The sequence below is a fragment of the Streptomyces sp. NBC_01260 genome (genome assembly GCF_036226405.1).
In the GTDB taxonomy this organism is placed as follows: Bacteria; Actinomycetota; Actinomycetes; order Streptomycetales; family Streptomycetaceae; genus Streptomyces; species Streptomyces laculatispora.
Genome location: NZ_CP108464.1, coordinates 8,527,100 through 8,757,785 on the forward strand (window position 1 = coordinate 8,527,100; position 230,686 = coordinate 8,757,785).

The following is a 230,686-nucleotide window of genomic DNA, read 5'->3' on the forward strand; positions in this document are numbered from 1 at the left end:
CGCCGGCCCACCTCGCCCTCGGGGGTGAGCTGTCCGGCGAGCACGGCGAGCAGCGTCGACTTTCCCGCGCCGTTGCCGCCCGTGACCAGGAGCCGCTCGGTCGCCGCGATGTCGAGGCGGCCGATGGCCAGGCGGCCCGGAACGCGCACCCCGCGGAGGGACACCAGGGTGCCGTCGGCCGAGGCCCCGGCGAGACCCGTGTGCCGGAACCGCAGCGGCCGCGGAGGCTCGCCGGTCCGACGGCGCTCCAACTCCTCCAGCCGGCGGGAGGCGTTGCGGACCCGGCGCGCGATCTGGCTCTGCACCCGGCCCGCCCGGAGGCCGTACCCCATCTTCTCGCTGTCGCGCGGACCGCGGTCCGGTGCGACCTGCCGCGCCGTCACATCGGCCGAGCGGCGCAGCGCCTCGATCTCCTCCTGCTCCTCGGTGTGACGCCGCTCCCAGCGTGCCCGCTCCGCCCGCTTCACGGCCAGATAGGCGCTGTAGCCGCCGCCGTACCGCACGGGACCGTCGACGGCCGGATCGAGGTCGATCAGATCCGTGCAGACGGCGTCCAGGAAGGCCCGGTCGTGGCTGGCGATGACGACGGGCCCCGGCATCCCGCGCAGTTGCTCCTCCACGAAGGCGGCGGCCTCGTCGTCGAGGTGGTTGGTCGGCTCGTCCAGCAGGAGGGCCGAAGGACGCCGCACCAGCAGCGCGGCCAGCGACAGCCGGGCGCGCTGCCCGCCGGAGAGTGAGCCGAGCGTCCGTTCGTACGGCAGCGCCGCGAGTCCGAGACCGGTGAGCAGGACGGCGGCGCGCCGGTCGGCGTCCCACGTCTCCCGCTCCTCGGCCAGTTCGAGCCGTCGGCCGTACGTTTCCAGCAGTTCGGCGTAACCGGCGGAGTCCTGCGGGGCGCGGGCCAGCTCCTCGGTGAGCCGGTCGATTTCCGCGAGGTCCTCCCGGGCCTCGCGGAGGGCGTCGTCCAGCACGTCGGCGATCGTCGACGTGGCGTCGAACGCCATCTCCTGGTGCAGGAAGCCCACATCGGCGGGCCTGGTGACGCTGCCGGTGTCGGGCTCGTCCGTACCGGCGAGCAGGCGCAGCAGAGTCGACTTGCCGACGCCGTTCTCCCCGATCAGGCCGATGCGGTGGCCGGGCGCGACGGTGAGGCTCACCCCGTCAAGTACGCGCCTGGAGCCGAGGGTGCGGACGATGTCATGTGCGAGCAGTGCGGGTGCGGGCATGGTGGTCCCATCCAACGTGATCGGTTCTCGGCCCGCCGGGCGCTCGGCCTCGGGCGCGGGCCAGGACAGCACGTCAGCGGCTCACACCTGCGGAGCTCCGGTCTCCAGCAGCTCGCCGCCGGCCAGCTTCAGCCACCGGTCCACCCCGATCCTGGCGAGGAAGCGCTTGTCGTGGCTGACGACCACGAACGCCCCCTGATAGGAGCTCAGTGCGCCCTCCAGCTGGTCGGCGCTCGTCAGGTCGAGGTTGTTGGTCGGCTCGTCCAGGAGCAGCAGTTGCGGGGCCGGTTCGGCGCACAGGACGCAGGCCAGGGTGGCCCGCAGGCGTTCGCCACCGGACAGCACCCGGACGGGGAGATGGGCGCCGTCGCCCCGGAAAAGGAAGCGCGCGAGCAGGTTCATCCGCTCCGCCTCGGCCCGGTGCGGGGCGGACACGGCGAAGTTCTCCGCCACCGTGCGGTCGAGGTCGAGCAGGTCGAGCCGCTGGGACAGATAGGCGATCCGCCCGCCGGACCGCCTGATCTCGCCGCCGACCAACGGGAGTTCGCCGTTGATCAGGCGCAGCAGGGTGGTCTTTCCCGCGCCGTTGGGGCCGGTGAGCGCGATGCGTTCGGGGCCGCGGATCGTCAGGTCGATTCCCTCGCCGGAGAACTGGTCCCGTCCGCCCAGGCGCACCCGCATCCGCTCGGCGAGCAGAACGGTGCGTCCGGCGGGCACGACGGTGTCCGGCAGTTCGAGTGTGAGGCGCTGCTCGTCGCGTACCGCGCGACCGGCCTCGTCCAGCCGGGCCCTGGCCTCGCCGACCCGGGCGGAATGGGTCTGGCCGGCCCGGCCCGCGGACTCCTGGGCGCCCCGCTTCATGTTCCCGGCGAAGATGCGCGGAAGACCCGCGTTCTTGAGGTTGCGGGCCGCGTTGCTCGCCCGGCGCTCGGCCCGTTCGCGGGCCTGCTGCATTTCCCGCTTCTCCCGCTTCAGCTCCTGTTCGGCGTTGCGCACGTTTTTCTCGGCGACCTCCTGCCCGGCCCGCACGGCTTCCTCGTAGGCGCTGAAGTCGCCTCCGTAGAGGCGTAGTTCGCCGTCGTCGAGTTCGGCGATGCGGTCCATGCGGTCGAGCAGCGCACGGTCGTGGCTGACGAGCAGCAGCGTGCCGTTCCATGCGTCGAGCGCGTCGTGGAGTGTGCGACGGGCATCGAGGTCCAGGTTGTTCGTCGGCTCGTCGAGCAGTAGCACGTCGGGCCGTTTCAGCAGCTGGGCCGCCAGGCCGAGGGAGACGACCTGGCCGCCGCTGAGTGTGCCGGTGCTCCGGTCGAGGGTGATGCCGGTCAGACCGAGCCGGTCCAGCTGTACGCGGGTGCGCTCCTCGATGTCCCAGTCGTCTCCGATGACCGCGAAGTGGTCCTCGGTGACATCACCGGATTCGACGGCGTCGAGGGCGCGGATCACCGCGTCGACCCCCAGGACCTCGGCCACCGTCAGCTCTCCGGTCAGGGGGAGGCTCTGCGGGAGGTGGCCGAGTGTGCCGCCCACGGAGACGGAGCCCGCGGTGGGGCGGAGTTCGCCGGCGATCAGCCTGAGCAGGGTGCTCTTGCCGGTCCCGTTGGGAGCGACGAGGCCCGTACGGCCGCTCCCCACGGTGAAGGACAGGTCGTGGAGAACAGGGGTGTCGTCGGGCCAGGAGAAAGAGAGGCCGGAGCAGATGATGGAAGCGTCGGACATGCGGGAGACCTCGCGTGTGACCCGGGGCGGCACACAGTGCGGCCCCGCAGGAATGGACAAAGGGAACAACGACATGGCCACTGCGGCGGCGCTCCTGGGCGCCTGCCGGTGGCCGGTCAGCTCCGGGTATCACCCGGAGATGTCGTCGTCACCCGCCATGTCTGATCTCCTCCGTACACGCTGAACAGCGTGACCACACTAACAGGCGTGCCGCAACCGGGCTTTCTGAGCGGCGCCGACCGTTGCGAGAGGGCTCACCGAGCACCGGCAGGCGAACCGATGACAACCGTGCGCGCCCACGCGGGCGGTGAGTCCGGTACGTCATCGGGACGGTCCTCGCTCCACGACCCGCGTGAGTGCTGCCGGGGGAACAGACCGACCACCGTCCGGCACGCCGGCCGCGCGGCGGGCCACGGCGTCTGCCCGTCCGTGAGGACCACGACGACGTCAGGACGGGGCCGTGCCCGCAGCGCCTTGGTGAAACCCGAGCGCAGATCCGTGCCCCCACCGCCCACCAGGGGAATTCCCTCGGCACGGCACAGCGGGTGCACGACCCCGGCAGCCGCGTCGCACGACAGGACGGTGACCAGGTCCCGGCGGCCGCCCACGGCGCGGGAGATCGAGGCGACCTCCAGGAGCGCGCTGCCCAGTTCGGCGTCACTGACCGAACCGGAGGTGTCGATGACCACCGAGACCCGGGGCGGCCGGCGACGGAGGCTCGGCAGAACGGCGCCGGGCACCCCGGCCGAGCGTCGGGACGGGCGGCCGTAGCTGTAGTCCTGGCCGGCGCCGGAGCCCGAGGCCGCCGAGCGCACGGCCGCCCCCAGCAACTCCCGCCACGCCTGCGGCGGGTGGAACGCCTCCTCCGCCCACCGCTGCCACCCCTTCGGGGCGTCCCCCGGGCGGCCGGTGATGCCCTGGGCCACCCGGAAGCGAACCGCGTCCCGTTCCTGCGCGCTGAGGCCGTGCGACCCGTCCGGTCCCAGGTCCCACTCCCTTTCCAGCCCGTCGGCCCCACTGCCGCAGTCCAGCCAGGCCAGGCTCTGGGTGCGCGGCCCCAGCCGGAACTGGCGCAGGTAGTCCTCCATGAGCTCCCCCTCGGGGAGCCCCAGGGCCTTCGGGCCGACGGCGCCTTCAGGCCGGGCCAGCCCCTCGCCGAACACGTCGTCGTTGATCTCGCAGTCCGCGGCGATGTTCATCCGCAGCCGTTCCCCGGGACCGGTCAGCCCCCGTTCCCGCGCGACCCGGTCACCGCGTCCGTGATGGTCGCGCAGCAGATGCGAGATCTCGTGCACCCACACCCCGGCCAGCTCCTCCACCGGGGTCGCCGCCACGAACGCCGGGGAGACGTAGCACCGCCAGTGCCGGTCGACGGCCATGGTCGGCACCCGCCGCGATTCGACGGTGTGCAGCGCGAACAGTGCCGTCGCCAAGTAGGGGCGGACCCGGGCGGCGTGCAGCCGGGCGGCGAAGAGCTTGCCGAGGTCCAGCGGTACGGGCGCGGTCGGCGTTCCGGGTGTTCCCGGCGTCCTGAAGGTCATCGGCGGGCCTGCGCGGCGGCCGCGGTCCGGGTCGCCGCCCGGTCCGCCCGCCGGGACAGTGACACGACTCCGGCCAGCTGCTCGATCGAGGCGGGAACGTCCCAGTCCTCCTGGCGCAACGAGGCGAGTGTGGTCGCGGGGACGACCACCAGATCCGGGGCCCCGGTCTCCAGCGCCCGGACCAGGAGCGCCCACGCCGCGTCCCAGCGGGACTTCTCCGGGCGATTGCGGACCGCGGCCACCACACCGTCGAGCACGGCCTGACGCAGATCCCCCCGCTCGGGCAGGGCGGCGTGCGCCGGGTCGGCGAGCAGGGTCTCGGGATCGGGGAGGTCCATCCGGTCCAGACCCGCCAGCAGCTCCAGCCCCGGACCGTCCCCCACCGTGCCTCTGACCAGTGCGGAGAGCACATCCCGGGAAGAACCGGCCGCGGTCGCGAAGGCGATCAGCGACAGCGTCATGTCCCAGGTTCGGGGCGACGGCCAAGGACCGCCCCGGCGCGCCTCGTTGCTGGGCAGCCGGTGTACGAGCGCGGGGCGGGCGGAGAGAAGCCCGCACACCGCACGGCGGGCGAAGTCCACCGCCTCCGGCAGCCTCTCCGGGGCGAGCCGTGGCAGCGTCGCGCGGGGCCAGGTCCCACCGAGGCCGCGTACGACGACCTCGTGGTCGTGGGTCCACTGAAGATGGACGAACCGGTTGGCCAGGGGCGGGCTCAGTTCCCAGCCGTCGGCGGCCGACGACCGCGGGTTGGCGGCCGCCACGATCCGTACCTCGGACGGCAGTTGCAGGGAGCCGATCCGCCGTTCGAGCACCAGGCGGAGCAGGGCGGCCTGAACGGCCGGGGCGGCGGTGGACAGTTCGTCCAGGAACAGCAGCCCGCGCCCGGCCCGTACGAGCCGCACGGCCCAGTCCGGCGGGGCCATCGGAACACCCTGTTCCGCGGGATCGTCCCCGACGATGGGCAGTCCCGAGAAGTCGGACGGCTCGTGCACACTGGCGATGACGGTGGTCAGCGGCAGATCCAGGGCCGCGGCAAGCTGGGTCAGGGCAGCGGTCTTGCCGATTCCCGGCTCACCCCACAGGACCACCGGCAGGTCGGCGGCCACGGCCAGGGTCAACGCCTCCAGCTGCGTGTCGGGGCGCGGTTCGGTTCCGGTGTCGCGCAGCAGGGCCAGCAACTCACCGGCGACGTCGAGCTGGGGGACGTCGGCGGCCGGGCCGGCAGAGGTCTCGGTCGATGAGAACGGGGCGTATGCGGGCATGTCTGATCACCTATGGGGTTCGTGGTGGGGCGCGTGGGCGCGAAGGGCAGGGCCCTCGGGTCAGTGGAAGGCCGCGAGGCGCGGGCGGGAGCTGTGGTCACGGGACCGGAGACGATCCGGAGGGATCCGGTCGGGCCCGGGACCGCCGCCGGTCAGGCCGGCCCTGAACAGTCCGTAGGTGACCCGCCGCAGCGCGGCCGCCTCCAGTTCGTCCCGCAGGGCGCCGCTGCGCAGCATCGCGTCGGGGCCCAGCAGGCCCTCGACGACGGCCAGCGCACCGGAGGTGTCGCCATGGACCAGCCGTTCCCGGACACCGGCCAGGCAGTGCGGATGGCGGTGCGCCTCGTCGATGGCGCGCAGGCAGGGGAGCGGGGTACCGGTCAGGGCGACCAGCAGCTCCTCGCGGCGGATCTCGGCCGGATCGTGGTCGAGGGGCGCCAGCACCCCGTTGACCAGGCCGATCCGATGCTGAGCGCCCCGGCACTCGACGAGGCGCGGTCGTCCCGCCCGGTCCCGATCCCGGCCGGGACCGGACGGTGAATGACCCGGTACCAACGCCGAGGCGACCAGCGGGTGCAGCCCGTCGGCCTCGATCGCACCGGCACGGAGCAGTTCCAGGTCGGGTGGCACCCAGGTCGCCGCGTCGGGCAGGACCGGCAGCGCGGAGGCGGCCGCGTCCGTGGACGCCGCCGAGATCCGCAACGCGGGCGGCCCGTGACCGTCCCCGTCCACCACCGGTTCCAGGATCAGCCGGCGCCGGGCCCCGCACCGCACGGTGACGGGTCCGGTGGGGAGCCCCTCGGCACGGAGCAGAATTCCGGCCTCGTCCCCCCACCGGTCAACGGCGCAGCGGAGCAGTCGCGGCATCGGTACCAGCAGCTGCGGGTTCAGCGCATGACGGCCGTGGGCGGGCGGCCGATCGGCCCCGGAGCGGCTCCGCAGCTCGTCGGCCCTGCGGGCATCCCACAGGTGACGGTGCAGGTCGAGGCGGAACCGCCGGCTGGGATGGGGGTGCGGGTGCCGGCGCGTACCGGCGTCGGAGAGGGATCCGTCCCACAGCGCGAGGCTGATGCGCTGTCCGCCGTCCGCCCAGGCAGGCGGGGTCCGGACCACGAGTCGCACCGGGCACGGGCCGTCACGGCCTTCGGCGTCGTACTGGGCCAGAGCGATGGTCAGCCCCGGGCGCAGCAGCCCGTCAGGAGCGATTCTCGGCAGGTGCCAGCGCAACAGGTCGGGCGCCAGATGCCGGAGATCGACACGGATGCGGGCCGCGAGGTCGCGGCCGTGAACGCACGCGACGGAACGCAGATTCAGATCTACGTCGATGCCTGCGGCAGCACATGCGCCTGTCCAGTCCCCGGCGGAACGGCGGGCGGTCGCAGTGTCGATCATGGAGGGCGGCACGGCGAACTCACGCACGCGCAGCCAGTAGGAAAAGCGGGAATCCCGGTTCGCGGTCTCAGTGAGCATCAGCACTCACCTTGCGCGGACGGGTCCCCCAATCTGTGAACAGAGTGAGTCGTCATCGCGGTGATCGTATCGCTCCGGGCACCGAACTGCCAGGGCGCCGGCCGAACTGCCGTGCGGCGGGGCTCAGTCGGGGAGCGACAGCCCCATGGTCACGCGCATCGCCGACGACAGCAGCCCGGCGCGGACCCGGCTGGTCCGGTACATCCGGTCCGACCGGAAGGAGATACCGAGCGAACCGATCTGGGCACCGCTGTACACCGGCACGGCGACGCAGGTCGTACCGCGAGCGTACTCCTCCCGGTCCATGACGACCGGCGCTGCCGGTGACGAGTCGAGCTGCCGCAGCAGCTCCTCCCTGCGCGTGATCGTGCGGGGCGTGAGACCGGTCAGGGAGTGCCGGGAGAAGTACTCGGCGCGCGCCTTCCCGTCCATTTCGCGCAGCACGCTCTTCCCGAGAGCCGTGGCGTGTCCCGCGTCCTGGAATCCGACCCAGCGATCCACGCGTGGCACCTGAGTGCTGTCGGCGATCTCCATGACACGGATTTCGCCCTCCTCGTACAGCGACAGATAGACCGCGGCCGAGAGTTCGTCCCGCAGGGACGTCAGGACGGGCCGGACACGATCCAGCTGCTCCAGGGAAGAGTGGTCGGGGGAGAGGGTGAACGCGCCGTCGTCCAGCTCGGTCAGGTAGCCGTCCCGCGCGAGTGCCTTCAGCAGCCGCTGGGCGGTGGCCAGGGGCAGCCCCGCCTCCCGGGCCAGCTGCTGCACGGGTACTTCCGCCGCGTGCGCCCCTGCCGCCTCCATCACTCGGAGAGCACGCTGGACGTTCGCGGTGAGCTCGGGGCCCGCCTCGTCACCCATGCCCATAAGCATGGACCCGGTGCCGGAAGGCGGCAATACGTCCTGTGTACGGCCCTGACCTGGGGCGCGTGCAGCGATGAAGGGACGTCGCGCGGTCCGGGACGGCTGACCGGACCGATCAGGAATGGAGAAGCGCGGCCACCGAGCCGCAGCTAGCGTGATGGCCAGACAGCGAGCGACTGGCCACCGCGGCCGAGAAACCGAACGCCGACCGCGACCGCCGGTTCCGCGCCCAGCTGCCGGCTCGGCGCGACCGTCCACACCGGGCCGATGTGCCCCACGAACCACAGGAGCGACCATGACCAGCTCGTCCACCCAGGGGATCAAGACCGTTCTGCATCCCGTGTCCGACCTGGCGGCGGCCAAGGCGGTGTACACGGCGCTGCTCGGTGTACCGCCGCAGGCCGACGAGTCCTACTACGTCGGCTTCGAGGCCGGGGGCCAGCACATCGGGCTGGTGCCGGCCGGGGGACCGCAGAGCATGACCTCACCCGTGGCCTACTGGCACGTGCCGGACATCGAGGCGAAGCTGGCCGAGGTCACCGCTGCGGGCGCCACCGTGAAGGAGCCCGCGCACGATGTCGGAGGCGGACGCCTGGTGGCGACCGTCACCGATCCCGACGGTAACGTCCTCGGGTTGCTTCAGGACGCTGAGCGCTGAACCGCCGGCCGTGCGTCCGTGACCGTGGGTGAATGCGCGACGGGGGTCGCGCATCGCGGCCCTTACCGACAGACAGATGGAGAATCGATAAGTATGGCCACCAGGACGGACGCGCAGTCGCCTGCGCCGCACGCTGCCGACATCCACGATGTGATCCGCGTGCACGGCGCGCGCGTGAACAACCTCAAGGACGTCAGCATCGAGATTCCGAAGCGGCGGCTCACGGTGTTCACCGGTGTCTCCGGCTCGGGCAAGACCTCGCTGGTGTTCAACACGATCGCCGCGGAGTCGCAGCGGCTGATCAACGAGACCTACAGCGCCTTCGTGCAGGGTTTCATGCCGACGCTGACACGGCCCGAGGTGGACGTCCTGGACGGGCTGACGACCGCGATCATCGTCGACCAGCAGAGGCTGGGCGCCGATCCGCGCTCCACGGTCGGCACGGCCACCGACGCCAACGCGATGCTGCGGATCCTGTTCAGCCGGCTCGGGAAGCCGCACATCGGCCCGCCCAGCGCGTACGCCTTCAACGTCCCCTCGGTCCGGGCGAGCGGTGCCATCACCGTCGAGCGCGGCGCCAAGAAGACGGTGAAAGCGACCTTCGACCGTACGGGCGGCATGTGTACGCGCTGCGAGGGCCGGGGCAACGTCTCCGACATCGACCTCACCCAGCTCTACGACGACTCCAAGTCACTCGCCGAGGGCGCCTTCACCATTCCCGGCTGGAAGTCCGACAGCTTCTGGACCGTCCGGGTCTACGCCGAATCGGGCCTGCTCGACCCGGACAAGCCGATCCGCAAGTACACCAAGAAGGAGATGCAGGACTTCCTCTACCGGGAGCCGACCAAGGTCAAGGTCGAGGGTGTGAACCTCACCTACGAGGGCCTGATCCCCAAGATCCAGAAGTCGTTCCTGTCCAAGGACAAGGAAGCGCTGCAACCGCACATCCGGGCGTTCGTGGAGCGGGCGGTCACCTTCGCCACCTGCCCCGAGTGCGAGGGCACCCGGCTCAGCGAGGGGGCCCGGTCCTCGAAGATCAGGCGGATCAGTATCGCCGACGCCTGCGCGATGCAGACCAGCGACCTGGCCGCCTGGGTCCGCGACCTCGACGAACCCTCGGTGGCGCCCCTGCTCACCGCGCTGCGGCAGACCCTCGACTCGTTCGTGGAGATCGGCCTCGGCTACCTCGCGCTCGACCGGCCGGCGGGCACGCTGTCGGGCGGCGAGGCGCAGCGCGTCAAGATGATCCGTCATCTCGGTTCCTCACTCACCGACACCACCTACGTCTTCGACGAGCCCACCGCGGGTCTGCACCCCCACGACATCCAGCGGATGAACAATCTGCTGTTGCGCCTGCGGGACAAGGGCAACACGGTGCTCGTCGTGGAGCACAAGCCGGAGACGATCGCGATCGCCGACCATGTCGTCGACCTCGGCCCCGGCGCCGGGACGGCGGGCGGGACCGTCTGCTACGAGGGCACCGTCGAGGGGCTGCGGGCCGCGGGCACCGTCACCGGCCACCATTTCGACGACCGGGCCACCCTCAAGGACACGCTGCGCAAGCCCACCGGCGCGCTGGAGATCCGCGGCGCGAAGGCGAACAACCTGCGTGACGTGGACGTCGACATTCCGCTCGGTGTCCTCGCCGTCGTCACCGGAGTCGCCGGTTCCGGCAAGAGCTCGCTGATCCACGGCTCGGTCTCGGGCCTGGACGGGGTGGTGTCGATCGACCAGGGTGCGATCCGCGGCTCACGACGGAGCAACCCCGCGACGTACACCGGACTGCTCGACCCGATCCGTAAGGCGTTCGCGAAGGCCAACGACGTGAAGCCCGCGCTGTTCAGCGCCAACTCCGAGGGCGCCTGCCCCGGTTGCAACGGCGCCGGCGTCATCTACACCGACCTTGCGATGATGGCGGGCGTCGCCACCGTCTGCGAGGAGTGCGAGGGGAAGCGGTTCCAGGCCTCGGTGCTCGAATACCACCTCGGTGGCCGCGACATCAGCGAGGTGCTCGCGATGTCGGTGAGCGAGGCCGAGGAGTTCTTCGGCCAGGGCGAGGCGCACACTCCGGCCGCGCACCGCGTCCTCGGTAGGCTCGCCGACGTAGGGCTCGGCTACCTCAGCCTCGGCCAGCCGCTCACCACCCTGTCCGGCGGCGAGCGGCAACGGCTCAAGCTGGCCACGCACATGGGCGAGAAGGGCGGCACCTACGTCCTCGACGAACCGACCACCGGCCTCCACCTCGCCGACGTCGAGCAACTGCTCGGCCTGCTCGACCGGCTCGTGGACTCCGGCAAGTCGGTCATCGTGATCGAGCACCACCAGGCGGTCATGGCGCACGCCGACTGGATCATCGACCTCGGCCCCGGCGCCGGCCACGACGGCGGCAGCCTCGTCTTCGAGGGCACCCCGGCCGACCTCGTCGCGGACCGCTCCACCCTCACCGGCGAGCACCTCGCGGCCTACGTCGGCGCCTGAGGAAGGCCCTGACCGAGGCCCTCGGCTGCCGCCGTCCTGCCCGGTGTGTCCGGGAAGGCGGGGTGGTCGCCGAGGCGCCTCACGTAGTCCCGGAGCCGGGGGTGGCCGCCAAGGGTGCCGGCCGGGCCGAGATGGACGAGCGCCACCCACAGGTCCACATCCGCAGCGGTCAGCTCCTCGCCCAGCACGTAGGGCCGCAGGGCGAGGTGGTGATTCAGCAGGTCCAGCGCCGCCGAACGCTCCGAGGGCCCGGCGGCCGGGGTGACGTCGCGGTCCAGCAGGTCGCGGAGGGCTTCGATGTCCGCGGCGAGGCCCGGCGGGCGCAGGGAGGAGGGGCAGGCCTCGTCGTGGCCGGACAGCAGGCCCGCGAGGTCGCGGAGGATGTCGGGGGTGTGGTTGCTGACGATGCGTCCGCTCCACCGGTCGCACAGGGCGGGCGCCGTCAGCGCTCCGTCGTAGTGGTGCATCGTGGCCTCGTACGCGCTGCGCAGCGAGGCGTACGCATCGGGTGTCTCGGCGGGGTGTCCCAGGAGTGTGGTGGCGACCGAGTCCTTGAGGCCGAGCAGACCGAGGGTGATCGAGATGCGGAGAGAGCGCGGACAACTCGACGACAGGAAAAGCTCGTAGCGGTGCGGTGCCGGGTAGAAGCCGCCGGCCAGGCCGACGCCGATACGGCTGTGGATGCGGGAGGACCGCACCGCGGCCGTGGGGCGAAGGCGTGGGGCGAACGCGATCGCCCCGGGTGAAATGGGTTCGCACGTAGCTGAGTTGTCTGTGCTGGAACTGCGAGAAGCTGTCTCGGGCATGACTCTCCTATGGGAATCACTGTGGGAATCCCTGCGGGAACGAGGAAGCCGCCGCCGCCGCCTCGTGGGCACCAGCGGCCGGATGTCGACCGACTGCGCTTTCGTACCGGTCCGGATGGAACGGGCGGGCCGGTACGCGTCCGGGAATGCCGGGCTAGTAAGCGCTGGAGACCCGCTGCAGATCGATGTGCAGACGCCTCGTCAAGCCGTTCCTGGGCAATTCCCACCGGTCCCGACTTCGGGGCTCGCGAGACGCGAGACCACGCTTGCCCCGCCGCACCGGCAGGACCCGGTCGTCACCCGGGGCACCCCGTCGCGGTGGAAGGGTTGCCTGCCAGCGGGCCGGGGCCGATGAACTGCCTGAGCAGGGCGAAACCCGCACAGGAAGCGCTGACAATCGTGACCGTCCATGTCAGTTTCGGTGCCCCACGTGACGCCGTCAAGAAGGCCGGACGGGCCGTCTCGCCTGGTGGTCACCGGCGTTGACATTCCCTCGGGGGCCATGCCTAACTTGCGGCGCGGACCGGTGATGAGCGTCAGGAAATTCTCTGGTGCGGCAGTCGGCAACCCTCGTACGCGGTGGGGTGCCCGGGTTCGGACCGGACCGGTGGACGTTCGGCAGACGTGAGGCCCCGCGGGGCGGAATGGTGACGGTGAGAGCGATGCACGCAGCTGAGGGGATGGCTGCCTGGCGGTCCCGCGGCCGCGTCCTGCTGTGCGCGGACCGCTCCGTCGACCTGCAGCGCGTCAACAGCGCACTGTGTACGGCCGTTTGTCGCGTTTCCTGTTAAGGCTGACGGCCTTCTGAGCCTCTGGCCTCCCGGCTCTCCGCTCTTCTGAGCCTCAGCTTTCCGAGTCCTTGACGTCCACCGCTGTCGCGGTGCGCCCTCTCCCCGCCCGGCCCCCGTTCCGCGCCGCTCGCCGCGTCCCGCCGATTCGTCCCTGATCGGCGCGGCGTCGCTGCCGGCCGCGGTCCGGGCTGTCCGCATCCGCTGGAGCCCTCCGTGAGTGAATCTCCTGGCGTCGCTGTGTCCTCGGGATCAGCGCCGCCCCCCGAGGCGGTCACCCGCCCCGGCCCACCCTCAGCGCCGAAGCCCCTGACGGCGCAGCGGGTCCTTCCGCTGCTGCGTCCCGGCCGCTGGATCGTCACGGCCGTCGTGCTCGTGCTGGTCGCCCAGACCGTCCACGGCCTGGCGACCAACCCCTTCTACCAGTGGGACCGGTTCCAGTACTGGTTCCTGCGGCCCACGATCCTCGAAGGCTTGCTCATCACCCTCGAAGTCACCGTGTACAGCGCCGCGTTGGGGCTGCTCGGTGGCGTACTGCTGGCACTGGCCAGACTCTCCCCGAGCCCGGTGCTGCGCGCGGTCAGCTGGGTCTACACCTGGCTGTTCCGATCGGTGCCGCTGATCGTGGTCCTGCTGTTCCTCTACAACTTCAGCGCGCTCTACCGCACACTGAGCGTCGGAGTGCCGTTCGGCCCGGCGTTCTTCACCTTCGACGAGTCCCGCCTCGCCACCGACATGGCCGTAGCCGTCATCGGCCTGAGCCTCAATGAGGCGGCGTACGCCTCCGAAGTGGTCCGCGGCGGCATCCTCTCGGTCGATCAGGGCCAGCACGAGGCGGCCTCCGCCCTCGGCCTCCCGAGGCGGTACCAGTTCGCGAAGATCGTCTTTCCGCAGGCCCTGCGCTCCATCACCCCGAACTACGTCAACCAGCTGATCGGCCTGATCAAGGGCACCTCGCTGGTCTTCTACGTCTCGCTGCTCGACCTGTTCGGCTCCGTGCAGAGCATGGGCAGCACCTACCCCGGCGACATTGTGCCGCTGCTGCTGGTGGCCACCGCCTGGTACCTGATCCTCACCAGCGTCGTGTCCGTCATCCAGTTCTACGTCGAGCGGTACTACGCGCGGGGCGCGCTGCGCACCCTGCCGCCGACGCCGCGGCAGAAGCTGTGGACCGGTCTCGGCGATCTACGGGCTCGGGTCCGGAAGGAGACGGCGATATGACCGCCAGGGCGACCGAAGAGGCCGGGGCGATCGAGAAGACCGGCGCGGCCGGCACGACTGGGGCGTCCGGGACGGGAACGGCGGCGGAGATCGTAAAGACCCTCGCGACACGCCCCGCCGCGGTCGAGGTGCACGATGTGCACAAGTGGTACGGCTCCCAACGCGTCCTGGAAGGCGTGGCGTTGGCCGTGCGGCCCGGCGAGGTCGCGGTCGTCCTCGGACCGTCCGGCTCCGGCAAGTCCACGCTCCTGCGTGTGATCAACCACCTGGAGAAGCCCGAGATCGGCCATGTCAGCCTGAACGGCGAGCTGATCGGCGTACGCAGGCATCGCGGGCGCCTCAAGGAGCTGAGCGAACGGGCCATCCTGGCGCAGCGCAGCCGGATCGGGTTCGTCTTCCAGAACTTCAATCTCTTCCCGCACCTGACCGTGCTGGACAACGTGGCCGCGGCTCCGGTGGCGACCGGAAAGCTGACCGGAGCCGAGGCACGCGAACAGGCCCGCGGCCTCCTCGCCCGCGTGGGGCTCGCGGACAAGGCCGCAGCCTACCCGCGGCAGTTGTCCGGCGGGCAGCAGCAGCGCGTGGCCATCGCCCGCGCCCTCGCCCTGCGGCCCGGGGTCATCCTCTTCGACGAGCCGACGTCCGCGCTCGACCCCGAACTGGTCGGCGAGGTGCTGGCCGTGATCAAGGATCTGGCAGGCAGCGGCACCACCCTCCTGGTCGTCACGCACGAGATCGGGTTCGCCCGCGAGGTCGCCGACCGGGTCGTCTTCATGGACGCCGGCCGGATCGTCGAACAGGGTCCGCCCGAGCAGGTGCTGGACCACCCGCGGCACGAGCGGACCAGGGACTTCCTGAGCAAGGTGCTCTGATCCCACCTCCGGGCGCCCGCCTGTCGCTCCACGGCGTGACCCCGCGCCCCGCGCCGCCGGGCCCCGCCCGCACTCCCACCCCGCACTCCCGTCCCGTACACCCTCACCGCACCCGACAAGGACAGCCACCATGCGCACCCTCAGTCTCCGCAGCAGATTCCTCCGCGGCGTCACGGCCGCCGCGTCCGTCGCCTCTCTCGCCGCCGGGCTCGCCGCGTGCGGCGGCACGGGCGACGCCGCGACCAGGACCGACAGCGCGCCGGCCGGAACGGTCACCGTCGGCGCGCTCTCCAACGGCGCCGCCAAGGAGACCGAACTCAAGGTGCCCGAGGTGAAGTCGATCAGCGCCGGACTTCCCAAGCCGATCGCCGAGAGGGGCACGTTGGTGCTCGGCGTGGGCGCGCTGCCGGCCGGGTTCCCGCCGCTGGCGTACGTGGGCCAGGACCAGAAGACCCTCACCGGCGCCGAACCCGACCTCGGCCGGCTGGTCGCCGCGGTCCTCGGGCTCAAGCCGGAGCTGAAGAACTCGACCTGGGAGAACATGTTCGTCGGCATCGACAGCGGCAAGGTCGACGTGGCCCTGTCGAATGTCACCGACACCGAGGAGCGCAAGAAGAAGTACGAGTTCGCCTCCTACCGGGAGGACAACCTCGCCTTCGAGGCGCTGAAGAAGAGCACCTGGAATTTCGACGGTGACTACCGCAACCTGGCCGGCAGGACCGTCGCCGTCAGCGCCGGCACCAACCAGGAGCGAATCCTGCTGGAGTGGAAGGCGAAACTGGCGAAGGAGGGCGAGAAGCTCACCGTCAAGTACTACCAGGACAACAACGCCCTGGCCCTGGCCCTGTCCAGCGGCAAGATCGACATCTCCTTCGGCCCCAACCCCGGAATCGCCTACCACATCACCCAGACCGCGAAGACCCCCTCACCGACGCGTAACGCGGGCAAGTTCTCCGGCGCGGGTGCGACGCTCCAGGGGCTCATCGCCGCCACGGCGAAGAAGGGCAGCGGACTGGCGAAGCCCGTCGCCGACGCGATCAACCACCTGATCAAGAACGGCCAGTACGCCAAGTGGCTCGCCGCCTGGAACCTCTCCAACGAGGCCGTCCCCGCTTCCCGGGTCGACCCGCCCGGACTGCCGCTCGACAACGCCTGACCCACGTCCACGCCCACGCGTCCGCCGAGCGACCGCGCCGTCATGAGGCGGCGCCGAGCCGGCCACCTCCCGGATACGGAGACCCCGCACCGCCATGTCCACCAGCGTCCATCACGCCCCGCCCCCGAGCCCGACGGAACCGCACATCCTGGACAACGCCGCCTGGGCCGCGCTGAGCGGTCCGCACGCCGACCTCGCCGAGCGCCTGGGCCGGGCCGCCCGATACCCCACGGACGTCTCCCCGTTCAGCGCCCTCGCCGACCCGGCCGACCCCCGAGCCTGGGGCGATCTGGCCGCACTGGTCGGACCCGGCACCGCCACCCCGGTCTCCGGAGCCCGGGGGGTGCCCGAGGGCTGGACGATCGAGCGCAGCGGCGACGGCGTCCAGCTGGTCGGTACGGCGCTCTACGCCGAACCTGCCCCCGAAGCGGAACGGCTAGGACCCGCCGACGTACCCGAGATCCTCGACCTGGTCGCCCTCACCCGGCCGGGACCCTTCCTGCCCCGCACCATCGAACTGGGCAGCTACCTGGGCATCCGGGACCGCGGACGGCTGATCGCCCTGGCCGGTGAACGCCTGCACCCGCCGGGCTGGACGGAGATCAGCGCCGTCTGCACCCACCCGGACCACCGCGGCCGGGGTCTGGCCACCCGGCTGGTCCGCGCGGTCGCGGCGGGCATCAGGGAGCGCGGGGACACCCCCTTCCTCCACGCGGCCGCGAGCAACACCCACGCGATCCGGCTCTACGAGTCGATCGGCTTCACCCTGCGCCGCCGCACGCGGTTCCTGCTCGTGCGCGCGCCGGGCGGGCAGCCGGAGACACGCGGACCTGGAGAACCAGGAGCCCGGCAGCCGGAAGTACGGGGATCGCGGGAACAGGAAGCCGGACAGCCGGAAGAAACGGCATAGCCGTGCGGTTGTGCCTGAGGACGACCGAGCGGCGCCCCGACGGGGACCGCGAGCGCGAGGGCGGTGCGGACCCCGGGGTCCGCCGTGCACGAAGGGTGGAGGTGGAGCAGGTGCGGATGCGTGCCGTGACCCGCCGCCGCGCCGTGAACACCGCCATGCCCAGCCGCCCCCGCCTGTACTCCCGGCAGCACATCGATCTCCTGCGCGTCGCCGGCGCGCTCTGTCGCTCCTGACCCGTTGCCCTCGCAGCCGCACCCCGCGCCCGGGGCCGGCCTCTTCGTACGGTCGATCAGGAAGGCACCTCTCTCGTGTCGTCGTCACCCTCCCCTCTGCATCTCGCCGTGGCCCTGGACGGAGCGGGCTGGCACCCGGCCGCCTGGCGCGAACCCGTCTCCCGCCCCCGTGAACTGCTCACGGCCGCCTACTGGACCGACCTGGTCACGGAGGCCGAACGCGGACTGCTCGACTTCGTGACCATCGAGGACGGGCTCGGCCTCCAGTCCTCGTCCCACACCGAGCCCGACGGGCGCACCGACCAGGTCCGCGGCCGGCTGGACGCCGTCCTCATCGCCGCCCGGGTCGCCCCGCTGACCCGGCACATAGGCGTGGTGCCGACGGTGGTGGCCACCCATACGGAGCCGTTCCACCTGTCCAAGGCCATCGCCACCCTCGACTACGTGAGCAGCGGTCGCGCGGGCCTGCGGGTGCAGGTCACGGCTCGTCGAAACGAGGCCGCGCACTTCGGGCGCCGTACGTTCCCGCCGTTGCGCGTCGAGGACTACGAAACACCCGCCGGGCAGGAGCTGCTGACCGGCCTGTTCGACGAGGCCGCCGACTACGTCGAGGTCGTGCGACGGCTCTGGGACAGCTGGGAGGACGACGCCGAAATCCGGGACGTCGCCACCGGACGCTTCATCGACCGCGCGAAACTGCACTACATCGATTTCGAGGGCGCGCACTTCCGGGTGAAAGGCCCCTCGATCACGCCCCGGCCGCCCCAGGGCCAGCCGATCGTCAGCGCGCTGGCCCACGCGACCGTCCCCTACCGGCTGGTGGCCCGCTCCGCCGACATCGGCTACGTCACCCCGCACGACGCCGACCGGGCCCGTGCGATCGTCGAGGAGATCCGCACCGAACAGACAGCGGCCGGTCGCGCCGACGAGACCCTGCACGTCTTCGGCGACCTGGTGGTCTTCCTGGACGACGACCCCGCCGGGGCCGGGGCCCGCCGGGAGCGGCTGGACAGCCTCGCCGGACACCCGTACACCAGCGACGCCCGGATCTTCACCGGAACGCCCAGCGGGCTCGCCGATCTGCTCCAGGAGCAGGCGGCGGCCGGACTGACCGGCTTCCGGCTGCGTCCCGCCGTGGCCGGCCACGACCTCCCGGCGATCACCCAGGGCCTGGTCCCCGAACTCCAGCGCCGGAACGCCTTCCGGCGGGCGTACGAGGCCGACACCCTGCGCGGGCTGCTCGGTCTCGCGCGCCCCGCCAACCGCTACGCCGCCGCGACCGCCTGAGCCGGAAGGACCCCCCCGATCATGAGCAAGCCACTCAAGCAGATCCATCTCGCGGCCCACTTCCCCGGAGTCAACAACACCACCGTGTGGAGCGACCCCGAGGCCGGCAGCCACATCGAGTTCAGCTCCTTCGCGCACTTCGCCAGGACCTCCGAGCGTGCGAAGTTCGACTTCCTGTTCCTCGCCGAGGGGCTGCGGCTGCGCGAACAGGGCGGCCACATCTACGACCTGGACGTCGTGGGCCGCCCGGACACCTTCACCGTCCTCGCCGCCCTCGCCGCCGTCACCAAGCACCTGGGCCTGACCGGCACCATCAACTCGACCTTCAACGAGCCCTATGAGGTGGCCCGCCAGTTCGCCGGCCTCGACCACCTCTCGGGCGGACGTGCCGCCTGGAACGTGGTCACCTCCTGGGACGCCTTCACCGGCGAGAACTTCCGCCGCGGCGGCTTCCTCCCGCAGAGCGAGCGCTACTCCAGGGCCAAGGAGTTCCTGTCCGCCACGAACGAACTCTTCGACTCCTGGAACGGGGACGAGATCGTCGCCGACCGGCAGACGGGCACCTTCCTGAGCGACGCGAAGGCCGGAGCCTTCGTGCACCAGGGCCGGCACTTCGACATCGAGGGACAGTTCAACGTCCCGCGCTCCCCGCAGGGAAGGCCGGTGATCTTCCAGGCGGGCGACTCCGAAGAGGGCCGTGACTTCGCCGCGTCGAGCGCGGACGCGATCTTCAGCCGGTACGCCACCCTCAAGGAGGGACAGGCTTTCTACACGGACGTCAAGGGCCGCCTCGGCCGCTACGGCCGCCGGCCCGACCAGCTGCTGATCCTGCCGGCGGCCACCTTCGTCCTCGGCGACACCGACACCGATGCGGAGGAACGGGCCCGCGGGATACGCCGCCGTCAGGTCAGCGGCGCCACCGCGATCAAGCACCTGGAGTTCGTCTGGAACCGGGACCTGTCCGCGTACGACCCGGACGGCCCCCTCCCCGACATCGACCCCGACCTCGGCGAGCACACCATCGCCCGCGGCCGCGCCCAGGTACGGATGTACCGTGATCCGCTGGCCACCGCCCGCGAATGGCGGGAGCGCGCCGCCGCCAACAAGTGGTCCATCCGCGACCTGGTCATCGAGACCGGAAACCGTCAGTCCTTCGTCGGCACCCCGGCCACCGTCGCCGCCACGATCAACGAATTCGTCCAGGCCGACGCGAGCGACGGCTTCATCCTCGCCCCGCACATCACGCCAGGTGGCCTCGACGACTTCGCCGACAAGGTCGTCCCGCTGCTCCAGGAACGAGGCGTGTACCGCACGGAGTACGAGGGCACCACCCTGCGCGACCATCTCGGCCTGGCCCACCCCGACGATGCGCGCGCAGAGCGTGAGGCGTCATGAAGTTCCTCGCCATCACGCTGATCGTGCACGGCCCGCACCCCGTGACGGGTGTACGGAAGCCGACCAACGACCGCTTCCGTGAAGTGGTCGACAACGCGCTCCTCGCCGAGGAGCTGGGCTTCGACGGCTTCGGCGTGGGGGAGCGGCACGAGCTGCCCTTCATCTCCTCCTCACCACCGGTCGTACTCAGCCACATCGCCGCCCTCACCTCCCGGATCCGGCTGTTCACGGCCGTCACCACGCTCAGCCTCCTCGACCCGGTGCGAGCGTACGAGGACTACGCGACTCTGGACCACCTCTCCGGCGGACGGCTGGAACTCATCATCGGCAAGGGAAACGGCACCGCCCAGCGGGATCTTTTCCAGGTCACGCCCGACGACCAGTGGGACCGCAACGCCGAGAGCTACGAGGTGTTCCGCCGGATCTGGCGCCAGGGCAAGGTCACCGCCGCGACCCGCTTCCGTCCGGAACTCAAGGACGCGGAGGTGTGGCCCCGACCCCTCCAGCAGCCGATCCGGGTCTGGCACGGCAGTGCGACCAGCAGGGAGTCGGTCGATCTGGCCGCCCGCTACGGCGACCCGCTCTTCTCCGCCAACGTCACCAACCCCATAGAGCCCTACGCGGAGTTGATCCGCTACTACCGCGAGCGCTGGGAGCACCACGGCCACGATCCGGCCGGCATCGCGGTGGGCGCGGGAACAGCGGGCCTCTGTGCGGCCCGGACCTCCCAGGAGGCGCTCGCCGCCTACCGGCCCGCGTACGAGGGCAACCTGGCGTTCCAGAAACGGCTGGGCCTGGAACCCGTGTTCGCGACCCTGGAGGACTTCGCCGAGCGCAGCTCGGCACTCATCGGCAGTCCGCAGCAGATCATCGAGAAGGTTCACCGCTACCACGAGCAGTTCGGGCACACCGTCCTCCATCTGCAGGCGGACGCGGGCGGACTGACCGACCGCCGGCACCGGGACTCGCTCGCACTCTTCCAGTCCGACGTAGCGCCCGTGCTGCGCCGGGAGATCCCCGACCCCCCGTTCGCCTGGGGCCCGGCCCCTGTGGAGCCCACATCCACACCAGCATCCGCATCCGTGCCGGCCGGCCACTAGAGGAGACCTCCGCCATGTCCGACATCCCTCTCGGGGTCCTCGATCTGGTCCCGGTCCCGTCCGGTTCCACCGCCACCGAGGCGTTGCGCAACTCCATCGACCTGGCCCGGCAGGCCGAGAGCTTCGGCTACGCCCGCTACTGGTTCGCCGAGCACCACCTCAACCCGGGCGTGGCCGGTACCTCGCCCGCGGTCCTCCTCGCCCTGACCGCCTCCGCGACCTCGGACATCCGGCTCGGCGCCGGTGCCGTACAACTCGGGCACCGCACAGCCCTGTCGACGGTCGAGGAGTTCGGCCTGATCGACGCGCTGCACCCCGGCCGTCTGGACCTGGGCCTCGGCCGCTCCGGCGGTCGCCCGCCCGCCGCTGCGGTCACCCGGCCGCTGTCCGCGACCCCGGTGGTCGACGGCCGTGCCCCCAACGGCCTCCGTGTCCCGGGCCGCTTCTCCTTCGAGCACCTGCTCGGCTCACCCCGTGTCGCGCTCCAGCGCAGACTGCTCCAGCAGCCGCATGCCGAGTCCCAGGACTACGGCGAGCAGATCGACGACATCCTGGCGCTGCTGGCGGGCACATACCGTTCGGCGGACGGCATCGAGGCTCATGCCGTCCCGGGCGAGGGCGCCGATGTCGAGCTCTGGATCCTGGGCAGCAGCGGCGGCGAGAGCGCCCGGGCCGCGGGGCGGGGCGGCCTCCGGTTCGCGGCGAACTACCACGTCAGTCCGGCCACCGTGCTGGAGGCGGTGGAGGGCTACCGTGCCGCGTTCCTGCCCTCGGACGTTCTCGACAAGCCGTACGTCAGCGTGTCCGCGGACGTGGTGGTCGCCGAGGACGACGAGACCGCCCGCGAGCTCGCCACCGGCTACGGTCCCTGGGTCCGCAGCATCCGTTCGGCCGAGGGCGCGATCGAGTTCCCCACGCCGGACGAGGCCCGCGCCCATGTCTGGTCGGACGCGGACCGGGCCTTGGTCCAGGACCGCCTCGACACCCAGTTCGTCGGCTCCCCGGGCCGGGTCGCCGACGAACTGACTCGTCTTCAGGAAGCGACGGGTGCGGATGAGCTGCTGATCACCACGATCACCCACGGGCACGCGGACCGGGTGCGGTCCTACGAACTGCTGGCCGCGGAGTGGCGCGGGAGGTGACCGTCTGCGGATGAGGGGTTGTGCATCGCGGAACCGGCGTCGCGGTACCAAGACGCACAACCCCCTGGGACGGCGCAGTTCGCTACGCGTCCCTCACTTCGTCCCGCCCGGGTCCATCGGGCTCAGCGGGTGACCGGGGGAGCCGGTGGGCCGGGCGGGGCCGGCCGGTGTCCGCGGTGCTTCGCAGGAGGGCGGCGCTGTCGGCGTCCGCCGGGTAGTAGGACTCGATCGAGATCTCTTCGAGCGTGATGTCCTGAGGGGTTCCGAACGTGGTGATGGTCGAGAACAGCCTCAGCTCATCTCCCCGGAACCGGAAGACCATGGGAATCGCCACCTCCGACTCCGGCGGCGGGACCGGTCCGTCGGGCTCATGCCCCGCGAAGAACTCGTCGTACAGGGCGCCGACCACCGGATCACCGGTTCTGGCGACCTGACGCGACAACCGGGCGCGGAAGAACGAGCGGACTTCGGTGAGGTTGACGATCCGGGAGGCGAGCCCTCGCGGATGAAGTCCGAGCCGCACCATGTTGACCGGAGCGACGAGCAGACCGGGATCGACATCTTCGAGGAAGTGCTCGACCGGCGCGTTGGCCATCACGATGTTCCAACGCCGGTCCACGACCAGCGCCGGATACGGCTCGTGCGCGCGCAGCACCTGGACCAGGGCATCCCGGACGGCCGACATGTCCGGCCCGTCGAGCGGCCGCTCGCCGTACCTCGGCGCGAACCCGGCCGCCACCAGGAGGCGATTGCGGTGCCGCAGCGGAACCTCCAGGTGTGCCGCGAGGCGAAGCACCATGCCGGCGCTCGGCCGGGACCGGCCCGTCTCGACGAGGCTGACGTATCGGGGCGAGACGTCAGCCGCCAGCGCGAGATCGAGTTGACTCAGCCGTCGGCTGTGACGCCACTCGCGCAACAGACCGCCCACCGTCTCCACGGCGCCGACCCTAGCCGCAGAGTCCGGTCACGGTCCATGAACTCCGAGTTCATCGACAGCCCCCGACCGCGCCGCGAGACTTCCGGACATGAGCGACGACAACAAGGAACTGGTCCTGAAGTGCCTGGGGCTGTACGCCAAGGGCGACCTCGAATCCGTCGCACCGCTGCTACGCGACGACTACGCCGATCACGGGCTGCCGTTCCGGACCGCCACGAAGGCCGAATGGATCGCGGCAGCGGGGAAACTGCCCCTCGCAGAGCTCCGGATCGACATCCGCCGTCTGGTGGCGGAAGTCGACTACGTGACGATGTTCTCCCGAAGGCGGCTGCCCGGAGGCGGGCTCGACATCGCGGTGGCCGACGTCTTTCGTCTCCAGGACGGTCTGATCGCGGAACGCTGGGAGGTCGTCGAACAGATCCCGGCAGCCGCTCCGAATCCGGTGGCGACTCTGTGATCCCGCAGGTGGGCCGGCCGGGTACTGACGTCTCGGCCGGAGAGAGGGAGCCGGCTCAGGTGCCCTGATTCCCCCGCAGCTCCTCCACGGCGACCCGGGCCGCGGCCCCGATCACGGCGTCGGCCCGCGGCAGTCTGCTGTCGGCCCGGGCGGCCTGGGTGAAGACCACCGCGGTGTAGGTGCTGCCGTCCGCGAGTTCGACGACGCCGGCTTCATGTCGGAGCGAACCGAAGGTACCGGTCTTGCCGTAGACGGTGACGTCGTCGTAGGGAAAACCGGAGGCGAGCCGGTGCGTCCACGGCTGCCTGCGCATGACGTCGCGCATGAAGGCGCAGCGGTCGTCCGACGCGGCCTCGCCGGTCCAGATGGCCCGCAGGAGCCGTGCCATGTCAGCCGGTGTGCTGGACGCCTTGAAGGCCGGGTCGTACACACCTGCCGGTACGACGGTGTCGTTGTCCGCCACGCGTGCCAGGGCGGCGTCCAGGGATTGCGCTCCCGTTTCGGCGACCAGCCGGCTGAACGTGCTGACGACCCCGCCGTGGATGCGGGTGTCCGGCATACCCAGGTCGCGGCAGACGGCGTCGACCACGTCGGGGCCGACCGCCCGCAGGACGGCAGCGGCCGCGGTGTTGTCGGAGATGGTCATCATCAGCGTCACCAGGTCGCGCAGTGACATGGTGACGGGGTCGTGGAGGACGGAGACGCCGGTCGGACCGGCAACCCGGTCGGCGGCCTCCAGAGTCAGCCGTCGGCACGGGTCGATCCGCCCCGCATCCGCGAGCCGGCAGAAGGCGACCATGAGCGGCACCTTGTAGACCGAACCCAGGGGCAGCTGTTCGTCCGGATCGATGACCACCTGGGCCGACGGGCGGTGCAGTTCCGCCACGTGCAGCCAGCCGCGGACGCCCGCGTCGTCGAACATGCTGCGGATGGTGCGCTCCGCACCCGTGCCGCGCCGCGGTTGTCTCACGGTGCCACCTTCCGGGCCAGGGCGTCCTCAAGCAGCTGCGCCGTCCCGGCAGTCTCCTTCGCTCCCGGACGCCGTGGATTCCAGGCCACCCGCAACCGCAGCGGAAGCGGCGGGTCCGTTGCCGTCCGGCGTTCGACGCCGGAGGCCATCAGAGAGTGGTCCGCCGTGACGAGCACGGCCTGACCTGCCGCCACCAGGGCGAGACCGGCGCGCTCATCGGAGACGACCACGGTCTCCGTGCGGCGGCCGCGGCTGGCCAGGGTATCGATGAACAGGTCATGGGCCGCGGGTGCTTCCGCGCGCGGGCGTACCGCGACGGGCAGACGCAACGGCATCGTGTCACCGCTCCCCTGGAGGCCGGCGGGGGCGAGGACCCAGGTCGGCAGCAGGATCACCCGGCCTGCGGAGAGGCCGTGCAGCACGGAGGGATGCCGGATCACGGCGATGTCGACCCGTCCGGCCGCGACGTCACCGAGCAAGGTGGCGGTTGACGCCGTGACCATGCCGATCCGAGCCCGCTCACCGGCCCGGACCGGCGCGGCCGCCACCTCGGCGGCGAGGGGCGCCGGTACCTCCGGGGCCAGCCCGAGCCGCAGCCGGCGTCCGTCGGCCTGCTCGCGAGCACCGGTCTCGCGGAGCTCCGAGAGCGCGGCCAGGGCGCGGCGTGCGTGAGGAAGCAGCAGAGCTCCTTCCTCGGTGATGGACACTCCTCGCTCACGGTCGAACAGGCGAACGCCGACCAGGGCCTCCAGCCTGCGCAGGCCCTGCGACAGGGGCGGCTGGGTAATCCCCACGCGCTGGGCGGCGGCCCCGAAGTGTTCCTCCTCCGCCAGGGCGACGAAGATTTCCAGGTGCCGTTCGGTCAGCACTCCGTACCTCCTGGCGTGCGGTGATATGGCTTGTGAATGAGGTTGATGCCGAGATCATATTCGACATACGGCCTGGTGGCGGACTTGACTCCCGGACAGGGGCAGGCCGCACCGCTCGGCAGGTCGTACCGGCTTCGGCGGGCCATGGCCGGTTGCCACCGGCAAAGACGCCCCGCCGATGCCGGGGGCCGTCTCCGGCGGGCCGACCGGGCCGGACTCAGAACGGAGCGCACCATGACGCGAGCAGACAGCCGCAACAGTCACACGCGGTACGGGCGGTGGCGCGGCGACCGGCGGCTGCTCGGCATCCTCGTGGCCCTTGTTCTGCTCGCGGGAGGCGGGTATGCCGCCTTCGGCCTCCGGGGCGGTGCTTCGAAGGAACCGGATCCGCAAGTGACAGCCGCCCAGAAGCCGCTCACGGCATTCCTTGCCGCGTGGGCCGCGCACGATGCCCGGAAGGCGGCCGGCTACACCGACACCCCCGACAACGCCGCCTCGCTCCTCACCTCGGTGCTGACCAACCTCAAGCCCTCCGCAACCACCATCGCCCCCGGCGACGGCAGGCAGAAGGACGACGGCGAGGTGCACTTCCCCTTCTCCGTGGCCATGACGGTTCCGGGGGCGGGGGACGTCACCTGGAGTTCCCGGGCCAAGGTGCTCCGTACGTCGGGGGTGTGGAAGGTCGAGTTCGCCTCGCCGATGATCCATCCGGAGCTGAGACCGGGGCAGACTCTGGCGCTCAAGAGTGGCGGCGGCCGGGCGAAGGTCCTCGACAAGAACGGCGACCCGCTCCGCGCCGACTCCCTCGTCGGCACCGTCGACCCGGTCAGCGGCAAGGGCGCATCCGGTCTTGAGGCCCGCTACGACGAAATGCTCTCCGGGGGCGGTAGGGCGGCCAAGTCCCTGGTGGTCGCGGACCGGCAGAGCGGGCGCGCTCTCAAGAGCCTCACCGCGACCCCGCCGGCCGAGGGCCGCCCGGTGCGCACGACCATCGACCCCCGCATCCAGAAGGCGGCAGCCGACGCCGTGACCGGGGTCGACGACAACGCGGCCGTCGTCGCGATCGACCCGCGCGACGGCCACATACTCGCCGCCGTCAACCGGCCCGGCGGCCTCAACCGCGCACTCGAAGGACGTTACCCGCCCGGTTCCACCTTCAAGGTCGTCACCACGGCGGCTCTCCTGAAGGGCGGCACCCGGCCCTCGGACGCCGCGGCGTGCCCCAAGTTCGCACGCGTCAACGGCCAGCGCTTCGAGAACCAGGGCCAGTTCGAACTTCCGGCGGGCTCGACCTTCACCGATGTCTTCGCCCAGTCCTGCAACACCTACTTCGTCAACGCCCGCAGCCGGCTCTCCGGCACCGACCTGCGCGACACGGCCCGGGCGTTCGGGATCGGGGGCAGCTGGGACGTGGGAACGACCACCTACGACGGCAGTGTCCCCGCCACGACGAGCGACAACGACAAGGCCGCCGCGACCATCGGGCAAGCACGCGTTCAGACATCACCGTTGGTGATGGCGTCCATCGCGGCCACCGTCAAGAACGGAGCATTCAAACAGCCGCTGCTGGTGCCGGACGCGGTGAAGAAGAAGTTCACTGCCCCGACGGCGCTGGACGCCGAGGTCGCCCGTCAGCTCCAGGAGCTGATGCGCGCCACCGTGACCTCGGGTTCCGCCCACGCGTTGAAGGATCTGCCCGGCCGGCCGCACGCGAAGACCGGAACAGCGGAATTCGGCACCGCCACGCCGCCGAGCACGCACGCCTGGATGATCGGCTACCAGGGCGACTCCGACCTCGCCTGGGCGGTGCTCCTGGAGGACGGGGGCTCCGGCGGAGCCGACGCCGGACCGGTCGCAGCGCGGTTCCTGGGCAATCTGGCCCGCTGAGCGGACGGTGCCGCTCGGGCCCGCCCCCACCGCAGCCGCGCCGGGCCGGCCCGCCGCGCGTCGTCGGCACGCCGCATCCGTCATCACGCGCTTCAGCCCCCGGCCGGGGAAGACGCGCCCCTCAGAACAGAAAGTCCGTGCCATGCACACTCGAACTCCCGTGTCCCGTCGTGCCGTACTGGCCGGGCTTGCCGCCCTGCCCCTCGCCGGATGCGCAACCGGCCCGGATGGTGCCCCACCCGCCTCTTCCGGGCCGATCCCCGCCGCCTCCAAGTCCTCCGCGCCGCCCCCGGCCGACCCTCGTACCGAACAGGCCTTCCGCGCGCTGGAGCGGAAGTTCGACGCGCGGCTCGGCGTCTACGCGCTCGACACGGGCAGCGGCCGGACCGTCACCCACCGGCCCGACGAGCGTTTCGCCTACGCCTCCACCTGCAAGGCACTGCTCGCAGGCGCGGTACTGGACAAGAACTCGCTCCGGCAGATGGACCGGCTCGTGCGCTACGGGCGCGACGATCTCGTCAGCGCCTCGCCGATCACCGAGCAGCACGTCGCCACCGGACTGACGCTGCGTGAGCTGTGCGACGCCGCCATCCGCTACAGCGACAACGCCGCGGCCAACCTCCTCTTCCACGAACTCGGTTCCCCCAGGGCCCTGCAGGACGCCCTTCGCGCGCTCGGTGACAACGTCACCCGCTGCGACCGCTACGAAACCGCGCTCAGCGCTGCCACCCCCGGCGACCTCCGCGACACCAGCACACCCCGCGCCCTCGCCACCGACCTGCGCGCGTACGTCCTCGGCACCACACTTCCCGCGGACAAGCGGGCCGTGCTGACCGACTGGCTCAGGCGCAACACCACCGGCGACAACACCATCCGCGCGGGCGCTCCCGACACGTGGCAGGTCGGCGACAAGACCGGCACGGGCGGCTACGGCACACGGAACGACATCGCCATCGTCTGGCCACCCGGCGCCGCTCCGATCGCGCTGGCCGTACTCTCCCGCCGCGACACCAAGGACGCCGAACGCGACGACGCCCTCATCGCCCGAGCCGCGAAAGTCGCCCTCGGCGCAATCGCGTAGGCGAGCCCAAGGATCAGTGATTCCCGGCGACCGGCCGAGGCGGTCGTGCGGTACCGGCCGGCCGGTGTCCGTCAGGGCAGGCGCGGCGAGGCTCTCGATCCGAAGGACCTTGCCGCACCGGCCGTCGGCGACGCCTGATCAACGGGGGAGTGCGCTGCCCGGCACGGCACTAACATCAGCACCTTCGCCGACTGCTGGAGCCAACCGCTATGCCACTGCCGCGCCTCGGAGTTGTGATCGTCACGATGGGCACTCGCCCGAAGGAGCTGGATGCCCTGCTCGCCTCGGTGGAGAAGCAGGACGTGCCGGCGGCGAGAGTGGTCCTGGTCGGCAACGCGACGCCGCTCACCGACATCACGGCGGACGTGACCAAGATCCCGCTGGGGGAGAATCTGGGCTGCCCCGGTGGCCGCAACGTCGGACTGAGGATGCTGAGCGAGTCGGGCGAGGTGGATGTCGTCGTCGAACTGGACGACGACGGCCTGCTCATCGCCGACGACGTGTTCCGCCGGGTCCAGCAACTGTTCGCGAACGACCCCGAGCTCGGCATCGCCGGGTTCCGGGTCGCGGATGAGAACGGGCTCACGGAGCGTCGCTGGGTGCCCAGGCTGCGCGCCGACGATCCGATGCGGCGTGGTCCGGTGACCGCCTTCCTCGGGGGCGGACACGCCCTCTCGATGCCCATGCTCAACGGGATCGGTCTGTGGCCGGCGGAGTTCTTCTTCGGGCACGAGGAGTCCGACCTCGCCTGGCGTGCGCTCGACGGGGGCTGGAAGATCCTGTACGAACCCGAGCTCGTTCTCCAGCATCCGAGGACGTCTCCGGCCCGGCACGCGGCCCACTACCGGTTCACGGCCCGCAACCGCGTGTGGCTGGCCCGCCGACGCCTCCCGATCCCGCTGATCCCCGTCTACCTCGGCGTGTGGATCCTCCTCGCCATGGCGCGGATGCGGTCGTCGGCCGGCCTGAAGGCCTGGTGGGGCGGTTTCGCCGAGGGGCTGCGGACACCGTGCGGCCCGCGCGGACCGATGAAGTGGCGCACCGTGTGGCGTATGACGCGGCTGGGACGCCCTCCGATCCTCTGACGGCCACCGCACCGGCAGTGGGGCGGGCGGGCGCCTCGCCCGCATGTGAAGCGCTGCGCCCCCTGAGGGAAACGGGCAGTGGCTCGGGCTCCTGACAGGAGACCGCCGACCGCCGCGGGCGCCGTTCGGGCGCGGCCGCGGCCTCGTTCGGGCAGCGGCCCGGGGGCGGGCAACCGGTTCGTGCGGCTTGACCAGCCCGTACGGCCTCGGCGAAACGGGCACGAACGGGCACAGGCGAAGCTGTGAAGAGCCTGGTCGCCGTGGGTGCCTTGCTTGTACAAACGACTCATGAGCCCGAACGGGGCCTGAGTCGCAGCGAACGCAGGGAAGTGTGTCGTGGACACCGACGAGCGCCGACGAGAGATCCTCATGATTGCCCGACGCGACGGGTCGGTGGAAGTGACCGCACTGGCCGGGACGCTTCGGGTGGCCAAGGAGACCGTCCGGCGTGATCTGCACATCCTGGAGGAGCACGGTCTCGTACGCCGTACCCACGGCGGCGCCTATCCGGTGGAGAGCGCGGGCTTCGAGACGACGCTGGCCGCACGTACCAGCCGGCTCGTTCCCCAGAAGTCCAGGATCGCGGCGGCCGCGGCCGACCTCCTCGGTGACGCGGAGACGGTATTCGTCGACGAGGGTTACACGCCCATGCTCGTCGCCGAGGTACTGCCCAGGGACCGGCCCCTGACCGTGGTCACCGCGTCCCTCGCCGTGGCGACCGTGCTCGCCGACGCGGAGAAGACCACCGTGCTGCTGCTCGGGGGCAGGCTGCGCGGTTCCACGATGGCCACGGTCGACCACTGGACGACCCGGATGCTCGCCGGATTCGTCATCGACCTGGCGTACGTCGGGGCGAACGGGATCTCCCGTGAATTCGGCCTGACCACGCCCGATCCGGCCGTGAGCGAAGTGAAGGCCCAGGCCATGCGCAGCGCCCGCCGCCGGGTCTTCGCCGGTATCCACACCAAGTTCGGCGCCGTGAGCTTCTGCCGCTTCGCCGAGGTCGCCGACTTCGAGTCCATCGTCACCGACACGGGTCTGCCTTCCGCCGAGGCGCAGCGGTACTCCCGTCTCGGTCCGCAGGTCATCCGCGCCTGACACACCCCGCAGCACGCACCACAGCCGGCACGCCCGCAGTCCCTCGCCCCGCAGTCTTCGTCCCGATTACCCGGAACCCCCGCCCGTCAGCCGGGATGACAGACATGCCCCTTACAAGAAATCCTCGATGACGAGTGATCAGGAGAACCACATGCCCCACCTTCAGCAACGTCGAAGCAGGCTGAGTGTGCGTCTGGGTACGGGAGCCGCCCTCACGGCCCTGCTCGCCGGGTGCAGCGGCGCAGGCGGCGGCACCTCGTCCGGCGGCAACGACTCGATCAACGTACTCATGGTGAACAACCCGCAGATGGTCGAGTTGCAGAAGCTCACTGCGGACAACTTCACGAAGGAGACCGGTATCGAGGTCCACTTCACGGTCCTGCCCGAGAACGACGTACGCGACAAGATCACCCAGGACTTCTCCAACCAGGCAGGTCAGTACGACGTCGCCACCATCAGCAACTTCGAGGTGCCGTTCTACGCGAAGAACGGCTGGCTGCACCCGCTCGACGCGTACTCCTCCAAGGACAAGGCATTCGACCAGGGCGACATCCTGAAACCCCTGCAGGAATCCCTCACCGCCGAGGACGGCAAGCTCTACGCCGAACCGTTCTACGGCGAGTCGTCCTTCCTCATGTACCGCAAGGACGTCTTCGCCGAGAAGAACCTGAAGATGCCGGCGAAGCCCACCTGGCAGCAGGTCGCCGATCTGGCGGCCCAGGCGGACGGCGCCAAGAGCGGTATGAAGGGCATCTGCCTGCGCGGTCTGCCCGGCTGGGGCGAGGTCATCGCTCCGCTGACCACCGTCGTCAACACCATGGGCGGCACCTGGTTCGACAAGGACTGGAACGCGAAACTCGACTCACCCGAGTTCAAGAATGCCGTCCAGTTCTACGTCGACCTGGTCAGGAAGCACGGCGAGTCGGGTGCGCCCCAGGCCGGCTACGCCGAGTGCCTCAACAACATGACGCAGGGCAAGACAGCCATGTGGTACGACGCCACCGCGGGCGCCGGGTCACTGGAGGCCTCCGGCTCCCCGGTCAAGGGCAAGGTCGGTTACGTGGCCGCGCCCGTCGAGAAGACGGACAGCTCCGGCTGGCTCTACACCTGGGCCTGGGGCATGCAGAAGGCCTCCAAGAAGACCGACAGCGCATGGAAGTTCATCTCCTGGGCCTCCGGCAAGGAGTACGAGAACCTCGTCGGCAAGACGGTCGGCTGGCCCGACGTGCCCGCCGGCAAGCGCGCGTCGACGTACTCCAACCAGGACTACCTGAAGGACGCCTCCGCGTTCGCGAGCGTCACCCGGCAGGCCATCTCCAGCGCGAACCCCCGCGACCCCGGCACCCAGCCGCGGCCGACCGTCGGCATCCAGTTCGTCGACATCCCGGAGTTCACCGATCTGGGCACCAAGGTCTCGCAGGAGATCAGCTCCGCCATCGCCGGCCGCCAGTCGGTGGCCGACGCGCTCAAGACCTCGCAGGCGCTCGCCGAAAAGGTCGGCAAGGAGCAGAAGTGAGTGCTTCGGTCTCCACCCCGCAACTCCCCGCCGCCGACGTGTCCGGTGCCCCCGTGCCCCGAAGCCCCCGAAAGGCTCCAGGCCGGGCGCGTGCCTGGGCCACCCGCGCCCCGCTGCTGCCCGCCCTGGTATTCCTGATCGCCGTGACCCAACTGCCTTTCGTGGCAACGGTGGTGATCTCGTTCTTCGACTGGAACTCGCTCTCGCCCGACGAGCGCAGCTTCAGCGCTTTCTCCAACTACGGGGAAGTGTTCAGCGACCCGAGTCTGCGCGACTCGGTGTTCACCACGGTCCTGCTCACCGCGAGCGTCGTGATCGTCAGCGTCGTGCTCGGACTCCTTCTCGCCCTGCTGCTCGACCGCGAGTTCATCGGCCGCGGGTTCGTCCGCACGCTGCTGATCACGCCGTTCCTGTTGGTACCCGTCTCGGCGGCGCTGATGTGGAAGCACGTGCTGTACAACCCCGAGTACGGCCTGCTGAACGGGGCCTGGGCATGGTTCACCGGACTGTTCGGCGTCGACAGCCCCGGACAGCCCGACTGGATCTCCGACATGCCGCTGGCCGCGGTCGCGACCGCCCTCGTCTGGCAGTGGACCCCGTTCATGATGCTCATTCTGCTCGCCGGGCTGCAGAGCCGGTCCGCCGAGCAGATGGAGGCCGCCCGGCTCGACGGCGCGAACGCCTGGCAGATGTTCTGCTACCTGACGCTGCCGCATCTGCGCCGCTATCTGGAGCTGGGCGTACTGCTCGGCTCGATCTACATCGTGCAGAACTTCGACGCGGTGTTCACCATCACCGCCGGCGGGCTCGGCACGGCCAACCTCCCCTACACGATCTATCAGACCTTCTACCAGGCTCACGCATACGGACTGGCGTCCGCCGCGGGCGTGGTCGTGGTGATCGGCACCATCGTCGTCGCGACCTTCGCCCTGCGCGTGGTCTCGTCCCTCTTCAGTGAGGAGGCGGGCCGCGCATGAGCACCCTGACCGCTCCGAACACCCCCGAGACGGCACCCCGGGACGCCGGCGGCCACGCCCGGGCGGCACGCAGGGGCAGGCGCCGCTCCGCCGCCCTCGGCCTGGTCGCCTGGACCGTCGGCATCGTCTTCTGCACACCCGCGCTCTGGATGCTGCTTACCTCCTTCCACTCGGAGGCCGACGCGGCGACCAACCCGCCCTCGCTCGGCGCGTCCCTCACACTCGACGGCTACCGGGTGTTCTTCGGCGCCGACGGCGGGGCGAGCCCCTGGCCTCCGCTGATCAACTCCGCGACCGCATCCGTCTTCTCCACGCTCTGCGTCCTGGTGCTGGCGCTGCCCGCCGCGTACGCGCTCTCCATCAAGCGGGTGGAGAAGTGGACGGACGTGATGTTCTTCTTCCTGTCCACGAAGATGCTGCCGGTCGTCGCGGGTCTGCTGCCCGTGTACCTGTTCGCCAAGAACACCGCAACGCTGGACAACATCTGGTTTCTCGTCATCCTCTACACATCGATGAACCTGCCGATCGCGGTATGGATGATGCAGTCCTTCCTGGCTGACGTGCCGGTCTCCATCATCGAGGCCGCGCAGGTCGACGGCGCCCGGCTGCCAACGGTGCTGGCCAGGGTGGTGGCGCCGGTCGCCGCTCCCGGTATCGCCGCCACCTCGCTGATCTGCTTCATCTTCAGCTGGAACGAGCTGCTCTTCGCCCGGGTGCTGACCGGGGTGACGGCCCAGACCGCACCGGTCTTCCTGACGAGCTTCGTCACCAGCCAGGGGCTGTTCCTCGCCCAGCTGTGTGCCGCGTCCGTCGTCGTGTCCCTGCCGGTGCTCGCCGCCGGCTTCGCCGCTCAGGACAAACTCGTCCAGGGCCTTTCTCTTGGAGCTGTCAAATGAGGGCTGCGATCATCGAGTCCATCGGCAAGGTGTCGGTCGAGACCGTCCCCGACCCCGCACCGGGGCCCCGGGACGTGGTCGTCGCCGTCAAGGCCTGCGGACTCTGCGGCACCGATCTCCACATCCTGCAGGGCGAGTTCGCCCCAGCGCTGCCGATCATCCCCGGCCACGAGTTCGCTGGCGAGATCGTGGAGACCGGCTCCGAGGTGACCGAGCTGGCCGTCGGCGACAACGTCGCTGTCGATCCGTCGCTGCATTGCCACGAATGCCACTACTGCCGCAGCGGGCGCGGGAACCTCTGCGACAACTGGAATGCGATCGGGGTCAGCAAGCCCGGCGGGGCCGCCGAGTTCGCCGTCGCCCCGGTGGCGAACTGTGTGAAGCTCCCGGACCATGTCGACGTACGTACCGCGGCGCTGATCGAACCGCTGTCCTGCGCGGTGCGCGGCTACGACGTGCTCAACTCCACGCTCGGAGCCCAGGTGCTCATCTACGGCTCCGGAACCATGGGACTGATGATGCTGGAGCTCGCCAAGCGGACCGGCGCCGCCTCCGTGGATGTGCTGGACGTCAACCCCGACCGGCTGACCACAGCGGTCAAGCTCGGCGTCTCGCGCTCCGCCGCCTCGGCCGACGAGCTGGAGACGCTGCGGGGCTGGGACGTCGTCGTCGACGCCACCGGCAACGCGGGCGCCATCCAGGACGGGCTCGGCAGGGTCGCCAAGGGCGGCACGTTCCTTCAGTTCGGGGTCGCCGACTACGCGACGAAAGCCGTCATCGAGCCATACCGGATCTACAACCAGGAGATCACGATCACCGGCTCGATGGCCGTGCTGCACAGCTACGAGCGCGCCGCCGCCCTGTTCGCCGGGGGAGTGATCGACCCCGCGGTCTTCATCAGCGACCGGCTGCCGCTGGAGCAGTACCCCGACGCACTGGAGCGGTTCAAGGCGGGGCTGGGCCGCAAGATCGTGGTCGAGCCGTGACCGGTGGCCCCGACGCCGTCCTGGTGATGGGCGAGGCGCTCATCGACCTGGTGCCCCGCGCGGACGATCCGCGCACGCACCGGGCCCAGCCGGGCGGAGCCCCCGCCAACGTCGCCGCCGGACTCGCCCGACTGGGCACGCCCAGCTGGTTCGCGGGAGCGCTCGGCGGCGACGGATTCGCCCGGCTGATCGAGGAGCGGCTGGTCTCGGCGGGTACGGAACTGGGCCTGTGCGCACGCTCGGACCTGCCCACCGCACTCGCGGTGGCCGACCCGGGCCCCGATGGCACCGGCTACCACTTCCATCTGCAGGACACAGCCACCTTCCGGCTGCCGGAGCGTACGGCCGACGTGGGCCGCTTCGGCGCCGTGTACGCGGGCGGGCTCGCCGCGGTCGTCCCGCCCGCCGCCGAGGCGGTGGCCGCGACCGCGCGCGCCGGGGCCGAGCACTCCGTGCTGGTGGTCGACCCCAACGTGCGCGAGGACCGCACGCTCGACAACGGCTCCGCCGTGCGCCGGCTGCGGGAGCTGTGCGAACTGGCCCGGGTCCTCAAGGTCAGCGACGAGGACGTGGCCGCGCTCTGGCCGGGCGCGGCCCCCGAGGAGACCTGCGCACACCTGGCCGCGGGGAACCGTTTGGTGGTGCTCACCCGTGGCCCCGCGGGCAGCACGGCATTCACCCGGGACCTGGGGCGGGTGTCCGTACCCGCGGTGCGGGTCGACGTGGTCAACACGATCGGCGCGGGCGACGCGTTCATGGCGGCGGTGCTCAGCTGCCTGGCCGTTGCCGGAGCATTCCGCGACGGCGGCGCCGCCCGGCTGTCGCGCGGCCGGGCAGCCGAGATGCTTACCTTCGCCTCGCAGGTGGCGGCCTCCGTGGTCGCGCAGTCGGGGACCGAGCCGTCGCGGCCGCAGTACGACGGCACACCGGTGCAGGCCGGCGGGGGCGGCGGCCGGCCGGTCTGAGGCAGCGGGCGGGGGGATGCGACCGGTCCGTACCGGAGCCGGCGCATCCCCCCCGCGCCGGGACGAACCGCACCGAGAGCGGTTCGTGCTACGGGGTGGGAGTCGAAGCGTTCCGTACCCGCTTCGTCGGCAGCGGCGTACCGATGTCCAGGTCTTCGTCGAGCTTGGCGATCAGGGCGGGAGCCGACGCGAGTGCGTAACGGGCAGCCCATTGTCCGGCGAGGTCCAGGAATCCGTTGAGCTTGTCGTGCACGGATTGGAGGAGGTCCGGCAGTTCGGCCAGGGGAAGCTCGATGGGGGCCCTGGCCGGTGGGGCCGTGTCGGGCCACAGCCTGACGAGCGATTCCAGGTGTTCGATGTGCGTGGCGGTGCCATGGCCGAGCCAGATCTCTTCCCCGGCCATGAGGCCGAGCCAGTCGCGCCAGTTCTCCAGGCCGAAGCAGCACCCCGGGGCGATCGCGACGTCGGCCGCAGTGTCCCGGAGGAGGATGCCACCCGGTGCTATGACGAGATCGACGCCCAGCAGGTCTTGGACACGCCGCACGCCGGCCTCGGAATCCGGGGCCGAGTCGTCGGCGTCGTCATGCCCGCAACTGGTCAGGACCGCCATCGCCGTGCCGACTTCAGGCGGTGACATCCGGCCGGAGAGAGCCAGGAGGCGGTCTGCACGTGGGGGAGCGGTGGGCCACAGAGCGAAGTCCACCGCGTCATAGGTCTCCACGACGGCATCCATGACCAGCACGGTTCCATTGTCGGGCATGGGCGCTTCCCGGCCGCTTGGACGTCAGGCGCTCCTGTGGTCGGGTTGCCGCGTCCGTGGTAAGGACGGGTGGCTCACGGCCTGGGCCAAGGGCTGAGTGTGCTGCCTCTCATCGCCCGGTCCCCGCCGCGTACCGAACCCGGCGGCGGCCTCACTCCGATTGCGAGGTGCCCGGCATCGAGTTTGAGTGGAGGGTACCCCCATGTACACCAGGAGCCGGCATGTCGATGGCGTTCGATTCACCCTTCGGTCCGTCCGATCCGTTCAGTGAACTCTTGAACAGGTTCTTCGGCATGTCGCCCGCGTCCTCGCCACCCGCCGTGCAGCGCGTACCGATCGGGCGGCTCCTGACGGAGTCGTCGCACGAACTCCTCAATCTGGCCACGCGCCGGGCGGCCGAGGACGGGACGTCCGACCTCGATACCGAGCATCTCCTGTGGGCGGCCACTCAGGTCGAGCCCGCGCGGAAACTCGTGTCGCAGGTCGGCATCGACCCCGACGCGCTTGCCGCCCAGATCGCCGAGGTGCTTCCCCGGGAGTCCGGCGAGCCGTCCGCGGAACCCGGGCTCACCCCGGCGGCGAAACGTACCCTCGCCACCGCCTACGCCCATTCGCAGGCGGCAGGGGTGTCCTACATCGGACCCGAGCACATCCTCGGCGCGCTCCTCAACGACGCCGACTCCGGCGCCGCCCGGTTCATGCGCGCGGACGACCTGGACGTGCAGAAGCTGCGCGGCCTCACGGAACCGGCGCCGCGCGCGGACGGTGCCCCCACCGCCGGGAACCAGCCGGCCACGGCCCTGGACGAGTTCGGCAGGGACCTGACCGAGGAGGCGAAGGCGGGCAGGCTCGACCCGGTGGTCGGCCGGTCCGAGGAGATCGAGCAGACCGTCGAGATCCTCTCGCGACGCACCAAGAACAATCCTGTGCTCATCGGTGAACCCGGCGTCGGGAAGACCGCCATCGTGGAGGGGCTGGCCCAGCGCATCGTGGCGGGCGAGGTGCCCGACACGCTGAAGGACAAGCGGGTCGTCTCCCTGGACCTGTCCGGCATGGTGGCAGGAGCCCAGTACCGCGGACAGTTCGAGGAACGCCTGAAGAAGGTCATCGAGGACGTCCAGGCGGCCGGCGGCGACATCATTCTCTTCATCGACGAGCTGCACACGGTCGTCGGCGCGGGTGCGACGGGCGAGGGCTCCATGGACGCGGGCAACATGCTCAAGCCCGCACTGGCACGAGGTGAGCTCCACGTGGTGGGAGCGACGACGATCGACGAGTACCGCAAGCACATCGAGAAGGACGCGGCCCTGGAGCGTCGTTTCCAACCCGTCCTGATCCCGGAGCCGACCGTCGAGGAGACGGTGCAGATCCTGGAGGGGCTGCGGGACGCCTACGAGGCCCACCACCAGGTCCGCTTCGCCGACGGGGCCCTGGCGGCAGCGGCGGAACTGTCCGACCGCTACATCAGCGACCGGTTCCTGCCCGACAAGGCCATCGACCTGATGGACCAGGCCGGCGCCCGGGTACGGCTGCGGAGCGCCGGCCGCTCCACCGAGGTCGTCAGCCGGGAGGACCGCCTCGCGAAGCTGCGACGCGAGAAGGACCAGGCGGTGGCCGGGGAGGAGTTCGAGAGGGCCTCGGGGCTGAAGCAGCAGATCGACGAGGTGGAGGGCGAGCTGGCGGGAATCGAGGAACGCCGCGAAGGCGTCGTCTCGGTGACCGCCGCCGACATCGCGGACATCGTCGCCCGGCGGACCGGCATCCCGGTCTCCCAGCTCACCGCCGACGAGAAGGAGAAGCTCCTCAAGCTCGAAGCGGCGATGCACGCCAGGATCGTGGGCCAGGACGAGGCGGTCACCGCGGTCTCCGAGGCCGTACGCCGCAACCGCGCGGGCATGGGGGACCCGAACCGTCCCGTCGGATCGTTCCTCTTCCTCGGGCCCACGGGCGTGGGCAAGACCGAGCTGGCCAAGACGCTCGCGGAGCTGCTCTTCGGCAACGAGGACCTCATGATCCGGTTCGACATGAGCGAGTTCCAGGAGAAGCACACGGTCGCGCGGCTCGTCGGCGCACCTCCCGGCTACGTGGGCTACGACGAGGCCGGCCAGCTCACCGAGAAGGTCCGGCGTCACCCGTACAGCGTGGTGCTGTTCGACGAGGTGGAGAAGGCGCACCCCGACATCTTCAACACGCTGCTCCAGATCCTCGACGACGGCCGCCTCACGGACGGACAGGGACGCACGGTCGACTTCCGCCACTGCGTCGTCATCATGACGTCCAACATCGGCGCCCATCGCATCCTCGCCCACACGGGCGACGCGGCCGAGCTCAAGGACGAGCTGATGGGGGATCTGCGGGGACGGTTTCTGCCCGAGTTCCTCAACCGCATCGACGACATCATCGTGTTCCACAGCCTTACCGAGGACGATCTGTCGGAGATCGTCGAGCACCTCCTGGACCGCAGCAAGCACCGTGTCCATGCCCAGGGCATGAATCTGGACGTCACCGAAGCGGCTAAGAAGTTGCTGGTCGCTCATGGCTACCAGCCCGAGTTCGGCGCCCGCCCACTGCGCCGCACGATCCAGACGGAACTCGACAACCGGATCGCCTCCCTGCTCCTCGGAGGCGAGGCCGAGCCCGGAGACACGATCGTCGCCGACGTGAAGGACAACTCGCTCCACTGCACCCTCCGCGGCGAAGCCTCCTGAGGGCTGTCCAGGGGGACAGCTCTCAGGCTTTCCGGCGCACGTGGCGTCCGGTCAGGGTGTTCTCGGCAACGCGTCCTGACGGGCGCCGACGACGGTGACCTTGACGTGCTTCATGATCGGCTGGTCGCTCCAGGTGCTGCAGTCGCTGAGCGCGCACCGAAGGTCCATCTCCGGCCTGTAGCCGGCAGCGCGGCCGCGTGGGATGTCGTAGGGGATGGCGAGGTAGCCGTTGAGGGACCGCCGATGCCGGGCGATGGGGGACAGGGGCGAGGGTGACGCGTGGGCCGTGACGGCTCACGCGCCGCCGGGACGCTCCCAGAGCGCAGATCAGCGTCTGCGCGACCTGCCGGCCCCCCAGCCGTTGCCGATCCCGGCCACGTGCAATGCCAGGGCCGTCAGGCCCAGCAGCATCACGTTCACGGAGGAGAAGGCATCGTTGGTCGCGATGTCGGCGGCGTTGATCAGGAAAGCGATGAAGAAGAGGACGGCTGCGACTATTCCGAGCATCGGTGGAACTCCTGTTCTCGAGTGGGTGAACCCCGTGTGCCCGCGTTCCTCCCGCTCATACGTCAATGCGGTCGGCGGCCGCCGACGTTGATGTGATCCGCCTTCGCCTCGTCCACGGTGTAGCAGAGCAGGTAACGGTTCTAAGTAGTGACTGCCATCCGGTCCGACCGGGTGCATGCGTCACGGCGGGCGCGGTGTGGTGGACGGGATACGGCGGATCGATGTCCCGTGCGTCGTCGACGCCCCTTGCCGAGGCGTGCGGCGGGCGTGCCGGCGCACAGTCCCGTGCCCCGCGCGAAGGCGCTTCTGGAGTGTCTCCCCGCCGACGGGATCCCCGAAAAAACCCGCCTCGGTCCCTTGGCCCAGGACACGCGCGCCGTCGCGGCGAATGTCGGCCACTTTGTGGGCGCCGCAGGTTTTCCGGCTGCGGAGTGCCGGGGCGCCGACGCCGTCGGTCGGGGGTCGGATCATGCCTGGCGGCACGGGGGGCGGAGGCAGATCACTGCTGGAACCGCCTCCCCGCGGCGCTGCTCCTGGTTCCTTACCGACTGGCGGGCTCGGCCCGGACTCGGTGTCGATTTTCAGACGAAACGATAAATCTACCGTTTCGGAAGGCGCCGCACCGGCCGATATTGTCCCGGAAGGCCTGGTTCATTGCTTGGTAGGGCTGAGCACACCGCTCACGTTCAGGACTTCATGGCACACCCGCGCCCGACGCCCGGTGGCCGGTGTGCCCGGCTTCGCGCAGGTCACGTTGATGGTCACGGTGTCGTTCTCGGTGATCTTGATAGGGGTGACCCAGTGATAGTCCTGGTTACGGAAGGTCTCCAGCGCGATCGTGGTGATCTTGCGGTCGCCGAACGTAATCGTCAGCACCCCTTCGTCGCCCTGGAAGTTGGCGACGACGATGTCCGTGATTCCGAAGGTCTGGTTCTCGGGCACCGTGTACGTACCGGTCTTCGTCGCCCCGCCGGAGGTCTTCAGGTCGATGGTCGCCGAACTCTGCTGGCCTCCGCCGGACGAGGTGCCGTCGCCGCCCGTTCCGGGCGAGGCCCCGGGGCTCGCTCCGGGCTGCGCACCCTTGTCCCCGCCGCCCTTGCCGTCGCCGGAACCGGTGCCCGGCGTCTGTCCGTCCTGCGACCCACCCGGATTGGGACGCGCCTGGACCTCCTTGGTGGCGGCTTCCTTCGCCGCGCTGCGCACCGCCGGACGGACCAGGGTGAACCAGGCCAGCAGCAGGGCGAGCAGCGCCGCGAGCACCGCGAGCAGCCACTTCGGGAAGACCGGAATCTGGACGAACTCGGCGTTCAGGGGCGGCCGGACGGCGGTCTCGTCCCGCCGGTCCTCCTCCTGGTCGCCGGACTCGGCGGTGTCCACGGTGAACGGCCACACCACGGGGGAGCCGAACCACACCGGCTTGCCCGTGCGGACCCGAAGCCGGACCTCTGCCGATTCGCCGGGCTCCAGCTTCGGCTTCGCCGGGCTGAAGGCGAACCGCAGCTCCTCACCCGCCTGTCCGGGGGTGAAGCCCACCTGCGCCGGGGAGTTGCCCAGGTTGCGCACCGCCAGCCGGTAGCGGCCGCGCAGCCAGCCGCGCCGACGGCGCGGCGCCAGCTCGGCGTGCAGCTCGTGGAACTCCTCGACGTACACAGTGGTTTCGGGGACCCGCACCGACTCGGGGTGCTCGGTCGGCAGCACCCGCACGCCGAGGGGTATCTCACCGGGCCGGGTCTCCGGCGAACGCGGTGGGTCCAGACGGATCGTCACCGTCTCGGACGTGCCGGGATAGAGGGAGACCCGCGGGGGTTCCACGGTGGCCCAGGGGGCGCAGTCCCCGACGACCTCCAGGCTGTACGCCTCGACGATGTCGCTGTCGTTGCGGACGGTCAGGCTGGTCGTGGCAGTGCTGCCCGGCGCCACCGTCACCGCCGGGATGTCGAGGCCGGGCGCGCTGGGGCCGGAAGAGGCTGCAGAAGGCGTCACACCGCCACGGTAGGACCGCACCACGTCCGTCACGAGGAGCGCAAGGGCAAGACCCGGGCAGTTGCGGTGCCCGGGAAGTCAAGACCAACTCCACTGCACCGGTGAGTTGTTGATGCCTGCCGTCCGCCTCACGCGCGCCGCCCGCCCGCGCCCGGACCGGCCGTGGACCCGCTCGCACGTCCTTCTGCCCGCGAACTCATGAAACAGGATCTCCGCCCATGACCTGCCCAGAGCAGTACCGCCCGGCCATGCCCGTCACCCCACCACGTCCGTCCGTCCAGGCAGCGGCCGGACACCGGACCTCCCACTCCGATCGCCCGGACCAGGTGACCGTGGCCGTGTACGCTGCCGACCCGGTCCTGCGCGTCGGCGTCGTCGAGCAGTTACGCCGACGCCCCGAGGTCAGTCTGCTCGACGAGGCCGAAGCGGAGCAGGCCCAGGCGTCGCTGGTGGTCGTCGACAGCGTCGACGACGATGTGGCAGCCCTGCTGCACCGGCTGCGGCACAACACCGCCACCCGCACCGGCCTCGTGGTCGGCACCCTCGGCGCGGGCGCGCTGCAACGCGTCATCGAGTGCGGGGTCTCGGCGGTACTGCGGCGCACCGAGGCCGGCCAGGACCAACTCCTCCACCTCGTCCTGGCGATAGCCAACGGCGAGGGCGTGCTCCCCGGCGACCTGCTCGGCAAGCTGCTCACCCACGTGGGCAGCCTCCAGCGTTCGGCGCTCGACCCGAGGAGCCTGTCGCTGTCCACGCTGACCACGCGCGAGGCGGACATGCTGCGCCTGGTCTCCGAGGGCCTGGACACCGTGGAGATAGCCCGCAAGACCGCCTACTCCGAACGGACCGTCAAGAACGTCCTGCACGAGATCATCACGCGGCTGCAGCTGCGCAACCGGGCCCACGCGGTCGGCTACGCACTGCGCAACGGGCTGATCTGACGACGGCCGGGCACCCCGGCACTGCCCAAAAGCGCACCGCACGTTTCCCCCGGGTACGGCCCCGCCGCCCTGCCGCGCCGCGCGCGGCCGTCGCAGGGTGGCGGGGGACAGCCAGATACCGCACCAGACAGCGAGGTGGACCGTGATGCGCACCGCCGGCCCCGGTGGGCGGTTTCGCCCGGGAAGACTCGGGGCGTCGTTGCTGCTCCTGATCCCCCTGCTCGCGGTGACAACGGCTTCCGGGGAGGGCAGCGCCGAGTCCCGGCCGCAGGCGGCCGACGCGGCGGTCACCCGGATCGCCTACGCCGGTACCCGGCACCGCAGCCTCGGCCGGGTGGAGACCGGCACCGACACCTACAGCGCACCGCTGTTCGGCGAGGGCCCGGCCCACTTCGACCTCCAGCCGTCCGCTCTCGGGGACGCGATGGTCTTCGCGAGCCGCCGCGACGAGAAGGCCCCGCAGGTCTACCTGCGGACCGCCGACGGTTCGGTGCGCCGTCTCACCAGCGGCCGGTACGCGGGGCACCCGCAACTGACTCCGGACGGACAGTCCGTCGTGTTCGACTCGGCCGAACCCGGTGGCCCGGACGGCCGCAAGCAGCGCGACCTGTGGATGGTGCGGACCGACGGCACCGGCCTCAAGAGGCTCACCGACACACCCTGGGACGAGGAGTGCCCGACGGTCTCCCCGGACGGGCAGCGCCTGGCGTACTCCGGCGGCAGCGACCCGGTGGCCGGCATGCAGATCTACGTTCGGCCCCTGGAAGGCGGCACCGCCACCCGGGTCACCGATCCCCAGAACGGCGAGGCCACCGAGCCGGCGTGGAACCCGGTCGACGACCCCGCGCACCGGGACCTGATCGCGTACACCGCCGCCGGGCCGCCGGGACCCCGGCTGCGGGTGACGGACGGACGCACCGACGGGCCGCTGCTGGGGGGCGTACAGGCAGAGTGGCGTACCCACGGGGCAGCGTGGCTGCCCGACGGGGGCGACGTGCTGTTCCTGAGCCCGGACCGCACCTGTGACTGCGAGGGCGACTGGGACCATGTGTTCCGGGTGACCGCGCACTCCGGCGATACACCGGAGCTCAAGCTCAGCGAGGACCGGGAGGTCGAATCGCCCACCTGGATCGGCACGCTCGGCGGCGGCGGTGTGGTGGTCGAGCGCACCTCGGCCGCGGGGCCGCACGTGGTGACGCTGCAGGACGCCCGGTCGGACGGGTCCGACCCCCGCGACCTGGGGCTGACGATCCTCAACGAGGACCCGGCCGCCGACACCGACGCCGATCCCACTCATGACCCGCTCTTCCGGCCCACGACCGGGGACCCGTGGACCGAGCGGCAGAACTACACGCCCGACGGCCGCAGGATCGTGGTGACCCGCTTCGAGGGCGACCCCGGCAACCGTGTCGAGCGGATCTGGATGGCGGATGCCGATGGCTCCAACAAGGCGTACATGAAACTCGACGGACGCGGACCGAAGGACTGGGACACCGACCCGACGTTCTCCCCGGACGGCAAGTACCTCGCCTTCACCCGGATTTCGCCGGGCGGCGTCGGCGACGCGGCGGGCCCCAGCAGCATCCTGATCGCGGACGTCGCGACCGGCGAGATCCGCGACCGGATCACCGCGCCGGCCGGGCAGCCCCAGGGCGGCGACGCCCAGCCCACCTGGTCCTCCGACGGCACCACCCTGGCCTTCACCCGCAACCAGGTGATCGACGGGGGCGGCGGCAACAAACACATCTGGACCGTGCCGGTGAACGACCTGGGCGCGCAGCGCGATCTGAGCGCCACGGTCTGCCCGGGCAACTGCGAAGTCATCGACGACAGCCCGGCGTTCTCGCCGGACGGGCGCGGCGTCGCCTTCAACCGCAAGAACGGCGGCGGCCGGATCGACGAGCACAACGGCATCCTGCTGACCTCACTGTCGGACGGCGACTGCCGGGTGCTGCTGCCCGACGCCGCCCGCGATCTTCCCGACGCCTGCCGCCAGGAACTGCCGGACACCTCGGCCACCGGCCCGTTCCAGCCGCGTGACGCCGCCTGGACAGCCGATGGCAAGGGCCTGGTGATCAGCTCCCGCGAAGCCCTCCCCGCCAACAGCCCCGAGAAGCTGTACCTCCTGGACATCGCGTCCGGCGGCCGCAGCCCGCTCACCACCGGTCTCCCGGGCCGGCAGAAGGAACCCAGCGTCCAGCAGTCCGTGGACCTCGCGGTCCGCGCGCCCGGTACCGTCCCGGAGGTCACCGTCGGCCGTGCCAGGACGGTCGCTGTCGACGTGGTGAACAACGGCCCCGCCGCCTCCCCGGGCACCCGGCTGACCATCGCCCCGCCACCCGGCGTCCGGATCACCCGGCTGACCTGGCCCGGGGGCACCTGCGATGCCGCTTCCCTCCAGTGCGACGTCGGCGTGGTGCAGCCCGGCGCCACCGTGCCGGTGAGCGTCGCCCTCGTCGGGGTCATCCCCGGCGACGCACCGGTGGACTGGTCGGTCACCGGCGCCGTGGTGGATCCTCAGCCCAGCGACAACGCAGGCCGGACCGTGGTGCCGGTACGCGAGGCCACCCCGCCCCCGATCCCTCCGCCGACACCCCCGGCGCCCATCCCTGCACCGCCCACCATCGCACCGCCCACCACCGCACCGCCCACCGTGCCCCCGGAGCCGCAGGAGCCCGAGGCCGGGCCCGGGGTGCGCGTCACGGCGCAGCCCAACCCCGGCTACGTCGGCGGGCGCGTCGTGGTGACGTACACCGTGCGCAACGGCCGCGAGGCACTGGCGACCGGGCTGCGGCTGAAGGTCGGCCTGCCCCGGGGCATCCCGGACAGCGGGCCGCCGGCGGGCTGCGACCGCTCCTGGGTGTGCGCGCTGCCGGACCTGACCCCGGGCGCGAGCACCGTCGTCCGCGTGGTCCTCAGCCCCGACAAGGCGCTGACCGGCAGCGTCACCGGCCGGCTCACCACCACCGGCACGGACGCCGACAAGCGCGACAACACCGCCCGGCAGCGGCTGCGCATCCTCCAGCCGCGCATCGTCGCGGTGCCGCCGATCGGCAAGCCCGGCTTCGTCACCTCGGTGCGCGGCAAGGACTTCCCGCCAGGAGCGCCGGTGCGGTTCACCTGGAAGCCGGGGATCACCGCGGCCGCGGCGCCGACCGTGCCACAGCCGGACGGCACGTTCATCGGCCAGCTGCTCATCCTCGCCAAGGACGAGACCGGACCGCGCGTCATCACGGCCAGGGGCCCCGGCTTCTCACCGGTGAAGACCGACTTCCTGGTGGTCATCGGCAACTGGCAGCCGCCCGGCGAGATGACCCGCCGGTGATCCACGAGGTCGACGAAGGGATGCGCCGCCTGCTCGGCGAGTCCGGTCTGGAGGCATCGGGTGTCGAGGTGGTCTTCGACGCCCCCACCAAGGACTGGGCGGCACGCCGCAACGCCCCGACGGTCTGTGTCTTCCTGTACGACATCCGCGAGGACGCCACCCGGCGCGGCAGCGGCGCCGGGGAGGTGTACGACGCGGAAGGGCACGTGGTGGCACGGCGCACCCCGCCGCGCTGGTTCGAGCTGACCTACCTGGTCACGGCGTGGGCGAGCCGTCCGCAGGACGAGCACCGGCTGCTCTCGCAGGTGCTCGCCTGCCTGGTCGCCACCGACACGCTGCCCGCCCGGCTGCTCACCGGAACCCTCGCCGAACTCGGCCTGACCGTGAGCCTGGACACCGCCGGGGGCGGGCTCGACGCACCATCCGCCTCCGATGTGTGGTCGGCGCTCGGCGGGGAGCTGAAGGCGTCGCTCGGGGTGCTGGTGCGGGCGCCGCTCGCCGGGGTGAGCACGGCCGTCGCGCCGCCGGTCACCGAAGGGCTCGTCGTGCGCACCGCCGCCCGGAGCGAGGGCGGCGAACCGGCGCCGGGACGGCGGCTGCGATATACGGGGACGAGCGAGGCGGGCGCGGACGGCTTCGCCGGCCCGCGCGAACGGCGGCCCGCCCCCGCCAGACGCCGCCGGGGGGACCGCCAGCCGTGACGCACACCGCCGAACCTGCTGTCCTCACCGAGCCCGAGCCCGATGCCGGCCCCGACGCCGAGCGAGAGGTCCAGCCCGTCCCCGTCCCGGGCCCCGTCGCCGATGCCGAATCCGCCGACGTGGCGCACCTCTGGGCGCGGCTCCGCCTGATCGAGGAGCGGGTGCGGCAGGCGGTGGCGGTCCGCCGCGCCGGCGACCCAGACCCCGACGACCCGTACCGGGGCCAGTACTTCACCCCCGAGGGGATCACCCGCATCCTGGACGAGCCGGGCGGCCTCGACGTCCACGCCGACGAGCCCTGGCACCCGTCTCCCGGTTCCGTTCTCGACGGCCTCGCCGTGCGGTTCGGCCTGTCCCCGCTGGACCTGGACCTGCTCCTGATCGCGGTGGCGCCCGATCTGGACGCGCGGTTCGAACGGTTCTACGGCTATCTCAACGACGACCTGACGCGCCGTCGTCCCACGGTCGGGCTCGCCCTGGAGCTGTGCGGGCTCGCCGGCGCGGCACCCGCACGATTCCGGCTCGCCCCCGGCTCGCCGCTGGTGGAGGGCGGTCTGGTGGACGTCACCGAGCCTGAACGGCCACCGCTCTCCCGCGTCCTGGCGGTCCCCGACCGGGTGTCCGGGCACCTCCTGGGGAACGCGCGGCCCGACGTCCGGCTCGCCGGGGTGCTCGGCGAGGCCTGCGAGGACCCGACCGCCGAGGCGGCCGAGGTCCACCGGGCCGCGGCCGCGGCCGCCACCGGCGCCGGCCTCGTCCACCTGCGCAGCCGGGGCGGCGACGCCGAGGGCCTGGCCACCGCAGCCCTGCGCGCGGCCGGGCTGCGTCCGCTCGTCCTGGACGCGGCGGCGCTGGCCGGGCGCTCCGGCGATGTACCGGAACTCGCCCGGGTGGCCGCCCGCGAAGCCCGCCTGACCGGCGCCGGGGTCGTCCTCGGCCCGGTGGAGGCGCTGCCCGCGGAACCCGTCGAACGGGCCCGCACGCTCGGGGCGTTGTGCGCGGCGCTGCGGGGAATCCCGCTCTTCACGCACGGCACCACCGGCTGGGACCCGGCGTGGGCGGCCGACGCGCCCGTCGTGCTGACCGTGCCGGCGCCGTCCCCGGAGCGGCAGGCCGTGCGCTGGCGGCACGCCCTGGACCGGGCCGCCGGTGACGGCTCCGTCAGCGGCGACGCCGAGGCGCTCGCCAGGGCGGTCGCCGCGCACCGCCTGGACGCCGGGCAGTTGCGCCGCGCCGCCGACGCGGCGGTGCGCACGGCCGCCCTGGCCGGCGGCCCCGTCCGCCCCGACGACCTGCAGAGCGCCGTGCGTGCCCAGAACGGCGCGGGGCTCGACCGGCTCGCCCGCCGGGTGGAGCCGGGCGTCGGCTGGGACGACCTGGTCCTCCCGCCGCCCACCCACCGGCGGCTGCGCGAACTCGCACTGCGCGCCCGCCACCGCGAGCAGGTGCTCGGGCAGTGGGGGATGCGGCCCGGCGGCGGGCGGGGGCGCGGCGTGATCGCGCTGTTCGCAGGTGAGTCGGGCACCGGCAAGACCATGTCCGCCGAGGTGGTCGCCGCGGACCTGGGCATGGACCTGTACGTGGTGGACCTGTCCACGGTCGTCGACAAGTACGTCGGGGAGACCGAGAAGAACCTGGAGCGGATCTTCACCGAGGCGTCGGCGGTCAACGCCATACTGCTCTTCGACGAGGCCGACGCGATCTTCGGCAAGCGCTCGGAGGTGAAGGACGCGCACGACCGGCACGCCAACATCGAGTCGGCGTACCTGCTCCAGCGCATGGAGTCGTTCGACGGGATCGCGGTGCTGACCACCAACCTGCGGGCCAACCTGGACGAGGCGTTCACGCGCCGGCTGGACGTGGTGGCGGACTTCCCGGTGCCCGACTCCGGCCAGCGCCTCGCCCTCTGGGACCGGTGCCTGGGCGACCGGCTGCCCCGGGCCGACGACTTGGACCTCGGCTTCTGCGCGGACCGCTTCGAACTGGCCGGCGGCTCGATCCGGGCCTGCGCGGTGACCGCGGCGTACCTCGCCGCGGAGTCCGGCAGGCCGCTCACCATGCGGCAGGTGGTGACCGCGGTCGTGCAGGAGTACCGCAAGCTCGGACGGCTGGTCCTGGAGGGCGAGTTCGGCCCGTACCTGGCGGAGGCCGCCGGCGCCTGAGGGACCGGCCGGGTGGCCCGGACAGGGGATCTCGCCGCTGCGCCGGAGGCGGTGACCCCGGACGTCTCGCGCCGGGCGGCGGCCCGGCCGCACGCCGGCTGCCGGGTCCCGTCCGCCCGGCGCGTTGCCCGAACGTCTGTACCTGCTGCCTCCTCGTCGGCTCCTCACCGGCGCCCTCCTGCCCCGCCCCCGGCGGACCGCGCGGGCCGAGAGGGCGTCCGGGCCGGTGCGGGCAGCACAAGGCGGGGGCGGGCGACGCCCGGACGGTCAGTGCGGGCGGTCCGGAAAGGCAGCGGCCTTGCCCCCGGCCAGGTCCGCGAGTCCCTGTCGCCGCGGCGGACCGGCAGCGAAGACTCGGCCTGGACACAGGTGACCCGTAAGGACGCGAAGGAGCGAGTATGCCGACGTACCTCACCCCGGGTGTGTACGTGGAGGAGGTGCAGTCCGGTGCCCGACCGATCGAAGGGGTCGGCACCGCCGTCGCCGCGTTCGTGGGGTTTGCCCGGAACGGGCCGTTCCACGCACCGACACTGGTCACCTCCTGGGACCAGTACACCCAGCTGTTCGGCGGTTTCACCGAGGGCACCTATCTGGCCCACGCGGTCTACGGGTACTTCGCCAACGGTGGCGGCGCCGCGTACGTGGTGCGGATCGGCGGCCCCGCCGAGGGAGCCTCCCCGGCCGACGGCGCCCAGCAGCCGGAGACCAGGGCGGCGGAGCCGGTGGAGCTCGGCGGCTTCCTGATCGCGGCCCGGCCGGGCGTCTCCGGAGTGTCGGTGGAGATCGCCGACGCGGACGGCGAGAACCCGCCGGAGGACCGCTTCAAGGTCCTGGTCCGCCAGGGCGACAAGGTCGTGGAGACGTACGAGGCCTCGACCCGCAAGAACGTCAAGGGCTACCTCGTCAACCAGGCGCGCGCCTCCAGCCTGATCGCGGTGGCCGAGCAGCGCAACGCCGCCCAGAGCAGGCCCGCCGGCCAGACCGTGGCACTGCCCGATGCCCCGGCCGCGCCCGCTGCGTTCGGCTCCGGCGAGGTGGCGCGTCTCGACGCGTCCGAGTACGTCGGCGATGTCGCGGCCCGTACGGGGTTCGGCGGCCTGGAGGCCATCGACGAGATCACCATGGTCGCGGTGCCGGACCTGATGAGCGCCCACCAGCGCGGCGACATCGACGCGGAGGGCGTGCGCACGGTGCAGCTCGCCGCGATCGCGCACTGCGAGCAGATGGGCGACCGGGTGGCCGTCCTGGACACCCCGCCGGGACTCTCCGCCCAGCAGGTGCGTACCTGGCGGAGCGACGAAGCGGGCTACGACTCCCGGTACGCCACCCTTTACTACCCGTGGGTGCGGGTCTTCGACCCGGCCGCCGGACGCAACACCACTGTCCCGCCCAGCGGTCACATCGCCGGGGTGTGGGCACGCAGTGACGCCGAGCGCGGCGTGCACAAGGCGCCCGCCAACGAGGTGATCCGCGGCGCGGTGGATCTGGAGCTCCGGCTCAGCAAGGGCGAGCAGGACCTGCTGAACCCGATCGGCGTGAACTGCGTGCGCGCCTTCTCCGGCCGGGGCGTCCGGGTGTGGGGCGCCCGCACCCTCTCCTCCGACCCGGCCTGGCGCTACCTGAACGTGCGCCGGCTGTTCAACTACCTGGAGGAATCAATCCTCCTGGGAACCCAGTGGGTGGTCTTCGAGCCGAACGACGACCGGCTGTGGTCGAGCATCCGGCGCAACGTCACCGCGTTCCTCACCGAGGAGTGGCGCAGGGGCGCGCTGTTCGGCCGCACCGCCGAAGAGGCGTTCTACGTGCGGTGCGACCGCGACAACAACCCGCAGGAGTCCATCGACCAGGGCCGGGTCATCTGTGAGATCGGCGTCTCGCCGGTCAAGCCCGCGGAGTTCGTGGTGTTCCGGCTGGCTCAGTTCTCCGACAGCACCAGCCTCATCGACGAGTGACCCGCGGGTCCACAAAGAAAGGTGACAGACAGTCATGGCAGAGGGCGATGCTCTTTCCACCCACGTCTTCGGCGTGCAGCTCGGCGGCTATCTGGTCGAGTCGATTCAGGAGATCAGCGGGCTGACCGTCGAGGAGGAGGTCGTCGAGGTCCGCCAGGTCAGCGCGGAGGGCAAGCAGATCATCCGCAAGCAGCCCGGCGCCCGGCAGGCCGGCGAGGTCACGATCACCCGGGGACTGGACCAGAGCAGTGAGTTCACCTCGTGGATCAAGGAAACCCTGAACAAGGGTGCCGTGGACACCGCGCGGCAGAACCTCACCATCGAGATCAAGGACTCCGAGGGCAGCACGGTCCGCCGCATCCAGCTGATGCAGGGCTGGGCCTCGAAGTGGGAGGGCCCGTCCCTCAAGGCGGGCGAGTCCGCCGCGGCCACCGAGTCGGTCACGATCGTCTTCGAGGAGATCGTCGTCGAATGAGGCGTCGTACGGTGTCCGCGGGCAGCCTGGAGGAGATCCTCCAGGCGACGGAGCCCGCCCCGGCGCCGGAGCGGGCGGCGGCCACCCCCGCCGCCCCGGCGTCCGGCGAGGAGCACAGGCTGCGCACCGAGTTCGAGTTCGAGCTCCCGCGCGGGTACGTGGACGAGGCGGGCACGGTGCACCGCCACGGCTCGATGCGCCTGGCGACCGCCCGTGACGAGCTGCGGCCCCAGATCGACCTGCGGGTCAAGGAGAACCCGGCGTACCTGAGCGTGGTGCTGCTGAGCCAGGTGATCACCCGGCTCGGCGCGATCACCGATGTGCACGCAGGGGTGGTGGAGCGGATGTACGCCACCGATGTGGCCTTCCTCCAGGACTTCTACCGCCGCGTCAACAGCGAGGGCCACACCCGTGCGGCGGTGACCTGCCCGCACTGCGAGGGCGGCTTCGAGGTCGACCTCTCGGGTGGGCGCCTGGGGGAATCGTGACGTACGCCCTTCCCCGGCTCCGGGAGGAGATCGCGTACATCGCGTACCACTTCCACTGGCAACGCGAGGAGATCCTCGACCTGACGCACGGCGAACGCCAGCAGTGGGTGTCCGAGATCGCTCGTATCAACACCCATGTGAACGAAGGCGGTTGAGCGCATGGCATGGCGGGACAGGCTGCGCCGCCGGGCTGCCGTACCGGACGCCGCGGACCGCGCCCGGCGTACGGAGCGCGCCGGGACGGGCGGTCCGCCGGGCGACGGCCCGGACCGGAGCACGTCCGGCGCCCCGGGTCCCTCCCTGCCCGGCGACTGGGACGGCGGCTGGCGCCGCACCGCACCGCCGCAGCTCACCGTGGCCCGCGCTCCGCTCGGCGTCAGCGACGGCCTCGTCTTCCGCGCGGGCCTCGCGGCCTGGCAGAACCCGTCGTTCGACGCAGGCCTCGGCCACGCTCTGCTGCCCACCGCCCCGACCGGCCTGGTGCGCGGCGTCACTCCGCCGGCCGCTCCGCAGCCCACGCGTACCGGCAGGGGCCCGCTGCTGCTCCGGGCACTGCGCCCGCAGGGGCCGGACGGCCCGGAAAGCGGCACATCGACTGCCGGCGCCCCGAACGCCGGGAGTGCGGACCGCGCGGCGCGGCTGCCGGCCGCCGGGGCACCGCAGATCTCGCGCCGGACCCGTCCGGGGGCGCAGCGGGCCGGTACGGCGCCGTCCGCCGCGCAGCCCTTCGCCGCACGGCCCTCCCGGAGCGACGAGGGCGGCGTGGGAGCGGCGGGCGTGGGCTCAGGTCCGGAGCCGGCGACGGCTCGCCCCGGCGACAACAGCCCTGTGCGGAAAGCACGTTCCGGCGACATCTCCCGGACCCGTGGCATCACGTCCACGGAGTCCCCAGCCACGCTGCTCCCGTCGCACCCCCCTGTCCAGCGGGCGGCGGAGCCGGGCACCGGTCCGGTCGTGACCCCCACAGACACCGGCACGGACACCGGCACGGACACCGGCACCGGCCGCGGGCCGACCGCTCCGCACATTCCGCTGGTACGACGTGTGTCGGTGGTCCCGGGCGCCGCCGCCGACGCCGCCGTGGCCCGGTCGGCCTCCGGTGCGCGTGCCTTGCGGGCACCGGCCGGCGCGTCCGAGCCGGACTCCGGGCGCACGTCCCGGTCGGCGGCCGGTTCGGGGAGCCGTACCCCATCCGTCCCGGCCATCCAGCGCACCGCGACGGGGACGACGGGGCCGCACTCCGCCCGGGGAGGCAGGCAGCAGGAGGCAACCCGCGCACCTGGGGCCGAGGTGCCCCGCGAGGTCGTACGGCTCCGCCCGGTGGGCCCTTTGCCGACCGTCGCCCGGCGCACGGCCGGACCCGTGCGCCGGCTCCCCGCCCTGCGGCCCGCCGCCGTCGCGGTGCCAGACAACGGCGCCACCCCTGACGCGCCGGGCCCCGCTTCCACCGTGACAGAACCGGCAGGGCCGGGGACGCGCTCGACGGCACCCGCACAGCGCACCACCAGCCGCGCGCCCCTCGGCGCACCGCTGAGCGAACTTCCCTCCACTTCCTCACCGTTGGCGGCGGACGCCACGGCCGTGCCCCCCGCACCCGGCACCGGGTCCGCGCCCGGCCCGAAGCTTCCCGTCGTCCAGCGCCACTCCGCGGGCACGGCCGGCGCCTCGGCCCCGTACGACGGCGGCGCGAAGGGAACGGCCCCCGACGCCCCGCGCCGGACCCCCGGCCGTCGCCCCGGGGCACGCGCGCGCGGCGGTCTCGGCTCGCCGTTGTCCGAACTGCCGCCCAGCGCAGGCCTGCCTGGTTCCACCGTGTCCGGTGCGAGCGCCCCCCGTACGGCATCCGGCCCCGACGTCCAGCGTGCTCCCGCACGCCAGGACCGGAGTTCCGGCGCGGCTCCGGCGCCGCCCACGACGGACCGGGACCGGACGCGCACCGGGGACGCACCGCTCGCCGCACCGCTCGCCGCACCGCTCGCGCAGGGAAGGAGCGGAGCGGACGCGCCGCTGCTGAGCGCGAGTGACGTCCGGCCCCGTCTCACCCCCAGCACCGGGGCGGGCGACGTCCAACGCAGCCTCGCCGATCACGCCCCCACCGGCGGCACCACGCTGCCCGGTCCCGCGGACCACGACCACGAAAACGGGCCCGCCTGGCCGCTGGTGACGCCGCCCCGGGCCGCCGCACCCCGCCACCCGGCAGGGGAAGGCGCACGGGAAGGCGTCGCAGGCGCGGAAGGCTCCGCAGGAAACGCGCGACGCCCCGGTACGGCCTCCGGCGGGTCGGGCTCCGGCAGGCAGCGGCCCCAGGGCCCCGCCGCCCCGGGCCCGGTCGTCGTCACCCGTGCCCCCGCGACAGGCACCGGAGCCGCCGCAGCGCCGGCAGCAACCGCAGAGTCCGGGACCACGGGTGCGGTCGGCCCGCGCCCCTTCGCCGTGACCCGTGCCGGAGCGCACTCCGCTCCGGCGCCACCCCGCACCCTCTCGCTGCTCGCCGCGCGCCCGCTCCGCCTGAACACCCGGGCCCCGGAAGGCGTGGCAGCGCCCGCCGCCTCCCGCTCCGGCAGCCGCCCCGTGGTGGCGGCGCGCTGGCCCGGCACACCGGCTCCGCACCGCAGCGGCCCCGCGCAGCCGTCGCCGGGTCCGTCCGCGGCGGCCCCGGCGACGCCGCAGGTCCAGCGGTCCGCCGCCGCGCACCCCGGCCCCGGACCGGCGGGGCGCGGCGGACGAGGCACCGGCACTCAGGGCTCCGTCCGGCGCGTCCCGGTCGTCCGGCCCGCTCCGCCCCTCCCGGGGACGCACGGGGCGGCCGCCCCGGGAGGGGCCGCCCCGGTACGGACCCTGCCGGTGACCGCCCCGCAGTCGCAGGCGCTCGCGGGCCGCCCCCCGGTCACAGCGGCACCGTCACAGACGCCGGCAGGGACCGTCCCCGTGGTCCGGCCGCGGACCGGTACACCGGGCCCCGCACCGGCGGTGGGCGGGACCGGCCGGGCAGCGCCCGCGGTCCAGCGCGATGTCACCGGCGCCGGTGACGGCTCCGTAACCAACGGCGTACCGGCCAAGGCCGAGCCGGAGCGGCCGGCCGCGACAGCATCCGCCCCCGGCAGGAGCGCGGCCGGGAACGCCGGGATTCCGCAGACCTCCGGGGCCGAACTGGACGAGCTGGCGCGCCGCCTGCTCGACCCCATGGCCCGGCTGCTGCGCACCGAACTGCGGCGCGGCCGGGACCGCACGGGCCGCCCCTACGACGGACGCCGCTGAGAGCACGGAACGGATGACGGACCAATGACAGACAGCATCTTCGCGACCAGCGTGTTCTTCCGGCTCGCGATCGCCGGGAACGACCTGGGTGCCTTCCACACCTGCTCCGGCATGGGCGCCGAAGTCGAGATGGAGAGCTATGCCGAGGGCGGCAACAACGGCTTCACCTGGCAACTGCCCGGACGCGTGACCTGGTCGAACATCACGCTCACCAGGCCGGTCACCGCCGACACGGCGAAGATCGGCCGCTGGCTCGACGAGACGCTGCGGCGGGTGGAGCCCAAGGACGGCGAGATCGTGGCGCTGAAACCGGACCTGACCAGGATCATCAGCTGGCAGGTGTTCGGGATCGTCCCGGTCCGCTGGCAGGGGCCGTCCTTCGATCCCGCCCGGTCGGAGGCCGCGGTGGAGACCCTGGAGATCGCCCATCAGGGGTTGCGCCCTTCCTGACACACCCTCTCCAGCCCTTGGGGAGCCGGGCGGTAGCAGCCTGACCGGCAAGCGGCCCCCGTCACCACGCTCCCGCCCACGTATCCGCACCGGAAAGGAACTCCAGGCATGTCCCCAGCGGCGCGCTCCAGCCGGGCCAGAGCCCAGCTGACCCTGAAGGAGCCCCCGGCCTCGGTCGGCGCGAAACCCGGCGGGACGGTCGCGCAGCTCGACCTCCAGTTCAACCCCTCCACCCTGGAGCTGCGCAAGACCACCGAGTGGCGGCGCTCCCCGTCCCGGATGGCCGGGCAGTCGGCGCTGCCCGAGTTCGTCGGCAGCGGCCCGCGTACGCTGAGCCTCGAAGTGTTCCTGGACGCCACCGCCACCCACGACAACTCCGTGGAGCAGGCGGTGGAGAAGCTGATGAAGGCGTGCGTGCCGACCCCGGCCAGCCTGGGCCGCAAGAAGCCGGCCAGCCCGTGGGTCCGGTTCGAGTGGGGCACCGCGCGGACGACCGCGTTCGACGGGGTGCTGTCGAGCCTGTCGGTGAGCTACACGCTGTTCGATGTGGACGGCAAGCCGCTGCGGGCCACCTGCGCGCTGTCCATCGAGGAGGCGAGCGTCGACCCGGCGGGCCAGAACCCGACGTCCGGTGCGCGCACCGCCCGCAGTACCCACACCGTCGTGGCGGGCGACAGTCTCGCCATGCTGGCCTGGCGGGAGTACGGCGACCCGACGGCCTGGCGCGTCATCGCCGAGGCGAACGGAATCGACGACCCGATGGCGCTCGCGCCCGGCACCGAACTGGTGGTGCCGGCGCTGCGGGACACGGGCAGTGAGGAGGAGCGGTGAGCACAACCGAGGCACAGGGCAGCCGGTCGTTCACGGCGGACCCCGTCGTGGAGACACCCGCCGAACTCCCACAGGTCTGGGCCGCCCAGCTGGTGAGCTGCGTGGTGGACGAGAACGTGGGCCTGCCCGACGCGGCGGTGCTCACCTTTCGCGACCCCGATCACGAGTTCCTGCAGGCGACCGGCATCACCATCGGCACCCCGCTGCGGGTCTCGGTGGTGACCGCTTCCGGGCAGGCGCGCGAGCGGCTGTTCAACGGTGAGGTGACGGCCCTGGAGCTCGACCGGGACGGCACGGGCTCGTTCACGGTGGTGCGCGCCTACTCCAAGGCGCACCGGCTTCAGCGGGGCCGGAAGGTGGTGGCGTACCGGAACATGACGGCGGCGGCGATCGTCCGCAAGGTGGCCGCCGGGGCCGGTCTGGCCTGCGGAACCGTGCAGGCCGCGCCGGTCACCTACCAGCAGCTCTCGCAGGCGAACGTGTCCGACTGGGACTTCCTGCAGTACTTGGCGGGTGAGAGCGGCGCGCAGGTGCGCGTCGACGACAAGGGGCTGCTCCAGTTCACCCGGCCGCAGAAGGCGTCCGGCGCGCCCGCGCCGTCGACCTCGGCCACGCGGAGCCCGATGGTGCTGGAGTACGGCCGCAACCTCCTCGCGCTGCGGGCCTCGCTGTCGGCCGCGGACAGTGCGGCGTCGGTGGAGGTGCGCGGCTGGGACGTCACCACGAAGAGGCCGCTGGTGGCCCGGAATCCGTCGGTTGTCAGTGAGACGGCGACGCCGGGTCTCAGCCCGGCGGCGAGCGCCCGGTTCGGCAAGGCCAAGCTGACCGTCACGGACACCCCGTACCGCACCCAGGCCGAGACCACGGCGGTCGCGGACGCGACGGCCGCGCAGGTCAGCGCGGGCTTCGGAGAACTGGAGGCGGTGGCCGAGGGCAACCCCCGGCTGCGGGCGGGCAAGCCCGTGGCCCTCGGCAACGTCGGGCAGGCGTTCTCGGGCCGGTACACGGCCACGGCCGTGCAGCACGTTCTGGAGCCGCACAACGGGTACCGGACCACGGTGTGGGTCGGCGCCGGCCCCGACCGCTCCCTGACGGGCCTGGTGACCGGTGGGCCGGCCCGTGGCCCCCGTATGCCGGGTCTCGCGATCGGCGTGGTGACGGACGTACGCGAGCCGGACGGGGCCGAGCGCGGTGCGGTTCGGCTGAAGTTCCCCTGGCTGGACGAGAGTTACGTCACCGACTGGGTGCGCACCGTGCAGTGGGGCGGCGTCGGCGGGGGAGGGGTGGTGAGTGCGGAGGTCAACGACGAGGTCCTGGTCGGGTTCGAACAGGGCCTGCTGGACAGCCCGTACGTCATCGGGGGGCTCTACAACGGCGTGGACCAGCCGTCACCCCATGACGTTCCGCTGATCGACAGGACCAGCGGAAAGGTCAACCGCCGCTCGGTGGTGTCGCGTTCGGGGCACCGGGTGGAGCTTCTGGACGCGAGGGCGCCGGGCCCGTCCGGACTGCGGCTGCTGACCGGGGACGAGCGCCTCGAAGTACGCCTCGACGACCGGCGGAACCGGATCGAACTGACGGTGTACGCGGGGCGTGGCCGTCCCCTCACCTCCGTCGTGCTCGACAAGGAAGGCATCACGCTGGACGCGAAGCTGGGCAACGTGAGCGTCCGGGGAAGGCAGGTGGACATCGACGGCGCGGACGGGGTGCGGATCGGCGGCCGTTCGGTGAAGGTCACCGGCGGTTCGGATGTCACCGTCGACGGCGGTCTGCTGGGCGTCCTCAAGGCCCGGCTCATCCGGATCAACTGAGGTCGGCCCGTGTCCACCGCCCGGCCACGGTTCACCTGGCCCGCGCCCAACCCTTCCCACCGACCGAATCCGCGACCGGCCCCCGGGCCCAGGACCTTCCGCAAGGAGTGCCGTATGCCAGCCGCAGCCCGTACCGGCGACCCCACCAGCCACGGCGGCGTGATCGCCACCGCGCCGCCCGGCGCCGCCGCCGCGGTGATGCGGGTGCTGATCGGCGGCCGTCCCGCCGCTGTCGTGGGCAGCCTCCACACCTGCCCGGTCCCGCCGCACGCGCTGCTGGGGCCGGCCAACGTGATCCTGCCCGACCCGGCCGCGCTCGCCGCGGGCATGGTGCTGATCGGCGGGCTGCCGGCCGCACGGGCGGGGGACCGCACGGCGTGCGGCGGGAACATCCTGACCGGAGCCCAGAACGTCCGGATCGGGGGCATGTGATGAACGAGCGGTTCATCGGCCGCGGCTGGGCGTTCCCCCTGCGGGTCGCGCCGACCGGCGGGATCGCCATGGTCGAACGGGAGCGGGAGATCGAGGAGGCGATCCGCCTGGTGCTCGGCACCGCGCCGGGCGAGCGCCCCATGCGCCCCGAGTTCGGCTGCGGCATCCACGACTACGTCTTCGCCCCCGGCAACGGCGCCACCGCCGGACGCCTCGCGCAGCAGACGCGCGAGGCCCTTGAACGGTGGGAGCCGCGCATCGCGGTGGACGACGTGGTGGTCGCCTTCGACGCCGTCGAGGACGGCACCCTCTACATCGACGTGCACTACACCGTGCGTTCCACCAACGACCGGCGCAACCTGGTCTTTCCCTTCTACACGATCCCCTCCGACGAGGAGACCGAGGAATTGGTCGCGGACTGATGGCTCTGGACTTCCCCAACCTGGACGACCGGCGGTTCCAGCAACTCGTCGACGAGGCGAAGCGGTACGTGCAGCAGCGCGCCCCGGAGTGGACCGACCACAACGTCTCCGACCCGGGCGTCACCCTGATCGAGACGTTCGCCTACCTCGTGGACCAGCTGCTGTACCGGCTCAACCGCGTCCCGGACAAGAACTACACCGCGTTCCTCGACCTGTTGGGCATCTGCCTGTTCCCACCGGCCGCGGCCGGCGCCGAGGTCGACTTCTGGCTGTCGGCGCCGCAGCCCGAAACGGTGGCGCTCCCGGCGGGCACCGAGGTGACCACCGTGCGCGGCGAGACCGAGGAAGCCGTGGTGTTCATGACCACGGACGAACTCCGCATCGTCCCGAGCGAGTTGATCCGTCTGGTGGCCGCGCCCCGGACCGGTGAGCAGAGCGACCGGACCAGGACCCTCGCCGAGGGGCTCGACGTGCCCTGCTTCCAGGCGACACCGGAGCCGGGCGACGCGCTGCTGTTCGGTCTGCCGACGCCGGTGCCGCGCTGCGTGGTCGCGGTGCGCGTGGACAGCCGGGTGGAGGGCATCGGTGTCGACCCGCGCCAGCCCCCTCTGGTGTGGGAGGCGTGGGACGGCGGCGGCTGGCGGGAGTGCGAGACAGGCACGGACACCACCGGCGGACTGAACCGTCCCGGCGAGGTCATCGTGTACGTACCGGCCGGGCACACCGCGTCGGTGATCGGCGGGACCCGGGCCGGCTGGCTGCGCTGCCGAGTCACCGAGCCGGAACCGGGCCAGCCCTTCTACTCGGAGTCCCCGACGGTGCGCGAGGCCGCGGTGTTCACCGTGGGCGGCACCATGTACGTCGAGCACGCCGAGACGGTGACCGACGTACCGCTCGGCACCTCGGAAGGGGTCGCGGGACAGACGTTCCGGCTCGGCCGCCCGCCGGTCCTCCTCGACGGCGAACCCCCGGTGGTGGAGGTGTCCTCCGCCGAGGGGTGGCGCCGCTGGGAGGTGGTCGAGCACTTCGGCCGCTCCGGGCCCGCCGACCAGCACGTCCGCGTGGACGCCACCACCGGCGAGTTCACCTTCCCCCCGGTGCTGCGCGAGCCCGACGGCACGCTGCGCCAGTGCGGCGCCGTACCGCCCAAGGGCGCCCAGGTACGGGTGGCCCGCTACCGCACCGGCGGCGGCCCGGCGGGCAACGTCGCACGCGGCGTGATCTCCGTGCTGCGCAGTTCCGTTCCGTACGTGGCGCGGGTCACCAACCGGGAGGCGGCGCGCGGCGGAGTCGCCGGTGAGACCGTCGCCAACGCCAAGCTCCGGGCGCCGGACGCGCTGCGGATGCAGGAGCGCGCGGTGACCGCCGAGGACTACGAGATCATCAGCCGCCGCGCCGCGCCCTCGGTGCGCCGGGTCCGCTGTCTGCCCGCCGCGGACGGCGCGGGCACGGTGCGGGTCCTGGTGGTGCCGGACGCGGTGGCCGACGAGGGCGACCGGCTCCGTTTCGAGCAGCTGATCCCCTCGGACCAGGTGCTCCGAGCGATCACCGCGAGCCTCGACGAGCGACGGCTGATCGGCACCCGCCTCGTGGTGGAGCCGCCGGTCTACCAGGGCGTGACCGTCGTGGCCCGGCTCGCGGCGGCGCCGGGCGACACCGACCGGGTGCGCGACGCCGCGCTCGCCGCGCTGTTCCGGCTCCTCAACCCACTGCACGGCGGTCCGGACGGCACCGGGTGGCCGTTCGGACGGCCGGTGCAGTACGGAGAGGTGTTCGGCGTTCTGCAACGAGCCACCGGCAACGCACTCGTGGAGGAGATCCGGCTGTTCGCCGCCGACCCGACGACTGGGCGCCGCGGCGCACCGTCGGACCGCATCGACGTGGCCGCGGGCGCGCTGGTCTTCTCCTACCAGCACCAGGTGGTCGTGACAGCCATCGAACCGGAGGTACGGGGATGAGCCGCGCCGCCGTACCCGGCCTGCCCAGCAGGTACCCGATCGGCGAACAACTGCCCGCCCTGTACGCCGACGACGACTTCGCGCAGCGGTTCACCGCAGGCCTCGACACCGTGCTCGCCCCGGTGTTCGCGACCCTCGACAACCTGCCCGCCTACTTCGACCCCCGGGTGACTCCGGCCGACTTCCTTGCCTGGCTGGCCTCGTGGGTCGGCGCCGGCGACGACCCACGGTGGCCCGTGGAACTGCGCCGTGAGGCGGTGGTTCACGCGGTGGAGCTGCACCGCTGGCGCGGCACCAGGCGTGGCCTGGTCGAGGGGTTACGGCTCGGGCTCGGCGTGCACGCCGAGGTGACCGGGGACGGCGGTGCGGTGTGGTCGCGCACCTCCGGCGCCGACCTGCCTCCGGAGCCCCCCGCCGAGGTCCTGGTCCGGGTGTGGCCGGGGCGCGAGACGGCGGTGGACGCGGACCGGGTCAACGAGATCGTCCGGGTCATGTGCCCGGTGCACACCGTCTGCCGGGTGGAAGTCCTGCCCGGTCCGCCCGCCGATGAAGGGAGGTGACGCCATGCGCGCGTGTCCCACGTGCGGGGCGTCCAACGGTTCAGCGGACGACTTCTGCGGCAACTGCGGTGCGTACTTGGGCTGGTCGGACACCACACCGGCCCCGGGCACACCCTCGCACGCCCCGGCCTCACCCGAACCCACCCCGGGGGACGCCACCGCGGCGCCCCCCTCAGCACCCGAGGCGGACGAGCACGCTTCCGCGGATCCTCCCCGGACCTCGTCGTTGTACAGCCGGCTGACCGGCCGCAGCGGTGGCGGTGGCGGTGGCGGGGCCAGGGGAGTGAGCGATCCGGATACGGGGGGCGCGCCCCCCGGCGACGCCGAACGCATGCGCACCGACGAGACACCCGCACCCACGTCACCCGAGCCCACGACGTCCACGCCCATGCCGCCCACCGCGCCGTCCGCCGCCACTTCACCGGCCGCCACGCCACCCCCGCCCACGGCGACTCCTGCCCCGCCCGGGTCCGAACGCGCCGAATCCGGGCCGGGGGAGCGGCCACCGCAAGCCCCGGCCGTATCGCCGGTCCCCAGCGCCCCAGACGTGCCGACCACCCGGAGCACGCCGGGCCCCAGGACGCCGGCCGCACCCGCCCCGGAGACGTCGGCACAGGACCCCGTGCTGCCCGTACTCCCCGCGAAGCCGGTCGCTCCGCGCCCCGTCGTGCGGTCCGCGGCGGTGCAGGAGGAGGCGGCGGGGGTGCCCTGCCCGGCCTGCGGCACGCCCAACCTGCCGGACCGCCGGTTCTGCCGACGCTGCGCGGCTCCGCTGAACCCCACCGCCAAGCCCGCCCCGCTTCCGTGGTGGCGGACCGTGTGGCCGTTCCGCCGCCGGGCGCGGTCGAGTTCCGGCCGGGTGGTGCGCGGCCTGGTGATCCTGGCCGTGCTGGTGGCTCTGTGCGCGGGCGGGCTCCTGCTGCTGCCGGCCGGCCGCGCCCTGTTCGAGGACACCCGGGACAAGATGAGCAAGCCCAAGGCGGTGACCCCGGTCGCCATCGCCGCGAGCGCGGAGATTCCCCGGCACCCGGCGAAGAACACGACGGACGGGCTGAGCAACCGCTACTGGGGCGCACCCGGGCCGAAGGCTTCGGTGACCTACACCTTCAGCAAGCCGTTCCGGCTGGTCGACCTGCTCATCACCAATGGGGCGTCCAAGTCTCCGGAGGGCTACGCCCGCGAGGCACGCGCTCTCCAGATGGACCTGGAGGTGACGACGCAGGACGGTGAGAAGCACACGAAGCAGGTCACCCTCAGCGACAAACCGGGCTCACAGACGATCCCCACCGGGATCAGCGACGTGAAGACGGTACGTCTGGTCCTGCACTCGCCCACCGGCCTGACCAAGGGCCGTCACCTGGCCCTGGCGGAGGTGGAGTTCTTCCAGCGGAGCTGACTCGCGGCCAATCGGCGATCCGGCCCGGTCACAGGTGCTGACCGCCGTCGATGACGATGCTGCTGCCGGTGCTGAGCCGCAGGGAGGTGACAGCACCGATCAGTGAACAGGCGACGTCGTCCGGGTCGGCGACCACCGGGAGAGGCGCGGACTCCGCCTGTGCCCGGACGGTGGCTGGATCCCGGCCGGGTACGAAGTTCGTGTCGACGGCTGCCGGGGAGAGGCTGAAGACGCGTATGTGCGGGCCGAGCACGCGCGCGAGGGAGGCGGTCATGACGTCCAGGCCGGCCTTGGCGGCGCAGTAGGCGATGCTGCTGCCCAGCCCGGTGAAGGCCGATATCGAGGAGATGTTGGCGACGGCGGCGTCGCCGGAAGCGCGTAGCAGCGGCGTGAAGGCGCGGATCACCGAGAAGGTGCCGCGCACGTTCAGCGTCAGGACGCGGTCGAAGGCCTCGTCCGTGAGCGCTTCGAGGTCGGCGTGTGACACCTTCTCGGTTACGCCGGCGGAGTTGACGAGCACGTCCACCGAGCCATGGCGGCGGGCGGTCTCCTCGGCGGCTCTGTGGATGGCCGAGGAGTCGTCGAGGGGAATGTGCGCCGAGCTGTGTCCGGTGCCGGGCAGGGTGGCGATGAGTTCCTGTGCGCGGCTGCCGCCCGTGTTGTAGCCGACGACCACGGTGGCCCCGGCCTCGGCGAGGCGTCGCGCGCAGGCGGCCCCGATGCCGCTGCTTCCACCGGTGACCACGGCCACCTTGCCGTCGAGATCGAAGAATCCCAGTCCGCCCGAACGTATTTCAGCCATGAGTACGCCCTTGTCTTGGCTCATTCACGTGAGTTCTCAGCGCAATGGGTCATCGTATCAATTCGATGCTTATCCATGGGGTGCGTTGGCTGTCCGCAGGCGCGAAGTGAAACGGAATATCTTCATCCGGCCGAACGAATACACCACGAAGATGACAAGGGTTTCATTCCGGCCATTTGTTCACCCATTCTCATTCACGTATGAGCAATGTTTATTGATGTTGAAAATGGGCTAGGATCACGGGAAATTTCATACTGCAATCGTGCGTCCGGTCCCGCTGCCGAATACGCGACTGTGAAGGGGGCTCCGTTCGAGGAGATCGCAGGCGAGTCGGATCGATCCGACGAGATCTCCGGCGTCTGCGGCTCCGAAGTCAGCCCTCGGCACAGCGATTGCCTCATCCCCTGGGAGTGTAGTGAGCCTGTCTTCCGCGCAGTCGTACCAATGGACCGGTCGAGTACTGCAGTCGTTGCGCCGTAGCCTTCTCGAACATGACTTCCTCGAAATACTTCCGGCCCTGCTCTCGTCCGAGGCGGAGCCGGGCGCGCGGCACTCGGTGGCGGTCCTCGGCGACAGGGCGAGACCGAAGGTGACCGCGGAGGGCGACGGCCGGGTCTCGGTGGACGGGAAATGGGCGTACCAGTTACCCGTGAGTCACTCGGTGGAAAAGCAGATGGCTCTTGAGCACACCGACCGGGTCTACTGCCTGACGCCGTGTCTGAGACTCCTCATGGACGGAGAGGAGGCGTCGGGCAAGCACCTCTACACGTTCTTCCAGGTGGTCGTCGAGTGGCGGGCCGCGGACGCGGACGAGGCCCTCACCGTCACCGAGAGCATCCTCGGGAGCCTGGCCCGCCATCTGGAGCCGATTCTCCCCGATGGCGCGGGCACGGCAGTCACCCGGCTCCAGGGACTGCGAAGCGGTCCCTACCCCCGAGTCTCCTTCGCGGACGCGCTCAAGCTCGGCGGCCGCAAACCGGACGAGCCGCAGAACAGCGATCTGACCCGCGACGAGGAGCGGACCCTCACCGACAGCTTCGACTCACCCTTCTGGATCCACCGGTACCCACTCGGTGTGCGTGACTCGCTCTATCAGCGAGGTGAGGACGGTCTTCAGGAGACCTACGACCTCATGCTGCCCGCGGGGTACGGCGAACTCGCCACCGGCGGACTGCGGCCGCGGGACAGGAGGGAGATCACCGAACAGTCCCGGCTGCTGGGTGGCGAGCCCAATCCGGTGTACGCCGACTGGAAGGAGCGTTCAGGGATCCAGACGGCCGGTTTCGGTCTCGGCTTCGAACGGCTCGTGCGGTACTGCGCCGGTGCCGACAGCGTCCTGGATCTCCTCGCGGCTCACGATTCCGGACCCAATCGACGCATCGGGGCGCACGAGTAGGCCACCGAGTACCGACCGCCACCGCGCCGGTGAACAGCCGGGCCGGGCGGGTCGGTCGTCACTGGCCCGAGTCGAGTGCGACGGCGGTCGTGTGCCCAGTCGCGACTCGGGACGGATGGGCCCACAGGCCCAGGGCGGTGAGCAGCGGCAGGACGCCTTCACCGAACCAGTAGGCCTCCTCCAGATGAGGCTGACCCGAGAGGACGAACTCGTCGATGCCGAGCCGGTGGAACTCCACGATCCGGGCGGCCACCTCCTGATGGCTGCCCACCAGGGCGGTACCCGCGCCGCCTCGGACCAGGCCGATACCGGCCCACAGATTGGGCGCGATCTCCAGGGCGTCGCTACGTCCGCCGTGCAGCGCGACCATGCGGTGCTGGCCTTCCGATTCGCTGCGGGCCAGACCCTCCTGGACCGAGCGGATCACCTCCGGGGTGAAACCGTCGAGCAGCCGCCGGGCCTCGGCCCACGCCTGCTCGGCGGTGTCCCTGGTGATCACGTGGAGCCGGATGCCGAAACGCACGGGGTCGCGCCCCGCCGGGGCGAGGGCTCGGACGCGGGACAGCTTCTCGGCCACCTGGGCGGGGGGTTCCCCGAAGGTCAGGTAGACATCGCTGTGGCGCGCGGCGACCTGGATGGCGGACGGTGAGGATCCTCCGAAGTAGACGGCCGGAACCGGATCGGGCAGCCGTCCGAGCCTGGCCGCCTCGACCCGCAGATGCGACCCGGTGAAGTCGACGGTCTCGCCCCTCCAGAGCCGTCCGACGATTTCCAGGAACTCACCGCTCCTGACGTAACGGGCTTCCTTGTCGAGGAAGTCGCCATAGGCGCGCTGCTCGTGGCTCTCGCCGCCCGTCACCACGTTCAGGAGCAGCCGGCCCCCGGAGTGACGCTGAAACGTGGCGGCCATCTGGGCGGCAAGCGTCGGGGAGACGAATCCGGGCCGGAACGCGACCAGGAACTTGAGGCGCTCCGTCTCACGCGCCAGCATGGCCGTGGTCAGCCAGGCGTCCTCACACCAGGCACCGGTCGGAGTGAGTGCCCCCTCGAAGCCCAACTGCTCTGCTGCGGAGGAGACTTGGGTGAGGTACTCGATGGTGGCAGGCCGCTGCTCCTCAGCTGTGGCCCCGGCAGGCAGATCATGGCCACCGCCGACGACATGGCGACTGTCGCCGTAGGTGGGCAGGAACCAGTGGAAGGTCAGGCTCACTCAGGTCTCCAGTTCTTCTCGGTGGGTCACGCGAGTCCGTGGCTGGTGGCGCCGGCCGAGGGGCGGGGGCGTCTCCCGCGGGCTCCTTGAGAACCGTCGAAGGCCAGGTCGGCGATGCGGGCGGAGAGAACCGTTCCCCTTTCGAGTCCGGGATCACTGCTGTTCACGCCGCCGGCTCCGATCCCATTCCCGTGACGCCGACGCATTTATTACGCGCCTGCGATGAGGAGCTGATGAGGAAGGGCCATCCTCATGGAATTCGGGCCGTTCATTCTGCGTGCAGTGGAGGTGATCGTGATTCGCGCACGGGCATGGACTGTCCGGATCGCGGCGTCGACAATTGATGTGGGAAGTGCCGTTGCGCTGTCATTGAGCCCCGCGAATCCAAAGGCTGTCAGAATGGAGTCCATGTGGGTAGAGGGCGTCACCGGCCGCGTATCGGCGTGATCGCGGGCAAGGCTCCGTGCTCAGGACATCGAGGGCCTGACGGAGATGACCACCGGCCTGCTCGACGAAGGCGACTTCGACCGGACCCTTCAACGACTCGGCGCCGAGTGACCGAACAGACCCCGTTCCGGAAGATGAGTCAGGCTTTGCCGAGCTGTTCGGCCAGGTCGGCCAGGCCGTCGGCGTGCAGGTCGAACCGGTCCGAGACGGTGGGCGGGTCGCCGACGGGCCGGGCGACGTAGGCGGTGCGCAGCCCCAGGTCCTGTGCACCGCGCAGGTCCCAGGCGTGGGCGGCGACCATCAGCAGCCGCTCCGGAGGTCGTCCGGAGACGGTGACGGCCAATTGGTAGACCGCTGGGTCCGGCTTGTAGGTCCGGGCGTCCTCGGCGGACAGGGCCTGGTGCCAGCGCAGTCCGGCGTGGGCGTTGAGTCCCAGCAGGGCTGTCCGGCTCGCGTTGGAGAGCCCGATCAGCGGGTACCGTTCGGCGAGCAGGGACAGTGCCGCCACGGAGTCGGGCCAGGGCGGGACCCTGGTGCCTGACAGGGCCAGCGCCGCTACGGCAGCCGGGTCGTCGACCCCGGCCGCGTCGGCGACGAGGCGGGCGGCTTCCCGGTCCAGGACGTCACTGGTGAGGTAGGGCCGACTGCCGTCGAGGACGCGGCGCTGCTCGCGGTCGATGTGCCGCTGCCACAGCGACAGGAGTTGCTCGATCCCGGAATCGTCGAGCGACGGGTCGAGAGTGCGGATGCCCGCGCGGATCCCCGCGGGTTCGTCGACGAGCGTGCCGAGCACGTCGAAGACGATGGCATCGATCTCTGGCTCTGACATGAGGTGAGGTCTCCCGGGCGATGCAGGGGCGTGCGGGCGGCTGTTGGCCCAACGCAGCAGGAGGTCCCCTGATTCCCGCCCCGCACGCTCCGGGCAGACGCTCCTGTCGGGCGGGCCCGCATCGCCATCGAACCCGTCCTGAACGACAACGTCGGCCTTCGCCTCCTGGTTGTCACATCCGAGTACGGATCGACGTACTCAGGCTCAGGCGATTGAATGGAAGGCGTCGGCGTTCTCCGAAGCCCATTGCCGAAACGAACGGGCCGGTGTCCCGGTGACCTGCGAAACGGTGTCGCGCACCATCAGCAGCTCGTCGTTCACGTCTCCGCCGGTCACGTCCAGCACTGCTTCCGCGGCTTCGGCGCCGAAGACCGCGGCCATCCGCGCGTGGGCCTCCTCGCGGCTGATCTCGGTGAAGGGGACCTCTCGGCCCAGCGTTGCCGCGATGGCCCCGACCTGCTGGCGGGCGGTGACCGGCGCCGGACCGGTCAAGGCGTACGTGCGCCCCTGATGGCCGGGCTCGGTCAGTGCCACCCGTGCCACCGACGCGATGTCCGCAGGGTGGATGGTCGGCAGCGCGGTGTCCGCGTACGGCGCGCGGACGGTCTCGTGGCCACGGATGGAGTCCGCCCACATGAGGGCGTTCGAGGCGAACTGCGTCGGCCGCAGGATCGTCCAGGCCATGCCGCTTGCCTTGAGCAGTTGCTCCACCGCCAGGTTCTCGCCGGCGGGGCCGAGACGGGGGTGGCTCTGGACGGTGATCGACGACACCAGCACCACGTGCTCCACACCCGCCTGCCGGGCAGCCTTGAGGACGTCGGCGTCCGGGCCCAGACGCGATACGAGAAACAGCGAGTGCACCCCTTCCAGCGCGGACTTCAGCGACGTCGGCTCCGCGAAGTCGCCCTCCACGGCTTCGACCCCTTCAGGGAAGGTCACCCGTGCGGCATTACGGGTGAGTCCTCTGAGCGGACCGGCATCGCGTGCGTGCAGCTCCTTCAGCAGCGCAGTGCCTATGTTTCCGGTGGCTCCGGTCACGAGGATCATGAGCGTGTTTCCCGTCGTCGGCTTGATGAACCAGACGACACGCTAGAACCTCGATCGAACTTCAGGTCAAGGAACCCTTGGCTGCTCACGCTGCTGGGCAGGTGACCTCACGTGTGCGCCGGCGCACCCGGCCCCGAAATGCGCCGACAGCCGCAACGCGCACGCTCTCGCCGAGCCGGCCCGAGCACCGGACGGCCGTTTCCGTTCGGCGGTGGGTGTGCCGCTCCTCGGCGCGGGTACTCGGGACGAAGTCCGGAGGCGGGATGCCCAATGACAGGAGGATGGCCATGGCGGTGCCGAAGACGAGCGTGCTGGTGCTGGACTGCGCGGAGCCGGAGGAACTGGCCGATTTCTACGCCGCGTTGCTCAACGCGGAAGTTCATGTCGGTAACGAGCTCGATATCGTCGAGATCGTGGGCCACAGCGGGGTGCATCTGGCGATCCGCAGGGACCACGGTTACGCGCCGCCCAGCTGGCCGCGGCCCGACGATTCCCAGCAGGCTCATCTGCGGATTCTGGTGGCACGCGAGGACATCGACGAGGCGGAGCGCGAGGCGGTCGGGCTCGGTGCGCGGCCGCTGGACACGAAGAACAACGGGGGCGCCCGTGACACGCGCCTCTATTCCGATCCCGCCGGACATTCCTTCACCCTGGCCACGCACGACCAGTGAGAGTCACGCCCCGCGTGAATGCGTCCAGCTGCCGTGCCGTGCCGGACGCAACCCTGCGAACCCCGCGAGGAACCGCCCCAACGGCCAACCGGCGGCGTTCGTGAACGTATGAATCCACCCACCTGCGAAGGAGCCCTCATGTCCTCCTCGATCGTCGAGACCGTCGATATCAAGGCCCCGGTGGCCATCAGCTGGGCGCTGTGGAGCGATGTGGCCCGGTGGCCCAGGTTCCTGAGCCATGTCCAGCGCGTCGACCCGCTGGACGAGCGTCGCTTCGCCTGGCAGCTCGCCCTGCCGGGTGTCGACAAGGTCTTCGTCGCCGAACTCACCGAAGTCGTACCTGAGGACCGGATCGCCTGGAAGACGACGGAGGGCGTCCACCACGCCGGCGTCGTCACCTTCCACCGGCTGGACGACGAGTCGAGCCGGCTGACTCTGCAGATCGAGTACGACCCCCAGGGCTTCGTGGAGCACTTGGGAGCCCTCACCAACCTTGACTCGGTCCTGGCCAATTACGACCTCGGTGAGTTCCAGAAACTGGCCGAGCGGACTGCGGCGGGCGACTTCTGAGCATCGGGGGACCGTCATCGCCACCGGCACCACCACGTCGACGTCCGACGCGCGGACCGAGGCCCTGGGGAGGGGCGGACCTGTGCCGTGCGCGGCCGGGCCCGGGGGCGCGTACGGGGCGTGACCGGCCTGTACGCTGCGAGCATGCAGCCGTCCGCCCCCTCCTCCCCGTCAGGTTCCGAGCGGCCGGGCCCGGTCGCGGACCCCGCCCGGCGCGGACTCCTGACCGAGCGCATCGCCCGTCAGCTGGAACACGACATCAGGTCCGGAGAGATCGCCGTCGGGACGAAACTCCCCTCGGAGCGTGAGCTCGCCGCCCAGTTCGGCTCCAGCAGGAACGTCGTGCGCGAGGTGCTGCGGCGGCTGGAGGCCCAGCACCTGATCGAAGTCGCCCCGGGGCGGGGTTCCTTCGTCCGTGAGCAGTCCTCGGGGCAGGCCAGGGGGTACGACGCGCTGTACCGGGCGGGCCGTCCCACCGTGCGGCAGCTCATCGAGGCGCGGACCCCGCTGGAGGTCGAGATGGTCCGGCTGGCGACCCAGCGGGCGACGGACGAGGACATCGCGGCCATGCGGACCGCACGGGACGCCCTGGAGTCGGCGACGGATGTCGTCGTCAAGGCGCAGGCCGACATGGACTTCCACGACGCCATCGCGGTGGCGAGCAAGAACCCGGTCCTGCGGATCATGCTGTCCTCGATCAGCGGGATGATGTTTGAGATGATGCTCCGCTCGAACTCCGATCCGTCGATCGGCGAGGCCGGTGTGCCGCACCACCCGGAGATCTTCGAGGCGGTCGAGGCGCGGGACGTGGATCTCGCCTGCGCGCGGATGCGGGAGCACCTGCTGCTGGGGCTGCGCACCTACGGAGCGGATCTCGACCTCCAGGTCGACACGATGGCACGCAACCACATCGAGACGCTGCTCGGCCAGGCCGAGGACCGCCGGGGCGGCGACCGAACCGGCGCATAGCCGAACGGCCGGTTCGGTAGGACTCTCCCTCACCGGACCTTCCTTCAGGGCTGGTCGGCACACCTCTTCTGCTGTTACGGTCCCGTCCCAACCAACTGGTCCTACCAGTTGGGCCAGACAAGTCGAGGTGGTGTGGGCCGGGACGCGTCGCCTACCACCACGGCGCTACGCGACGTGGCACGACACCGCAGAGAGACGAGGGCAAGGATGTCCACGAGCAGCCGGCTCCTGAGCCGGCGAGTCTTCGGCAGGCTGGCGGCAGGGGTCGCGGGCGCCGCCGGAGCGGGGGCGCCCAGCGCCTGTTCGGCCGGGGGCGGGAAGCCCTCGGACGCGAGCACCGACCGGGGCGGCCTGATGGCAGCCGCCACCCTCATCACCGTGCCGGTCGTACTGGCCGCCCTCCTCGGGCAGAAATACCTGGTCGCCGGGCTGACCTCCGGCGCTACCAAGGGCTGAGAAGCCGCTGCCCAGCGGCAGCCGGAGCACAGCCTGCGCACCGGCCCAGGGCTGACCCCCACACCCCCCGACATCCGGAAAGAGAACACACGCATGAAGATCGTCGACGCGAAGGTCGTCGTCACCAGCCCCGGCCGCAACTTCGTCACCCTGAAACTGACGACCGACGACGGCCTCACCGGCCTCGGCGACGCCACCCTGAACGGCAGGGAACTCGCCGTGGTCAGCTACCTCACCGACCACGTGGCGCCGCTGCTCCTCGGCCTCGACCCGCACCGGATCGAGGACACCTGGCAGTCGCTCTACCGGGGCGCCTACTGGCGGCGGGGACCGGTGACGATGGCCGCCATCGCCGCCGTCGACGTGGCACTGTGGGACATCAAGGCCAAGGCCGCGGGGCTCCCGCTCTACCAGCTGCTGGGCGGCGCCAGCCGCGAACGCGTCCGCACCTACGGCCACGCCAACGGCCGGGACATCCCCGAACTCCTCGACTCCGTACGAGCCAGGCTCGCCGAGGGCTACCCCGCCGTGCGCATCCAGTCCGGCATTCCCGGTCTCAAGGCCGTCTACGGGGTGTCCGACACCGACGACGCGGGCGCACCGGTCCTGCACCAGCAGGCGCGCCCCCTGGTGGAGGACTGGGACACCGAGGCCTATCTGCACCACATGCCGGCCGTCTTTGACGCGGTACGTGCCGAGTTCGGCGCCGAACTGCCACTCCTGCACGACGCCCACCACCGGCTCACCCCGATCCAGGCCGCCCGGCTCGGCAAGGACCTGGAGCCCTACCGGCCCTTCTGGCTGGAGGACTGCACACCCGCCGAGAACCAGGAGGCACTACGGCTGGTGCGCCGCAGCACCACCACGCCACTGGCCATCGGTGAGGTCTTCAACACGGTGCACGACTACCAGGCACTGATCACCGAGCAGCTGATCGACTACGTGCGGTCCGCGGTTACCCACTTCGGCGGTGTCACACCGCTGCGCAAGCTCTTCGACTTCGCCGCCCAGTACCAGATCAAGAGCGCCGTGCACGGACCGGAGGACATCTCCCCGGTCGGGATGGCCGCCGCCGTCCACCTCGATCTGGCCGTCCACAACTTCGGCATCCAGGAGTACCCGGGCCACACCCCCCTCACCCAGGAGGTGTTCCGGCACTCCTACACCTTCACGGACGGGTACCTGCACCCGGGCGAGGCCTCCGGAATCGGCGTGGAGCTGGACGAGGAGCTGGCGGCGGCCCACCCGTACGACCCTGCGTATCTGCCGGTCAACCGCCTCCACGACGGGACCGTCCACGACTGGTGATCCTCCACCACCGCCGGGAGCGCACGTCCGGGCATCGGGCGGATGTGGTCCCGCCGCGCGTCCCGGTCCTGCACAATTCGCTGTGTGATCGAAAACGACCCGTACGTGTGGCTGGAAGACGTCGAGGGCGAGCCCGCGCTCGCGTGGGTGGCCGAGAGGAACGCCGAGACGGCGGCCGCGCTGGCCGCCGGCGCCGGGTTCACTGCCCTGAAGGAGGAGCTTCGGGAGGTGCTGGACGCCTCGGACCGCATCCCGTACACCGTGCGTCGCGGTGCGTTCCTCTACAACTTCTGGCGGGACGCCGGGCACGTGCGCGGTCTGTGGCGGCGTACGACGCCGGAGCAGTACCGCAAGGACGCTCCCGAGTGGGAGGTCGTCCTCGACGTCGACGCGCTCGCCGCCGCGGAGGGCGAGAAGTGGGTGTGGGCCGGCGCGCGGGTGCGTCATCCCGGCCACGACCGGGCACTGGTGTGTCTGTCGCGCGACGGTGGCGACGCCGTTGTGGTCCGTGAGTTCGACCTCGCCACCCGGGCCTTCGTCGAGGGCGGCTTCCAGGTGGGAGAGGCGAAGACGCGGATCGGTTGGATCGACGCCGACACCGTCTTCATCGGCACCGACTTCGGGCCGGGCTCGCTGACCGATTCCGGCTACCCGCGGACCGTCCGCAGATGGCGACGTGGCACGCCACCGGAGGAGGCCACCGTGGTGTTCGAGGGCCGGGCGCAGGACGTGGCGGCCGGTGGCTGGCACGACAGCACCCCTGGCTTCGAACGGGACTTCGTCTTCCGGTCGCTGGACTTCCACCACAGCGAGATGCACCTCCTGACCCCCGACGCCTCGCTCGTCAGGATCGACGTCCCGGACGACGCCGACGCCTACGCCCATCGCGAGCATCTGATCGTGAGCCTGAAGTCCGCATGGCTCGGACACCCGGCGGGCTGCCTGCTGGCGTTCGGCTTCGACGCCTTCCTGGCGGGCGACCGTACCGCGGAGGTGCTGTTCGCCCCGGATGAGCGGACGGCCCTGGCCGGACACTCCTGGACCCGCCACCACTTGATCCTGGAGACGATGCGCGACGTGAGCACCCGCATCGAGGTGCTCACCCCGACGCCCGGCGGCGGGTGGGCCCGCAAGCCGCTCGCGGACGTTCCGGCGCTGTCCGCCGTCAGCGTCGTCGACACGGACCCGGACGTCTCCGACGAGTACTTCCTGGATGTGTCGGGGTTCCTCCAGCCATCCACCCTCTACCACGGGGAGATCGGCGCCGGCTCGGAGATCCTCAAGCAGGCTCCGGCCCGCTTCGACACCGAGGGACTGACGGCGGAGCAGTTCTTCGCGGCCTCCGAGGACGGCACGCGGGTGCCGTACTTCGTGATCGGCCCCGACCGTTCCGCCCCCGACTCCGCCCCCGGTCCCGCCCTGCTCTACGGATACGGAGGCTTCGAGGTCTCCCTCACCCCCTTCTACGGCGCGTTGACGGGCCGGGCGTGGCTGGAGCGCGGTGGCACCTACGTGATCGCGAACATCCGAGGCGGTGGCGAGTACGGACCGGACTGGCACCGGGCCGCACTCGGCGCGGACCGGTCACGAGCCTTCGAGGACTTCGCGGCCGTCGCCGCGGACCTCGTCGCGCGGGGCATCACCACCCCGGCCATGCTGGGTGCCGCGGGGGGCAGCAACGGCGGCCTGCTCATGGGCGCGATGCTCACCCGCTGCCCGCACCTGTTCGGCGCGATCGTCGCCCAGGTCCCGCTGCTGGACATGCTCCGCTTCCACGAGCTCCTCGCCGGTGCGTCGTGGACCGCGGAGTACGGCAACCCGGACAACGAGGCCGACCGCCCCCACCTCCGTGCGCTGTCCCCCTACCACCAGCTCACCGCGGACCAGGTCTACCCGCCGGTTCTCCTGACGACCTCCACCCGTGACGACCGCGTCCACCCCGGCCACGCCCGTAAGGCGGCGGCACGGCTGCGCGAACTGGGCCACCGGGTCCTGCTCCACGAGAACACCGGTGGCGGCCACGCGGGCGCCGGCGACAACGAGCAGGCCGCCCACAACAACGCCCTGATGCACACCTTCCTGTGGCAGCACCTCACTCCACCGGTTCGGCCGGCCTCCGGCTGATCGTGAGGGCGTCCGCGGGCACACCCGCGGGCGCCGCCCGATCGGTGTCCGGCTCGATGCCCGCGAGATCCCGGTGCCGGGTCTCCTTGGCGCAGGTGACCGCCAGCACGGTGATGAGCACCGCGGCGATGACGTACAGCGCGATCGGCGTCGAGCTGTCGTAGTCCGCGAGCAGGGCGGTGGCGATGAGCGGGGCCGGTGCGCCGGCCGCGACCGACGAGAACTGTGCGCCGATCGACGCGCCCGAGTACCGCATCCGGGTCGCGAACATCTCGGAGAAGAAGGCCGCCTGAGGCGCGTACATCGCTCCGTGGAAGATGAGCCCGACGGTGACGGCGAGCAGCAGACTCCCAAAGCTGCGGGTGTCGATCAGCGCGAAGAACGGGAACATCCACAGTCCGACCCCGACCGCGCCGACCAGATAGACGGGCCTGCGCCCGACCCGGTCGGACAGGGCGCCCCACATCGGGATAACGGCGAAGTGGACGGCCGAGGCGATGAGCACGGCGTTGAGTGCGGTCTGCTTGCTCAGATCGGCCGCTGTCGTCGCGTAGACGAGGATGAACGCCGTGACGACGTAGTAGCTGATGTTCTCCGCCATCCTGGCGCCCATGGCGATCAGCACATCCCGCCAGTGGTGACGCAGCACGGCCACCACAGGCAGCTTCTCCGTCGCCCCGGCCGCGGCCTTGCGCTCCTCGGCCTGCGCCAGCGCGGCCTTGAACAAGGGCGATTCATCGACGGAGAGACGAATCCACAATCCGACGACGACCAGCACGCCGGAGAGCAGGAAGGGGATACGCCAGCCCCAGGCCTCGAAGGCCGAGTCCGGCATCACCGCGGTGAGCGCGGAGAGCACCCCGGTGGCGAGCAACTGCCCGGCAGGCGCTCCGGTCTGCGGCCACGATGCCCAGAAACCGCGCCGCCCGGCGTCTCCGTGCTCCGACACCAGCAGTACAGCGCCGCCCCATTCACCGCCGAGGGCGAAGCCCTGTACCAGCCGGAGCACGGTGAGCAGCACCGGAGCGGCGGCCCCGACGGTGGCATGGGTCGGCAGCAGCCCGATCGCGAAGGTCGCGCCGCCCATCATCAACAGGCTGAGCACCAGCAGCTTCTTGCGCCCGAGCCGGTCGCCGTAGTGCCCGAAGACCAGGGCGCCGATCGGTCGGGCGGCGAACCCGACGGCGTAGGTGAGGAAGGACAGGAGGGTTCCGACGAGCGGGTCGGAGTCGGGGAAGAACAGCTTGTTGAAGACGAGGGCGGCCGCTGAGCCGTAGAGAAAGAAGTCGTACCACTCAATGGTAGTGCCGATGAGGCTGGCGGCGACGATGCGCGGGAGGTTGGAAGCGCGTGGGGGAGAGGCTGCTGGGGTGGCCATGGGTACCACTTCCGAACGGTGGGTGGGGACGGGTTCCGTGTGTTGCCACACCGTAGGAAGGGGCAGGTCAGAGGCGTATGTGGCGGGACACCATAGTTGGGGTGACGGGTGTGCGTGCGCTCGCTACTGCGAGGTGATCCGCCGCCGATCACGCCGCGCCTGACGGGCCGGGAGAGGGCTGTCCGAGTTGCACGGTTCGCCATATTTCGGTGGGGCGGTACTGACCCCCGCGCTGACGTGGTGCTGACCACGCTGTGTGGCGATCGGGCCGCTCGCGATGGTCTGTGCCCGGAGCGTGTGTGGGTGTCGAGACGGGCTCGGCCGACCGAGCAGCGCCCGCAGCACGGCCAGGATGGAAGCGCTCACCGGCCTTCCTCCGATCGTGGTCAGCGACCTCTTCGGCCATCCACCCCACACCGCCTGTGTGCGGGCTCAGTACGCCCAGAGCGGCTGGGCGGATTGCCTCGAAGCCGCCCAATCCACCGACTGGAGGTGACGCCCGGCACGCGCACGGGCACGTCGCGGTCGCAGGCCGCTCGCGCGTGGCTGGGCGGGTACTCCCCGGAGGTTCCGTCGCACACTCAACTGGACGGTGTGACCGGGGACCACATGCCGAGCCACTGCTCGGCGCCCCAGGCCTCGAACCGCTCTACCTCGGTGAATCCCAGCTTCGCCGCGAGACGCATCGAGCCGACGTTCGCGGTCTGGGTGGCGAGCACCACGGGCTCGCCGGGAAGGACGGCGTCGAACCAGCCGAGTGCCGCCGCGCACGCCTCGGCGGCGTACCCGAATCCCCATGCGCGCGGCAGGAACAGGTAGCCGAGATCGGCCTTCCCGGCGGCAGCCGGGCTACGGTGCCCCGTTGCTCTCCTGAGCAGGATCTGGCCGATCATCGCCCCGTCGAGATCAACGACGAAACTCCCGGGCCACCGCTCGGGTGCCGAGGGCATCTCGCGCTCAAGCTCGTCACGCGGGCGGGGGCCGCCGAGGTAGGTGTGCACCTCCGCCGACGCCAGCAACTCGATGAACGCCGCACGGTCCCGGGCCTCGGGCTCACGGAGTACGAGCCTCTCGGTCCTGATCGGCTCAGGCGGCCAGGCCACGGGTCCCAGATCTTCCATCCGCGCACGCTAACAGGTGGTCAAACCGACCGAACGGGAAACACTCAGCTCCCCGGCGTCACCTCTCAGGGGTGTCGGCACTGGTTACGGGCCCGGCGTGGAGCCGTAACGGCCGACCGCGAGCAATGAACGTTCATTGTGTGGCGGTCGTCTCCAGATGGTCTGCTGTGCGCCGATCAGGGTGCGTCCGGAGTTTCGGCGATGCGCAGCAGCAGTGCGTGCAGGGTGCGGCGCTCCTGCGGGTCGAGTGGGGCGAGGAGTGTGGCGGTGACCTTGGCCCCGTCCTGCTCGCTCTCACCCAGCAGCTTGGTGCCGGCGGGGGCGAGGACGACGATGCGGTTGCGCCGGTCCTTGGGGTCGGGCTGCCGCTGGACGAGACCGAGGCGCTGGAGGTCGTCCACCAGGCTCACGATGGCGCTCGGGTCGTATCCGAGCCGGGTACTCAACTCCCTCTGCAGACAGCCCTCGACGGTGGCGAGGTAGCGCAGAATCGCGTAGTGGCGCAGGCGCAGGCCGTGCTGTTCCAGCTCGGAATTGAACATGCTGCCCGAGCGGAGACCGAGTCGGTAGAGCAGATATCCGGTGTCCGCGTGCAGGCCGCGCATCCAGGGGGCGTCAGTCATGGGAGCCAGCATGACGCAGAACAACTACCGGTGACAACTATTGACGAGAACAATGATTGCTCTTAGCTTCCTTCTCCATGAGTACTGAACTCCCCCTGGACCTCACTGGCAAGGTCGCCGTCGTCACCGGCAGTGGACGCGGCCTCGGCCTTGCCTACGCCACCGCCCTCGCAGCGGCCGGTGCCTGTGTCGTCGTCAACGATCTGGACGCCGAGGTCGCCGAACGGGCCGCCGAGTCGATCGTCGAGGCGGGCGGCCGGGCCGTCGCCGAGGCCGTCGCAGTCGGCACCGCCGAGGCCGCGGACCGCCTCGTGGCCCGCGCGGTCGACTCCTTCGGCCGTCTCGACGTCATGGTCACCAACGCAGGCATCCTGCGTGACCGGGTGCTGTGGAAGATGACCGACGACGACTTCGACGCCGTCGTCACCACCCACCTCCGCGCCACCTTCACCTGTGCCCGAGCCGCCGCCGTCAGGATGCGCGAGCAGGGCGAGGGGGGCAGTCTCGTCCTCGTCGGCTCCCCGGCCGGGCAACGCGGCAACTTCGGGCAGACCAACTACGCCGCCGCCAAGGCAGGAATCGCGGCGATGACCCGTACCTGGTCGATGGAGCTCTCCCGCTCACGGATCACCGTCAACGCCGTGGTCCCCGTCGCCGCCACGTCGATGACCGAGACGGTCCCCGCCTTCGCGCCCTACATCGAGCAGTGGAAGCAGGGCGCGCCGCTGCCGGACTTCCTGCGCAAGGGCGAGGGATTCGGCACTCCCGAGGACTGTGCCGCCCTCGTCCCGTTCCTCGCCTCGGACGCCGCCCGCGACGTCACCGGCCAGTGCATCGGCATCGGCGGCGACCGGCTCACCCTCTGGTCCCATCCGCAGGAGGTCGCCGTCGCGTACGCCGACGGCGGCTGGAGTCCGCGGACCATCGCCGACAGCTGGCACGGTTCGGTGGGGCGCGAACCGCAGAGCGTCGGCATCCCCGCCCCGCAGGTCCCCTCGGAGGCCGGGGCGTGAAGGAGATGAATCTCGACCGCCTGACCGCGATCGATGTCCACACGCACGCAGAGGTCTCCACGAAGGGCAGATCCTCCCTCCCGGAGGATCTGCACGAGGCATCGAGCGGCTACTTCAAGGTCGAGGGCAGCCGGAAGCCGACGCTCCCCGAGCTGGCCGCCCACTACCGGGAGCGGCAGATGGCCGCCGTCGTCTTCACCGTCGACGCGGAACACGCCACCGGCACCGCGCCCGTACCCAACGAAGAGGTCGCCGAGGCCGCCGCGGCCAACCCGGACGTCCTCATCCCCTTCGCCTCCATCGACCCCTTCCGGGGGAAGGCCGGGATCCGCGAGGCGCGACGGCTGGTCGAGGAGTACGGGGTCAAGGGGTTCAAGTTCCACCCCAGCATCCAGGGTTTCTTCCCCAACGACCGGATGGCGTACGGGCTGTACGAGGTCATCCAGGAGACCGGGACCATCGCGCTCTTCCACACCGGCCAGACCGGCATCGGCGCAGGCGTCCCCGGAGGAGGCGGCATCCGCCTCAAGTACTCCAACCCGCTGTACGTGGACGACGTCGCCGCGGACTTCCCGTACCTCAAGATCATCCTGGCGCACCCCTCCTTCCCCTGGCAGGACGAGGCCCTCGCCGTCGCCACCCACAAGCCCGGGGTCCACATCGACCTCTCTGGATGGTCGCCCAAGTACTTTCCGCCGCAACTCATCCAGTACGCCAACACGCTGTTGCAGGACAAGGTGCTCTTCGGTTCCGACTACCCGGTGCTCAGCCCGGACCGCTGGCTCGCCGACTTCGAGAAGCTGCCCATCAAGGACAGCGTCCGGCCCAAGATCCTCAAGGACAACGCCGCCCGGCTCCTCGGACTCCTCTCCTGAAGGAGCGTCATATGCGTAACGAGGGCATCGGATCCTGGCCCGCCCGGCGGGCCAGGAAGACACCCCATCGCACCGCACTCGTCCACGGTTCCCACCGCCTCAGCTACGCCGGCCTGCACGAGCGCAGCACCAGGCTCGCGCAGGCGTTGCGCGCCGCCGGCGTCCGGCGCGGCGACCGGGTCGCGTACCTCGGCCCCAACCACCCCGCCTACCTCGAAACCCTCTTCGCCGCAGGCCTGCTGGGGGCCGTCTTCGTCCCTCTCAACACCCGTCTGGCCGCCCCCGAGATCGCCTACCAGCTGCGCGACAGCGGCACCTGCGCACTGCTCCACGCGCCCGAGTGCGCCGCTCTCGTCCCACGCGACGCACTGCGTACGGCGGTGGAGATCGGCCCCGGATACGAGGAGCTGCTCGCCGGAGCCGACGCCGCGCCGATCGACGAGGTGGTCGCCCCGGACGACCTCTGCCTGATCATGTACACCTCGGGCACCACCGGGAGTCCCAAGGGCGTCATGCTCACCCATGCCAACCTCGTCTGGAACGCGTTCAACGTCCTGGTCGACCACGACCTCACCGCCGACGAACGCGCCCTGGTCAGTGCCCCGTTGTTTCACACGGCGGCACTCAACATGCTGACCCTGCCGGTCCTGCTCAAGGGCGGCACCTGTGTGCTGGTCGGCTCCTTCGATCCGGCCGAGACCCTGGAGCTGATCGACGAGCACCGCATCACGTTCATGTTCGGCGTCCCCACCATGTACGACCTGATGGCCCGCCAGCCCGGCTGGGACGGCGCCGACCTCTCCTCGCTGCGGCTGCTCAACTGTGGCGGCGCCCCGGTGCCGACCCCTCTCATCCGCACCTATCAGTCCCGCGGCCTCACCTTCCTCCAGGGCTACGGAATGACCGAGGCGGCCCCGGGAACGCTCTTCCTCGACGCAGAACACGCGACGAGCAAGGCCGGATCGGCCGGTGTCCCGCACTTCTTCAGCGATGTGCGGGTGCTCGGCCCTGACGAATGCCCCACGCGCCCCGGCGCACTGGGCGAGGTCGTGGTCCGCGGCCCGCACGTTGCCGCCGGCTACTGGGGGCTGCCGGAGGAGTCCGCCGAGGCCTTCCGTGACGGCTGGTTCCACAGCGGGGACGCAGCCCGCGTGGACGAGGACGGCTATGTCACCATCGCCGACCGCATCAAGGACATGTACATCTCCGGGGGAGAGAACGTCTCCTCCGCCGAGGTCGAACTCGCCCTGCTGGCCCACCCCGATGTGGCGGAATGCGCGGTGATCGCCGTCCCGGACGAGAAATGGGGCGAGGTCGGCCGGGCAGTCTTCGTCGCCCGGGAAGGCAGCGAGCCCGACCCCCAGGAGGTGCTGGCCTCACTGGCCGGAGTACTCGCCAGATACAAGATCCCCAAATCGGCGGTACGGGTGGGACAGCTGCCGCGTAACGCCTCGGGGAAGCTCCTGAAGGCCAAAGTCCGTGCTCAGTACGGAAACTGACAACCAGACAAGGAACTCAGCCATCATGACCGTCACCGTCAACGGGATGGATGAACTCAAATCCCTCGCCGGGTCCGAGCTGGGCACCAGCGACTGGATCGACATCACCCAGGACCGGATCAACGGCTTCGCCGACGCGACCGAGGACCATCAGTGGATCCACACCGACCCCGAGCGCGCCGCCGCCGGCCCCTTCGGCGCCCCCATTGCCCATGGGTATCTGACGCTGTCGCTGTTCATCCCGCTCTTCACAGGGCTGTTGGACGTCCAGGGCGTCAGTACCAAGGTCAACTACGGCCTCAACAAGGTCCGTTTCCCCGCGCCGGTTCCTGTGGGATCGCGCATACGCCTCGTGGCGCGCCTCACGGCGGTCGACGAGGTCTCCGGGGGACTGCAGATCACCGTGGACGGGACGGTCGAGATCGAGGGCGGGACGAAGCCGGCTGCCGTGCTGCAGAGCCTGTCCCGCTTCTACGCCTGAACCGTCCGTCCGGGCTCGCGCATTGGATTCCGGTCGCGGGCGCCGGTGGTCTCTGCCAGGGAGATGCCGGCTCTGCGACGAGACCGATCTGATCCCTTTCGGCTGGCCCGAAGAGAGTTCTTCAACAAGAACTGCGAGTGATCGCCGAGTTGTGGCCGGGCGCGTCCGCGCTCCCGGCCACAGCCCAGGGCCTCGGCCGCCGGCGGACCTCGGCCAGCAGGCTGCAGCTGCCGGACGGCGGGCGGAAGGAAGCCACGCCCTCCGTGTGGCTGTGGAACGCACGCCCGCCACCCGGGCCGGCGGGGTCGGCCTTCCACGGACCGCGTCCGCGGGGCGGGCCCCGGAAGCTGCCGGGTCGCCTCGCGGTTCGCGGGGACGACTGCCTCGTAGCCGAGGCTCCGGACTCGCGTCCGCCAGGAGGCATCGGTCCCGCCTGGTCATGCAGGGTGGCGTTTGTCGTGCATCAGCTGGTGCTGTCAGCCGGTCTCGTCGAAGGGCGCGCCGGTGGACAGGGACGGGTCGAGCAGTCCGGCGCTGAGTTCGGTCACGGGCTGGAGGGCGGCCCGGGGGATGCCGAGTTGCCGGCGGGCTCGGTGGACGGCGGCGAGCTGACAGGCGGCCGTAGATCCCCAGTCGAAGAACGAGAGGGCCTGCTCCGGGGTGGCCAGGACACGGGTGCAGGTGTGGCCAGTGACCGGATCGGGCCGTGCGGGGCCAATCTCGGTGAGTGCTGCGGCGTAGCGCAGGTACCCGCGCTGTGCTGGGGGATCGGTGACGTGTCCGAGGAGCAGCGGAGCCCCGAGCCGGGCTGCTGCTTCCTCATCAACTTCTCGGCGCAGGGTGGACACGAGGTCGCCCTGGTCCTGTTCCTCGGGAGTTCCGCCGGGAAGGGTGGCCACTCCGGTGTCGGGTTCGAGGAGGACGAGAACGCGACCGTCCGGCGCGAACAGCCACGCCCAGACCTGGTTGACAGTGAGCCCCTGCGGCGCCGCGCCGTCGTGCCACGGGTAGCGGTAGGTGGGGCGAGCTGTCCGCAGGACCGCGAGGCGGTCCAGGACGGTGGGTGCGATCGGCAGACCGTTCTCCAGAAGCACGGGGCCGGCCGCGTTGATGCGGGCGCGCAGTGCGGACAGGGCGCGGCGGGCGTCGGCCGGGGAAAGCAGGTCGGGCAGCCGAGAGGGCTCGACGAAGTCGATTCCTGTGATCTCGCTCGGAGGCAGGCGGATCCCGGCGATCCGGTCGTCGTCCCAGATGCCGCCGTCGAAGACGTGCAGGATCTCACCGGGAAACCGCATGGGCGCGGGTGCGTCGGCGCTGTCGGCGCTGACCCAGTCGACGGCCAGACCCTGATCGACGACAGCGGTGACGCCGAGCTCCTCCATCAACTCGCGGGCGGCGCCGTGGGCGGGGGACTCGCCCTCGTCAACGGCACCTCCCGGCAGGAGACAGGTGGCGCGATAGTCGACGTACTGGATCAGAACGTGCCCGAACTTGTTGGTGATCAGCACGGAGGTTCCGGCCCACAGTGCGGCGGAGGCCCGCAGCGCTCCGTATTCCTCGTCGGTCATCGAGGGGCCGGGCAGCTCGTCGGGGGCAGAGGGCGTCGTCATGGTTGTCCGATCCGCAATGGGGCGAACGAGCGGATGAAAGAGACCGGCGGCGAGGCGGTCAGGGGGTTGGCCGACGGGTGTCGCCCGGTACGGGTCCGGGCATGAGGCGCGTGAAGCACTCCGTCTGGATGATCTTGTGACGGGATACTTCGGGCACGCGGGCGAGGATGCCGGGCAGGGACTGCTCGCGGGCGGCTGCGCCTTGATGGGCGAGGATCGCACGCCACTTGGTCGCGGCCCACGGGGAGACATCGACGACCGTGGTCACATACGTGTCCGGGACGCTGAGAGTGAGCCGCCACACGGCCCGTCAGCTCCTGGAGTCGCGGACCTGTGTGTGGCAAAGGGCCCGGCCCTTCCGCATACCGGGAAACGACTCGCGGATTCCGCGGCGGAGCGAACACCGGCCGGAGCTCTTGCCGGGCCGTGGGCCCCGTCATGACGGGTTGCCCAGGAGAGCAGCCGCGCCCGCGTTCAGAAGCTGCTTGCCGGCCCGCCGCCCGGTGCGGGCAGGGTGGGTGTCGGGACCGGACGCGATCGTGCGGATCGGGGTGCCGCCGGCCGGGTCGAGGACGACGGCGTGCACGGTCACGCTCTCGGCTGCGGGGTCGTGGACGGCATGGACGGACGCGGCGGTCAAACAGTCGCCGTGCAGGGTGGCGAGCGCAGCGCGCTCGGCGTCCAGCACGATGCGGGTCGGGTGATGAGTGAGCGGGGCCAGCAGGTTTGCGGTGGTGGGGTCGTCGCTGCGGTGCTCGATGACGATGACCCCCGCGCCCGAGGCGGGCAGCCATTGGGTTGGATCAAGGATCTGCGAGGCGCGCTCGGCAAGACCAAGGCGGCGCAGTCCGGCCAGTGCGGCGATCATGACGTCGACCCCGAGGGTTCCGGAATCGAGGCCGGACAGCCTGCTGTCCGCGTTCCCTCTGATCGCAACCGGTTCCAGCTCGGGGTACAGGGTGCGCAGGAGCGCTGCCCTTCGGGGTGCGCTGGTGCCGACCCGGGTGCCGGGCGGCAGGTCGGCGAGTGTGGCCGGCGAGTGCCCGGAGGGGAGAACGAGGACATCGCGGGCGTCCTCACGGGGCAGGACCGCACCGACCGTGATGTCCGGTGCCCGGTCGTGCGGGCTGGGCAGATCCTTCGCGCAGGAGATGGTGGCCTCGACCCGGCCGTCCAGGAGACGGGTGTCGGCGGACCGGGTGAAGGCGCCCTTCCCGTCGGTGTGGCTGAGCGGGTCGCGGTGCCGGTCGCCCTCGGAGACGATGGTGACGATCTCCAGGCAGATCCCGGGGTGACGACTGCGAAAGAGTTCGGCGAAGTGCGCGGTCTGCTCCATGGCCATGGGGCTGGGCCGGGTGCCCAGCCGTACCGGCCGGGTCGTGAACGTACTGGTCATGTGGTGTGATCCGGCTCTCGAGATGGGTCGGTTGGTGGTGTGCAGAAGGGCAGGGGCCGCCTTCAGGGCCTGGTAGGGGTGTATTCGGTGGTGTCGATGCCGTGCCCGCTCCGGTGCAGCCAGGTATTCGCGGCGTCGTGGTGGTCGACGGCCCGGCGCCGCCGGTGGGCCCGCACGGCCTCGCCGCGCCTGGCGTCACCGGGGTACTCCCGGCCGGCCTCCATCCAGTCGTGGATGCCACACGCTCGACGCGAAGCACCAGGTGGTGGAAGTGGGCGTCGAGCTCCTGAAGGGGGCCGAACCGCTCGTCGGTGTAGCCCTCGTCGAGAATGGTCATGGGTGCAAGGACGGGGCCGTCCGTGTGAGTTCCACGACGGAGAGCACCGGGATCACCATCGAGCTGATCGAGCTGCCGGTCACGCCGGCGCTCTGCCCGATCAAGGACGTCCGGAAATTGCGATGCCGCCACAGCGGCGTTTCGACAGGTGCAGAGGAGTCAGCGGAGGAGGTCACGCAGTACCTCCTCCGCCTCGTCCATGCGGGCGCACAGCACACCCAGTGCCTCGTGGCGGGCGCGCCCGTACGCCTCCAATTGAGGGGTGACCGCGGCCGGGGCGTCGAGTGGTTCGGAGAGCGGGTACACCGAGCACGCCAGATAGCCCGCCGCGACCCGTGGCACCGTCAGGAGGTCCTTGACCGGCATGGCCGGGTTGGCCTCCCGGTAGGCGGCGACGGCCGTGGCCAGGCCGGTGGGCCAGCCCGGGGTACTCAGGACCGTACGCGGATCGAGCACAATGCGCCCCAGCTCCCACATCGGGCTGCGGTGCGCCGGCGGCCGGAAGTCGATGACCGCGGCGACCTTCTCGTTTTCCAGCATCAGGTTGAGGGAGGAGAGGTCGCCGTGGACGACCTGCGTGGCGAGGGTCGAGGGGAGCGCATCGAGCATGGACGCCGCGGCGGGGAGCCCATCCAGCCGTTCCCGGGCGGTGTCCCTCGCCCATGCTCCGAAGGCGGAACGCGGGGCCTGTTTTGCATAGCGGGCGAGCAGCCGTTCCAGCCGCTGCCTGCCTCGTGCGACGTCGCAGACCTCGCGGGACGGGGTGCGGCGGGGCGGCCCGTCCGGATGCCGCGCGAGCGTGCGGTGCAGTCGGCCCACGGTCTCGCCGACGGAGGCCCACCGCTCGCCGTACAGACCGCTGTCCGCTGTCTCGGCGCCTTCGGCGAACGCGGTGACGGACACCGAGAACCCGCCATCTGTGGCGAGCGGATCGCCGCCCTGGGTACGGCGCAGTCCCGGCACCGGGACCCCGCCGAGCGCGGCGAACTCGGCCAGCTCGAGGGCGCGCCGTTCGGCGTCCAGATCTGTGTTCTCCGGATATGCCTTCACGAACCACCGACGGCCGTCGGTGGCCTGGGCCACGTAGTTGCACGTGGCGGTCCCGGACGGTCCTTCGCAGACGTCGGTCGGGAGGATGCGGTAGTGCAGCGCCAGGACTCCCGCCACGACCGTGACGCCGGACCGAGTGCTCATCGCCGCCCCTGCGGCCTGCCGAGGCCGTTCAGCAGCCGGCCCGGACGGCGGGCGGTCGGCCGGGGGATGCTCGGCCGCGTGCCGGCGGATCAGGTCACCGAGGCCGGGGCTCAGGCGCAGCCGGTCCAGCATGTCGGGGGTGAACCACCGCAGGAGGACACCTTCTTGCAGGTCCACCGTGTCGGGGTGCCCGTTCCAGCGTGCCGTGTAGACCTTGATCGGTACCGCGAGGCCGTCGACGCTCGTCGCCTCCTCCACCGCGTACGGCGTCAGGCCGACAGGTCCAAGACCGGGGGCCTCCTCGGCGAGCTCCCGCCGCACAGTTCCCTCCAGGCACCGGTCACCGCTCTCGCGGCCGCCGCCAAGCAGGGCGAACACCCCCGGCTCCCAGATGCCCTCACGCATATCCCTCAGATGAAGCAGGTAGCGGCCGTAGCCGTCGTAGACCAGGGCTGACGCGTTCACGGGCTCGGGCTGCCCGTCGAGCCCAGCGGCTTCGGCGTCCAGCAGCTTGGCGCGCAGCGTCGGGGACCTGACGTCGGCGAACGCAAGCCACTGGGCACCCGAGACCTCTTCGTCCTGCAGCCGGAGCGGCGGCAGCTGCTCGGTGCTGACGTAGAAGGCGAAGCGGAAGTCGAAGTGCTGGTGGCTCGGCTCGCCCTTGGCCGGATCGGCGTCGATACCGTGGACGTCGATGTCGACCGGCGTGCCCAGGAACTGCGGGGTCAGGCACAGGTCCCCGGGCCGGATCCCCGTTTCCTCGGACACTTCGCGCAGGGCCGTGGCCAGGAGGCTCCGGTCCGCCTCGCCGTGGCCGCCCGGCGCGAGCAACAGCCCCGTGGCCTTGTGGCCGATGTGCAGTACACGCCGGTGGCGGTCGATGACGACCGCGCTGCAGGTGACGTGGCCGGGCAGAGTCGCGCGACTGGACGGGTCGTCAGGGCCGTCCAGGACGGCCGTCAGCCCGGCCAGGGACTCTCGCTCCTGCGGATGCCGAGCCAGATACGTCTCGGCGGCCGCGCGGATGTGGGAGCGGGTGACCGGCACGTCAACACCTCGGGGAAGCATGGAAGGACTGACGGACGGGGCGGCGGAGTACGTGGTGGTCGTGGGCGCGGCCGGAGCTCCTGAAGTGGTTCCGGCGCCCCTCATGCGCGGGTTCCGTACTTTTCGTCGTCCGCCTCGGAGGTGACCTGATAGGACAGCAACTGCTGGAACAGGCCGTCTTGTTCGGCCAGGTCCTTGTACGTGCCCTCTTGCACGACCCTGCCCTCGTCGAGGACCACGATCCGGTCGGCGACGGCCACGTTCGTGATCCGGTGTGTCACCAGCAACACCACGCGGTCCCGGGCCAGGTCCCGCAGCCGCTGGAAAATCCTGTACTCGGCGCGCGGATCAAGGTTCGCGGTCGGCTCATCGAGGACCAGCAGCCCGGCCTCGCGGAAGAACGCCCGCGCGAGGGCGACGCGCTGCCACTGGCCCCCGCTCAGCTCCTCCCCGTTCAGCCACTCGCGGGCAAGGAGGGTGTCCAGGCCGGCGCCGAGCTTGTCGACGACCTCGTCGGCGTCGGCGGCCTCGCACGCTTCACGTACCGCCGCGTCACCGCGGGCCGTGGGCTGCCCCTGAGTCACGTTCTCGCGCACCGTCAGCGGCCAGTGCGCATAGTCCTGTGGCACCAGAGCGACCTGTTGCCACAGCGCCTGCGGATCGGCGTCGTCGGTGGGGACACCGTCCCACAGCACCTGCCCGCCCGTGGGCAAGTACAGACCGCTGACCAGCTTCGACAAGGTCGACTTCCCCGAGCCGTTGAAGCCCACCAATGCGGTGACCTCGCCGCGGCGCAGGGTGAGCGAGACGTCGGACAGTGCGTCCTGGTCCTTCCCGGCGTAGCGGTGCGAGACCGACTTGATCTCGATCTCGCTCGGCGGCTTCGGACGGTGCTCGCCGCGGCGCATGGTGTATCCGCCGGCCAGGTCGAGGAATCTGCTCCAGTCGTCCATGTAGAGGCCCGTGCGCACGGCACGGGCCCCGACGGCGACCAGGCCGCGTACCGACTGGCCCACCGTCTGCAGAGCGAAGACAGCCGTCGCGGCGTGCCCGACGTTGATACGGCCGGTGGCCAGCAGCCATACCACCGCCGCCCAGACCACGGCCGATCCGAGGCCGCCGCACAGCGCGCCGACCAGCGACATGCGGGCGCCCTTGTCGGCCGCGGTGCGGTCCTCGCGGTTGATCCGGGCGACCGTCTGCCGGTACCGGCCGGACAGGAAGTCGGCCATGGTGCCGGCGCGGATCTGGTCGGCTGCCTCGCGGGTGAAGATGTGCCAACGCAGCACCGACAACATGCGGTTGTCGCCGTTGCTGCGGAGATTGGCCAGGTAGCGGACCCGGGCGGCGCTGATCTGGGCGAGGGCCTGCGGCAGGCTGGCCGCGACGAGGAGAGGAAGGAGTACCCAGCTCACTCCGGCGAGGACGATGGCGCCGGCGAGGAAGGAGGCGGCCGAGGCGATCAGGTCCTGGCCCTCGTTGATCAGGTCGCCGGTGACCTGCGCTCCGCGGTCGGCGGCTTCCCGGTCGCGGTTGAAGTCGGGGTCGTCGTAGGCGGACAGCTCCACCGTGGCGCAGCCGGTGAGCAGCATCTGCTCGGCTTCGCGCGACATGAGTGGGCTCAGTCGCAAGGAGAGCCAGCTGACGGTGATCCCCAGCAGTGCCCGCACTCCGGACGCGGTGGCCAGCAGGGCCACGGACGGCCATGCCTGCAGGAGTCGGTGGTAGACGTCTCCGCTGGTCAGCAGCGCGGTGAGGGTGCCGCTGATCGCGATCAGGCCCAGGGCCTGCATCACGCCGGCGACCGCCTGGCACAGCAGGAGGCCGGTGGTGGCCCGTCGGTCGACGCGCCAGGCGAGTGCCAGCGACCGCCGGACCAACTGGGGCAGGCGCCGGGCCATGTCACGCATCCGGATGGAGCGTCCGGCCGCTTCGCGGCTGCCTGTCAGGTCCACGTACCGCATCTCCGGCGCGGCAGAGGACGAAGAGGGTGCCGTCGAGCTGTCGCACGGCTCGGGTTCAGGGCAGACGTCCGGCTGGTCCTTCGGGCCGGCAGGCGGTGTCGCGGATGGCGGCAGCAGGGGGGTGGCGCGCGGCCCTGGGACACTGTCGGCTGATGCACCGGTGGGCTCGCTCATGCCGCCCGTCCCAGATCCGGTCGTGCTGAGCGGTGAGCGACGGCGTCATAGGCCGCCGCGTCGAGGGCGGGACGGGCTGTGGTGGGCTGCCGCTGTTCGAGTCCAAGAGGCTGATGCACGCGAGTGAGTACAGGATTCATGGCGTCCTCCAGATGAGCGCGTGAGGGGTACTGGTGCTCCATGAACGCCCCGCAGTGGTCCGTGACGGGCTTTGCGGGGTCGGATCGGTCATGGGGCGCAAGGCTCTGTGGCCGCAGCGGCGGGAGAGCCGCTGTCTGTGGGCCGGTGGTTGGATCGGGTCAGGGGCGGGCTCAACGTCGTCCCCTTTGCTGGTCGCGGCTCGGTCGAAGGTATTAACGACGTAGCCGGAATTTCGAACACACGTCTTTCGGTCGGGCCGGGTTCGTGGCGTTGAGCGGTTCGCGACGCGTGTGTATTACATGGACCCTTGGTGGGCAAGAGCGTTGCGGTGAGGGCCGGTTGGCCGAAACGCTGGTGTTGCGCAGGTCGGGCCGCCGTGCCCTCGATCATCCGATTTCACCCCGACTGCCCGCCGGAAGCGCTGCTGCGACTGGACGACTTCAGCCACCTGATCGTCACCTGGCACTACAGTCAATCCTCGCGCAATGACGTCGCGCATCACGCCCGCAGGCCACGCAACGACCCCCGCTGGCCCCCATCCGGCACACACGCACACCGAAACCACCGGCGCCCCAACCAACTCGCCGTCAGCTTTCCCAGACTGATCGAGATCAAAGGGCTGGACCTCTACGTCACAGACCTCGATGCAGTCGACGGGACCCAGTCATCGACGTCGGCCCCTACTTCCAGCAGATGGGACCTCGCGGAGAGATTCGGCAACCCGACTGGCCCGCCGAAATGCTCACGAACTACTGGGCCGACGCCAACGAGCGATAGCCCACGGCAGAAGCGAGACTCGGGCTGGCCCCTGGCCGGACTCAGCTCAGCAGGCGTTCGGATCCGCTTGAAGGATCTGCGCACTCCAGGTGCCCACTACAGGACTGCGCGGGTGGAAGACGTTCGGCTGCACCGGGTCGCACGTCACCAGGCACCACTTGAGTGACATGCTGCGGGGCCCGTCACGCAAGTCCACCTGCAGCAGCAGCCCGGTCCGGCCTCGGCGGCGGGCTCTGTGGATCAGATAGCGAGAACGCCATTTCAACCGGCCGTCGAAGTCGCTATTCACCTGCACCGCAACATCCCCCACCCTCCCCCCATTCTGTCACCCCACCAAGTCCCCAGACGCCTCAGGCTGGCACGGACAGGCGAGATCCGGTGAGAGATACGACCGGCAGAGCGTGAGGGCAGAAGTCTGCCGGAGATCAACGGTGACACGGCCCTCAGGCTAACGGGAAGTCAGCCCGCTGAACGGACCTGTTCGAGGGCTGTGGAGCCTCGGAAGGCGCCGGGCTCGCGGACCAGGACTTCCAGGTAGTGGTCCAGATCCAGACGGACCGCGCCCTTCGCCATCAGCCGTTCGTGCCGCGCCACTTCCACGTTCTGGTCCTAAACCACCAGATGGGAAGCGTGCAGCACGACTCGCACGCGTTTGCCGATCAGCCGGATCGGAACGAGTAGCGGTTGGTACGGACCGGGATCAGTCCGTAGCGGCCGACCCGCCGGGTGAACAGACGCCCCGTCTCGAACGGTTTCTCGGGCAACGGCATCAGCAGCGGCTGTTCGCGTGCGAAGTACTCCGCGACCCGTCTTGGCCCCTGGACCCGATGCGCCGGGCGTCGTCCTGCCGGCCCCACTGCTCGACCATCTCGTCCAGCTCGGCGAGCGAGGAGACCTCGGGGACGGGAACGAAGTGGCGAAGACCGCGACCGTCTACCTGGCCGGACTCCACATCGCCGGCATCTTCCTCGGGCCGCACGCTGATCGCCACGAGATCGATCAGCCCCAGGTGAGCGGGTCGAGATGGAGGTAGAAGCGCAGGCGTTCGTCGTCTAGGGCGATGCCGTACCTCTCGGCGAACGCCCTGTCAGCCGCCCGCCCCTGCTCCTCGTCTGCCCATGTCTCTCGCGCGTTGGCGAGCAGTAGCGCCAAGTCGGCGTAGCGGTCGGCCAGTCCGAGGCGGCCCAGGTCGATAAAACCTGACACGTCCAGGGTCCGCGGATCGAGGATGATATTGGGCAGGCACAGGTCCCCGTGGCAGACGACTGTGTCGGCAGCTTCCTGTTCCCGTCGCCGCGGGACCTGCTGGGCGAGGCGGTCCAGCAGCTCCGCAGCGGGCGTGTGCTGCTGCTCAACGGGAAGGAACTCCGGGTTGACGGCGTCACGGGCCACGACGTCGCGCGCCACGGCGACCATAGAGTCCAGGCCCCGGCGGAATGGGCACTGCGACACGGGCACCTGGTGCAGCCGGCGGACCGCGTCCGTGATGCGTTCCCAGGCGTTCCGCAGGTCGTCAGTGGACACCTGATCAGCAGGTATGCCGGAGACGGCTCTGGTCACCAGACAGGCGCCCACCTCACCGGAGTGCCAGTCGAGCGCTCGAGGACCAGGTACGCCCTGATCGTTCAGCCATGCGACCCGGTCGCGCTCGGCCTTCAGGTCGGCTGCATCCGCAGCAGGCACGCACTTGGCATACCGGGTGGCGTCCGCGCTGCGAAAGACGGCTGCTCCCGATTCGCCCACGGCGACGGGCAACCAGGCGCTGTCGTCCACGCCGAGCAGCACCGGCGATACGGTCCAGGGTTCGGGGCGATCGCTCATGGCCTCCACTCTAACTAGCGACAACGTGACCGAGGCCGAGACCGTTGAGAGGTCTGAGGCGACGCCGTCGAAGTCTGTGGACGACCGGCTGACTGACGAGCTGGTGGGCCGGGCTCAGGCCGATGGCCTCCAGCTCAGCGATCTCAGCAGCCGTTGCCGGCGGTCGGAGTGCTTCGTGGTCCGCCGGTGAATGGGCAGCCAGCCATGACTCGAACCGAGTCCATGCCTGATCAAACAGAACGAGATCCGTCGATGTCACGGGCGGACCGCAGACGGCGGGTCTGACAAGAGATGCTGCGATGCCTTCGCCGACGACGCGCCGGCCGCGCCGGAGCCCGGCGCGGTCCCACCCGGAATGTCCTGGGCGCATCGGGCACTGGCCCTGCTCGACCTCCGTCACGCCCGATGGGAGTCCGCCCGCACCCGCCTGGCCGCCCTTCACACCGGACCGGCGAGATACCGGCTCTCCGGCCTGCGCCGCATTCCTGACCTGGTCGAGGCAGCAGTGCGGGTTCGACCGGCCGGATGATGCCCGCGAGCGGCTCGCACGGATCGCGGACCGGGCATACGATGCCACGCGTTGTACAGGGTCAGGACAGGCTGCCGCGGAGGGCGTTGACGCGCTCGGCGCCTGCGTCGAAGGCCGGCCCGTCGAGAGTGCCGGCCGTCAGCGCGTCGCTCAGCGCGGTCACCGCCTGGTCCCCCTGGGCGGCGTCGCGGCCCGAACACAGGATCAGGTCCATGCCGGCCGTGGCGGCCAGTACGGCGCGCTCCGCCGTGCTGCCGTAGGCCCGCAGAGCCCCGGCCTCCAGGGCGTCGGTGACCGTCACGCCCCGGAAGCCGAGCCGGTTGCGCAGCTCGCCGACGATGGTCGGGGACAGGCCGGCGGGCCGGTCGGCGTCCAGCGCCCGGTAGACGGCCCAGGACAGCATGACCAGCTTGGTCCCGGCAGAGATCGCCGCTCGGTACGGAGCCTCGTCGATGCTGCGCAGCGTCGACGCGGACGTCGTGAGGGTGACGGGACCCAGGTCGGTGTTCTGGTTCGCGGAGGCGGGGCCGAGGCCGGGGAAGTGCTTGGCGGTGGCGGCCACCCCGGCGTCCTGCTGCGCGGTGATGAAGGCCGAGCCGCAGGTGCCCACCGCCTCCTGGTCCTTGCTGTACGACCGCTTGTACTGGTCGGTGAAGTCGCCGGCCGCGCGGTACACGTCGAGCACCGGCGCCAGGTTGACGTTCATGCCGACGCCCGCGAGGTTCATGCCCGCACCGCTGCCGGTGAACTCCGCCCGTCCCTCCGGGTCCGCGGAGGCACCGACTTCCTTCGCGGACAGCACAGGCTCGCCGGGCAGGCGGCGCACCAGGCCACCCTCTTGGTCGGTCATCAGGAGCAGCGGGGCCGTCACGGGCGCGGAGGCGTTCGCCTCGTTCATCTCCTGGATGACGCCCTCGATCTGGCTCAGGCTCTTGATGTTCTCCCCGAAGAAGATCACCCCGGCCGTACGGCCCTGCCTGATCGCGTCCATCAGCCGGGCCGGAGGCGTGAGTCCCGGGTAGGAGTGGATGACGCACTGCCCGGCGCGCTGTTGCGGGGTCAGGGCGGCCAAGGGGGAGCGTGCCCTTTCGGGATTTCGTACGGCCGCGTCCGCACGGCCGGCCAGCCCCAGCCCGCCGGCCAGGGCCGCCGTTCCGGCGAGCAGAGCGCCGCGCCTGCTGAGGGGCTGTGGTGTCGAGCTCATGACTCTCTCCTTCGCGAACTGTCGTTGTGCCCGGCCGGGGCAGTCGGCCGCAACTCCGGGTCGGAGCAGGGCAGCCGGCCTGCTCCGACCCGCGGTACCGATCACGTCGGGGTCGCAATCCTCCCGGACGTGGTCACCGGGCTCCGGGACCCGCTGTCACGGGGTGTTGTTGGCCAGGGCAAGCAGTCGGGAGCGATCGCCGCTGAAGCGGTCGCGGTCGACGTTCCCGGAGATGCCGCTCACCGAGCCGGTGGACGTGTACTGCCACACGGTCCAGAACGGGAATCCCTGCGGAATGCTGGGGCTGCCCGCGGAGGTCCAGTGGGCCACCCACAGCGGGCTCCTGGTGGACATGCCCGTCCAGCCACCGGTGCAGGAGTTCCACCAGCTCGGGCTGGTGTAGATCACGACGTCGCGGCCGGTACGGGCCTTGTACGTGTTGTAGAAGTCGAGGATCCAGGACTGCATCGCCGCGGGCGTCTTGCCGTAGCAACTGCCCTCGATGTCCAGTACGCCGGGGAGTGTCAGGTTGTCGCGGGACCAGGCGCCACCGTTGCCGGCGAAGAAGTTCGCCTGCGCCGCGCCACCGGACACGTCGGGCCGCGCGTAGTGGTACGCGCCCCGGATCACGCCGGCGTTGTAGGCGCCCAGGTAGTTGGCGCTGAACGTGGGGTCCTTGTACGAGGTGCCCTCGGTCGCCTTCATCCAGGCGAACTCGATGCCCGCGCCGCGGACCGAACTCCAGTTGATGCTGCCCTGGTAGCTGGAGACGTCCATACCAACGGGGTTCGCCAGAAGGTCCGTATCTGGTGTCGTGTCGAGGTTCAGCTGCCGGGTGTCCGGCTTGAAGTGCTTGCTGTCCTGGACGTAGCCCACGCCCATGTAGCCCTTGCCCGGTGGCACGGCGCTGTCGGACGCCAGTGGCGCCGAGGAGGCGGTGCCCGACATCAGGCTGAGGGTCAGTGCGGCGCTCAGGCCGAGGACACCGGCCACGGTGAGTCTTTGCTGTACGGACTTGAGGGAAAGGCTCCGGGGGAACAAGGATTCCTCCTGCTTGGTGGGGGGTGAGATGCAGTGGTGCCGAGTGGTCCTTCGGTGCGGTGGATCTCGGCGCGCCGGTGTGGGAGCGGCGCGCCGGACAGAAAGGTCTGCGTGCATCCGGGCAGAAGCAGACGGCCGCGCTTCCCGTAGAGGGATCTACGCGCGTCCATTTGACGCGAACACGACACAGTCAGCCACAGGAGCGTGCCTGCGGTAAATAGTTTTCCGATTCGTTAGTGGTCTAGGCCTATCTGTACGCCGGTGAGCTGCGGAAACGGATTGACCTCGGCAGAACTTTCTTCAAGTGGTGTGAGCGGGAGAAGAATTGGCGGGTCGGTCGTCCAGATCGGGAGGGGAGCCCTATGAGGCGCAGCCGACGCGTGCCCACTGTCCGCCCTGGGGCTTATATGTCAGTCGCACTCGCTGTCGTCCGTGCCGTGACCTCAAGTGATCATCTGCTCGATCTGGTCCGGCGCATGCCGGATGTCCATGAGCTGCTCCGGTCGTTCTTCAGCTACGACATCGGGCGCAAGCGCTGCGGCGACGGCTTGACACTTGCCTCGGGGCGGCTTCTGGAGCCAATCGGCGGAGAGTTCGCCGGTGGCGCGTATCTCCTGTGCGCCGAGAAGGACGGCCGCCGGCCGATGCTCTTCGCCGGTTCCGAAGGCGAGGGCGGGCTGATCGCCGATGACCTGACGGGCGCGCTGGAGATCATCATCGGGCTGGCTTGGCAGGACTGCCTCACGTTCTCCGGCGGCGGCGATGTGGGGGGCATGCAGTCCACCGCCCAGTACCTGGAACGGTCACTGGTCAGGGACAACCCGCAGATTGCCGAGGAACGTGCCGCTGTGGCCGCGGCCCTGTCCCTGCGCGTTGTCCCTGTCGCCGACCTTGTCATCCGGCTGCAGGAATCCGCTTCGAGAACCGAACCCGACTACGTGGTTGCTGAGGACGGGCAGGCGTACGACTCGCCGTTCGGCGAGTACTCGGAGCCTCGTCTCGGCGGCCGGCGCTGAAACGGGCGATGTCCGGGGCGTCAGCCGCGTCGGCCGCACCTCTCTGATGGGCAGGTGACGGGCGTCCGGGACGAATGCGTGCGCACGCGGCACAACCATCTTTGCTTTTCGCGGGTCACATCAAGTGGGAGCAATCCGCTCTCAGGGACACAAGGGGGATATATGAGAAGCGCACGTAATGTCGCGACCGTCGGGGCGTTGACCACACTGGTGTTGGGCGCCACGGCTGCGTTCTGCACGACCGCCTCCGCCGCGCCCAATGTCACACCGCAGGGCGTCTGTGGTGGCGCCTACAAGACCGTGAACTCAGTGCCCGTCGGCTCGCTGGGCACCGCCTACCTGACGTACAACTCCGCGAACGGCAAGAACTGCGTCGCGACCATCCGTACCAACCCGGGCACGGCCAAGGACATGTCCACCTACGTCTACGTCTCCGACACCGACGACTGGGCCGGGGACTCCGGGAACTACACGTCGTACGCGGGGCCCGCCTACGTCTACGGCAAGGGCCACTGCGTGAGTTGGGGCGGCAACATCAGCAACGTGTACGTGTCGGTGGAGAACTCCAACTGTGCAAGGCTCAAGGAGCATCGGGTCACCGAAGTCCGCTGATCCGGCGCGCCACCCGGCCGCGAGGCCCCGTGCTGCCGCTACCCGGCGTCCGGCCGTCGTTCCGCTGACGGCTGGCGGGCGGGTATCCATGAGCCGTAGGCAGCGCGGGATCTCGCGGCGGGCCGCCACGCCCCGGCAGAGGTGGGGGCTACGTCCGTCGGGTTTGCCGCATTCGGCGGATGCCGTCTTCAGCACGGAGCGCGTGCGTCGTCGCCCCGCAGCAGTGGACGTGGACCGGTCACGTTGTGGACGTACATCAGCTGCGTGAAGTGCCCTCGGCGCGGGCGACCTTGTGGGCCCACAGAACCAGGGGAATCTGCAGGGGGAGCCGACCGAAGGCCGCGGCCCTCGGCAAGGCGGGGCGGTGTCGCCAGTCGAGGGCCATCTGGACATTGGCGGGAAAGACACCGACGAGGAAACCGGCGGTCGCGCGGGCCGCGATGCGCCGCGTCCGGGGGTGGACGAGTCCGGCGGCGAGCGCGCATTCGACCACGCCGCTCGCGTACGTCCACGCACGCGGCGTACCGGGCAGGACCCTCGGAACGGTCCCGTCGAACACCTTGGGAACCGTGACGTGGAGAACTCCGGCCCCGGCCGGCAGCCCGGCGAGGAGGAAGGGGGAGCGAGTCGTCCGGGGCATGGGTCTCCTTCAACGGCAGGTTCGTGACATGCTGCCATTCCCGGTGCGAGGGCGAGCCGGGTACGAAGCCGGTGGACGGGTCCGGGGCCCAGCCGGGATGTGGAGATCGCGGCCCGTGCGAGCCACGCCACCTCCACCACCCCTGTCAGGCAGGCCCTGCCGCCTCATCGCCGAGGGGGGTGCCTACTTGGCCGGCCACGGCGCTGAGGGCCGTTCCCAGCGGGAGCGCGATGCGGGTGACGGCGTGCCGGTCGCCCCGGGTCGGGTCCCGGTTGACGATCAGCACCGGCTTTCCGGCCTGGGCCGCCTGGCGGACGAACCGGAGCCCGGACATCACCGTCAGCGAAGAGCCAAGGACCAGCAGTGAGGTCGCCCCGCGGACCAGTTCGCGGCAGTGCTCGACCCGCAGCGGGGGCACGGCTTCGCCGAAGAACACCACGTCCGGCTTGAGGACGCCTTCGCAGACCGTGCAGGACACCGTGCGGAAGTCCCCGACCTGCTCGTCGGTGAGGTCGGCGTCACCATCCGGGTTGATCGCGGCAGCCACTGGCTCGAAGCCCGCATTGGCCTCCTCCAGCCGCCGCGCGACTTCGCGGCGCGAGGTGAAGGTGCCGCAGGAAAGGCAGACGACCCGGTCCAGGCTTCCGTGGAGTTCCACGATGCCCTCGCTGCCGGCGGCCTGGTGCAGGCCGTCGACGTTCTGGGTGATCACACCCGAGAGCAGGCCCTGCCGCCCGAACGCGGCCACGGCTCGGTGCCCGGCGTTGGGGCGGGCACGGCCGAAGGTGCGCCAGCCGAGGTGGCTGCGCGCCCAGTACCTGCGCCGGGCCTGGGCGCCGGCAGTGAAGTCCTGGTAGGTCATCGGGGTGTGCCGGCTCAGGCTCCCGCCCTCGCCACGGTAGTCGGGGATGCCCGACTCCGTGGAGATACCGGCCCCGCTGAGCACCAGGACGCCGCCGGTGCTCAGAGCGTCGGCGATCGGCTCCACATCCGTGGTGGCGGGCGGTAGGTCCTCGGTGGGGGACCAGCTCAGAGTGGGGCGCATGCGCATGCCTCAAGAGTACGGAACCGGGTGCCACCACCCGCGTGTGGCGTCGATGGCGCCGCAATGCCGCCAGAGGGTGTGAGCCCAGCGCTCCGTCGGTTGCCGGCCTCCCTCGCACCCGTCGTCGCCAAGCACCGCGACCAATCCCACGGCCGCCTCCTCCAGACGCTCACGCGTACGGCACGTACTGCCTCGCCGGCCGCCGACGGAGATACCGACGGAGCTGCCGGTCCCCGTGATCACCGGCGAAGCGGACGCCCCGTCCGGAGGCAGTGATGAAGTCCGACACCGTGGCGACGCCTGGCGCCCGTGCCGCCCTCGCCCGCCGGGCCCGGTTCAGTTCTGCCGCACCACCGGCACCGAGGCGCAACCGCGGAGCCTCGCGTCCCTGCGTGCCCGGCCGGGCGACGCGCCGGTTCCCACCACCCGGCCGTCGAGGACCGCGAGCCAGCCGCCGTCGGGCAGGCGGTCCTGCCCCTCTTCCGCGTCGGCGGGTTCGAGGGCCCCCAGCAATGCCGGGTCGGGGTCCTTCGGGGTGGCGGCCGCTGCCGCCCCCGGTGCTCCCGCGCGCCACTCTGCCACGGTCCGTTCGGCTCCCCGGGCACGTACCCACAGCACGTGCTGGACCACGATCAGCGGGCCGAGTGCCGTCAGGAGCGGGAACGCCCCGGTCAGCGCCCCGAGGGCGAACAGCAGACTGATGGCCGCGGACACCGCCAGCGCGATCCCGGCCGCGAGGAAACCGGCGGCCCGTCCGAAGGCCTTGTTCGCCACCAGCGGGAAGAGCACCAGGAGCAACAGGTCGCCCAGTCCGAGCGCCACGGGCGGATCGCCCCGTGTGACGGCCAGCAGCGGGGCGAACGGCAGCCCCATGACCTGGGTGGCGAACCGGTCCATGACCGAGGTGAGCCCCGTCGCCACCAGGTCGTAGCAGGCGAGCGCGCCCGCGAACCACGCGGCGTGGGCGGAGCGCATACCGCTCTGCGCCCACATGTTGGCCACTCCCACGACAGCGATCGCGAGCAGCACATCGGTGAGCACCATCACGGCGATCGGCCGGTCCGCGAACGCGCATCCGGCGGTGGCCGCGACCGAGCCGAGCGCGACCACCCACGCCCGGCCCCCGCCGAACAGGGGCGCGAGGGTGAACTGGCTTGCCGCGCAGAGAACCAGACCGAAGACGACCGCCACCGCGGCGCGGGGCAGTTCCAGATAGACCAGCGGAGCCGCCACGACCACGGCGGACACCACGGCGACGTCGGGCAGTTCGTAGCGGCCGACCGGAGGGCGGGGCATCCGGACCCGGCCGAAGTACGCGGCGCCCGCCGCCGTGATCGCGGCGACGCAGCAGTTGAGGCCCACCAGGGCGGCGGCGCTCATGCCGGACTCGCGACGCGTACCGCGGCGGGGCGGACCGACTCGAAGGTGTGCTCCCGCAGATCGGCGCGGACCGGGCCGGTCGGTGGCATCGAGGCCAGGTCGTCGTGGAGCACGATCGCGTCCAGTGCGAGGCCAGCGGCGGTGGCCCGCTCCTCCAGCCTTCCGAGCAGACCGGCGGAGGGCAGCCGGCGGACCAGGACGTGGAGGCGCGGGCCCGGGGGCCCGTCGACCAGGGCGTAGCGCGCGGGCAGCGGGATGTCCGGCTCCGCCTCCAGCAGGTTCAGCACCGACCAGGTGGGTACCTCGCGGCTCAGCGGACCGGTCCAGCGGCCGAGTACCGGTGAGGTCGCGGGCAAGTGGGCCAGCTCGCACGTGGTCGCGCTCTCGGGGAGCCGGACCAGGTCGCCGGTCGCGTACCGCAACAGCAGGGTGCAGTCCCGGTAGGGGACGTACGGGGTCTGGACGATGATGCCGACGGCGCCCGGTGGCGTCGGCGCGTGGGTCACGGGGTCGAGTATCTCCAGGTGCCCGAATTCGGTGGTGTGGTGCAGATGCCCCTCGGCGCACGGCGTACCGCCCGACGGCACGGTCTCGGTCATCATGTACGAGGTGGAGACCTTGGCGCCCAGGGCCGCCGCGGCCCGCTCCCTCAGCGGATCGGAGAGCACTTCGCCGCCCACACCGATGGACTCGAGGCCGAAGTCCGATGGCTTCCAGCCGCTCCGCTCCGCCTCTTCGACGAGGGCGGAGAGGTAGGACGCGGAGACCGTCAGGTGGGTGATCTGCGGCGCCTTGCCGCGCAATCCGAGAGGGGCGGCGAGCCGGTCCAGCGCCACCGCCGGGTCCACAGTGCCGATCTGGACGAACGAGGCGCCGATCCGGGTCACCGACTCCTCCACGTTGAGCAGCGGCAGGGTCGCCCGGGAGCACCCCGCGTACGCGATGGTGTGACGGGGGCGCAGACCCATGCCGAGGACGGCCGAGACCGTGCTCATGGCCACCGCGATCTCCACCTCGGCCCGGGAGTACCAGACAGCCGTGGGGGTGCCGCTCGTCCCCGTGGTGAGCGCCATCAGCGCGGGAGCGGAAGCGGCGGACACGAAGGCCGCCGGCAGGCTGCGCAGGGCCGCCTTCGATGTGACCGGCACCTGGTCCCAGGTGTCCGGTGTGAGTGTGCGCGGGTCGAGCGCCAGGCTGACGAACGTCCGGCGGTAGTAGGCCGTGTGCTGGGCGGCGGCCCGAGCTGTCGCCCGCAGACTGCGCTCGGTCACGGTACGCCGTACGGCGGGGTCGACGGCCCCTGCCTGGCCGGGCAGCAGGGCCGAGTCCGCGCCCGGCTCGCCGAACTCCGCGAGGGTCGCGATCAGGTCCCGGGCGATGCGCTCCAGGTCCTGTGGGCGGATGCGGCGGTTGCGCAGGATCGCCGCGCCGTATCGGAGCTGGCTGAGCGCGGTTGCGAACAAGGGAGCCTCCTGACGCCTGGACCGGGGCTGAACTCCCGGTCCAGGCCGGGGCTGATCCGTCAGACCATGCTGGCGAACATCGCCGCTGTGAGCGTGCTGAAGGCGTACTTGACGTAGTGCTTGACCATGGTGGATCTCCCTTCTCCGGGCCGTCCCTCAGGGCGGCTGGGCTCCATGTGGCGCACTCCCGGCCGAGGACGGCCGATCGATGAACGAGACATTAGAGGAGGGGAGTTGATGTCTCAACGGTCTCTTCCGACTTACTGGCGGTCAGCAGGAATTTCCCGGCCGGAGGCTCACCCCGACCGGCAGGCTTTCCCGGCTGCCAGGCCTCCCCGGCCGGAACCCTGACGGCCTCGCGGGCACAGCGGTGGCGAGAAGCGAGAACCGGATCAGGCACACGCGGAGCTTCGTCCCCGCCGTGTCACGCGCTCACGAGACACCTACGTATTCGGCGTTTCGCCAGAAGGGGGCCCCTACGGGACGTCAGACCGGCGGCGCGCGAGAAGGAGTCCCCCGAGCCTGCTCTCGGCTGAGGCAAGAGTCCTCTGTGTCTCGACGGCGAAGCCGGCATCGTTGAGCCAAGCAGCCAATTGGCTGGGCCGGCGGCGATGGACGCAGATCTTCATCGGGTGGCCGCCGTACCCCTGCGTCTTCAGCTCCGGCTCGTCCCCGACGTGGAAACTGAGCAGCAGTGGGCCACCGGGCCTCAGTACTCGCCGGAAGTGCGTGAGGACCGAACTCATCTCGTCGTCGGGGACGTGGATGAGCGAGTACCAGGCGACCAGGCCGGCCATGGAGCGATCGGCGAGGTTGAGCGCCGTCATGGACCCGAGGTCGAACCGCAGGCCGGGGTGATCGCGCCGGGCCACCTCGATCATCCCGGGGGAGAGGTCGATCCCGAACGCGTCCACGCCCAGTTCGCACAGGTGGGCGGCGATCCTCCCCGGTCCGCACCCCACGTCCGCAACCGGGCCCCCGCCGTTCGTGCGCACCAGGCGGGCGAACAGCGCCAGGAAAGCGCGCTCCTCGGGCGTCTCATCCAGAAGGTTCCGCACCTGGTCCGCATAGCTGTCAGCCACGGTGTCGTAGGACGTCCGGGTGTCTTCCAGCCAGTTGTCAGTGTTCAGTCCATTTCCCACGACGACAGGCTATCCAGCAGCCCGAAGGAAGGGAGGTGATCGGCTGGTTCGGAGAACGGTTGGTGCGCGCGCACGGGCACATGGCGGCGGCAGCCGCCAACAGCCCAGCCAGCCGCCGCTTGAGCAGTGGTTGATCCGGATGCCGTGACAATCCGGCCGGCCGACCGTCCGCCCCGGTGATGACCACCGACGATCACCATTCGTGAAAGGTGTCGGGCCGCTGATCCCTCCGCTCGGGGATCGTGTGCCCGCGCTGTCGTCCGCGCGGAGCGCGGCCGATTCGCTCGGGGTGAGTACAGCTGAATAGGGACTGATGGACATCGGACGTAAGATGTCCGATGTCTTAGATTTGGTCATCGAGTGAGGAGTCGCGGATGAGCCCCGTCCCAGTGCCCGGAGAGAAGAGGTCGCGCGGCCCCGGACAGCAGGGAAGCGACCACCGTGTGGCTGTCATCGGTGCGGGCGCCATCGCCCGCGATCACGTCACCGCGCTCGCGGACGTTCCAGGACTGCGACTGGCCCATGTCGTCGACCGGCATCCCGAACGGGCCGCCGCGCTGGCCGCTCTCGCCGAGGGCGCCACATGGTCCACCGATCCGGCGACCGCGTGGTCCGACGGCGTTGACGTCACCGCCGTGTGCACCTCTCCCGAGTCACACACCGAACTCTCCGTGGCCGCCCTCGAGGCAGGCAGGGCGGTCCTGTTGGAGAAGCCCGCCGCGCTGAAGGTGGCCGACGTCGACCGGATCCTCGCGGCCGCGAGGACTGCCGGCCGGCCCCTGCTCGTAGCTCAGACGGCTCGCTTCCAGCCCGTCCACCTGGAGATCGCCCAAGCGGTCGCCGAAGGCGCGATCGGCACGCCCCGGCTGGCACACCTCACCTGGTACACCGGGCATGTCTGGCCGGGCGGCTGGCGGGGCTGGCAACTGGACCCCTCCCGCTCCGGAGGACATGTCGCCCATAACGGCGTGCACGCCCTCGACCTGCTGACCTGGCTCATGGACGACGAACCGGTCCGGGTGTTCGCCCGCCCCTGCCGCACGTGGTCATCCGGGATGCCGACCCCCGACAGCTTCCAGATCCTCGTACGCTTCGCCGGCGGTGCTCTCGCCACCATTGAGCTGTGCTACGCCCTCGTCGCACGCGGCACGTTCGTCCGCAGACTCATGCTCTCCGGCACGGCCGGTACCCTGCACCACAGCAGCGAGGACGAGCCGCGAGCGCACTCCGCGTCGCCCGTCGCCCCCGCTTCGATCGAGGGCGCGATGACCGAGCAGACCAGACACCTGCGCGACGTGCTCGACGGCGTCGCGGCCCCGCTGACCGCACCTCACCAAGTGCGTGCTGCCCTCGCCGCCGCGTTGGCGGCGCAGCTCAGTGCGGACGAAGGCCGCCCCGTCGACGTAAAGGAGGTCTGCTGAAATGAGAATCCTCATCGCATCCGGGGTGCGGCACGCCCGTGACTACGTGCCGCTGCTGAGGTCGATGCCCGGCATCGAGGTCGTCGGCTGCGCCGACACCGCCGACAGTCCGTTCGCCGAGGACAGCGCAGCCCTCGCGGGCGCGACGGGCATTCCGCTGCTCGACCTGGACCAGGGCCTTGCCCGCTGCGACATCGCCCTCGTGTGCAGCGAGCCCACACGCCACGTCGACCTCGCGGTGAGAGCGCTCGAAGCGGACCGGCACGTGCTCGTCGACAAGCCTGCCGCGACCGACACGCGTGGCGCACAGCGCCTGTGGGACGCCGCCGACCGCTCGCGCGGGCTGCTCAGTGCCGTGCACCGCCTCCACTCTCCACAGATCGCTCGTGCCCGGCGCATCGTGGACTCCGGTGCGATCGGCCTGCCCCTCGCCGTCGATGCGGAGTGGCTCGCGGCCGGCGGGCTCGACGGAGCCACCGTCGAGCGCCCCGAACTGGTCTGCGACCCCGCCCTGTCCGGCGGCGGCGAACTGATGAACTTCGGGTGGTATCCGGCCCTGGCGATCCGGCACCTGACCGGCCTGGAGGTGGAGGAGGTCGTCGCCTTCAGCAGCGCCGCACCCCATGCGCCGCTCTTCGACGGCCCGCACGGCGCCCACGGAGTCGAGGACGCGGCCGTTCTCTCGCTCAGGCTGCGCAATGGAGTGGTGGCAACAGCCACCGTGGCCCGCACACCCGCCGGCGTCGGCCCGGCCCCCGTCTCGTCCACCGTGCGCGTCCTCGGCTCGCACGGCCACGTACTCGCCGACGAGGACGCTCCCTCGGTCGCCGTGCGCGCGGCGGACGGCTACAGCGTCTCCCGCCCGGTCGGCGGGCCGGCCGGGGCGACGGCGCTGCGGCGGCTGTTCACCGAGTTCTGCGACGACATCCGCTACGCGCGCACCCCGTTGGTGACGGCGGCCGATATTCACGCGGCCGTCGCGGTGGTCGAGGCCGCGCTGTCCTCCGCGCGCGAGGACGGTGTCCCTGTCGCCCCCGCCGTCCGTGCTACGGGCGTGGCCTGACGGGCTTGCGCGCTGGGCGTCGATTCATCGGCCTGGACAGACGATCTCGCCTGCGGCGTCGACCGGAGCCTGGAGTTTGTAGCCGCGCAGGCTCCTGTCCGGGAACTACCTGTTTCTCCTGATTGCGCGGCAACCCTCGGAGTGGGGAACCGCACCGCCACCGACGTGTTTGTCGTCGAAGGCGGTGCCCGGTGAACTCCGCCCCGCCCGGGGGCGGAGTTCACCGGGCGACCCGCCGTGTCCTCGCCCCGGCCGCCCAGACCCTCTTGCGACTGGAGCCCGTACGACTCCCGATGGGACATGACTCAAACCGGTTCGGGCAGCGGTTCCGGCTGTCGCGCTGGGACGATCTTCGGTTCCCACCGTTCGGTGGTCCGTACGTAGCCGTGGATCACCGAGGCCATCGCCAGAATGAGAAGTGGACCAAACACCCACGGATGGTTGGCCATCTCCATCGACAGATAGCGATAGGACACCAGGAGCGCAGCGAAGACCGTTGCACCGTAGACGACCAACTGGATTCCGGCCCGGTCCCAGCCGCGAGCGAGCGAGCGCAGGGCCGCCTCGATCGTGAGCGTGAACACCACGCCGGCAATGATGTCCGCACCGTAGTGATAGCCGAAGCCCAGCGTTGCGCCGAGTGTGGCGATCAGCCAGAAGGCGCCTGCGAATTGGAGAGTGCGAGGGCCCTTGCGGGAATGGATGAAGATGGCGGTCGCCCATGCCGTGTGCAGACTGGGCATGCAGTTGCGTGGCGTGATCTCGTCGAATGACATGTGGTGTGGGGCAATGACCGGCGGCGTCGTGTTCGGCCAGAGGTTGGACACCGCCCAGTGTCCGCCGTCGGCGCCGTAGGCGAAGATCGGCCCGACCACCGGGAAGAGCACGTAGATGCCCGGCCCGAGGAGGCCGATGACGAGGAAGGTGCGCACCAGGTGATGGCCGGGGAAGCGGCGGTCGGCCGCCACGTTACGCAGCTGGTAGATCGCGACGACGACCGCGGCCACCGCCAGCTGTGTGTAGACGGAGTCGAGAAAGCGGGCCCCGATCGGGCCGGTGGCGGTAACCATCCGGCCTACCAGCCACGACGGGTTGCCCAGCGCGTGATCGGCGGTTGCCACGTACTGGTCGAGCACTTCCGGGCGGGTCTTCGACGTGATGAGCAGCCAGGTGTCGCCGGTCTTGCGGCCGGCCACCAGCAGCAGGCCCAGCCCGACGCCCTTGAGCAGCAGAACACGTTCCGCGCCTGTGCGGCGCGTGACAGCGATGACCGCGTAGCCCACAATCACCCACAACGCGCCATTGCCGAAGGGATGGCCCTGGGTCACCTCGGCGTCGGCCGCCCACCGCACCAGCAGAATGGTGACGTCGATTCCTATCGCGACACCGACCGCGATGAACCGTTGCCGCCAGGTGAGCACCACCATCATCAAGCCCATGCTGGCGTAGAGCAGGAAGCCCGATTGAGGGGCGACTATGACCTCTTGCGCCTGGGTGGTGATCGGCCCCGGCAGGCCGTAGTGACGTGCGGCGATCTCCAGCGCGATGAGGAAACCGAGCGTCACCACACCCGCTGTGGCCCACAGTATCGCTCGTGGTCCACGCCACGCGGCGAACGTGGTTCTGCTGGTTATTCGCGAAAACACCCGCGATGCTATAGGTATCAATTGTTTGGCCGATTTGTTAGATGTTAGTTGATAAGTCACTCTTCGTGCCGGAAAGCCCGGTTTTCCGGTGAATGGCGAGCGATGAGGGCGCTCGTCGTGAGTTCGAACATGCTAGCGGAGGCGTGCGGGTGTGTTCGCTGGTCACGGGTGGCGCGGAGCCGGCTCGATCCTGGCTCGCCGGTTATACGACGGGGCGTGCGGGGTGCCGAGAACCGTCACGCTCAGGCGGGCCACCAACTGCGCGGCCAGGAACCGGTGTCCGGCCACGGCGACAACCCCGCCGACAGGTCGCTGTGCGGACGGGGACGAGTCCGGCGCTCGCTTCGCGATGGGTGGCCTGCCCTGCTGCGCAGTCGGAGACGAGTCAGGCGATGGCGTGGCGGGTTCGCCGTCGTGCTCGCGGCATCCGGTGCGTCGCTGGGAGGGGCGTCACCGTCAGGGTGTTCGGCGGCGTCGGCACACAGGTCGCCGCGGACCGCATCGGCGTCGCAGCGGGCGTGGCACGGCAGGCCCTGCGCCGGCCCCGGTCGGCCCACCGCCTGCCGCCAGGGGCGTGCCGGGTGCGGCGCACCGCCGGTCCCTCACTGGTCTTCCCAGTCCCATGAGTCGAAGAACGCTGCTGTGCCTGTACGACGCGCCTCCACCACGGCCTCCAGCCGGGCGAAGTCCCGCCGGGGCATGAGCTTCTGCCACTCAGGCATGGACAGGACGCGTGCCTCGTCGTGTTCGGCCGGGTCCAGAGTGAGGGACCGGATCTGGCCGGAAGTCAGCCGGCCGCCCTCGAAGACGAAGCCGATCGTGGCATAGGGCCACTCCCTTCCCGGCTGGCCGAAGACGGACGCGAGGAGCTTGGCGGGGCCGTCGAAGACGATCCCGGTCTCTTCCCGGCACTCCCGCAGGGCCGTCTCCCACGGCCGCTCGCCCGGATCCATTGTCCCGCCGGCCAACTGCCACGGGTGGATCCGGGAGTACACCGCCCTCAGCTGCAGCGGGTTGTCGTGCTCGTCGGTGAAGTACAGGCACGCGAACGCGGTCGCCTTCATCACCGTCTCGGCGTACTGCTCAGGCGGCATCCACGTCTGGCTCACGCTCTGGCCGCCGTGTCCCGCCTGCGGCCGGTCGTCTTTCGCGAGAATGCGGAGTTCCTCATGAACATGGTTCGCGGTCAAGAGTTCTGATCTTTCTGAACGATTACGGGATGCGGAGGTGGCTGGCAGTGGGGCCTGGCGGTTGTGGCACCGCCTCCACGTCGAACCAACGGAACACGGCTCCCTCGGTGACGGGCAGGATCTCGGCTTCGCCGTCCCCATGTCCCACAGATGCAGCGGGTACTGACCGGTGCTGTTGACGAGCAGACCGACTGGTGAGCCGTACGACGGGAGTGCGTCCCGTTTCACGCAAAGGGCGGCCGGTGACCTGGTCGGCGAAGAGGATCTCGCCGCCTTCGGCCCTCGCCTCCGTACGGATCGCCGGCCAGGTCTCCTCGTGCCGGCGCCGTATCGCGGCGGGGCCCTGTCCCGCGGCCCGCTGGTCGGGTCGTTGCAGAGTCGGGCCCCATCGCTTGACGGCATGTGCCCACGCAGGGCGCCGCCGGCCGCACCGTTGCCTGTTCCCCTTCGCCCGACATCTGATGCACGCCCACCGGACGGCCCTTCGGCCGGGCGAGCAGCGCATCCCGGCCTCCGGCCGTCGATACCCCGAACACCGCTGCGACGTTCTCACGTCCCGTCCCCACCGGCGCGGCCACCGTCCGAAGGCGCGGAGCGTCCTGCGCCGACGGTGACAGGCGCGCGTCCCCCACCAGATCACTCACACCCGGCTCAACGACCGGGAATCACAAGCGTTTCGCATCAATGGACGGTGCGCTCGACCTGGAGCACGCTGTTCCCCCATGCTGGAGCACGAGGCCCCCACGCTGATCCTCAGCGGGTTCGCCTGGGGCCCCGGTGGCACGGGCCGGGCGAAGACGGCGGGCCGGTCAGCGCGGCCGGAGCCCGAGGGCCCGGACACCGGCGTAGAGGGCGGCGACGTCCGCGGGTCTGAGCAGGGAACGCCCGGTGAGGCGCGAGACGCGGTCCAGCCGGTTGCGCACGGTGTTGCGGTGGCAGTACAGGATCTTCGCGATCTCGGAGGTGGACCCGGTCTCGGAGTCCAGCCACGCGGTGAGCGTCTCCATGAGGTCCTTGCGGTCGGGCGCGGCCAGGACCGGATCGAGCAGGGTGACGGCCATCCGCAGTGCCAGCTCGTGCCCGGCCGCGACCAGGGCCGCAGCCGGATCGTGGTCGAGGGTGACCGCCCTGCGCGCGCCGGCGGGCAGCGAGGACAAGGCCAGCGTGGCCAGGCGCAGAGCGTCGGCGCTCTCCCGCAGCCGGGTGTAGGCAGGGCTGAGCCCCGCCCGCCCGGTGACCGCGCCGGCGACGGCTTCGAGCACCGACGCCGATCCGCGCGCGTGCGTGGAGCCGACGGCGCGAGAGGGGCCGGGCAGAGCGACGATGCCGGCGAGGCCGTCGGGGCGGGGGCGCCACGCGGAGCGCAGTCCGCTGCGCAGCAGGGCCTGTTCCATCGTGGTGACGTCGCTGTGCTCGGTGACGACGCAGACGTACGGCCCCTGTTCGGGCAGGCCGACGGAGGCGGCGGTCCCGCCGAGCATCGCCCAGTCGGCGTTCTTGCCGGTGAGGAGCGCGTCGAGGAGCAGCAACCGCTGCAGTTCATCGGCCCGGGCCAGGCCGACCAGGGTCTCCCGGTAGACGTCGTTCACCGTCTGCGACGCGGCATCCAGCAACGACCACGTCGCCATGGAGGCCTGGGCGATGTCGTCCATCGTCGTGCCGGGCTGCTCCTTGGCGCGTTCGATGAGGGCATGGGCCATCAGCCGGAAGCCGATGCGGAAGGCGTGCAGGACCGCGTCGAGTGGAATCCCTTGCGTGGCACGGCGGCGCACACACTGCCGGGTGCTGTCCGTGCACACCGGACGGTGGCGCGCCATACAGGTCAGCTGTTCGTGCAGATTGCGCTCGTTGAAATCGCGTACTTCGGCCGCGAGTTCGGCGCCCAGTTGCGCGTAAGGAGCGATCTCGGTGGTGATCGTACGGAACAGGTCGTCAGCGAGGACATCGACCCGTTCCAGCAGGTGCGCGGCGCACACCGACAACAGCGGGGGAACGATGACGCCGCCATCGGCATGCTGCTCTGGCATGCCGGTCAGCATACGGTTCACCCTTCGGCCCGCAATTGTGCGGTCGCACAAGGCGGATGCCGTATCCGGGGTCGTCCGCCCACCCCGGACCGTCCCGTTTGTGCCGCAGCATTTCCTCACGAGCCGCTGAGGAGAACCGATGCTGAACCTGTCGTCCCTGCTGGAACACAGTGCCCAGGAACACCCCGAGCGGACCGCTCTGGTCTTCGGTGACACCCGCCTGACCTACGCCGAGCTGCTGGAACGGTCCCAGGACATCGCCGAAAGGCTGAGGCTCCACGGTGTCGGCAGGGGGGACAGGGTGGCGCTGTCCTGTCCGAACGTGCCGGACTTCCCGGCCGCCTACTTCGGCATACTCCGCGTCGGAGCGGTCGTGGTGCCACTGAACGTGCTGCTGCGCCCGCAGGAGGTCGCCTACCACCTCACCGACTCCCGCGCCAAGGCCTTCCTCTGCTTCGAGGGCACCCCCGAACTGCCGCTGGCCCACGTGGGCCGGGCGGGCTTCGATCAGGTGACCGACTGCGAGCACTTCCTTCTGCTGAACAGGGCGGGCAACGCGGACCCCGGTGCCGCCGCTCCCGCTCAAGCAGCGGCCACGGCCGCGGAGGACACGGCCGTCATCCTCTACACCAGCGGCACGACGGGCCGGCCCAAGGGAGCCGAACTCACCCACCGCAACCTGGCGATGAACGCCATGGTCGCCGACCGGCTGTTCGCGGCGGCGGATGACGAGGTGATGCTGGCCTCGCTGCCGCTGTTCCACGCCTTCGGCCAGAGCGCGGTGATGAACATGGGGCTGCTCAGGGGAGCCACGCTCGTCCTGCAGCCCCGCTTCGACGCCGACGAGGCCCTGCGGCTGATGCACAGCGAAGGCGTGACGTTCTTCGCCGGGGTCCCGACGATGTACTGGGCCCTGCTCGGCGCGCTCGGTGACCAGGCACCGCCGGGCCGCCTGCGTACCGCCGTCTCCGGGGGCGCCGCCCTGCCCGTCGAGGTGCTCCAGCGGTTCGGGAAGGCCTTCGGAGTGGGCGTGCAGGAAGGGTACGGCCTCTCGGAGACCTCGCCCGTAGCCTGCTTCAACCCGCCCGGACTGCCACCGAGGCCCGGGTCCATCGGCCGGCCCGTGTGGGGCGTGCAGATGAAGCTCATCGACGACTCCTGGCAGAGCATCCCAGGCGACGGCGACGGCCGCGGCGAGCTCGCGATCCGTGGACACAACATCATGAAGGGCTACTACCGGCGGCCCGACGACACCGACTTGGTGATGCGCGACGGCTGGTTCCGTACCGGCGACATCGCCCGGTGTGACGCGGACGGCTACTACTACATCGTGGACCGGGTCAAGGACCTGATCATCCGCGGCGGCTTCAACGTCTACCCGCGCGAGATCGAAGAGGTCCTGATCACGCATCCGGCCGTGAGCATGGCCGCCGTGGTGGGAGTGCCCCACCCCACGCACGGCGAAGACGTCAAAGCGTTCGTCATCCCCGTCCCCGGCGCGGACCTGAGCGAGGCGGGACTGATCGCCTGGTGCCGCGAGCGCATGGCAGCCTACAAGTACCCCCGCAGCGTGGAATTCCGCGAGAGCCTTCCCCTGACCTCCACCGGCAAGATCCTGAAGCGCGAACTCGCCGCCGAGGCCCATGGGGAAACCGCCCCTGCCTGACGCGCCCGGGCAGGTGAGGCCGAGGAGCCGGCGGCGGCACGAGTTCACCGCCGGGTTGGTGAAGCCCGGCCGGCAGAGGCTGCGCCGCCGGACCGAGCACGGCGCCACCACCCGGCCCGCGGCTGTCGGCACATTGCACAAACTCCGCCGTCGGTGATTGCCGCGATTGCGCAGAGACGGGCGGCGTCTGCTCCCGCAGGATGTGCCATCGAACACCGAAGTGATCCGGATGAATCATTCAGTTCGCCCCCACCCAGGAGTCGCCATGTCATGGAAAAGGAACCTGCTCGTCCCACTGGCCGTACTCACCCTCGCCCTGTCCGCGTCGGCAGGCGCGGGCGCCGCGTCGGCGTCCGCCCCGGCCCGTGCCGTCACGGTCGCCGACGGCACCTCCACCGCGTCGGCCGCCGTGGACTACGGCGCCCCCGGCCCCTACGCCACCGCTGTGGAAGTCGGGGTGGTCACCACGCTGTACTACCCGCGTGACATCGCGAACAGCGACCGCCGCTTCCCGGTGATCGTATGGGGCAACGGCACCAACGCCATTCCCCTCGTCTACCGGGACCTGCTCCTGCACTGGGCCGGCCAGGGCTTCATCGTCGCCGCCGCGAACACCCCGCAGTCCAACCTCGGCATCTCCATGCGAGCGGGCATCGACATGCTCACCCGAAGGAACGCCGACCCGGACAGTATCTTCCTCAACCACGTCGACCTGGAGCACATCGGCGCCTCGGGGCACTCGCAGGGTGGCGCGGCCGCCATCGTCGTGGGCGCTGATCCCCGCATCGACGCCATCCTGCCGATCCAGCCGGGACCGCTGGCGAACATCAACGCGGTGCACGTCCCCGCGCTCCTGCTGGCCGGCGAGAAGGACAGCATCGTCTTCCCCTTCCTCGTCAAGGCGTTCTACAACGCCGCGGACCACATCCCGGCCCTGTACGGAGAAGTGCGCGGGGCCGACCACTTCACCGTCGTGGGCGACCCCGGCCCGTTCGCCGCGCCGACCACGGCGTGGTTCCGAGCCCAGCTCATGGGCGACCAGGCAGCCCGTGCCCAGTTCTTCGGCCCCGGGTGCGGCATCTGCACCGACACCGCCACCTGGTCCGACGTCCGCCGCAACGACCTGGCCCTGAACGTCCCGGTCACCACCCCGTAGACGGCCCGGGCCGTGTGCCGGCACCGCGCCGTCCGCGGTGTCCCGATCTCCCCCGCACCCGCCTCCCCGGCCGCCTCCGCGACGGGGGAGGCGGGCACGCCTCGTGAATGGACCGACATGGACATCATCGCGATCACGCGCCAGGGCAAGGTCCGCGGCCGCATCCGGGACGCAGTCGCCGCCTTCCTCGGTATTCCCTACGCCGCCGCGCCGTTCGGCATCCACCGGTTTCGCGCCCCCGCGCCCGCCGATCCCTGGGAAGGGGTGCGCGACGCGCTGGAGTACGGGCCGACGGCGCCGCAACGCCCGTACCGGCCACCCCTCGACGAGCTGATCCCCGAGGTGGACATCCCGGGGGAGGAGTGCCTCAACCTCAACGTCTGGACCCCGGAAGCCGTCGGTGGAGCGCTGCCGGTACTGGTGTGGATCCACGGGGGGTCGCTGCGGAACGGCTCGACCGCCATGCCGCTGTACGACGGGCGGGCCTTCGCGCGTGACGGTGTGGTCCTGGTCTCCGTCAACTACCGGCTCGGTGTCGAGGGATTCGGCGTGTTCCCCGACGCTCCCGACAACCGGGGCCTGCTGGACCAGATCGCCGCCCTGACCTGGGTGCGGGACAACATCGCGGCGTTCGGCGGAGACCCCGGGTGCGTCACGGTGTGCGGCGAGTCCGCCGGAGCCATCAGCATCGCGGCCCTGATGGCTGCCCCGCGCGCGGCCGGTCTGTTCCACCGGGCGATCCTGCAGAGCGGCGCGCCGCACAAGGTGCCGCGCAGTCAGGGCGCCCGGACCGTACGGGCGATGGCGAAGGCACTGCACGTGCCCGCGACGGCGGAGGCGTTCGCGGCGGTGGACCGCGAGCGGCTGCTGGACGCACAGACCGAAGTCGTCGGCAAGGCCGATCCGATCAGCGGAGGACCGGGCTTCCACATCGTGGCCGACGACGAGATGATGCCGGCGGATCCGCCGCAGCCCACGGTCGACCTGCTGCTGGGATGCAACCGGGAGGAGTACCGGTTGTGGTCCGTGCCGAGCGGGATGGTGGACCGAATCAGCCGGCTCACGCTGAGGCTGGCTCTGCTGAAGTTCCGGATCCCGGGGAGAGCGGCGCGGCTGTACCGGGCGGCTCGGCCGGGTGCGAAACCTGGGGTGATCCTCGGCGAGATGGCCACGGACCTGCTGCTGAGAGGTCCGCTCAACCGGCTCGCCGACTCCCGTCCGGCGCGGACGTTCCTGTACGAGTTCGCCTGGCGCTCGCCCGTGCGGGAACTGGGCGCGTGCCATGCCCTGGAGATCGGGTTCGTCTTCGACAACCTGCGCCACGGTGAGACGCTCAGCGGACCGGGTGCTCCTCAACCACTGGCCGACACCATGCACCGGGCCTGGGTCGCCTTCGCCGCCACGGGCGACCCGGGCTGGCCCGGCTGGGACGCGCGCCGTCCGGTCATGGTCTTTGATCATCCCGCCACGGGCGTGGTTCTCGCGCCGCGCCAGGAGGAGCTGCAGGTCTGGCTCTCTCGTTCGGATCAGGCCGGACCGGAGGGCGGGGCCGACGGGGCAACCTGACCCGGTCCGGTGCCGGTCCGGCGCGGACACCTGTCAGGCGAGATCCCTGGCGACGAGTGCCGCCTGGAGCAGTCGCGCCTCGGCGGGGACCGAGAGGTCCAGCCCGGTCAGGGTGCTCACCCGGTGCAGCCTGTAGTCCAGGGTGTTGCGGTGGATGCACAGCTCCAGTGCGCTCTGGCGGCGGTTGTGCCCGCGGTCGACGAACACCCGCAGCGTCTCCAGGAGATACGGATGCTCCTCCAGCGGGCCGAGCTTGGCCGCAAGCCGCACCAGTGCGTCACCGGGACGCGCGAGCTGGTACTCCAGCAGGACGTCATCGAGCCGGTACAACCCGGGCGGGCGGCCCAGTCGCTGTACGAGTTCCAGTACGCGCGTCGCCTCCGCCGCCGCCGCGGGAACGGCCGTCGGTGCCGAGGCCGGGGCGGCGGCCGCGAAGACGCGCTGCCCGACCTCCTTCCCGAGCGAAGCCGGCAGGTCCGGCACCTCGCAACCGGCCGGGAGCAGCGCGATCCCGGCGACATGATCCATCAGCACCGGGACACCCGCGCGAGCATCGAGGGACGACTGCACCAGCCTGGCCGGCGGATTCGACTCGAACGCCAGGGCGACCACCTCGTGCTCGCCGGTCACCGTGACCGCTGCCGCCTCCGCCAGTTCCTCGTACGGCCGTCCGGCCAGCAGAGCGGTGAGCAGCGCCCGCCGTACCCGTTTGTCCTCGCTGTGGATGTCCTCCTGGGCGTTCCGGTGGGCGAGTACGACCGCGGGCATCGCGGAGTGCAGACAGGCCAACAGCCTCGCTCCCGCACCGGCCAGTTCCTCGGGCTCCGCCGTCTCGGTCAGCACCTGCCACCACACTTCGGCGCCGATGAGATAGGCGGCGATCACCGCCTCCAACGGCACGCGCTCCTCGGCCCGGCGCCCCGACCACTCGATCAGGCGGGTCAGGTCACCCGGGTCCATCACGCCGCCGTCACGCAGGGCCCGTAGCAGCAGATCGTGCACAGCCGCGATCGACCGCGCCACCTCACCGTCGAGCGTGCTGCGCGGCAGCTCCCCGTAGAACGGCACTTCCGCCGCACAGCGAGCGACGACGGCCGCGGTGAGATCACCCCTGCGCACAGCCATTCGTCCATGTAGCCCAAGCATCGGCGCATCGTCACACCGCCCCCTGCCTGCGTCAATCGACGCCTGCCGCCGAAAGGGGGACGGAACGCACAGCGACCACCCGGGAGGCTGCGCCCGCACAGGCATGACCCCCCCGGCGCACTGGGCGCTCGATACTCTCCGGGTCTCGGCTTCAGTGGGGCGGCTGCCGCCGCAACACCGGTTGCGACAGGGCAGTTTGACCACGTGGGCCCGGAGGAGTCGAGGGCACGCCGGAGGGTTCGGCGAATTTCGGGAGGACGGACCCGGAGGGTGGGGGAGGAGCTCAGACGCCGCGCTGAACCGGACCGATGAGGGTGCCGGTTGTCACCTTGAGCGTGCCCTCGGCGACGGACGTGCCGGGGATCTCCCCGCCCGGAGCCCGGAGCGTGAAGGACGCTTCGTCTGCGGAGATGCCACTACCGTTGTTGGGAACCTGGATGTCGAAGTACACCGGGTGCCCCGGGCCGAACGTCACCGCGGTCCGCTGGTTGCCGTAGCGGCCGGCGGTGATTTTGTTCTCCGAGCCGTGGTTCGAGAACCGCACATGGGTGGGCGAACCGGCCAGCAGGCACGGATCGTACCCGCGCGGCGCTGTCAGGGTGACGCGGTAGTGGCGGTGCCCCGCACTGCTGGGCGCGTTGGTGATCTTCGCGATGTGGTTGGCCGGACGGCAAGCGGAGGGTGCGGCGCCGGCGGCCTTCACGGACGTGGCCTGCGCTGCTTCCCCACCCGCAGCGCCCAACAGTGCGGTGGCGGCGATGGCGACGGCGATCTTCCGGGTGGTACGCATCATGAACCTTCCTTGCTGTGCTTATTGGCCTTGGGCTGTGTCCGCAGAGTCCCGGCGTGCGCCCGGAGGGCGTGCCAGGCGTCGCGGGTCAGACGGGACTTTGCGGACACTGCCTCAGGGTGATTGCCCATCAGGAGCATGGCCAAGAGGACTTCTGAGCCTCGTTCTCACCCTCACGGGGGCTATTCCAGGGCTATCACGGCGGTGCCACCCGTACGTGTAACTCGCACGGGATGTTGTCGTTCGATCATGCGCCCGGCGGATGGGGCTGCGGGAGGCGTCACGCCGCGAACGCCGGTCCTCGCACACGGTGCGGTGCGCGCTCCGGAGCCACAACTTGGCACGTGGCCCAAGCCATTGGGGATTCGGTGCGGTCTTCGTGCGCGGTATCGCCCGCCTCACCGGTGACGGTCTGCGCGCGCTCGTTACGGACGGCGGCGCCCCAGTCCTGCGCTCATACGGTTGGCTTCCCGACCGGAGCCGGTCCGGGAAACCACTTCTCCCGGGCGCTCTTCTCTCCGCCGGTCGCCGCCGCTAGCTTGATCTTTAACCTCGGGGTCCGAACGGTGCGTCGTACTTGATCACTCGGATTGGTAACTGCTGTACGGGCAGGCGGCCTTCGGGTGAGTTCTACTCCTGTCTGACCAGGCGTGCGGATGCACTGTTCGAACTCGCGGACGCGGTGTTGTGCGCGGATGGTCCGGTCCGGTCGCTGGTGGAACTGTCGCTGGTGGGTGAACACCGTCGCGGGCATGGCGGGCTCTACGACGCCCTGTCCGCGGGCCGGGTCGACGTCGCCCGGCTGCGACGGGGCCTGGCCACGGTGCCGCTGCCGCGGGCGGCGGACGGCCGGCTGGTCCTGGCCGCCGACCTCACCTGCTGGCTGCGGCCCAGTGCCCACACCTCACCGCAGCGGATCCTGTGCCACACCTACGGACGGGGCAAGGACCAGCACATTCCCGTGCCCGGCTGGCCCTACTCGGTGATCTGCGCGCTGGAGACGGGCCGCAGTTCCTGGACGGCGCCGCTGGACGCACTGCGTCTGGCACCGGGAGATGACGCCGCCACCGTCACTGCCGGGCAGATGCGCGATCTCGTCGAGCGGCTGATCGATGCCGGGCAGTGGAAGGACGGCGATCCGGAGATCCTGATCGTGGTGGATGCCGGCTACGACGTTCCCCGCCTGGCCTTCCTGCTCAAGGATCTACCGGTGCAGGTGCTGGGCCGGATGCGTTCGGACCGTGTCCTGCGACGGTCGGTCCCGCCCCGCGAGCCCGGTGTCCGGGGTCGGCCGCCCCGCCATGGCGGCGAGTTCGCATTCGGTGACCCGTCCACCTGGAACACTCCCGACGCGCAGACGGTGACAGCAACCCGCCTCTATGGCACCGCCGTCGCCCGGGCCTGGGACCGGCTCCACCCGAGACTGACCCATCGCTCGGCCTGGACCGCTCAGCTGGGTGCTTTGCCGGTTATCGAGGGCACGGTGATCCGTTTGCAGGTCGAGCACCTGCCCAGCGGGGCAACACCGAAGCCGGTCTGGCTGTGGTGGTCAGGGCTCGACGCCACTGAGGCGGAAGTCGATCTGCTCTGGCAGGCATTCCTGCGGCGCTTCGATATCGAGCACACCTTCCGGCTGTTCAAACAGACCCTGGGCTGGACCTGCCCGAAGATCCGCAGCCCCGAAGCCGCCGACCGCTGGACCTGGCTGATCCTCGTGGTCTTCACCCAGCTCCGGCTCGCCCGCCCCCTGGCGGCGGACCTGCGCCGACCCTGGGAGAAGCCAAGTCCCGCGGACAGGCTTACCCCTGCACGAGTCCGCCGCGATTTTCGGCACCTCCGGCCGAAGGCCGCCTGCCCAGCCGGAGCACCGAAATCCTCTCAGCCCGGCCCAGGACGGCCACCCGGCCGCAGAAACAACCAACCCACCGCACGCTACGACGTGCACACAGTCGGCAAACCAGACTCCACAAAGCGACGGACGAAGAAGCCAACGACTCCACGCCCACGCCGCACAGGTTAAAGATCAAGTTAGTGTCGTCCTCTGCCCGATCCGCTTTTCGATCTCGATTTCACGATCAGCATTCAATGTTTCTGCCGGCGCTGGAGCCGACGCCGACGCGGACTTCGATTCCGCCCGTCCGCGTCATCATGGACGACTCCTGGCGGCGGGGGCGGCCCCTCGACGGGTGGCGCTCTCCCGGACCGTCCCACCGCGCAGCGGAAGGTTCACCGTGACACCGCGGGACTGGATTCGTCGTACCGCACCGGATTTCCGCCGTACCGCACGGAGGTTCGCAATTCCGGGGCGGCTCGGACGGGAACCGCTTCCTACCGTTCAGCCCTCCAGACGCCCGGCGCGGCCGCCTTCTTCCTGGCCGCGGTCCCGCCCGGGTCGGGGCGGCCATGGCCGGTCTCGGCATCGTCTGGCTGGTCCATGCCGAGACCGGGTCCTTCGGGATGGCCGGCCTGGTCACTGGCGCCTTCGCCGCGGCGGAGACCGTGGTGGGCCCGCAGGCGGCCCGTCTCATGGACCGTTTCGGGCAGCCGCGTGTCCTCGTCCCCCTCCTGTGCGCCCACGCCGGAGCGATCGTCACCCTGGTCGCGCTGGCCCTGACGGGGGCTCCCGTGGTGCCGCTCATGGCGGCGGGCCTCGCCGCCGGGGCGACCGTCCCTCAGTTCGGTGCGCTCTCCGTGGCCCGCTGGTCGGCCCTCCTGCACGGCAGGGCCGAACTCGCCCCGGCCTTCGCACTCGAAACGATCAGCAACGATGTCGCCTTCCTCCTCGGTCCCGCTCTCGCGGTGCTGACGGCGACCCAGTTGCACCCGGCGGCGGGTACGGTGCTGGCGGGGGCGCTCGTCGTCGGCGCCGGACTTGCCTTCGCGACGCTGCGCCGTACGGCCCCGGCGCCCACCGCGGTGCCCGCCCTCGATCGTGCGGACGCCCGGGGCCCGGGGACTCTGCGGACCCGGAGCTTCGCCACGCTGCTGGTGGTCGGTCAGGCCCTGGGCGTCTTCTTCGGCTCGAAGCAGGTCTCGGTGAGCGCCTTCGCCGACGCTCACCACGGGTCGACGGTCCGGGCGGGCGCGCGCCGGCTTCGCCGTCCCGCTCCTCGCCCTGGCCGCAACGGCAGTCCTGACCTGGTCCAGCCGTCTCACGCTCACGACGGCCACCACGGCATCCCGACGGCTGCTGGCGGAGGCCGATTCGGCAGGCGCCGCGCTCTGACCGGTTGTCGCGGGCGCCCGGTGCCGCTCTGTTCAACTCCGGCGGTGCGGAACGAGACACGCGGTCTCCTGAGCGTTGACATGCCTCCCGCCGAGCCGCCAGGCTCGTCGTGATGACAACGTTGTCCGCAGAGAAGAGGCGAGTCGTGCGGGTGTTCAGGAGACGTGGACGAGGCGCGGGGACCGGTGTTGTCGTAGCCGCGGTCGTGGCGGGATCGCTCGTTGCGGGGTCCGCCTCGTCCGGCGCGGTTGACGCGGCGGGTACGGCGTCGCAGGCGGGTGGGTACTGGGCCACGTCCTACGAGCCCGGGACGCCCCGGCCCGCCGGGTTCCCGGCGCAGGGGCCGGCGCGGAACCTGCGCGGCGAGACCACCCACATCACCACCACCGTGCGCGACGTGCGCTCCGACCACCCCAACGACACGAGTGCGCAGGAAGGCGTCGAAAGCCTCGCCGATCAGGACTCCGGCACCAAGTGGTACGCGCGTGACAGTGGCCGGCCCACCGGCGAAGAACCCGTATACGCGATCTACACCCTGCGCACCCCGTCGGCCGTCACCGGCTACTCGCTCACCTCCGCGAGTGACGCACCGCCGCGCGACCCGGCCGCGTGGACCGTGCTCGGGAGCGACAGCGACTCCGCCGGAAGAGACGCGGACGACTCCTCATGGAAGGTCCTGGACCAGAAGGAGGGACAGCGCTTCGGCGCCCGTGGGCAGAGCAACTTCTACCCGATCGGCACCCCGCACGCGTACCGCCACTACCAGCTCCGCATCACCGACAACTGCGCCGACCGGTGCGAGGGTTCGGCCGGTGACCGTGCGAAGCTCCAGCTCGCCGACTGGACCCTGCGCAGTTCCGCGGGCTCCTCGGCCTCGGCGCTCGGCGTCCGGGTCGAGAACGCCGACTCCGTCGGCGCGGCGGACGGCTCCGCCGCACTGCGCTATGCGGGCCGCGTCCTCGCCTCCGGACCGGCCTCCTCCACGGTGGTCCTGCGTTCCGGACTCGACGTCCCGCTCGTGCGCGAGTCGCGGCTGAGCTACGCGATCCGCCCGGACGACGCCGCCTCCGCCCGCATTGCGCTCAACGTCGTCTACGCCGACCCGGACGGTCGGCACCCTCGCACCTACGCGGCGAGGACGGGTGACAGGACACCCGCCCCGGGGAAGTGGAACACCGTCTCGGCCGACCTCGGCGCCCTCGCCGGGAAGCGGGTCAGCGAGATCCGGCTGCGCTACGAGGACGAGCACGCCGAGTCCGGTGCCAAGCCAACCGGTTGGATCGACGAACTCAGTATCGGCAAGGCCGCCATCGACGCCTCGACCACCTGGAGCTACCTCGACACCCCGGGCGTCGACCCGGCGCGCGGAGAGCGGGACCGCACGGCGTGGACCCGGACCGGCTTCGAGGCGGGGGACGTTCCCTGGAAGACGGCCGCCGGTCCCTTCGGCGCGAAGAACGACGGCACCGACCTCGGGGCCGGTTTCCCGGTCCGCACCAAGCTGAGGCTCCGCAAGGATGAGGGTGACAGCGTCGAGGCGTACTTCTTCCGGACCTCCTTCTCGATGGACCGCGCCTCCCTCGACGCGATCACCGGGTTGCTCGGTACGGTCGTCTACGACGACACCGTGACCGTCTATCTCAATGGCCGACGCATCGCCGGCCACGGCGACGGAAAGATCGAGAAGAACCTCCAGTACGAGGTCCCGGACGGTACCTCGGGCGAGGGCGACCCGGTCACCGCCCGCTTCAGCGTTCCGGCCTCGGCCCTGCGCGCGGGCGCCAACACCCTGGCGATCGAGGTCCACCAGTGCAACAGCACCAGCTCCGACGTCTACCTGGGGCCGGGCCCGCTCGCGCAGACCGCCGAATCCCTGCCCTTCACCGACGCGCAGCTCGGCACCTCCTACGCCTCCGACACCCGGCCCACCGCGCCCGGAGGCGGTGACTACTTCACCTGGCTGCTGCGCTCGTTCGACGCCGTGCGGAACACACCGTCGATCATGGGGGCCAACGAGGTCCTGCCGAAGGGAACGACGTACGAGGAGCTGGCCGCGCTCAACGACCGGACGGTCATCGACATCAACAACACCCCCTCCGGGCCCACCGATCCCCAGGTGCACAAGGCACTTGTGGACGGTGCGAACAGTCCGTACCGAACCATGGCGGACGGACTGGGCACCACCCTCGGCCGACTCTACGACCAGGCGCTGAAGAACGGCGAACTCCCCAAAACCAAGGCGCTGTTGTCCGGTCGCGTCGAGCACACCCCGGACTCCTCGGCCGACTGGTACCAGACCGCCAAGAACAACTACCAGTACAAGCGGCCCTTCGTCCGCATGGGATTCACCAACGACGAGGGGCTCATCGAGCCCTGGGACAGCCCCGGCGGCTACGGCGGTCTCGCGGGCGACGGCTCCTTCCCGAGCGGGCACACCAGCCACGGCTACGCGCAGGGCATCGTCCTCGCCACCCTGCTGCCCGAACTGGCACCGCAGATCCTGGCGCGCGCCTCCGAGTACGGCAACAACCGCATCCTGCTGGCCTTCCACTATCCGACCGACATCATGGGCGGCCGGATCGTCGGCGAGAAGACCGCCCAGCTGCGGTGGTCCGACCCAGGGTTCCGTAACCTCCTGGAGCAGGCCGAAGCGGAACTGGAATCCGTCCTCGTGCAGAAGTGCCGCGAGGCCGGGGCGGGCGGTTCGCTCACGCGGTGCGCCGACAGCGGGAAGGCGTACCTGCCCACGGGCCAGGCGCTCAGGGTGTACAAGCAGCGGATGACCTACGGCTTCCCGCACATCGGCGCGCAGGACCGGCCGCCGGCCGTTCCGGACGGGGCGGAGGACCTGCTGCGCACGGCGCACCCGAAGCTCACCGACGCCCAGCGGCGCACCGTACTCGCCGCCACCCAGATCCCCTCCGGCTCCGTGCTGGACGAGCAGAGTGACGGGGGGAGCTGGCAGCGGATCGACCTCGCGCGCGCGATGACCGCGAAGGTCACCGCGCACCACGACGGGACGCTCACCGTCGACGGGGTGCGGGTGAACGCCGAAGGGGAACGGACCGGAAAGTAGGCACCGCGCCCGTGGGGTCCGACCACCACTCCGCCGGGCCCCACGGGCGTACGCGTGGCCGACAGCCCCGCCCTCCCCGGGGCCCGGCGGAGCGTGGACGCGGGAGCGCGGGACGCCGAGCAGCCGCCGCTGCGCAACCTGCTCGACTCGGATGCCTCCTCGGAGAGATCCTTGGGCATGGAATTTCTCTGCTACCACCGCGACCGGCCCGGCTCCCTGCCGCTGCGCGACGAGCTACTGGAAGAGCACTGGTCGTATATGGACCAGTACGAGAAGGAGATGATCGCCCGGGGCCCGACCCTCGCCGACGACGGCGACACCCCCACCGGCAGCGTGCACATCGTCGATCTGCCCGATCCGGCTGCCGCCCGTGCGTTCGCCTTCGACGAGCCGAACTACCAGGCCGGCGTCTACCGGGACGTACTGCTGCGACGGTGGCGCAACTTGCTGGGGCACACCATGTGGGACTTCGCCGGCGGACCGGCCGATGGCCACCGGTACCTGGTGATCGGTCTCGGCGCGGGGCAGGCGGCCGACCTCGCGGTGCCGGCCGACCGGGACGAGCTGATCGCCTACGGGCCCCTCCTGTCCGACGACGGCGCCACCTGGCTGGGGACCGCGGTGCTGGCCCGGGCACCGGACCCGGAGGCGGCACGCGCCCTTCTGACCCCCGAACGCTACGCCGGCGTTGAGGTGCACAACTGGCAGTTCGGCGGGCGTCGGTCATAGCCGAGGCTCTCCGGGCGACGTGCTGGGCGACGCCCTGCGGGTCGCCCGGACAGCTGATCCGGCATGTTCGGACGACTGACGGCAGGGGGGCGGGACAGGGGATAGCCGAGGTACTACTGCTCGTAGCGCCGACGGGCGAGATGCACGATGACGTCGGCGGAAATCTCGACCGTCTCAGGCAGAACCCGCATGATCCGGCGGAACACCTGCTCCTGCTCCGGCGGCGGCAGCACGAGATAGGCCGAGATGGTCGAGAGATGGCCAACGTAGTCGCGAGCACTCATCGTGAAGCGCCGTTCGATCACGGACTGCCGAACTCCGGTGAACCACTCGGACCGTTGCAGTTCCGTACCCGGCCACTGCATGTCATGACCCGGAGGTGTCCCGTCCGGGGACGGAATATCGTCGCTCTCCAAGAACGGTGCCGGTGCCGCGCGAACGGTTTCCTCGACAGCTGGGTCGACCAGCTGGATCGGCCCGGCGAACGAGGCGAACACGCCACCCGGCTCCAGCAGGGCGGCCATGCGTGACCACCGGTCCTGCGGCTTCGTCCAGTGCAGCGCCGCCGCTGCATAGACGAGCCCGTACCTCTCGCCCGGTCGTAAGTCCTCGAACGCCGCTCGTACCGTCCTGACACCTGGCGGCACGTGCTTGCGCAGCTCGGCGAGCATGGCCGCGTCAGGTTCCGTCGCGGTGACCGTGACACCCCGTTGAGCCAGCAGGCGGGTTGCCTTGCCCGTCCCGGCGCCAATCTCCAGGGCAGTCCGCACGGGCTGACGCGCGTACGCCATCACCATGTCGAAGAGCTCCACGGGATACCCGGGCCGGAACCGTTCGTATGCTTCCGCCATCACTCCGAAGCTCAGCGCGCGACCGGACATGCCGAGCATCCTGACACGGGCTGCTCCGCCGACGCCCGGTCTTTTCGTGCGACACCAGCCTTCCGGTCATGGCAAGCAGGAGGCTCAAGCGACAACGAAGGCTCATCAGGGTGAGCGCGGGTACTGAACCCGGCGTGACCCGCCGCTGCCGCGGGGCCGTGCGTGAGCGCCGGCGCAGCAAGGGCCGGGTCCTCGTCAGCCGGCGACCGTTCTCCGCCGGTGACTGCTCTCCCCGCCGGCGCGCGAGAGCCCGCACCGCCTGGACGGGCGGTGCGGGCTCTCGCACATGACGTGCTCGGTGGGCGGCGTGCGACCGCGCCGTGCGGGTCAGTCCTTCTCGGCGCCTGACGGGCCGGCGGCCGCGGCGGTCTCGGGGGAGTGGCCCGCCTCGTCGCGCGGTGCCGGGACCTCGGAGGACGGGGTGCCTTCCGCGGCGAGGCGCTCCATGCCGCTGGTCGTCTTCAGGGGCTTCTCCCTGATGAAGAGGACGGCCAGAAGGCCGAGGAAGGCGAAGGGGGTGGCGATCAGGAAGAGGTCACCGGTGGCTACTCCGTAGGCGTGCTCGACGATGTCCTTCATCGGCTCGGGCAGCTTGGTCATGTCGGGTACGGCGCCGCCGTGGCCGCCGGCGGGTGCCGGGAGGCCCTTCTCCGCGAGTCCCTTCGTCATCTCGCTGGCGACCCGGTTGGCGAGGACCGCGCCGAGCACGCTGGTTCCGATGGTGCCGCCGAGGCTGCGGAAGAAGGACAGTACGGAGGTTGCCGCGCCCAGTTCGTGCGCGGGCACGTCGTTCTGGGCGGCGAGTACCAGGTTCTGCATCAGCATGCCGACGCCGATACCCATGAACGCCATGTAGAGGCTGAGCAGCCCGAAGTGCGTGTCGGCGTCGATGGTCGACAGCATGCCGAGCCCGGCCGTCATGATCACGGCGCCCGCGACGAGGTACCGCTTCCACTTGCCGGTCGCGGAGATGATCTGCCCGGCGACGGTCGAGGACACCAGCAGACCGCCGATCAGCGGAAGGCTCATGAAGCCCGCGACGGTCGGCGACTTGCCCAGGGAGATCTGGAAGTACTGCGAGAGGAACACGGTTCCGGCGAACATCGCGATGCCGACGAAGAAGCTGCCCAGGGTGGTGAGCGTGACCGTGCGGTTGCGGAAGATGTCCAGGGGGATGATCGGTTCGGCGGCCCGCGACTCGACGAAGACGGCCGCGGTCAGCAGCACCACGCCGGTGAGTACCAGTGCGGCGGTCTGCCAGGAGGCCCAGTCGAAGTTGTTGCCGGCGAGCGAGGTCCAGATCAGCAGCGAGCAGACGCCCGCGACGATCAGGAAGGCGCCCAGCCAGTCGATCCTGACCTGACGGCGTACGGTCGGCAGCTTCAGGGTGCGCTGGAGCAGCATGATCCCGGCAAGCGCGAACGGCACGCCGACGAAGAAGCACCAACGCCAGCCGAGCCATGAGGTGTCCACGAGGACACCTCCGATCAGCGGGCCGGCGACTGTGCCGACGGCGAAGACGGCGCCGAAGATGCCCGCGTACTTGCCGAGCCTGCGCGGCGGGATGATGGCGGCCATCACGATCTGGGCGAGCGCGGTGAGGCCACCGGCGCCGATGCCCTGGATGACCCGGCTGACGATCAGGGTGTTGACGTCCTGCGAGAAGCCCGCCACCAGGGAGCCGACCACGAACAGGCCGAGCGAGAGCTGGAGCAGCAGCTTCTGGTTGAAGAGGTCCGCGAGCTTGCCCCAGAGCGGCACGGTGGCCGTCATCGCGAGGAGCTCGGACGTCACGACCCAGGTGTACGCGGACTGGCTCGCGCCGAGGTCGGCGATGATACGCGGCAGGGCGTTGGCGACGACGGTACCCGCGAGGATGGCGACGAACATGCCTGCCATCAGGCCGGACATCGCTTGGAGTATCTGCCGGTTGGACATGGAGGACGGCGCCTGCTCGGGCGCCTCTATTGCGGTCACGGTGTCCTTCTTCGGTGCTGGGGCAGAACAGAGGTTGGTGTGGTGCGGAGGGGGCGGCCAGGGGCCGGACATGCGGGGGAGCGGCGAAACGGCGCACTGGAAGACCGGTGAACCGGTGAACCGGTGAACCGGCGGACCGGAGGGCCGGTGCCCCGGCGGACCGCGGGACTACGCGGGTGGTCGTGGCAGGCCTTGGGCCAGTTGGGCGAAGACCTCCTGGAACGTGTCCGCGAGTATCACCTCTCCGGGGTGGTCGCACCAGTGCTCGACGGCGACCCGTACAGCGGTCTGGGCGACTGCGGCGAGCAGTTGGGGGAAGAGGCTGTCGCGGACGGCTCCTGTGCCGGCCTCCGGACGTGCCGCGTGGTCGTCGCACCCGTCCTGGCGGGTGCCCGTGTCGTTCAGGTCGCTGTCCAGGACGCGAGCCCCCGCCCGCGGGCCGCCCGAGCCTGCTGCTGTGGCGGCGGTCCCGGCGGCAGACCCGGCGTCGAGCCAGTCGGCGATGGCGGCGGCCAGGTCTCGTTGGTCCGCCACTTGGGCCTGGAGGCCGCGTTGGATGAGGTGGGGGGAACGCTGGAGGACCTTGGCCTGCAGCGCCCAGAACTCCTGGCGCTGCTCGAACCCGTCGAGCTCGTCGGCGAGGGCCTCGCGGACCACGTCGAGTGGCGGACGGTCGGCCGGGGCGCGGCGAACGGACTCCCTGATCCGCTCGCCCACCCCCTCGTCGATCAGCACGAACGCGTCGTCGTGGTTGGGGAAGTAGTTGAAGAACGTCCGGGGCGAGACTCCGGCGGCCTCGCTGATGGCCTCGACCGTGACGTTCTCCACGCCGTGTTCGGCGGCCAGGCGTACGGCTGCTTCCGCGAGGGCGTTGCGGGTTGCCTGCTTCTTGCGTTCCCGAAGCCCCGGCGAGGATGGCCTCTTGCGTTCCGGCGGCCCCGATGCGGATGGCTTCTTGGTGGGCACATCTTGCATAGTAGGCAAAAATGCAGAACCTGCAAAATTATTCCCCACCTCGGGTCCGCCGAACGCCGTCACTACTTGCACTGTCACCACTCCTCCGACCTGACCTACTACAGGTGCGGGTGTGGTGGTTGGCTGTGGATGCCGGTGGGGCGGCGTGCGCCGACGGGTGTCGGGGGACGCCGCCCCGGGGGTTGGGGGGGGTGGGGGTTACTTGGGGTCGCGGTTGAATTTTGAGGTTGCCCAGAAGTAGCCGAGGGTTGCGAGGCCGAGGCACCAGGCGAGGGTGAGCCATCCGTTGTTGCCGATCTCGTTGCCCAGGAGTAGTCCTCGCAGGGTTTCGATGGCGGGTGTGAAGGGCTGGTACTCGGCGATGGGCCGGAACCACCCGGGCATCGTGTCGACCGGGATGAAGGCGCTGGACAGGAGTGGCAGCAGGATCATGGGGAGGGCGTTGTTGCTGGCGGCTTCGGCGTTCGGGCTGATGAGGCCCATGCCGACGGCGATCCAGGTGAGTGCTGTGGCGAAGAGGACGAGCAGGGCGAATGCGGCGAGCCATTCCAGGGCGGTCGCGTCGGTGGAGCGGAAGCCGATGGCGACGGCGACGGCGCCGACGAGGATCACGCTCATGACTGCTTGCAGGACGCTTCCGACGACGTGTCCCACGAGTACGGAGCCGCGGTGGATCGCCATGGTGCGGAAGCGGGCGATGATGCCTTCGGTCATGTCGGTGGAGACGGACACGGCGGTTCCGACCACGGTGCTTCCGACGGTCATCAGCAGGATGCCGGGGACGATGTAGGCGATGTACTGGGAGCGGTCGGCGCCGCCGCCGCCGATGCCGGCGCTCATGACGTCGCCGAAGATGTAGACGAAGAGCAGGAGCAGCATGACTGGGGTGAGGAGCAGGTTCAGGGTGAGGGAGGGGTAGCGGCGGGCGTGCAGGAGGTTGCGGCGCAGCATGGTGGCGGAGTCGCGAGCGGCGAGGGTGAGGGTGCTCATCGGGCTGTCTCCTTGGGCTGGTCGGGGATGTCTGCGGCGCCGGTCAGGGCGAAGAACACGTCGTCGAGGTCGGGGGTGTGGACGGTCAGTTCGTCGGCTTCGATGCCGGTGGAGTCCAGCCAGTCGAGGAGGGAGCGCAGCTCGCGCTGGCTGCCGTCGCTGGGGATCCGCAGCGACAGCGCCTCGTCGTCCCGGGTGCCCTCGCCCAGCGCGACGGCGGCGGACCGGTACGCCGCCGGATCGGAGAAGCGGAGGCGGACGTGACCGCCGGGGATGAGCCGTTTGAGCTCGTCGGCGCTCCCCTCGGCGGCGATCCTGCCGTTGTTGAGGACGGCGATGCGGTCGGCGAGTTCGTCGGCCTCGTCCAGGTACTGGGTGGTGAGGAAGACGGTGACGCCGTCGGCGACGAGTTCGCGGATGATGTTCCACATGTTGTGGCGGCTGCGGGGGTCGAGGCCGGTGGTGGGTTCGTCGAGGAAGATGATCCGCGGGTTGCCGACCAGGGTCATGGCGAGGTCGAGGCGCCGTTTCATGCCGCCGGAGTAGGTGGAGGCCGGCTTCTTCGCGGCGTCGGTGAGGTCGAAACGCTCCAGCAGCCCGGCGGCGGCGCGCCGTCCCTCGCTGCGGGAGAGGTGGTGCAGGTCGGCCATGAGGAGCATGTTCTCCTCGCCGGTGATCAGGCCGTCGACCGCGGAGAACTGCCCGGTGACGCCGATCGCGGCCCGCACCGCCTGGGGGTTCGCGGCGAGGTCATGACCCCCGACCCGGACACCACCGGAACCGGAACCTGAGCCGGAACCTGGCCCGGCATCGGCGGACGGGGCGTCTGCGGAGATGAGCGTGGAGAGGATCTTGACGACGGTGGTCTTGCCGGCGCCGTTCGGGCCGAGCAACGCGAACACCGTTCCCTCGGGGACGGCCAGGTCGACGCCGTCGAGCACGACCTTGTCACCGTAGGACTTGCGCAGCCCGATCGCCGTGATGGCGGCGCGTGGCTCCTGGGCGTTGTCAGTTTTGGATGTGGGCATGACAGGTGAAGTCATGAGGTCCTCCCGATCGAAAAGTGAAGTGACTGGGGAAGCAGGTGAGTTGACGGGCCTGGTGCTCAGGTTCGGGCGCGAAGTACGTCGATGTTGCCGTTGCGGGTCCGGGCGCGGACCTCGACGGTGTCCTCGGCCTTCTCCGGGGTCTCGGAGGCGGTGAGCGCGTTGCGCACCTGCCCGGAGCCGGAGCTGGCGTCGAGCCAGGCGGCCGTGCCCTCGCGGATGCCGACCTCGATGGCGCCGTAGGAGGTTTCCAGCTGAACGGTGCCGCGGGCGACGTCGGCGACGCGCAGGGTGCCGTGGGCGGTGGTGGCGGCGACCGAGCCCTCGGCGCGCGCGATGTCGATGTCGCCGTGGGCGCCGTTCACCTGCAGGTCGCCGGTCGCGGCGCCGACGGTCGTGGTGCCGTGCGAGTTCTTCAGGACGGCGGGGCCGTCGACGATGCCGACGCGCAAGCTGCCGGAGCTGGTGGTGATCTCGGCCTTGCCCTCGATCCGGTCGACGGTGATCGAGCCGTGGGAGGCGGTCAGGTGGAGCGGTCCGGTCGTGTCGAGGCGGACGTCACCGGATGAGGTCTTCACGCGGGCCTCGCCGAGCCGGCCCTCGCTGAGTACCTGGAGCCAGGAGCCGGTCAGGTCGACGCTCGAGCCCGTGGGCAGTTCGACCGTCACGTCGACGGTGCCGGTGCGTCCGACGAGATAGCGCTGCTTGGGCGTCCTGACGGTCAGGACGCCACTCGTGTACGTGACCTCGGTCTGTTCGGCCGATCGTACGTCCTGGTCCTTCTGCGGGTCGCGGGGCCGCACCTCGACGACCGTGTCGGGACGGTCGGCCGCGGCGAACTGGATGGAACCGGCGGACACATGGGCGTTGACCGAGATCGGTGCGGGCGTGTCGAAAGAAGGCATGGCTGTTCCGTCCTCTTGGGTGTTCGTGGCGTCCCCGCTGGTGGGACGTGGTGTGGGTGAAGTCGTTCCGAGGGGCCGGTCAGCGCACCCAGCCCTTGAAGCTCTGGCTGACGGTCCTGGTCTTCCCCGGGGCCCGGGGGGTGGCGGCGCCGCCCGAGTCGACCGCGGCCGACACGACGCGTACGAGCCATGCGTTGACCGACAGACCCTCGCTGCCCGCCACTTCCTCGGCGCGGGTCTTGAGGTGGGCGGGCAGGCGCAGATTGACGCGGGCGGTGCCACCCTCGTCCGTATCGGCGGGGACCGGGGCAAGGGCGGGCACCGGTACGTCGAGCGGCTGGGCCCGCTCCTCGTGCTGCGGCAGTACCACCACGAAGTCGGGGTCGAGGCCGCGCAGCCGTACGTCAACCGAGCCGGGGGCGAGTTCGCGGGTGATCTCGTCCATGGCGGCGGACAGCACATTGAGCAGGGTCAGACGGGTGGCCGACTCCAGCGGCGCGGTCAGCCGCTCGGCCAGCTCGCGGGCTTCGTCACCCCCGGCTTCGGCGGCCACCGCCAGTTCCCTGTGGAGTGTTTCGACATACGGCGTGAGGTCCATGACTCCACTATGGCGCCATTGTGGCGCCATTGGCAAGCGTGGATGTGTGAATAGTGGCGTTCGGCAGGGCTCACGGGTGGCGCATGAGATGCATTCTTGCAGGTAAGAGCGGTCAAGCGAGGAGGTGGCGCCAGATTTTCTCAGGGTGGCGCAGCGTGGCGCCGATCGCGAGATCCTCGGCATTTGATCCTTCGCCACTGGTAGCTGCGCCGATGCCTCGGTCCGGCCGGCCAGGTCCGTCCATCGCTGTTTCAGATGATCCGGCAGCGCCCGAATGTCTTCTCCGGACAGATCCCTGAACGTCTCGGGGTTCCTGAAGCGCGACATCATCTGGCTCCGGGACTGTCGGGCGACACGGGATTGTCAGTGGTCGGCGACATGGGGTGTGTCAGTGACTGCGGCTTCGTCGTACGCGATGAGGTGTGGAGTGGCCGGCGCCGAGGTGTTGAGCGACGGTGGCGACCGGTTCCTGCGCGTCGTGGTGTCGCGGGGCGAGGGTGAGCCTGGGTGCGCTGTACCTGGGCGGATGGCGGCCTGGTTGCCGCCGTCGACTGGGCCGAAGCTGAGGTCATCGCTTACTCCGCAACGGCTCACCGCCCTGGCATGACGAACAGGATCTCTCCTTGACCGCCTCTGGCACCACCAGCCCTGCCGTGCTCGACCAGCTTCAGCGCCGATCCACCGACCCGAAGCTGCGCATCCTGTTTGTTGGCGCGACCATCGTCACCATGGATTCCGGCCTCGGCGTCCTGCACGACGCGGACCTGCTCGTCGAGGGCGACACGATCATGGCGGTCGGTCCTGGTCTGAGCCCGCAAAGCGCGGTGGTCGTCGACGCGAGGGGCACGATCCTGGCCCCCGGCTTCGTCGACACGCACCGGCACGCCTGGGAGACGCAGCTGCGCCGGATCATGCCGGACGTCGACGACCTCGGCGCCTACGTCATGTCCACCCTCACCGGCTACGCCACGGTCTACCGGCCCCATGACATGTACGTCGGCACCAGGCTGGCCGCGCTGACGGCGATTGACAGCGGCATCACGACGATGCTCGACTTCTCCCACAACTCCCGCACCGCCGAGCATTCCGACGCCGCGATCCAGGCCCTCATCGACACCGGCATCCGCGGCGTGCACGCCGCCATGGGCCCGCACTTCGGGGCCTGGGACAAGCAGTGGCCCGACGACCTGACCCCTGGCTCCGACCTCGGACGCGCAGATCGGGCTGCTCACCTCCGACGACGGGAGCCGTTGCGCGAGCTGCGGCAACCAGCTGAAGGCCCGTAATCCGAGGACACGGCTCTGCTCAACCACAGGCAGATCACACAACCGGCGGCTCCAACACCAACGCGCGCTCAGCGACCCCTCGTCCTCCATGCAGAAGGTGGCGTGCCCAGCCTGCGGCGTCACCTGGGCAAGCGGCAACGACGACGTCAAGACGCTCGGCCGAGGACGCCGTCCTTCGCCCAGCCCAGGATGGCCGCGGAGCGGGGGCGCGCGCCCCCGCTCCGCGGGCCGGGTGAGGCGGCCGCACCGCTTTCCCGAGGCCGCGGACGAGTGGCGAGATGTGGCTCCACCTGGGCAAGTTGACTTGGCCCGGTGCTCAGCGTGCCGGGATGCGCCCCATCCGTACCGCACGTGCCGTCCACGATTCCAGATTCGTCGCGTGGGCGATTGGCGGCGGTGGGGACGAGCAGGCGTTGGGCGCCGCAGGTGCCCGCGGACGAGCCCTGGAACAGCCGTGCTCTACTGGATCGCCCGCCCCGCACGTCATCGGAGGTCCCCAGTGACCCGGCTCCACATCCGTTCCGGCGTCAACCCCGAAGAGCCGGACGTGCCTGTGGTGACGCTCGTCGTCGACCCCGACGGCCCACCCGGTGAGCGTGCGGTCCATGAGCTTTTCAGCTACTGCTACGAGGGCGACGGTGTGGTCTACCTGGTGATGACCGACGGCTGGGCCGAGCACACCCTCGACGGCAACCGCCTGGTGGTCGAGATCGCCGTGTACCCGGGCGCCCTGGGGCAGGTAGGTGTGGACGCCGGGACGTTCCCCGGCCGCTCGGCGCTCGATCCGGAGGCGGCGCTCGTGCTGCGCGCGGAGACCGTGGTGGACCCGGAACTGTATGCGCGGGCGGCGCCCGCGACCGCAGTGTTCACCGCGGGCCCGGACCGCGCGCTCGATGACCTGCTTGCCGCCGACGCATGGCCGATGGTGCTCGGTCACTCGCCGGCCGACGAGACCGATGAGTAGCCAGAACCTGCGGATCGGCGTCCTGAGGGCCACCCCCTTCGTCGCCCGGCGGCCGCAGCCGCCTGTTCGGCGCGGGCTCGGGTGGCTGCCAGTCGGTAGGAGTCGGCGCCGGTCCCGATGATGTTGCCGCCGAACGTCCAGCTTCCGGCGGAGTCATCGGAAGCTATCGTCGCGCTGTCCCTTTCCTCACGCTCCGTCAGATCCAGAAACAGCAGTTGTTGCCGATCACGCACAGGGGCAGGCCCTTTTTGGCCCAGTCGTACTTCGCCAGGGTGCGGATGGTGGCCGGGCCAATGGTGGAGTTGGCCTCGAAGTCGAACTGCCGCACACGGCTTGACGCGAGGAAGGTTCGCCGCCTTGATCCGGCGCTCGGAACGCCGACTGGCCCGGTCGTCGCACGCGGACAACAAGGTCTCGGCCAGGAACTCCGGCAGGTCATCTGGTCGCGCAGCGCCGCCTCGGCCGGCTCCGGGTACGGGGCGCGGATGGTGGGCAGGCGGAGGATGCGGTACGAGGTGTCGACGTCGGCCTGCTAGAGCGGATTGATGGGTTGGCCGGTTGATCGGATATGTCTGTCCGGTTGGTGATCACTGATCTGATGTGGGACCGGATCGAGCCGTTGATCCCGGCCGATCCAGTCCGCGGGCGACGATGGGCCGACCATCGTCGAACCCTTGAGGCCACGGTGTGGAAGTACCGAACCTGCTCGCCCTGGCGGGACCTGCCCGCCGAACTCGGTACATAGCAGACCGCACACAAACGCCTGATCAGGTGGGCTATCGACGGTACCTGGAACGGATCCTCGCGGCTGTCCTGGCCGCTGCGGACGCCAGTGATGAGTTGGGTTGGCCGGTATCGGTGGACTCAACCGTTTGCCGGGCTCACCAGCACGCCGGCGGAGCCAGGAAAAGGAGGCTCCCGATCGGGTCGAACCCGACGATCATGCACTCGGACGCCCACGCGGTGGCCTGGGTAGGAAGGTTCGCCTGGCCAGTGACGGCCGGGCGCGGCCGTTGGTCGTCCACGTCACCGCAGGCCAGACCGGTGACGCACCGGCCCTCCGAAGCGGCAAGGGAGAGGATCAGGGGCCCCGGAGCGCTTTCGGGAGACCGAGGACTCGACCAGAGACCATGTCCTGAATGAGGCTCACCGCGCGTCGGGTGTGCTCACCGAAATGGCGCTCTTGAAATCGGTAAGCGTGAGCGTGCCTTGAATGTCGGGGTTGGACGCGAAGTGCATTTCCTGGCGTACGCGCACGACGCGGCCCTTTTCGTCGATCCATGCCTCGGCGTCGATTGTGGTGGCGGGGCCCAGATTGCGCCCGACCGCCTTGTCGACCGATTCGATGTCTTTCGGGGTGAGGCGGGCCGACACGCGCACGGGTTCGCTCCCTTGGTGTATGGACGCGCTGTGACCGAGCATGAGGTGCACGTACTGCGGAAGCCGGTCCACGGGTATGCCGCCCTTGGCCGCCGACGCAGGAAATTCCTGCCACACACCGGGGGTTCCGCTTGCGCGCCGGTACACCTTCTGCTGGGTGATCACGACGTCCTCGGCGTACTGCTCGGTCTGTTCCGTCGTACGCCCCGTCAAAGGCGTGTTGAGGTTGATCCGTCCCACCATGAGTTGCAGTCGTGTTGGACCGGACTGCGTGACGGCTCTGAGAGCGGCCGAGTAGGGGGCGTCGTCGGCTGCGGCCAGCCGCTCGCGGACCACCTGCTCGCCGGTTTCCGGTCGCGCGGGCGAGCCCGAGGCGCATGCCGAGAGCATCAGTCCCGAGAGCGCCAGAATCAGGGTCGCAGTCCGGTGGCGAATCAAGGGCGGATCCTCTGAGTACCAGGCCCGGAGAGAGAACGCCCCAGGCCGCAGGTGGATGGTGGGCTCATCCTCCCCGGCCGCGGGGAGCAGGCGACGTACGGGGCAGGGGGTGTGATCGAGCGTGCGCCGAACGGTTACGAAATCGGCTCCTGCGTTCGTACAACTGTTCCGGCCGAGACCGACACCATGATTGCTGGGGCCGAGTCGGACGCCCGTCGACAGGCAGCCCGTGTCATCCGGGGAGCCACGGCCTTCCGCCAGGGAGAGGAAGTCGGATGAATTGCGGTGGTTCCTGCGGAACCAACCGACCTGGCCCTCCACGCCACCCTTCACTCGGCATCGGCCCTCACCACCGCCACCGGGAGACCTTGAATCCACGGAGCTGTGCCGATCCACCCACTACCGTCACGAAGCCGTCAGCCCAACCGGCGAAGCGAGCACATCCACACTGCGGCCATCGACCGATTGCTCCCCAGCCGGTGTGAGGGCGGGCGGAACTGCCCCCACACCGGCTTCGAAACATCGCTGGGCCTCCGGAGCCGCGTACTTCAGGTCTGGATTTCCGTGCCGGAGCCTCAGCTGCTGATCAGAGTCCGGTCGAGGAGGGGCAGCAGACGGTCCCAGTGATGCTGCAGTGCGGCGGGGTCGAAGGCGTCGGTGTCGGACATGGTGAAGCCGTGGACGGTGCCGGGGTAGATCTCGGAGGTGTAGTCGACCCCCGCGGCGTCCAGGGTCTGGTTGAGCTTGCCGAGGGCCTCCGGCGTCATGTCGCCTTCGGCGTGGCCGAGGTGGACCTCGGCGGTGAGGCGGCGCAGGCTGTCGGGCCCTTCGACGCCCACGGGACCGTGGAATGCGGCAACGGCGGCCACCTGGCCGGGGTGGGCCGCGGCGGTGCGCATCGCCAGGAGGCCGCCGATGCAGTAACCGGTCACCGCGACCGGTCCGGCGCCGACCTCGGGCTGAGCGGTGAGGAACCTGAGGAAGGCGTCGGCGTCGCTCAGGGACCGTTCGGCGGTGTGCGCCTCGATCAAGGGCATCAGCTGGGCGAAGACCGCGGGCCGGGCCTCTTCTCCGATGTACTCGGGAAGTTCGATCACCGGTGTCGGTCCGTGCCGGTAGAAGAAATTGGGGACGAGTACGTAGTACCCGTGCCCGGCCAGTTCGCGGGCCATCTCCCGCAGCACGGGCCGGATGCCGAAGCCGTCCGCGTACATCAGCACCCCTGGGTGCTGCTCACCACCGTCGGGGAAGGCGGCGAAAGCGTCGGCCTCGCCGTCCGCGGTGGGAATGTGCAGCATCTTGGTGGGCATGAGTTCTCCTGTCGTGGTTGACGTATCGAGCTGTGATCAACACGAAACACGACAGGAGGCGGATCCCGCGCAGCAGCGCCGGATCCTCGATCCAACAGTGGGCAGGCCCTGGTCCGTACGGCGCTCAGTGGAGCGCCGGGTCACCAATCCGTGTGTGGCGCGATGCCGTCCCGGTAGTCATCGCCACACAACGTAGCCCACCGGACGGGATCGATGCCAGCCTCCAAGTCCACAGTGATGTTCGCTTGACTGACCTCGTCAGTACCTCGGATCCTCAACGCGGCCGACGCGCTGCCCGTCACAGCGATACCGATCCAGTGTCTCGTGTGTCCGACATCAGGGGTCAAGGCCCCCGGACGGCGCTGTCAGCCTCGAACCTGGGCAGTTCCATGTGCTTGCCCGCGTTGGCGTGCAACGTCTTCTCCTTCGAAGCGAAGGCGTCGAACAGTGCGAGGGTGGCCTCACGCGGGATGCGCTCGTTGTCCCACTGCATGTCGAACTCGATCGGGACGGTGATCTGCTTCGCCTTCTCGACCAGGTCATCGGGCCACATCAGGCCGAAGGCCGCGGCCGTGATCCTGGGCTCGATCGCCACCAGAGGCACCCGATCGGTGCCCAGGTCGATGCCGACGTAGCCCACCGGCCCATCGGCGCCGATCTCCGGAAGTTCCTGAAGGGCGTCCGGGGTCGCCTGCCACTCGGGCACGGCGAACTCCGCCAGCCGGGCGTTGTAACGGACGATGATCGGCCCTTCGAGCTCGCCGGCCGCCCGCGCCTTGCGCAGCTCGGCGATCTCCTGCTTGTCGTGCGCGCCGATGACGGCGACATGGAAGCCGCAGCCGGTCACGAGGCTGTGCGCCCGGCCCACCATCGCCAGATGCTTCTTGTGCGCACCCCTGGTCCTGATGGGCCACGGTGGGGCGCGATCGGCGCCGGAGGCCGGCGACCAGAGAATGCCGGGGACGTCGCCCACGGTGAAGTCGCGCTCGACCATGCCGTTCGACGACGGCTCGGCGGTGAAGTGCAGGGACTGCACAGGTGTTGCCTTTCGGGAGTGCCTTGTTGTCGAGGCGCTCCCGGCGACAGGCTACGTCAATCGCCATACTGTGACGGAAGGGGGAGCACCCACATCGATACAGCGTTCATGGGTCTCACCTCCTCGGACGGTATCGCGGTCAACTGAAGCCAACAGCCTCAATCACTATCCCTCCAAACCCTCTCCTCGCCACGTGATCACGACTCCAGACACGTGCCAGTGGTTCGCTGCTTTGGCTGGTACGTCGGGGGCGCTGTAACGGCGGAATCAGCGGCGGTATCAACACCGGTGCGGTGGCTGATGTCTGAGTTCCTGGCGTTCCTGGAGCGACGGCTACTCGCTCTCTCCCGCCACTGAGGCGAGCTCGTCGAGCAGCGCGGTGATGGCGGCTTCGGTCAAGCGATAGCCGTCTGCGGTCTCGACGATGCGGCCCGAGGCGACACGGGAGTTCCACCACTCTTCGAGGAAGCCGGGGGCGTATCCGCCGGTCCGGAAGTCGTACTGCTCGGACACGAGACCGAAAATGATCATGAGTTCGTAGTCCGGCAGCGCATAGGAACGCTCGTACTGCGCAGGCGTTCTGATGTACCGCTCGAAGGAGCCGACCCGGTTGAAGCTGGTGAATAGCCAGAACAGGTAGTCGTACATCAACCTGGAGCACGTGTCGGCGTGAAGGGCGAAGAACCCCTTGTCGCGGACGACGGCCTCGCCCAGCGCCCGCATCCGCCGGTCCGCGTCGGGCAGAACGTCCGCGACCTCACGGAAAGCACGTAGCAGGATGGGGGAGAAGCTGCCGTCGCGCACCATGGCCAGGGCGGCGAGCCGGTCCTGCTCCGAGGTGTCGTAGACGGACTCGTCGACCAGGCCCGTGATGAAATCCTCGAAGTTCTCGGCGACCAAGGTGATCGCGAAGTCGTCCTCCTGGTCGACGTGGACGACGGTCGGCTCACCCTGCCTGCCGCACACGCGGTAGTCGAGGGCGAGCATGTCGTGGCCTGCCGAGGGTGTGTCGGCGAAGTAGACACCGATGTCGGGGTACTCCCACATGTCGATCCAGAACCGGCTGCCGAACTCGCCGCCGAGTGATTGCGGCCGGGCCCGTCCGATGCCCCGGATGCCGGTGATCTCGATGTGGTCGTCGGCCCAGGACGTCGGCTCGGACACCGGGAAGCAGGCCCGGGCCGGAGTGCCGCCGTTGTGCGCGTTCATCAGGGCGATGTAGGAGCCGGGCAGACGGTATCCGCCGAGCTCATCCTCCAAGGACGCGATCAACTCCAGCGAGGGCCGGCCCTCCTCCACGTACTCCTCCAGCGCGTGCGCCGAGTCGTCCCAGAACCCGGCGACGTCGAAGCCCTCGAAATGTCTCACTGTGCCCTCCCGCACCTGACCGTCCGGCGATTGCGGGTTCCGCGCTCCGGCACGATCGCGGACCGGCGCGACCGGTCGTCACCAGTGATTGCCCGCCATCGGGCCTGGGCGGATCCGGCGAGCTTGAACACCATGGCGAACGCAGCGACGGGACTGCCGACGGTCATTTCCTGCGCTCATTCATCCCGGACAGGCTGTATCCCTCGGCCTCGTCCCACGGTATGTCGATGTCGTCCATGTGCACCGCCCACTCGGCATCCGACAGAACTCTGCGCAACTCCGTAACGGAATGCAGGAGGTGGGTGAGCACCGGCATCAGGCGGTCGAAGTCGGACGGCATCTTGGTGGCCCCGGCGACGCGTTCCTCCGGCCCGTCGTCGGACAGCTCGTACAGGTACAGACTTTCCTCGTCGTCGTACGGGAACGACGTCGTGTGCGCGGCGACGACGCATTCGATCGCGGACGATTCGGCTTCGGTCAAAGGTGCCGCGCGGTGTGCGCTGTAGTACAGAGAGACGCTCATGATGTGACGGTACGGCGAGGGTCTGACATTGATGCTGATACTGAGGTTCCGGTGGCCGTGGCTCAGGGTCTGACTGACGCCCTGCTGGGCTGTCTTCCGGTTGTACTGTCCGGCCGCCTCGACCTTTCCTCACGGCTCCGGCCGGGCGGAACATGACCTGATAGGAGCTTGGCCAGAAGCCCCTTCAATGTCCTGTCTGCGCCACCCGGCCGGTGCCTACCTCCGGTTGGAAGGCATCATCAGCATGACATCAAGGGTCACGGAACACACTGCGGGCCAGCATGTGTTCGGCGGAGTCGATTCCCACGCCGACACGGTCCATGTCGCTGTCATCAGCGACAACGGCGGCCATCTCGCGGACGTCGAATTCGCCACCACCGCCGCCGGGTACGCGGCGGCCCTGGCTTTCCTGTCCGCACACGGCCATGTGATCGCGATCGGTGTGGAAGGCACCTCTTCCTACGGAGCCGGCTTCACCCGAACCGCCCGCTCCCACGGGCACCGGGTCATCGAGGTCAACCGCCCCGACAGGGCCGAACGCCGCCGCACCGGCAAGTCGGACCCGATCGACGCCTACGCCGCCGCCCGTGCCGCCCTGGGAGGCGAGGACCGCCTCCTCGCCCGCGAACCGGCGCACACGCGTGAACATGGCCGCAGCTTCCTCGGGCAGTTGGTCGCCGACCGTGTCCGCCAGGACCACCACCCCGGCCCCGGCCGCCGTCATCCGCGCGGCATGCTCTGCCACCAGCGCGTGGTCCGCACGGGAGGCGTCGGCCAGGCATACGTCAACGGCCACACTGTCATCGGTTCCCGGGCCTGAGCGACCAACACGGCGCCCGCGGTCAGTGCCTGCTCCGCGGAGGTGTGGGTCATCACCCGCGCCATCGCCTCGGACGCGGGAACGATCACCATGATCCTCGCATGGGTGCTGCCCCGGACCGCGGCCAGGGCCTGCCGCACGTCGCCTGGAGTGCCTCGGCACACCGCGGAGACGCTCACTGAGCCTTCGGCCTCCACCGCCACCTTTCGCACCGCCTCGAACTCCTCCCGGCAGACAGCGGGGAAGCCTGCGGCGAACACCACGTGCCGCGGTCCGGCCCCTGTGAAGACCTCGCCCTGGGCGCGTGCGAGGCGTACCCGGAAGTCAGCCGTCATCAGGGTCTTGGCCTGGGCTCCGTCACGCGGCGACTCCTCCCACAACACCACCCGGCCCGCCTGCGCGGATTCGCGCACCACATCACCAGCCACCGCCCCACCCTTCGCTCACGGCCCTTGCACAGCGGGCCCGTCATGCCTGAGGAAACGGTCACCCCGAGCGGGCTCCTGCCGCAGCTGCAGCGGCCTGATTCACACGATCGGGTCGCCCCGCGGCCGCACGGCCCATTGGGTGCAACGACAGCGCCGCGCCCGTGCGCCCGCGCGCACCGAGGCTCTGTGGGCAACGCGAGCGGTCCCTGAGCCAGGTGCGTCAGGGACCATGAAGCATGCGCCCGGATGGCTGGCACCTCACCGAAGACATCGACGACTTCCTCACTCGAGCCGGAGACTTCCTGCGCTCGCGTCCCGCCCTGCACAACACGCCACTGACGGTGATCGAGGGACTGCGAACACGCGGGGCGTACGGATGCGGCGCCGGAGCCACCGTCCTCGGCCGACTGGAGGCTGGGGGTGAGGTCCGCGCCATTTTCTACCGCTCTCCGTCCCACCGCCTGACCCTCACCCCCCTCTCCCGAGAGCAGGCCGACACCCTCGCCGCTCACCTGGCCGGCCTCGGGCACCTCCTCACCGGCGTCCTCGCGGACCAGGAGACCGCCACCGCGTTCGCCGAGACATGGCAGCGGCACACAGACGCAGCGCCCTTGCCCAGTTGGCGGGCCCGTCTCCACCGTCTCGGCACGCTCACCCCAGCGGAGCCGCGCCCAGCGGGCCGGGGGCGCATCGCGGGCGAGCAGGACCGCGAACAACTCATCCGCTTGTGCGGTGAGTTCGCCGCCACGGTCGGGGAAGTCCCCGCCGTGGACGCCAGTTCCTGGGCCGGCTCGCGCTTCGCCGACAGACACTTCACGTTCTGGGAGACCTCCGACGGCACCCTCGTCTCCATGGCGGCCGTGACCTCGGTGATCGCCGGCATGGTCCGGGTGGACCCGGTCTACACCCCGGCCGGCTTCCGGGGCCGCGGCTACGCGGGCGCCCTGACAGCCGAGGTGAGCAGAGCCGCGCTGGCCGCGGGTGCGACAGACGTCGTACTGTTCGCGGACCCGGCCAACCCCACCAGCAGCGCTCTCTACCAGCGCATCGGATATGTTCCGGTTGCCGACTTCGCCGCGTACGACTTCTCCCGCAACGCGCCGGAAGCCGGTTGAGAGCGCCCTGGATCGCGGCCCAGGAGGTGCCGTCCGATTCCTGCGCGGCCACGAACGGCTACGGCCGGCCGGGCATCATCCGATGCGTGGCTTCACCGCGGCCATGGGCAGGGCGGAACGGGCGGTCCGGACACGCCGCAAGGCCGGGGCCGGCGCTCGCGCGCCACGCGAACCGGCGCCCACGCTCCGGGCCCTGCTGCCCGCCGGCCCAGGCCGCGTAGACCTTGAGCCCGGAGATCTGGGCGGCGGGCCACCCGCTGTCGGCCGTGAAGGTCAGCCGGTGGCCGCGGTTACGAGCTGTCGGGATCCCCCCCCCGAAGTCTGGAGGTACGCCGCGCGCCTGCGGCCACTGGTGGCCGCCACCAGCTCCGATCGAAGGCACGCCGACCACTGCCGCCCCGGCGACGGCAGGGCACGGATCGTGACGTTCGCCAACGGGCTCTCCAAGGGACCGTGGGCAAGATCCTCAAGCGTGAAATCGTCCTCCAGCAGCAGGTGTTCGACGGCTGAACCGATCTGGTTCCGTGTCGGACCCAAGGCCGGGCCGACGTGGGCAGGGACGGGTCGATGCCTGGATCTGCAGAAGTGCCCGGGAACCAGGTGGAGGCCCTTCGACGTGGGATGTTGACGGCCAAGGTCCAGAGTTGAACTCTTGTGGACGGTTTCATGAAGGCTTTTCGATCTTGACTGAAAACCAGCGGACCATGGCTAGCGTCCGCTCTTATGAATCGCATACACACAGCGGCCGGGCTCTGTCTCGCGCTGCTGTTCCTTGTGCTGGGGATCGGCGCCCAGCCCGCGCTGGCGCATGTCTCGCGCCAGCATGCAGAACTCGTCGTCACCACCGGAGACAACGTCACCAGCGGCCGTCTCATCGTCCACCGCGACCTCGTGTCCCCGGAACAGGCCGGAGCCTGGGCGACCCGGTTGCTACCGGCCGGCTGCCCGGCCACCGGCTCCGGCGTTCCCGGCGACAACGGCGGGGTCCCCGGCGGCGTCGTGATCGAGTTGGCGTGGAGCTGCCACGTCCACGCGCTCGACCTGAGCCCGCTGCTCCAGAAGGGCGGGCTGACCCAGGTCGTCGTCGAGTTCGACGGCACGGCCGTCGACGCCTCCGCGGCCATGCCGCTCGTCGACGCCAAGGGCGCACACGCCCTGCCCAGCTTCCCGTGGCTCACCGTCGCGCTCGCAGCGGCGGCCGGCGTTGCGCTCGTACTCGCCGCGCTGCGACTGCCCACCCTGCTGCGGTCATTGCGAACAGGCCGTCGGGTCCAGCTCGCCACCGCGGGCGCCGTCGTCCTGTCCTGCCTCGCTCCTCAGGCGGCTTTCGCCGACGACACGGCACTGGCCACCGTCACCGTCGAGGGCACCGTCTTCAAGGACAGCAACGGCAACGGCAGGCGGGACAAGGGGGAGCGTGCCATGCCCGGCGTCGATGTCACCGACGGCGCCGTGTGGACCACGACCGGTGCGGACGGCTCGTACTCCCTCGCCATCGATCCGGACCGGCGCGAGACCGACATCGTCAGCATCGTCTCGCCCGACGGCTATACGCCCGCTCTGCGCAAGGACTACATCCCTCAGTTCTTCCACAAGGTCCCCGAGACCGGCGGCAACGGTGTCGACTTCGCGCTGGTACCGGACCGCAACGCCTCCGACCCGAGCGAGACCTGGGTCATGAACTCCGACCCCGAGATCAGCAACGTCGCCGACGCCCAAGCGCGCACGGCGCTGCCTCAGTGGACAGGTCAGGTCCAGGCGATGTCCGAGGTCGACGGTGCCACGATGCAGATCGCGACCGGCGACCTCACCGTCACGGACTACGCCGCCGAGCCCCGCCGCCAGGGCGCGTACGACCTCTTCAGCAAGGGCCTGGAGCAGGGGCGGCTCGGCCACCCCTTCTACCCGGTCATGGGCAACCACGACTTCGGCGGCACTGCCACCTCCCAGGGCTACGCCGGCAGCATGGAGTACTACCGCCGCAACCTCGCCCCCGAGTGGTACAGCTTCGACCGCAACGGCCGCCACATCGTCGTACTCGAGGACAACTACGACGCGAGCGGGCTGAAGCCGCAGCTGGAGTGGCTGCGCAGGGACCTGGCCCAGCACGCGGTCGGCAAGCAGGTGCTCGTCTTCGCGCATCGCTCTCTGTTCACCCAGTGGGGCCCGGGCGCAGGTATGCAGCCGACGATCGATGAGCTGGCCAGGTACGACGTCCGGCTGGTCGCCGCGGGTCACAACCAGCAGGCCGAGTTCCGCCGTGGCGCCTTCAAGCGGTCCGTGGAGATCAACAATCAGGGTACCTACGGAATCGACGGCGCCCATCCCGATTACAAGGTGCTCGACTTCAGTGGCATCACGGACGATCCGCACACCCGCCGCAACGAGGACATCGGCCATGTCACCGGTATCCACCGGCAGTTCGACATCGACGACGACAGCGCGCTGGTCAGCCCCGCACAGCGCAGCGTGCACGGCTCGGCTGCCGGAGTCCCCATCGAGGTGTACGCCGAGGACGACGGCCGCACCCCCGCCAGAGCCTCACTGACCGTACGGGACAACCACGGGCACGTGGTGAAGCGGACCAGCCTGCGCTTCGGCCGGGAAACCGGCAGACCCGGCATCGAGAACTGCTACACCCCGCCGGGCGGCAAGCCCGAACCGTGCCCCGACGCACGCGGGGCGTGGACCCGGGCGAGCGGCACCCTGCAAGGGCTGCGGCCCGGTACCTACACCGCCACGACGACCGTGCACGACACACGGGGCAAGGCGTTTCCCGCGCTTCCCGCGCTGAAGAGCGCCTTCGACGTCGTACGGGACTCCGGGCTTCCCAGGCCGAGGACCGGGCAGAACTGGCTGCGGCAGGGCGGCGACGAGGCCGGGCGGTCCTCGAGCGCCGACGAGCCGGGTCCCGAGCTGGACCTGCAGTGGGCCCGGCACACCGGCGAGCAGTTCAACCTGAACGGCTCGGTGGTCGCGGACGGCAAGGTGATCGTCTCTTCCCGCGCGTTCGACTCGCCGTACAGCATGATGCTCGCCTATGACATCAGGTCCGGACGCGAGATCTGGCGCACCTACCTGGACGGCGACGCCGAATCGGCGCCGACGCTCCGTGAGGGACGGGTCTATCTGACGACCGGTGTCGGACGGATCTACGCACTGGACGTCCGGGACGGCCATGTCGCCTGGGAGTCGATCGACCGTGAGGAGCAGCACGGCGACACGGTGCGCCGCTACGGCCGTGCGGGCGGACCGGTCAGTGTCTTCGCACTCAACGGACAGGACCGCACGGTAGCCGTCTACCAGGACTGGGACACGGTCCGCTGCCGTGACGCGAAGACCGGCACTCTGCTGCCCGGTGGCTTCGGCGCCGCTGCCTCCTGGGGTCAGTCCCACAGCACCGCGGTGCGCGAGCCCGGCTCCGACACGGCCTATCTGCACTCCTCGTCGAGCAACACGGTCATCGCCATGGACCTGACGAGCTGCAAGCAACTGTGGGCCGAGGACGCTGCGGGCGACATCGACAGCCACTCGTCACCCGTGCTCACCGATCCCGCATCGGGCCCGGCGAAGCTGGTCACCTTCACTGCATACGGAGTCCGTGGGCGCGACCCGAAGACGGGCGCGGTGACCTGGGAGTCCAAGCTGGGCGGTGGCAGCACCTGCGAGCCGGGGCGCGCCCCGCTCACCAGCCCGGCCGTACGGGGGGACATCGCCTACGTCGCGGGACGCGACGGTGTCGTACGCGCCTACGACACGAGCGCGGCCGATCCTTCGAAGCCGGTGTGGGAGGCGAAGTCCGGCTATCTGGCCGGGGAGAGTCCGCTGGACGACAAATGGCGGGTTGCCATGGGGTGTTCGGCCGGGGACGGTTCGCCGACGATGCATCCGCTGGTGACCAAGGCGCTTGTGTACGTGGGGACGTGGGACGGGCGACTTCTCGTCCTGGACCGTGTCACCGGCAGGCAGTTCGCCGCCTACAACCTCGGCGCGGGCGTCGCGTCGGCCCTCTCCGTCAGCGGTGACTGGATCTTCGTCCTCACGGACGACGGTACGGTCCACGCGCTGGCCGCGCGCCGGGACTGAGGGGAAGCACCATCGTGCGATCACTCCGCACCGGGGTGCTGCTCCTGCTGGCCGCCGTCCCCGCGCTGCTGTTCGGCAGCGCGGGGACGGCCCAGGCGCACCCCTTCGGTACACCCCCCGTCGTCAGGGTCGAGGCGGCGGGCTCCTCCGCCGTGAACGCGACCTGGTCCGCGCAGCGGGACGACGTCGGCGTCCTGCAGAAGAATTCCGGCGGCGATGTGACGGGCTATCTGCGCGCGCACATCGTCGTACGCCAGGACGGCAGCCCCTGCCGGGCGGACCGGGCCGACGGCATGACGCTCCACTTCGCCTGCCCACACCCGGTGGACCGGATCACGCTGACGGTCACCGCGCTGACGGACATCGATCCCGCCTACCGGACGCTTTCGGTGACCGATCAGGGCGACGGGGGACTTCACACGGTGAGGGAGCCGACGCGCACCCTCGCGCTGAAGTCTGCCGCACGGGCCGACGCGGCGCCTCCGGGCGGGAGTTGGACCAGTGATCTGACCTCACTCCTCAACCGAGGGGCGGCCCTTCCGGTGGCCGTGCTCGTAGCGGCGGCCGTGGGCGCGCTGCATGCCTGTGCTCCCGGGCACGGCAAGTCGCTGGCCGCCGGCTACCTGGTGGGTGGCCGGGGCAGACCGCGGGACGCAGTGTGGCTCGGGGGCATCGTCGCCGTGATGCACACGCTCTCGGTCGCCGTCCTCGCGGTCGGCTGGTGGCTGGCGGCAAAGAACGCGCCGGACATGAAGGCGCTGACGGGATGGCTGCAACTGGCCGCCGCGCTGGTGGTGGCGGGGGTGGGCGTAAGCCTGCTGCGGCGGAATCTGCGTCATCGTGGACACCATCACGCACATCGTCACGATCACACACATCGTCACGATCACGGGCATGGTCATTCGTCCGGCACCCAACATGCGGGTGGGCATGGCCACGGGCACAGCCACCACATCCCCGATGCCCCCTCGCTGCTCACTTGGCGAGGTCTGGTCCTTCTCGGCGCATCCGGAGGCCTGTTGCCCTCGCCGTCCGCCTTCCTGGTCCTGCTCACCGGGCTGCTCACAGGCAAGGTCAGCTACGCCCTCGCGATGGTGGCCGCCTTCGGCGCCGGCATGGCCCTCACCCTGACGGGCGTCAGCCTGATCGTACTGCGCGGCCGTGACGCGCTGCTGGACCGTGTCTCCCGTTCCTCGCTGCTGCGCACCTGGATCCCGAGGATTCCGCTGTTCGCAGCCTCGGCGGTGATGGCCGGAGGCGTGGTGGCCTCCGCGCTTGCGGCGGGACAGCTTGTGGCGCCCTAAAGGGACTTGGAGGCACCGGCAGCCGAGCCGCATGCCGAGTCGGCCACGGGTCGGTATCCGCAGCACGGTACGGCCCACGGCACATCCGGAATCCGCCGGATCGGCCTCCGCCCCGGACAGGACTCCGACTCCGTCGGGGAGGTCGGCAGTGACGCCCGGTAGCCCCGCCGCGAGCAGAAGCCCCGCTGGAGCATTCCGGCGGGGCTTCGTCGTCTCACGCGCTTTCGCACGGGTCTCACCGGCGGTGCGGGCTCCCCCTCCCCGGATCGTGAGGCCCTGACCTGGGATGAAGCTCCCGCCCTGGACTGGCCGGACACCCCTGGCGGTCTCTATGGCCTGTGCCATGCAGTACCGAGATGGGGCGCAGCGGCGAGGTTTGTGTACGTAGTGCCTCGCGCGCCCGTGCGCAGGCAAGGCGGGGCGCCAGCCGCGATCACGGAGCGGTCGTCACCATGTAGGTGATACGGGCGTCCGCGACGCCGTTGTTTCGCGCGACGACGGTGAATGTGCTGGCACCGGCAGACTTGGGAACGCCGGTGATGCCGCCGGTGTCCGGGTTGAGCGTCAGTCCGGCTGGAAGCGCACCACGGGTGATCACGTAGCGGTGAGTCTTCGGCGTCGTGGAGTCGATCTTGACTCGTACTGGCGCCCGGTTCGTGCGTTGGCCGGTGCCGGGTTGGCGAAGCCGGGGGTGGGCGCCTCGACCGTGCGAGGCGAGCCGACCGGATTGCCGGAGACGTCCGGGCCATGGTTCAAGCCGCCGTACATCGCTCCGAGCCCACGCCTGTGCTCGGGCAACAGCATCAATTCCACCGGGGATGTCACCGCCTCGTCCGCGCACAACACCGCGTCGGACAGCTCGAACAACTCGTCACGCCGTGTGGTCAGACACGCGTAGAACTCGCCCCGGAAGCGAGACGCTTCCGCGAACGCTTCCCTCCGGACAGCATCAGGCAGCAGACTCACTCACGGCCTTCGCCTTGGTCATGTGCACCTTGGTCGGAGCACAGGATCAGACGAGGGCCGCTCCTGCGTCTGGCGGATGTCAAACTTAGAATCAAATTCGAGAGTCTGTTCGAGGCTCACATCGGGGGCACCATGTCAGAGATCGCTCAGTGGCTCAGGAACTGGCATGCCGCACATGAACACGGACTCCGCTCGCGTGGGATCAGTTCCGCGGTGAAGCCGCCAGCCCCAGGAACCTTGTCCCGACGGCGGCCGAAGGCCACGGCAGTGAAGCTCACGCTGGAATCAGGCGAGCGCGCGGGGATCGTGCTGGTATGGGAATCGGGTGCCACTTCACTGCTCTTCGTCGACACCGGTACTGAGCACACCTGGCAGGACCACCAGGTACTCACCTCGGAGAGCGACCTGCCACGAATCCTGGCACCGCTCGAAAAGCTAGTTGAAGCAGCTGCTGAAAGTTAATGAACAGATTTAGGCCTGCGAACCGATCTGGTGGCCGACGCGCTGACATCCGCCTGCCGACAGCGTCGCCCCACCAATTCCGCGACCGCTCGGATCGCGGCTGCCAGTGCACCAGTCAGCAATTCGCTTTCCTGGCAGCCGAGTTCGGGGTCCGGTTGTCGGTCGGACGTACCGGTCAGTGCTGGGACAACGCGCTCGCCGAGTCGTTCTTCTCGGGGGTCTGCATTCGATGGCGGGTCGCGCGATGCCGTAGGCGGGAACTGCGACGATCCTGCGCGGGGAGCCATGCCCTTGTGGCTCAGCCAGTCTCTAGCTGCTTTCTGGCCCGTCGTCTTCCGTTTGCTCGCCGTCCGCAGGGCGCGCGACTCCCACGTGCATGCGGATCACCGCGTACGTCTCGCCGTCCCTCGGCGGCCGCGTCCACGAACGGGTGGCGAAGGTGTGCAGCCGCCCGTTCACGATGGCGTGGCGGGGCAGACAGGCGCCGAACTCCCCGGTCACCGCTTCCAGTAGCGACCGTTCCGCCACACCACCGTCTACCGGGTCGCCGAAGAACTGGCTCGGATCCAGTGCCCGCGGTATCTCCCCGCTTGCATGGATCTTTCCCTCCACGTACGTGAACGCGTACTGTTCGGCACCGTCTCGCGCTACCGAAAGGTGGAAGAACGGTTCTCCGTGCCATGTCCTCAGGCCGCTCCACACCACCACCGCGCGGGTGCCCGCGCTGGCGGCCGTGGCCGGGGAGACGAACCGCTGCCGGTTGAACGGGGCGGGGTCGCCGTCGAAGGCGAAGCTCCAGCCGGTGCCGGCCCGGCCGACCGCCATGAGAGCCCTGTCGTCGTGGGACGAGAGTTCCCTCTGGCTGTGCTGCGACTTGTGGTGCGCCTCCCAGTAAGTCATGGGTTTGTTCAGCACGGTGCCGTCCCCGTCCACGAGACGTCCGGGCAGGTCCTCCGGCTCAACCCCCTCCACCAGGACGAACCGGTAGGACGTGTGGTTGTTGGCCGGGTCCGGCTGCGCGAGCCACGCCAGGTTGTCCGGGTCGAGCCCGGCCGTCGGACTCGGCGGCTTACTTGCTTGTCCGCCCCGTGGAGTGGACAGCAGTTCCCGGCCCCGCTCCGGGGTCAGCAGCGGCCCGAGCACCGGGTCGGCCACCCACCCCAGCGGCGCCAGGTGGTCCGGTCCCAGCGGCTCCCACAGCGGCAGAGCGTCTATCAGTGTCCGCCATGCCGCGTCGGTGTCTCCCCACCGCGCCAGCTCCCGCGCCCGCTCGACCGCTTCCCCGAACGGTCCCGCCGCCGTGTACCGGTACGTTCCGTTCCTCACCTGATCCAACATCGCGAAAGCAAGGGACACCAGATCGCCGTCGGCGCCCCTGAGGTGGAACGTCAGCGTGGAGTCGTCCCAGTACGAGTGCGCCGCGTGCTCGGCGACCAGCGGCGGCAGCAGCTCGGGCGCGTACCGCGGGTCCGTCACCAGGCCGTCGAAGTACACCATGTAGGTCTGTCCGAGCAGGCGGCGTATCTGGTCGCCCAGCCCGGCGGCCCGCGGTCTGCCGTACTCCTTGGCCTCGTCCAGCGCCTTCCCGGCCCGTTCCCAGCCGCCGCTCAGCGCCTCCAGCCGGGCCTCCTCCACCAGGGCGTCCAGCTTGTGCGTCGTGTCGTTGGCGAACGCCGGCTCCCCGTCGCTCCGACGCGCTCGCAGGCTGTGGAACTCCCGGTACACGTCCCGCATGAACTCAAGGAAGTTCGCGTGCCGCTCGGGTGACTCACCCCGCCAGCCCGCCCACGTGTAGACGGCCCACTCGCCGTCCTCATCCACGTCCTCGGGATCCATGAGGACGTGGGTGATGTCGGACTCGACGTCGAGCTGCAGCCCGCGCCGCCAGATGTCCGCCTCCCGCCGCTCCTCGGGCCCGGCGTCCTCGTCCAAGTACTCCTCGTACATGTCCGCGAGCCCCGACTCGTTGTTGTGCCAGTGGGCCTCCTTGGTCCCCGCCAGCAGCCACACGAACCCGCCCGCGTGCCGCCACCCGTCGGTGACCTTGAGGAACTCCCGGTACGACGGGGGCATCCGTAGGCCGAGGCGCTCCTCCATGGCTGCGATCCGCTCCTCGGACGTGGGCGGGAACCCCAGCCAACGTGCCCGTCGCGCGGCCTCGTCGTTCTCGTCCCGCGTCTCGTCGTCCGGCAGGGAATCCGCCCACTCCCCGCTCCACCTGAGCAGGAAGGACCGCCAGTCGAATGCCGTGGTGTTCGTCATGAGTCCGATGCTGTCACCCACCACTGACAGTGCCCCGCTGCGTGCTGCGGCCAACAGGACTCTCGCGTGCGCCACCGAGCAATGCTCGGAACCTGTGGATCGGTTGTGTCTTCCAGGGCAACGGCGACGCCGCTGTCGGCGGCCACCCTGCCTTCGGTGGGCCCGGCCCCGGCGACGCCCGTGATCTTCCGCTCCCAGAGCTTGCGGCCGCACGCGGTGTCGATGCCCCACACCGAAGCCGAACTTGCGCCCCGCGCCTGCCGCGCCTCCTCGGAGGCCACCTCGATGCCGACCGCTGTCGTAGTACGACCCGCCCTTCGGCCTGCGCGCGAGGGCGGAGCGCGAGCAACGCTTCGCCGCTCATGGCCCCCAACCCGCCTCGGCTCCCGCATGCGGAAGGTCGTGTGATGAACGACGGGTGGGACCAGGCAAGTTGATGTCTCAACAGGGTTTTCCGGCTTGTGGACCCTTCGGCAGGAAACGCCACGGCCGGTGGTCTGCCCGGCCTGCGGACCTCGAAGACCGGGGTATCAGTAGCCCTGGCCGACCAGGAAGGAGTCGAAGTCGAGGGCAAGGGAGCGCGCTTCGGCCGCGTGACCCTCGTCGTCCCCGTCGACGAGGACGAAGACGCAGATGCCCTGCCCGGTTCGTACCACCCACATGATGCGGTTCCCGTCCCGCAGCATCGCCAGGTCGAGCTCGGTCCCCGTCACCGCGTCGGTGATCCGGTCCAGCTCCTCACGGTGCCACACCGCCCCGGCAAGCCGGAGCGTCCGAGGACGGCCGGCCTCCTCGCCGGCCGTCCACAGCGCCGACATCTCAGCCCGGTCCGGAGCGTCGGCGGCGTCGGAGCCCGGCTGCCGGTCCCCTTGCCCGGCGGCGGAGCGGAAGTGCTGCCTGCCGTCCTCGGGGCCGGCCGCGGCGAAGAACCCTGATTCGGTCGAGAAGGCCGCCACCGCGCGCACCGCGGGGTGCTTCCCTCCGAGGGCGAAACGGGTGCTCAGCACTTCTTCCCATTGCTCGGTCACAGGAGACATCAGTGGTGGCCTTTCGATGGCGTCGTTTTGGTTCACGGACTCACTCGGGTTGCCTCGGGGCGGTTGTGTTCGGCACCGTGCCCCTCCGGCAGGACATCTCGTGCCCGTGAACGCGCTGATCAGACGTAGGGCCGGGAGATCAGCACACGCGTCGCATCCCCGGGCAGGCCGCCCCGCCGCGCAAGTTACTGGTGAGGCAGCTTCGCGCGTGCGGAACCGGCGGCGGAGTGCATGGCCCGGCCCGTCCCGCTCGCGGCCGCCGATGCGCCGGAGCCGACCGTGTCGATCGCCGCGTGCACATGTCCGGCCGCCCTCGTCGCCGCGCGGTGGGCCTTCCTGCTGCCTCTCGTCGTCGCGGTGCGGGCACGGTAGGCCGCCGAAGGCTTGCCGTGGGTGTCGGCGGCGCCGAGCAGCAGCGCGCCGAACAGGCCGATGCGCTGGGCGAACTGGAGGAATTGGTCCTTGCGCAGCCTCGGGTCCTCCTCCTTCCACCAGGCGTGCTCGGCGAGGGTCGCCGGCACGAGGCTCGCGGCCAGGACAAGTGAGGCGGTACGAGGGAGCCGACCCAGAGCGAGCAGTCCGCCCGCACCGATCTGCACGGCGGCGTTGAGCCTGACCACTCGCAGAGGATCGTCGACCGGGGCCCCGAGGTGCCGCGCCAATGAGCCGGTGCCGGTCGCGAGGGGGAGCGGGCGCCGCAGCGCACGCACCCCCTCGATGACGAACGGGGTTGCCAACAGGGGGCGGGTGATTCTTCTCAGGACAGCCATGGATCCACGTGTGCCCCTGGGAACAGCCGTCACACGCGGCAGACCACCAACTCGGCGGACCCTTCCTCCGTGCTCCGCGCACACGTCCCGGGCGGTGCGACAGTGGAGGCGGCGGTGAGCGGTCGTCACCGAACACGCTGCGCAGGGAGGGTGCTCATCCGCGAGGACGCCGTCACGCGCGCAACGGGGTGGGTGGGTCGCCTCACCCCTCCGGGGTGGCCTCGGTCAGTTCGGGTTCCAGTCCCTCGGCCATCTCGCTGTGGCGGCGGCCGGAGTCGGTGCGCCAGACCTCGAAGGCCCAGGCGGTCGAGGCCACCACGGCGAGGCCGAGGAGCCAGCCACCGACCACGTCGCTGAACCAGTGGACGCCGAGCGCGACACGGGTGAAGCCCACGCCCAGCACCGAGAGCCCCGCCACGCACCAGCACAGGGCCCGCCCGCCCCGGGGCACCAGCGGCAGCAGTGCGAGCAGCAGTACGGCGAGCGACGTGGTCGCCGTCATCGTGTGCCCCGAGGGAAAGGAGAAGCCCGGCGCCTGGGCCACCGGATCCGCGAGCGAGGGCCTGACGCGCTCGACCACCGTTTTGACCAGCAGCCCCGTCAGCCCGCCGGCCACCGCCGTCACCGCGGACCAGGCGGCCAGGCGCCAGGCGCGGCGGTAGAGCAGCCAAACCGTCAGGAGCGCGACCGCACAGCGCAGCGTCGCGGGATCCCAGACCCAGTCGGAAAGGAAGCGGAGGGTGCTCGTCCACGCCGGGTGTTCGAGCGCCGTGGCATGCAGCCGCCGCGCCGCGCCTTCGTCCACCATGCGCAGTGGGCGCCACCGGCCCTCGACGAGGACCAGCACCAGGGCGAAGGGAACCGCGGAGAGCGCGGTGACGGCGGCGGCGCTGAGAAGGCGCACACCGAATCTGCGGTCGGCCGCCCGTGCGCGGCGCTCACGGAGCCGCTGGGCGGTGGCTCGTACAACCAATTCATGCTCCCGGATCGGGGTGTACAGGACCCGGCCGCAAGGCGCGGGCGGCTTCCAACTGCGCGGCGAACGACAGTCCGAGGAAGAGGGCGATCGAGGTCAGATAGGCCCAGAGCAACAGCGACATGAACGCGCTCAGCGGGCCGTAGACCGTGTCGAAGGACCCGCTGACCGAGAGATAGAGGCTGAGCAGCCAGGTGAGCGCCGTCCACAGCACAAGGTAGAGGGCCGCACCGAACGCCAGCCACGTGTAGCCCGGTTGATTGCGGCGCGGGGAGCGCTGGAATATCGCGCTGGCGGAGATGAGCGCGAGCAGCAGCCCGCACGGCCAGCGCAACAGTTCCCAGGCGTGGCTGGCCCCGTCACCGAGACCGTAGACCGTCACGGCGGCAGCGGCGAGGTCCCTGCCGACCACCATCAGGATGAACCCGATCCCCAGGGGGATGCCGGCGGCCAGTGCCATGACCAGGCCCCGGAGGTACTTCTCGTGGAAGGGGCGGTCGCGTTCCACCCCGTAGATCCGGTTGGCGCCGCGCTCGATCTGGCACATTGCCGTCGTGACGTTCACCAGCGAGAAGGCCAGCCCGAACCAGAGGGTGAGCTGGGAGCCCTCCCCGGCGCGCTGCCGGCTCCGGGCGAGTGCGTCGTCCACCACCTCGGCGCTCGGCCCCGCGGCGATGCGGTGGATCGTCAGTTCCGCCAGTCTCCCCACATTCTCCGTGTGCAGTGAGGCGGACAGTCCGACGAAGGCGATGACGAGCGGGATCACCGCGAGAACGGTCTGCAGTGCGAGTGCGCGGGAGTGGCTGAATCCGTCGGCGTAGCGGAAACGTACGAAGGAGTCGCGGACCAGTGGCCAGCGGCCGTAGCGGCGCAGCGATGCCAGGGCCTCGTCGGCGGAGAGTTCGTCGCCCGCCATGTCGCGGGTCACCGGGACCCGGGTCGCGGTGCCCATCTACTTGCCCTCGGACGGGAGCAGCACGGACAGGGCCCCGGGCCTGACCTCGGCGACGAGGAGACGGCCCGGACGTACCGGGTCCCCGTCTATCTCGCGTGACTGCAGCGAGGTGAAGCGGAGTTCGGCACGGCGGAAGGCGAAGTACTCCACCGGGGTCCCGGCGCCCGTGCCGGCGGCCTCGCTGCCGGCGAGCGGGAAGGTGCCCAGAACAGCCGGGCGGGGCGGCTTCGAGCGGCCGCGCAGCAGTATCCCGGCGGCGCGCAGCCAGCCGCTCGGGCCGTGCGGATCGAAGACGGCCAGATCGAGCAGCCCGTCGTCCGGTTCGGCCGCGGGCACGAGCGCGGCGCCGCCCTGCACGCTGCCGATGTTGGCGAGGAGCAACATCCGGGCGGTCCGGTGCAGCGCCGGCCCGTCGTCCAGCCGGATCGTCACGGTGATCCGGGGCGCCCGCAGGCTTCTGATGCCGGCCACCACGTAGGCGGGCCAGCCGAACGCCGATTTCGCGTGCGTTCCGGTGTTCTCCAGCATCGCGGCGTCCAGACCGGCGCCGGACATCGCGGTGAAGTGCGTGGCGGGGAGCGAGTCGCCCTCGATCCGTCCGAGGTCGATCCGGTGAGCGCGGCCGGACAGCGCGGCGCCCAGCGCATCCGCGGGTGTCAGAGGCAGGCCCAGATTCCGCGCCAGCAGGTTGCCGGTGCCGCACGGCACCACGGCCATGGGGACGCCGGTGCCGGCCAGCGCGTCAGCCGCCGCCCGCACGGTTCCGTCGCCCCCGCAGACCACGACGAGCGACGCGCCGCCGCGGACCGCGTCGGCCGCCTGGCCGCTGCCCGGATCCTCCGCGGTCGTGAAGACGAACGCGGCCGAGTGATGACCGTGCTGCTCCAGGACGAGCCGCAGCGTCTCGCGTTCCGCTTCGTCGGTCACGGTCGGGTTGACGACGACGACGGTGTGGCCCGCGACCTGCTCCGAGCGTTCCTCGGCGGTCTGCAGCGCGACCTCCATCGCATTTGACGGCGGCGGAGTGGGAATGGCGTCATCGGCCAGGAGGGTGCGGCCGACGATCAGCAGCGACAGACCGCCGTTCACCAGCCCGCCGAGGACGTCGGTGGGGTGGTGCATCCCCCGGTAGAGGCGTGCGAACGCCACCAGCAGCGGCAGGAGCAGCAGCAGGCCTCCGACCACTTTGCGCCACGGGCCCCGGACGCGGGAGAGCACCAGAACGGCGAGGCCCGCGTAGAGCGCCGTGGCGGCGCCGGTGTGGCCGGAGGTGTAACTGGCCGTCGGCGGCGAGGCGTCGAGCCGGTCCACCTCAGGCCGGGCGCGGTCCACGGACGTGCTGATGACCAGGAACACCAGCGCCTGGAGCGAGACGGCGACGGCGAGGAACACTGCCTCCCGCCACTTCGGCAGCCGGGGTATCAGTATCAGCCCTCCGCAGACCACTACGGTGACGGCGATCACGGTGGCTGTGTCACCGGCCTCCGACGCGATGAGCGATGCGCGGGTGAGGGACTGGGTGCGCAGGTGCTCGAACCCCTCGTTGATCTTGTCCTCACCGCTCAGGGGCCATGTCCCGCGGGCGGGGCCGGTGATCAGGAGCCCGAACCCCACCAGCAGTGCGGCCTGGCAGACGGTGAGCGCGCCGATCTGGGCGGCGGCCCGGCCGCTGCCGCTGGTGAGGGCGGGTGACCGGCCGGGCCGGGCGATGGCATGGGGCTCGGTGGGCCGTGGCGCCGGTCTGTCCGGCAGAGCGGTGGGCATAGGGACTCCAGGGGAGGAGGGGTGGTCGGGGCGCCGGCCACCCGGTGAACGGCCGTGTGCCCCGGAATCCGCCGGTCAGACATGCCCGGGTTCGGGTGTGTGCCCGTTCGGCGCGGGCAGTCGGAACGGGGTCCGGGCAGCTGATGCCCGTGCTCAGGAGACCGGTCGCCGCGGCGCGTACGGCGAGCGCGCTGGTCCCGGACCGTGCGAGGCACCCGGGAACGGGCGCCTTGCTGCGGCGCGTTGCCGGATGCGGGAGACCGCCCGGGTCAAGCTCGGCGTCGCCGGGGCTGTGGGCCACAGCGGGTGCGTCTCGCGGCCCGCGGGGATCGCGGTTCCGCTTCGCCGCCGACGGGACGGCAACTCGCGGCCGGCTGGTCTGGGTCAGGCGGCCGCGAGCTGCCCTCTCATCCGCGCAGGTCGTGACCACATTCGGCATGCACGCTGAGCAGGCCACTGACGCCTGGCCCTGCACGGAGGTCTCCTGCCGCGCTGCTGCACCCGTGGAGGGACGGAAGGCATGGGCGGGGGCACCGGCAGCAAGAGGATCGACGGGCCCTGATCAGCCCAGTAGCCATATGGACGCCCCGCCCAGGACGAGCAGCAGGCAGATGGCGAGGTTCGTGCGCCAATACGTCAGGAAGATCGCGACGAACTCGCGGATCATCGCGCTGGGCCAGAAGTACGCGGCGGTGGGTGACCCGACAACCTGGCCCCTGACCCCCGTTCGACGGGCGGTCACCGCGGCGCGGAAGACGTGGTAGTTGTTCGTGACGACAACACACCGGTAGTCGGGATTCGCCTTCTCCATGATCGATTTGCTGAACCTCAGGTTCTCCTCGGTCGTCGACGAGCGGTCCTCACGTTCGATCAAGGCGGCCGGGAACCCGCGCTCGACAAGGTAGTCGGCCATCGCGTGCGACTCCGGCAGCGCCTCGTCCGGGCCCTGCCCGCCGGAGGCGAGGAGCACGGGCTGCCTGCCGTGCGCCGTCAGCCTCGTGTGCACGGCTCGGGCCCGCTCAAGACGGCCGGCCAGCAGCGGCGACACCGTGGCTCCGTTGACGAGACCGGCACCGAGGACCACCACGTAGTCGGCCTTGCGGTGGATGTGGAGACGTCCATAGAGAAACGCGTAGACGATGAAGCAGAGGAACAGGAAGGCGATGTAACCGGCCAGCGCCAGGACTGTGCCTGTTACCACCACCAGGGTTTCGTTCTCCAGGATCAGCGCGGTGGTCATCAGCGCGAGAAGGGCCACCAGAACAAGCCCTGCCAGCAGCGACAGGAGGTTGGCAGGGCTTCTGCCCTCCTTGCGCACCATCGTCACGCCGTTGGAGATCAAGAACCAGGACAGGACGGCGATGCCCACTGCCAGGAGAAGGAACAGCACGATGCCGATCTCCCTCCCCATGGCCGGCTGTGATCGGGCGAGCTCTGTGAGCCAGGCGGCCGCGGCGAAGGTGAACGACAGTCCCAGGAGGACGGCGTTGCTGAAACGTCGGCGCTCGCGGAGCGTGCCGGCACAGAAGGCGAGGAAGAGCAGGACCGCCGGGGCGTAGGCCAACATGCGCACATGCTAGACGGAGGACCGCGGGCACCCTGGAGCGGACGGATCGTCGACGTGAGGGGCTGGGGCTCATTCGGAGCCGACGGCTTCATAGGGGAGGGCAGGCTGTCGCCTTGGCGGGAACGGGTAGGGGTGAAGGTATGAGGCTGATGAGGGCATGTGAGCGGCAGCCGGCGTCGGGCCGGTGGAAGACGTATGCGGCCACCGCTGCGGGCGTGACGGTGACGGCGGCAGTCGGTGGCTGGGCGGTCGCGCCGGACACCCGCTGGTACCGGTCCTTGTCCAAGCCGACCTGGCAACCGCCGGACTGGGCCTTCGGGGCCGTCTGGACCCCGCTCTACGCGAGCATCGCCTGGGCCGGTGGGCGGGCCCTCCTTGCGGCCCGCCCGGAGGAACGCCGGTCGCTGGCGGTGAGTCTCGGCGCGAACCTCGCTGTGAACACGGCGTGGAACTGGCTTTTCTTCCGCATGCGCAGCACGAAGGCCGGGCTGGTGGGGACCGCACTGCTCGACGTGAGCAACGCCGAGCTCATCGCCCGCGTGGCGAAGGCTGACCGAACGGCTGCTCTCGCGCTGGCCCCATACGCCGCTTGGTGCGGGTTCGCCACGTTCCTGAATGCAGACATCACGCGCCGGAACATGCGCTGATCAGGCCGCGGTTGGCACGCGATGTCCGCGCGCCGCGCGTTCCGCCTGCCCGCGCTCGCCGCGAGGTGGCCGGCCCGGCCTCGGGCGCGCCCACGCTCCCGGAGCGCGAGTGACGCACTGCCCGTTGTCGCGAGGCCCCGGAGGGATGCGGCGAGGGGTGCGCACGACCGATGCGGTGCATTGGCATGTCCAGAGCGGGTCGGGATGCTGCGGAGCGCTCCTCCATCGATGTAAACGCCGCCGCTGACTCGTGCGTCGCAGCGGAGGCCGACCATGGAACGGGACTATGAATCTCGCTCGCCTTCTTTTCCCGCGCCGCCGTCGTTGCGCTGTCCGGCGCTCTCGCTGCCGTCATGTCCCTGTCGTCCGCCGAGCAGGCTCAGGCGGAACAGACGATCAGGGCCGCGGACCCGAGTGTGATCCGGGTCGGCAGCACCTACGTATCGGTGCAGTCGGCCGGTGGAGGATGTGAGGCGTCCCGTGTCCAGTTGATACGTCTGTCAGACGACCGTGCCCTGCTCCGGTTGCCATCCCCAGGCGGTGAGCATGCCGGCCGACAACGAGGAGCATGCGTCGGAGTCCAGATACCGGACGGCCTCGTCGATGGCCGCGTCGTCCACCCGGCCGGTCGCGAGCATCGCCGGCCTGCTGCGCTCCCACGTGTCCGCCCAGAAGCGGCTGATGGGACTGCCCGGCTGGAGCGCAGGCACATGGAGGTCCGCGGCGACGGGCATGAGCCCCGCCGCGCGCAGCAGGTGCGGGTACGACGGCACCCAGGAGACATCGGTGCCGATCGAGGCCCTCAGCCCCTGCCACATTGCCCGCATCGCCGTGGTGTACGGCGTGCTGGGCGTACGGTCGCTCGTCAGATCCACCGCGTCGCTGAGGACCAGCACGCCTCCCGGCGCGACGAGTTCGGCCAGTGCGGTGATCAGGCGTTCGTGCTCGGCCAGGTGCATCAGGACGAAGCGCGCGTGGACGAGGTGGAACCGGCCGGAGGTGAAGCCAGGCGTGGAGATGTCGGCCTCCAGCAGCTCAAGCCCGGGGACCGGCCGCTCGCCGAGGAACCGTACGTCGCGGTCCACGGCGAGCACGCTCTCCACCCAGGCCTCGCCCAGCAGCCGACGGGAGACTGTGCCCGTGCCGGCGCCCACGTCGAGACAGCGCCACCCGGGGCCGGCCCCGAGTGACCGCAGTCGCGCCATGGTGATGTCGTCGTAGGCGAGGGCCCCGAAGTCGATGCGCTCGTTCTCGCCGGCCTGTTCGGGACGGAAGACGGCCTCACCGTAGCGGCCGCCCTCCGGCGCGCCCCCGCGCGCAGCGGCGGTCACGCCGCGATCCATGCGAAGCCGGGCGAGTCGTTCTGGACGCGTTCCAGCGCCCGCTCGGCGGGGGCCGGGAACAACGGGTCGTCGAAAGGGTGCATGACCAGGCGTCTCCACGAGGTAGGGGTGCCGGGCGGTCCGTCCCGAGAACGCCGCTCCACCGAATCCTGCACGGAAGGCCGACTGCCCGGCCGAGGCGCGCCGTGCCTGAGCCGATCGGCCTCAGGAGGTGCCCGGTGTATCGCGGCAGGGCGCCGAAGTTCCGGTCAGAACTCGACAGTTTCGTTTGGGCCACCGTGCTGACCGGAGGAGGATGCCTGCGACGTGGAGTCCGGCAAGGCGGACGGTCGAGGTCCTCATCGGCGTCGGCCTGGCACAGGCGCGCCATGAAGACCCGCTCCCAGCTGTCTTCGACGGACCACATCCGCAGCCGGTTGCACCGCGCGGGTGCGTGCCCGAGCGGTGTCGTCCTGCAGGTCGCTGCCGCACACGCACGAGCGCGTCGGTGGACTGCTCGATGACCGGGTCCGGGGCGTCCTGGACGCGCACATCGCCGGCTTCGTACATGAAGGTGGCCGCATGGGGACAACTCAACGGGCTCCATCGAGAATGCCGTGCACGGAGGGTGCCTGACGGGTAAAAGGCCAGGTCAGGCACCTTTGCTGCCGCGTCTAGAAGAAGCCGAGCTTCTTCGGCGAGTACGACACCAGGAGGTTCTTCGTCTGCTGGCGGTACATGCGGTACACCCTTCTGACCAGCCAGGATGTCGGTCCGGCGCTTTCAGTGTAGGGGAGTTGGCCCGCGTAAGGTCCGGATCTTGGTTGGGGCGGGGGCTGTGTCGTACCGCGATGGTTCGGTTGGCAGCCGAGGAGAGACAACGAGCGCGATGACGCATGATGCGTCGACGCGCACCGCCCACTTTCGCGCGAGTCGTAGGGGCGCTGGTGTGGCTGACCCGGCGAAGCCGGGGCCTGATCACTGGGCGGGGGACCGTGATGCGGCGGCCCGGACGCCGATGATCGTCGCGATGGCCTGCTCGTGGTCCTCTTCGTCGGCCGCCGTGCCCAGACGCCGGTGATGGATTATCACGCGGAGCCTGGTGCCGGGACATCATGATCGCCGGGGATGCGGCGGAGGCCGAGGAGCACATGCGGCTATCTCGCCCACGTGCGGACCCTGCGGTCGGCGCGGAAACGGGAAGTCGGCCACGAGTCCTCGGCCCTCTGGCACGGGGCCCCTCTGGCACGACCGGCTGTCGCGACCGGTTCGGGCGCCTACGGATCGGACAGTCAGGACCGTTCTCCCGGCGTTCCCCCCTTCCGCCGGTAGGCCGCGACGGCGACCACCAGGTCCTGCCAGGCCATCCCGCACGTCTTCACGACCAGCGGGCGGTCGGCCGGGACAACGGCCCGCGAGGCGATCAGGTCCGTCATGGTCACCAGCGACTCCGGGGGGAGCGAGCCCTCGCGCATCGCCATCACGACATCGCCCGCCTCGCGGAGGGCGGTCTCCCGGCTCTCCACGACGACCGTCGCACGGCCCATCAGCGCGCCGTCGAGTTCCCGCACGTCCGGTTCGTGCGAGCCGACCGCCAGCACCACCGCACCGTCGCGCACCAGACGTCCGTCGACCACCGGTTCGCGGGCGGAGGTCGCGGTGACGACGACATCCGCGCGAGACACCGGAGCTGCCGTTTCCACGCCGTCCGCCGTCGTATGCCGGTCCGCCCAGCCGGGAACGGGTCCCCCGCGCCGGGTGACGACCGTGACATCGGCCACCGGGACGTGGGCCCGGACAGTGGCGACGTGCCCCTCGCCCTGGGGGCCCGCACCGAAGACCACCAGACGAAGTCCCCCGCGGGCGTCCGCGAGCGCGCGCAGCCGGTCCAGGCAGGCCGCGACCGAGACGGCCGGGGTCCGCAGGGTCGTCAGCGCCACCCCGTCCAGGATCGCCACCGGGGTCAGGGTCTCGCTGCCGTGCAGCAGATACGTGGCGTTGATGCGCCGCAGCCCGCGCGCGGCGTTGCCTGGCGCGACGGTCGCGATCTTCACACCGAACCAGCCGCCGGATTCCGAGGGCATGAGCAGCCCCTGACCATGGGCCAGCGGAATGATCGCACGCGGCACGTCGCCGTCCGGGTCGAGCCCCCCGATCAGCGCTTCCCGGACTGCGGCGACCGCGCCGACCGGACCGAGCGCGAGCACGTCCTCCTCGTGGAGCATCGTCGTCATCGCAGCACGAACCCCGGCAGGAGGGTGTCGTCGGGGTCGACGGTGAAACGGCAGGTCCCGGTGGCGTACGCCGTGCCCGTCACGGCCGGTACGACCGCGGGGAGGCCGTGTGCAGTGGTCAGACGGGCGATCCTGGCGTGGAAGACCGATCCCACCACCGACTCGTGCAGAAGTTCGTCGCCGGGCTGCAGTTCCCTGGCGTCGGCGAGCAGCGCGACCCGGGCGGCGGTGCCCGAGCCGCACGGGGAGCGGTCGACCTCACCGTCCGCGAACACGGTGACATTGCGGTGGTGCAACCGCCGGGTGCTGTCGGGCCGGTGGGCTGGTGGGCCGGCCTCCTCGGTGAACACCGTCCCGTAGACGCCGGACAGCCGGGGGTCCTCCGGATGTCCGGCCGCGCCGGCCGCGTTCAGCGCGTCGCGGATCTCGCGGCCCGCCGCGATGAGCAGGGGAATGTCCTCCGGCCGGACCCGCAGCCCCAACCGCTCGGCCGGAAGCACCGCGTACATGGCGCCACCGAAGGCGATGTCGACGGCGACGGTCCCGCGCGAGGTCGGCACCTCGACGCCGCGTGCGTGGACGTAGCCGGGGACGTTGATGAACGTCACGTCCGCGACCCGGCCGCCGACGGTGCGCACGCTCGCCGTGACGCGACCGGAGGGTACGTCGATCACGACGTCCGTCGTCCCGTCGGCGGACGCCGGGACCAGGCCCGAGGTGACCGCCCATGCTCCGAGGGCGATCGTGCCGTGGCCGCAGGCCGTGGAGAAGCCGTCCTTGTGCCAGAAGAGGGCTCCGAGGTGGGCACCGGCGTCGTCCGGCGGCACCAGGAAGGCCCCGTACATGTCGGCGTGGCCGCGCGGTTCGCCGCACAGCAGGGCCCGCGTCCACTGGACCTCGTCGCTGGCCATGGCGGCCATGCGCCGCTCGGCGACGGTAAGCCCGGCCTGGGTCACGGCCGGTGGAGCCTGCGGCACGATCCGGAACGGTTCGCCCCCGGTATGCCAGTCCACCGTCTCGACCGGTTCGGTACGCAGCGGCCCGCGGGTCTCCGCCGTCGCTGTCGGATGTTCCGCCCTCCTGTTTCCTTCCGGTGTGCCAGTCACCGTCGGACTCTCCCGTGTCACTTGACCATCCTCCCTGATATGTCTCTGCGTGTTGTGGGCCGGTCCGCCGTGCGGCGTCCGGGCATATGGGCACGGCGGGCAGTACGCCGAGCCGCCCGCCGACCGTGGTCTCTCCCAGGATCCGGTCGGTGAAGTGGGAGCCGATGAAGGACTCCGAACCACCCGGGGTGGACCGCCACGGCGTGCCGCGAGTGCCCGGCGGTCGAGCCGGGCGCCTCCAGAAAGACGTGATGACAGACGTCTATCGCGGGGTCCTCCGGATGAGCCACCGCGTTCTGCGCGTTCATCGCACCCATGACGGCCCTCCCCTGCGTTGAGCAGCCCAAGCCGCCCTTGGCTTCCAGTTCGACGGTGTCGGGGCCGAGCTCCTCGTCGGCCTCGTCCCACAGATCGCGGCTGAGCCGGGTCAGTTCCAGTTCGGGTCCCGGCTCCTTGTCGGAGAGGAGGATTCCGCCTTTCCCCCCGGCTGGTCGTGTCGGCGCCGACGGGCACCCGGTCGAGAACCGCGACGTCGAGGCCCTCCGAGGCGGCATGGAACTCGCACGCAGCGGGCGGCGCGTCGTTCCACACGCACGCCGGGCTCGTGGAACATCGGGGTCGCCAAGGCCCTTTCTCTCCGCCGCCTTCCGCGCCTTGCGCACGCTCGGACCGGGCGTGGGCCCGCCCTGCGAATCGCCCACCGCATCTCCTTCCTGCGCGGACGGCCGGCCGCATCGCCAATGCACTCCGCCGCCCCCCGGGGCGGCGGAGCGGCCCGACCGGTCGCCCGAACGGACCGGCTGGTCAAGAGGTCTTGCAGGTGCCCGCCGCGCAGTCGGTCAGCCATTGATCGAACTCGGCGTCGTAGGCTCCACCGATGGACCGGGTCAGGAGGTCGCGCGCGCCCGGCCAGTCACCGCTGCGGTAATAGCGGAGCAGCGTGTCCACCTCGCCCGGGTGCCGCTCGACCATGAAACGGACGGCCAGGTAGCCCCAGCGGTAGGTCCGGTCCTGGTCGCTGTTGGCATAGGTGGTGTCGAACAGCGTGCTCAGCCGGTAAGTGTGCTTGCCGGCCTCGGTGATCGCCGCTTCGTTGGTCTCCTTGAGGTAGGAGTAGGAGACGTACTCGGCGAAGCCCTCGACCCACCAGACGGTCGGGGTCGTCATGCCGTCCTCGAAGTCGCCGTACATGTTGAACCGGCCGTCGAGGTAGTGGGTGTATTCGTGGTTGAGGTTCCAGATGGCGAACTCGGGCTTCTGCCACTCCGCCTCATAGGCGATGAAGCGCGGCTGGTTGCCCTCCACCGAGGGGTCGCCCTCCAGGAACATGCCGCCGTTGTTGGTGTCGATGCCGTAGATGATCCCGGCGTAGGTCCGGTAGTCGTTGCTGGAGTCGAAGGCAGTGACCTCGATGGTCTCGTTGCGGTCGTCCTTCACGGGACCGCTGTCCCGCGCCACGCTGTGGAAGAAGGCGTTCTGCCCGCTCATGCTGCGGCAGGCCTCGGCCAGCTGGTCGGTGGTGATCTCCTGGGCCTTGATGGTGATGCCGCCTCCGCAGTCGTGCCGCACGGGCAGCACCGCCTCGGTCAGCCGCTCCTTGAGGTTGCAGGTGCCGTACTCCTCACACCTTTCTTTGTCGTAGGCGTCGGTCATCTCGGCGACGCCCACCCACAGCGGCGCAGTGGGGCCGGTGATCTGTGACTTGGCGAGCAGGTCCTTGGCCAGCGGACTGGCCTTGTCGCGCAGGCTGTCGTGCTGGAGAAAGCGCCCCAGCTCGCGTCCGGCGTTGTAGACGAGGAACCACTTGTCGCCGCCGAGCACGTCGATGTGGTCCAAGGAGAACTTGGTGACGGTGTCCAGCACACTCGGGTCCTGCTCCACCGCAGTGAGGAACTCCGGCACCTGGTGACCGCGGAAGAGCACCGTGAAGACGCTGTTGACCGCGTTGACCATCCAGTAGGAGCTGTTGTAACTCTCGTCGTAGTCGGCCAGCAGCCGCTTGACGATGGGCAGGTAGCGGGCGTTCTCCTGGGCGCTGTCGACCAGAATGACCGCCTCGGAAAGCGTCTCGCCGTTGGCGTCGGTGACGTCGTGCGAGCGCGGGGCGGCGAAGAAGGCGTCCAAGCCGCCCTGGATCGCGGACTTCAGTGTGCCGCCGTACGGGCCCACGTCGTCCGGGTGGTACCACTGCACGAAGTAGCCCGCGCGCAGGAACAGCACCAGTTGAGGCATCCCGGTGGAGCTGTCGCCGGGGTAGTCGGCCGAACCGGCCCGGAGTGCCTGGGCAACGGTGGTCATCTGCTCCTCGCGGAAGGCTCCGCGCGCGTCGCCGCCGGTGAGGGTGAACAGCGTGTTGACGCAGTCGGTGGCGGACTCCTTGATCTTCCGCACCAGTGCGTCGCCGGTGTTCTGGGTGAAGTCGCCGATCTGACAGTCGGCCGAGCGGACTCCGCTCTTCCGCCCGTGTTGCGAGGGGCGCGGATAGGCGGCCTTCCCGGCCCGCGGCTGGTTGTAGCCGGTGCGCTGGACGGACTGGTCGGCGCTGAGCGGTGGACGGTCGGAGGCGGTGTCGGCGCGCCGGCCCGAGTGCGCCGCCGCGGGCGGTACCGCGTCCAACTGGGCCCGCGGGCTGTCCGGGTCGGCGCCGAGGAGACCGAGGTGCGGTCCGGCGGCCGTGGGGGCACCCGCCGGACCGGAGTATGAGGACGGGGCTGTGGCGGCGAGACCCGGGGCGGCGAGGAGGCCGCCTCCCAGGCTCAGGGCCAGGGTCAGGGCGGCCAGGGAGGCAGCTGTGCGTGGGCGCGTCCGGCGCGCGTCACGGCGCGCTAAAGATATTCGCATGTTCGCTTCCATGGGGGGAATCGACGGGCCCATGCGCGAATTGGCATGGGCATGCTAGTCATGCAATGTACAATTTCACATGCCACACTGCATTGGGAAGGTCCGTGCATCGGGAATTCACCCGGGATTCCTCCCGGAGCCGTGCTGCCGAGCCGGGCCGGGGCGGCCGTGGTCCCGCACCCGTCACGCCGGGGGGCGTGACGGGTGGCGGCCACGAACTACTGCCCCGGCGTACTGCCGCGCACAACCGGTTCCGCAGGAAGCAGCAGCCCGCTCGTCGGGGTGGCTGCCGGGTCCTCGACTGTGGTGATCAGCTGATCGACAAGGACACGGGCAATGGCTGCAAGGGGCAGGCGCGCGCTGGTGAGGGAGGGCTGGAGCAGCGTGCAGAGCGGCATGTCGTTGAAGCCGGTGACGGCGACGTCGCCGCCGACGGTGAGGCCTGCGGCGCGGACGGCCTGGTAGGCGGTCAGGGCCAGCCAGTCGCTTGCGCAGACCAGGGCGGTCGGGCGGTCGGGGCCGGTGAGCAGGCGCCGGACGGCGTGGGAAAGTGCGGCCGGTTCGTCGTCGGGGACGCTGACCTCGAAGGCGCCGTCGGGGGCGGCGGCCGCGGCCCGCAGGAAGCCGGCCCTGCGGTCGGCGAGCCAGGGCAGGGACGCGGCGGAGTTGATGTAACAGATCCGGCGGTGGCCCTGGTCGAGCAGGAGTCCGACCAGGGCGCCGGTGGCGGCGGTGGAGTCGATATCCACCCAGTTCTGGGGGCGGCCGGGGGCGGTACGGCCGAAGGCGGCGAACGGGAAGCCGGCCTCGGTGAGCACGTCCACACGGGGGTCGTCGTGGATGACGTCGGACAGGACGAACCCGTCGACCTGGCGGGCCGCGATCAGGTCGTTGAAGGACTTGGCCACCGCTCCCGAGCCCTGCCGGGGGTCGGAGCGGAACACCAGGATGCGGTGGCCGACGGCGTCCGCTGCGGTCACCAGTGCCTGGAGGAAGCCGCTCATCAGAGGGTTGGGGTCGGCGGGGTTGTCCGCGGGGGCGGGATAGCCGATGACCTTGCGGGTGCCGGTGCGCAGGCTGCGGGCGGACTGGTCGGGCTGGTAACCGAGTTCGTCGATGGCGGCGGTGACCCGGGCGAGGGTGGTGGCCCGCAGCCGGTGGGGTGCGTTGAGGGCGTTCGAGACCGTCTGCCGGGAGACCCCGGCCGAGCGTGCGACGTCTTCGATGGTCACCTGTCGAGCGGTCATCGTTCCTCTGTGGTCGGCGGGCTGGGGACTGCGGGTGGCCGCCCCCAGCCCGCGCTTGTCAGCGCTCGCGGGTCAGGGTGAGCAGGCCGCCGGTCGGCACGGTCACCGGGTTCACCCCGGCGACGAGGTCGAGCACGGTCTCGGACAGGATCTCACCACGGCAGTCCTGGACGCGGGCGAGGGCCTGTTCCGGTCGGGTGGCGGTCAGGAGCACCATGGGGTCGCCGTCCGCGTTGGCGACGAGCAGGGTCTGCGGGCCGTCCGCGGCGTGCCGGTCCGGGAGGGCGACGGGCAGCGGCGCGTAGCGGGCGACCACGGTGGTGTGGTGGTCGCGGGCGCGGACCAGGGGGTAGCCGAGGTCCGGTCGCACGGGTTCCAGGACGCCGAGTTGGAGGACGTCGGCGTACCGGCGGAAGACGCCGAGCCAGAAGCGCAGGGTGGCGAGCCGGTCAGGGCTCTGGGCGGCCAGGTCGACGGAGATCTGCGGCACCGAGAACAGGGCGTTGACGAGGTGGACGGCGATGGACTCGGGCGTCTCGGCGGAGTTCCACGTGATCATGTCGGAGTGGACGGCGAGCGGACCGGCGGTGAGCCGGCAGTCGACGGTGCGCTGGCGGTTCTCGGCAGGGCTGAGCGGGCAGTCGGTGGCGCGGACCATGGTGGCGTACGGCCACAGCCCCGGGCTGACGTAGGGCTGGCGGTGCTCGACGATCACGTCCGGCCGGGTGCGGCGCAGCCGGGTGTCCAGGTCGGCGAGCAGTTGGAGCACGCCCTCGTGGACGGCGGTGCGGTCGGCGCCGGCCGGGGCGGGCGGGGGGTCGGCGACGGCGAAGCGGTCGATGAAGTCGAGTTTCACACCGTCCACGCCCCACTCCTCGACGGAGCGGGAGATCCTCTCGATCAGGTACGCCCGGACCTCGGGGTGGCGGGGGTCGAGCACGGCAGCGTCCAGGTGGGGCTCCTCGCGCAGGATCGTGTCCTTGAAGCGGTCCCAGGCGTCGTTGTGCCGGCCGATGAACGGCACCGCGTACCAGAGGAGATAGGCGACGCCGAGCCGGTGGACCTCGGCGACATGGGCCGAGGGATCGGGGAAGGCCTCCGGGTTGGGCACCCAGTCACCGCAGTGGCCGTAGCCGCGGGCGCGGTCGGTGGTCTGCCAGCCGTCGTCGACGATGATGCTCTCGCAGCCCACGGCCGCGGCGAGGGCGGCCTGACGTTCGACGGCCTCGGTGTCGACGTTCTGGTGGAGGCTGTACCAGGTGGAGTAGGCGGGCATCCGGGCGGCGGGGGCGATGCCGGGGTGGTCCAGGCCCTCGGCCCACCAGGCGGTGACGGCCTGCAGGGTGGCGGCGAAGTGGCGGCCGCTGAGGTCGATCCGCAGCCGCAGCGGCGGCCCGTCCGGGGTGAGGTCCTGCTCCACGGTGAAGGCGAACTCACCGCTCTCCTCCACCACACCGGCGCCGACACGCACGGGTGCGGAGGTCTCCCCGGCGGCGGCGGTGCACAGCGCACGGTCGTCGGCGCCGATCAGACTGGCGACGGAGGCGCCCAGGGCGAGCGAGACGGTCCGGGGGGCGATCCAGGACGGCGGCAGCCAGCGGGAGGCGTTGGTGTCCGGTGTCCAGTAGGCGGTGGCCCCGACGCAGGGTATCCGCCATTCGGCACGGACGGCGGCCGGGACCGGCGCCGTGACCTCGATCATGGCCACGCCGTCACCGACCGGGGTGACAGAGGTCTCCAGCCGGTCGCAGCCGAGCCCGGTGAGGTGGACGGTGAGCGGCATGCCGGCACTGTGGAGCAGCCCTGTCGCGAGCTGCCGGTGGACGACGACGCCGGGGGTCGCGTCGGCCGGCGCGTTGGGGCGCCAGATCTGGACTGGCTGCTGCGGGACCGCGGGTACTTCGGTGGTCACGGTGGTCACTCCTTGGTGGCCCCGGCCAGCAGGCCGGAGATGAACTGGCGTTGCAGGACGAGGAAGAGGGCCATCACGGGGATGGCGGCGATGGCGGCGGCGAGCAGGACCTGCGCGTAGTTGGTGGTCACAAGGCCCTGCAGGGTGGCGGTGGCCACTGGCAGCGTGTACATGTCGGGGCTGCGCAACGCGATCAGCGGCCAGACGAACTGGTTCCATCCGCCGAGAAAGACGAACAGCGCGAGCGCGGCGATGACCGGCCGGTTGACCGGGATGACGATCTGCCACAGCACCCGCAGTTCGCCGGCGCCGTCGACGCGGGCCGCGTCCAGGAGTTCGTCGGGCATGGAGCGCAGTGACTGCCGCATCAGGAAGATGCCGAACGGGGTGACCAGGCCGGGCAGGATGACGGACTGGTAGGAATCGATCAGGCCCAGCTTCATCATCATCTCGAAGATCGGGATGAGCATCACCGTGTCGGGGAGTACGAGGGTGCTGAGCAGCAGGACGAAGAACAGATTGCGCCCTCGGAACTCGAACTTGGCGAAGGCGTAGCCCGCGAGGACCGAGACGACGACCGCGCCGGCCGTCTGGACGCCCGCCACCAGCACGCTGTTGAACAGGACGCGGGTGAGCCCGATGGAATCCTGGAGCCCCTGGAGGTTCTCCATGAGGTGCCCCCCGGGCAGCAGCTTCGGCGGCCAGGAGAACACGTCGCTGTTCTCCTGGGTGGCGGCCATGGCGAGCCAGTAGAACGGAGCGACGCAGAGCCCGAAGGCGCCCGCGAGGAGCAGGGTGAGGAGGGGGCTGTGGCGCTTCACTTGCGTTCCCCCATCAGTCGGACCTGCAGGAGGCCGAGCACAGCCACGATCAGCGCGAGCGCGTAGGCGAGAGCAGAGGCGTAGCCGAAGTCGAAGTACTTGAAGCCGTTGTTGTAGAGGTACATGGTGACCGTCAGGGTGGAGTTGTCGGGGCCGCCGCCGGTGAGGACGTACGGCTCGTCGAAGAGTTGCAGGGTGCCGATGGTGGAGAGCACCACGGTGAGGAGCAGGATCGGGCGCAGCTGGGGAACGGTGATGGAGACGAAGCGGCGGATCGGTCCCGCGCCGTCGACCTTTGCGGCCTCGTACAGCTCCTGTGGTATGCCCTGCAGGCCAGCGAGGTAGATCACCGCGTTGTAGCCGGTGTAGTGCCAGGTGATGACGAGGACGACGCCGACGCGGGCCCAGAAGGGGCTGCCGAGCCAGTTCACCCGGTCGATGCCGAACAGGGAGAGGACCCAGTTCAGCAGTCCGGCGTCGCGGTTGAGGATCACGGAGAACATCACGCCGGCGGCGACCAGGCCGGTCAGCGAGGGGATGAAGACGCCGAGCCGCCACAGCGGGCGCAGCCAGACCTTGGTGGAGTTGAGGCCGAGGGCGACGAGCAGGGCGAGGCCGAGCATCAGCGGCACCTGTACGACCAGGATCAGCGCCGTGTTCTTCAGCGCGGTCCAGAACAGCGGGTCGTGCAGCAGGCGCTGGTAGTTGTCGAGCCCGGTGAAGTGCCGGCCGGCGCCGTTGCCGGTGGTGAGGCTGATCCAGAGCGAGGCGACGATGGGGTACGCCTTGAAGATCGCGAAGCCCAGCACGGCGGGCATGATCAGCAGGTAGGGGACGGAAGTGCGGGTCAGCAGTCGGCGGCGTCCCGGGAGGGTGCGGCCGGTCTGGTCGGTGCTGCCGCGGCCGGCGGGGGCGGCGGCGGGAGCGTGTTCGGACGGGGCGAGGGACATGAGGGTCAGGCCGCCTGCTGCCGGCCGGTCTGCTGGGCAAGCTGTTCGGCGGCCTTCCTGAGGGCTTCGGCCGGGTCGGCGCCCTTGAGCAGCACCTGGCTCTGCGCGTCGCTGGCGAACTTGAGGGCGCGGGCGTAGTCGCCGGTGAAGTTGGTGGCCCGGGCATTGGCGGAGAGCGATTCGACGAAGGGCTTCAGCACCTTCTGGTTGCCGTAGAAGGGGTGCGGCGCGCTGAATCGCGGGTCGTCGTACGCCGCCTCGAGGGCGGGGAAGACACCGCCGGAGGCGAACATCCGGTTGATCTGGGCGGGCTTGGTGAGCGCGTACTCGATGAACTGCCAGGCGGCCTTGCGGCGCGTGCTGGACCCGGCAACGGCCAGGTAGGTGGAGTTGACGATGGCGTTGCGTTTGCCCCTGGGAACGGCGGCGGGCGGCTGCATGGAGCGCCACTTCCCTTTCTGTTCGGGGAACGTGGAGGCCAGATACTCCACGGCCCAGGCCGCTTCCGCGTAGGTGGCGAGCTTCCCCTGGCTGAGCAGGCGCTTCTCGGTGCCCTGGCCCGCAGTGTCGGCGATCAGGCCGGCATCGTTGAGCCGCTTGATGATGGTGAGGGCCTTGACCGCGGCCGGGGAGGCGAGCGTGATCTTTCCGGCCCGGTCGAAGTAGAAGACGTCCTGGAGTTGCATCAGGTTCTGGAAGAAGTCCATGTCCTGGGTGGCGCCGGTCTTGTCGAGCCCGAGCAGCCGGACGCCGGTGGCGTCAAGGATCTTCGACCCCGCGGTGGCCATGTCGTTCCAGTCGCTGATGCCGTCGGGGTCGACCCCGGCCTTCTCGAAGTGGTCGTGGCGGTAGAAGAGACCGAGCGGGTTGACCTCCCACGGGAGGGCGTGGACTGCCTTGTCCGTGCCTGTGACAGTCGGCCACAGCCCCTTGGCGAAGGCGTCCTGGTACTTGTCGGCCCCGAACTTGGACAGGTCGGCGATGCCGTCGGGGAACTTGTCCAGGTAACTGGGCAAGTAGTCGACGCCGATGTGCAGGACGTCGGCAAGGCCCTTGCCGCCCGAGGCGAGGCCGACGGTGATCTTGTCCCAGATGGCCGGGTTGCCGACGTCCTGGACGTCGACCTTGATGCCGGGGTTGTCCCGCTCGAAGGAGGGCACAACGCTGCGCAGGCCCTCGGCCGCGGTGGTCCAGCTCCAGACGACGATCCTGCCGCTGTCGCCGTCACCTCCGGCGCTGCCCGATCCGTTGTCGCCGCAGGCGGCCAGGCCCAGTCCGGCGGCGGAGGCGGTCGCGAGCTGGAGCAGCCGGCGGCGGCTCAGTTGGTGGGACATGTCGACTCCTGGGAATGTGTCGTGCGGTGGGTGAGGGTGTGCAGCGCCTCGGCGAGCAGATCCGCCGCGGCGCCAGGGGTGGAGGTGTGGGGTGACAGCCGGATCCACTCGTCGCGGCGGGTGGTGATCAGGCCGGCCGCTTCGAGGGTGCGGTGGACGGTGGCGGGGTCGTGGCCGGGCATGCGGAAGGTGCCGATGCCGGCGCGCTCGTGGGGGCCGAGTCCGTCCAGCAGGACCTCGGCGCCGGCCCGCCGTGCGCGGTCGAGCAGGTCGGCGAGGGTGTCACGGATACGGGTGCCGACGGCGGCCGGGCCGCCCTGGTCGAACAGGTCGTCGATGGCGGCACCGATGGCCGCGGCGGCCGGGAAGTCCGGGTTGGTGGCGAGGTGGGCGGCGGCCCCGGGCAGCGGCGGCGCCGGATGCTGCGGCGCGAAGGGCTCCGCGACACCGGCCCAGCCGCCGAGCCCGGGAGCCAGGCGCTCGGCACACCGGTCACGGATCAACAGCAGCGCGGCTCCCCAGCCGGCCCGCAGCCACTTCTGGCCGCCACTGACGAGGATGTCGGCGGCTTCCGCTTCGAGTGGGACGGCGCCCAGGCCCTGGATGGCGTCGACGATCAGCAGCCGGCCGGGCCCGAGGACTTCCTTGAGGGCGGCGAGCGGTGCCACATGGCCGGTGATCGAGTCGACGGCGCTGACAGTGAGGGCGTTGACATCGGGGGTGAGATGGCGACGCAGGAGGTCGGGGGTGATGTGCCGCTGCCCGGCCTCGCCGACGAGGCGGACGGCAGGGCCGCCGCGGTCGGCGAACCGGAGCCAGGGGTAGAGGTTGGCGGGAAACTCACCGCGGGGCACCAGGACGGTACCGGCGCCGTGGAGTGCGGCGGCCACGGCGAACAGGCCGTTGCTGGTGGACGGTGCGAGCGCGATCTCATGCGGACGGGCACCGAGCAGCCGGGCCGCCGAGGTCCGGGCTGCTTCGCTGAGGGCAAAGAGCCGAGCGAGGTCAGCCGGGTCGAGACGGGTGGCCAGCGTGGTCGCGGTGGCGAGAGCGGCGACGGCCGGGCGGGAGACCGGACCGACTCTGGCGTAGTCGAGGTAGCCCGCCATCGGTCCGCGGTCGGGGGGCGCAGGGGAGGCGGGCTCGACTGCACACCGAATTTGATCGTTCAAAATTTGCCCCAACAAAGCTTGTTGCAGTTACTTCCAGAGATTTGAAGGTTCACATTAGGGAGATCGGATCGCCCCAGCAAGGGGTTCGGCACAACTGCTGCCCGGCGAGCCGTGCGGCAGCGCCCCGGGGGACAGCCGACAGAGGGTCCGGCTCGGGTGCCGGAGTGCCGGCACGTCGCGTCGGTTCGCTTCACGCCATCCGTGTCCGTCGTCGACCGCCTCGCTTCAACGGCACCGTTGCCGCTACGGAATCGCGGGACGTCGCAACAACTCTCGCCCTCTTCTGAGCGAAGGTCCTGTCGGAGGCGTTCAAGTCCGGCATGCTGCGTCTCGTTTCCGACACAGGACTCCACCTGAACTGCTCGTCGGCTCCGTCCTTCGAAGCGTGGCGGGTCAAGGACGCGGCAGGATGGCGCTTCGTGTCGCTTCCTGTAGGCGACCTTGCCGTCTGGACCCGCTGAGGAGCGAGCGAGTCCTAGCCTCGACACCGATGCGGCAGGCGCGAGACTCGCAGCCTGTAAAGCCTCACGGACCGTCAGGGCCCCGCCAGCGCCGAGGACATCGCCCGCGCTGGTACGCCGGGTCACCATCGTCTGGAGGGCGAGCAGCGGCTCAAGGGGAACCCGACGGGTGGTCGGACGAGCCCGCGACGAAGACTTGGGCGTCCAGAAAGGAGCGGTGGTCACTGACCCGTGCGGCGCGCGCGTCACCGTGGTAGCGGCGCAGTTTGGAGCCCCCCCGTGGACGAATGCGCCGAACGGCACCGGGGTGACCTCGGCGGCGCGGATCCGCTGGACCAGCTTCTCGTCGATGGGGGAGCGGTGCTCGATGCGGTGGTTGATCCGCTGCTCGGGGTGGCCGGCGCGGGCCGCCTCGATGGCGTCGAGGACCCGGGTGTCGGCCTCGCCGTCCAGGGTGGTGACGCGGCGGGCCCAGACGATGCGAACAGGCGAGGGAGGGGCGACGGGGTGTGCTGCCTGTTGGTCGCCGTGGTCATACGTGCGGTTTCCTTCTTGTTCCTCGTTCCGTGCGGTCGGACACGTCTACGAGGGCGGTGGCCGGACAGGAACGAGGGGGCGGTGCGGTGGTGTGGCGACGACCGGCGGACGGCCGCTCGTGACGATGCGTCTTCGGGAAGGGACTGCAAAGGTGAGCACACGGGTGTCGGGGCCGATGAACGGTGCGCGCTGCTGGCCGCCGAGCGAGTCTCGACAACTCTTCCGAGACGCGTGGCCGTCAGGACAGGACCTCGTGATCGCCACCGGATGAGAGTGGGGAGTTCAACGTGGCCAGGTAGTCATCAAGGAGCTCGGCCTGGCGGTGGGGTGGGAACGCCGGGGGGTCGAATAGCGCCTGTACCACCAGACCGAGCACGAAGGACTGGGCGCCGGCCGCGATGCGGGCCGGGTCGCCATCGGGCAGTTCGCCGAGCTGTTGGGCTGCGGCGACCAGGTCGCGCAGCTTTTCGCGGCTCTGCGCGTACTTGCGGGCGTAATCGCCGCTCAACTCGGGGTTGGCGAGCGCGGCATCCCAGGAGGACACCCAGATCCGGTTGCTGTCGGTGGCCTCGTCGGTCAGCGGCAGGATGTCCAGTAGCGCGGCCCTCACGGCGGACAGGCCTTTGTCGGCGGCGCGCCGGGGGCGGGAGGCACTTCGCCGTTCGAGCAGGTCGAGGGCGTACGCAACCAGGTCGCGTTTGGCGGGGAAGTAGTGGGTGAGCAGGCCGGTGGTGGCATCGAGCTCGGCGGCGACGGCTCGCATGGTCAATCCACCGAAGCCGTGAGCGACCAACACCCGCCAGACCGCCTCGGAGACGTCGCGTCGGCGAGCCTCGTGGTTCCCCTTGGTGCGTGGCATGCTGCTACGGTACATAGACGTAACGCTTGTTATGTGAATGGGGTTATCGTGTTTTCCCTTTCTTTGCGGGACAACGCCTGCCTCCGCCCGCTGGAGATATGGCATGCCGAGGAGTTCGCCGCCCACCTGGACCGGGCTCGCGAGCACATCCGGCCATGGGTCGGGCCGGGGTTCGTCACCGTCGACCTCGAGGGGGCGCGGGCCACACTGCGCCGGTACGCCGAGCGTCAGGCCGCGGACGGCGGCCGCCTCTTCGGTATCTGGCTCGACGGAACACTGGTCGGCGGCGTGATGTTCGTGGAGTTCGACGCCGGCTTCGGTTCCTGCGAGATCGGCTGCTGGCTGGAGCCGGCCGTCGAGGGTCATGGCCTGGTCACAGAGGCGTGCCGCGCGCTGCTGGAGTGGGCGTTCGCCTCCCGGGGGCTGCATCGCGCCGAGTGGAACTGCCGAGCCGACAACGAGCGCAGCTCCGCGGTGGCCCAGCGGCTCGGTATGACGCTCGAAGGCGTACGGCGCGAGTACTGGCCCTACGGCGGCACCCGCCACGACAAGCAGATGTGGGCGATCCTCGCCCCCGAATGGCGAAACCATCACCAGTGACCGGAATCTCCGCCACGCACCCACGGCGGTGGCTGTGGGCCAACGCGGTGGGTGCTCACTCACGTGCAGCGGACTACGGAAGCCGTGGTCCAACATCTGACTGCGGCCGGTGAGCGGGGCGGGTCCGACACCGCGCGGGCAGTGTGGGTGTGAACTGGGTGCGGACCTCGTCATGGTGGCAGATCAGCCGTGTCACAACACTTGGTCGAGTGGTTCCCGAACGTTTCGGATTTTGTAGCGACTCTGAAGCCAGGCATGATCGCCTCGGCGGATGGGAGAACACAGGTCCGATGCCTGCACCGGCCGCACACGGCTGGACGGACGATCAGGTGTGGACCGTCGCCCGGGTACGCACACTGATCGGGCGGAAGTTCCACATCTCCTACAGCTTCTCCGGCGTCACCCGGCTGCTGCACCGGATGGGCTACAGCCTGCAGATGCCCGCCCGGCCTGCCGCCGAACGCGACGAAGACGCGATTACTGCATGGCGGAAGGCGACCTGGCAGGAGGTAAAAACCTTCGGACGGCGACCGGCGCGTTCATCTGCTTCGAGGATGAATAGGGCGTAACCGGTCGGCCGCCCAAGGGCCGCACCTGGGGCCGGCGCGGGATCACCCCGACGGTGCATGTGCCCGGGTGCAGCCGTGGCCGCCTCTCGGCGGCCGGGCTGCTGTGCATCAGGCCGGGCCTGCCCACCCGCCTGTGCCGACACGCCGGCCGCAAGGGCGCGTGCCGCTCGCTGAGCGAGACGGACTACATCCGCCTGCTCGACGGCGCCCACCGAGACTGCGCCAGGTCCAGTACCAGCCCGACCTTATTGACGGATGCCTTGCCGGCACTGGACTCACCCTGACAACACCACGCCTACGAGCTCAGTGACCGCCGACCTCGATCACGTAGTCGCGCCGCGCTGTCGGCTGACCGGAGCTCTGGTACGCCGTGACCGTGAACGGCGCCGCTCCCGTCCTGACCGGTGTCCCCACGATTCCGCCGGTGTCCGCATTGAGCACGAGGCCCGCGGGCAAGGTCCCCGAGGTCACCGCGTAGCGCGTGGTCGCCGGCGTGTTGGTCTTCACGGTCGCCTCGTACAGGGCTCCCTTGGCTGCCGCGGGCAGCGGCCCGGCGTCGAGCTCCGGGGTCGGGGCGACGACGGCCTGGGGGGCGCCAACCGGCTTGCCGTCGGCGTCCAGCTCCTGCAGGGACCAGCGCTTGCCCGGCTCGACCGCGCTCAGGTGCCAGTTCGTCTTCAGGTCGCGGAACCGCGCCTGCTGCTCCGCGGTGAACGCGCCCAGGTTGCGTGCCGTCTCCCACTGCTGAATGGCGTCGAGCAGCCGCGTGGTGTTCTCGCCGCCCGATTCGAGGCGGGAGACCGAGCTCTGGAAACCCGTCCCGGCGTTCAGGCCTGCGCCTCGGGCCAGCTTCCACTCCATGGTGAGCAGACTGTCCGAGCCGTTGAGGCTGATCCAGCCGAGCATGCCGGGGAGGTAGTTCGCCTGGAGGTACTTGTTGTTGGCGAACACCTGCTCCATCGAGGTGCTGCCGACCTCACCCCAGCTGGCCCGGGTCAGCGCGTCCCAGGTGTTCGAGGTCATCCGGCTGGTCTCGGAGATGAATCCGTCCTTGGCATCGATGCGCCGGAACGTCTTGTTCACCAGGTGCGCCATGCCGTAGGCGCCCCAGCCGGACTCCGATGCCGACTCCAGGCCGTCCCACGACATACCGGTGATGCCGGTGGTGTTCCAGGCGGTGGTCAGCCGGTCGCTGATCTCGTCGAGGACGGCATGGCCGCCGATCGCGCCGCCGTAGCTGTTGGCCATGACCCGGGCGGTGTGGTCGCCCTCAGGGTGTGCGACCGCGACCGATCCCCATCGCGCACGCTGCACGCCGGTCAGCTTCCACTCCTTCCCCACCTGCTCGGCCGCTCCGTAGCTGACGAACTCGTCCCCGATGCGCAGGAGGCTGTAGCTGGGTCCCGCGGCGAGCAGCGCGCCGTCGTCCAGGTACACGGTGGTGTCGTCCGCCGTCAGTGGACGGGTGAGCGAGGCGGTGCCTCCCATCGCGAGCCGGTCGTCGGCGGGCGGCTTGAGGTAGGCGTCCCGCGGGAACCAGGCCCAGTCGTAGGGCTCGTCGCCGGTGCTGATGAAGTCCGACAGAGTGTGTACGCCGAGCTGTACACCGTTCGCCCGGGCGCTGTCCACGGCCGCCGCGGCCCCGGCGTCGCTGCCGCCCAGACTGGAGTCGAACTGGTAGTGGCCGCTGGACTTCCATGGGCCGTAGCTGCTGGTGAGTGAGTAGATGCGGTTCATGCCGGCCGCCTTGGCGAACCGGGCCGCCGCCGGAATGTTGCCGGTCTCCAGGTCGCCGAGCACCAGCCATGACTGGCTGCTCGCCTGGGAGGCCTTCTGCCACTGCCCGTTCAGCTTCGGGTAGGGCAGCTTCTCACCCTTTGCGATGTTGGACAGGATCGTCGGCGTCGCCTCGGGCGAGGCTCCGAAGAGTGCGATCTTGGAACCGGCGATCCTGCCGTCGCGGCCGGGCAGCGGTCCGACCGGGATCGGATAGCCGCGTACCTTGCGGTGGCGTTCCTTGGTGTAGTCGAAGGTGAAGGCGCGCAGTACGGAACCCCAGGGGGTCACGCCTGCCGCGCTCCATTCCTCCAGGGAGCCCACGCTCACATGGTCCGGATCGTGGTTGACCTCGCTCTCCCAGCCCATGTCCTGGTCCTCCTGCGGCCAGGCGCCCTCGGTACGGTCGGTCAGCGGTCGGAGCCCGATGGCGAAATCGTCGTCGCGGACCACGCCCACCGATGTACCGACCGTCTGGGAGATCGATGTGGCCAGTGGACCCCAGAGCAGGGTCTGCACATCGACGCCCTTCGGCACGTCGACGGCGACCGCTTCGAACGTGGTGTAGCCGCCGCGACTGCTGACCAGTTTCACCTGGATCTTCCAGTGCGCGGCCTTGTTCCGGAACGTGAGCATCTGGCCACCGGGTCCGGAACGGTCAACCGTGGTCGGCCTCTGCTGCTTGCCGTCGACGACCAGACTGACCAGGGACGCCGCATGACCGGGCGCGAGGTGGTCGACCCCGGTCCTGACGTCCTCCAGACCCACGACCGTCCCTGTCCTGTCGAGCTCCAGCTCCAGATAGCCGGCCTGGATCTCGATCGACGGAGTCGCTCCGCCAGGTCGTGCTTGCGCCGGCTGTGCGCCGACCGCGGGCAGAATGCCGACGGTCAGCACCGCGAACGCCAGGGCACCGGCCGTCCGCCGACGCTGTTCGGGCCTCCTCCGGGAAGGCTGGGATCCGACTATGAGTTCTGAGAACCGCACGATATTACTCCTGTCACCTCTCGACGAAAACTGCTGCACCGGCCGCTCGTGCCGGTCAACCCTTCGTGGCACCCCCTGTCAGACCACGGACGAACTGCTTCTGGAAGGCGAGATAGAAGGCCAGGACGGGCAGTGTGGCCAACAGCATGAAGGCGAACACCGCCCCGAAGTCCTGCTGGTAGGGGCCGATGGAGCGGAAGATCCCGACCGTCACGGTGTTGCCGGCTCCGGGGCCCAGGACGAGCAGTGGAGTCAGGAAGTCGTTCCAGACCCATACCCCGAGGAAGATCAGCACGCTGGCCGACGCGGGCCGCAGCAGCGGGAAGACGACCTGCCAGAAGATTCGGAAGCGGCCGGCGCCGTCGACCGCCGCGGCCTCTTCGAGTTCGCGCGGGATCGAGCGGATGAAGCCCATGAAGACGAACACGGCGAATGGCAGGTAGTACCCGACGTCGACCAGCACGGCGCCCGGCATCGAGTGCAACAGGCCGATGGCGTCGAGGATCCGCGTGATCGGAAGCATGATCACCGCGGGCGGGATCATCAGGCCGGACAGCATGACGCCGAGGACGGCACGGCTCCACCAGCGGCCCGACCGCACGAGATGGTACGCGGACATCGCGGCCAGCACGGTGGTGATGAGGATAGACGCCGCGGTCAGGGTGACGGAGTTGACGAGGCCGTACCAGAACAGCCCGTCCGGCCGGCTCAGTACGTGTTCGAGGTTGTCGAGGGTCGGCGGAAGCGGGAGCGCCAACGGCGAGGTCACGACCTCGGAGCTGGGCTTGAAGACGTTGACCAGCGCCACGTAGAGCGGCATGCAGAAGACGGCCGCCACGCCGGTGGCCAACAGCGGCCGCATCCACGGCATTCGGGAGTTCACAGATTCACCTCTCGTCGTTGCAGGAGCCTGAGCACGGTCACGCTCGCGACCGAGACGACGACGAGCATGATCCCGGCCATCGCGGACGCCACTCCCGGACGTTGCTCGGAGAAGGCGGTGCGGATCACCGCGAAGGCCACGGTGGCCGTGCCGTCGGTGCCGGGGCCACCGTTGGTGAGCACGGCGATCTGGTCGTAGACCTTGAACGAGCTGATCATCAGCATCACGGTGTTGATCGTCAGCGCGGGCGCGAGCAGCGGCCAGGTGATCGCGCGGAACTGTTGCCAGGGGCCGGCGCCGTCGAGGCTCGCCGCCTCGTCGAGCTCGGCGGGGATCCCCGCGAGCCCAGCGAGGTAGACCACCACGGCGAAGCCGAGCAGCTGCCAGACCATGATCCCGGAGACGGAGTAGATCGCGTACGACGGATCCGTGAGCCAGCCCGGCGGGTGCTCGACCCCCAGCGAGACGAGCGCGCTGTTCAGCAGGCCGTCGTCCGCCAGGATCGAGCGTCCGATCACCGACACCACCACAGCGGAGAGGATCACCGGGGTGAAGTAGACGCTGCGGAGCAGGCTGTAGAGCCGGCCCGGCCGGCGCAGCAGCAGGGCGATCGCGAGACCGAGCAGGTTCGTCAGCAGCACCACGATCACCGTGATCACCACGGTGTTCCACAGGGAGTGCCGGAACTCCTCGTTCCCGAGGAGGAATCCGTAGTTGTCCAGGCCTACGAACGAGGTGTCCGGGCGCGTGGCGCGCTCATCGGTCATCCCGGTGTAGAGGGTCCACAGGATGGGCGCCAGGACCATCGCGGTGAAGATCGTGAGGGTCGGCAGGACGAAGACGGCGCCGGTTCCCGCCGACGACCACGTCCAGGTGCGGCGCCGGTGCGGCCCGCCCGCGCGCTCGGACGGGGCCGAAGTGGCCGGCGGCCGGTCGGGTCGTGACTTCCCTCCGGCGGCGTCGGTCCTCGTCCGGGCGGGCGAGGGGCGCGTCACTTCGAGAGCTCCTTGAACTTCGTGTTCAGCGTCGCGACGAACTTGTCCACGTCCGCACGGCCGTTGAGGAGATCATTCAGTGCCGCGTCGACCTTGGGTATGAAGCCCGACGGCAGGGCCGGGACACCGCTCTCGTTTCCGAAGCTCGGCGTCACGGTTCCACCGGCCTGGGCCTTCTCGTAGAGATCGAGGGTGGTGTTGTACAGCGGCGGCAGGCCGGCCGGCGGCTTGTAGCCCTTGAGCGCGACGAACAGGCCGTCGTAACGTGCCCCGCCGTCGGCGTTCAGCTTCGAGAACTCGATGGCCCACTGCTTGGCCTTCGCGACGTCAGGGGACTTGGCGCTCACCGACAGTCCACCGCCGGTGTACACGGGCAGGACGAGCGAGCCGTCCTGCGTGGGCATGGGGAAGGCGCCGAACTCCTTCTGCTGCGCCTTGTCCGGGGACGCCGGGAACCACGAGCCCATCGGGTACATGGCGCCCTTGCCCTTGAGGAAGGCTTCCTGCGCCTGTGCGTAGGTGGCCGACAGGTTGTCGACGTTCTCCTTGCCCGCCAGTGCCTTCATCTTGGTCGCCGCGTTGACGAACAGCGGGTCGCTGAAGTCGGTCTTTCCCGCGGTCAGTTTGTCGAGCCACTTCGGGTCCTTGGCGTAGACCTCGTCGGCCACCAGCTGGGCGAAGGTCCAGCGCGGGCCGAGGCCGTCCGGTGCACCGCCGCCGATGACGAACGGCTTGATCTGCGCCGCCTTCAGCTTGTCGACCGCGGCGAGCAGGTCGTCCCACTTCTTCGGAGGAGTGGTGATGCCCGCCTTCTCGAAAGCCGCCTTGCGGTAGTAGATCTGCCAGGTCTGCGAGTTGGTGGGCAGCTGGTAGATCTTGCCGTTGAAGCTGTTCGCGGTCGGGCTGGTCCAGTCCGCCAGTTCCTTCTCGCCGAACTGGGCGAGCTTGCCGCCCTCCGCCAGTCCGGCGGGGTCGATCGCGACCATGATGTCGGGCAGTGCGCCGGTCGAGTCGAGCTGGCGCGTGTACTCGTTGCGCTGTTCGGCGCTCGGCGCGACGATCTTCTTGATCTTCACCCCCGGCACCTTGGCGCTGGTCCGGGCGATGATGTCGTCCCAGTAGGAGGCGGTGAGGTTGGGGGTCTCGAAGGTGAGCAGGCTCAACGTCACGTCATCGACCGAACCGCTCCCACCTCCGTTCCCGCCACCGACGGCACAGCCGGTCAGCGCGACCAGGCTCAACGAAACCGCTACCGCACCCCAGTTGGCCCGCTTGCTCATGAGGCCCTCCTTGCTGGTCGAACCCACCGGGGGATGTCGCTCGGCCAGAATTTAGATAAGTAAGTTTCTTGGCAATATTGCTGTTGCGGCGTCAATTTAGATACTGTGCCGCCGTGAGTCAAGACATCGGTGAAACCCGGGGCAGCAAGGCACCCGCAGGCCGTGCGGGCGATGCCCACCTCCTGCGCAGGCTCAATCTCTCGGCCACGGTGCGGGCCTTTCTCGACGCCGCGTCACTGACGGTCAGCGACGTGCGTTCGATCGTCGGAGTCTCCCGCCCCACCGCCGAGGACCTGGTGGCGACGCTGGTGGACGAGGGCTTCGTCCGTGAGGCGCTCGACCGTCCGAACGGCGAGCGGTCGGCAGGACGGCCTGCCCGGCGCTACGAGGTCGTGGCCGAGGACTTCGCCGTCGTCGGCGTCGACATCGGCGCCCACAAGGTGGCCGTGGTCGTCTGCGACCTGCGCGGAAACGTCCTGGCGGTGCGCAGACGCAGCGTCGACTCCCGCATCGGGCCGGCCGGGCGCATCGGGGCGGCGGCGCGACTGGCCGAGGCGACCCTCCGGCAGATCGGGACGAACAGGGAACACGTCCGCTCGGTGGCCTGCGGCATCACCGGTGTGGGGGCCAACGACTCGGAGGTCATGGACATCCGCACCGTTCCCGCGGGCCATGACCTGGACGTCTACTCACTCCCGGGTTTCGACCGGATCGACGTCGTGTCGGAGGTGTCGGAACGCTTCAAGCGCGACGTGCTGGTCTCCAACGACATCCACCTCGCGGCGGTGGCCGAGCAGTGGCGGGGCGGCGCCGGGGCACGCGACCTCGTCTACATGCACGCCGGCCGCCGCCTCGGGGCCGCGATCGTCATCAACGGGCAGATCCACAACGGGCGGCACGGCCTGGCGGCGTCCGTCGGTTCGATGAAAATCCTGGGGTGGGCCGAGGCGATGGCGCAGCTCGACCGCGAGAGCCGCAGGCTTGCGGGCTCGGCCGCCGAGGAGTCCACCAGCGGCAACGTCCGGGCGCTCTTCGAAGCGGCCGCGAACGGCGACCGCACCGCGGTGAGGACCGTCGACCGCGTCGCCGAGGCCCTCGCCCTGGGTGCCTCCGTCCTGGTCCACGCCGTCGACCCCGATCTCGTCGTGCTCGGCGGCGGCCTGTCCCGCGCGGGGGACGTGCTTGCCGGTCCCTTCGAGCGGCACCTGGCCGCGACCTCCCTCAACCGGACGGGATTCCGCGTGTCCCTGCTCGGCGACGAGTCCGTCGCCCTCGGCGCCGCCCGGCTGGCGCTCGACGATCTCAAGGAGCGCCTGCTCGCCGTGCAGGCCTGATCCACCCCCCACCCCCTCTCATCGCACCAAGGAGTCACCGAATGATCGAGCCCGGACGCGTTGCCGTGCCCGTGCCCACCAACCCCGTGTCCCTCTCCGGACTCGGCGGCACCGAGACCACGACGATGGTCCTGCTGCCGAGGGCGGACGGCTTGCCCGACATCGGGTGGGTGGGGCCGTCCCTGGCGGCGACGGACGTCCGGTCGCTGACGATCCCGGCCTCGATCGAGACCACGGCCTGGAACTCCTGGCTGATCGGCTCACCGGTCAGCGTGCTCCCGGAGCACGCGCGCGGCTACCTCGGACGGCCCGCGCTGCTCGGCCACCGGGTCGGCCCCGACGGCCCCGGGAGCGACTGGTCCACCGCGTTCGGCCCCGGCTCGGTGCGGTGTGACGACGACTCACTCGCGGTCCGGGCCACCGACAGGGCAGCGGGACTCGAACTGTGCTTCGAGGCCGAAGCCGTCCCGGGCGGAGGGCTCCGCCTCCGGCACCTGTTGACCAACGTCGGCGCCGGCCCCTACGTGGTCGACGCGCTCGACGTGGTCGTCCCCGTTCCGACCGGCGCGGGCGAGATCCTCGACTTCACCGGGCGATGGGCCCGCGAGCGGCAACCCCAGCGCCGTGCCCTCGCGGACGGGCAGTGGGTCAGGGAGCACCGCCGCGGCATGCGCGTCCTCGACGGCACCGGCCTGGTCGTGGTCGGTAACCCCGGCTTCGGATACGGCCAGGGTGAGGTGCTCGGTGTCCACCTCGCCTGGAGTGGCAACCACCGGTACGCAGTCGAGCAGCTCAGCTCCGGCACCGCCGTCGTCCGGGCCGGCGAGTTGCTGCACCCGGGCGAGATGGTCCTCGCCGAGGGCGAGACGTACGCGATGCCCTGGGTGCACGTGGCCGCGTCCGCGCGCGGCCTCGACGGACTGGCGGACGCGACCCACCAGTACGTCCGGTCGCTCGCGGCCCATCCGTCCCGGCCCGCACCCGTCATGTTCAACCCGTGGGAGGCGGTCTACCTCGACCACGACCTCGACACGCTGACCGCGCTGGTCGACATATCGGCCGAGCTGGGTGCCGAGCGTTTCGTGCTCGACGACGGGTGGTTCGCGGGCCGCACCTCCCTTGACGACGGCCTGGGCGACTGGACCCCGGACCCGGCGGTGTGGCCGCACGGGCTGGCACCGCTGGTGGACCGGGTGCACGAGAAGGGGATGGAGTTCGGGCTCTGGTGGGAGCCGGAGGCCGTCAACCCGAACTCCGCGGTCCACCGCGATCATCCCGATTGGATTCTGCGCACGGGCGACCGGTCGCCCGTGCTGGAACGCAACTGCTACCTGCTCGATCTCGGCCGGGAGGACGTGCGAACCCACCTGCTCGACGCCTTCGGCCGTCTGGTGGCGGCGCACCGGATCGACTTCGTCAAGTGGGACCACAACCGCGACCAGGTCGACGGAGGTGACTCGCGCGGCACCGGTCGGCCCGCTTCACGGCGGCAGACCCTCGCCTTCCGCGAGCTCCTCGATGAGCTGGCCCGCCGCCATCCCGGCATCTCGTGGGAGAGCTGCGCCTCGGGAGGCGGCAGGATCGACCTGGACGTGCTCGAGCGGGTCCAGAGCACCTGGGCCTCCGACGTCACCGATCCGCTGTCCCGCCAGCCGATCCAGCACTGGAGCGCCCAGCTCGCCCCGCTGGAGTACCTCGGCGCTCACGTCACCGCACCGGTCTCCCACCAGACCGGCCGGACCAGCGTCCTGGACCTCCGCGCGGCCACGGCCTTCTTCGGCCAGTTCGGCATCCAGTGGGACCTCACGAAGGTGCCGGCCCACGAGCTGGACCGTCTCGCGTCCTGGATCGGCCTTTACAAGCGGCACCGCGCGCTCCTGCACACGGGGCGGCTGACGCGTGTCGCACTGCCCGACGGTCTGCTCGCGCATGGAGTGGTCGCCCGGGACCGGTCGGAGGCGCTCTTCTCCTATGCCCAGCTGGATGAGATCGTGCCGGTGCCGCCTCGGCTCCGCATCCCTGGACTCGACCCGGACCGGACCTACCGCGCCTCGCTCATCACGCCGGCCGCCCCGTCGGTCACCTGGGAGGTCACGGGCGTCCAGGCCTCCGGTGCGGCGCTGGGAGCACTGGGGCTGCCAGGTCCTGCGCGGGCACCTCAGAGCGCGGCGCTTGTCCACCTGCGCGCCGTCTGATCCGGCGGATGGCCTCGTCACGCAGCTTGAGCGCGACTTCGTCGAAGTCGGACTCGAAGGTGGGGCGCTTGATGTCGCCGATGGGCGCCGTCAAGTTGTTGAGTACGTCGGTGCCTGACGGCGCGGGGCAGGGTCTGTCAAAAGAACGGCTCTGTCTCACATCCGGTGGTGACAGATCGTGAGTATTGGGTATCTCTACCTTGCACAGAGTGCGGCCGGTGCTCTGACCTCGATGCTTTGAAGCGGATGGCAGCGCATCGGGGGCGCTGAGCCTGTCGCGCCGGACTCTTACGGACAGACGCCGGGCCGATCGGTTGGCCCAAGAGAACGACCGCTGTGGTGCACGGACCTGCGGATTCGTGATCGACGGCCTATTCGTCGCCGCCGTGACTTTCCGTCACCACCGGATGTGAGCCAGAGCCGAACGTTTTACAGTCCCGCAACTGGCGGCGATGTTTGGCGTGTTGTTCCCGCAACTGGACGAGCGGCAGCAGCGTCTGCTGATGGGAGCCAAGGCCTGTGGCCTGGGGGACGGTGGGATCCGGGCCGTCGCTCGGGCGGCCGAGGTCAGCGAGACGACGGTCCGTAAGGGGGTGGATGAGCTGGGGGCCGGCGAGGGGCCCTTGGGGCGGGTCGGCAGGCATGGAGGTGGACGGAAGAAGGCCGCCGACCTGGACGCGGGGCTGCGGCCCGCGCTGCTCGCCCTGGTCGAGCAGCGCGGGCGGAGACCCGATGTCGCCGCTGCGCTGGACGACCGAGTCGACCCGGAACCTGGTCGGCGAGCTGACCCTCCGGGGACACAGGGGCAGTGCCGACACGGTCGGTGACCTGCTGCGGGAAGAGGGCTTCAGCCTGCAGGGCAACGCCAAGACCATCGAGGGCAAGCAGCACCCGGACCGGGACGCCCGGTTCCGCTACATCAACGAGCAAGCCAAGGACCACATCGGCGCGGGGACCCGGTGATCAGCGTGGACAGCAAGATGCAGGAACTGGTCGGTTCAGGAACGCGGGGCGTGAAGGGCAACCCTCGGGCGATCCCGTCAAGGTCAGGACGCATGACTTCCTGGACCGGCAGAGGCTGGGCAAGGCGATCCCGTACGGGATCCACGACATTGCCGCGAACTCCGGCTGGGTCGGTGTCGGCACCGACCACGACACCGCCGCCTTCGCGGACGCCTCGATCCGCCACTGGTGGCACGGGGCCGGACGCGGCCACTCGCGTCCCCCAGCCTTCGTGTGTCGACACGAGCTGTCACGGCCCATGCGTGGTCACCGACTCCGAGCGAGTCGTGGAGAGTAGGCGTGCCCCGAGAGGCTGACCGGATCCCCGGTCACCACCGCGGCTTCGTCGGGTTGAAGTCCGGGTGGAACCGGCGCATGTAACCCGTGTCGTCGCGTCCGGTGATGCCCTGCCGAAGGTAGTTCTCATGCAGCCGGGCAAGCGCGTCCCGGTCCAGCCGCACGCCGAGCCCCGGCGACATCGGCACTGGCACGGCGCCGTCGACGAAGGTCAGCGGGCGCTCCACCACGTCGACACCCAGCTGCCAGGGCGTATGGGTGTCGGCGGCGTAGGACAGCTGCGGCAGTGCCGCGCCGAGGTGGGTCATCGCGGCAAGGCTGATGCCGAGATGGCTGTTGGAGTGCATCGACAGGCCAAGGCCCCAGGTCTCGCAGATGCCCGCCAGGCGCACAGACTGCCGCAGTCCGCCCCAGTAGTGGTGATCGGACAGGATGACCTGAACGGAGCCGCGATCGACGGCCTCGGGAATGTGGTCGAAGGAGACCACGCACATGTTGGTCGCCAGCGGCATCCCGGCGGTCTCGGCGACGGCGGCCATGCCGGCCAGGCCCTCGGTGGGATCTTCGAGATATTCCAGCAGGCCCTGAGTCTCGGCGGCGACCCGGCGGGAGGTCTCGACGCTCCACGCGGCGTTGGGATCGATGCGCAGCGGCAGCGTGGGGAACTCCTCACGCAGCGCGCGAATGGCGTCGAGTTCCACGTCGGGAGGGAAGACACCGCCCTTCAACTTGATCGACTGGAAGCCGTACTTCTGCACCATCGTCCGGGCCTGGGCCACGATCCCGGCAGGGTCGAGCGCGGCGCCGAAGAGGTCCGGGGCATCGCCGGGATGCTGCGCCCACTTGTAGAACAGGTACGCCGAGAAGGGCACGGCGTCGCGTACCCGGCCGCCGAGGAGATCGTGGACCGGACGGCCGATCGCCTGGCCCTGTACGTCGAGGCAGGCGACCTCGAATGCGGAGAAGACCCGCAGCGACACCTTCTCCGGGCCCATGCCGCCGGACGGACCGAGTTTCTCCGACGGCGCGTCAACGGTGCCGAGCAGCCCGTCCACCACGGACTTGATGTATTCGGTCCGGAACGGGTCCAGCCCGATCAGCAGCGGTGCCACCGTACGCAGCACCGCCAGGTGCGAGGCGTCGCCGTAGGTCTCGCCGAGCCCGACGAGTCCGTCGCCGCAGTCGACTTCGATGATCGCGCGCAACGCCCACGGCTCGTGGCAGCCCACGGCGTTGAGCAACGGCGGGTCAGGGAACGCGATGGGCGTGATGCGGATGTCGACGATCGTGGGGGGCCCTGACGGGCTCTGTGGCTCCATGGGGCCCTTCCTCGTACGAGAACCAGTCGTCATGCGCGGGACTCCTCCAGTCGACGGAGCGCCGTGCGTCCGCGGTCCACGATGGACGCGCGTTGTGCGACGTGCTCCGGTGTGGCCTTCACCAGCGGCGGGCGGACGGGGCCGACGGCCAGACCGGCCACCTGCGCACCGGCCTTGACCAGCGAAACGGCGTAGCCGGGCACGCGGTCGCGCAGCGCGGCGAACGGCGGGTAGAACTCCGTCAGCAGTGTTCGCTGCGCCTCCTCCCCCTCCTCGTCGTCGTCGCGCACAGCCCGGTGGAACGCGGTGGCGATGTCGGGGGCAAAGCAGTGCACCGCCGAGGAGTAGCTCTCTACGCCGATCGCCGCGTAAGCCCGTGCGCTGAGCTCCGCAGTCGGCAGGCCGTTGAGGAATCCGAACTCGGCGGCGCGGGGGTGTCCGCTGGTACGTACGGCGGTGACCAGGCGCAGCATCACGTCGACGTCGCCGCGGCCGTCCTTGATGCCCACTACGTTCGGGATGTCGAGCAGCTCCACCGCGGCTGCCGGATCGAAGACCGCGTCGGCCCGCTGGTAGGGCAGTCCCGAGAGCCGCGTTGTTCGTTCATCGCATTTCACGGTATTCATGGATGAATCTCCACTTCAAGAGTTACCTCGGCCGAGGCGGTACTCGGCCGACTGTTACGAGCAGATGGCTGTTATGAACGGATGGCTGTCACAAGGTCTGCCCCAGCGGGATGGCGCACCAGTCGCCCCCGAGCCGGGGTGTGATCGAGTCGGCAGGGTCCGGCAGGCCGCACTCTCCGATCACCTCGGGTGCGAACTGCTCGGCGTCGTCGAGCGGGTGGTAGCCGATCGCCTCGCCTTCGGCCAGGCTCACCCAGCCCCGGGTGTTGCGGCTGACTCCCCAGACGATCCGGAAGCCGGGTTCGCGGCAGCTCAGACAGGCTTCGACGAGGCGGTGCCCGTCGGCCGGTGACAGCCAGGTGGACAGCCCGCGCATCCCGTTCGGCGTCGGGAACCAGCTTCCGATGCGCAGACAGATGATGTCCATGCCGAAGCGGTCGTGGTACAGGCGCCCGGCGGACTCGATCGCGGCCTTGCTCCAGCCGTAGAGGGTGTCCGGGCGGGCCGGTGCGTCTGCGGCGACCGGAGTGCCGCCGTACTGGTGGAAGCCGACGGCATGTGCCGAGGAGGCGAGGACGACCCGGGGCACGCCGGCCAGCCGGGCCGCCTCCAGGAGGTTCAGTGTGCCGCGCACGTTGCGGTCCAGTACGTCGTCCAGGGTGGACTCGACGCTCTGGCCGCCGAGATGGACGATCGCGCTGACGCCCCGGCATGCCTCCAGCAGCGCCTCGGTGTCGGTGAGAGAGGCGATCACGGTCTCCTCCGCTCCGCTCCCTTCGACGGCGGCCGGCGTGGTGATGTCGAGAAGCCGCAGCGTGCGGCCCTCCCGCGCCGCCAGCGGCCGCAGTTGCGTGCCCACCCTGCCGGCGGCGCCCGTGAGCAGAATCCGGCCGGTATCGGTGGAGCCGGTGGCGTGCGCGCCTTGCCGGGGCATGCGGAACCTCCAATGTCGTTCGATGCGTGACTGAGCGGCGTCCATGACCGGCAGCGGCCCGGCCTTCCGGTCACGCCCCGGCGCCGGCGATCAGGTGGCCGAGCCGTAGCAGGGCCACCCAAGTCAGCGCCGGGAGAGGGCAGTACCGGTGGCCGCTGGCGAACGCGTCGCCCGCGCCCACCGGTTCGCCGTACACCGACAGCGACCCGTATCGTTCACCGCGGACATGGGTGAACACGGTCGCGGTACGGATCGCGCCCGCCTACCGTCTTGCAGCCGGATGGTCCTATTCGTCGCGCTGCGACGGCTTGGCCGCGCCGGTTGCGTGGCGACGGAAGGCCTCTGCGGCGTCGTCCTCCCGGCCGTTGACGAGTATGTCGAGCAGGCGCGCGTGTTCGTCGACCAGCTTGTCGCGGCTGCCGGTGTAGAACGGGTTGGAGACCACGCGCAGCGTCCAGAGACTGGGCTCCATCACCTCCCACAACCGCGGCAGCAGGTGGTTGCCGCTGGCCTGGCAGACGAGGCGGTGGAAAGCCATGTCGCTGTCGCGGAAGCTGCTCGGGTCGTCGTGCAGGGCCGCCCGTCGCATGTCGTCGATCACCGAGTTCAGCTGGTCGACGTAGCCCTCGGCGCGGCGCTGGGCGGCGGCTCGGGCGGCGAACTCCTCCAGCAGACCGCGCAGCTCTCGTGCCTGCTCGGCCTGCTCGATCGAGATGCTGGCAACCCGGCTGCCCAGCCGTGGCACGTGGGTGACCAGGCTCTCGTGTACCAGCCGTTTGACGGCCTCGCGCACGGGAGCCTGGCTGATGCCCAGACGTTTGGCGATGTCGGATTCGACGATCCGCTGATCCGGCGCCATCTCGCCGCTCAGGATGGCCGAACGCAGCAGCCGGTAGACGCGGTCGGACAGCAGCCCGCCCGACGTCATGCCTCTGTTCTGTTCGAGCAGATCGTTCAGACCAGTCATCAGTGCTCCCTCTGCCGGATCATTGTCATCCTGTCCATGGTGGACGTGCCCGCCGGATCGAGTCCGTAGGCCCCGACGGCTGTTCCGCCCCATACTGCGGCGGCTTCGTCCGCGGTCAGCCCGCCCAGCACACCGGCCGCGGCCCCGGCCACGTCCTCGTATGCCGACCACTGTGTGCTGACCGGCCAGTCGGACCCGAACATCAGCCGGCGTGGCCCGAACACGTCGAGCAGCACCCGAGCAACGGCATCCATGGGCACTCCGCCCGGCTCGGCGGTGGCCTTGCCGAGTCCGGACAACTTGCACACCACGTTGGGCAGTCGGCCCAGTGGCGTCAGCTGCGCGGCCCATTCGCCGAGGCCTTCGCGCCGCACATTGACGGCCGAGATCGCGGCGTGGTCGACGACGAACCGCACCTGCGGCAGGTCCCTGGCCGCCGCGTATGCCTCACGCAGAGTCCCGTGCCCCAGCAGCAGGTCCATGGTCAGGCCCCGCTCACCGAGAGCCGCGAGTGAACGCCGCACCTGGGGCAGTCCGAGACGGGCGCCCTCGCCTGCCCCGACCGGGTCACGGACCCCGACCAGCGCCGAACTCCCGTCCTCCGCACGGAGTGTGTCGACCGTGTCCACAGCGGCCGGATCGGCGAGATCCGCGTGGACGACGACGCCGGAGAGCCGTGCGGACCGCGCGGCCAGGCTCAGCAGCCAACGGGCCTCGGCCACGGTCCGCCCGGCCTGCACAACCACAGCAGTCACCGATCCGGCGGCCGCGGTGAGGTCGTCGAGGAGGAAGGGGCGGTTCAGTTCGCCCGCGGACCGCAGCCACGCGTGGTCGTGCAGGCCGGGGTCCCACAGGTGGACATGTGCGTCGATGGCGGTCACGGCGTCGGCACCTCCTGCGGGAGCAGCCCCGCCGCGCGCAGCTCTGCCCACAGGCCGGCGGGGACGGTGGTCTGCGCCATGGCGAGGTTCTCCCGCACTTCATCGGCCGTCCTGGCTCCGACGACCAGAGTGGACACGGCAGGATGCCCCCACCCGAACTGCAGGGCCACCGCCTTCATCGGCACCCCGTGGCGGGCACAGATCTCCGCGATGGCCAGCGCGGCGGCAACCTGGTGCGGTTCGGCTGTCCGGTAGTCGTACCTCGCGCCGGGTCGCGGATCGGCCAGCAGGCCGGAATTGTACACCCCGCCCAGGACGACCCCGACACCGCGAGCCTCGCATTCGGGCAACAGGCCCGTCAGAGCTTCCTGGTCGAGGAGAGTGTACCGGCCGGCCAGCAGCACGCAGTCCACGTCGACCCGCGTGACGATCCGCTCCAGCATGGCGCTCTGGTTCATGCCCGCGCCCACCGCCGACACCACGCCTTGCTCCCGCAGGTCGACCAGGGCGCGGAAGGCCCCCGCGAGGGCCTCCTGCTCATGGTGGTCGGGGTCGTGCACATGCGCGATGTCCACCCGGTCCAGGCCTAGCCGGGTCAGGCTCTCCTCCAGGCACCGCATGGTGCCGTCGTAGGAGAAGTCCGGCTCGGCCCCGTCGCCGGTCAGGAGGTATCCGACCTTGGTCGCGACGACGACCTCGGACCTGGGCACCCCGGCCAGCACCTGGCCGAGGCGCTGCTCGGACACGCCGCTGCCGTACCGGGGAGCGGTGTCGAACAGGCGCGTCCCGCCCGCCAGCGCGGCATGCACCGTGCCGGTGGCGTCCTGCTCCGGAACCGGCTCGTACAGGTTGCCCAGGGGCGCGCAGCCCAGGCCGAGCCTGCCGACCGTGAGACCGGTGCGGCCCAGCACGCCCGGGCCCGAGACCTGGTTCATCGCTGCGACGACCGCTGCTGATCGCGCCACTGCTCGTACTCCGCGCGCGACTCCGAGGTCAGCGGGTAGTAGTTGCCGAGCTTGGCGCCCTGGTCGAGGCGCATCCGGCTGAACACCTCCCACTCCTGGTGGTCCTGGGCCGTGGCGACCACCTCCGGTGCGGTCGCCTGGGGGACGACGACGGCGCCGTCGTCGTCGGCGACCACGATGTCGCCGGGCAGGCACAGCACTCCGCCGGCGGCAACCGGCACGTCGTACGCCCAGGGGAACAGTTCCGACTGGGAGGCGTAGTGCGGGGTGGTGCCGGTGCACCAGATCGGCACGCCGAGCTCGCGGATCCGCGGAGCGTCCCGGATCCGGCCGTCGACGACGATCCCGGCGCCGCCCTTGCGCTTGAAGTAGCGGACGAGCATGTCGCCGACACAGCCGCTGAACGCCGACCCGTACGCCTGGATGACGAGGACGTCACCGGGCTGTACCGCCTCCAGCACCGCCCACAGGGCGGTCTGGCGCTCGACGGCCTCCTGGGCCAGGCCGCTGGCTATGTCCTCGCGCTGCGGCATGAACTGGAGCGTCAACGCCGACCCGGCGATCTTCTGCCCGGTCGAGAGGGGCTGCGGCCCCTCCATCCACGTGCGCCTGATGCCCATGCCGTGGAGCTTCGCGCACGCGGTGGCGCTGCTCACCTGTCCCATCTGGCCCACCAGTTCCGCATCGGCACGCTGGTACGCGTCGCCGCGCACCGGGAGGGGGAACACCGGCTGGGCCTGTTCATCGGTCGTCATTCTGCTTCTCCTGGTATCGGTCGAACGTGGGGTGGCTCGGGGTGAACTGGTGGCGCCGGACCCGCATATCGAGGCCGAGCCGGGTACCCGGCGGCAGGATCACCAGCAGGTGGTTGTCGCGCACGTCGATGCGCCGGGTACTGGTCGTGAACTCGTCTGCCCGGTAGGCGCGGTTGGGGCCGGGGTAGCCGTCGTCGAGTTGATCCACCACGACGTGGTCGATGCCGTCCTCGGCGAACGCGCCGGCCTGGACGACCACACGCCGTTCTTGCGTAGTGCTCAGGTTGACCAACTGGACGCCGACCCGGGTCTCGTCGAGCCCCTCGACGAGGGCGGCGACGTCAGCCGGCAGGCCGGGACGGCCGCGGTCGGCGTCCCAGTAGCGCACCCGGGACTGCTGGAGCCCGCCGTTGTAAGGAGCGGCGGGAGCGCCGGTGGTCAGCTGCACCAGGATCTCGGTCACCACGGGATTGAGCCGCTGCCACCAGTGGATGTCATCGGTGCGGACCGATGACGCGTCCTCGTGGACGAGTGCCATCCTGCGGGCGACCTGACCCAGCGCCATGCCGAGGGCCCGGGCCGGGTAGTCGAGGTTGCGACCGTCGAGGTAGGCGAGCCACGGCGCCTCGTGTCCGGCCTCCTCCTTGTCACGGAAGGCGTGCACGGTCGTCCAGTCGTAGCCGCATTCGCGTTCCACGCGGTCCAGCCGCTGCCGGTCCTGCGGGTCGCCGGAGCACCACCAGATCCAGGCCGGGAAGGCGATCTGCAGCGGCTGGTGGTCGAACCAGCCGTGCATGCCCTTCCGGTAGGGCACCAGTTGCAGGTCGGCGTCGGCGTCGGGCCCGAGACGCTGGAGCCAGGTCGAGGCCATGCTGGATTCCCCGTCACGGACCGGCCCGCGCGTCGCCTCTTCCAGCACCCGGTCCAGTGGGGCGCGGGCCAGGTCGAACCACGCGTTGTCGCCGGTCACCAGAGCGGCGTTCATGGCAGCGACGACCGCGACCGCGCCGACGCTGTGCAGACCGTGCGGCCAGGTCCAGCCGTACGGGCCGCCGTACCAGCGGCCGTCGTGCAGTTCACCGACCTCCCCGGAGGGCCCCACGTTGTCGGGGATGACGCCGCCCGCGGCGGCGGCCCGGTCCCGCCAGGCCTGCACGTAGTCGACGAGCCAGTCGCGGTACCGGTCCTCGCCCGTGTACAGCCACGCGTTGGCGATCAGCGAGGTGGAAGCGAGGTTCACCGCGACGTCGCCGTCGCCGAGCCGCCGGTTCATCGCCTCGCCCATACGCCGCGCGTTGACGGGGTCGGCCAGGTCGTCCCAGGTGTCGATGCCGGGCAGATCCTCCAGGGGAAGGCCGTACGGTTTCATGTTGGTCAGTCCGGCGCCGAACCCCTGCGCCCATTCGTCGTCCACGCCCCGGCGCGGTCCGCCGGCCCCGGTGTGCGGAGCCCGGATGATCCGCTGCGAGCCGTCGACATTGCCGACGGGCGAGGTGGGCAGGTAGAGGTCGGCGAAGCGCAGCGCCCGCTGGCGGAACGTGTCGTCGGACGGGTCGGCCGCGCAGATCCCGTAGAACATCAGCAGCGACTCGCCCTGGTGGAACCAGTCGTACCCGCGCTCGTACTCATCGACCAGGAACCCGGCGTCGGAAAGCTGTCGAGTGATCCCGTTCCAGTGCTTCTTGCAGGCGTCGAGGAGGTCGTCCGCCCCGCCGAGCATGTACAGCATCGGCCAGTTGAAGAACGGTTCGTAGAAGTCGTCCGCCCCGTCACGGCCTTTCAGTTCCCCGTCGAAGCGCAGCCCGCCGTCGGGGTGGCAGTACCGGTCCTCGAAGACCCGCCATGTCTCGTCCAGCACCGAGAACAGCTGTCGTTGCAGTACGGCCCAGGCCGGCGGTTCGCAGGCCGGCACGGACGCCGTCACACTCACCATGTGCTTGCCCACGGTCACCCCTTCGTCGCGCCGGCGGTGAGGCCACCGACGATCTTGCGTTGCATGATCACGAAGAAGACCAGTACCGGTGCGATGGCCAGCAGCAGCGTCGGGTAGACCACGGACAGGTCGGTGGTGTGCAGACCGATCGCGGAGTACACGCCGGTCATCACGGTATACAGGCCCGACGTCGGGCCCAGCACGATCTGCGGGTTCACGAAGTCCGTCCAGACCCCGATGGTGTGCAGGACGACCGCGGTGACCACGACCGGCTGCATCAGCGGGAAGATCACCTGCCAGAAGGTGCGCAGCCGGCCCGCGCCGTCGATCTGCGCCGCCTCGTCGAGCTCCCGGGGGATGGACTTGATGTAGCCCACGAACAGGAACATCGACAGCGGCAGGGTCAACGTCGCCTCGTACAGGACGAATCCGGGGATCGTGCCCATCAGGCCCGTGAAGCGCAGCACGTAGATCACCGGGATGACCAGGACCTGCCCGGGGATGAACAGCCCGGCCAGGAACACCAGCAGCATCCCCTTGTGCCAGCGGCGGGTACCCCGGGCGATGACATAGGCGGCCGGCCCGGCCAGGGCCAGGGACAGCACGTTGACCAGCACCACGAACATCACCGTGACACCGAACGCCTTGATGATGTTGTAGTCCGGTGACGACAGTGCCGCTCGGAGATAGTCCGTGGACAGCACACCCGGGGCGGCGGAGAACGGCCGTTGACGGATCGCCGACTCCGGCTTGAACGCGTTGACGATCACGAGGTACAGCGGCACCAGCATGACCAGGGCGAAGAGGCCGAGCATGACCGAGCCGACGCGACTGCCTGCTTTGCGTTTCACTGTTCCACCGCCTTCTCGCTGCGCTGGCGCAGCGTCACGACCACGATGGCGAGCACCGTGATGACGATCATGAGGACGATGCTCTGGGCCGAGGCGTAGCCGATCTTCCCGTTGAGGAACGACTCCGACAGGACCAGGTACGCGTACGTCTGCGTGTGGCCCGCCGGACCACCGTCGGTCATCGCCAGTACCAGGTCGTAGACCCGCAGCAGTTGGACGAGTACGAGGACCACGTTGATCGTCACCGTGGGTGCCAGCATCGGCAGCACGACCTGGCGGAACGTCTGCCAGCGTGAGGCACCGTCGATGCGCGCCGCTTCCAGGAGCGACTCGGGGATCGTCTGCAGCCCGGCTAGGTAGAGGACCACGTTCACCCCGAACGTCGACCAGATCACCACGAAGACGACCGATGCGAGCGCCCAGTGAGGATCGGACAGGAACGGGATCTTCGAGCGGTGCGCCGCGTTCAGGAGCGTGTTGATCGCTCCCTCGCTGCTCAGGATGGCCGACCACAGGAAGCCGATGATGACCGCGCCGAGCACGTGCGGGTAGAAGAACAGACCCCGCAGTATCGCTTTGACGCGCCCCTCGCCGTTGAGCATGACCGCGAGGCCCAGACCGAGGACGTTGCAGGCCACGGTGCCGACCGCCGCGATCACGAGCGTGACGTACGCCGCGTTCTTCACGCCCGGGTCGTGGAACAGCTGGACGTAGTTGTCCAGGCCCAGGGATTTGTAGCTGTCGGAGAAACCGTCCCAGTCGGTGAGGCTGAGCCGTCCGGCGACCACGACGGGGATGAGGATGAAGGCCACGACCGCCGCCAGTGCGGGGCCGACCATGAAGATGCTGGACAGGCTGCGGGCGGCGCGTACGCGCAGCGGGCGCGGGGGAGTGTGCTGAGTGCGACGGGGGCGCTCATGGACCGGCGGGCTGTCCGACGCTCCAGGAGCGCTGAGCGTCGCGTTACTTGGGCGCATTCGCGGACCACCACTTGTCCATGGCCCCCGCCACCCTGTCTGCCGACGTTCCCAGATACATGCTCTGGACCTGGGTGTTGAGCTCGTCGGGGAAGCCCGCCGGGGACGAGTTGTCGCCCAGTCCCGGGCCGATCGCGACGGTCTTGCCGCCGGCGGCGTCGAGGAGCTTGGCGATGTCGTTGGTCAGCGGGGTGGCCTTGTAGCTGTACCCGGTACGGAAGTTGCCCTCCGCGCTCAGTCCCTTCGTGACCGCCTTCTTGTCGCTGACCAGGTACTTGACCAGGTCGATCGCCTCGGCTGTGTGCTTGGAGCTCTTGAGCACCGAGTACGGCATGGCCGGGTTGGCGGCCTGCGGCGGCGTGGAGCCGTCGAACGTGGGGACGGGGAACACGCCCGCGTCGAAGCCCGGCTTCGCATCGGCGAGCGAGGCCGCCAGCCAGTTGCCCATGACCATCGTCGCCGACTTGCCGGCGGTGAAGTTGTTGATCATGTCCTGGTACTTGATGCCGTTGGCGTCCTTGGGAACCAGGCCGTCCTTGATCCAGGACTGGTAGACGTCGAGGAACTTGGCGTAGTTGCTGCCGGCGAAGGTCACGGAGCCCTTGTTCCGCTTCGCGTTCCACTGCGGCTCGGTGTTCATGACGTTCGGGTTGGCCATCATCAGGGCCTGCGCGCCGGTGGTCCACTCACCACCGGTCTGCATCGGCGTGTAACCGGCGCTCTTCAGCTTGCGCAGCGCGGCGGTGAACTCGTCGAACGTCTTGGGCGTCGAGGTGACACCGGCCTTGGTGAAGGCGTCCTTGTTGTAGAACACCAGCGACTGGAGCTGGACGCCGGTGCCGGCCATCCAGACCTTGCCATCCAGCTTGGACGCCTCCGCGAACGGTGAGTCCTTCACCCACTGTGCGTCGGGCAGCGGTGCCATCTGTCCGGCGAGAGCCGTGTTCTGTCCGCCGGCGAGGATGTCGGGGGGGCTGCCGGCGGCCAGTTGCTGCTTCAGCGTGTCCTCGATGCCCCTGCCGGTGGGCGCCTCGATCGTGACCTTCACTCCGGGGTGATCGGCGACGTACCCCGCCACCAGGTCCTTGTAGAACTGCTTGGTCAGCACCGGAGTGATGTTGACCAGCATGCGGATGTTCTTGCCGCCGCCTGCTGAGTCGGTGCCGGTCGAGCAGCCCGTGAGCAGTGCGGCGGATATGGCGATGGCACCCAGCTTGACCAGGTGCCGGCGAGAACCCGAAACCATCGAAACCTCCATCGATCGCTAATCGACTATCGCTTATCGATAGCGAGCTCACCATCGAGGACCTGCCGGGCAGCGGTCAAGACCTGGCGACGGCAGCGTTACCCGTTCGCAACCTACGTGGCAGGTGAACTCGGCTTCTTTCAGCGGGTTTTGCAAGACCCCTTGACACTCGCTATCGCCGACCCACTACTTGTCGCTCAGCGATTATCGATTAGCCGGAGCATCGCGCAACGAGGGCCCCGCCGGAGGCGCCGTGCGCCCGGACCGAGGGCCCGGGCGTGCGCCCGGACCGAGGGCCCGGTTTCAGTAGGCACCTACGAAAGGCACTACATGTCCAGATTCTCTCGACGTGATCTCCTCAGGGCCGCCGGGGCCGTCGGTGCCGGCGCGTCGGCAGCCCTCATCGCCGGGCCGGCCTACGCCGGTACCGGTGACCGGCGAGACCGGGCCGAGGACCAGAAGTCCTTCTTCGTGGCAACGGACGGGAAGGACTCGAACCGGGGCACGCAGGCCGCGCCATTCGCGACGCCGGAGAAGGCGCGCGACGCGATCCGGGCCTGGCGGCAGGGTGCGCCGGGCCGTGCCACGGCACCGGTGACCGTCTTCCTCCGGGGCGGCACGTACCGGCGGACGCGAAGCTTCACCCTCGAAGCGCAGGACTCCGGTGCGCCGGGCCGGCCGGTCACCTACGCCGCCTACAACGGCGAACAGGTCCGGCTCGTCGGCGGCGTGGACCTGCCCGCTACCGGGTTCGAGGCGGTCAGCGACGAGGCGATACGCAACCGTCTCCCGGCCGGGTCACGTGACATCGTCCGTGAGTTCGACCTGAAGGCGCTCGGGATCACCGACTACGGCCAGATCGTCCAGACCGGATACGGCCTGCCGCGCACGGTCACCCCGCCCGAACTGTTCTTCAACAGCGAGGCGATGACCCTCGCCCGTTACCCGAGCACCGGGTTCCTCGCCGTCGGCCAGGTCATCGACCCGGGCGGGAACCCCCGCAGCGTCCTCGGTGACCCCGACAAGATGGCCGCCGAATTCGCCAAGGGGGCCACGTTCAAGTACACCGACCCCCAGCCGTCGACCTGGACCGACACCAGTGACGTGTGGATGCAGGGCTACTGGTTCTACGAGTGGGCCGACGGCAACCTTCAGATCAAGGCGATCGACCCGGCGGCGCAGACGGTCTCCACGAAGACCGCCAGCATGTACAGCGTCAAGGCGGGCCAGCGCTACTACTACTACAACGTGCTTGAGGAACTCGACTCGCCGGGTGAGTGGTACCTCGACCGGGCCACCGGGAAGCTGTACCTGTACCCGCCGAGTGACCTGACCGGCGCGTCGGTGCAACTGTCGCTGCTCGCCGACCCGATGGCCGTCCTCAACGGCTGCTCGAACGTCACGTTCTCGAACCTCACGTTCGAGGGGTCGCGCGGCGACGGCATCGTCATCACCGACGGCACGTCCAACACGGTCGCGGACTGCACCCTGCGGCTCCTGGGCGGTCGCGCGGTCACGATCGGTGACACGAGTGTCTCGGCCGGACCGCACGGCGGATCGGGGAACGAGGTCCGCGGCTGCCACATCCAGGCCACCGGCCAGGGTGGCATCGCCCTCGCCGGCGGTGACCGGGCCACCCTCACCCCGGCGCGCAACCGGGCGGTCGGCAACGAGATCCACGACTACAGCCGCCTCCAGTTGACGTACAGCCCCGCGGTCGAACTCGCCGGTGTCGGAAACCACGTCGCCAACAACCACATCTACGATGCGCCGCACGTCGCCGTCCTCTTCCGCGGCAACGATCACGTGATCGAGTACAACGAGATCAACGATGTGGTGAAGGAGACCAACGACGCCGGCGCCATCTACGCGGGACGGGAGTGGACCGGACGCGGCACGGTCATCCGCTACAACTTCCTGCACGACATCGTGGGCAGCGGCGGATCCCACTTCGCCTCGGGCGTCTACCTGGACGACTGCTTCTGCGGAACGACGGCGTTCGGCAACATCTTCTACAAGGTGGACACCGCCTTCCAGATCGGCGGCGGCCGGGACAACGTCATCAGCAACAACATCATGCTGTCGTCCGGCCGTTCGGTGACGCTCGACGAACGAGGACTCAACTGGGCGGCGGCGAACGTGGCGCCCGGTGGCGCCTGGGGTATGTACAACATGCTGGCCGCCGTTCCCTACCAGGAAGAGCCCTGGCGGTCGCGCTATCCGAACCTCGTGAACATCGCCGACGACCAGCCGGCGTACCCGAAGTACGACGTCGTCGAGTACAACGCACTCCACACCGTCGCCGCGCTGAGCATCGCCCCGTCCGCGCGCACGTACGGAACGGTTGACCACAATCTGACACTCACTGCCGATCCCGGCGTCGTGACAGTCGTGGACGGGAAGCCGACCCTGGGCAACGACGACCTGATCGCCGCTCAACTCCCCGGCTACCAGCGGATACCCATGAACCGGATCGGACTCTCGTGACCCGCACGGCCGAGAGCCGCGGGGCAGGGAACCGGCCCAGTCAAAGCCAGTAGATAAATTAGTAATTAATCTTGACGGTGGCCCGGTTGCCCCGTCAGGCTGTATCAGCCGAACGAGGCCCGGCCGCCTGGGTCGGGAGGCCGGGCCTCGTTCCGTGGGCGCGCATGCGGAGTCGCAGGCACACCTCGGCACAGCACAGAACCGCACCGGTCTGGTCACCCTGCAGTCCAACTCGTCGTACGCGTGAGGCAGTAGCCAACCGTCCGAACGGCGCCACCGGCAGAATCGCCGACAGCTTCACCACCCGAGGAGCCGACAGCCCCATGAACGGAAACACCCGCTTCGCCGACAAGGCGGCAGTGGTCACCGGAGCCGCGTCGGGCATCGGCGCGGCCACCGCCGAACGGCTCGCCGCCGAAGGCGCGGCGGTGATCCTCGCCGACATCGCCGAGGACGCGGGCGAGCGTGTCGCCGCGGGCATCCGAGCAGCGGGCGGCCGGGCCCTCTTCGTCCGCACGGACGTCGCGGACGAGGGCGACTGGGGGCGGGTCATCTCCGCGGCGCACACCTTCGGCCCCGTCGACGTCCTGGTGAGCAACGCCTTCACGGTCGACGTCACCCCCGCGCACGAGATGACCGTCACCTCGTGGGAGCGCCAGCTCGCAGTGAACCTCACCGGAGCGTTCCTCGGCTTCCGTGCGGTCCTGCCCGACCTGCGCGAACGTCGCGGCGCCGTGGTGCTCACCTCCTCGGTCCACGCCCACAAGGGCATCCCCGGACATCCCGCGTACGCGGCGTCCAAGGGCGCGCTGCTCTCTCTGTGCGGACAACTGGCGGTGGAGTACGGACCCGAGGTGCGGGTCAACGCCGTCCTGCCCGGCCCCATCCTCACCGGGGCATGGGACCGGGTCTCGGAGGAGGACCGGAGGCAGAGCGTCACCGAGACTGCCGCCAAGCGTTTCGGCACCCCCCAGGAGGCCGCGGCGGCGATTGCGTTTCTCGCCGCCGACGAGGCGTCCTACATCACGGGATCGAGCCTGCTGGTGGACGGCGGCTGGTCCGTCGTCAAGGCCTCGGCCTGACCGTCTCCGTACCCATCGCGCACCAGAAAGGCACACAGACATGACGCCATACGCGCGCCGCGGAGTGCACGGCCAGACCGTGGAGACTCTCGCGCGCCGGGTGCTGAGCGGCGAGATCCCCGAAGGAGCGACACTCGATCTCGTGGCGCTGCAGGACGAGTTGGACGTCAGCCTGACCGCCTTGCGGGAATCCCTGAAGGTCCTCGCCGCCAAGGGGATGGTCGACGCGCGCCAGAAACGCGGCACCTTCGTCAGAGCCCGCGCCGACTGGAACCTCCTCGACGCGGACGTGCTGCGCTGGCAGTTCGCGGGTGGCACCGACTCCGGCACCGATCCGGCACTGCTGCACAACCTCGACGAGGTGCGCGGCATCATCGAGCCGGCCGCTGTCCGGCTGGCCGCCGCCCGCCGCACCGATACCGACCTGGACGCACTCGAAGCTGCCCTCACCGCGATGGGTGAGCAGGACGGCGGCGCGGCCCACGCGGTCGAGGCGGACCTCGCCTTCCACCGCGCGCTCCTCGCGGCCACCCACAACGAATTGCTCGAACGCATGGAGATGGTCATCGAGTCGGGCCTCGCGCACCGCGACGAGATCGTGCACGGTTCGCCGCACGGCGAGGACCCCGTACCCAGTCACCGGGCTGTGCTGGACGCCGTACGCGACCAGGACCAGGCTGCCGCCGAACGCGCCATGCGGGACCTGCTCGACCAGGCCGTACGCGACCTCGACCGGGCCCACGGCACCCGGCCGGCCACCGACGAGGGGACCGCGAACCGGTGAAGATCACTCGCATCGAGACCTTCCTCGTACCGCCACGCTGGCTGTTCTGCCGGATCGAGACCGACGAGGGCGTCGTCGGCTGGGGGGAACCCGTCATCGAGGGGCGGGCCGAGGTCGTCCGCGCCGCCGTCGATGTCCTCGCCGAATACCTGATCGGCCAGGACCCGCTGCGCATCCAGGACCACTGGCAGGTGCTGAGCAAGGGCGGCTTCTACCGGGGCGGCCCGATACTCTCCAGCGCCGTCGCCGGTATCGACCAGGCCTTGTGGGACATTGCCGGCAAGGCCTACGGCGCCCCCGTCCACGCCCTGCTCGGCGGCCCGGTCCGCGACGAGGTACGGGTCTACGCCTGGGTCGGCGGCGACGAACCCGCCGAGCTCACCGAGCAGATCACCGCCCAGGTCGAGGCCGGCTTCACCGCCGTCAAGATGAACGCGGCAGGCCGCACACCACCTCTCCCCACCCCTGCCGAGACCGCTGCCGTCGTCGACCGGGTGGCCGCCGCTCGCGCGGTTCTCGGCCCCGGCCGTGATGTGGCCATCGACATGCACGGCAGATTCGGACCGGCCGGCGCGCGCCGCGTTCTGCAGGCCATCGAGCCCCTGCACCCGCTGTTCGTGGAGGAACCCCTCCTTCCCGACCAGGGACACCTGCTGTCCTCCTTGGTCGCTGCCACCTCCGTACCCATCGCCACCGGCGAACGGCTCTACGGGCGCGCCGACTTCCTGCCTGCCCTCACGGCCGGCATCGCGGTCGCCCAGCCGGACCTCTCGCACGCCGGGGGTATCTCCGAGGTCCACCGCATCGCATCGCTCGCCGAGACCTACGGTGCGCAACTCGCCCCGCACTGCCCCCTCGGCCCCATCGCACTCGCCGCCAGTCTCCAGATCGCCTTCGCCACCCCGAACTTCCTCATCCAGGAGCAGAGCCGGGGTATCCACTACAACAAGGACGCCGACCTGCTCTCGTACGTCGTGGACACCGACCCGTTCCGCTTCGTCGGCGGACGGGCGCGGCGCACGGCCCTGCCGGGGCTCGGCATCACCGTCGACGAGAACGCCGTACGCGCGGCTGACCGGACCGGACACGCCTGGCGCAACCCGGTGTGGAGGCACGACGACGGCGCCTTCGCCGAGTGGTGAGCACGATGACCACCCTCAGCATCGAGACCGACCCGGCCCACGGCGGACGGTGGACGTCCCTGCGTGCGGCCGGCCGCGAATGGCTCTGGCACCGCGACGAGCCACGCCGCCCCGGCGCCGTTCCGGACGACGCCTTCGCCGACGCCGGTGGGCTGGAGGAATGCGTGCCGACCGTACGCGGCGCACCCGACCACGGCGATGCCTGGGCCCGGCCCTGGCAGCGGGCCGACGGCACCGAGTCCGTCGACTGCCCGGACTTCCGGCTCAGCCGCCGGATACGCAGCGACGGGGACCGCGCAGTGGCCGACTACCGGCTCACGGCCGAACCCGGCTACCGCTTCCTGTGGGCCGCGCACGCGCTGCTCGATCTCTCGGAGGAGGCCTGTATCGGGATCAGGGACGGCACGCCGACCCGCTTCTATCCCGACAACGGCACTCGGTGGATCCCCTGCTTCTGGCCGTCGCAGCCCGGACGGACGGCCGGGCTCGACCGGCTCGGGCCGGATGACGGGACAGCCGTCGGCGCGATCGTCGACAGCCCACGGGTGTACGTACGCGACGGCGCGGCCACGTTGCGTATGGCCGTCGAGGCCGAAGGGCAGCCGGTGTCCGTAGCGCTGTGGCGCAACCTCGGCGGCTTCCCCGAGCAGGAGCCGTACCGGTCCGTAGGGGTCGAGCCCATGCTCGGCCGGGTCTTCGACCTGGCGGCCGCGGAGGACGGGGACGCCGCGTGCGTCCCGCGCAGCGGCGAGGTCCGCTGGCGTCTCACCGTGGCCGCGCAGGCACCGGAGCCGTGGGCACAACCAGCGCCACGGACGGAGCCGGAAACCAACACAGCATCAGAAGAGACAGACAGGAAGGGAACTCGCACGTGGATCTGCTGACCTCGCTGCGCACCCACCGGATCGTCGCCATCGTGCGCGGCGACGACGCGGACGCCGCGCTCAGGACCGTACTGACACTGGTGGAGGAGGACCTCCCGCTCATCGAGGTCTCGCTCAGCGGAAAGGACGCACTCGACGTCATCCGTCGGGCCCGCGCCGCCCTGGGCCCCGGTGCACCCCTTGGTGCGGGCACCGTCCTCACCGCCGACGACGCACATGCAGTACGCGACGCGGGAGCCGACTTCGTCGTCACCCCTGCCGTCTGCGAGGCCGTCACGGAGGCCAAGCTCCTCGGCCTGCCCGTGCTCGCGGGGGTGATGACCCCCACCGACATCGTCGCCGCACAGCGGCTCGGCGCCGACGCCTTCAAGATCTTTCCCGCGGCGCAGGCAGGCGGCCCCGGCTATCTGAGGGCACTGCACGGCCCGTTCCCGGACGCGCCGTTCGTGCCGGTCGGGGGAGTGGACGCCGACGCGGCCCGAACCTATCTCGCGCACGGGGCTACTGCGGTGGGTGTCGGCTCGCCGCTGATCAGCGACGCGGCCGACGGCGGCAGCCTCGAAGCACTCCGCGAGCGGGCGCGCGCGTTCCGCGACGCCGTACGCGCCGCCGCCCCCGCAGACGCCGGCCGATGACCGACGGCACACCGGTCGTCTGCTGGCAGGACCGGCTCGGGCTCGGTGAAGGAATACGCGCGGTCGACGACGGCATCGTCCTCGTCGACATCCTCACCGGGCGGCTGCTGGCCGGACCCGCGGACCGCTCAGCTCCGCTGACGCAACTCGCCAGGCTGTCCGTGCCCCTGGGCGCGGTCTCCCCCGTCCACGCACGCCCCGGCACCTGGATCGCGGCCGCCGGCACCGGTGTATGCCTGATCACCGCGCACGGGCGGACCGAGTGGCTCGCGCGCCCCGAGGACAGGGCCGCCACGGCCATGCGGATGAACGACGCTACCGCCGATCCGTACGGCAGGTTCTGGGCGGGCAGCATGGCTTACGACGCCGAGGACGGCGCGGGCTCCCTCTACCGTGTCGACCACGAGGGCACGGTGATCCGGGTGCTGGACGGCCTCACCGTTCCCAACGGCCCGGCATTCTGTGCGGACGGCACCGTGATGTACCTCGCCGACAGTGCCAAGGGCATCATCCGCCGGTACCCGGTCGACCCGGACACCGGGCTGCCGGGTACGCCGGACACTTTCGCCACCTTCGACCGCGGCAGCCCCGACGGTATGACGGTGGACGCCGAGGGCGCCCTGTGGACTGCGGTCTGGGGCACCGGCACCGTCCACCGCTACCGCGCCGACGGCACCTTGGACCGGCAGATCCGAATTCCTGCGACGCAGCCCGCCGGGCTGTGCCTCGACGGGGACAGCCTGTACGTCACCAGCGCGCGGCACGGTCTCGCTGCACCCGGACCGCTGGACGGTGCGGTCTTCACCACCCGGGTCGGCGTCCGGGGCCTGCCCACGTGTGCCTACCACCCCGGGAGAACCGAGTGACGACGATTCACACGTCCCGCGAAACCGGCCGGCGGCCGGTGACGGGACCGGTGACCTGTATCGGTGAGACCATGGCCGCGCTGATCCCCGAACCCGCCGCCCCGCTCGACGGTGCCGGTCTGCTCGGGATCCGGATCGCGGGCGCCGAGTCCAACGTGGCGATGTACCTCGCCGACCACGGGGTGCCCGCCCGTTGGGTCTCCGCGCTCGGTGACGACCCGTTCGGACACCGGATCCGCGCCGAGGTGGCCGCATCCGGTGTCGATGTCAGCGGCGTACGCACCGACCCGCACCGCCCGACCGGACTCCTCGTCAAGGACCCCGGCACCGAGGGGACCCGGGTCCACTACTACCGCCGCGGCTCCGCCGCCTCGGCCCTGACCCCGGACCTCCTGGACGACGACGCCGTGCGCTCCGCAGGCCTCATCCACCTGAGCGGCATCACCCCGGCGCTCTCGGCAGGCTGCCGGGACCTGGTCACCGCGCTACTCGAGCCCGACGTTGCTGAACGCCCGTGCCCCGTGAGCTTCGACGTCAACCACCGGGCCGCTCTGTGGGCGGACGGTGCGGCGGCCACCGTGCTGCTCGGGCTCGCCCGACGGGCGGACATCACGTTCGTGGGCCTCGACGAGGCACAGGCCCTGTGGGGAGACGGACTGACCGACGCCTTCGCCGTACGGGACTTGCTGCCACAACCGCCCGTCCTCGTCGTCAAGGACGGTGCACGGGCCGCCACCGCCTTCGACGGCCCCAGAGTCCACACCGTGCCCGCGCCCAAGGTCGAGGTCATCGAACCGGTGGGTGCCGGTGACGCGTTCGCGGCCGGGTTCCTCGCCGGGCTGCTGCGTGGCGAGGAACCCGTACGGGCGCTGCGGCTGGGGCATCTGACGGCGGGCGCCGCATTGCGGGTGACCGGCGACCACGGCCCGCTGCCGGACCGCGCCCGCCTCGCCGAGCTACTCGACGCGGCGCCCGAGGAGTGGGCAGACGGTGGGTGACCCGGCGATCCGGCCGACTTCCTCGCCGAGATCGGCTGGGACGAGGAGCGCCAGGTGCTGTTCATGCCCACGGACCACCCGCTGCTGGGGTGGAGGGCCTGCAAGGTCACGGGCTGCGGGATGCCGACCCGCGGCCGGACACAGCTGTGCCTTCCCTGCGAGCGGGACTTCACGACGAGCGGGCAGGAGGAGGCCACTTTCCTCGCCTCGCGGAGAGTAACGCGCCGCCGCGGCGTCAGCTGCCGGCGGCCGTGGAAGAGCAGCCTCACACCGCTCTGCGAAGCTCATCTCCACCGGCGGAAACGAACCCCCGAGGTCACCTTGGAGGAGTTCCTCGCCGATCCCTCGGTGATCCCACTGCCCGGATTCGGCGAGTGCGACGTTGTTGCCTGCGACCGCATTCGGTACGGCTCCAGGCCCGGTTTCTGCAAGGCCCACGGGACGTGCTGGGGCCAGGAGTTCCAGCGCGACCCGCACCTGGACAGGACGACATGGTGCCGCTTGGAGCCGGTGATCGAAGACATGAACAGCGTCACGCTGCGGGGCCTGACGCCGCTGGCACAGGCACAAGTTCTCTACGGGCTCTACGGACGCTGCCGCCGGAAGATGAAAACCGGGTTGGGCGAGGTCCGGCCCTGGTGAACGATCTCCGGGGGGCGTCAGTCGGACTCGCTCGACGATCTCGTCGACACGCAGCGGGGCATGCGTGCTCGTCAGGTGGCTGGAGCCCTTCCGCCTGGCCCACCAGCGAGCCCTTTCCTCGCCCGCGACCGAGCCCGCGAAGGACACCTGGGACCTGCACGTCTTCGGGGCACCCCGGCCGGCTCCGCTTCGGCAGGATCGTGCAGCCCTGGCTGCGGGAAGCCACCAAACGGTGGGCCATTCCTTCGCAACCAGGCTGGCAACTACGTGGACGCTGCCGCCTACGGCATCACGTGGGCACGGGCCCGGGAGCACGCCCTGACTCGTGCTGAGCGCACTTCTCGCCTGGCCAAGCGGCCTCACGATCTCCGGCACGCCGGGATCTCGTTCCGGCTCTACTCCGGAGTGGACCCGGCCGAGGAGAGCGGGTTGAACGAAAGGCGCCTGACGGGTGAAAACCCAGGTCAGGCGCCTTTTCGCATGCGTCTAGAAGAAGCCCAGCTTCTTCGGCGAGTACGACACCAGCAGATTCTTCGTCTGCTGGTAGTGCTCCAGCATCATCCTGTGGTTCTCCCGGCCGATCCCGGACTGCTTGTACCCGCCGAACGCCGCGTGGGCCGGATACGCGTGATAGCAGTTCGTCCAGACCCGGCCAGCCTGGATGGCCCGGCCCGCCCGGTACGCGGTGTTCGTGTCACGGGTCCACACGCCCGCACCGAGCCCGTACAGGGTGTCGTTCGCGGTGCGGATCGCGTCGTCGAAGTCCGAGAAGGACGTGACGGCGACGACAGGGCCGAAGATCTCCTCCTGGAAGACCCGCATCCGGTTGTCGCCCTCGAAGATCGTCGGCTGTACGTAGTAGCCGCCCGCCAGCTCCCCGTCGTACTCGATCCGGCTGCCGCCCGTAAGGATCTTCGCGCCCTCCTGCTGGCCGATGTCCAGGTACGAGAGGATCTTCTGGAGCTGGTCGTTGGAGGCCTGCGCGCCGATCATCGTGTCCGTGTCCAGCGGGTGGCCCGGCACGATCTGTTCGGTGCGCGCGATGCCCGCCTCCAGGAATTCGCCGTAGTGGCCGCGCTGGATCAGGGCCCGTGACGGACAGGTGCAGACCTCGCCCTGGTTGAGGGCGAACATGGTGAAGCCCTCGAGTGCCTTGTCGCGGAAGTCGTCGTCGGCCGACCAGACGTCGTCGAAGAAGATGTTCGGCGACTTGCCGCCCAGTTCCAGAGTCACCGGCTTGATGTTCTCGGAGGCGTACTGCATGATCAGCCGCCCCGTCGTGGTCTCCCCGGTGAACGCGATCTTCGCGACGCGCGGGCTGGAGGCCAGTGGCTTGCCGGCCTCCGCACCGAAGCCGTTGACGATGTTCACGACACCCGGCGGAAGCAGGTCGGCCACCAGGCCCAGCCACACATGGATGGACGCGGGCGTCTGCTCGGCCGGCTTGAGGACCACCGCGTTGCCCGCCGCGAGGGCCGGGGCCAGCTTCCAGGTGGCCATCAGAATGGGGAAGTTCCACGGAATGATCTGCGCGACGACGCCGAGCGGCTCGTGGAAGTGGTAGGCGACGGTGTCCTCGTCGAGCTGGCTGAGCGACCCCTCCTGGGCGCGCAGCGCGCCCGCGAAGTAGCGGAAGTGGTCGATGGCCAGCGGAATGTCGGCCGCCAGGGTCTCCCGTACCGGTTTGCCGTTCTCCCAGCTCTCGGCGACCGCGAGTTCCTCCAGGTGAGCCTCCATCCGGTCCGCGATCCGGTTCAGGACCGAGGCCCGGTCGCCCGCCGACGTGGCACCCCAGGCAGGTGCCGCGGCGTGTGCCGCGTCCAGGGCGTGCTCGACGTCCTCGGCGGTGCCGCGGGCGATCTCGGTGAACGGGCGGCCGTTGACGGGGCTGGGGTTCTCGAAGTACTGGCCTCGGGCCGGCGGGACGTACGCGCCACCGATCCAGTGGTCGTAGCGCGACTCGTACGAGACGATCGCGCCCTCGGTGCCCGGCGCAGCGTAACGGGTCATCTCTGTGGCCTCCCGGATCCGGTGCCGCCCGCCGTTGGGCGGCCCTCGTCGCGAGGCTAGGCAGCGCGACGTTGCGACCCCGTTGCGTATCCGGGGCGGGCGGCTAACGCAGTTCCGCGTCGAGCGTCCTGGCGCGGGCCAGCAGAGCCGGCCGCTGCGCCGCGGGTGCGGCCGCGGCCAGCGCCCGCCACGCGGGGAGGTCGTCCTCACCCCATGGGCTGGACACCCAGTCCGCCAGCAGGCCCGTATCGCCGCGCGCGATCAGCGCGGCCCGCACCGAATCGTCGAGCCGGCGCCGCAGCCGAACGACCGACGGGGCCTGCGAAGCGGGCAGCAGGGGCCCCGTATAGGCACTCAGAGCCGCGGCCACCGCACCCGAGGCCAGCCGGCGCGCGACAGTGTCGAAGTCCGCATCGACGGGGGAGGCGAGACGGTAGGGGCGGGAGAGCAGCAGATCAGGGCCGAGCAGACGGCGCAGCCGGGAGAGTTCGGCCCGCAGCGTCACCGGGGTGACCGACTCGTCCTCGTACAGTTCGACGAGGAGTTCCTCGCCCCCGATGCCCTCGGGGCGCCGGGCCAGCGCGACCAGGATCTCGCTGTGCCGCCGGCTGAGGCGGAGCGCCCGGCCCTCCACGATCAACAGCGCCTCGTCCCTGCCGAGCGCGCTCAGCCGTACGGTCCCGGCGGCCGGGGACGGTGCGAGCAGGGCCAGTTGGGATTCGGCGGCGCGGGCGACGGCCTGTACGAATGCCAGGCTGTGCGGATGCGCGAGCCCGTTCCCTCCGGTGATGTCGACCGCGCCCAGCACCCGTCCGGTGTGCGGGTCGTGCAGTGGCGCGGCCGCGCACGTCCACTGCTGCACCGGACGCAGGAAGTGCTCGGCCGCGAACACCTGGACCGGGCGGTCCACCGCGATGGCCGTGCCCGGCGCGTTGGTCCCGGCGACGGACTCCGCCCAGCGGGCTCCCTCCACGAAGTTCATCCGCCCGGCACGCCGTCTGGCCAACGGATGTCCCTCGACCCACAGCAGCCGACCGTGCGCGTCGCACACCGCCAGGAGGTGTTCCCCGTCCGTCGCGTAGGCGCTCATCAGCTCCCGGATCACCGGCATGGCACGGGCGAGGGGATGGGACTCCCGGTACGGTCCGACATCGTCGGCGTCCAGATCGACCAGGGCCGCGCCGTCCGGGCAGACCCGGGCCCGCGCCGAGCGCCGCCAGGATTCGCCGACCACCGGGCGGACCGGCCGCTCCAGGCGGCCGGCCGCGGTGAACACCTCGTGCGCGTGCCGCAGCTCGCCGAGCCGTTCACCGGGGTCGGCATCGGCTGCCAGGGCCAGCCAGGGGTCCGTCAACTCACCCTCCCGTCCAGGGGCGCCGTACACCCCCATCGTCGTCGCAGCCGACGCCTGCGACAACCGTGGTGCGGAGAGTATTCGCAAGGGCCGGACCCGGCCGCCGGTCAGCCCGTGCCGAGCAGGTTGACGAGGCGGATGTACCGGACCCAGTCCCAGTTCGGACCCGGATCGGTGTGGTCGGTCCCCGGGACCTGCGCGTGGCCGAGAATGTGCGCGCGGTCCTTGGGAATGCCGTAACGGTCGCAGACCGAGGCGGTCAGCAGCGCCGACTTCTCGTACATGGCATCGGTGAAGTACGAGGGCTGGTCCACATAGCCCTCGTGCTCGATGCCGATGCTGCGGGTGTTGTAGTCCCAGTTACCCGCGTGCCAGGCGATGTTCTGCTCCCTGACGCACTGGTCGATGTATCCGTCCACCGAGCGGACCACGTAGTGCGCGGAGACCTGCTTCGCCGGATTCCGGAAGATCGCGACCGCGTCCGAGAACGTCTCCTGGGTGACGTGGATGATCACATACTGCACGGGATACGCCGAAGGGCGCGTAGAGACCGTGTAGTTGGACGCCGATGCCGGCACCCAGTGGGCCGACGGATAGTCCGTGTCGCCGGCAGCCGCCGCGGCGGCCCGTGCCGAGGCGGGGAGCAGTGCGGCCGCGGCCGTGGCCGCGGCACCCTGAAGGATCCTTCTCCGGTGCATGTGTACTCCAGCTGTGGTGGGGGGAGGGGCGGGCCGGTCCGGACGGATCCAGGGGAACGGCTCAGGCGTCTGCGGAGGCAGGCCCCGTGGGGAGGGGGCCGCCAACCGATTCCCCCGACATCCGGTGACTCCCTCTTGTCCGATGACCGGAATGCGTTGTCCGATGTACGGCCGAGCGGCTCGCGGCCCCTACCGTACGGGCGTCACGCGGGCGGCGGAAGACGGCAGGAGGCCGAAATCGCTCTCGTGCAGGAGCTGTTCGGACACGCTACGGAGACCGGGGAGCCGGGACGGTGGTGGTTGTCCGGCTTCCCGGTCTCCGGTCGGGGACGGCGGCCCCGGCACTCAGAGGAACGCGAAGGCGCTCATAGGCATGCAGGACAGTCGGCGGATCAGCGGATCAGCGGATCAGCGGGAATGTCAACGGGTCAGCGGGCGCGGCAGCTTCAGCAGCGTCACCGATGTCTCGATCCCGGAGTCGACCAGCCGGCCGTCGGCGTCGAACGCCTCAGCACCGTCGGTCATCCCGAAGTCGTTGTCGTTGATGAGGGCGAGACTGTCCCGGCCCGTCACCGCCACCCCCTCGATCTTGCCGGGCACACCGGCGACCCTGCCCAGGTCGACGACCAGGCTCTTGCGCAGTACGGGGACGCCCGACGCCGCCGGGTCGGTGAGCTGCTCGTACGACGGCGAGGCGGCCGGGCTGTCCCAGACGGTGCCGAGAATGCCGGCGCCGCGGGGGAGCGTCACCCGGTGCAGCCGGGCCGTCCGGTCGGTGCGTTCCTCGACCAGGAGTTCGTTCCGCCCGATCGCCACGACCGAGGAGACCTTCAGCTCTGACGTGTCGTCCTCGCCCGGATCCACGACACCGACCGCGTCGAAGCGATAGGCGTACTCCGCCGTGACCGCGTGCTTCCTCGTCGAGAAGCGCAGCAGCCGTACGTTGCGCGAGGCCTCGCCCGCGTCCTGGTCGGGCAGCGAGAGGGGGCTCTGCACGGCGAGCACCAGGTCGCCGCCCGGCAGGAGGGCAAGGCCCTCGAAGCCGCGGTTGGTCTTGCGGTGCAGCAGCACCCGCGGCAGCGCCTCCACCACGGGATAGTCCGCGCCCTTGAGTCCCAGGCCCTCGGGAACGTACCGGGCCAGCACCCGGCCCCGGTCGGAGACGTGCACCAGCGACGGACCGTACTCGTCGACCAGCCAGAACGAGCCGTCCGCCGCACGGACGATGCCCTCGGTGTCCAGACCGTTCGCGTTGTACGCGAGCGGTGTCCCCGCGTCGTAGGAGTACGGGGCCTCGTCGCGGCCGCGCTGGTTCGGCAGACCGGTGACGGGGGCGCCCGAACGGGTGGTGAGCGGGATGGACCGGAGCACCTTGAGGCGCTTGCCGCTCACCCGCACCTTGACGATCGCCGGGTCGAATCCGGCAACCGGGAATGTTCGGCGCTTCGACCCGTCGACCTTGATCTGGCCGTTGGGGCCACGGTCGGTGACTGTCCAGAAATCGCCCTTCCGGCCGGCGGGGTAGATATCGCTGCCGATCCCGCCGAGCATGACCCCCCGGTCGTCCGCGACCGTACCGGGCAGCAGCCCGTTGCTGAACCCTGCCAGCGGGATGTCACCGAGTACAGCACTCCCGGTGACGCGGGCGGTGTGCTCGGGGCGCTCGTGCCGGTCCTGCGCGCCGGACGCGGTTCCTGCCACACACACCGTGCCGAGCAGGGCGAGGGGCAGCCCGACGGCAAGGGATCGACGGACAACACGCTTGGGCATGGGGCCTCCTGAGGAGCAGGGAAACAATGGAGCCTGACGGGCGTCAGGCTCCGCCCCGCTCCTCAACGCCCGGTGACATCGAGCTGAACTACCGGGCGGAACGCGATGGCGGGCGGGGCGCGGCCCCCGCCCGCCGATGAGCTGCCGTCAGGCCTCGGCCTGGCCCGCGCCGGCCAGGGCCGCCGCCGGATCGTCGTCGCAGGGGCCGGCCGGGATCCACCGCCCGCTCTCCTTGCGGTACGGATACCAGCGCCCGTCCCGTCCGTAGCGCAGCTGGACCGCGTCGTCCACCGACGTCCAGCGGTTGTGCTCGGCCCGCAGCCGGGGCGCCTCGTCCTCCTCCCAGGCGACGGCGAGCTGCGACCTGGCATGGGCCAGCGATGCCGCATCCGGTGTCCACTGCTCGTCGAGCACGGAGAGCGCCGCGGTGCCGCCGTACTGCCAGGCGCGGACCGCGACCCGCAGAGCGGCCGGTCCGCGCCCCGACCCGGTCGCCAGCCGGGTCGCGATCCATGGCTCGGGACGTGCGTCCGCGGCCAGCCGCACCGCGTCCTGTTCCGGTGTCAGCCCGACTGGTACCGGCCGCAGTTCGTGGCCCGGGGCCAGCGCGTCCGCGAGCATCCGGTGAGCACGCGCCGCGCTGTCCGTCGCCAGCATCTCCAGCGCCGTCGGGTCCACACCGGGCTCCGGGTCGGTCTCCGTGTCCAGCGAGGGGGACACACCGGCCTCGGCGGGAAGCACCGGGGGAGGGGGCAGCGGGGGGAGGGCGCCGCCCGCCACGTGGGCCTGCGCTGCCGGGACCCCGCGCACACTCCGGCCCCCGGACCCCGCGGAGGAGGCTTCGGCGGGCCCGGACGCTTCGTGCCCCGCGGCGCGGGCGGTGATTCGCACCTGGAGTTCGTCGAGCAGCCGGCGCTCGCCGCGTCCCCGCATCAGCAGCAGGATGAACGGGTCCTGGTCCAGCAGCCGCGCCACCTGATAGCAGAGGGCGGCGGTGTGCGGACAGTGGTCCCAGGCCTCGCAGGTGCACTCCGGATCGAGGTCACCGATGGCCGGCAGCAGCTCCACGCCTGCCGCGGCTGCGTCCTCGACCAGATGCGGCGGCATGTCGCGGTCGAGCAGTGCCGCGATGTGCCCGGCCCGGTCGGCCGCCATGTCCAGGAACCGGTCCCACTCCTCCTCGCTCAGCTCCTGGAGCAGCACGTCGCTGCGGTACGCGCCCGCATCCCGGTCCTGGACCACGGCGGTGAGCCGGCCCGGCCGTACGGACACGACACCGACCCGGCCCTCACGGGCGAGCCGGCGCCCCTTCTTGAGCTGCTGGCCGTCCAGCGCGGTGTCCTCCAGCGCCTTCAGCCATGCCCGTCCCCACCAGGACTCCGCGAAGCCGCGGCCGCTCGGAGGCGGCAGTGCGGCGAAGGTGCGTTCCTGCTCGGGCGCCGAGGGCTCCGTGTCGTCCTGCTCGTCGCCGTCGTACCCGTCGGGCTCGTATGTGTCGCGCTCGTATCCGTCGCTCATCGTGTGCCCCCTCGCAGCTCCACCAGGTCGGCCAGTTCCGCATCGCTGAGCTCGGTCAGGGCGCTCTCGCCGGAACCGAGGACCGCGTCCGCGAGCCCCTGTTTGCGGGCCAGCATGTCGGCGATCCGGTCCTCGATGGTGCCCTCGGCGATCAGCCGGTGCACCTGCACCGGCTGGGTCTGCCCGATGCGGTACGCGCGGTCGGTCGCCTGGGCCTCGACCGCCGGGTTCCACCAGCGGTCGAAGTGCACCACATGGCCCGCCCTGGTGAGGTTGAGCCCGGTCCCGGCCGCCTTGAGCGACAGCAGGAAGACCGGAGCCTCGCCCGCCTGGAAACGGTTCACCATCGACTCCCGCGCGGCGACCGCAGTGCCGCCGTGCAGGAACTGAGTGCGGACCCCGCGCGCCGCCAGATGCCGTTCCAGGAGCCGAGCCATCTGCACGTACTGGGTGAACACCAGGACGGCCGAGCCCTCCGCGAGAATGGTGTCCAGCAGCTCGTCGAGCAGCTCCACCTTTCCCGAACGGCCGGCGATCTGCGGCTCGTCCTCCTTGAGGTACTGCGCCGGATGGTTGCAGATCTGTTTGAGCGCGGTCAGCAGCTTCACCACCAGGCCCCGACGGGCGATGCCGTCGGCGGCGGAGATCGCCGCCAGGGTCTCCCGTACCACCGCCTCGTACAGGCCCGTCTGCTCGGCCGTCAGGGAGACCGCGCGGTCCGTCTCGGTCTTCGGCGGCAGCTCCGGAGCGATGCCAGGATCGGACTTGCGCCGGCGCAGCAGGAACGGACGCACCAGCGCGCCGAGCCGCTCGGCCGCCGCGGGGTCGCTGCCGCCCTCCACCGCTCGCGCGTACCGGGTGCGGAAGGTGCCGAGCCGGCCGAGCAGGCCCGGGGTCGTCCAGTCGAGGATCGCCCACAGTTCGGAGAGGTTGTTCTCCACGGGGGTGCCGGTGAGGGCCACCCGGGCCTGTGCGCCGATCGTGCGCAGCTGTTTCGCCGTTGCCGAGTACGGGTTCTTCACGTGCTGCGCCTCATCGGCGACGACCATGCCCCACCGGGTGGCCGCGAGCTTCGCGGTGTCCAGCCGCATCGTCCCGTACGTGGTGAGGACGAACTCGCCGTCCGCCAGGTCCTCCAGGCTTCGTGAGCCGCCGTGGAAGCGGCGCACCGCGGTGCCCGGCGCGAACTTCTCGATCTCCCGCTGCCAGTTGCCCATCAGGGAGGTCGGGCAGACCACCAGGGTGGGGCCCGCGGCCGATTCGATGGTCTGCCGGTGCAGATGCAGCGCGATCAGGGTGATGGTCTTGCCGAGCCCCATGTCGTCGGCGAGACAGCCGCCGAGTCCGAGCGAGGTCATCGTGTGCAGCCAGTTCAGGCCACGGAGCTGGTAGTCGCGCAACGTCGCGGTGAGCGCCGCCGGCTGACCGAGCGCCGGCTGCTCGCCTTGCGCCTGCCGGGACTCCGGATCGGCGACCCGCTGCCGCAGGGCCTCCAGCCAGCCGGTCGCCCGGACCTCGACCCGGCGGCCGTCGGCCTCGGTGGAGCCGGTCAGCACCGCTCCGAGCGCGTCGATCGGAGTGACCTTGCGGTCCTGGGTCTTCTGGGCGCGACGCGCTTCGTCGGGATCGATCAGCACCCACTGGTCGCGCAGCCGCACCAGCGGCCGGCCCGCCTCGGCCAGCCGGTCGAGCTCGGCGCGGCTGAGCTGCTGGTCACCGAGCGCGAACCGCCAGTCGAACGCGAGCAGGGAGTCCGCGGACAGGAGCGGTGAGGTGTCCGACGCGGTACGCAGGGGCCCTCGGTAATCGGCCGGCCCGCCCCCGCCGTCCTCGTCGTCGGGCGGGCCGATCACCGCGCACGCCGTGAGCTTGCGGGCCAGCTCCCTGGGCCAGTGCACCTGCACGCCCGTGGCGGCCAGGGCCCGCGCGGCGGGGCCGAGCAGTTCGGCGATCTCCTCGTCGGCCGGTTCCAGGGCGTCCGGCACGGCCGCCGACAGCAGGGGGATCAGGGGCGGCCAGGCGCGGGCGGCCCGGCGCAGCAGCAGCAGGGCGTCCATCCGGGCCTTCGGCCCGAGGGCGGCGGCGGCCGGTCCGTTGCCCGTCCAGACCTTGGCGGCATCCGTGACCAGGGTGGGGTCGCTGACGCTGTGGATCTGCGGGACCACACGGAAGGAGGGTCCGGACAGCTGTCCCTCGGACGCCTCGTAGGTCCGGTCGAGTCCGGACACCTCCACGCGCAGCGAGAGCCGTACGCCCGCGTCGTGCCCGGCCGCGACATCGGCGACCCAGGCCCGCTGATCCGGCAGCCGCTGCGGAGCGTCCGCGGCGAACGCCGGGCCGCCGGTGGCGAGGGCCGCCGCGGGTGTGCGCGGCAGGCCGTCGGCGACCGCGTCGAGGAACGCCCTTACCAGCCACTCCGGTTCGGGCAGCAGCAGGAGTTCCGCCGTGGCATCGAGCGGTACCGCATGGGCACTTGGCGGCATGGAAGCGGCTAGGCCGCGGATCCGGTCCTGATCGTCCGCGGTGAGCGGTCCGGCCCGCCACACGTCGTGATCCGTGGCGCTCAGCCCCGGCAACAACAGCCCACGCGCGGTGAGCTGAAGGGCCAGCAGCCCCGCCGCACCCCAGAAGGAGGCCGTCGGCGAGGCGTGTGCCGAGGCCCGTGCGCGGGTCAGTACCGGCAGGGCGTCCCGCACGGGGAGCAGTCGCGCCGGCACTTCGTACGGCTGAGCGTCGGAGCCGGTCACGGTCAGGCCCTCGACGGTCCCGGGAGCATCGGGCGGACTGCTACCGTCTGGGCACCAGAAGGCGACGCGTCCGGTCCGGGAGGGATCCGCGGGCAGGAACACCACGGAACAGCCGGCGAGTGCGGAGATCTCGGAGAGCGTTGCTGCGTGGAGGCTGTGCACAGCGATGTCAGATTCCTCAAATTTGACTAGTGGGCTGAGGTCGCCGAGGGTACTCCATCGCATCCGGCGGCGGGGCTAGTCGCCACATGATTCAAATCACACCTGAGTCCGCTATGTCGGCCAGGTGTAGCCAGCCCCCCTCCGGAATGAGGGGGTTGGCACCAGGAAACCTCGGGTGGTGGCTCCATGGCTGCTATACATCTGCGACCCGTACGTTTCATCAGGTCAGCGCACCCATTCAAGACCGGAGACATCATGCCTCAGGCCGCAACCACCGTCGCGGAACGAACCCGTGACAGTGCCGGAAGTGCCGGAAGTACAGGAAGTGACTTCGCGCCACTGCTGCGGGCCGTCAAGGGGCAGGGACTCCTCGAACGCCGCACCGGTTGGTACGCGGCAGGCATCGCCGCCAATCTGATCGCCCTGGGCGCCGTGCTCACGGGAATGGTCCTCCTCGGCAACACGTGGTGGACCCTGCTCCTCGCTCTGCCCCTCGCCATCTTCTGGTCCCGCACCGCGTTCGTCGGGCACGACGCCGGACACGCCCAGATATCCGGTGACCGCCGGGCGAGCCGGGCCATCGGCCTGGTGCACGCCAATCTGCTCCTCGGCATGAACGAAGCGTGGTGGAACGACAAGCACGTACGTCACCACGCCAACCCCAACCATGTGGACAAGGACCCGGACGTCGGCGTCGGCGCCCTCGTCTGGACCCAGAAGCAGGCCGCACAGCGCGAGGGCTTCGCCCGCTGGCTCACCCGCAACCAGGCCCGGCTGTTCTTCCCGATGCTGCTCCTGGAAGGCATCGCCCTGAAGATCTCCGGCTTCCAGTACCTGCGTCAGCAGCCCGCCCGTGAGCGCGTCCTTTCCGCCCTGCTCCTGGTCGCCCACCTAGGCCTCTACGCCACACTGCTGCTCACCGTGATGTCGCCCGGAAAGGCCGTCGTCTTCGCGCTCGTGCACCACGCGCTCTTCGGCCTGCACCTGGGCATGGCCTTCGCCCCGAACCACAAGGGCATGGAGATGCCCGACCCCGACGGCGACCGCTGGGGCCACCTGCAGCGCCAGGTCCTCACCTCACGCAACGTACGGGGCGCCTTCCTCACCGACTGGTTCCTCGGCGGGCTCAACTACCAGATCGAGCACCACCTCTTCCCTAGCATGCCCCGCCCGCACCTGCGGCTGGCTCAGCCCCTGGTCAAGGCCCACTGCGAGGAGCTCGGCATGCCGTACGCGGAGACCGGACTCATCGAGTCCTACCGCCAGGCCCTCGACCACATGCACGAGGTCGGCGCGCCGCTCAGGTAACCGTTCCCGACGGGTTCGGGGCAGGCTGGAACCGATGGGTACGCACAGGCGTTCTCATAGCAGGAGCGGCCACTGGCCGCGAAGGAGGCGTGGACGATGTCGAACAGCGCAAAGATCGCCATCGGGGGAGTTGTCGTCGCAGTCGTCCTGATGCCGTTCATCGGGTTCTGGCTGTCACTGCTGGTGCTCATCGGAGTCCCCGCGATCGCCTACCTGGTACTCGATCCCAGCCAGCGGCGCAGGCTCCGCAGGATCACGCGTAAGGAGATCGGCCGCTGAGCGGGCCAACGGCCGAGCACGGCTCAAGGGCCGGCCAGGCCCTCGCCCAATCCGCGGCGGTTCGCACGTAGGCGTGACGGCGTTCGCCCTTGAACCCGACGACGGCCGGTGGGGCCCGGGATCCAGAGATCCCGCGCCCCACCGGCCGTGACCGTGCCGGGCGGGCGCCAAGGGGGCCGGGCGCCTCAGGAGGGCCGTACCGCCAGCGCGTCCAATGCCTTGAGCAGACCGGGCAGTTCCCTGCCGCGCCCGACCGGCAGTATCTCGCCCGGAACCTCGTCCAGCAGCAGGAAGGCGATGTCGTCGGTCCGGGCCACCATGGACCAGCCGGGGCCGTCGGCACGGATCGTCCGGGCGTCCCCGGAGGCGAAGGAGGAACGGACCCGGCCGGGCGGCGGCGGGGCGTCGACATAGGCATGGGCCTCGGCCAGGGCCCGCCGGACACCGGGATGCGTGCCGGAGGGGGCGCTGCGCTCCGCGGCACCCTCGCGCTGTGCGGCACTGCTGTCCTTCGCGGCGCCGGAACCGGCATCCGCATCCGCCCCGCCTACGCCGGAACCGGCATCCGTCCCGGTCCCCCCGTTCGGCCCCGAGGTATCACCGTCCGCAGCGGCCCCGTCCGCGCCTCCGTCGCCCGGCCGCGACGCGAACGCGGTCTTGTCGTCGATCTGTTCGCGCCAGACCGCCCACTGCAATGCGATCGCGTCCGCGCCGAGGCGACGCTGGGCCGGGCCCCACACATCGGTGTCCGGCGGAGCCAGCGGCGGCGTATCCTCGCCGTCCGCCTCCGGATCCGGGGCCGGGTCGTGCGGGGCGGCCACACCCGGCGCGGCGACCGCCACGGCGAGCGGCCAGCCGGGGAGCGCGCAGACCACCGTGCGGTCGTCGGGCGACAGGTCGTACTCCATGCCGCAGTCCCACGACGCTATCGCCACGGCCACCAGGGAGACGTCATCGACGACGACGGTCCACCTGGCCCCGTCGCCGTCCTGGCCCATGACCAGGCCGTACCCCTCGGCGTAGGGTTCGAGGCCGAGCGCCGCGCACGCCGCCGGGTAGTCGTCGCCGAGAACGCTCGGGAACTGCGCGGGGGTCAGCAGGACCGCAGTCAGCACATACAGTGCGTCGTCGTCGGCGACTGTGTTGTCCGTCCCGGTCACTGCACCCTCCTCATCCGTCATGGTTTTCCGTCGGCGCACCTTAACCAGTGGGTAACCCACTCGTCGAGGCCCTGACAAGGCAGAACACCACGCTCCGGTGCGCCGTGGGACGGGGCTCCTACTCGTCGGCCAGGCCGAGCAGCGTACGGGCCACCGCTTCGGGTGATTCGTCGCGTTCACGGGCGAGCGCGATGACCGCCCGGCAGGCCAGCTCTCCGACGCCGAAGGAGAGCGCCTCCGGCGACACCCAGCCGCTCGCCTCGTCCATCCGGTCCTGGTCGTCCTCCACCGACGCCGCGACGAAGGTGGCCGCCGCATCGAACAGGTTGTGCTGACGACGCTCCGGGGCTCTGGTGGGAACGCCGGGCCGGCCGCCCTTGCGGCCGGGGTTCACGGCTCTGCGGAGTATGCCGAACATGTCGGTCATGGGGACCGCCTTTCCTGGATACGTATCTGCCGACAGGTGTCGTGCCCGCGCGAGGGGACGTACCGCGCGTGTATGCCGGCCCGTGCTCCGCGCGTACTCAGGGTCTGCCCGCAGACATAGGGTTGGACACTCGACCTGGACGAAGAGAGGGCGGTGCGGTGAAGCGCTACGACCGGCTGAAGGACATCCAACGCCTCGATCCGGAGCGGGACTTTCTGGAAATCTACCGGATCACGGCCACCTACGAATTTCCCTGGGACATCACCCGCGCTCTCGAACTCGCCCTGTACCGGACGTATGCCGTCCCGAGCATCGGCCGGCTCCTCGCCGGGACTGCGGAGCTGACGGACCGTTCGCAGAAGAGGTACGACGACACCGCGCTGCTCCTGGACGCCGTGGTCGAGCACGGTTTCGACAGCGACCCGGGGCGTGCGGCGATCCGCCGGATCAACGGGATGCACCGCAGCTACGACATCACCAACGACGACATGCGCTATGTGCTGTGCACCTTCGTCGTCACCCCGAAGCGGTGGCTCGACGCCTATGGATGGCGCCGGCTGTCCGGGCACGAGCTGCGGGCCTGCGCCGCCTACTACCGGACCCTGGGCGCCCACATGGGTATCAAGGACCTGCCGCACACGTACGAGGACTTCGAGCGCACCCTCGACGCGTACGAGAACGAGCACTTCGGCTGGGACGAGGGAGCGCGAGAGGTGTCGGACGCCACGCTGGCGCTGATGGCCTCCTGGTACCCGCGCCCCCTGGCACGGGTCGTGCGCGGTGCGAGCCTCGCACTCCTCGACGACTCGCTGCTGCGGGCCTTCCGTTACGGGCGTCCGGGCCCGGTGGCACGAGGCCTCACCCGGGGCGCCCTGCGCCTGAGGGCTCGCGCGGTGCGTCTGCTGCCGCCGCGCACCACCCCGCACTACGCCCGCCAGAATCCGGAGATCAAGGGCTACCCGGGTGGTTACGAGGTGTCCGCACTCGGCACCCACCCCACGCCCGGCATGGGCGGCTGCCCGGTCCGCCACCTCACTCGCCCGGACGCCCCGGCCGAGTAGGGGACCGGGTCGGCACGGTGTGCGAGGCCGCTGTGTCCTGACCCGGACGACCGATCCGAGGGGTGTCAGCCCATCCGTCCGGCCAGGACGAGAAAGCGGTCCTTCTCGTCGATGTACGTATGCAGCCGCCAGCCCGAACGGGCCAGCAGCGGTCTGAGATTGGGCTCCGCCCGCAGATCGTCGTCGGTGAGCGTCCGGCCGTGCCGCGCGGCCAGTGCCGCCCTGCCGATGGGATGGAACAGCGCCAGCAGCCCGTCCGGCCGCACCACTCGCGCAAGCTCCGCCAGGTCCCGTTCCGGTTGCGGCAGATGCGCGATCAGCCCGGCCGCGAACACCGCGTCGAGCGCTCGCGTCCGCACCGGCAGCCGGGCGGCGTCGGCCTGGAGCAGCAGCCCGCTGCGGTCGCGGCCCGCGTGTGCCGCGGCCTCCAGCATGGCCGCGGTGAGGTCGGCGCCCAGCACCGTGCCCCGGGGGCCCACCGCGGCCCGCAAGGCGGGCAGCGCCCGTCCCGTACCGCATCCCGCGTCGAGCACGGCGTCGCCCGCGCGCAGACCGAGGGCAAGGACCGCCGCGGCGTAGGCCCGACCGTCGTCGGGAAAGCGGGCGTCCCAGTCCGCGGCGCGGGCGGTGAAGAAGTCCTGGACCTGCGTGTGGTCATCGGCCATACGGACATGATCGCGCAATGACCGCTCGAACGAAACGACATGAATCGGGGTGCATGTTCGACCACGGTGTGATCGTTCGGGAACGCCTCTCTGTCATATTCCGGCAGCTTTCGAATGGGCCCGGGGCACGCGCCCTCACCGCGACTAGCGTCCCCGAGTCATGGGACACCTGGACCACGCCACCTTCGGCTGGCTGACACCTCTGCTGTCGTACGCGATGGCCTGCATCGGCTCCGCACTCGGACTCAGCTGCACCGTGCGCGCGCTGGAGACGACCGGGCGCTCGCGCCGCAACTGGCTGATCACGGCCGCCTCAGCCATCGGGTCGGGCATCTGGACCATGCACTTCGTGGCGATGCTCGGCTTCGGCGTGTACGGGACGGACATCCGGTACGACGCGCCGCTGACCTTCCTCAGCCTGCTCGGCGCCATGGTGGTGGTCGGCGGTGGCGTCCTCGCCGTCGGCTACAGCCGCGACCGGACCAGGGCGCTGCTGCTCGGCGGCTTCGCCACCGGGCTCGGCGTCGCCAGCATGCACTACCTGGGGATGACGGCACTGCGGCTGCACGGCACCATCCACTACGACCCGCTGCGGGTCGTCCTCTCCGTAGTCATCGCGGTGATCGCCGCGACAGCGGCTCTGTGGGCGGCGCTCAACATCAAGTCACCGCGTGCGGTGGCCCTCGCCTCCCTCGTCATGGGCGCGGCGGTCAGCAGCATGCACTACACCGGAATGCTCGCCGTGACGGTGCGGGTGGCGCCCTCGGGAAGCGAGCTCCACGGGGCCACGGCCATGCAGTTCATCTTCCCGCTCGCCGTCGGTCTCGGCTCCTACCTCTTTCTGACCTCGGCATTCGTGGCCCTCTCGCCGACGGCCCGTGAACGCGCCGCCTACGTGTCCGCCGAGCGCACGGGGACGTCCGCCGGCACACAACCCGCATCCGCGGCCGGACCCGCCCGGCGAGGCCCGGACATCCGCGCACGGCGCGCGGTCCGCACCCCCGACGACTCACCCGCAAGCACCCCCTGACGCACGGTCCGGCCCGCCCGACAGCGCCGAACCCAGCTCATACCCGGAACGAGGAGGCCATGCGCCCACCCCGCACGACCCCGGACACCGGTGCCGCCGACCCCCCGCCCGGCACCCCGCCGGTGCCCGCCCGAGGGCGGCGCGCGCACGCCGGACCACCGGCCGACGAGAGTGCCGAGCACAGCGGACCAGGGCCGGCCGACTCCTTGTCCGTGCCACGCGGACGCCGGTCGCTGCGCCCCAGGACAGTCCGCGCGAAGATCATCTCGCTGCTCACGGTGCCGGTTGTCTCACTCCTCGCGCTGTGGGGTTTCGCCACGGTGTCCACGGCCCAGGACATCGCGAGACTGCGCCAGTTGCAGCGGGTCGACGAGGAGATCAGGGCGCCTGTGGCGGCCGCGGTCGCCGCTCTGCAGGACGAACGGGCAGCGGCCATGCTCCGGGCGACGGACCCCAGCAGCACGCACACCGCCGTACTGGAGAAGCGGGCCCGGCGCACCGGCACGGCACTCGCAGCCCTGCGGCTCGACGACGGCCACACCATCGCCGACACGGGCAGCCTCCGTGGCGGCGTCGCCGGCCGCCTCGACCGCTTCCTGGACCTTGCCAAGGAGCTTCGTCCCGGCGCAGGCGCAGCCGGCGGGCGCGGCACCGGAGGCGACGAGGGAGCCGTGTACGACCGGTACACAGAGACCGTCACCGCCGCCTTCGCCGTCTCCGGCGCCCTCACCGGCATACAGGACGACGCCCTGGGATCCGATGCCCGAGTCCTGCTCGAACTCGCCCGCGCCGACGAGATGCTGGCCCGCGAGGACGCACTGCTGACCGCGGCCGGGCGCTCCGGCACCCTGAAGGACCGGCCGCTGCGGCTGTTCACCGGGGCGGTGGCCACCCGGCGCAGCCTCACCGAGACGGCGGGCGCCGATCTCCCCGCCACCGAACGCACCGCATGGAAGGGGTTCACCGCCCGCCCCGCCTACCGTACGATCCAGGCGGCCGAGGACAAGGTGCTCGCCGCCGCACCCGGCCGGGAGGCGGCCCGTGCCGTGCCCGCCGGCGACTGGCAGCAGGCCTCAGCCGATGTACGGAGCGAACTGCGCCGCATCGGCACCGGAGCCGGAGAACGAGCCGCAGACCGCGCCGACCCGCTCGCCCACGGGCTGCTCAGCCCGTCCGGGGCTGCCGTGGTCTTCGGCTGCGTCGCTGTCGCCGCCTCCCTCGTGATCTCGGTACGCATCGGTCGCGGGCTCGTCGTGGAACTGGTCAGCCTCCGCAACAGCGCCCTGGAGATCGCCCGTCGCAAACTGCCCCTGGCGATGCAGCGGCTGCGTGCCGGCGAGGAGCTCGACATCGGGGCCGAGGCCCCGCCGCGGGCCGCGTCGCACGATGAGATCGGGCAGGTCGGCGAGGCTCTCGGCACCGTCCACCGGGCGGCCCTGGGCGCCGCTGTCGAGCGGGCCGAACTCGCGGACGGGATCTCCGGTGTCTTCGTCAACCTCGCCCGCCGCAGCCAGGTGCTGGTCCACCGTCAGCTCAACCTCCTGGACAGCATGGAGCGCCGGGCCGACGACCCCGACGAGCTGAGTGACCTCTTCCGCCTCGACCACCTCACCACCCGGATGCGCCGGCACGCCGAGAGCCTGATCATCCTGTCCGGCGCCGCCCCTGGACGGGCGTGGCGCATGCCCGTGTCCCTGACCGACGTCGTGCGGGCCGCCGTCTCCGAGATCGAGGACTACGCCAGGGTGGATGTCCGGCGGCTGCCCGACGGAGCGGTGAGGGGTACGGCCGTCGCCGACCTCACCCATCTGCTCGCCGAACTGGTCGAGAACGCCGCACAGTTCTCACCGCCGCACACCAAGGTGCACATCACCGGCGAACCCGTCGGCAACGGCTATGCGCTGGAGATCGAGGACCGCGGTCTCGGTATGGGCCCCGAACTCCTCGGCGCGGCCAACCGGCGCATCGAGCAGTCCGAGGCGCTCGACCTCTTCGACGGCGACCGGCTCGGCCTGTTCGTCGTCAGCCGGCTCGCCGTGCGCCACCGGATCAAGGTCCGGCTGCGCACCTCGCCGTACGGCGGCACCACGGCGGTTGTCCTGCTGCCGACGGCACTGCTGCAGAGCGCGCTGCCGTCTGCCGGGGAGCAGGCGGCACCGCAGAAGACCCCGGCCGGGAGCCGGGAGGAGCATGAGGAGACTCCCTTCCGCTGCTCCCCGGGCCCCCGGCCGGAACAGGCCCGGACCGCAGCCTTTCCGGCGCCCGTCGCGGTTCCCGCGCTGGAGTCCCTATCGGGCCCGGAAGCCCGGGTGACCGCCTTGCGCCGACGGCCCGACCGGGTGGACAACGCGGGCGATGCCCTGCCTGTGGACGGGCAACGTAGCGAGGACGACGCCCTGCCCCGCCGGGTGCGCCAGGCCAGCCTCGTACCGCAACTGCGCGAGGAACCAAGGCCCGAACCACCCCTGCCGGGCGGCGGGGCCGAGGACATATCCGCCGGGCGCACGCCCGAACAGGCCCGGGACCGGATGACCGCCTACCGGACCGGCTGGGTACGCGGCAACACCTCCGGCCCGGACGCACCAGGGCTGCGACCGAGCATCACCGAACCCCGCCCGCCCACCGAAGGAGACCCTGCATGATCGCGAACGAGAGGACCGGGCTGCGCGGCCGTTCCGGCGAACTGGACTGGCTGCTGGACGATCTGGTGGCGCGAGCCGGCGAGGTACGGCACGCCGTCGTGCTGTCCGGCGACGGGCTCGCGGTGGGCGCGTCCAGCGGGCTCAGCCGCGAGGACGCCGAACACCTGGCCGCGGTCGCCTCCGGATTCCACAGTCTCGCCAAGGGTGCCGGACGCCACTTCCGGGCCGGAGACGTACGCCGGACGATGGTCGAGATGGACGAGGGGTTCCTGTTCGTCGCCGCGGCGGGGGAGGGGTCCTGCCTCGCCGTGTTCAGTACGGCGTTCGCCGACATCGGCCTGGTCGCCTACGAGATGGCCCGGCTCGTCAGCCGGGTGGGCGAGCACCTGCGTACTCCGGCGCGGTTCGCCGGAGCCCCGTCGGCAGCCGGCTGAAGGGGGCTGGGACACCGTGTCCGGTACCGACGCCCCCGACCCGTACGAACTGCCCGGCAGCCAGTGGTACGACGCCGAAGCGGGCCCGCTGGTCCGTCCGTACGCCATGACCGGCGGCCGGACGGAACCGGGGCCGGGCGGCGCACAATTCGACCTGATCGCGCTGGTCACCTACGAGGACACCGTGTCCGGAAGTTCCGAGGACGCGCTGCTCGGGCCCGAGCACCGGACCTTGCTGACCCTCTGCCGGACCGAAACGCAGTCGGTCGCGGAACTCTCCGCCGACGCCGATCTGCCGGTCGGCGTCGTGCGGGTGCTCCTCGGCGACCTACTCGAAGCGGGTTACGTGCGGGTCAGCCGCCCCGTGCCGCCTGCCCAGCTGCCCGACGAACGCATCATCCGCGAGGTCATCACCGGCCTGCGGGCACTCTGAGCACCGACCGACGAGGACGCCCTCGTTCAGGGCTGCCGCCCATCCTTGCGCAACTGGGCCAGCTCGTCGTTCATGGCGTCCAGGAAGCGCACCACGACTGCCAGTTCGGCCTCGTCGAACTGGCGCCGGGCCGAGTCCGTGCTGTCCGCCAGCGGCATGAAGAAGTCGCGGGCCACCGCCTTCGCCGCGGCGGCGTAGTGCAGATGCACCACCCGGCGGTCGCTGTTGTCCCGGACCCGCCGGATGTGCCCCGCGCGCTCCAGGCGGTCCAGACACGCAGTCACCGCTCCTGAGGTGAGGTCGAGCTGTTCACGCAGCCTCCCCGGAGTCATGGCCGCCCCCGTCCCGGTGCGCTCGGCGTCGAGGATCGCGATGAGGGCCTGGACATCCGTGGGGTGCAGGCCCTGGGACTGGGCGAACTCATGGGCGATGCGATTGAACTCGCTGTTCATCCGGCGCAACAGCACCGCGAACGTCTGGAGCCCGGTGGGTCCGTCATCCATGCCTCTGTCCGGGCCTCTGTCTGCGGTGCGCATACCCCCAGAGTAATATCTCTCAATCATTGAGATAGTTGATGATCGAGAGATGATGACCGTGCACCGACCCCTGGGGAAGCAATGAAGCCCGTACCGCGGCACCGAATCGTCCGTTGGCTGGTGCCCGTGGCCCTGCTCGTCGTCTGGCTCGGCATCGGCGGGACGCTGGGCCCGTACGCCGGAAAGCTCGGCGAGGTGTCCACGAACGACCAGGCCGCGTTCCTGCCGCGCAGTGCGGAGTCGACGAAGGTGTCCGAGGCCCAGAAGGAGTTCCAGCGGTCCGGGACCGTACCCGCGATCGTCGTCTGGACAAGCGAGGGGGGTCCGCTCCCGGCGGGCGCGCGGGCCGCGTCCACCCGGGCACTCGCATCCCTGGCCGGGGTGCCGGGAGTCGTCGGAACGCCTTCGCCCGCACTGCCTTCCGAGGACGGCGAAGCGCTCTCCGGCGTCGTACAACTCAGCTCCGACCTGGGCGACGCACTGCCCGGCACGCTCGACCGGGTACGTGAGGCAGCCGGTTCGGTGGCCGGCGCCACGGCAGGAATCGCCGGCCCCGCGGCCAGTCAGGCCGACCTCAAGGACGCCTTCGCCGGGATCGACGGGCTGCTGCTGGGCGTCGCACTCGCCGCGGTGCTGGTGATCCTGCTTCTCGTCTACCGAAGCCTGCTGCTGCCGTTCCTGATCATCTTCAGCTCCGTCCTCGCGCTCGGACTCGCCTGCGCGATCGTCTACGTCCTCGCGGACCACGACGTCGTACGCGTGGACGGCCAGGTCCAGGGCATTCTGTCGATTCTGGTGATCGGCGCGGCCACCGACTACGCGCTGCTGCTCACCGCACGCTTCCGCGAGGAGCTCACCCGGCACGGCGACCGTACGGCCGCGGCCGTCGCCGCGCTGCGCCGCTCCTTCGGGGCCATCACCGCGAGCGCCGCAACCGTGGCGCTCGGCCTGCTCGCCCTGCTGCTGAGCGATCTGACGAACAACCGGGCGCTCGGCCCGGTGGGGGCCATCGGCATCGTCTGCGCGGTGCTGAGCACACTGACCTTCCTGCCGGCGGCACTGGTCCTGTGCGGCCGGGCCGCCTACTGGCCGGCGAAACCGCGCCCGGCTGACGAGGCGGCCGGGGGACACGGCATCTGGCGACGGGTCGCGGCCCGAGTCGACCGCACTCCGCGCAAGGTCTGGATCTCCACCTCCCTGGTCCTCGTCGCCTGCGCGGCGTTCGCGCCCACGCTGAAGTCGCAGGGCGTGCCGCTGGACGAGATCTTCGTGAACGACGCCCCGTCCGTCTCGGCGCAGGCCACCCTGGGGAAGCACTTCCCGGGCGGATCGGGCAACCCCGCCGTCGTCGTCGCTGACAGCGCCCGTGCCGCCGAGGTGACCGTTGCGGCCGAGGGCACGCGAGGCGTCGCCTCCGCGGTACCTGTGACGGCTTCCGGACGGCCGGGCGGCGGGCCGCCCGTCGTGGTGGACGGCCGCGTGCGCATCGACGCGACGCTGACGGACGCCGCGGACAGCGATGCGGCCAAGGCCACGATCCAGCGCCTGCGCACCGCCGTGCATGCGATCCCGGGAGCCGACGCGCTCGTCGGCGGATACACCGCGCAGCAGTACGACACCCAGCAGACAGCCGGGCGCGACCGGGGCGTCATCGTGCCGGTGGTGCTCGTCATCATTCTGGTGATCCTGATGGGGCTGCTGCGATCCGTGCTGATCCCGGTCCTGCTGGTGGCCACCGTGGGCCTCAACTTCCTGGCGACCCTGGGCGTTTCGTCGCTGGTCTTCAAGCACGCCTTCGGGTTCAGCGGCACGGATGCCTCCGTGCCGCTGTACGGGTTCGTGTTCCTGGTGGCGCTCGGCGTGGACTACAACATCTTCCTGATGTCGCGTGTCCGGGAAGAGGCGTTGGTGCACGGGGCCCGGCAGGGCGTGCTGCGTGGACTGGTCAGTACGGGCGGGGTGATCACCTCGGCGGGGGTGGTGCTGGCCGCCACGTTCGCCGCGCTGATCGTCATTCCGCTGGCCTTCCTCGCTCAGATCGCCTTCATCGTGGCCTTCGGCGTGCTCCTGGACACCCTGGTGGTGCGTTCACTGCTCGCGCCGGCGCTGGTCGTGGACATCGGCCCGAAGGCCTGGTGGCCCAGCGCGATCAGTCACCGCGGGACGAAGACGCGGGGAGCCGCCGGACTCCGGTGAAACGGAACGGGTCCCGGTCCGTACTCCGTACGCCGGAGTGCGGACCGGGACCCGTACACATCCGGTCACCGTGCTGAAGAAGAGGTCAGACGTTGACGCCGTAGTCGGACGCGATACCCGCCAGGCCGGAGGCGTACCCCTGCCCGACCGCGCGGAACTTCCACTCCGCTCCGTGCCGGTACAGCTCGCCGAACACCATCGCCGTCTCCGTCGACGCGTCCTCGCTCAGGTCGTAGCGGGCAAGCTCCACCCCGTTGGCCTGGTTCACCACACGGATGAACGCGTTGCGCACCTGGCCGAAACTCTGCCCCCGGCTCTGCGCGTCATGGATGGAGACCGGGAAGACGATCTTCGCGACATCCGCCGGGACGCCTGCCAGGTCCACATTGATGGACTCGTCGTCGCCCTCGCCCTCACCCGTCAGATTGTCACCGGTGTGCTGGACGGAACCGTCCGGGCTGTTGAGGTTGTTGTAGAAGACGAAGTGCAGGTCGGAGAGCACCTTGCCGGTGTCCGAGCACAGCAGCGCGCTGGCGTCGAGGTCGTGATCGGCGCCCGTCGTCGTCCGTACGTCCCAGCCCAGGCCGACCGTCACCGCGGTCAGGCCGGGCGCCTCCTTCGACAAGGAGACGTTGCCGCCCTTGGCCAGGGTCACACCCATGAACTTCCTCCAATGATCCAGTGATCCGTTGATCAGCACTTCTTCGGC

General features: G+C 70.5%; 192 protein-coding genes, 8 pseudogenes and 1 riboswitch (1 of these 201 only partly in view). Of the genes and pseudogenes, 95 read left to right on the plus strand and 105 right to left on the minus strand.

Features of this window, described 5'->3' with window-relative positions; translation table 11 throughout:
* The 6 genes from OG322_RS38020 to OG322_RS38045 form a co-directional block, all read right to left on the minus strand.
* On the minus strand, positions 1–1,226 hold the 5' portion of the coding sequence (locus OG322_RS38020) for an ABC-F family ATP-binding cassette domain-containing protein (RefSeq protein ID WP_329307567.1). 460 nt of this gene lie to the left of the window's left edge; only the first 1,226 of its 1,686 coding nucleotides appear in the window; its start codon is at positions 1,224–1,226; its stop codon lies beyond the left edge, outside the window.
* Between the two features lie 81 nt (positions 1,227–1,307).
* Positions 1,308–2,942, minus strand: coding sequence for a ribosomal protection-like ABC-F family protein (abc-f, locus tag OG322_RS38025; protein WP_329307568.1), 1,635 nt, complete (start codon positions 2,940–2,942; stop codon positions 1,308–1,310).
* Between the two features lie 254 nt (positions 2,943–3,196).
* Positions 3,197–4,483 (minus strand): vWA domain-containing protein, encoded by a 1,287-nt coding sequence (locus OG322_RS38030; protein WP_329307569.1) that lies wholly within the window; start codon positions 4,481–4,483, stop codon positions 3,197–3,199.
* Positions 4,480–5,745: an AAA family ATPase gene (locus OG322_RS38035; protein WP_329307570.1), complete on the minus strand. Its 1,266-nt coding sequence runs from the start codon at positions 5,743–5,745 to the stop codon at positions 4,480–4,482. The genes OG322_RS38030 and OG322_RS38035 overlap by 4 nt, the downstream gene beginning before the upstream one ends.
* A 60-nt stretch (positions 5,746–5,805) precedes the next feature.
* Positions 5,806–7,215: a hypothetical protein gene (locus OG322_RS38040; RefSeq protein WP_329307571.1), complete on the minus strand. Its 1,410-nt coding sequence runs from the start codon at positions 7,213–7,215 to the stop codon at positions 5,806–5,808.
* A gap of 123 nt (positions 7,216–7,338) precedes the next feature.
* Complete coding sequence (locus tag OG322_RS38045; RefSeq protein WP_329307572.1) at positions 7,339–8,076, minus strand: IclR family transcriptional regulator; 738 nt, start codon at positions 8,074–8,076, stop codon at positions 7,339–7,341.
* Positions 8,077–8,374: 298 nt separating this feature from the next.
* Between OG322_RS38045 and OG322_RS38050 the strand changes: the two genes are divergently transcribed.
* On the plus strand, positions 8,375–8,737 hold the full coding sequence (locus tag OG322_RS38050; protein ID WP_123465371.1) for a VOC family protein: 363 nt from the start codon (positions 8,375–8,377) through the stop codon (positions 8,735–8,737).
* 93 nt (positions 8,738–8,830) lie between these two features.
* Positions 8,831–11,215, plus strand: coding sequence for an ATP-binding cassette domain-containing protein (locus OG322_RS38055; protein ID WP_123465373.1), 2,385 nt, complete (start codon positions 8,831–8,833; stop codon positions 11,213–11,215).
* Here the strand turns inward: OG322_RS38055 and OG322_RS38060 are convergent.
* Complete coding sequence (locus tag OG322_RS38060) at positions 11,200–11,913, minus strand: glutathione S-transferase C-terminal domain-containing protein (protein WP_329307573.1); 714 nt, start codon at positions 11,911–11,913, stop codon at positions 11,200–11,202. The two genes, OG322_RS38055 and OG322_RS38060, sit on opposite strands and share 16 nt — an antisense overlap.
* A gap of 262 nt (positions 11,914–12,175) precedes the next feature.
* A complete protein-coding gene (locus tag OG322_RS41800) occupies positions 12,176–12,301 on the minus strand; it encodes a putative leader peptide (protein WP_405698724.1) in 126 nt (41 codons plus the stop codon).
* A riboswitch (SAM riboswitch) is annotated at positions 12,279–12,426 on the minus strand. It overlaps the preceding gene by 23 nt.
* Before the next feature lie 599 nt (positions 12,427–13,025).
* On the opposite strand from OG322_RS41800, the gene OG322_RS38065 reads away from it, so the two are divergent.
* From OG322_RS38065 to OG322_RS38105, 9 genes are all read left to right on the plus strand, one after another.
* Positions 13,026–14,030 carry an amino acid ABC transporter permease gene (locus OG322_RS38065; protein WP_123465377.1) on the plus strand — a complete coding sequence of 335 codons (1,005 nt, stop codon included), beginning with the start codon at positions 13,026–13,028 and terminating at the stop codon, positions 14,028–14,030.
* A complete protein-coding gene (locus OG322_RS38070) occupies positions 14,027–14,902 on the plus strand; it encodes an amino acid ABC transporter ATP-binding protein (protein WP_123465379.1) in 876 nt (291 codons plus the stop codon). Before OG322_RS38065 ends, OG322_RS38070 begins: the two co-directional genes overlap by 4 nt.
* Positions 14,903–15,032: 130 nt before the next feature.
* Positions 15,033–16,058 carry a transporter substrate-binding domain-containing protein gene (locus tag OG322_RS38075; protein ID WP_329307574.1) on the plus strand — a complete coding sequence of 342 codons (1,026 nt, stop codon included), beginning with the start codon at positions 15,033–15,035 and terminating at the stop codon, positions 16,056–16,058.
* Positions 16,059–16,152: 94 nt separating this feature from the next.
* The gene (locus tag OG322_RS38080; RefSeq protein ID WP_124285914.1) at positions 16,153–16,968 is read left to right on the plus strand and encodes a GNAT family N-acetyltransferase; all 816 of its coding nucleotides are present in this window, start codon (positions 16,153–16,155) and stop codon (positions 16,966–16,968) included.
* A 2-nt stretch (positions 16,969–16,970) separates the two neighbouring features.
* Positions 16,971–17,201 (plus strand): putative leader peptide, encoded by a 231-nt coding sequence (locus OG322_RS38085; protein WP_123465385.1) that lies wholly within the window; start codon positions 16,971–16,973, stop codon positions 17,199–17,201.
* A gap of 75 nt (positions 17,202–17,276) precedes the next feature.
* The gene (locus OG322_RS38090; protein WP_329307575.1) at positions 17,277–18,488 is read left to right on the plus strand and encodes an LLM class flavin-dependent oxidoreductase; all 1,212 of its coding nucleotides are present in this window, start codon (positions 17,277–17,279) and stop codon (positions 18,486–18,488) included.
* Positions 18,489–18,509: 21 nt separating this feature from the next.
* On the plus strand, positions 18,510–19,883 hold the full coding sequence (locus OG322_RS38095; RefSeq protein ID WP_329307576.1) for an NtaA/DmoA family FMN-dependent monooxygenase: 1,374 nt from the start codon (positions 18,510–18,512) through the stop codon (positions 19,881–19,883).
* Positions 19,880–20,983 carry an LLM class flavin-dependent oxidoreductase gene (locus tag OG322_RS38100; RefSeq protein ID WP_123465391.1) on the plus strand — a complete coding sequence of 368 codons (1,104 nt, stop codon included), beginning with the start codon at positions 19,880–19,882 and terminating at the stop codon, positions 20,981–20,983. The genes OG322_RS38095 and OG322_RS38100 overlap by 4 nt, the downstream gene beginning before the upstream one ends.
* 14 nt (positions 20,984–20,997) lie before the next feature.
* Positions 20,998–22,125: an LLM class flavin-dependent oxidoreductase gene (locus OG322_RS38105; protein ID WP_329307577.1), complete on the plus strand. Its 1,128-nt coding sequence runs from the start codon at positions 20,998–21,000 to the stop codon at positions 22,123–22,125.
* An 82-nt stretch (positions 22,126–22,207) separates the two neighbouring features.
* On the opposite strand, the gene OG322_RS38110 is transcribed toward OG322_RS38105, so the two are convergent.
* On the minus strand, positions 22,208–23,062 hold the full coding sequence (locus OG322_RS38110; protein ID WP_329307578.1) for a helix-turn-helix domain-containing protein: 855 nt from the start codon (positions 23,060–23,062) through the stop codon (positions 22,208–22,210).
* An 88-nt stretch (positions 23,063–23,150) separates the two neighbouring features.
* Here OG322_RS38110 and OG322_RS38115 point away from each other — a divergent pair, with 88 nt between their 5' ends.
* Positions 23,151–23,519, plus strand: a complete 369-nt coding sequence (locus OG322_RS38115) for a nuclear transport factor 2 family protein (RefSeq protein ID WP_329307579.1) — start codon at positions 23,151–23,153, stop codon at positions 23,517–23,519.
* A 55-nt stretch (positions 23,520–23,574) separates the two neighbouring features.
* On the opposite strand, the gene OG322_RS38120 is transcribed toward OG322_RS38115, so the two are convergent.
* Together OG322_RS38120 and OG322_RS38125 are read right to left on the minus strand one after the other, a co-directional pair.
* A complete protein-coding gene (locus tag OG322_RS38120) occupies positions 23,575–24,489 on the minus strand; it encodes a serine hydrolase (protein WP_241200338.1) in 915 nt (304 codons plus the stop codon).
* Positions 24,486–25,358 (minus strand): LysR family transcriptional regulator, encoded by an 873-nt coding sequence (locus OG322_RS38125; RefSeq protein WP_329307580.1) that lies wholly within the window; start codon positions 25,356–25,358, stop codon positions 24,486–24,488. The genes OG322_RS38120 and OG322_RS38125 overlap by 4 nt, the downstream gene beginning before the upstream one ends.
* A gap of 234 nt (positions 25,359–25,592) precedes the next feature.
* Here OG322_RS38125 and OG322_RS38130 point away from each other — a divergent pair, with 234 nt between their 5' ends.
* The 9 genes from OG322_RS38130 (at position 25,593) to OG322_RS38170 (ending at position 35,849) form a co-directional block, all read left to right on the plus strand.
* Positions 25,593–27,245, plus strand: a complete 1,653-nt coding sequence (locus OG322_RS38130) for a penicillin-binding transpeptidase domain-containing protein (RefSeq protein ID WP_329307581.1) — start codon at positions 25,593–25,595, stop codon at positions 27,243–27,245.
* 142 nt (positions 27,246–27,387) lie between these two features.
* Entirely contained in the window at positions 27,388–28,326 is a 939-nt protein-coding gene (gene bla, locus OG322_RS38135; protein ID WP_329307582.1) for a class A beta-lactamase, read from the plus strand.
* Between the two features lie 209 nt (positions 28,327–28,535).
* Positions 28,536–29,411 carry a glycosyltransferase family 2 protein gene (locus OG322_RS38140; RefSeq protein WP_123465405.1) on the plus strand — a complete coding sequence of 292 codons (876 nt, stop codon included), beginning with the start codon at positions 28,536–28,538 and terminating at the stop codon, positions 29,409–29,411.
* Positions 29,412–29,747: 336 nt separating this feature from the next.
* Positions 29,748–30,509, plus strand: a complete 762-nt coding sequence (locus tag OG322_RS38145) for a DeoR/GlpR family DNA-binding transcription regulator (RefSeq protein ID WP_123465407.1) — start codon at positions 29,748–29,750, stop codon at positions 30,507–30,509.
* A gap of 151 nt (positions 30,510–30,660) precedes the next feature.
* Complete coding sequence (locus OG322_RS38150; protein WP_123465409.1) at positions 30,661–32,025, plus strand: ABC transporter substrate-binding protein; 1,365 nt, start codon at positions 30,661–30,663, stop codon at positions 32,023–32,025.
* Positions 32,022–33,002: a carbohydrate ABC transporter permease gene (locus tag OG322_RS38155; protein WP_206432437.1), complete on the plus strand. Its 981-nt coding sequence runs from the start codon at positions 32,022–32,024 to the stop codon at positions 33,000–33,002. Before OG322_RS38150 ends, OG322_RS38155 begins: the two co-directional genes overlap by 4 nt.
* Entirely contained in the window at positions 32,999–33,898 is a 900-nt protein-coding gene (locus tag OG322_RS38160; RefSeq protein WP_123465411.1) for a carbohydrate ABC transporter permease, read from the plus strand. Before OG322_RS38155 ends, OG322_RS38160 begins: the two co-directional genes overlap by 4 nt.
* Positions 33,895–34,884: a zinc-dependent alcohol dehydrogenase family protein gene (locus OG322_RS38165; protein ID WP_123465413.1), complete on the plus strand. Its 990-nt coding sequence runs from the start codon at positions 33,895–33,897 to the stop codon at positions 34,882–34,884. Before OG322_RS38160 ends, OG322_RS38165 begins: the two co-directional genes overlap by 4 nt.
* A complete protein-coding gene (locus tag OG322_RS38170) occupies positions 34,881–35,849 on the plus strand; it encodes a PfkB family carbohydrate kinase (RefSeq protein ID WP_329307583.1) in 969 nt (322 codons plus the stop codon). The genes OG322_RS38165 and OG322_RS38170 overlap by 4 nt, the downstream gene beginning before the upstream one ends.
* Positions 35,850–35,937: 88 nt before the next feature.
* Here the strand turns inward: OG322_RS38170 and OG322_RS38175 are convergent, their stop codons facing one another.
* The gene (locus tag OG322_RS38175; protein ID WP_123465418.1) at positions 35,938–36,609 is read right to left on the minus strand and encodes a hypothetical protein; all 672 of its coding nucleotides are present in this window, start codon (positions 36,607–36,609) and stop codon (positions 35,938–35,940) included.
* 221 nt (positions 36,610–36,830) lie between these two features.
* Here OG322_RS38175 and OG322_RS38180 point away from each other — a divergent pair, with 221 nt between their 5' ends.
* Entirely contained in the window at positions 36,831–39,317 is a 2,487-nt protein-coding gene (locus OG322_RS38180; RefSeq protein ID WP_124285922.1) for an ATP-dependent Clp protease ATP-binding subunit, read from the plus strand.
* Positions 39,318–39,368: 51 nt separating this feature from the next.
* Here OG322_RS38180 and OG322_RS38185 read toward each other — a convergent pair.
* The 3 genes and pseudogenes from OG322_RS38185 to OG322_RS38195 form a co-directional block, all read right to left on the minus strand.
* A pseudogene (locus tag OG322_RS38185) lies at positions 39,369–39,560 on the minus strand (hypothetical protein); the annotation flags it as partial.
* 84 nt (positions 39,561–39,644) lie between these two features.
* Positions 39,645–39,824: a hypothetical protein gene (locus OG322_RS38190; RefSeq protein WP_123465422.1), complete on the minus strand. Its 180-nt coding sequence runs from the start codon at positions 39,822–39,824 to the stop codon at positions 39,645–39,647.
* Positions 39,825–40,475: 651 nt separating this feature from the next.
* Positions 40,476–41,807 (minus strand): COG1470 family protein, encoded by a 1,332-nt coding sequence (locus OG322_RS38195; protein ID WP_329307584.1) that lies wholly within the window; start codon positions 41,805–41,807, stop codon positions 40,476–40,478.
* 218 nt (positions 41,808–42,025) lie between these two features.
* Here OG322_RS38195 and OG322_RS38200 point away from each other — a divergent pair, with 218 nt between their 5' ends.
* From OG322_RS38200 to OG322_RS38280, 17 genes are all read left to right on the plus strand, one after another.
* Entirely contained in the window at positions 42,026–42,748 is a 723-nt protein-coding gene (locus OG322_RS38200; protein ID WP_241200340.1) for a helix-turn-helix transcriptional regulator, read from the plus strand.
* A 145-nt stretch (positions 42,749–42,893) separates the two neighbouring features.
* Positions 42,894–46,073 carry a hypothetical protein gene (locus OG322_RS38205; RefSeq protein WP_329307585.1) on the plus strand — a complete coding sequence of 1,060 codons (3,180 nt, stop codon included), beginning with the start codon at positions 42,894–42,896 and terminating at the stop codon, positions 46,071–46,073.
* Positions 46,070–46,774 (plus strand): DUF4255 domain-containing protein, encoded by a 705-nt coding sequence (locus OG322_RS38210; protein WP_124285924.1) that lies wholly within the window; start codon positions 46,070–46,072, stop codon positions 46,772–46,774. Before OG322_RS38205 ends, OG322_RS38210 begins: the two co-directional genes overlap by 4 nt.
* Positions 46,775–46,893: 119 nt before the next feature.
* The gene (locus OG322_RS38215; RefSeq protein ID WP_329307810.1) at positions 46,894–48,936 is read left to right on the plus strand and encodes an ATP-binding protein; all 2,043 of its coding nucleotides are present in this window, start codon (positions 46,894–46,896) and stop codon (positions 48,934–48,936) included.
* Between the two features lie 398 nt (positions 48,937–49,334).
* The gene (locus tag OG322_RS38220) at positions 49,335–50,888 is read left to right on the plus strand and encodes a phage tail sheath family protein (RefSeq protein WP_329307586.1); all 1,554 of its coding nucleotides are present in this window, start codon (positions 49,335–49,337) and stop codon (positions 50,886–50,888) included.
* Positions 50,889–50,922: 34 nt separating this feature from the next.
* Positions 50,923–51,363 carry a phage tail protein gene (locus OG322_RS38225; protein ID WP_073733942.1) on the plus strand — a complete coding sequence of 147 codons (441 nt, stop codon included), beginning with the start codon at positions 50,923–50,925 and terminating at the stop codon, positions 51,361–51,363.
* Positions 51,360–51,851 (plus strand): zinc-ribbon domain-containing protein, encoded by a 492-nt coding sequence (locus OG322_RS38230; RefSeq protein ID WP_123465430.1) that lies wholly within the window; start codon positions 51,360–51,362, stop codon positions 51,849–51,851. Before OG322_RS38225 ends, OG322_RS38230 begins: the two co-directional genes overlap by 4 nt.
* Complete coding sequence (locus OG322_RS38235; RefSeq protein ID WP_164494501.1) at positions 51,848–52,006, plus strand: DUF6760 family protein; 159 nt, start codon at positions 51,848–51,850, stop codon at positions 52,004–52,006. Before OG322_RS38230 ends, OG322_RS38235 begins: the two co-directional genes overlap by 4 nt.
* Positions 52,007–52,010: 4 nt before the next feature.
* Positions 52,011–55,109 carry a hypothetical protein gene (locus OG322_RS38240; RefSeq protein ID WP_329307587.1) on the plus strand — a complete coding sequence of 1,033 codons (3,099 nt, stop codon included), beginning with the start codon at positions 52,011–52,013 and terminating at the stop codon, positions 55,107–55,109.
* A gap of 24 nt (positions 55,110–55,133) precedes the next feature.
* Positions 55,134–55,559, plus strand: coding sequence for a phage tail protein (locus OG322_RS38245; protein ID WP_123465434.1), 426 nt, complete (start codon positions 55,134–55,136; stop codon positions 55,557–55,559).
* Positions 55,560–55,667: 108 nt separating this feature from the next.
* Entirely contained in the window at positions 55,668–56,390 is a 723-nt protein-coding gene (locus OG322_RS38250; RefSeq protein ID WP_124285926.1) for a CIS tube protein, read from the plus strand.
* On the plus strand, positions 56,387–58,201 hold the full coding sequence (locus OG322_RS38255) for a VgrG-related protein (RefSeq protein WP_124285927.1): 1,815 nt from the start codon (positions 56,387–56,389) through the stop codon (positions 58,199–58,201). The genes OG322_RS38250 and OG322_RS38255 overlap by 4 nt, the downstream gene beginning before the upstream one ends.
* A gap of 114 nt (positions 58,202–58,315) precedes the next feature.
* A complete protein-coding gene (locus tag OG322_RS38260; protein ID WP_123465440.1) occupies positions 58,316–58,633 on the plus strand; it encodes a PAAR domain-containing protein in 318 nt (105 codons plus the stop codon).
* Positions 58,633–59,055, plus strand: coding sequence for a GPW/gp25 family protein (locus tag OG322_RS38265; RefSeq protein WP_123465442.1), 423 nt, complete (start codon positions 58,633–58,635; stop codon positions 59,053–59,055). The genes OG322_RS38260 and OG322_RS38265 overlap by 1 nt, the downstream gene beginning before the upstream one ends.
* Entirely contained in the window at positions 59,055–61,013 is a 1,959-nt protein-coding gene (locus tag OG322_RS38270; RefSeq protein ID WP_123465444.1) for a putative baseplate assembly protein, read from the plus strand. Before OG322_RS38265 ends, OG322_RS38270 begins: the two co-directional genes overlap by 1 nt.
* The gene (locus OG322_RS38275) at positions 61,010–61,573 is read left to right on the plus strand and encodes a phage tail protein (protein ID WP_123465446.1); all 564 of its coding nucleotides are present in this window, start codon (positions 61,010–61,012) and stop codon (positions 61,571–61,573) included. The genes OG322_RS38270 and OG322_RS38275 overlap by 4 nt, the downstream gene beginning before the upstream one ends.
* Before the next feature lie 547 nt (positions 61,574–62,120).
* Positions 62,121–62,969, plus strand: a complete 849-nt coding sequence (locus OG322_RS38280; protein ID WP_241200341.1) for a zinc ribbon domain-containing protein — start codon at positions 62,121–62,123, stop codon at positions 62,967–62,969.
* Positions 62,970–62,997: 28 nt separating this feature from the next.
* Here the strand turns inward: OG322_RS38280 and OG322_RS38285 are convergent, their stop codons facing one another.
* On the minus strand, positions 62,998–63,771 hold the full coding sequence (locus OG322_RS38285) for an SDR family NAD(P)-dependent oxidoreductase (RefSeq protein ID WP_124285928.1): 774 nt from the start codon (positions 63,769–63,771) through the stop codon (positions 62,998–63,000).
* Between the two features lie 415 nt (positions 63,772–64,186).
* Between OG322_RS38285 and OG322_RS38290 the strand changes: the two genes are divergently transcribed.
* On the plus strand, positions 64,187–65,167 hold the full coding sequence (locus OG322_RS38290; RefSeq protein WP_260147003.1) for an amino acid--tRNA ligase-related protein: 981 nt from the start codon (positions 64,187–64,189) through the stop codon (positions 65,165–65,167).
* A 58-nt stretch (positions 65,168–65,225) separates the two neighbouring features.
* Here OG322_RS38290 and OG322_RS38295 read toward each other — a convergent pair whose 3' ends face one another.
* The 4 genes from OG322_RS38295 to OG322_RS38310 form a co-directional block, all read right to left on the minus strand.
* Complete coding sequence (locus OG322_RS38295; protein WP_329307588.1) at positions 65,226–66,377, minus strand: LLM class flavin-dependent oxidoreductase; 1,152 nt, start codon at positions 66,375–66,377, stop codon at positions 65,226–65,228.
* A gap of 26 nt (positions 66,378–66,403) precedes the next feature.
* A complete protein-coding gene (locus OG322_RS38300; RefSeq protein WP_329307589.1) occupies positions 66,404–66,544 on the minus strand; it encodes a hypothetical protein in 141 nt (46 codons plus the stop codon).
* A gap of 419 nt (positions 66,545–66,963) precedes the next feature.
* A complete protein-coding gene (locus tag OG322_RS38305) occupies positions 66,964–67,653 on the minus strand; it encodes a haloacid dehalogenase type II (protein ID WP_124285930.1) in 690 nt (229 codons plus the stop codon).
* Positions 67,654–67,857: 204 nt separating this feature from the next.
* Positions 67,858–68,700: an NAD(P)H-binding protein gene (locus OG322_RS38310; RefSeq protein WP_124285931.1), complete on the minus strand. Its 843-nt coding sequence runs from the start codon at positions 68,698–68,700 to the stop codon at positions 67,858–67,860.
* A gap of 287 nt (positions 68,701–68,987) precedes the next feature.
* On the opposite strand from OG322_RS38310, the gene OG322_RS38315 reads away from it, so the two are divergent.
* The 6 genes and pseudogenes from OG322_RS38315 to OG322_RS38340 all read left to right on the plus strand — a co-directional run bounded on the left by OG322_RS38315 (position 68,988) and on the right by OG322_RS38340 (position 74,798).
* Positions 68,988–69,371: a VOC family protein gene (locus tag OG322_RS38315; RefSeq protein ID WP_123465458.1), complete on the plus strand. Its 384-nt coding sequence runs from the start codon at positions 68,988–68,990 to the stop codon at positions 69,369–69,371.
* A 138-nt stretch (positions 69,372–69,509) separates the two neighbouring features.
* A complete protein-coding gene (locus OG322_RS38320) occupies positions 69,510–69,941 on the plus strand; it encodes an SRPBCC family protein (RefSeq protein WP_123465460.1) in 432 nt (143 codons plus the stop codon).
* Between the two features lie 144 nt (positions 69,942–70,085).
* The gene (locus tag OG322_RS38325) at positions 70,086–70,910 is read left to right on the plus strand and encodes a FadR/GntR family transcriptional regulator (protein WP_329307590.1); all 825 of its coding nucleotides are present in this window, start codon (positions 70,086–70,088) and stop codon (positions 70,908–70,910) included.
* A 324-nt stretch (positions 70,911–71,234) separates the two neighbouring features.
* Positions 71,235–71,366, plus strand: a pseudogene (locus OG322_RS38330) (carbohydrate ABC transporter permease); the annotation flags it as partial.
* A gap of 93 nt (positions 71,367–71,459) precedes the next feature.
* Positions 71,460–72,674 (plus strand): D-mannonate dehydratase ManD, encoded by a 1,215-nt coding sequence (gene manD, locus OG322_RS38335; protein ID WP_329307591.1) that lies wholly within the window; start codon positions 71,460–71,462, stop codon positions 72,672–72,674.
* A gap of 42 nt (positions 72,675–72,716) precedes the next feature.
* Positions 72,717–74,798, plus strand: a complete 2,082-nt coding sequence (locus tag OG322_RS38340) for a prolyl oligopeptidase family serine peptidase (RefSeq protein WP_398912305.1) — start codon at positions 72,717–72,719, stop codon at positions 74,796–74,798.
* Here the strand turns inward: OG322_RS38340 and OG322_RS38345 are convergent.
* The 3 genes from OG322_RS38345 to OG322_RS38355 form a co-directional block, all read right to left on the minus strand.
* Positions 74,767–76,176, minus strand: a complete 1,410-nt coding sequence (locus tag OG322_RS38345) for an MFS transporter (protein ID WP_124285933.1) — start codon at positions 76,174–76,176, stop codon at positions 74,767–74,769. The two genes, OG322_RS38340 and OG322_RS38345, sit on opposite strands and share 32 nt — an antisense overlap.
* Positions 76,177–76,757: 581 nt before the next feature.
* Positions 76,758–77,297 carry a GNAT family N-acetyltransferase gene (locus OG322_RS38350; protein ID WP_123465469.1) on the minus strand — a complete coding sequence of 180 codons (540 nt, stop codon included), beginning with the start codon at positions 77,295–77,297 and terminating at the stop codon, positions 76,758–76,760.
* 176 nt (positions 77,298–77,473) lie between these two features.
* A complete protein-coding gene (locus tag OG322_RS38355) occupies positions 77,474–77,920 on the minus strand; it encodes a MarR family winged helix-turn-helix transcriptional regulator (protein WP_123466455.1) in 447 nt (148 codons plus the stop codon).
* 77 nt (positions 77,921–77,997) lie between these two features.
* Here OG322_RS38355 and OG322_RS38360 point away from each other — a divergent pair, with 77 nt between their 5' ends.
* Genes OG322_RS38360 through OG322_RS38375 form a run of 4 tightly spaced genes read left to right on the plus strand, consistent with a single transcriptional unit; the run spans position 77,998 to position 81,788 of the window.
* The gene (locus tag OG322_RS38360) at positions 77,998–78,933 is read left to right on the plus strand and encodes an SDR family NAD(P)-dependent oxidoreductase (protein ID WP_123465471.1); all 936 of its coding nucleotides are present in this window, start codon (positions 77,998–78,000) and stop codon (positions 78,931–78,933) included.
* A gap of 5 nt (positions 78,934–78,938) precedes the next feature.
* A complete protein-coding gene (locus OG322_RS38365; protein WP_123465474.1) occupies positions 78,939–79,808 on the plus strand; it encodes an amidohydrolase family protein in 870 nt (289 codons plus the stop codon).
* Between the two features lie 11 nt (positions 79,809–79,819).
* A complete protein-coding gene (locus OG322_RS38370; RefSeq protein ID WP_329307592.1) occupies positions 79,820–81,307 on the plus strand; it encodes an acyl-CoA synthetase in 1,488 nt (495 codons plus the stop codon).
* A 25-nt stretch (positions 81,308–81,332) separates the two neighbouring features.
* A complete protein-coding gene (locus tag OG322_RS38375) occupies positions 81,333–81,788 on the plus strand; it encodes a MaoC family dehydratase (protein ID WP_329307593.1) in 456 nt (151 codons plus the stop codon).
* A 476-nt stretch (positions 81,789–82,264) separates the two neighbouring features.
* On the opposite strand, the gene OG322_RS38380 is transcribed toward OG322_RS38375, so the two are convergent.
* The 6 genes from OG322_RS38380 to OG322_RS38405 all read right to left on the minus strand — a co-directional run bounded on the left by OG322_RS38380 (position 82,265) and on the right by OG322_RS38405 (position 89,336).
* The gene (locus OG322_RS38380) at positions 82,265–83,398 is read right to left on the minus strand and encodes an NUDIX hydrolase (protein ID WP_329307594.1); all 1,134 of its coding nucleotides are present in this window, start codon (positions 83,396–83,398) and stop codon (positions 82,265–82,267) included.
* Between the two features lie 58 nt (positions 83,399–83,456).
* Positions 83,457–83,702: a hypothetical protein gene (locus OG322_RS38385; RefSeq protein WP_185095524.1), complete on the minus strand. Its 246-nt coding sequence runs from the start codon at positions 83,700–83,702 to the stop codon at positions 83,457–83,459.
* 132 nt (positions 83,703–83,834) lie between these two features.
* Positions 83,835–84,794, minus strand: a complete 960-nt coding sequence (gene hemC, locus OG322_RS38390) for a hydroxymethylbilane synthase (RefSeq protein ID WP_329307595.1) — start codon at positions 84,792–84,794, stop codon at positions 83,835–83,837.
* 62 nt (positions 84,795–84,856) lie between these two features.
* Positions 84,857–85,018: a hypothetical protein gene (locus tag OG322_RS38395; RefSeq protein ID WP_164494503.1), complete on the minus strand. Its 162-nt coding sequence runs from the start codon at positions 85,016–85,018 to the stop codon at positions 84,857–84,859.
* Between the two features lie 272 nt (positions 85,019–85,290).
* A complete protein-coding gene (locus OG322_RS38400) occupies positions 85,291–87,372 on the minus strand; it encodes an NUDIX domain-containing protein (RefSeq protein WP_329307596.1) in 2,082 nt (693 codons plus the stop codon).
* 101 nt (positions 87,373–87,473) lie between these two features.
* Entirely contained in the window at positions 87,474–89,336 is a 1,863-nt protein-coding gene (locus tag OG322_RS38405) for an ABC transporter ATP-binding protein (RefSeq protein ID WP_124285938.1), read from the minus strand.
* Positions 89,337–90,027: 691 nt separating this feature from the next.
* On the opposite strand from OG322_RS38405, the gene OG322_RS38410 reads away from it, so the two are divergent.
* The gene (locus OG322_RS38410; RefSeq protein ID WP_329307597.1) at positions 90,028–90,594 is read left to right on the plus strand and encodes a TrmO family methyltransferase domain-containing protein; all 567 of its coding nucleotides are present in this window, start codon (positions 90,028–90,030) and stop codon (positions 90,592–90,594) included.
* Positions 90,595–90,887: 293 nt separating this feature from the next.
* On the opposite strand, the gene OG322_RS38415 is transcribed toward OG322_RS38410, so the two are convergent.
* From OG322_RS38415 to OG322_RS38435, 6 genes are all read right to left on the minus strand, one after another.
* On the minus strand, positions 90,888–91,028 hold the full coding sequence (locus OG322_RS38415; protein WP_329307598.1) for a hypothetical protein: 141 nt from the start codon (positions 91,026–91,028) through the stop codon (positions 90,888–90,890).
* A gap of 59 nt (positions 91,029–91,087) precedes the next feature.
* Entirely contained in the window at positions 91,088–91,198 is a 111-nt protein-coding gene (locus tag OG322_RS41805; protein WP_398912312.1) for a Mu transposase domain-containing protein, read from the minus strand.
* Positions 91,198–91,419: a hypothetical protein gene (locus tag OG322_RS38420; protein ID WP_206432438.1), complete on the minus strand. Its 222-nt coding sequence runs from the start codon at positions 91,417–91,419 to the stop codon at positions 91,198–91,200. Before OG322_RS38420 ends, OG322_RS41805 begins: the two co-directional genes overlap by 1 nt.
* A gap of 8 nt (positions 91,420–91,427) precedes the next feature.
* Positions 91,428–92,249 carry an APH(3'') family aminoglycoside O-phosphotransferase gene (locus OG322_RS38425; RefSeq protein ID WP_123465487.1) on the minus strand — a complete coding sequence of 274 codons (822 nt, stop codon included), beginning with the start codon at positions 92,247–92,249 and terminating at the stop codon, positions 91,428–91,430.
* A 590-nt stretch (positions 92,250–92,839) separates the two neighbouring features.
* Positions 92,840–93,982 (minus strand): glycoside hydrolase family 3 N-terminal domain-containing protein, encoded by a 1,143-nt coding sequence (locus OG322_RS38430; protein WP_124285939.1) that lies wholly within the window; start codon positions 93,980–93,982, stop codon positions 92,840–92,842.
* Between the two features lie 156 nt (positions 93,983–94,138).
* Complete coding sequence (locus OG322_RS38435) at positions 94,139–94,930, minus strand: GH25 family lysozyme (RefSeq protein WP_260147244.1); 792 nt, start codon at positions 94,928–94,930, stop codon at positions 94,139–94,141.
* Positions 94,931–95,499: 569 nt separating this feature from the next.
* Between OG322_RS38435 and OG322_RS38440 the strand changes: the two genes are divergently transcribed.
* Both OG322_RS38440 and OG322_RS38445 read left to right on the plus strand, forming a co-directional pair.
* Positions 95,500–96,039, plus strand: coding sequence for a hypothetical protein (locus OG322_RS38440; RefSeq protein ID WP_123465497.1), 540 nt, complete (start codon positions 95,500–95,502; stop codon positions 96,037–96,039).
* Positions 96,040–96,201: 162 nt separating this feature from the next.
* Complete coding sequence (locus OG322_RS38445) at positions 96,202–96,651, plus strand: spore-associated protein (protein ID WP_123465499.1); 450 nt, start codon at positions 96,202–96,204, stop codon at positions 96,649–96,651.
* 256 nt (positions 96,652–96,907) lie between these two features.
* Here OG322_RS38445 and OG322_RS38450 read toward each other — a convergent pair whose 3' ends face one another.
* The 5 genes from OG322_RS38450 to OG322_RS38470 form a co-directional block, all read right to left on the minus strand.
* The gene (locus tag OG322_RS38450) at positions 96,908–97,291 is read right to left on the minus strand and encodes a DoxX family protein (protein WP_329307599.1); all 384 of its coding nucleotides are present in this window, start codon (positions 97,289–97,291) and stop codon (positions 96,908–96,910) included.
* A gap of 145 nt (positions 97,292–97,436) precedes the next feature.
* Positions 97,437–98,342 carry an NAD-dependent protein deacetylase gene (locus tag OG322_RS38455; protein ID WP_123465503.1) on the minus strand — a complete coding sequence of 302 codons (906 nt, stop codon included), beginning with the start codon at positions 98,340–98,342 and terminating at the stop codon, positions 97,437–97,439.
* A gap of 330 nt (positions 98,343–98,672) precedes the next feature.
* Positions 98,673–99,716, minus strand: coding sequence for a hypothetical protein (locus OG322_RS38460; RefSeq protein ID WP_123465505.1), 1,044 nt, complete (start codon positions 99,714–99,716; stop codon positions 98,673–98,675).
* The gene (locus OG322_RS38465) at positions 99,713–101,179 is read right to left on the minus strand and encodes a phenylacetate--CoA ligase family protein (protein ID WP_123465507.1); all 1,467 of its coding nucleotides are present in this window, start codon (positions 101,177–101,179) and stop codon (positions 99,713–99,715) included. The genes OG322_RS38460 and OG322_RS38465 overlap by 4 nt, the downstream gene beginning before the upstream one ends.
* Positions 101,180–101,655: 476 nt before the next feature.
* Entirely contained in the window at positions 101,656–102,309 is a 654-nt protein-coding gene (locus OG322_RS38470; RefSeq protein WP_123466457.1) for a class I SAM-dependent DNA methyltransferase, read from the minus strand.
* 386 nt (positions 102,310–102,695) lie between these two features.
* Here OG322_RS38470 and OG322_RS38475 point away from each other — a divergent pair, with 386 nt between their 5' ends.
* Positions 102,696–103,742, plus strand: a complete 1,047-nt coding sequence (locus OG322_RS38475) for a Gfo/Idh/MocA family protein (protein ID WP_123465509.1) — start codon at positions 102,696–102,698, stop codon at positions 103,740–103,742.
* Between the two features lies 1 nt (position 103,743).
* Positions 103,744–104,805, plus strand: coding sequence for a Gfo/Idh/MocA family protein (locus OG322_RS38480; RefSeq protein ID WP_329307600.1), 1,062 nt, complete (start codon positions 103,744–103,746; stop codon positions 104,803–104,805).
* A gap of 305 nt (positions 104,806–105,110) precedes the next feature.
* On the opposite strand, the gene OG322_RS38485 is transcribed toward OG322_RS38480, so the two are convergent.
* The 3 genes from OG322_RS38485 to OG322_RS38495 all read right to left on the minus strand — a co-directional run bounded on the left by OG322_RS38485 (position 105,111) and on the right by OG322_RS38495 (position 109,668).
* The gene (locus tag OG322_RS38485; RefSeq protein WP_329307601.1) at positions 105,111–106,373 is read right to left on the minus strand and encodes a phosphatase PAP2 family protein; all 1,263 of its coding nucleotides are present in this window, start codon (positions 106,371–106,373) and stop codon (positions 105,111–105,113) included.
* A 680-nt stretch (positions 106,374–107,053) separates the two neighbouring features.
* Positions 107,054–107,641, minus strand: coding sequence for an NUDIX hydrolase (locus OG322_RS38490; RefSeq protein ID WP_311316982.1), 588 nt, complete (start codon positions 107,639–107,641; stop codon positions 107,054–107,056).
* An 809-nt stretch (positions 107,642–108,450) separates the two neighbouring features.
* Positions 108,451–109,668 carry a PucR family transcriptional regulator gene (locus tag OG322_RS38495; protein ID WP_164494505.1) on the minus strand — a complete coding sequence of 406 codons (1,218 nt, stop codon included), beginning with the start codon at positions 109,666–109,668 and terminating at the stop codon, positions 108,451–108,453.
* 139 nt (positions 109,669–109,807) lie between these two features.
* On the opposite strand from OG322_RS38495, the gene OG322_RS38500 reads away from it, so the two are divergent.
* The 3 genes from OG322_RS38500 to OG322_RS38510 all read left to right on the plus strand — a co-directional run bounded on the left by OG322_RS38500 (position 109,808) and on the right by OG322_RS38510 (position 114,056).
* Positions 109,808–111,334, plus strand: a complete 1,527-nt coding sequence (locus OG322_RS38500; protein WP_124285945.1) for a long-chain-fatty-acid--CoA ligase — start codon at positions 109,808–109,810, stop codon at positions 111,332–111,334.
* Between the two features lie 265 nt (positions 111,335–111,599).
* Positions 111,600–112,490, plus strand: coding sequence for an alpha/beta hydrolase family protein (locus OG322_RS38505; RefSeq protein ID WP_123465519.1), 891 nt, complete (start codon positions 111,600–111,602; stop codon positions 112,488–112,490).
* Positions 112,491–112,607: 117 nt separating this feature from the next.
* Entirely contained in the window at positions 112,608–114,056 is a 1,449-nt protein-coding gene (locus OG322_RS38510) for a carboxylesterase/lipase family protein (protein ID WP_123465521.1), read from the plus strand.
* Between the two features lie 33 nt (positions 114,057–114,089).
* On the opposite strand, the gene OG322_RS38515 is transcribed toward OG322_RS38510, so the two are convergent.
* Positions 114,090–115,181, minus strand: coding sequence for a PucR family transcriptional regulator (locus tag OG322_RS38515; protein ID WP_241200344.1), 1,092 nt, complete (start codon positions 115,179–115,181; stop codon positions 114,090–114,092).
* 304 nt (positions 115,182–115,485) lie between these two features.
* Positions 115,486–115,995: a DUF4232 domain-containing protein gene (locus OG322_RS38520; RefSeq protein WP_124285948.1), complete on the minus strand. Its 510-nt coding sequence runs from the start codon at positions 115,993–115,995 to the stop codon at positions 115,486–115,488.
* Between the two features lie 574 nt (positions 115,996–116,569).
* Between OG322_RS38520 and OG322_RS38525 the strand changes: the two genes are divergently transcribed.
* From OG322_RS38525 to OG322_RS38540, 4 genes are all read left to right on the plus strand, one after another.
* Positions 116,570–118,012: an NF041680 family putative transposase gene (locus OG322_RS38525; protein ID WP_329307602.1), complete on the plus strand. Its 1,443-nt coding sequence runs from the start codon at positions 116,570–116,572 to the stop codon at positions 118,010–118,012.
* Positions 118,013–118,395: 383 nt separating this feature from the next.
* The gene (locus OG322_RS38530) at positions 118,396–119,331 is read left to right on the plus strand and encodes a hypothetical protein (RefSeq protein WP_329307603.1); all 936 of its coding nucleotides are present in this window, start codon (positions 118,396–118,398) and stop codon (positions 119,329–119,331) included.
* Positions 119,331–122,294: an acid phosphatase gene (locus OG322_RS38535; protein WP_443066580.1), complete on the plus strand. Its 2,964-nt coding sequence runs from the start codon at positions 119,331–119,333 to the stop codon at positions 122,292–122,294. Before OG322_RS38530 ends, OG322_RS38535 begins: the two co-directional genes overlap by 1 nt.
* 177 nt (positions 122,295–122,471) lie before the next feature.
* A complete protein-coding gene (locus tag OG322_RS38540) occupies positions 122,472–123,023 on the plus strand; it encodes a YciI family protein (RefSeq protein ID WP_123466461.1) in 552 nt (183 codons plus the stop codon).
* A 113-nt stretch (positions 123,024–123,136) separates the two neighbouring features.
* On the opposite strand, the gene OG322_RS38545 is transcribed toward OG322_RS38540, so the two are convergent.
* From OG322_RS38545 to OG322_RS38575, 7 genes are all read right to left on the minus strand, one after another.
* The gene (locus OG322_RS38545) at positions 123,137–123,904 is read right to left on the minus strand and encodes a class I SAM-dependent methyltransferase (protein WP_329307605.1); all 768 of its coding nucleotides are present in this window, start codon (positions 123,902–123,904) and stop codon (positions 123,137–123,139) included.
* A gap of 327 nt (positions 123,905–124,231) precedes the next feature.
* The gene (locus OG322_RS38550) at positions 124,232–125,842 is read right to left on the minus strand and encodes an MDR family MFS transporter (protein WP_123465532.1); all 1,611 of its coding nucleotides are present in this window, start codon (positions 125,840–125,842) and stop codon (positions 124,232–124,234) included.
* A gap of 207 nt (positions 125,843–126,049) precedes the next feature.
* The gene (locus OG322_RS38555; protein ID WP_329307606.1) at positions 126,050–126,847 is read right to left on the minus strand and encodes a TetR family transcriptional regulator; all 798 of its coding nucleotides are present in this window, start codon (positions 126,845–126,847) and stop codon (positions 126,050–126,052) included.
* A 207-nt stretch (positions 126,848–127,054) separates the two neighbouring features.
* Positions 127,055–127,846 carry an ABC transporter permease gene (locus OG322_RS38560; protein ID WP_123465536.1) on the minus strand — a complete coding sequence of 264 codons (792 nt, stop codon included), beginning with the start codon at positions 127,844–127,846 and terminating at the stop codon, positions 127,055–127,057.
* A complete protein-coding gene (locus OG322_RS38565; protein ID WP_329307607.1) occupies positions 127,843–128,874 on the minus strand; it encodes an ATP-binding cassette domain-containing protein in 1,032 nt (343 codons plus the stop codon). The genes OG322_RS38560 and OG322_RS38565 overlap by 4 nt, the downstream gene beginning before the upstream one ends.
* Before the next feature lie 77 nt (positions 128,875–128,951).
* Entirely contained in the window at positions 128,952–129,797 is an 846-nt protein-coding gene (locus OG322_RS38570) for a DUF4097 family beta strand repeat-containing protein (RefSeq protein WP_329307608.1), read from the minus strand.
* A gap of 79 nt (positions 129,798–129,876) precedes the next feature.
* Positions 129,877–130,395 (minus strand): hypothetical protein, encoded by a 519-nt coding sequence (locus OG322_RS38575; RefSeq protein WP_124285954.1) that lies wholly within the window; start codon positions 130,393–130,395, stop codon positions 129,877–129,879.
* A gap of 623 nt (positions 130,396–131,018) precedes the next feature.
* On the opposite strand from OG322_RS38575, the gene OG322_RS38580 reads away from it, so the two are divergent.
* Together OG322_RS38580 and OG322_RS38585 are read left to right on the plus strand one after the other, a co-directional pair.
* Positions 131,019–131,681 carry an amidohydrolase family protein gene (locus OG322_RS38580; protein WP_329307609.1) on the plus strand — a complete coding sequence of 221 codons (663 nt, stop codon included), beginning with the start codon at positions 131,019–131,021 and terminating at the stop codon, positions 131,679–131,681.
* 499 nt (positions 131,682–132,180) lie between these two features.
* Entirely contained in the window at positions 132,181–132,645 is a 465-nt protein-coding gene (locus OG322_RS38585) for a hypothetical protein (protein ID WP_123465545.1), read from the plus strand.
* Between the two features lie 50 nt (positions 132,646–132,695).
* Here the strand turns inward: OG322_RS38585 and OG322_RS38590 are convergent.
* Positions 132,696–133,168: pseudogene (locus tag OG322_RS38590) on the minus strand (ATP-binding protein); the annotation flags it as partial.
* A 45-nt stretch (positions 133,169–133,213) separates the two neighbouring features.
* On the opposite strand from OG322_RS38590, the pseudogene OG322_RS38595 reads away from it, so the two are divergent.
* Positions 133,214–133,778 (plus strand): annotated as a pseudogene (locus OG322_RS38595) (IS5 family transposase); the annotation flags it as partial.
* 13 nt (positions 133,779–133,791) lie between these two features.
* On the opposite strand, the gene OG322_RS38600 reads toward OG322_RS38595, so the two are convergent.
* The 5 genes from OG322_RS38600 to OG322_RS38620 form a co-directional block, all read right to left on the minus strand.
* Entirely contained in the window at positions 133,792–134,463 is a 672-nt protein-coding gene (locus OG322_RS38600) for a hypothetical protein (protein ID WP_329307610.1), read from the minus strand.
* A gap of 575 nt (positions 134,464–135,038) precedes the next feature.
* Positions 135,039–135,773: a dienelactone hydrolase family protein gene (locus OG322_RS38605; RefSeq protein WP_123465547.1), complete on the minus strand. Its 735-nt coding sequence runs from the start codon at positions 135,771–135,773 to the stop codon at positions 135,039–135,041.
* A gap of 343 nt (positions 135,774–136,116) precedes the next feature.
* Entirely contained in the window at positions 136,117–136,809 is a 693-nt protein-coding gene (locus tag OG322_RS38610) for an alpha/beta hydrolase (protein ID WP_329307611.1), read from the minus strand.
* A 333-nt stretch (positions 136,810–137,142) separates the two neighbouring features.
* Positions 137,143–138,177, minus strand: a complete 1,035-nt coding sequence (locus OG322_RS38615; RefSeq protein WP_206432440.1) for an SMI1/KNR4 family protein — start codon at positions 138,175–138,177, stop codon at positions 137,143–137,145.
* A gap of 163 nt (positions 138,178–138,340) precedes the next feature.
* Positions 138,341–138,700, minus strand: coding sequence for a hypothetical protein (locus tag OG322_RS38620; protein ID WP_329307612.1), 360 nt, complete (start codon positions 138,698–138,700; stop codon positions 138,341–138,343).
* A 244-nt stretch (positions 138,701–138,944) separates the two neighbouring features.
* On the opposite strand from OG322_RS38620, the gene OG322_RS38625 reads away from it, so the two are divergent.
* Positions 138,945–139,520: an IS110 family transposase gene (locus OG322_RS38625; protein WP_329307613.1), complete on the plus strand. Its 576-nt coding sequence runs from the start codon at positions 138,945–138,947 to the stop codon at positions 139,518–139,520.
* Here the strand turns inward: OG322_RS38625 and OG322_RS38630 are convergent.
* Entirely contained in the window at positions 139,421–139,948 is a 528-nt protein-coding gene (locus tag OG322_RS38630; protein ID WP_329307614.1) for a hypothetical protein, read from the minus strand. The genes OG322_RS38625 and OG322_RS38630 overlap by 100 nt on opposite strands.
* Before the next feature lie 236 nt (positions 139,949–140,184).
* On the opposite strand from OG322_RS38630, the gene OG322_RS38635 reads away from it, so the two are divergent.
* From OG322_RS38635 to OG322_RS38645, 3 genes are all read left to right on the plus strand, one after another.
* A complete protein-coding gene (locus OG322_RS38635) occupies positions 140,185–141,063 on the plus strand; it encodes a GNAT family N-acetyltransferase (protein WP_329307615.1) in 879 nt (292 codons plus the stop codon).
* A 723-nt stretch (positions 141,064–141,786) separates the two neighbouring features.
* A complete protein-coding gene (locus tag OG322_RS38640; protein WP_329307616.1) occupies positions 141,787–145,149 on the plus strand; it encodes an outer membrane protein assembly factor BamB family protein in 3,363 nt (1,120 codons plus the stop codon).
* Between the two features lie 14 nt (positions 145,150–145,163).
* Positions 145,164–146,453: a hypothetical protein gene (locus tag OG322_RS38645; protein WP_329307617.1), complete on the plus strand. Its 1,290-nt coding sequence runs from the start codon at positions 145,164–145,166 to the stop codon at positions 146,451–146,453.
* Positions 146,454–146,886: 433 nt separating this feature from the next.
* Here the strand turns inward: OG322_RS38645 and OG322_RS38650 are convergent, their stop codons facing one another.
* Both OG322_RS38650 and OG322_RS38655 read right to left on the minus strand, forming a co-directional pair.
* Positions 146,887–147,294: an Ig domain-containing protein gene (locus OG322_RS38650; RefSeq protein ID WP_123466473.1), complete on the minus strand. Its 408-nt coding sequence runs from the start codon at positions 147,292–147,294 to the stop codon at positions 146,887–146,889.
* Positions 147,198–147,419: pseudogene (locus OG322_RS38655) on the minus strand (NF041680 family putative transposase); the annotation flags it as partial. The gene OG322_RS38650 and the pseudogene OG322_RS38655, both read right to left, overlap by 97 nt.
* Before the next feature lie 267 nt (positions 147,420–147,686).
* Here OG322_RS38655 and OG322_RS38660 point away from each other — a divergent pair.
* Positions 147,687–147,881, plus strand: a complete 195-nt coding sequence (locus tag OG322_RS38660) for a hypothetical protein (RefSeq protein ID WP_148085553.1) — start codon at positions 147,687–147,689, stop codon at positions 147,879–147,881.
* 309 nt (positions 147,882–148,190) lie between these two features.
* Here the strand turns inward: OG322_RS38660 and OG322_RS38670 are convergent, their stop codons facing one another.
* From OG322_RS38670 to OG322_RS38700, 7 genes are all read right to left on the minus strand, one after another.
* Complete coding sequence (locus tag OG322_RS38670; protein WP_329307618.1) at positions 148,191–150,143, minus strand: SMI1/KNR4 family protein; 1,953 nt, start codon at positions 150,141–150,143, stop codon at positions 148,191–148,193.
* A 530-nt stretch (positions 150,144–150,673) separates the two neighbouring features.
* Positions 150,674–151,180 carry a hypothetical protein gene (locus tag OG322_RS38675; protein WP_124285961.1) on the minus strand — a complete coding sequence of 169 codons (507 nt, stop codon included), beginning with the start codon at positions 151,178–151,180 and terminating at the stop codon, positions 150,674–150,676.
* 185 nt (positions 151,181–151,365) lie between these two features.
* Positions 151,366–151,950 carry a DoxX family protein gene (locus tag OG322_RS38680; protein WP_124285962.1) on the minus strand — a complete coding sequence of 195 codons (585 nt, stop codon included), beginning with the start codon at positions 151,948–151,950 and terminating at the stop codon, positions 151,366–151,368.
* Between the two features lie 202 nt (positions 151,951–152,152).
* Positions 152,153–152,923, minus strand: coding sequence for a phosphatase PAP2 family protein (locus OG322_RS38685; RefSeq protein WP_329307619.1), 771 nt, complete (start codon positions 152,921–152,923; stop codon positions 152,153–152,155).
* 1 nt (position 152,924) lies between these two features.
* Positions 152,925–153,878 carry a YihY/virulence factor BrkB family protein gene (locus OG322_RS38690; RefSeq protein ID WP_123465564.1) on the minus strand — a complete coding sequence of 318 codons (954 nt, stop codon included), beginning with the start codon at positions 153,876–153,878 and terminating at the stop codon, positions 152,925–152,927.
* Positions 153,879–155,645 (minus strand): diacylglycerol kinase family protein, encoded by a 1,767-nt coding sequence (locus OG322_RS38695; protein ID WP_123465566.1) that lies wholly within the window; start codon positions 155,643–155,645, stop codon positions 153,879–153,881. It abuts the gene before it with no gap.
* Positions 155,646–156,207: 562 nt separating this feature from the next.
* Positions 156,208–157,212: a YdcF family protein gene (locus tag OG322_RS38700; RefSeq protein ID WP_123465568.1), complete on the minus strand. Its 1,005-nt coding sequence runs from the start codon at positions 157,210–157,212 to the stop codon at positions 156,208–156,210.
* A gap of 215 nt (positions 157,213–157,427) precedes the next feature.
* On the opposite strand from OG322_RS38700, the gene OG322_RS38705 reads away from it, so the two are divergent.
* Positions 157,428–157,859, plus strand: coding sequence for a TspO/MBR family protein (locus OG322_RS38705; protein ID WP_241200352.1), 432 nt, complete (start codon positions 157,428–157,430; stop codon positions 157,857–157,859).
* A 286-nt stretch (positions 157,860–158,145) separates the two neighbouring features.
* Positions 158,146–158,326: pseudogene (locus tag OG322_RS41810) on the plus strand (hydrolase); the annotation flags it as partial.
* A gap of 33 nt (positions 158,327–158,359) precedes the next feature.
* Here OG322_RS41810 and OG322_RS38715 read toward each other — a convergent pair.
* The 10 genes from OG322_RS38715 to OG322_RS38770 all read right to left on the minus strand — a co-directional run bounded on the left by OG322_RS38715 (position 158,360) and on the right by OG322_RS38770 (position 172,735).
* Positions 158,360–159,190 carry a class I SAM-dependent methyltransferase gene (locus OG322_RS38715; protein ID WP_329307620.1) on the minus strand — a complete coding sequence of 277 codons (831 nt, stop codon included), beginning with the start codon at positions 159,188–159,190 and terminating at the stop codon, positions 158,360–158,362.
* 1,283 nt (positions 159,191–160,473) lie between these two features.
* Positions 160,474–161,415, minus strand: a complete 942-nt coding sequence (locus OG322_RS38720; RefSeq protein ID WP_123465576.1) for an ornithine cyclodeaminase family protein — start codon at positions 161,413–161,415, stop codon at positions 160,474–160,476.
* On the minus strand, positions 161,412–162,452 hold the full coding sequence (locus OG322_RS38725; RefSeq protein WP_329307811.1) for a proline racemase family protein: 1,041 nt from the start codon (positions 162,450–162,452) through the stop codon (positions 161,412–161,414). The genes OG322_RS38720 and OG322_RS38725 overlap by 4 nt, the downstream gene beginning before the upstream one ends.
* 873 nt (positions 162,453–163,325) lie before the next feature.
* Entirely contained in the window at positions 163,326–165,362 is a 2,037-nt protein-coding gene (locus OG322_RS38740; protein WP_329307621.1) for a collagenase, read from the minus strand.
* Positions 165,363–165,580: 218 nt separating this feature from the next.
* A complete protein-coding gene (locus tag OG322_RS38745; protein WP_123465580.1) occupies positions 165,581–166,609 on the minus strand; it encodes a LacI family DNA-binding transcriptional regulator in 1,029 nt (342 codons plus the stop codon).
* Between the two features lie 58 nt (positions 166,610–166,667).
* Positions 166,668–168,521 carry a glycoside hydrolase family 36 protein gene (locus tag OG322_RS38750; protein WP_123465582.1) on the minus strand — a complete coding sequence of 618 codons (1,854 nt, stop codon included), beginning with the start codon at positions 168,519–168,521 and terminating at the stop codon, positions 166,668–166,670.
* A gap of 5 nt (positions 168,522–168,526) precedes the next feature.
* Positions 168,527–169,342 (minus strand): carbohydrate ABC transporter permease, encoded by an 816-nt coding sequence (locus OG322_RS38755; protein ID WP_123465584.1) that lies wholly within the window; start codon positions 169,340–169,342, stop codon positions 168,527–168,529.
* A complete protein-coding gene (locus tag OG322_RS38760; protein WP_123465586.1) occupies positions 169,339–170,292 on the minus strand; it encodes a carbohydrate ABC transporter permease in 954 nt (317 codons plus the stop codon). Before OG322_RS38760 ends, OG322_RS38755 begins: the two co-directional genes overlap by 4 nt.
* Positions 170,293–170,297: 5 nt before the next feature.
* Positions 170,298–171,626 carry an extracellular solute-binding protein gene (locus tag OG322_RS38765; RefSeq protein ID WP_123465588.1) on the minus strand — a complete coding sequence of 443 codons (1,329 nt, stop codon included), beginning with the start codon at positions 171,624–171,626 and terminating at the stop codon, positions 170,298–170,300.
* Complete coding sequence (locus OG322_RS38770; RefSeq protein ID WP_123465590.1) at positions 171,611–172,735, minus strand: aminotransferase class V-fold PLP-dependent enzyme; 1,125 nt, start codon at positions 172,733–172,735, stop codon at positions 171,611–171,613. Before OG322_RS38770 ends, OG322_RS38765 begins: the two co-directional genes overlap by 16 nt.
* Positions 172,736–173,094: 359 nt before the next feature.
* Here OG322_RS38770 and OG322_RS41815 point away from each other — a divergent pair, with 359 nt between their 5' ends.
* Positions 173,095–173,259, plus strand: coding sequence for a DUF6188 family protein (locus OG322_RS41815; RefSeq protein ID WP_443066603.1), 165 nt, complete (start codon positions 173,095–173,097; stop codon positions 173,257–173,259).
* Positions 173,260–174,034: 775 nt separating this feature from the next.
* Here OG322_RS41815 and OG322_RS38775 read toward each other — a convergent pair.
* The gene (locus OG322_RS38775; protein ID WP_123466479.1) at positions 174,035–174,655 is read right to left on the minus strand and encodes a TetR/AcrR family transcriptional regulator; all 621 of its coding nucleotides are present in this window, start codon (positions 174,653–174,655) and stop codon (positions 174,035–174,037) included.
* A 48-nt stretch (positions 174,656–174,703) separates the two neighbouring features.
* Between OG322_RS38775 and OG322_RS38780 the strand changes: the two genes are divergently transcribed.
* Positions 174,704–175,255: a GNAT family N-acetyltransferase gene (locus OG322_RS38780; RefSeq protein ID WP_123465594.1), complete on the plus strand. Its 552-nt coding sequence runs from the start codon at positions 174,704–174,706 to the stop codon at positions 175,253–175,255.
* A 302-nt stretch (positions 175,256–175,557) separates the two neighbouring features.
* A pseudogene (locus OG322_RS41820) lies at positions 175,558–176,036 on the plus strand (helix-turn-helix domain-containing protein); the annotation flags it as partial.
* A gap of 91 nt (positions 176,037–176,127) precedes the next feature.
* Here OG322_RS41820 and OG322_RS38790 read toward each other — a convergent pair.
* The 4 genes from OG322_RS38790 to OG322_RS38805 form a co-directional block, all read right to left on the minus strand.
* Positions 176,128–178,587 carry an Ig domain-containing protein gene (locus OG322_RS38790; RefSeq protein ID WP_329307623.1) on the minus strand — a complete coding sequence of 820 codons (2,460 nt, stop codon included), beginning with the start codon at positions 178,585–178,587 and terminating at the stop codon, positions 176,128–176,130.
* 55 nt (positions 178,588–178,642) lie between these two features.
* Positions 178,643–179,470: a carbohydrate ABC transporter permease gene (locus tag OG322_RS38795; protein ID WP_123465598.1), complete on the minus strand. Its 828-nt coding sequence runs from the start codon at positions 179,468–179,470 to the stop codon at positions 178,643–178,645.
* The gene (locus OG322_RS38800) at positions 179,467–180,276 is read right to left on the minus strand and encodes a carbohydrate ABC transporter permease (protein WP_393702522.1); all 810 of its coding nucleotides are present in this window, start codon (positions 180,274–180,276) and stop codon (positions 179,467–179,469) included. The genes OG322_RS38795 and OG322_RS38800 overlap by 4 nt, the downstream gene beginning before the upstream one ends.
* A gap of 185 nt (positions 180,277–180,461) precedes the next feature.
* Positions 180,462–181,745 carry an ABC transporter substrate-binding protein gene (locus tag OG322_RS38805; RefSeq protein WP_123465600.1) on the minus strand — a complete coding sequence of 428 codons (1,284 nt, stop codon included), beginning with the start codon at positions 181,743–181,745 and terminating at the stop codon, positions 180,462–180,464.
* A 113-nt stretch (positions 181,746–181,858) separates the two neighbouring features.
* Here OG322_RS38805 and OG322_RS38810 point away from each other — a divergent pair, with 113 nt between their 5' ends.
* From OG322_RS38810 to OG322_RS38820, 3 genes and pseudogenes are all read left to right on the plus strand, one after another.
* Positions 181,859–183,079, plus strand: coding sequence for an ROK family protein (locus tag OG322_RS38810; RefSeq protein WP_241200357.1), 1,221 nt, complete (start codon positions 181,859–181,861; stop codon positions 183,077–183,079).
* 41 nt (positions 183,080–183,120) lie between these two features.
* The gene (locus OG322_RS38815; RefSeq protein ID WP_123465602.1) at positions 183,121–185,274 is read left to right on the plus strand and encodes an alpha-galactosidase; all 2,154 of its coding nucleotides are present in this window, start codon (positions 183,121–183,123) and stop codon (positions 185,272–185,274) included.
* Between the two features lie 452 nt (positions 185,275–185,726).
* Positions 185,727–186,484 (plus strand): annotated as a pseudogene (locus OG322_RS38820) (ISAzo13 family transposase); the annotation flags it as partial.
* A gap of 121 nt (positions 186,485–186,605) precedes the next feature.
* On the opposite strand, the gene OG322_RS38825 reads toward OG322_RS38820, so the two are convergent.
* The 11 genes from OG322_RS38825 to OG322_RS38875 all read right to left on the minus strand — a co-directional run bounded on the left by OG322_RS38825 (position 186,606) and on the right by OG322_RS38875 (position 198,027).
* The gene (locus OG322_RS38825) at positions 186,606–187,892 is read right to left on the minus strand and encodes a glucarate dehydratase family protein (RefSeq protein ID WP_123465605.1); all 1,287 of its coding nucleotides are present in this window, start codon (positions 187,890–187,892) and stop codon (positions 186,606–186,608) included.
* 29 nt (positions 187,893–187,921) lie between these two features.
* Complete coding sequence (locus OG322_RS38830) at positions 187,922–188,518, minus strand: dihydrodipicolinate synthase family protein (RefSeq protein WP_329307625.1); 597 nt, start codon at positions 188,516–188,518, stop codon at positions 187,922–187,924.
* An 88-nt stretch (positions 188,519–188,606) separates the two neighbouring features.
* On the minus strand, positions 188,607–189,452 hold the full coding sequence (locus OG322_RS38835; RefSeq protein WP_329307626.1) for an NAD-dependent epimerase/dehydratase family protein: 846 nt from the start codon (positions 189,450–189,452) through the stop codon (positions 188,607–188,609).
* Between the two features lie 286 nt (positions 189,453–189,738).
* Complete coding sequence (locus OG322_RS38840; RefSeq protein ID WP_241200358.1) at positions 189,739–190,419, minus strand: GntR family transcriptional regulator; 681 nt, start codon at positions 190,417–190,419, stop codon at positions 189,739–189,741.
* Positions 190,419–191,300 carry an amidohydrolase family protein gene (locus tag OG322_RS38845; protein ID WP_164494506.1) on the minus strand — a complete coding sequence of 294 codons (882 nt, stop codon included), beginning with the start codon at positions 191,298–191,300 and terminating at the stop codon, positions 190,419–190,421. Before OG322_RS38845 ends, OG322_RS38840 begins: the two co-directional genes overlap by 1 nt.
* The gene (locus tag OG322_RS38850) at positions 191,297–192,235 is read right to left on the minus strand and encodes an aldo/keto reductase (protein WP_123465612.1); all 939 of its coding nucleotides are present in this window, start codon (positions 192,233–192,235) and stop codon (positions 191,297–191,299) included. Before OG322_RS38850 ends, OG322_RS38845 begins: the two co-directional genes overlap by 4 nt.
* The gene (locus tag OG322_RS38855) at positions 192,232–193,020 is read right to left on the minus strand and encodes a ribonuclease activity regulator RraA (protein WP_123465614.1); all 789 of its coding nucleotides are present in this window, start codon (positions 193,018–193,020) and stop codon (positions 192,232–192,234) included. Before OG322_RS38855 ends, OG322_RS38850 begins: the two co-directional genes overlap by 4 nt.
* Positions 193,007–194,965 carry a hypothetical protein gene (locus OG322_RS38860; protein ID WP_241200359.1) on the minus strand — a complete coding sequence of 653 codons (1,959 nt, stop codon included), beginning with the start codon at positions 194,963–194,965 and terminating at the stop codon, positions 193,007–193,009. Before OG322_RS38860 ends, OG322_RS38855 begins: the two co-directional genes overlap by 14 nt.
* Before the next feature lie 2 nt (positions 194,966–194,967).
* Complete coding sequence (locus tag OG322_RS38865) at positions 194,968–195,804, minus strand: carbohydrate ABC transporter permease (protein WP_241200360.1); 837 nt, start codon at positions 195,802–195,804, stop codon at positions 194,968–194,970.
* Entirely contained in the window at positions 195,801–196,781 is a 981-nt protein-coding gene (locus OG322_RS38870; protein WP_241200361.1) for a carbohydrate ABC transporter permease, read from the minus strand. The genes OG322_RS38865 and OG322_RS38870 overlap by 4 nt, the downstream gene beginning before the upstream one ends.
* Complete coding sequence (locus OG322_RS38875) at positions 196,768–198,027, minus strand: ABC transporter substrate-binding protein (protein WP_185095526.1); 1,260 nt, start codon at positions 198,025–198,027, stop codon at positions 196,768–196,770. The genes OG322_RS38870 and OG322_RS38875 overlap by 14 nt, the downstream gene beginning before the upstream one ends.
* Before the next feature lie 330 nt (positions 198,028–198,357).
* Between OG322_RS38875 and OG322_RS38880 the strand changes: the two genes are divergently transcribed.
* From OG322_RS38880 to OG322_RS38920, 9 genes are all read left to right on the plus strand, one after another.
* Positions 198,358–200,514 carry a right-handed parallel beta-helix repeat-containing protein gene (locus OG322_RS38880; protein WP_123465622.1) on the plus strand — a complete coding sequence of 719 codons (2,157 nt, stop codon included), beginning with the start codon at positions 198,358–198,360 and terminating at the stop codon, positions 200,512–200,514.
* A gap of 323 nt (positions 200,515–200,837) precedes the next feature.
* The gene (locus OG322_RS38885) at positions 200,838–201,596 is read left to right on the plus strand and encodes an SDR family NAD(P)-dependent oxidoreductase (protein ID WP_123465624.1); all 759 of its coding nucleotides are present in this window, start codon (positions 200,838–200,840) and stop codon (positions 201,594–201,596) included.
* A 40-nt stretch (positions 201,597–201,636) separates the two neighbouring features.
* Positions 201,637–202,380, plus strand: coding sequence for a FadR/GntR family transcriptional regulator (locus OG322_RS38890; RefSeq protein ID WP_329307627.1), 744 nt, complete (start codon positions 201,637–201,639; stop codon positions 202,378–202,380).
* Positions 202,377–203,522: a galactonate dehydratase gene (dgoD, locus tag OG322_RS38895; RefSeq protein ID WP_123465628.1), complete on the plus strand. Its 1,146-nt coding sequence runs from the start codon at positions 202,377–202,379 to the stop codon at positions 203,520–203,522. Before OG322_RS38890 ends, dgoD begins: the two co-directional genes overlap by 4 nt.
* 5 nt (positions 203,523–203,527) lie before the next feature.
* Entirely contained in the window at positions 203,528–204,406 is an 879-nt protein-coding gene (locus tag OG322_RS38900) for a hypothetical protein (RefSeq protein WP_123466489.1), read from the plus strand.
* Positions 204,394–205,041, plus strand: a complete 648-nt coding sequence (locus tag OG322_RS38905) for a bifunctional 4-hydroxy-2-oxoglutarate aldolase/2-dehydro-3-deoxy-phosphogluconate aldolase (RefSeq protein ID WP_123465630.1) — start codon at positions 204,394–204,396, stop codon at positions 205,039–205,041. The genes OG322_RS38900 and OG322_RS38905 overlap by 13 nt, the downstream gene beginning before the upstream one ends.
* Complete coding sequence (locus tag OG322_RS38910) at positions 205,038–205,907, plus strand: SMP-30/gluconolactonase/LRE family protein (protein WP_123465632.1); 870 nt, start codon at positions 205,038–205,040, stop codon at positions 205,905–205,907. The genes OG322_RS38905 and OG322_RS38910 overlap by 4 nt, the downstream gene beginning before the upstream one ends.
* Positions 205,904–206,905 (plus strand): sugar kinase, encoded by a 1,002-nt coding sequence (locus tag OG322_RS38915; protein ID WP_260147068.1) that lies wholly within the window; start codon positions 205,904–205,906, stop codon positions 206,903–206,905. The genes OG322_RS38910 and OG322_RS38915 overlap by 4 nt, the downstream gene beginning before the upstream one ends.
* Positions 206,906–207,226: 321 nt before the next feature.
* Positions 207,227–207,547, plus strand: a complete 321-nt coding sequence (locus OG322_RS38920) for a hypothetical protein (protein WP_329307628.1) — start codon at positions 207,227–207,229, stop codon at positions 207,545–207,547.
* A gap of 486 nt (positions 207,548–208,033) precedes the next feature.
* Here OG322_RS38920 and exaC read toward each other — a convergent pair whose 3' ends face one another.
* The 6 genes from exaC to OG322_RS38955 form a co-directional block, all read right to left on the minus strand.
* Positions 208,034–209,557: an acetaldehyde dehydrogenase ExaC gene (exaC, locus tag OG322_RS38930; RefSeq protein ID WP_124285979.1), complete on the minus strand. Its 1,524-nt coding sequence runs from the start codon at positions 209,555–209,557 to the stop codon at positions 208,034–208,036.
* Between the two features lie 103 nt (positions 209,558–209,660).
* Positions 209,661–210,911, minus strand: a complete 1,251-nt coding sequence (locus tag OG322_RS38935; RefSeq protein ID WP_260147069.1) for a GAF domain-containing protein — start codon at positions 210,909–210,911, stop codon at positions 209,661–209,663.
* A 107-nt stretch (positions 210,912–211,018) separates the two neighbouring features.
* Positions 211,019–211,609 (minus strand): N-acetylmuramoyl-L-alanine amidase, encoded by a 591-nt coding sequence (locus OG322_RS38940; protein WP_123465640.1) that lies wholly within the window; start codon positions 211,607–211,609, stop codon positions 211,019–211,021.
* A gap of 420 nt (positions 211,610–212,029) precedes the next feature.
* Positions 212,030–213,379 (minus strand): esterase-like activity of phytase family protein, encoded by a 1,350-nt coding sequence (locus OG322_RS38945; protein ID WP_124285980.1) that lies wholly within the window; start codon positions 213,377–213,379, stop codon positions 212,030–212,032.
* A 147-nt stretch (positions 213,380–213,526) separates the two neighbouring features.
* Positions 213,527–214,897 carry an SWF or SNF family helicase gene (locus OG322_RS38950; RefSeq protein ID WP_124285981.1) on the minus strand — a complete coding sequence of 457 codons (1,371 nt, stop codon included), beginning with the start codon at positions 214,895–214,897 and terminating at the stop codon, positions 213,527–213,529.
* The gene (locus tag OG322_RS38955) at positions 214,894–217,806 is read right to left on the minus strand and encodes a DEAD/DEAH box helicase (RefSeq protein ID WP_329307629.1); all 2,913 of its coding nucleotides are present in this window, start codon (positions 217,804–217,806) and stop codon (positions 214,894–214,896) included. Before OG322_RS38955 ends, OG322_RS38950 begins: the two co-directional genes overlap by 4 nt.
* Positions 217,807–218,061: 255 nt before the next feature.
* Between OG322_RS38955 and OG322_RS38960 the strand changes: the two genes are divergently transcribed.
* Together OG322_RS38960 and OG322_RS38965 are read left to right on the plus strand one after the other, a co-directional pair.
* Entirely contained in the window at positions 218,062–219,114 is a 1,053-nt protein-coding gene (locus OG322_RS38960) for a fatty acid desaturase family protein (RefSeq protein ID WP_123465648.1), read from the plus strand.
* A gap of 96 nt (positions 219,115–219,210) precedes the next feature.
* The gene (locus tag OG322_RS38965; RefSeq protein WP_123465650.1) at positions 219,211–219,393 is read left to right on the plus strand and encodes a hypothetical protein; all 183 of its coding nucleotides are present in this window, start codon (positions 219,211–219,213) and stop codon (positions 219,391–219,393) included.
* Positions 219,394–219,578: 185 nt separating this feature from the next.
* On the opposite strand, the gene OG322_RS38970 is transcribed toward OG322_RS38965, so the two are convergent.
* Together OG322_RS38970 and OG322_RS38975 are read right to left on the minus strand one after the other, a co-directional pair.
* A complete protein-coding gene (locus OG322_RS38970; protein WP_123465652.1) occupies positions 219,579–220,574 on the minus strand; it encodes a hypothetical protein in 996 nt (331 codons plus the stop codon).
* Positions 220,575–220,671: 97 nt separating this feature from the next.
* Positions 220,672–220,971, minus strand: a complete 300-nt coding sequence (locus OG322_RS38975) for a hypothetical protein (protein ID WP_372446705.1) — start codon at positions 220,969–220,971, stop codon at positions 220,672–220,674.
* A gap of 167 nt (positions 220,972–221,138) precedes the next feature.
* Here OG322_RS38975 and OG322_RS38980 point away from each other — a divergent pair, with 167 nt between their 5' ends.
* Positions 221,139–222,041 carry an oxygenase MpaB family protein gene (locus OG322_RS38980; RefSeq protein ID WP_124285983.1) on the plus strand — a complete coding sequence of 301 codons (903 nt, stop codon included), beginning with the start codon at positions 221,139–221,141 and terminating at the stop codon, positions 222,039–222,041.
* A 65-nt stretch (positions 222,042–222,106) separates the two neighbouring features.
* Here the strand turns inward: OG322_RS38980 and OG322_RS38985 are convergent, their stop codons facing one another.
* On the minus strand, positions 222,107–222,706 hold the full coding sequence (locus OG322_RS38985; RefSeq protein WP_123465658.1) for a class I SAM-dependent methyltransferase: 600 nt from the start codon (positions 222,704–222,706) through the stop codon (positions 222,107–222,109).
* 160 nt (positions 222,707–222,866) lie between these two features.
* On the opposite strand from OG322_RS38985, the gene OG322_RS38990 reads away from it, so the two are divergent.
* From OG322_RS38990 to OG322_RS39005, 4 genes are read left to right on the plus strand one after another with little or no spacing between them, the layout of a single operon-like run.
* Complete coding sequence (locus OG322_RS38990; RefSeq protein ID WP_123465660.1) at positions 222,867–223,736, plus strand: MHYT domain-containing protein; 870 nt, start codon at positions 222,867–222,869, stop codon at positions 223,734–223,736.
* Between the two features lie 59 nt (positions 223,737–223,795).
* Positions 223,796–226,378 (plus strand): sensor histidine kinase, encoded by a 2,583-nt coding sequence (locus OG322_RS38995; RefSeq protein ID WP_329307630.1) that lies wholly within the window; start codon positions 223,796–223,798, stop codon positions 226,376–226,378.
* The gene (locus OG322_RS39000) at positions 226,375–226,812 is read left to right on the plus strand and encodes a roadblock/LC7 domain-containing protein (RefSeq protein WP_329307631.1); all 438 of its coding nucleotides are present in this window, start codon (positions 226,375–226,377) and stop codon (positions 226,810–226,812) included. Before OG322_RS38995 ends, OG322_RS39000 begins: the two co-directional genes overlap by 4 nt.
* Positions 226,813–226,828: 16 nt before the next feature.
* Positions 226,829–227,245, plus strand: coding sequence for a DUF742 domain-containing protein (locus OG322_RS39005; RefSeq protein WP_329307632.1), 417 nt, complete (start codon positions 226,829–226,831; stop codon positions 227,243–227,245).
* A 26-nt stretch (positions 227,246–227,271) separates the two neighbouring features.
* Here the strand turns inward: OG322_RS39005 and OG322_RS39010 are convergent, their stop codons facing one another.
* The gene (locus OG322_RS39010) at positions 227,272–227,781 is read right to left on the minus strand and encodes a MarR family winged helix-turn-helix transcriptional regulator (RefSeq protein ID WP_123465668.1); all 510 of its coding nucleotides are present in this window, start codon (positions 227,779–227,781) and stop codon (positions 227,272–227,274) included.
* 81 nt (positions 227,782–227,862) lie between these two features.
* Here OG322_RS39010 and OG322_RS39015 point away from each other — a divergent pair, with 81 nt between their 5' ends.
* Positions 227,863–229,977, plus strand: coding sequence for an MMPL family transporter (locus OG322_RS39015; protein WP_185095527.1), 2,115 nt, complete (start codon positions 227,863–227,865; stop codon positions 229,975–229,977).
* 85 nt (positions 229,978–230,062) lie between these two features.
* On the opposite strand, the gene OG322_RS39020 is transcribed toward OG322_RS39015, so the two are convergent.
* The gene (locus tag OG322_RS39020) at positions 230,063–230,638 is read right to left on the minus strand and encodes a TerD family protein (protein WP_123466495.1); all 576 of its coding nucleotides are present in this window, start codon (positions 230,636–230,638) and stop codon (positions 230,063–230,065) included.
* Positions 230,639–230,686: the final 48 nt, after the last annotated feature.

Coding starts and splice junctions, on each gene's coding strand:
- OG322_RS38190 (WP_123465422.1), bottom strand. CDS start 39,824: ATGCTCGGAATAGTCGCAGCCGTCCTCTTCTTCATCGCTTTCCTGATC.
- OG322_RS38175 (WP_123465418.1), bottom strand. CDS start 36,609: ATGCCCGACAATGGAACCGTGCTGGTCATGGATGCCGTCGTGGAGACC.
- OG322_RS38045 (WP_329307572.1), bottom strand. CDS start 8,076: ATGGGTGACGAGGCGGGCCCCGAGCTCACCGCGAACGTCCAGCGTGCT.
- OG322_RS38440 (WP_123465497.1), top strand. CDS start 95,500: ATGCCGGATGTCCATGAGCTGCTCCGGTCGTTCTTCAGCTACGACATC.
- OG322_RS38775 (WP_123466479.1), bottom strand. CDS start 174,655: ATGCCACGCACCAAGGGGAACCACGAGGCTCGCCGACGCGACGTCTCC.
- OG322_RS38940 (WP_123465640.1), bottom strand. CDS start 211,609: ATGCACCGGAGAAGGATCCTTCAGGGTGCCGCGGCCACGGCCGCGGCC.
- OG322_RS38970 (WP_123465652.1), bottom strand. CDS start 220,574: ATGACGGATGAGGAGGGTGCAGTGACCGGGACGGACAACACAGTCGCC.
- OG322_RS38370 (WP_329307592.1), top strand. CDS start 79,820: ATGCGTAACGAGGGCATCGGATCCTGGCCCGCCCGGCGGGCCAGGAAG.
- OG322_RS38200 (WP_241200340.1), top strand. CDS start 42,026: ATGACCTGCCCAGAGCAGTACCGCCCGGCCATGCCCGTCACCCCACCA.
- OG322_RS38260 (WP_123465440.1), top strand. CDS start 58,316: ATGCCAGCCGCAGCCCGTACCGGCGACCCCACCAGCCACGGCGGCGTG.
- OG322_RS38240 (WP_329307587.1), top strand. CDS start 52,011: ATGGCATGGCGGGACAGGCTGCGCCGCCGGGCTGCCGTACCGGACGCC.
- OG322_RS38500 (WP_124285945.1), top strand. CDS start 109,808: ATGCTGAACCTGTCGTCCCTGCTGGAACACAGTGCCCAGGAACACCCC.
- OG322_RS38160 (WP_123465411.1), top strand. CDS start 32,999: ATGAGCACCCTGACCGCTCCGAACACCCCCGAGACGGCACCCCGGGAC.
- OG322_RS38890 (WP_329307627.1), top strand. CDS start 201,637: ATGACGCCATACGCGCGCCGCGGAGTGCACGGCCAGACCGTGGAGACT.
- OG322_RS38520 (WP_124285948.1), bottom strand. CDS start 115,995: ATGATGCGTACCACCCGGAAGATCGCCGTCGCCATCGCCGCCACCGCA.
- OG322_RS38825 (WP_123465605.1), bottom strand. CDS start 187,892: ATGGAGCCACAGAGCCCGTCAGGGCCCCCCACGATCGTCGACATCCGC.
- OG322_RS38975 (WP_372446705.1), bottom strand. CDS start 220,971: ATGTTCGGCATACTCCGCAGAGCCGTGAACCCCGGCCGCAAGGGCGGC.
- OG322_RS38320 (WP_123465460.1), top strand. CDS start 69,510: ATGTCCTCCTCGATCGTCGAGACCGTCGATATCAAGGCCCCGGTGGCC.
- OG322_RS38720 (WP_123465576.1), bottom strand. CDS start 161,415: ATGACGACGATGCTCCACGAGGAGGACGTGCTCGCGCTCGGTCCGGTC.
- OG322_RS38355 (WP_123466455.1), bottom strand. CDS start 77,920: ATGACTGACGCCCCCTGGATGCGCGGCCTGCACGCGGACACCGGATAT.
- OG322_RS38880 (WP_123465622.1), top strand. CDS start 198,358: ATGTCCAGATTCTCTCGACGTGATCTCCTCAGGGCCGCCGGGGCCGTC.
- OG322_RS38570 (WP_329307608.1), bottom strand. CDS start 129,797: ATGCCTTCTTTCGACACGCCCGCACCGATCTCGGTCAACGCCCATGTG.
- OG322_RS38325 (WP_329307590.1), top strand. CDS start 70,086: ATGCAGCCGTCCGCCCCCTCCTCCCCGTCAGGTTCCGAGCGGCCGGGC.
- OG322_RS38050 (WP_123465371.1), top strand. CDS start 8,375: ATGACCAGCTCGTCCACCCAGGGGATCAAGACCGTTCTGCATCCCGTG.
- OG322_RS38180 (WP_124285922.1), top strand. CDS start 36,831: ATGTCGATGGCGTTCGATTCACCCTTCGGTCCGTCCGATCCGTTCAGT.
- OG322_RS38990 (WP_123465660.1), top strand. CDS start 222,867: ATGGGACACCTGGACCACGCCACCTTCGGCTGGCTGACACCTCTGCTG.
- OG322_RS38115 (WP_329307579.1), top strand. CDS start 23,151: ATGAGCGACGACAACAAGGAACTGGTCCTGAAGTGCCTGGGGCTGTAC.
- OG322_RS38075 (WP_329307574.1), top strand. CDS start 15,033: ATGCGCACCCTCAGTCTCCGCAGCAGATTCCTCCGCGGCGTCACGGCC.
- OG322_RS38360 (WP_123465471.1), top strand. CDS start 77,998: ATGAGTACTGAACTCCCCCTGGACCTCACTGGCAAGGTCGCCGTCGTC.
- OG322_RS38605 (WP_123465547.1), bottom strand. CDS start 135,773: ATGCCCACCAAGATGCTGCACATTCCCACCGCGGACGGCGAGGCCGAC.
- OG322_RS38530 (WP_329307603.1), top strand. CDS start 118,396: ATGGCCGGTCTCGGCATCGTCTGGCTGGTCCATGCCGAGACCGGGTCC.
- OG322_RS38510 (WP_123465521.1), top strand. CDS start 112,608: ATGGACATCATCGCGATCACGCGCCAGGGCAAGGTCCGCGGCCGCATC.
- OG322_RS38425 (WP_123465487.1), bottom strand. CDS start 92,249: ATGAGCGATCGCCCCGAACCCTGGACCGTATCGCCGGTGCTGCTCGGC.
- OG322_RS38535 (WP_443066580.1), top strand. CDS start 119,331: ATGACAACGTTGTCCGCAGAGAAGAGGCGAGTCGTGCGGGTGTTCAGG.
- OG322_RS38150 (WP_123465409.1), top strand. CDS start 30,661: ATGCCCCACCTTCAGCAACGTCGAAGCAGGCTGAGTGTGCGTCTGGGT.
- OG322_RS38855 (WP_123465614.1), bottom strand. CDS start 193,020: ATGACGACCGATGAACAGGCCCAGCCGGTGTTCCCCCTCCCGGTGCGC.
- OG322_RS38305 (WP_124285930.1), bottom strand. CDS start 67,653: ATGTCAGAGCCAGAGATCGATGCCATCGTCTTCGACGTGCTCGGCACG.
- OG322_RS38805 (WP_123465600.1), bottom strand. CDS start 181,745: ATGAGCAAGCGGGCCAACTGGGGTGCGGTAGCGGTTTCGTTGAGCCTG.
- OG322_RS38365 (WP_123465474.1), top strand. CDS start 78,939: ATGAATCTCGACCGCCTGACCGCGATCGATGTCCACACGCACGCAGAG.
- OG322_RS38270 (WP_123465444.1), top strand. CDS start 59,055: ATGGCTCTGGACTTCCCCAACCTGGACGACCGGCGGTTCCAGCAACTC.
- OG322_RS39020 (WP_123466495.1), bottom strand. CDS start 230,638: ATGGGTGTGACCCTGGCCAAGGGCGGCAACGTCTCCTTGTCGAAGGAG.
- hemC (WP_329307595.1), bottom strand. CDS start 84,794: ATGACCAGTACGTTCACGACCCGGCCGGTACGGCTGGGCACCCGGCCC.
- abc-f (WP_329307568.1), bottom strand. CDS start 2,942: ATGTCCGACGCTTCCATCATCTGCTCCGGCCTCTCTTTCTCCTGGCCC.
- OG322_RS38835 (WP_329307626.1), bottom strand. CDS start 189,452: ATGCCCCGGCAAGGCGCGCACGCCACCGGCTCCACCGATACCGGCCGG.
- OG322_RS41805 (WP_398912312.1), bottom strand. CDS start 91,198: ATGCCGTTGCCCGAGAAACCGTTCGAGACGGGGCGTCTGTTCACCCGG.
- OG322_RS38745 (WP_123465580.1), bottom strand. CDS start 166,609: ATGACCGCTCGACAGGTGACCATCGAAGACGTCGCACGCTCGGCCGGG.
- OG322_RS38275 (WP_123465446.1), top strand. CDS start 61,010: ATGAGCCGCGCCGCCGTACCCGGCCTGCCCAGCAGGTACCCGATCGGC.
- OG322_RS38515 (WP_241200344.1), bottom strand. CDS start 115,181: ATGGCTGTGCGCAGGGGTGATCTCACCGCGGCCGTCGTCGCTCGCTGT.
- OG322_RS38950 (WP_124285981.1), bottom strand. CDS start 214,897: ATGAGCGACGGATACGAGCGCGACACATACGAGCCCGACGGGTACGAC.
- OG322_RS38315 (WP_123465458.1), top strand. CDS start 68,988: ATGGCGGTGCCGAAGACGAGCGTGCTGGTGCTGGACTGCGCGGAGCCG.
- OG322_RS38035 (WP_329307570.1), bottom strand. CDS start 5,745: ATGCCCGCATACGCCCCGTTCTCATCGACCGAGACCTCTGCCGGCCCG.
- OG322_RS38770 (WP_123465590.1), bottom strand. CDS start 172,735: ATGGCGGGCTACCTCGACTACGCCAGAGTCGGTCCGGTCTCCCGCCCG.
- OG322_RS38545 (WP_329307605.1), bottom strand. CDS start 123,904: ATGTCCGGTCGCGCGCTGAGCTTCGGAGTGATGGCGGAAGCATACGAA.
- OG322_RS38310 (WP_124285931.1), bottom strand. CDS start 68,700: ATGATCCTCGTGACCGGAGCCACCGGAAACATAGGCACTGCGCTGCTG.
- OG322_RS38625 (WP_329307613.1), top strand. CDS start 138,945: ATGACATCAAGGGTCACGGAACACACTGCGGGCCAGCATGTGTTCGGC.
- manD (WP_329307591.1), top strand. CDS start 71,460: ATGAAGATCGTCGACGCGAAGGTCGTCGTCACCAGCCCCGGCCGCAAC.
- OG322_RS38675 (WP_124285961.1), bottom strand. CDS start 151,180: ATGTCTCCTGTGACCGAGCAATGGGAAGAAGTGCTGAGCACCCGTTTC.
- OG322_RS38945 (WP_124285980.1), bottom strand. CDS start 213,379: ATGCCCAAGCGTGTTGTCCGTCGATCCCTTGCCGTCGGGCTGCCCCTC.
- OG322_RS38435 (WP_260147244.1), bottom strand. CDS start 94,930: ATGTCGGGCACCGCCTCCTCGGCGCCACTGGCGTCCGACAGCGCCGTG.
- OG322_RS38480 (WP_329307600.1), top strand. CDS start 103,744: ATGAGAATCCTCATCGCATCCGGGGTGCGGCACGCCCGTGACTACGTG.
- OG322_RS38375 (WP_329307593.1), top strand. CDS start 81,333: ATGACCGTCACCGTCAACGGGATGGATGAACTCAAATCCCTCGCCGGG.
- OG322_RS38690 (WP_123465564.1), bottom strand. CDS start 153,878: ATGGGCACCGCGACCCGGGTCCCGGTGACCCGCGACATGGCGGGCGAC.
- OG322_RS38165 (WP_123465413.1), top strand. CDS start 33,895: ATGAGGGCTGCGATCATCGAGTCCATCGGCAAGGTGTCGGTCGAGACC.
- OG322_RS38350 (WP_123465469.1), bottom strand. CDS start 77,297: ATGGAAGATCTGGGACCCGTGGCCTGGCCGCCTGAGCCGATCAGGACC.
- OG322_RS38875 (WP_185095526.1), bottom strand. CDS start 198,027: ATGGTTTCGGGTTCTCGCCGGCACCTGGTCAAGCTGGGTGCCATCGCC.
- OG322_RS38910 (WP_123465632.1), top strand. CDS start 205,038: ATGACCGACGGCACACCGGTCGTCTGCTGGCAGGACCGGCTCGGGCTC.
- OG322_RS38850 (WP_123465612.1), bottom strand. CDS start 192,235: ATGAACCAGGTCTCGGGCCCGGGCGTGCTGGGCCGCACCGGTCTCACG.
- OG322_RS38695 (WP_123465566.1), bottom strand. CDS start 155,645: ATGCCCACCGCTCTGCCGGACAGACCGGCGCCACGGCCCACCGAGCCC.
- OG322_RS38225 (WP_073733942.1), top strand. CDS start 50,923: ATGGCAGAGGGCGATGCTCTTTCCACCCACGTCTTCGGCGTGCAGCTC.
- OG322_RS38140 (WP_123465405.1), top strand. CDS start 28,536: ATGCCACTGCCGCGCCTCGGAGTTGTGATCGTCACGATGGGCACTCGC.
- OG322_RS38285 (WP_124285928.1), bottom strand. CDS start 63,771: ATGGCTGAAATACGTTCGGGCGGACTGGGATTCTTCGATCTCGACGGC.
- OG322_RS38030 (WP_329307569.1), bottom strand. CDS start 4,483: ATGACCTTCAGGACGCCGGGAACACCCGGAACGCCGACCGCGCCCGTA.
- OG322_RS38345 (WP_124285933.1), bottom strand. CDS start 76,176: ATGGCCACCCCAGCAGCCTCTCCCCCACGCGCTTCCAACCTCCCGCGC.
- OG322_RS38900 (WP_123466489.1), top strand. CDS start 203,528: ATGACCACCCTCAGCATCGAGACCGACCCGGCCCACGGCGGACGGTGG.
- OG322_RS38575 (WP_124285954.1), bottom strand. CDS start 130,395: ATGGACCTCACGCCGTATGTCGAAACACTCCACAGGGAACTGGCGGTG.
- OG322_RS38250 (WP_124285926.1), top strand. CDS start 55,668: ATGTCCCCAGCGGCGCGCTCCAGCCGGGCCAGAGCCCAGCTGACCCTG.
- OG322_RS38550 (WP_123465532.1), bottom strand. CDS start 125,842: ATGTCCAACCGGCAGATACTCCAAGCGATGTCCGGCCTGATGGCAGGC.
- OG322_RS38995 (WP_329307630.1), top strand. CDS start 223,796: ATGCGCCCACCCCGCACGACCCCGGACACCGGTGCCGCCGACCCCCCG.
- OG322_RS38100 (WP_123465391.1), top strand. CDS start 19,880: ATGAAGTTCCTCGCCATCACGCTGATCGTGCACGGCCCGCACCCCGTG.
- OG322_RS38475 (WP_123465509.1), top strand. CDS start 102,696: ATGAGCCCCGTCCCAGTGCCCGGAGAGAAGAGGTCGCGCGGCCCCGGA.
- OG322_RS38620 (WP_329307612.1), bottom strand. CDS start 138,700: ATGAGCGTCTCTCTGTACTACAGCGCACACCGCGCGGCACCTTTGACC.
- OG322_RS38040 (WP_329307571.1), bottom strand. CDS start 7,215: ATGCTCACTGAGACCGCGAACCGGGATTCCCGCTTTTCCTACTGGCTG.
- OG322_RS38130 (WP_329307581.1), top strand. CDS start 25,593: ATGACGCGAGCAGACAGCCGCAACAGTCACACGCGGTACGGGCGGTGG.
- OG322_RS38205 (WP_329307585.1), top strand. CDS start 42,894: ATGCGCACCGCCGGCCCCGGTGGGCGGTTTCGCCCGGGAAGACTCGGG.
- OG322_RS38395 (WP_164494503.1), bottom strand. CDS start 85,018: ATGGAGGCCGGCCGGGAGTACCCCGGTGACGCCAGGCGCGGCGAGGCC.
- OG322_RS38245 (WP_123465434.1), top strand. CDS start 55,134: ATGACAGACAGCATCTTCGCGACCAGCGTGTTCTTCCGGCTCGCGATC.
- OG322_RS38380 (WP_329307594.1), bottom strand. CDS start 83,398: ATGACGACGCCCTCTGCCCCCGACGAGCTGCCCGGCCCCTCGATGACC.
- OG322_RS38505 (WP_123465519.1), top strand. CDS start 111,600: ATGTCATGGAAAAGGAACCTGCTCGTCCCACTGGCCGTACTCACCCTC.
- OG322_RS38560 (WP_123465536.1), bottom strand. CDS start 127,846: ATGAGCACCCTCACCCTCGCCGCTCGCGACTCCGCCACCATGCTGCGC.
- OG322_RS38055 (WP_123465373.1), top strand. CDS start 8,831: ATGGCCACCAGGACGGACGCGCAGTCGCCTGCGCCGCACGCTGCCGAC.
- OG322_RS38340 (WP_398912305.1), top strand. CDS start 72,717: ATGTGGTCCCGCCGCGCGTCCCGGTCCTGCACAATTCGCTGTGTGATC.
- OG322_RS38495 (WP_164494505.1), bottom strand. CDS start 109,668: ATGCCAGAGCAGCATGCCGATGGCGGCGTCATCGTTCCCCCGCTGTTG.
- OG322_RS38765 (WP_123465588.1), bottom strand. CDS start 171,626: ATGTCCCACCAACTGAGCCGCCGCCGGCTGCTCCAGCTCGCGACCGCC.
- OG322_RS38640 (WP_329307616.1), top strand. CDS start 141,787: ATGAATCGCATACACACAGCGGCCGGGCTCTGTCTCGCGCTGCTGTTC.
- OG322_RS38105 (WP_329307577.1), top strand. CDS start 20,998: ATGTCCGACATCCCTCTCGGGGTCCTCGATCTGGTCCCGGTCCCGTCC.
- OG322_RS38815 (WP_123465602.1), top strand. CDS start 183,121: ATGATCGAGCCCGGACGCGTTGCCGTGCCCGTGCCCACCAACCCCGTG.
- OG322_RS38960 (WP_123465648.1), top strand. CDS start 218,062: ATGCCTCAGGCCGCAACCACCGTCGCGGAACGAACCCGTGACAGTGCC.
- OG322_RS38830 (WP_329307625.1), bottom strand. CDS start 188,518: ATGAATACCGTGAAATGCGATGAACGAACAACGCGGCTCTCGGGACTG.
- OG322_RS38450 (WP_329307599.1), bottom strand. CDS start 97,291: ATGCCCCGGACGACTCGCTCCCCCTTCCTCCTCGCCGGGCTGCCGGCC.
- OG322_RS39015 (WP_185095527.1), top strand. CDS start 227,863: ATGAAGCCCGTACCGCGGCACCGAATCGTCCGTTGGCTGGTGCCCGTG.
- OG322_RS38985 (WP_123465658.1), bottom strand. CDS start 222,706: ATGGCCGATGACCACACGCAGGTCCAGGACTTCTTCACCGCCCGCGCC.
- OG322_RS38070 (WP_123465379.1), top strand. CDS start 14,027: ATGACCGCCAGGGCGACCGAAGAGGCCGGGGCGATCGAGAAGACCGGC.
- OG322_RS38670 (WP_329307618.1), bottom strand. CDS start 150,143: ATGACGAACACCACGGCATTCGACTGGCGGTCCTTCCTGCTCAGGTGG.
- OG322_RS39000 (WP_329307631.1), top strand. CDS start 226,375: ATGATCGCGAACGAGAGGACCGGGCTGCGCGGCCGTTCCGGCGAACTG.
- OG322_RS38680 (WP_124285962.1), bottom strand. CDS start 151,950: ATGGCTGTCCTGAGAAGAATCACCCGCCCCCTGTTGGCAACCCCGTTC.
- OG322_RS38565 (WP_329307607.1), bottom strand. CDS start 128,874: ATGCCCACATCCAAAACTGACAACGCCCAGGAGCCACGCGCCGCCATC.
- OG322_RS39010 (WP_123465668.1), bottom strand. CDS start 227,781: ATGCGCACCGCAGACAGAGGCCCGGACAGAGGCATGGATGACGGACCC.
- OG322_RS38445 (WP_123465499.1), top strand. CDS start 96,202: ATGAGAAGCGCACGTAATGTCGCGACCGTCGGGGCGTTGACCACACTG.
- OG322_RS38265 (WP_123465442.1), top strand. CDS start 58,633: ATGAACGAGCGGTTCATCGGCCGCGGCTGGGCGTTCCCCCTGCGGGTC.
- OG322_RS38800 (WP_393702522.1), bottom strand. CDS start 180,276: ATGGTCCTGGCGCCCATCCTGTGGACCCTCTACACCGGGATGACCGAT.
- OG322_RS38840 (WP_241200358.1), bottom strand. CDS start 190,419: ATGACTGGTCTGAACGATCTGCTCGAACAGAACAGAGGCATGACGTCG.
- OG322_RS38230 (WP_123465430.1), top strand. CDS start 51,360: ATGAGGCGTCGTACGGTGTCCGCGGGCAGCCTGGAGGAGATCCTCCAG.
- OG322_RS38965 (WP_123465650.1), top strand. CDS start 219,211: ATGTCGAACAGCGCAAAGATCGCCATCGGGGGAGTTGTCGTCGCAGTC.
- bla (WP_329307582.1), top strand. CDS start 27,388: ATGCACACTCGAACTCCCGTGTCCCGTCGTGCCGTACTGGCCGGGCTT.
- OG322_RS38760 (WP_123465586.1), bottom strand. CDS start 170,292: ATGTCCCTCGCCCCGTCCGAACACGCTCCCGCCGCCGCCCCCGCCGGC.
- OG322_RS38405 (WP_124285938.1), bottom strand. CDS start 89,336: ATGCGGTACGTGGACCTGACAGGCAGCCGCGAAGCGGCCGGACGCTCC.
- OG322_RS38095 (WP_329307576.1), top strand. CDS start 18,510: ATGAGCAAGCCACTCAAGCAGATCCATCTCGCGGCCCACTTCCCCGGA.
- OG322_RS38455 (WP_123465503.1), bottom strand. CDS start 98,342: ATGCGCATGCGCCCCACTCTGAGCTGGTCCCCCACCGAGGACCTACCG.
- exaC (WP_124285979.1), bottom strand. CDS start 209,557: ATGACCCGTTACGCTGCGCCGGGCACCGAGGGCGCGATCGTCTCGTAC.
- OG322_RS38220 (WP_329307586.1), top strand. CDS start 49,335: ATGCCGACGTACCTCACCCCGGGTGTGTACGTGGAGGAGGTGCAGTCC.
- OG322_RS38885 (WP_123465624.1), top strand. CDS start 200,838: ATGAACGGAAACACCCGCTTCGCCGACAAGGCGGCAGTGGTCACCGGA.
- OG322_RS38635 (WP_329307615.1), top strand. CDS start 140,185: ATGCGCCCGGATGGCTGGCACCTCACCGAAGACATCGACGACTTCCTC.
- OG322_RS38540 (WP_123466461.1), top strand. CDS start 122,472: ATGGAATTTCTCTGCTACCACCGCGACCGGCCCGGCTCCCTGCCGCTG.
- OG322_RS38080 (WP_124285914.1), top strand. CDS start 16,153: ATGTCCACCAGCGTCCATCACGCCCCGCCCCCGAGCCCGACGGAACCG.
- OG322_RS38700 (WP_123465568.1), bottom strand. CDS start 157,212: ATGTTGGCCTACGCCCCGGCGGTCCTGCTCTTCCTCGCCTTCTGTGCC.
- OG322_RS38740 (WP_329307621.1), bottom strand. CDS start 165,362: ATGCGAATATCTTTAGCGCGCCGTGACGCGCGCCGGACGCGCCCACGC.
- OG322_RS38460 (WP_123465505.1), bottom strand. CDS start 99,716: ATGAGCGCCGCCGCCCTGGTGGGCCTCAACTGCTGCGTCGCCGCGATC.
- OG322_RS38430 (WP_124285939.1), bottom strand. CDS start 93,982: ATGAGCTCGACACCACAGCCCCTCAGCAGGCGCGGCGCTCTGCTCGCC.
- OG322_RS38870 (WP_241200361.1), bottom strand. CDS start 196,781: ATGCGCCCAAGTAACGCGACGCTCAGCGCTCCTGGAGCGTCGGACAGC.